The following is a 230,686-nucleotide window of genomic DNA, read 5'->3' on the forward strand; positions in this document are numbered from 1 at the left end:
CGGTTTTCCGCACCATTCGCTGGATACTTACCTGCCTAAGCTGGTACGCGCAGGGCAGCGTGTAGCCATCTGCGATCAGCTGGAAGATCCCAAAACTACCAAAACCATTGTTAAGCGTGGCGTAACCGAACTGGTTACACCCGGCGTGGCCACCAATGATAACATCCTGCAGCAAAAAAGCAATAACTACCTGGCTTCGCTGCATTTTGAAAAAAATACAATAGGCATTGCCCTGATTGATATTTCGACCGGCGAGTTCATGACCGCCCAGGGCAACAGCGATTATATTGATAAGCTGCTGCAAAGTTTTTCGCCCAGCGAGGTGATCTATCCTAAAAGCCGTACACGCGATTTTAAGGATACTTATGGCGACCGCTTTTATACCTATGCTCTTGACGAATGGCCTTACAGCGGCGATTATGCAAATGAAACGCTTCTCAAGCATTTCGGAGTTAAATCGCTCAAAGGTTTTGGTATCGATAAACTAAATTTAGGTATCATAGCTGCCGGTGTCGCTATTCATTATTTGAACGAAACAGAACACCGCAACCTGGGCCATATTTCGGCCATCAGCAGGATAGAAGAAGACAGGTACCTATGGCTCGACAGGTTCAGTATTCGCAACCTGGAGCTGGTTGGCTCGGCTAACGAAAACGCCATGACGCTGGTTGATGTGCTTGATCATACCTGTTCGCCCATGGGCGCGCGTTTGCTGCGCCGCTGGATTGTGATGCCGCTGAAGCAGATCAAGGCTATTAACGATCGTTTAGGCGTGGTTGAATACCTGATAGAAAATGAAGAGTTAAGAGAAGAACTGCTCCAATACCTGCGCCAGATAGGTGATTTGGAGAGGCTCATCTCAAAAATAGGTTTACAAAAAGCTAATCCGCGCGAGGTTTGCCAGTTAAAAAAGGCCCTCACCGCCATAGCTCAAATTAAACGTATTGCGGAATCATCACAAAGTGCTCCGCTGCGGGCTATAGGTGAGCAGCTTAACCCCTGTGCACTGATTTGCGAAAAGATAGAACGTGAATTGAACCCCGAGCCGCCGGTGATGCTGGTAAAAGGCTCTGTAATGAACGAGGGGATTAATGAAGAGCTTGACAGGCTGCGTAAGATCGCCTTTGGCGGTAAAGGTTACCTGCTCGAGATCCAGAAACGTGAAGCTGAGTTAACCGGCATCCCGTCACTTAAAGTGTCGTTCAATAACGTATTTGGTTACTACCTGGAGGTTACCCACGCCCATAGGGATAAAGTACCCTCCGAATGGATCCGTAAGCAAACGCTGGTTAATGCCGAGCGTTATATCACGCCCGAGCTTAAAGAATATGAAGAACAGATTTTAGGCGCCGAAGAAAAGATCCTGGCGCTTGAAACACAATTATATAATGACCTGCTGTATTCACTGGCCGAATATATTAAGCCAATCCAGTTGAATGCCCAACTGATAGCCCGTTTGGATGTGCTGCTCAACTTTGCAACCATCTCCATTAAAAACTACTACGTTAAGCCCGAAATTAATGAAAGTAAGGTACTTGACATTAAGGGCGGTCGCCACCCTGTTATTGAAAAGAACCTGCCAATAGGCGAGGAGTACATCACCAACAGCGTTTATCTCGATTCAGAAACCCAGCAGATCATCATTATTACCGGCCCTAATATGGCGGGTAAGTCGGCTTTATTAAGGCAAACAGGCTTGATAGTACTGATGGCCCAAATGGGCTGTTTTGTGCCGGCTAAAGCTGCGTCAATAGGCCTGGTTGATAAGATCTTTACAAGGGTAGGAGCTTCGGATAACCTTTCATCCGGAGAATCAACCTTTATGGTGGAGATGAATGAAACGGCAAGCATCCTCAATAATCTGAGCGACAGAAGCCTGATCCTGTTGGATGAGATCGGTCGCGGAACATCAACGTATGATGGTATTTCGATTGCCTGGTCCATTGCCGAATACCTGCATAACCATCCAACAGCGAGGGCTAAAACCCTGTTTGCTACACATTATCATGAGCTTAACGAGCTGAGCAACTCATTTAACCGGGTTAAAAATTTTAACGTATCGGTAAAAGAAGTAGGCCAGCAGATCATCTTTTTACGTAAGCTGGTACCGGGTGGCAGCGAACACAGCTTCGGGATCCACGTAGCTAAACTGGCCGGGATGCCCTCAAAAGTGCTAAGCCGTGCCAACGAGATCCTAAAGAAGCTGGAAAACGAACGTACCGGCGGCGAACATATTAAAGAGAGTATCCGCAAGGTGCAGAAACAAGCTGTACAAATGCAGATGTTTTCGATAGATGACCCTGTACTGGTAAAGATCCGTGATACGTTGAATAACCTTGATGTAAATACTTTGACCCCGGTTGAGGCACTTATGAAACTGGATGAGATCCAAAGGGTGGTGAAGAGTTGATTTGTAAGACGGCGAGTCCGGACATCGGACTTACCGACTCTACCCCATGTTAATATGTTAAAAACATCTGTATCTTCTCAATAAAGTTTAAAGTTAATTTTACTTTATGAGCATATATCTGCGCCGTAGTTTTTATTTGTTTTTATTTTTCCTTTCCCCTTTTATATTAAGCTCATGTCATTCGCGCAAGGCCGCTATGCGCGGCCAGCCGGGTGAAGTGGTTAACCCTTCGCCTGATATCGCCTCAAAATACTCCGAAATTATGGGGGTAGACAGGGGGGAGATCCAAAACGGCCGTCTTTATGCTTTCATTGATCAATGGATGGGAACGCCCTATAGATTTGGCGGGCTTGATAAAGATGGTATTGATTGCTCCGGCTTGGCATTTCTGCTGGAACAACAGGTTTATGGCATCACCATTCCCCGCATGACCAGCAAGCAGATCTCCGTCATCAAACGAAAATATGAAGATGAGCTAAAGGAAGGCGACCTGGTATTTTTTGATTTCGATGGCAAGCAGTTTAGCCATGTTGGTGTTTACCTGCAAAATGGATATGTTGTGCATGCCAGCTCGCGCCGTGGAGTGATCATCGTAAAACTACACGATCCCTCGCTGTACAAATACTTTTCAAGGGCCGGTTCTATTGAAAATGTACCTACGAGCATGAATTAAGTAACACAAATTTTTGAAGGATTTTTGCGAATTACACCAATATCAAGCTGAAATCGCCTTCGTGTAATTCGTTAAAATTTGAGCTAATTTGTGCATTTATTTTCAATAATTTTGCACCATCATGGCCGACAAAAAAAACGATTACTCTTTCTGGACTAAGTACAAGCGTTTTGCAGGCACCGAGATTATGCTTTATGTGATCATGGTGCTTGGCATTATCCTCGGTATCGTAATATTTAGTTACCTTTAACTAAGGTAACGTTGTCATTATCCACATCAGCAATTGACTGATAAAAGTCGACCAGTTCCTGATAGGTATCCTTGTTGTAAGTGCCATCAATAAGTTGCAGCTTGCGGCTGTATACCAGCTTATCTCCATTTACCGTTGCGCTTGATTCAAACTTTCCGAAAGGTTTTTCAATACTTACTTTTTTGGGGCGCATATCAACCTTATATCCTGCAGGTAGGGTATAGGTAATTTCATCTTCATTGGTGTAACCCCTGTTAATGTAAACATCGTTACGGCGGTTGCGCACCTCGCGCAGCACAGTGCTTATCCTATTAACCGGATTGGCCAGAAATACAATTTTTCCATCGGTTACTGATCCATAGTCACGTGCGGAGATCTTCAGGTTTTCGGTTGTATAGGGTCGGTCGTTTTTAAACTGTTTCAGGTCGGCGCTTTCAATATTCAGGTTATTAATGGGGTATATTCTTTTGAGATCTTTTATTTGCTCCGTTTTTGATTCGTAGATCACATGCTCGCGATCGTCGTAATCGGCCCCTTTGAAATTGGTTATTATTGATCCTGTAAGTTCGCCCTCCGGAGATATTGAAAGGTTAGCCTGACGTTGCTCCAAATTAGCTTGTGACGTGTATTTAGGTGTATGAATCAATTTACCTCCTTCCGGTGTACAGGCTAAAACAATACGGTCATCGGTAAAGTCGCCTAAAAAGCCGAAAGGATAGTTTTGATTGGTACATTCTAAAAAGGTAGTATCACTTTTAAAAGGCAGGCATAAAATAACATGATTGCCCTGATCCATGCTTGCAAAATCAGGAAGCATTCCTACTTTAGCACTTCCCGATTCAACTACGCAATAATATGAATCAATATCAACTGCTTTAAACAATGCCTGGGTATAGTTAACCAAAGCCTTACAATCCCCATAGTTTTGCTCGTCCACATCTGATGCGGGGAAGGGTTGAAATCCGCCAATGCCAATCGAAATATTGATGTAATGCGTTTTGCCCTGCATATATTCATAGATTTTACGGGCTTTTTGCTTAGGATCGGAAACATCACTGGTAAGCTCTTTCATACGGGCAACAGTTTGTGGCGATAACTGCTGCCTGCCTATATTAAGCTTATTATATTGCCATAATCCAAGCTCACGCCAGTTGGTAAACGAACCGTTTATACCGCCATAGCTGAAATTTTCGGGGGCAATTTTAACGTAGACTAAGTTTGCGGTGCGAAGTGGGCTGTAAGGTTCATATCTGACAGCTTTTAAATTGCTCACCTGCCATTTATATGTTTTTAATCCGTCTTTATTGGTGCCAATAACCATCTTTGATGGAACGTTTACCTCTTTATACCTGATTTTAAAATCGGGCTTACAGATAAATGTGTATGAACTTTTTTCGACGGCTACACCGGTTGACGGATTTGGCTCCCAATCTTTAAACACCAGTGTTTGTTTCGATTTTACATCATATTCGTAGCTTACAGTATAGGGATAGTCGGTTGTCATTGGACGATAGTGTTTGATTTTAACATCGCTAAAGAGGCTGAAACCATCATGTTCGCTAACATCATCAAAATCACTTTCGCTAAATTTGCTAACCGGCTTTCCGTATTGGTTGTAAATGATCCCCTTAACATCTTTTATAACACGGTTTTTGCTGTGCCAGATGCTGATCTCCCCATCATCATCTCCGTTTTTATTTAGAACTGTAACAGCCATCTTTACATGTAGCCAGGTATTGTCAAGGTCTTTTACCTCGGTGGTTATCTCTTCATTTCGCACAACGGAGCTGGCATAAGGCAAAAGGTCTTTTGAAATGAGTGATACGTCATAGTTTTCCTGTGCTTTTACACAGGTTACCGCCGAAAATATAAAAAGGATAGTAAAAAATGCTTTCATTATTTTTTCTTGAAGATCATGTCTCCTTTTTCGGTTAGGATGATCTTGTTAAAAAATTCCTTCAGGTAGGGGTATTCGGCCGAATCGTAAACTGATTTATTGAGCTGCGTTATATTTGAAAAAGTGAAGGTATTGTCTTGTGTTTCAAAGGTTGTAGCAAACATGCCGCCTTTGTTGGGCAATGAATAGGTAACTACCTGCGGAGGTGCTTCAACAATATACTGCTGGGGCAGGTGCATTACTAATATCAGCCTCTTATCTGATGCAAAAGCCCAGTCAACAGGATAATCACGTTCGGCCAGTTTAAACGGATTGGTGGTGCGCTTTTCCCAAAGGAAGGGATTGAACGCTAATTTATCATGATTAAGGTTATCAAATGCGTCAATTTCAACCTCAAATTTTTCCCTTAACGGGTTGTCGAGACTGTCGAGGTTTGTAATTTCGTAATTCAATACCTTGAGTTTGGGCTGTTTCTCATCAAAATCCTCAACATACTCATCGATAGTATTGAATTTTTTGATGGCTTTGCGTTTTTCAAAAGCATCATAACCCTTGTAATAATTCACAATGGTACCTTTAAGCTTACCATTATCAAGCAAAGTAAGGTCGAGCGTACGGGTAGTGGCAGCTTTTTGCTGTGAAGTTAGCTCAACCCAGTACGATGGCTTATTGAGATTGATTACCCTGCCGCGGTCATTAATGCACTTGAGCGGCAGAAGCCCGAACGAAAGCAATGGATCGGTAGCATCCAGAAGGTAAGTTTTTTCGCCAATAGTTAGCCGGGCAATTACATAATTAAAATCGGTTAATACCGGATAAAGCGTATTAACCATTCCATGTTCGCGGGTTGAAAGTAAAACCGCTTCGGCATTTAAGCCAGCTGCGCTCAATGCGGTAACCAGCGTTAAGTTGATATCGGCAATACTGCCGGTGTGAGTATCAAGGGCTTTCTTAATACCTTCGTTACTTTCTATGCCGATATAATCGTTCCATTTTAACTGTTTTTGTACCCAATTGTAGATGGTTTCAGCTTTATCCAGATCATCCGTTTTACCCGCAATAACAGGGGCTATGCGTTCTTTAAGCAAGCTGGTCCGTTTTAACTGGGAGCCAAATCCGTCTGATATTTTTAACTGGCGGTCAACGTCACTCCATTCCTTGCTTATAACACTTTTAACGTTGGTATAAGGGTTTGTCCATTCAACCAGTTCGAAAAATATAGCCGACAGGAAATTTTTTCGCGCTGTCATGTAATCTTCTTCAACAAAGGCCGGGATATCTTTCATGGCATAAGTAATGTGCGAGCAATCGGCTTTAGAGCCTCCGGATGAGAAGCATTCGCGTTCAACTTCCGAAGTGCTTTTAGTGAGTTTCAGTGCTCCGCGCAATGAAGCGTTAAAGTTCCAAAAGCCCGGGATATGTACTTCATATTGAGAGTATACTTTAGGAACATCATCCTGGAAATTCCATCCATGAAATAAATCCCAATACGGCGATACAACCTCGTATTTATATTCAATGACACAGCCTGGGCGTAAGGCAGGTAGTACAAATTTTACTGTACTGCCATACTTATAATCTTTTACGGTATAAACTTTTTTGGTGTCCAGTTCGGCCTGTTGAATTATGCCGTTATCATCTTTGTAATAAGTTGTTCCGCTAATGTTTTGAACTTCTTCATAACTATTATCGCCGTTATGGATGGGAATTGCAATAGTACCTTTGTTAAGGCCTTCTTTACTGAAGATCTTTATTTTGGCATGATAGGTAAATACCATTCTTATATGGTCGCTGACTTCGTCAATCCTGGTTTTGCCAAATTCGTTTAGAAAAACGGCGTTGGCCTGCGGATCTTTATCATATTTAACCATATCAATTTCCGGTCCTTCCATACCGGTTTCAAAGTCCTGGGCCGACGCAAGGTGTGATAAGCCAATGAAAATCAAAAGAATAAGAAGAAATCTGTTCATACAAATTGTGATAATTAGGGATAATCAAATTAAATAATAAATTGGTATATTAAATAAATTAAAAAATTTATTCTGCTAATTAATTTTAGGACATTTGCGACCTTTGCATCTCTGAACACTTACAAATGAAATTAAATTTAAAACGCCCCCTGGCTTTCTTTGATCTTGAAACAACAGGTACCAATATCGGTGCCGACCGTATAGTTGAAATATCTGTTATCAAGCTTAACCCTGGTGGCAGCGAGGAAGTGAAAACGTGGCGTGTTCACCCGGGCATTCCTATCCCTCTCGAGTCATCACTGGTGCATGGCATTTATGATGAGCATATACTGAACGAAAAGCAATTTAAAGAACTTGGCCAGGATATTGCCGATTTTATTGCCGATAGTGATTTGGCCGGATATAACTCAAATAAGTTCGACATCCCGATGCTCATGGAAGAGTTTTTACGCGCCGGGGTATCATTTAGTTTAGATGAGCGCCATTTTGTTGATGTGCAAAATATATTCCACCAAATGGAACAGCGTACCTTAAAGGCTGCTTACCAGTTTTACTGTAATAAAGTAATTGAAAATGCACATTCGGCCGAGGCTGATACCCGCGCCACCATGGAGGTTTTACTGGCGCAGATTGAGCGTTATGAAAACGTAGAATGGGAGGATAAAAAAGGTAATAAAATAATCCCTGTTGTTGGCGATGTTGAAGCGCTGCACGCGTTTACCAACCTAAGTAAACCGGTTGATTTTGCCGGCCGTATGGTTTACAATGAACAGGGTGAGGAGTTGATCAACTTTGGCAAACATAAAGGCAAGCGTGTTGAAGACGTGTTGAACGCCGAGCCAAGTTATTACTCATGGATGATGCAGGGTGATTTTCCGCTTTATACCAAGCGTAAGCTTGAAGAGATTTATACGCGCTGGAACGCCAAAAAAGCAGCAGAACGTCAAGCCAATAAAGCTGCCCAGTCAAAGCCGGCAGATCAACAGCTTGCTGCTCCTAAACCTGAGTATCAAAAAAAAGAATATACCAAGCCTGACCATACTAAAAACCAGCAGTATCAAAACAAACCTTTTAAAAAGAAGGATGAACCGGCCCAACCGGTTAATGATGATATGTTGGCCCAGTTAGCCCTGAAGTTTAAAAAGGGATAAATATTCTGAATCAGAATTTTCAGAATTAAAAGATTTTCAGAATTCTTATACTGAAAACCCTTGCAGTTATTTATGCGAGGGTTTTTTGTTGATAATAATTTGAAACTTAAGCTTCATGGATTCGTTCAGCTTTAACCTTTAACCTTTAACCTTTAACCTTTAACCTTTAACCTTTAACCTTTAACCTTTAAAAAGTCGATATTTCGTTTCAACCCGCTGAATTTTGTACGCTTAACGGCCGAGTTTTTGAATACTTTTTGAAAAATATCCTGGGTAATGTCCTGCCAGTCGGCAGTTTTTAGGTGCAGCAAATCTGGGTGGGGGATAAAGGCCGGTTCGGTATTCAACGCCGAGAAGCGGTTCCAGGGGCAAACATCCTGGCAAACGTCACAGCCAAACATCCAGTTATCCATTTTACCTTTAAACTCCTGCGGAATTTCATTTTTAAGCTCGATGGTTAAATAGGAGATGCAGCGGCTGCCATCAACCACATATGGGCCAACTATGGCATCGGTAGGGCAGGCGTCGATACAATTGGTGCAGGTGCCGCAATGATCGGCTGTGGGGGCTATATCGTATTCCAGTTCAAGGTCAATGATCAGTTCGGCCAGGAAAAAGAACGAGCCGGCTTTTTTGTTGAGCAGGTTGCTGTTTTTGCCAATCCAGCCCATTCCTGCTTTACGTGCCCATGCCTTATCAAGTACCGGGGCCGAATCAACAAACGCACGGCCGCCTACTTCACCAATTTTTTCATTAATGATTTGTAGTAATAGCCTCAGCTTATCTTTAATCACCGTGTGGTAGTCAATTCCATAAGCGTATTTAGAGATTTTGGGCGATAGCGGATCATCCTGTTGCTGATCGGTATAGTAATTTATACCAAGTGATATAACCGACTTTGCACCATCGACAAGGAGACGCGGGTCAAGGCGTTTATCAAAGTGGTTCTCCATGTACGCCATTTCGCCATGCATGTTTTTATTAAGCCAGGCTTCAAGGTGGGGGGCTTCGTCTTCCAAAAAATCAGCCCTGGCAATGCCGCAAAACAAAAAGCCAAGCTTTTGTGCCTCGTTTTTAATGAGTTGACTATATGTGGTTTTGTTTTGCTGCATTTGTGCAAAGATAGTGTAAAATTGAAATTGCTATGTGCCTGGTAATATTCTTCAATACTTTTTATCAAACTTGATGTACTTGCACCGGGACATTATTCGTTATTATTATTTACGCTGTTTGCTATAAATTGACTATTGGTGCAGTTTTTGTATCTGATTAAAAAAACAGGGATTTATAGCATGCTTGAGCATATAAGATACTTGCCCCCGCATGTGTTAGGAATGCATGCGGTTGGCCATGTTACTATTGGCGATTATGAAAAGGCATTACGGCCATTGCTTGAGCAGCAGGTGAAACAAACCGGGCGGATAAACTTTTTATTGATACTGGAAACTAAAATTAAAAACTTTACAGCGGGTGCCTGGTGCGGCAACATCGGACTTGGTCTTAAGTATTTTACCCGTTGGAACAAAGTTGCCGTAGTGACCGATCAGGACGGGGTACGTGAGTTTAGCCACCTGTTTAAATATATTTTGCCGGGCAAGTTTGCAGGTTACAAACTTGAGGAATTGGACGAGGCTTTAAGATGGGTAACAGGAATTAAATAAATAACCATTATGGAAACAATACATAAACCAGCAGTTGTGAATAATGATGATTCAGACCTGCACAATGATGAGTTGGGTGAAAATACCGGTGATGATACCATAATAGCCGAAATGGTTCACTTAAAGGCCGATGAAAAAGACATCGGTAGTATGCCATCATCAAACAAAGGACAAGGGCCGGCGGGGGAGGATTTGTAGACCCAGGCTCCTAAAGGGGAGCCGTTGATCAGCAAATCGTGTTTCAATATATTGATAACAAAAACGCCTGACTTTTTTGAGTCAGGCGTTTTTGTTTAAGCGTTTCCAAACCTTCAGCCTTTATGAGGCCGGGGTTAAAAGCTATTTCTGATACTGTTGCTTAAAGTTTTAGCGCTCCAGTAGCCGCTGTCAAGGATACGGCGAACAGTCATCAGTGGATCAGATTGATCGCGTTTATCGGCTAACTGGAAAGCCATTTTAAATCCGCGTTTCCTGAGCTCAGGTAGGGCGGCTTTGTTCCAGATACCAAACGGATAAGCAAAGTAATCCATCTTTTTGCCGGTGATCTCTTCCAATGTTTTGGTCGGTTTTTCAATTTGGGTAACCCAATCGTCAACCGGGCGATTGGTTATTTTACCATTTTTACCGATGATCTTAAGGGTAGAGGTATGGGAGTAGCGGTCAACACGGTGGTGGTCCCAGGTGTGGCTGGCGATAACATTACCTTCGGCAGATAGTTGTTTTACCTGCTCTTTGGTCATATAATGCGGGCGGCCCAACGACACGGTCATTACAAAATAAACCGCTTTAAAACCGTACTTTTTGAGCGTAGGGTTGGCGATGGTGAACTGGTCAAGATCGGTATCATCAAACGTAAGCATGATAGGTTTTTTAGGCAGCGGTGCACCTTTGGTGAGGTATGCATAAAGCTGATCGGGCAGTATGGTATGATAACCGCTGTCGGCCAGCATTTTAATGTGTTCTTTAAAAGCAGCAACCTGTACGATATAGTCCTTCGCATTTTTTGAATCGGTAGGCTTCCAGTCGCGGATCTGGTGATAGCAAAGGATAGGTACCTGTTTGCGGGCTAAAATGGCGGCAGCATCGCCCTGAGAAGCTACATTAGCAGCCGGGGCTTCAGCAACCGGGGCAACAGTAGTTGATTTATCCGATGGTTTTGACTGGCATGAAACAGCGCCGAAAGCACAAATAGCCAGCATGGCTAACGTTTGTTTTATCATATTATAGGTTTGTTTGTTTTAATTCATTTTTAAACGGCCACTAAATTAGTAATTATATAACACCCTATCTTTTATTGTAAATAAATTTAATTATCAATTTAAGAATGGGAGTATTAGAGCTGCTAAAATAAAAAGCCCTGCAACATATTTCCTAATGGAAAAACTATTGCAGGGTTGTAATTTATGGCGTTAATTTCAGTTTAGAGCACGATGCGTCGGCCTTCTTTTATTGAACGTTTAGCCGCATCCAGGATCTGCATCACAATCATATTGTATTTTAATGACGAACGGTCATCCGGGTGTTTGAGCGGGTTTTGCAGCGCGGCGGTAAAATAAGCTACCGGAGCGTCGGCAGGTGATACCAGGGGGGGGGCTTTATAACCTCTTACGTGGTTGTTAATTTTTACTTCGACGCTATCCTTGTCGAAGGCATGAATATAACCCTTAGCACCGAAAATCTCCATATCCTTGATGCTGAAAGGCCAGTTCCATGAGGCTTCAATTTGCCCGGTGGCATTGGCGTATTCAACTAATACGGTGGCATCATCTTCAACCTTCGGATATACGTTTGGTTTATAATGCCTTGCGATGGCGGTTACTGCTATCGGGCGCTGGCCTTTCATTAGCCAGGTCATCAAATCAGCGCCATAGCAACCAAAATCATTCAGGGCGCCTGCACCGTTTAGTACGGGATCTGTTAACCAGCTCAAAAAGTCTTCGCTGCAGCCAATTTCGCGTGGCCCCTGGTGCCCGTCATGCACCACCATTTTACGGATCAAACCTATGCTGTCCTGCTTAATGGTATTATAAGCATCCTGGAAGGATGGGTACCAGGTAGTTTCATAATTGGTTAATACTTTGACGTAGTATTTAAGGGCCAGAAACTCCATACGTTTAGCCTGTTCAAGGGTGGCGGCCAATGGTTTTTCAACCATTACAGAAATACCTAAGGGGGCGCAGGTCTCCACAATATCAACATGTTTGCCAACGGCGTTATAACCCAACACAATAGCAGGTTTACGGGTGGTGCACATTTTCCTTAGATCGTCAAAAAATAAGGAATCGGGCAGGTTATATGCTTTGCCAAATTTTTCCCAAAGCTTTTTATCAGGTTCGGCAATGCCTACAATATTTACGTTTCCTTTGCGGTACTCACTTAATATGAGGTGGATATGGTCATGGTTTAAGCCCATAATACCCACTTTTAGTGTCGGTACGGGCTTGTGCATCACCGGTATGGTGTCTTTTTTTGCCTTGTTAACTGAATCGGTAGGTGCCGTAACCGAAGGGGCAGGGGCTGGTGCTGTACCCGGTGGCGGTGGTGTTGTTTGTGCCGATGCAATAGTTATGCAGCTTAAAAAGAGCATAGTTGTAGTGAGCAGTAGTTTTAAATTGGTTTTCATGATTGGTGACGATGTATACGTTTATCTCAAAATAAGGATGGATTTCCTCCCAGCTTTATCTTTCCTAAATGTTTGTAGGCTGCTTCAGTAGCTTCACGGCCGCGGGCTGTACGCATTAAAAAGCCTTCCTGTATTAAGAACGGTTCGTAAACCTCTTCAATTGTGCCCTCGTCTTCACCAACTGCCGTTGCAACGGTTTTTAACCCTACAGGACCGCCTTTAAACTTATCAATAATGGTAAGCAGGATCTTGTTGTCCATTTCGTCCAGTCCGTGACTATCTACATTTAAAGCATTCAACGCATACTGGGCAATCTCCGTATCAATTTTGCCATTCCCTTTGATCTGTGCAAAATCACGCGTGCGGCGAAGTAATGCATTGGCAATACGCGGGGTACCACGGCTACGGCGGGCAATTTCATAAGCACCATCATCAGTAATAGGTGTTTTTAGTATCGATGCCGAACGCAATACTATGGTGGTAAGCAGTTTGGCATCGTAATATTCCAGGCGCGAGTTGATACCAAACCTGGCCCTTAAAGGTGCGGTAAGCAAGCCGGAACGGGTAGTTGCGCCTACCAGGGTGAACGGGTTAAGCGAAATTTGTACCGAACGGGCATTGGGGCCGCTCTCCAGCATAATATCTATCTTAAAATCCTCCATGGCCGAGTAAAGGTATTCTTCAACCAGCGGACTTAAGCGGTGAATTTCATCAATAAAAAGAATATCCCCGGTTTCAAGATTGGTAAGCAAACCCGCCAAATCGCCGGGTTTATCTAAAACAGGGCCGGAAGTGATCTTAATACCTACACCCATTTCATTGGCGATGATATGGGATAGGGTAGTTTTACCCAAACCTGGTGGACCGTGGAGCAGCACATGATCAAGCGCTTCACCGCGCTGACGGGCAGCTTGTACAAAGATCTTTAAATTGGCTAATATTTTATGCTGACCGGTAAAGTCTTCAAATTGCTGCGGGCGCAATACTTTTTCAATATCACGTTCGGCCGGACTGAGACGTTCGCGTTCAGGGTCAAGATGCTCATTCATTGCCAACGAAATTAGTAATTTTTGGGGATATGAGATGTTAGATTTGAGATGTGAGACAAACTTTTTACCTGATATTAAATCTCATGTCTCAAATCTCATATCTAACCCTCCGGGTATTTCCTGAAAATGCTGTTGATTTTCATCTGGATCACTCCTAAAAATGCTTCGCGGAAAATACGCGTCGACATTTTGGAGGTACCGGCAGTGCGGTCGGTAAATATAATAGGGACTTCTACCAGCTTAAAGCCATGTTTAATGGTAGTATATTTCATCTCGATCTGGAAAGCATAGCCTACAAATTTGATTTTATCCAATCTTACGGTTTCAAGCACTCTGCGTTTGTAACACATAAAACCGGCGGTTGAATCCTGGATTTTCATACCGGTTATAAAACGTACATAAACCGAAGCGAAATAACTCATCAGTACCCTGCTCATCGGCCAGTTTACCACATTTACACCAGTTACATAACGTGAGCCTATGGCTGCATCGGCACCATCAATGCAGGCTTGCCTCAATTTCAACAGATCATCCGGATTATGTGAAAAATCAGCATCCATCTCAAAAATATAGTCGTAGTGGCGGGCTATGCACCATTTAAAACCATGTATATAGGCTGTGCCCAATCCCTGTTTACCTGCACGCTCTTCTATAAAAAGGCTACCCTCATATTCAGTCTGCAAACTTTTTACTATCTGCGGCGTACCGTCGGGTGATCCGTCGTCAATGATCAGGATATGAAAATCATGAGGCAAGGAAAATACCTTGCGGATCATCCGCTCGATATTTTCTTTCTCGTTATACGTGGGTATAATTACTATGCTATCGGGCACTGAATCGTATTTTGAAAATGATGTAAATGTTTAAGGTGCGAAAATAATCAATTTACAGAGCATCAAAACAAAAAAACAGGAAAGCTTGCGCGATCCTGCAATTTCAAGTAATATTTTATAGATTATGAGTGTCGGCAATGACCTGGTTTTCCACGTAAGGGTCGGTAATGTAATTTCTTTCTTTAAGGCGTGGAGAAACAATCATGAATATGATAATGAACACACTGATGAAAGCTACAAAAAACCATTCGTAATTGGCACCCTTAAGATTTTCAGCCCACCAGCCACCGTCTTCAATAAGGCCATTTACAAGGGCGGTGATCAGGTTTCCAAATGAAACAACCAGGAACCAAATTCCCGACATGGTACTTTTCATTGATTTTGGAGAATGGGTATAAGCGTATTCCAAACCGGTAATTGATACCAACACTTCCGCAGCTGATAATATTAAAAAGGCCAGCACTTGCCACCACATTGAGGGAGAGCCACCATGATCAATACTTACATGTGTAAAACCGATAACCACAAACGATAAAGCCGTCAAAATCAAGCCCGCACCAAGCCTTCGTAATGGTGTTGTTTTTAATCCGATCTTATCTAAATTCGGATAAACAATATAGTTGAAGAATGGAATAAATAATAAAAGGAAAACGGTATTAAATGTAGACATTGAACCTGGTTCTATCTGGAATGAAGTGAAACCAAGATTGATGTTTCGGTTCATTTTTGCAGCATAAAGTGTCCATTCTGAAAGGCACTGGTCCCAAACAGCCCAAAACGCCAGGGCAAAAAAGAACACGGAAATTACCCGGTATACCGCTTTAACTCCTTCAACGCGCTCCGGATCGTAATTTTCTTTAGCAATATCAAGTAATGACTGGCCAGGTTTCTTTTTACTTAGATGGGTAAGCGCGTACCAGGTAATAAACACGAGGTTATTCCGGTTTACGCCCTGAGGAGGCACCTTTACATACTTTTTGCGCCCCATAAAAAATATCAGGGTTGCCAATGCCATCAAAATACCGGGAACACCAAAAGCCCATTTAGGACCGTAATATTTGTAAATAACAGGGATAGCTATCGTTGATAACATAGAACCTGAATTGATGCTAAAGTAAAACCAGCCGTAAACTTTTGAGAGCAAATCCTGGTTGCTGGCATCAAACTGATCGCCGACATTAGCCGAAACGCACGATTTGATACCCCCTGCACCAATCGCTACCACCAGCATGCCTATTTCAAAGCCACTAAGGCTGGTATCAAACATGGCCAGCAACAGGTGTCCAAAGCAATACACCACGGAAATATATAGGATAAGCTTGTATTTACCGGTAAACCAATCGGCCACCATGCCGCCCACAAATGGCAAAGCGTAGGCCACCATAACAAATAAGTGATTCAGTTTATTGGCATGGGCATCGGCCTGTTGAGCCAACGCGGCACTACCTGTGGGGTTAAAAAATTGTTTTACCAAAAAAAGGGTAAGTATCGAACGCATGCCATAAAAGCTAAAACGTTCGGCAGCCTCGTTCCCGATAATATAGGGGATACTTTTGGGGAATCTTGATTTTTTTGTGGTGGTTGCAGAGATTTCTTGCATTATCATCAATAGTTTTTGCTAAAGTAATATATTTCTATTAATCCGAAATTTAATACTGAAAGTGTTACACGTTATATAATAAATATTTTGGTTTTTTTGGTGGTTCCGTGGTTTTATTCTTAATGTTTAACGGGGATAAGACTGCGGTCTTTAGCGGCCTGCTTTTTGGGGTCAACGTATTCATTGTCAATGGCCGAATTAGTACCGTCGGAAATGTTGCGCATGTCAAGGTTTTCTATATAAGTCCAGCGGCCATCTTTTAATTGGTAGCCATCGTAACTCAAATCGGGGCCAAAGGTTTCAGGTTTGTCTTTGCTCCGGCCATCTGGTGCCGAAAGATGGTCAAAAACAATAATGTTTTTCTCGGGTACAAATCTTAACAGCATAGATACCTGCCGGGCATATTCAAATATCACCCGGTTGCGGGTTTTGCCATTGCCGTTAAACACGGGCATGCCAAACTGCGGCACGCCATTGTTAAAAGAAATTACATCGATCACTTTTTTAGTAGATTTTACTGTGTTCCCTTTCCAGCCTAATAATACATAATATGGTTTGGGGCCATATACAGGCAATATTTTATAATATTGAGCACCATACCATTTATGGCTGTCGGTTACCGAATCTTCTGGGTTTTTCAATAAGGGCGAATAATCTTCGAGCGGATACATTTTGAGCGGCCCGCCGGTATTTATTTGAACAGTGCCATAAAAGCGATAACTGCCATCGAGGTTTGTTACATGCCAGCTCAGGATGCGAAAACGGTTATCGGGAGAGTTGACAATGCTGATACTTTTAACCGAATCAAAAGGGAACAGGAATGAGTTATTGACCTTCAGCGCCTGTACCAGTGTTTTAATAAACTGATAATTGGCATTTTTACGCTCCATGTCGTTCTCATTATTTACTATTTTTTTTCCGAGATGGGTAAGGCTATCCTGGTATTCGTTAAGTTTTTTGAGCCTTGTACCTTCGTCATAGTATTGCGCAAAAGTTTGCATGCAAAGCAGTATGGAAAGGAGAGTTAGGGCAGCTTTTTTTGTCACGATTTTGATTAATTAAACTCATTTCTTACGTCATTGTGAGGGACGAAACAATTAGCACCTTCTGGGAAAGATGCAGAGATGGCTAATTGCTTCAATCTTATAATGACGTGATCATAAATTGTTGATTGTTAAATATATTTTTTTTGATCGATATGATAAATATGGGCGTTGCCTGCGGCCTGTGCTATCCGCTCATACTGCACAGGCATTAGCCACCAGGCCGGTATCCGCTTCTATCACTAACGCGGGGCCCGCGCATCAACGTTTAAATGTATTTTATACATCATTATGATCCTTTCCGGGATTCCCCTCGGTGGTTCCTCGCAATGATGATGTGTTTTTATTATTAACGTAAATTTTCGATAACCATTGCGCTGGCACCGCCACCACCGTTACAGATACCGGCAGCGCCATATTTGCCGTTGTTTTGCTTTAATACGTGTAAAAGGGTAACAATGATTCGTGCACCCGAAGCGCCGAGAGGGTGGCCTAATGAAACAGCACCGCCGTTAACGTTTACTTTTTCCGGGTCGAGGTTCAAAAGCTGGTTGTTGGCTATTGATACTACAGAGAAGGCTTCATTGATCTCAAAGAAGTCGATATCGGAATTTTGAAGGCCCGCCCTGTGCAGTGCCAGCGGAATGGCTTTTGACGGTGCGGTAGTAAACCATTCGGGTGCCTGCTGTGCATCGGCGTAGGAAACCACCTTAGCCAATGGGGTTATACCGAGTTCATCCGCTTTTTTGCGGCTCATAAGCACTACAGCTGCGGCACCATCATTCAGGGTCGAGGCGTTGGCGGCCGTAACGGTACCATCTTTTTTAAATACGGGTTTTAATGAGGGGATCTTGTCAAACTTAACTGTTTTGGGTTCCTCATCTTCGGCGAACATCGTGATATCGCCTTTTTTGTCTTTAAGGCCAACAGGAGTTATTTCATCTTTAAATTTTCCGTCTGCCTGTGCTTTTTGGGCACGCTGGTATGATAGGATGGCATATGCATCCTGTTCCTCCCGACTGATGTTGCAGTCGGTAGCGCAAAGTTCGGCTGCTGAGCCCATGTGATAGTCGTTATAAACATCCCAAAGACCGTCTTTTACCAAACCGTCAATGATTTGCCCGTTACCTAAACGGTAGCCGTTGCGGGCCTTATCCAGGTAATAGGGTACGTTGCTCATGCTTTCCATGCCGCCGGCAACAACAATATCGTTTTGCCCTATGGCTATGCTTTGGGCGCCTAACATAATGGCTTTCATACCCGATGCACAAACTTTATTAACGGTTGTTGCGGGCAAATAGGGGAGCCCGGCAAAAATAGCTGCCTGTGTTGCCGGCGCCTGCCCAACATTAGCCGACATTACATTGCCCATATAAATTTCCTGAACCTGTTCGGGCCGTAACCCCGCTTTTTCAACTGCCGATTTGATGACTGCCGCGCCCAACTGTGTGGTGCCGATAGCAGCCAGGCTGCCTCCAAAACTACCTATAGGTGTGCGCGTAGCCGCTACTATTACTACTTCTTTCATGTGTCCCTCATTAAAATTGGTGGGCAAATTTAGTGATTTGGATGAAAGAAAATACTATGCATGCATAATAAAATTAGTTGCAGTTTTTTAGTGGCAGTAGCAGGTTTTAAATCAGTTGACAGTTTTTAGTTTGCAGTTGGCATTTTTTGATTACGTAAAATTAAGGCTTCTGTAGCGGGACATTAATTTATACTTAGGTGCAAACCATAAACAGCAAACAGTTGCTACCTACTGCTACTATAAACTGCTACTGCGACTAATCACTATCTTCCTTTTTCTTTTTAACTCCTTTTTTACGCGCAAGCAGGGCTTGTTGCATGAGGTATTCGATCTGGCCGTTGGTGCTCCTGAATTCTTCGGCAGCCCAGCTCTCAATCTCCTTCAGCATGTTGGGGTTAATGCGTAATACAAATGCTTTTTTTTCGGCCATATCAACTTGCGGCCGCTGCCTGGGCCTGTTTTAACAAAACTAAATTTATGCCCAGTAACGCCAGTAAAGGGAGTTCTGGTACTTTTTTGATCATATCGAGGTCCATTTTTACAATAAAAGGATTTTTCCGGCTCCATATTTTGGTTTCTACATTCAGGATATCGCCCAATTGCTCGTTTACCCAGGTGCAGGTGCGTGAAAGGATCTTTTTATTATAAAAGGTAGCCATGAGCCCATTGTTTAATTCGAGCGTTATCTTACGGCTCCAGATCTCTGGTGTCACCAAGCCTGTTTCCATGCCATCAGGCTGCTCAATAACAAGTTTTCGGCCTATCCAATTCTTGCGTTTTACTATCCAGTTTCCATTCGCTGTTTCGAGTAAGCAAGCGCGTTTTAAAGCTCCGGTATAGGTAAGCTTACCATAGCTAAACTGCCCGTCGGTAAGTTCGTACCATGGTCGCCAAAAACCATGCCTCAATACTGGTAATTCCGACACGCGGAGCTGATCAAAGCTTCTGAATTGGTCCATGGTATTAATGGTATAAAGTACCGGTATTAACAACAGGGTTAACTGCTTTATCACCGCAAAGTACAACCAGAAGATTGCTTACCATGGCTGCCTTGCGTTCCTCGTCAAGCTCAACTATGTTTTTTTCGGATAGCTTGTTCAGTGCCATTTCAACCATGCCAACGGCACCTTCAACTATCAGCTTACGAGCAGCTATTATGGCCGATGCCTGCTGTACCTGCAGCATAGAATGTGCAATTTCGGGAGCGTAGGCCAAATGCGAGATGCGGGCTTCTAATACTTCAATGCCGGCGCGGTCAAGCCTTTCGTTCAATTCCTTCTCGAGCATGGAGCTTACCTGTTCGGCGCCACCGCGCAGGGTAATGGCTGCAGTTTCATCCTCCAGGTTATCATAAGGAAACGAGTTAGCCAGGTGCCTTACCGCGGCTTCGCTTTGGATGTTTACGTATTGGATATAGTTTTCAACCGCAAATACGGCAGCTGCGGTATCTTTGATCTGCCATACTATAACCGCCGCAATTTCAATGGGATTGCCAATGCTGTCGTTTACTTTCAGTTGCTGGCCGTTAAGGTTAAAGGCCCTTAATGATACTTTTCTTTTTACGGTGAAAGGGTTCACCCAAAAAAAGCCGTCTTTTTTTACAGTACCCAGGTACTTGCCGAAAAGGGTAAGTACTTTTGATTCGTTAGGATTAACGACAACAAGTCCCGGGAGCAGAAAAACGAAGCCGATGATGGCTAACATAGCGCCGATAGGTTCTTCACCCGCCCAAAAGCAAAGGGCAGCTATTACCAATAATGCAAGGAATACAATAAGCACAGCAAAGCCGGATGGCGGGTTGATGGTTTTTTCAGGATTCATGATTCAGATTGATTTTAAAGTGATATCACAAAGATATCAAATTTGTTTTTGCAAAAGCAAGAAAAACTGCATATAACAGAAACTTATATTATTTTTGGCAGGTTAATCATTTAAATGGCAAAACTATCCACTTCGCGCCAAAAGGCTTTACTGCGCAAATACGCCCGTAATGTTAAGTTTTTGATGATGCTGATTAGTATCGTGCTTATTGTTTACTTTTTACCGAAGCAGGCAAAATTTAGCTACGAGCACGAAAAGGGGAGGATCTGGAACCAGAAAGACCTGGTATCGCCCTATAATTTCGCTATATTAAAAACACCGCAGGAAATCATGGCCGACCAAAAATCGGCACTGGAAAGCATAACGCCAATTTACCAGCTGGACGCAGGGATGCAAAACCAGCAGATTGAAGGTTTTAAAGCCGACCTGGAAATTAAATGGCACAATGCCGGTATCAATGACAAACTTAAGTCAAAGTATATTGCTGTCGGTACCGATTTATTGACAGAAATTTACCAAACAGGGGTTTTTAAGCCCAATGCTAAATATCAGCAAAGCTCCGAGAATTACCCCATACGGATCCTGGACAAGAATGTTGCCACTGATAAAAACACCAGCGAACTGTTTACCAAAGAAAAAGCGCAGGCTTATTCTGATAAGGTATTGAGCAAGCATACTGATTTAGATAAAGCCTTCCTGCTCGATGTGATCAGTAACCGCCTCCAAAATAACCTCGCTTATGATAATAACCTTACTTCGAGGCTGGAGAAGGAAGTTATAGATGGCCTTTCGGTAACACGCGGAATGGTGCAAAAAGGGGAGGTGATAGTTTACAAAGGCTCGGTAGTTAATGACGATGTTTATCAAAAACTTGAATCATTTAAAAAAGCTTTTGAGGATAACGCCCGTGTTAACGGTAACAGAAACTTAGTGCTCTTAGGTCAATTTTTCCTGGTGGCTATAGCCATATCGCTGCTCATGATCTTCCTGTATCTTTTCCGTAAGGATATTTACGCCGATAACAGGTTGGTAAGTTTGATATTACTGGTAATTACTACCATGCTGGCCACTTTATCATTGGCTATAAAACTGCAGTTCCCGACTAATTTGTATTATATTCCTTATTGTATAGTACCTATTATTATTCGGATATTGTTTGATACCCGTTTGGCGCTTAATATCCATTTGCTGGTGGTGCTGATAGCCGGCTTCTTTGTGCCCAACAGCTTTGAGTTTGCCTATTATGAGATTACGGCGGGTATGGTGTCCATCTACAGTATTAAAAACCTGGTTCGCCGCGAACAGTTCCTGATCTCGGCAGTGATCATCATCTTTACCTACTTCGTGGCATTTTTGGGGATTACCTTTATTCGCGAGGGTGATTTCCTGAACATCGACTGGATGGACTTTTTGCCTTTTGTAGTTAGTGTACTGCTTACCCTGCTGGCTTACCCGCTCATTTATTTATTCGAGAAGGTTTTTGCCATCACTTCCGAAATTACGCTCATCGAACTAACCAATACCAATGCGCCATTGCTGCGCGAACTGGCTTTTAACGCCCCGGGCACTTTTCAGCATTCGCTGCAGGTAGCTAACCTGGCCGAAAACGCTATTTATGCAGTTGGCGGCAATGCCTTGCTGGTTAGGGCGGGGGCGCTTTATCATGATATTGGCAAAATGGAGAACCCTTTGTTCTTTATCGAAAACCAAAGTTCGGGCTTTAACCCGCATGATAAACTGCCTTATGAAGAAAGTGCCCAAATCATTATCCGCCACGTGAGCAGGGGTATTGAGATGGCACGCAAGGCCAACCTGCCCGAGGTTGTGATTGATTTTATCCGTACCCATCATGGCAATACCCGCGTGGATTATTTTTACCAGTCGTCACTGAAAAATTTTCCCGAAAAATTCATCAACGAAAACATTTTTCGCTATCCCGGCCCCATTCCTTTTACCAAAGAAGGTGCCGTTTTAATGCTTGCCGACTCGGTTGAGGCCGCTTCGCGCTCGTTAAAGGAGCCCGATGAAGAATCCATCAGTGTACTGGTAGATCGTATTGTGAAATACAAGCTTGATCAAAACCAGTTGAAAGACAGTAATATAACTTTAAAAGATATTGAAACTATTAAGGCTATTTTTAAGCGGATGCTGATGAGTATTTATCACGTAAGGATAGATTATTAAAAAATGTAATTTTTTTTTGCAGGGATACTTGAATTACTATATTTGCAGTCCCTGAAAAAAGGGATATAGTTTAAAAAACAAAACGGAGAGATGCCTGAGAGGCCGAAAGGAACAGTTTGCTAAACTGTCGTACTGGAAACGGTACCGAGGGTTCGAATCCCTCTCTCTCCGCAACACGAGATTTTATCAAAATCATCATAGGGCTTCTCATCAATGAGCAGCCCTAATTGTTTTAGTTCACACATCGGGCCACCAGGGGTTGAAAATAAACTGGATCAAGCAGAAAAATTGTGGGGGAGAAAAAAAAGTGTTTGCTTTGTGGATATAATAATCAACACGCGTCCACTTGTCATCAGCCCACGAAACCCTTGTCCATTTAATCTTACCAAAAGGCCTTTTAGACTATTTTGAACTTACCGATGTCCGTTCATCAGAGAATGGAGCGTTGAACATTTATCTGGAGGAGAAGAACCTTGCTCCATCAGGTTATGATAAGTCACAGTTAGAGTCAAAAGGCTTTTTACCAGAGACAGCTATTCAGGATTTTCCTATCCGCTGCCATAAAGTAGCCTTATGTATAAAAAGGCGCAGATGGGAAGTTAAAGCGAGTGGTGAGCTTATCACAAGAGACTGGGATTTAGTAAGAAAAGGGGCGCGAATGACAACTGAATTCGGCACTTTTTTAAAAGGAATATTTGGATAATCACCCGATCAGCAGCCATTTATTAGGCCGGTTATACCAGGTAGATGGCAAGCAGCTCGGTCAGCAATACAAAGATCACCTAAGTGATTTTCATAGCTGGAGCCAAAAGGATCATGCGGAAGACTGGATGTTGTTTGCAGATAACACAGGCCCTTATCTGAGTATAGATGAAACTGCGTTAAGCAATGGGGAACTCTATACCATTGTTACCAACAAACAAGCCAAAGGGAATAAAAAAGCCATAGTGGCGATGATCAAAGGCACACAGTCTGAACAAATCATCGCTGTACTGGAGAAAATACCCTTAAGGTCAAGGAATAAAGTAAAGGAGGTAACGATGGACATGGCGGCAAACATGATCAAAGCTATACGCAGATGTTTTAGCAATGCTGTGCGGGTCGTGGATCGATTCCATGTACAAAAGCTGGCTTATGACGCTGTTCAGGAAGCAAGAATAAAATATCGCTGGGAAGCTCTTGATGCGGAAAGTAAGCTGATTGAACAGGCCCGGAAAAACAAACAATCCTATCAGCCCGAAGTGCTCAGTAATGGCGATACTTTAAAACAATTACTCGCCCGAAGCAGATACTTGCTGTTCAAGCATCGATCTAAATGGACGCTATCACAAAAGGAAAGGGCTGATCTGCTTTTTTCAAGATATCCGGAACTGCTCAAAGCTTATAATCTTGCTATCAGCTTAGGTAATATATTCACTAATTGTAAAACCAAAGTGATCGCCTTTAAAAAACTGGCTATATGGTATAATGAGGTGGAAGACTCTGGTATTAATGCTTTTAAAACCGTTGCAAGGTCCGTTCAGCAACATTATGAATCTATCTTGAACTTCTTCGATAACAGAAGTACAAACGCATCTGCAGAATCTTTCAATGCTAAAGTTAAAGCTTTCAGAGCTACTCTCAGAGGTGTAAGAGATACTTCATTCTTTCTATTCAGACTTGCTAAAATCTATGCTTAAACTTTCATCCCCCCAACTTTTCCCCTTGATCCAATAAACTTTTATTATTTCTGCTATTCGATTCAGAATGAACAGGATTGCCTTTTAGATTTTCCTGTATTTAAGCACTAACAACATATATATTTCTTTGTTGGGTATTGTCTTATTCAGAAAATACCGGCTATATTGTTATATTTCTATTTTTCCTTGTTAAATAAGATGCGGGTTGACGGATGCACACTTGTAAGCCACCTTTGAGTCTTAGATAATTATGCTTCAATTACGGTCCATCACATTTTTCAAATGGTTCATCACATTTTACTTTCAGAAGAAAGCCAGGCTTTGTACCATTGCAATAGAAACACATAAATCTTATATCACAAAAGGCCATGTTAAAACAATTCAATTTAAAATTTAAGGATGATGCCGTCCGGATCGAGTTTTGGATCGCAACCGGTTTTATAGTCGCGGCTGTGTTCATATCCATACTGGATCTGGTACACCAGAATCAATTGAGCGCGGAAACGCTGATGCCTGTGTTGTTTAGTTATCTCGTAACCTTTACGATATATCTTTTGTTTTGCTTCTATATGGCGCCGGCTTTTGAAAGCGAAAGTAAACCGCCCCTGCAAGGCTTCCTGTTCCTCCTCGTTTTCCTGGCGCTTGGTTACCTGGTTGGGATCATCAATATTTATTTTACGGCTCTGCTTGCCCTCAAGCTCCTGTACATTTATTTCAACCGTAACCGGCAAAACAATGACGGCGCTTTACACAGTGAAGCGACCCTACTTACCGCATCCTGGATCCTAATTACAGTGGGACTGCTTTACCTTTCTACCCCGCTAATGATGCGGTTTTATATGCTCTTTGTAGTACCTGTCGCCATATCCCTGTACTTGTATGCTGTACACGTACTTTTACCCACGCTTAAATCAAGAAACAGAAATATTCTTTTTTATTTCCTCCACATGTTTCTATTTATTCTATTGTCTTGTATAGCAGTGTTTCTAATCAGTTTATCATTTAACGGCACTAACCGTGTGTTGATAAGGCCCATGGTTAATGCGGTAATGATCATTAATACCGGGGGCGAAAACAATATTCAAGTTTTGGTGATCCTGAATTTTTTCACCCAATTATTTATAGTAACACCACTTGCACTTGGTACCTACAGGCGACGCAATATGAAGAATCAGGAGGAGATTAAGATGCTGAAGACCGAACTTGGCCAATCAGATGCAAACCTCAATTTTTTAAAATCACAAATTAACCCTCACTTTTTGTTTAATGCTTTGAATACTTTGTATGGTACCGCGTTGCAGGAACAGGCTGCACGAACAGGAGAAGGCATCCAAAAATTAGGCGAAATGATGCGCTTTATGCTGGAGGAAAACATCAAAGACACGATTACGCTTTCGCGTGACATTGAATACCTGAAGAATTATATTCTGCTGCAAAAGCTACGTAGTGCCACATCATCCTCTATAGCTATCGAAACCGATATCGAAGAATATCAGGGACCATTAATCATCACTCCGATGTTGCTGATCCCTTTTGTCGAGAACGCATTCAAACATGGTATCAGCCTGCAGAATCCCTCGCATATCAAGGTAGCTCTGCAGGTAGAAGGCTCTACAGTTTATTTCGATGTCCATAACAGTATCCACAGCCGCCCGGACAATGATCCGGAAAAAGAGCGGGGTGGCATTGGCCTGGAAAACGTAAAGCAAAGGTTGAATTTACTTTATCCAAACCGGCACGAACTGGTGATGCGTGAAAATGCAAGGGAGTTTTTCGTCCATCTCTCTATACAACTGGCCGTTAATCACTAATTTTAAAGTATGATAGCCATCGCCATTGATGATGAACCCATAGCACTCGACGTGATTAGAGCGCATGCAGCTATGGTTCCTTTTATTGAGTTAAGAGAAACTTTTACGAATGCTTTTGAAGCACTAAGTTATTTACAGAAGAATAAGATTGATCTGATCTTCCTGGACATCAAAATGCCGGATATCAGCGGTATCGATTTTTTGAACAGTATTAATAATGCGCCAATGGTTATTTTCACCACAGCATATTCCGAACATGCGGTACAAAGCTTCGAACTGGATGCGGTCGACTATCTGCTGAAACCCTTTTCCCTCCCTCGTTTCCTGAAAGCCTGCAACAAAGTATACGAACTCTATAGCTTGCGAAACAGATCTCAAGCCGACGAGCCGCCCCCATCCATCTTCATCAAAGACGGCTATGAACAAATCAAAGTAAAACTGGACGATATCCTATTTATCGAAGCTGCCGGCAATTACGCCAAAATTTTCCTGCAAGACAATACTTCTCTAAGTACAAGGATCACTATAACAGACATGCAGCTCATGCTTCCTGCAAATAAGTTCATCCGCACCCATCGGGCATTTATAGTTGCCTGCGATAAGGTTAGCAAATTCGATAAAACACAAATCAATATCAATGAACACATCATTCCGATAGGCGCAACTTATTCTCAATGCATGCAAATCTTACAGATATGAGGTTAAAAGATTGTTTGCCAATGAATAAAGATAGCCTGGTTCAGTTCATTCAACAGGTATTGCCAATGAGTCCGGCCAAGGTTGGTGTCATTGCAGAGAAGTTCAAACCGTTGAAGATCGAAAAGAATAATTATTTACTTAAAACAGGTAAAGTTTGCAGTGAATCTCATTTTATAGAGAAGGGCATTGTCAGGTCGTATATCTATGATGTCAAAGGGAACGAGGTCACAACCGCATTTTATTCGCAAAATAGTTTTGCCAGCGATTTGCTTTCGTTTTTCAAGCGAAGCCCCACAAAAGAAAATATTCAAGCGGTCACTGATTGTGAAACCTGGTACATCACTTATGAAGATATGCAGGAAAGTTTTCATACCATGCCTGAGTTCCGTGATTATGGCCGGCTGAATTTGGTAGATCAGTACAGCAAGCTGAAGGAAAGAATGCTGTCGATGTTGCAGGAAACGGCCGAGCAACGCTATGAGGCACTGATCAGCTCAAGTCCGGAAATATTTCAAAATGTGCCGTTAAAGTATATAGCCTCCTATTTAGGAGTTACGGACACCTCGTTAAGCAGGATTAGGAAAGAGTTTATAAAAAAATGAACGAACCTCATTTCTTGCCATTTGCGAAGTGGAAACTAAAAAATCTAACCGTCCTTTGTCTGCTCATTAAATAATATCGCAAAATGACAGATCATATTTCCCGGATGCCGCTTTGGGCGGTTGTTTTATTTATCGCCACTTTTCTTTATTCGATCGTTTTCATTAGCCAACCCGTAAGAAAGGCTGCGCTCGGTGCTGATATCACGCGGCGGAGGGCAACCAATATTCAACTCGGTATTTTAGTTTTTTATATGGCCTATATCGCTTATGTCAGCCTGCTTGCTTTAAAAGGTGTTTTTGATGTCAATTCCCTACCGCCTAAAGTAATGATCCTGGCCAGTATACCGTTAATGGCCATTTTGTTCGGTTATATCGGCAACACGCGTTTATTTAAAACCTTGCTTAGGTCCATCACTTTGGAGGCGTTGATCGGTATACATATATTCAGGCTTCTCGGCGTATTTTTTATTCTGATATACGTTTATCATCTTCTTCCCGCCAAGTTTGCATTTTCGGCCGGGTTAGGGGATATTATTACTGCTATCCTGGCTTTGCCTGTCGCCAGAATGGTGATTAAAAGAAAAACCGGTTGGAAAACTGCCGTTTATGCCTGGAGCATTTTTGGTATACTGGATATTGTTGATCTCCTGGTGATCGCGGTCATAATTGGCGCAAACGGAAATCTCCGGGAAATGACCGTATTTCCGTTCGTCTGGTTCCCCGCTTTTGCTCCGGCTACCATTTTATTTTTACATACGACTGTTTTCAGAAAACTGTATCAACTGGAACGACCGCAAAACGATTAAAGTAACCTATGAAGAATATTTTGCATATCATTTCCAGTCCGCGTGGCGAGGCTTCCTTCAGCACCAAACTGGGCAGGGCAATTATTGAAAAGATCCAGTCAGCCGATTCCCCGTATACCGTGAAAGTGCACGACCTGACCGAAACACCCTTTCCGCATTTGGGACAAGCACAACTGAGCGCGTTTTTTACACGACCTGAAAACCGTACGGCTGAAAACCTTGCGGGAGTCCGTTATTCTGAAGAAGCGGTAAACGAATTGCTGGAGGCGAATGTGATCGTGATCAGTGTGCCCATCTATAATTTCCATATCCACTCCACGCTCAAAGCCTGGATTGATCAGGTTGTCAGGGCAGGGCGCACGGTCCGATTTGGCCCGAACGGTGTTGAAGGGCTGGTGAGGGACAAAAAGGTGTTCCTGGCTATCAGTTCTAAAGGGGTATACTCTGAAGGTCCGCTACAAGAGCTTGATTTTGCAACACCCTATCTCAGGCATATTCTGGGGTATCTGGGCCTGACGGATATCGAAGTTTTACGCGTGGAAGGCTCTTCAGTGCCCCGGGAGCAGGATGTATTATTGACGCAGGTCATGGACCGTTTTGAAGTTCGGGACTTGTTTTAAAACCGGATATAGCTTATTTGGCTAATGCAAAAAGTATGTTAATCATCATCATCAGTTTTTAGGTGTTCTAAATCTCGTTTATTTTTTGCGCCCGTTATACATTATCCAGGTTTGCCGGAGCAGGTAATATCGTTAAGCGCATCACAAATATGTGTAATTGTAAACTGAGATTAGTAAATGGTCAATATTGTTTATTTCTGCCTTGCTTTTCCCACCTAAATTTAGCGCTACCAATTATAGGCATTTCTCCACCATAAATGCCCGTACCAAACAAACCTGCTGCTAATGTTAGATATTGACGTTAAAGATTTACTCTTAAAAATAGCCTATGATGATGATCTGGCATCTTTTCAAAAAATTTATTTTTTGTATTATGACAGGCTGTTAAAATTAGCCTGCTCTTTTGTGAAATTAACTGAAGTAGGCGAGGAGATAGTAGATGATGTTTTTATAAAAGTATGGACAACCCGGGGCAAATTAGCCGGTGTTAATAATTTAACAGTTTACTTGTATGTAGCGGTCAAAAACCAGTCGATCAACTATAATGCAGCTAATAGAATGAGCTATATTGACTTTGAATCGGTCAATTTTGAGTTTAAAGACCATGGCAGTTCCCCCGAGGATATATTCATCACGGATGAACTTGCAAAAATTATTGATAACACGATAGAAAGGTTACCTGCCGAATGTAAAATGGTATATAAACTTGTTAAAGAAGACAGGCTAAAATACCGGAAGGTAGCAGAAATCTTGAATATTTCTGTTAAAACGGTTGAATATCATATGGGCAACGCGCTTAAAACAATAGCTGCGGCAATTTCCTCTTCATCCGGCCATCATAAAAAGGTTTTTAAAAAGTTATCTGGCATTTTCCTTTTTTAGCAAAGTTTTAACCAGATACAGCAAAATAAAAAGCTGCGCCATAATCAAATGGTGCGGCTTTTTTGGGGTTTAGCCCGTTCCAGATCAGGCCTGTTGTTGCATTTTAATTTATTTTTATTTTATCACTGGGGTGTTTTCATTTTTCCCTGTCCTTGTTACTGACGCAAAAAAATGAACCAGGATACACTTTGGATACTTGTTGGAAAAAAACTGAATAAGGAGGCTACCCCCGAAGAGCTCCATCAGTTGGATATGATGCTTAAGCAACCCTGGGCGGATGTTTATTCGATACAAATATTAGAAGCCATGTGGCAGCAAAACCCCGATCAGCCGCCCCGCTTTATCTCTCACCAACTTCAGCAAAAATGGGACAGGCTGGAAACTAAGCTTGATACCGGCAATACTGCTTCGAATGGCCCGGTAAATGACACTGAAATATTGGTGAGAAACTCCAAACGCAGATTTGTCACCGTTACGGTAGCCGCAGCATGTTTGGTTTTTGGCTTACTGTCGTTTTTTTACTGGAAATATTATTTCGGAAACTATGATGTTAAAACCTACCAGATAACGGCCCCCCTGGGTAATGTCAGCAAAATAATCCTGCCCGACGGTACAAAGGTGTGGCTTAATGCAGGCAGCAAAATAGTTTATAAAACAAATTATGGCAACAAATGCCGGATGATCCAATTAACCGGCGAGGCTTTTTTTGACGTGGTAAAGGATAGTGAACGGCCATTTATCGTAAATACTGCTGCAATGCAAATAAAGGTATTGGGCACAGCCTTTAATGTACGTTCTTATGCGGACGATAATGTTTCAGAAACATCCCTGATCAGGGGAAGGATAGAGCTTACCCCGGCGTCAAACCCTGATCATACTATCATATTAAAGCCTTCCGAAAAATTAACTATCCCAAACAGGATCAGATCTCATCGGGATGAAAATAATATGCTTATTACCTTAAGTGCCCTGCACACGGCAAAAAACGACTCATTACCCGCAGAAGCCCAGTGGCTTGAAAATAAGCTGGTGTTTGATAATGAATACTTTGATGAGGTAGCCAAAAAAATGGAAAGGTGGTACCGTGTTTCCATCTCATTTAAAAATGAACAATTAAAGCAGAAAAGATTTAGCGGAAAATTTACAAAGGAGTCATTAAGCACAGCGTTGGACGCGCTTAAAGCTACCCGCGATTTTAACTTTTTGATTGATAACGGAAAAGTAATTATTTATTAATCAATAATTTTTAACCTGAAAATATGCGTATGATAAAACTTGACCCATAAATCTCCATTAAACCAAAAGCGGAGAATGTTGACGCATTCCCCGCAATGATTGGTACCCAACTACAAGTCTTCTTAAACCAATAATTAAAGTAACCTAAATACTAAATTATGAAAAAAAATGCTTGCCGCGTAAGCAATATGCGGTTGCGATGCTATTTAAAAATATTTCTTATGGCAAAGTGTACCCTGATCCTGATACTTATATCTTCATTTCAGGTTTTTTCAAAAGGCTACGGTCAAACCAGGATCAATATCAATCTTCGTGATGTATCCGTAAAAAGTGCGCTTATAGAGATTGAAAAAGCAAGTACCTACCGTTTCGTTTATAATGATGATGCTTTAAATGCATTGCATGTTGGCAACGTTAACCTGGTTAACGCCTCTATAGCTGACGTAATGGATAAGTTATTAATCCAAACGGGGCTTACCTACAGGGTCGACAGCAATAACCTGGTTATCATCAGTGATAAAAAGCCGCAGGCGGCGCTCATTCCTATTACCGGCCTGGTAGCAGATAATAAGGGGCCCTTGCCGGGGGTAAGTGTGAAGATAAAAGGCACTAATTTGGGCGTCCTGACGGACAATAACGGAAAGTTCACGATCAATGTACCCGACAATAATGCCGTACTGGTATTTACGTTCGTGGGGTATGTTTCAACAGAAATAACGGTTGGCGACCGTAAAAACATCAACGTAACGCTTAAGGAATCGGCAACCGACCTCAACGAGGTGATTGTAACCGGGTATGGCCAATCAGTAGCCAAGCGTGACCTTACCGGGGCTATAGCAACAGTTTCGGCTAAACAAATAGAAGAGCGTCATCCAATTAACCTGGTCGATGCTTTACAGTCGCAGGCATCGGGCGTGTTGGTTGTAAATGATTCGGGCGAGCCGGGAGCTACCGGTTCTATCCAGATTCGCGGTGGATCTACTTTCTCTACCGCGGGTAATGCGCCGTTGTTTGTAATTGACGGAATTTTGAGTCCAAGTGCCGATAATGTTAACCCTAATGATATTCAATCTATTGAAGTGTTAAAAGATGCCGCGTCGGCAGCTATCTATGGTTCGCAGGCAGCTAACGGTGTTATATTAATTACCACTAAGAGGGGACAGGCGGGCAAACCGCTTATTAATGCCCAGTATGCGCGCATTTTTGGCGTAATGGCTCATAAGCTTGAACAACCAAATTCAAAAGACCTGCGCATGGAACGGAATTTATATAACGGTAACAGCCCCGATAAGCCAACTACTACCAACGATTCGCTGAACGTGGTTTTTAATTCTGATAATGACAACCAGGATGTAATTACCCAACTGGCAAAAAAAGATATCCTTGATTTTGGTGTTAGCGGCGGCGAAAAAAATATCACCTATTATTCAAGCCTCAGGTATATTAATGATCAGGGCTTGATCGTTAACAGTTATTCAAAGACACTGCAGGCCCGTTTCAACCTCGATTACCAGGTATCTCCCCGGTTTAAATATAGTAACCGCCTTTCTTTTGGTTATAATACCAACAATAATATTAATGAGGGTAATACCATCAACCAGGCATTTCAGCGGCCGTCAAATTTAGCTTTATATTATCCGGACGGAACCTTAACCGGCTACATCAGCGGGCGCCGTAACCAGTTATCGGTTGCTTTACTGGAGGTTAACGTAACCAACACATACACAGGTGATTTGTTTAATCAGATTGATTATACTATCAGCAAAAACCTGCGTTTAACCAATAACTTTGATTTTGGGTTGTCAACTCCGCACAATGTATTTTTTGATCCGAAACTGTTAAGCAGCGCTAACCCCACCGTAAGCTCGGGCCGGGAAAATTTTGCTGTTAATACTAATTGGGCTTACCAGGGATTTTTAAACTATAATAAAACATTAGGTAATCACTCCATCACCGCGGTGGCCGGGGTGAGTGCCGAAAAAACACAGAATAACAGTTTTAAAATTGCCGGGACAAATTATGCCAATGAAACCATTTATACATCGAACGTTGCCGGTACCATCGATCTGACCAACACGGGAACCAATGCTGGCTCAACCAGTCGCGAGTCCTTTTATGCCCGCGCCGGCTATAATTATAAAAGCCGGTACATATGGAGCGTGGTTTACCGCAGAGATGGATCATCAAAGTTTGGTAGTTCAAACCAATATGGCAATTTCTACGGTTCGTCTGCTGCCTGGCGTTTCTCTGACGAGCCTTTCATGGCCTGGTCTAAAAAATTCCTGGAGGATGCCAAGTTAAGAGTAAGTTATGGGCAAGTTGGTAATGACCGGATCCCGGCCAACTCAAATCTGCTCATTTATACCTTTGGTTCGTCTTTCTACAATGCAGTTAATGGTGTGGTTTTAAGCGACCAATTTGGTAATACCCAGTTAAAATGGGAAAGCAATATCCAGAAAAATATAGGCCTTGATCTGCAGTTTTTTAAGGGCCGCTTAAATGTAACTGCCGATTATTATCAAAAAACAACAAAAAACCTGCTCTACCAACGTAATATACCGGTTGAAACAGGCTTTACCAATGTATATGTAAACGTTGGCGATGTTACCAATAACGGCGTTGAGCTTTCTGTGAACGCCACACCGGTAGCCAGTAAAAACTTTAGCTGGAGCGTTAATGCCAGTTTATCTGTTGAGCGTAACAGAATCAAGAGCCTTTACAATCACCAGCCGTTCCTGGCCACATCGGGAGGTGCTACTTACCTGGTTCAGGAAGGCGGCAAGATTGGTGATTTTTACGGGTACAAAGGCCTCGGCGTGTATCAGTATGATGCATCAAATGCTTACGACGGCAATTGGAACAGGCTAACACCTGTAGGCGTTTCTGCCGATGGAAAAACTGCTTCAAGCTATACCCTGAACGGGCAAACATACTCCGGTACTGTACACCATATGTACGCAGGCGGAGCCCTGTTGCTTGGCGGCGATATGATATTTGACAATGTTAAAAAAGACAGCGTAATAGATGCCAATGACCGACAAATCCTTGGCAATGCGCAGCCGTCATTTTATGGCGCCATAATCAATACCCTCAGTTATAAACAATTCAGCTTGTCGTTTACCTTTAATACCATTTGGGGCGGTGAGGCTTATGATAGCCCAAGGCAAACGCTCAATAACCTGGCCACATCAGGTATAGTTGCTGATAATAATACAACCTATAATTCGTGGAAAAAGCAGGGGGATATTACCAATATACCTTACATGGGGCGTAAAAATTCGGTCGCTAATTTTCCGGGAACGCAGAGCCGTTTCCTCGAAAATACCTCGTTCATACGGCTCAGTTATGCCAAATTCACTTATAACCTGCCAGCAAATATAGCCTCGCGCATTAAAATGAAAAATATAGGGGCCTATGTGTATGGCGCAAACCTGCTTACCTGGACCAACTATACCTGGTATGACCCTGAGTTTTCGTCGAGTTCGGCCTTAACGCCGGGTAATGACAATGGCAGGTATCCGCGCAGGCGCGAAATTGGTTTTGGGTTAAATGTTAATTTCTAAATGAATTTGATCATGAAAAAAATAATCATTACTTTTTTAATGTTCTCCGTTTCGCTGTTCAGCTGTAAAAAATTGTTGGATCAGCCACCTCAAAGTCAGCTGGCCGCCAGTAAATTCTGGAAAACAGCTGATGATGCCAGGGCAGGTATTGCCGGCATATATGATGGCATTCAGGATATGTTTACCAGCCAGTATATTTATTGGGGCGATGGCCGCAGCGATAACTTAAGTTATCACCCTACCTATAATGACGGTTTGCCACTGGCACTAAATGTTTTAACGCCAACCACTAATGGCGCCGACTGGACACTGATCTACGCAACCATCAGCCGTGCAAATTTTGCTATAAAATATATCCCCACCATTGACGGAATTGACCCCATTTTATCAAAGGACCTGCAGGCACAGGCCCTGGGGATAAGGGCTTACTGCTATTTTTGGCTGATAAGGCTCTGGGGAAATGTACCCATGTGGACAGAGCCTTATGAAGACCTGAGTTCCGACCCATACAAAGCTGTGACGCCAGCCGCCGATATTGTAAAAAATCTTATCCTGCCCGATCTGCAGAAAGCTTTTGACCTGTCAGACCATACAGCATCTGTAGTGTGGAATTTAAACTCTGGAGGTATCGCTGCTATGTTAATGGATGTTTACATGTATAATCATGACTACAGTAATGCTTTATTATGGTGCGATAACCTGTTTAAATTAAACCGATATAGCCTGGAAAGTACCGCCAATTGGAAAAATAATTTTATAGCTCCAACAAATACCAAAGAGTGTATCTGGAGCCTAAACTGGGATTTTACCGTTGACGGAGGAAATAAAACTTCACAGGAAATTGGTGCCGGCGATACCAATAGTGACTTTTCTGTCGATCCGGCTTTATGGTCATACTATACCACAACCCCAACTGACATCAGAGGAGCTTTAAGTGTTGATTTTAAAGTGAATAACCATGATAAAATATTAAAATATTATGCGGCCAGCCTGGATAAGAACGGCAACCAGATTTATCCCAATTCGCCCCAGGCTAACCTGCTTTTTCCATTGTACCGCCTTGCAGATATTTACCTGTTAAGGGCTGAAGCGTTAAACCGGACAGGTGATCTGGCCAACGCTCTGGTTTATTTAAATATGGTACATACCCGGGCAGGCTTACCGGCCTACCAGGCAAGTGATTTTGCTGATGCCGATGCCATGCTTTACGGCAGCCCTGTTAACGCCAACGGAATTTTACGCGAAAGGCAGCTGGAGCTATTTTGCGAAGCCAAGCGTTGGTTTGATTTGCAAAGAAATAATATCATTATCAGTATCATGGATCCGGTGATCAGGATCAGGCAGGTTAATAAAGGTTTTCCTTCTACCGGTTTTGGTGATCCCCGGAAAATATTCTGGCCGATTGATCAGGATGTGTTAAACGCCAATACCAAACTAACTCAAAATCCACCTTATTAATTAAAACATTATCATAATGAAAAAGATGAAACAAGCAGGTTTTTGGTTTGCTTTGGCAGGCCTTTTAATAAGCATGGCAGGCTGTAACCTTGCCGGATTAAAGATGCAGGAAAATGCGGAATATCATCCCTATGTGCTTGATCCGCATATTAATAAAACAACCTGGCAGTTTATTAAAGACCGCAGTTATAACTTCGCCGGAAAGGATACTGTTTTTAAGCTGATGCGCCAGGCTATTGAATATTCGGGCATTGATACCAATCTATATATCAAAACCAACTGTACGTTTATACTATTGCACAATGATGCCGTTTACCGTACTACGGTAGTAAACAAAGTACCCGTCATTACTGCCGATTGTTACTGGGGCAAATACCTGGTTAATGGTAAGCCGGCAACAAAATGGAGCGATTACCCTAAAGAGCAGGTTAAAAATTACCTGTTGTATTTAATTGTACAGGGGGCATATTCGTTTAATAATTTAACACCCAGCAATGTTGTAGCTACCACGCTGCAGCCGCTAAATTATGATCCGTTAAACCCCACTTCCATAATGACACTGCGGGTTAACGATGATCAAAACTTTACCATGAGATTAAATGATTTCTCCAATTCTGTAGGCTACGTAAGTGTACGCACCAGTAATATTCTGGCAATAAACGGGGCCATACAGGTAATTGACAGGGTGCTTTATTATCAAACTAAATAATACCGAATCTCTATTAACACCGGTCGTGTGCCACTGCCGCGGCCGGTAATTTAACCACACCAAAACTAAATTACTGATGACAGGCCAAGATAATAAAGCAATATCCCGCCGTAACTGGCTGGGCGCTATGGGTAAAGTTTCATTAGGTACTGGGTTGATAGCTGCTACGTCAAACACTTTTGGCTTTGAATCCCTCACCCGGGTAAAAACATCCGGTAATGATATAGGCGCCCGTGTTTATAATATTCGTGATTTCGGCGCAAAAGGCGATGGTAAATCATTGGATACAGCGGCTGTACAAGCGGCAATTGATACCTGCAATAAAGAACAGGGCGGCACCGTAATGGTACCTGCCGGGGTATTTGTTATAGGAACGGTTGAGTTAAAAAGCAACGTTACGCTGCACATAGCCGCCCAGGGGAAATTGCTGGGAACGGCCGATGGCAGGCAATACCGTGCCTGTGATACCATCCCCCTTGACATCGGATGGACCATGAACGATGGAAACGTGGGGTTGATATTTGCCGTTAATGCCGATAATATTACCATTGAGGGTAACGGGATCATTGACGGGCAGGGTGCGCAATTCCGCAGCGATACCAAAGGGGTTTTACCGCCGGCCGGTATCACAGGCAATCACCGTCCTTACCATTTACTTTTTTACCAGTGCAAAAACCTTACGGTACGTAATATTTCGTTGATCAACAGCGCTTACCACTCGGTGCGGGTTTGTCTTTGCTCTTATGTGAAAATGGAGGGGCTATTTATCCGTGGCAAGGTAGTACACAATAATGATGGCTTTCATTTTATTGGCAGCACTTATGTACATGTAACTAACTGCGATGTACAATGCCAGGATGATGCATGCGCTTTATTTGGCAGCTGTAAATTTGTAACAGTTTCTGATTGCTCCTTCAGCACCCGATGGTCGGTGTTCCGTTTTGGGGGCGGTGAGGCCGAAAATATTACCGTTTCAAACTGCCTCATTTATGAAACCTATGGCTGTCCCATAAAAATGCGCTGCTCTCCCGGCTCACGGTTCGAGAACATCTCATTTTCAAACCTGGTGATGAAGGATGTAACCGGTCCCATTTCAATAGGTCTGGGCATTCAAAAATCTTCGGTTAATAAAACAACCGACACCCCCGGAATTATACGCAATATTTCCTTTAACAATATTCAGGCTACCGTGGTAAAGCCGGTTCCGCTTCGCGATTCGGAATTTGCCAGCAAATACAATCCCGGCGAAATATTTTCCTGTGTTACATTGAATGCCATGGATGATGTTTTTTTAGAGAATATTTCTTTTGATAATGTACATATCACTTTTCCCGGCGGCGGTACTACAGAGCAGGCTGCAGTAAGGGATGTTCCCAAAGTGGCGGGCGAATATTACGAGATCGGTATTCCTCCGGCTTATGGTATGTATGCCCGGAATGTGCAAGGCTTATCGCTCCACAACATCAGGTTTGCTACGGCAAGTCCGGATCAGCGTCCTGCCCTGATCCTGGATAATGTAGAAGACGCAACAATAAATGGCTTAAGCGCGCAGGGACAAAAAAGTGCCGAATCACTATTACGTTTCATTAACACCCGGGATGTTTTGGTAAGTGCATTGCGTGTATTAACACCCGTAACCAATCTGCTGCAGGCCGAAGGCAAAGAATGCGCCAATATTAAAATAGAAGGCGGAGATCTCTCAAAGGCCGATAAAGCATTGGTTTTAACATCCGGTGTATCTGCGCAGGCGGTAAGGGTGCGGGAATAGTATGCCCTACCTGGCTGATCTGTAACAATAATGATAGAGCCAATTGAGTGTACTAATTAGCTTTTCTATACAATTAAACCTTTGGAAAATAAAGCGATGTTAGTGGTATTGTATTCTTTAATCATCATAAAAAACTTGTAATAATGTATAAGAAACACTTTCAAAGTTATATAAAAGCAGGAATGGCGGGATTGGTTGTTGTACTTGTTGCCCTGTTATTACTGTCGTCAAAAACGCTTTTGGCGGGGACGGTTATGGTTTCGTCTATTGCCGACCTGCAAAAGGCCATCAACCAGGCCAGGCCGGGAGACGTTATACTATTGGTTAATGGCGTGTATGCAACCACCGAAGATATTATTATTAATGAAAAAGGCCTGCCGGGGAAAAATATTACTATAGCTGCCCAACATCCGGGGGCTGCAGAAATTACCGGGAAAGGAGGTTTTAGTTTAGTGGGCCCGGCAGCATATATTGTTATCAGGGGATTTAAATTTACGCATGCAGCATCAAGAGCAAAAACAGGTGCAGGCACCAGCTTTTGCCGCTTCACTCAAAATATTTTTGAAACCCCAGGCGATGGAGAGGATTTAACCATTGCCGGCAGCGACCACGAAGTTGATCATAACACCTTTCAAAATAAGAATGCTATGGGCAGGTTTATCGCTATCCGTGGCCAGGATAAGCAAATTGCCGAAAGATTACACATCCACCACAATTATTTTAATAACCAGGCAAGCCAGGGGGGTAAAAACGGTGCCGAAGCGCTTCAATTTGGCTTAAGCGGATTTAGTTTGTCATCAAGCAACAGCATTGTTGAATATAATTTGTTTGAAAAATGCGAGGGCGAAAATGAATTAATCTCGGTTAAAGCATCGGCAGTAACACTCCGGTATAATACCATTCGTGATTGCCCGGCGCAGTTTACGCTGCGGCATGGTAATAAAAGCCTGGTTTATGGCAATTATTTCTTCGATACACCCGGGCTAAGAATCTTTGGAGACGACCATCTGATCTATAGCAACTATTTTGAAAATTGCAGTTCGGCCATCGTAATCGGCAATGGCGACGGTGAAGTAGCCGATGGTGCCCAGCTAACATCTCATGACCGGCCCGACCGCGTGTTGATTGCCTTCAATACACTGGTTAACAACAAAGAAAACATCATACAAACAGCCCGTAAAAATGGGATGGGCGCCACTTCAATAACGGTGGCAAATAATATCATAGAGGGCGGAGGACCTGCAGCTACCATTGCCGGGCCTTATCCTAATGCACAATGGGCAGGCAATATTTTGTTTAATGTAAAGGATGCAGGCGATATACCAACAGTCAGTTATACAATGGTTGATCCTAAACTGGCTAAAAACTCAGCAGGTATTTATCATCTTCAGCCGGGCAGTCCAGCGATTGATCATGCTATTGGTTCATATCCTGATGTTAAGTTTGACATGGATGGCCAACCCCGTACTTCACCGCTTGATATTGGTGCCGATGAGCTGGTCGGCTCGCCTGTTAAGGCTCATGTGCTTAATCCTGCCGATGTTGGTTGTAACGCTAAATAAAACGTATGAAAAAAATTACGACACTCTTATTAAGCTTGCTGGTAACCGGCATTGTATCTGCACAAAAAGGGAAAAGTGAGTGGGTGTACCGGGACAATGATGGTAAGCTGGTTTATAAAACTACACCAACCGGCGATAGGATCATGGATTTTTCACACGCCGGATATATGGGTGGTGGCGTAGCATTGCCTGTTGTACCGGTAAAACGTGTGGTAAAACCTTCCGGCACAAGTGATGATACCCGGCTCATTCAAAACGCAATTGATGAAGTGGCCGCAATGCCCTTAAAAAGCGGTTTCAGGGGAACCGTGGAACTTGCCCCGGGTACGTTTACTTGTGCAGGCCCCGTTATTCTTTCAGAAAGTGGCATAGTACTGCGGGGCAGTGGCAGCGGGGCAGGGGGGACCACTATTAAAATGGTTGGCGGTCCGCATACAGCTGTTGTAATTGGCCGGGGTAATACCAAAGTGGCATTAGGACGAACCGAAAAAACAGATAGTAATACAGTTAGCGCTGCCACAACATTAATTACGGATACTTACGTGCCATCGGGCAGCAGATCTTTTACTGTGGCAGATGCATCTGGATTTTCGGTTGGCGATATCATTGATATCAACCGGCCTGTAACAGAAGCCTGGGTGCATTTTATGGGGATGGATAATATGTATCGCGACGGGAAAAAGCAAACCTGGATTAAAGCCGGTGCTTATGGTATCACAAAAAGAAAGATCACCGCAATTGAAGGTAATAAACTTACATTGGACCTTCCGTTGGCCGATTCTTATGATACCAAATTTTTAAACCCACCAGGCACTGTGGTTGCAAAAGTAATCCCTGCCGCACGCGTTGCGCAGGTTGGGGTAGAAAACATCCATATCCAATGCCCTCCGCTCGAAATTGATTACGGGCAAGCGCCCTACGCGGGTGTACGCGTTGGCGGTGATGATTGCTGGCTTAAAGATGTCTATTGCGAGGAAACGATGAATACCACCGTACTCGCCGGCAACAGGATCACAATGGAAAAAGTTATCGTGAAACATACCTATGCTAATCTTGGCGCATCCAAACCAACAGATTTTAGTTTGGAAGGCAGTCAAAACCTGATTGACAGGTGTGAAATTACCGGGGGCAATATGTATTTCGTATGGACATCCTCATTAATTCCGGGCCCTAATGTTTTACTCAACTGTACTTTCAAGGGTATTGGCAGCCGCATCCAACCCCATCAGCGCTGGGCTACCGGGTTGCTGGTTGATAACTGTACAGTACCGGATGGCGGCATTGATTTCATGAACCGCGGTATTGCAGGTTCGGGCCATGGCTGGACAATGGGATGGGCCGTAGCCTGGAATTGCATAGCTAAAACATATGTTATTCAAAATCCGCCGGGAGCGGTAAACTGGTCTATTGGCTGTATGGGCAAGCGGGAACAAACTGCACGTTTATTTGACAGTAACCCTGTTTTGCCGGAAGGTAACTTTGATTCGCATGGTTCACCGGTTGAGATCCAGAGCCTTTACCTGGCCCAACTAACTGAGCGGGTAGGTATGCGGGGGATAAAAAACATAGGTTATACTGCTAACAGTAAAAAAATGTTCCCCAACAAATTGGTAAAAGCGACGCCTGTAAAAACAGACCGCGATAAAATACTGGGTTTAAACCTGGCCTTTGCCCGGCCGATAAATACCAGTAAGGTAAAAGGTAGTACCCGCGAATTTGGCGGAGAGAAAGCTGTAGACGGTAACAACAATACTTACTGGAGTACTGCTGATGGCGTAACAAACGCGACCCTTGAAATTGATATGGAAGGGCCGGTAAATATGAATACTCTGCAATTAAGCGAGACTCTGGGCGGGCATGTCGAAGCGTATAAAGTTGAGGCGCAGCTGGACAGTGACTGGAGGTTATTAGCTCATGGAACCTCCATAGGAAAAAACCTGGTAGTGAAATTTCCGGAAACCATAGCCTGGAAGGTGAAACTAACGGTGCTTAAGGCCAAAATGAACGTGGCCATAAGCAATTTTGGGCTGTACCTGGTCAAAGGGGACCCAGCTAATAAGATATAATAGCAACTACAACGTTTTCGTAAATTATTACACATGGTTATAGTACCAAACCCTACGGTACTTGTATTATCATACAAGAGCAGCATACTGCTGTACATAACCAATTAGCTTGCTAACAAACATTATTATAAACCATAGCAGATATAGTTTCTGCTGAAAATACATCCTTATGAAAAAACTTTTTATAGCTTGTTGGCTATTCATTTTTGTTGTACACAATGTTTTTGCTCAAAAAGAGCTATCCCGCGATGAACGCATGAAATGGTGGCGCGAAGCCCGTTTCGGCATGTTTATACATTGGGGTGATTATGCAGGCCTGGCAGGCATGTATAAAGGATATGAGGTAGGGCGTGGCGGCGAATGGATTATGAACAGGGGCAAGATCCCGGTGGCCGAGTACCAGGAGTTCGCCAAAAAATTTAACCCGGTAAAATATGATCCCGATGCCTGGGTAAAACTGGCCAAAGAAGCTGGGATGAAATATATTGTAATAACAGCCAAACACCATGACGGTTTTGCCATGTTTAAATCAAATGCCAGCAAGTGGAATATTGCTGATGCCACACCTTACGGTAAGGATGTTTTGAAGCCGCTGGCTGCTGCATGTAAAAAATACGGTATTAAACTTGGGTTTTATTATTCGCAGGCACAAGACTGGAACAATCCCGGTGGCGCGGCAGCGCGCAAGGTGAGCAGTGAGGGCTGGCCAAACCCCGATTCGGCCAAAATAGATGCTTATACCAAAGAAAATACCGGTCATTGGGACCCTGCACAAACTTCGGCAACAATGGCCGATTATATTGATCGCGTAGCTGTTCCGCAGGTAAAAGAGCTGTTAACCAATTATGGAGAAGTGGCCGTAATTTGGTGGGATACCCCAACTAACATGACCGATGAGTTTGCACAAAAATTGCACGACCTGTTAAAATTACAGCCCAACATTATCAGTAATGACCGGCTTAAGCGCCCTAATTTCGCCGGCGATTACAAAACCCCCGAACAAAAAATACCCAACCTAAGCGAACTTGACGGAAAAGATTGGGAAACCTGTATGACCATGAATGGCACCTGGGGTTATAAAAGCTACGACCATAAATGGAAAACTCCCGAAACATTAATTCATAACCTCATTGATATTGCATCAAAAGGAGGTAATTACCTGTTAAATGTCGGCCCCAATGCCGAAGGTGAATTTCCGCAGGAAAGTATCACCACCTTGAAAAAAATGGGTGAGTGGATGAAGGTGAACAGCGAAGCGATATATGCTACCAAAGCCAGTCCGCTTCAACCCCTAAGCTGGGGCCGTTGTACGCTTAAGCCAAACGGTAAAAATACTATCCTTTACTTTTCGGTATTTAACTGGCCTGCAGATGGGAAACTGCTCATCCCCGGCTTAAAAAATGAAGTGATAATAAGCGCCAAAATGCTGGCCGGAAATACAGCATTAAAAACCGCATCATCCGGTGATGGCCTTGTTATTAATGTCCCTGATAAAGCAACTGATAATATTGCTACAGTAATTAAAGTAGAGGTAAAAGGAGCGATGGGCGGGCAGGCTGTTAATCCAACTGATAAGATGAAAACAGGAGCGCTTGATTAAAAAATGAAACGGAAATTAACCATGGTTTTTAAAAGTCGGGCATTTTTAATGATGATATTGCTGTTTGCGAACAACCTGCTTAAAGCGCAGGTTGTTTTAAAACAGATGGAAGCGAGGATGCTTATCAGCAAATATCACGTGTATTAGGTGGGGATGCCTGTGAGGTGCCTGATTGCGTACACCATGTTAAACATATTACTGAAGCTTTTGATAAGCAGTTAAATGAATACGTTTTTGTTTTTCATAGCCACGCTAAGGAAGATAATGACCGCTGCCGGAATTTCGACAGGGAGCGGGTAGAGATCAAAACCTATGGACCTTCAGCCGCTAAATTGAAGGGCGAGCATGGCGAAACTGTGATTTATAAATGGAAGTTTAAAATTGATAGCGACTTTAAAGCGCAACCAACATTTACCCATATCCACCAGATAAAAGCGGGAGATGGAGATGCAGGAGCTCCAATCATAACTTTTACACCCCGGTTTGGCGAACCGGATAAGTTTGAAATAATTCATACAGGTTCGACAAAGGGGACTTCGCAAGGGGTTTTAACCCGGGTTAACCTGGCCGATTTTAAAGGTAACTGGGTAGAGGTGACCGAAAAGCTGAATTATGACAGTCAGGGGACTTACAATGTGGAGATTAAACGAGTTGCGGATAACAAGGTGCTGCTTAGCTATACTAATACCAATATTGATCTGTGGCGAACAGGTACGTCATTTTGCAGGCCTAAATGGGGAGTGTACCGGAGCTTAAAAAGCCCGGCGTATATCAGAGATGAGGATGTAAGTTTCGCTGACATAGCTATCCTTGAGCAATGATTTTATATATAATTAATTTAACCAATAAACCAAGTTGAATGAAGCCACATTTACTGAAAGTATCAGCAGGCCCTGCCCAATCCTTTAGCGTGAGGCAAGACCTTCTTCCCTGCATTAATAACCGGTGGCATTATCACCCCGAAATAGAGCTAATCCACTTTAAAAAGGGCAGTGGGACACAGTTTATCGGCGATAATATCCGGCAGTTTAATGCCGGGGATATTGTAATGGTAGGATCTTACCTGCCACATTACTGGCGGTTTGATGATATGTATTTTTCGCAGGATAATGATAATGCATGCGTTGATATCCGCGTAGCTCATTTCAGTGAAAATTTTTGGGGCAACGGATTCTTACAGCTTCCGGAAAATAAACTGATTAAAACTACCATAGAAAAAGCGAGGCGAGGAATTCAGATTACCGGTAAAACAAAAAAGACCATTGCTAAAATTATGGAGATGATGCTTACTGCCGGAGGTTCAAAAAAGATAATTTTGTTGATGGAAGCCTTAAATGCAATTGCCGAATGTGATCAGTCTGGTTGTTTGTCATCAATAGGATTTAATCCCAATGTTGAGAAATCGCAAAATGATTGTATCAATGCTATTTATGAATACTCATTAGCAAACTTCAAAAATAAAATACATATGGATGAGCTTGCCGATTTGGTTGGGATCAGTCCAAATTCTTTTTGCCGTTATTTTAAATCACGCACGAGCAAAACCTATTCTAAATTTTTACTGGAGATCAGGGTTGGCCAGGCCTGCAAGTTGCTCATAGAAAATAAACTGCCCCTAAAGCAGCTGTGCTACGAAAGTGGCTTTAATAATTTTACAAATTTTCATAAGTACTTTAAACTTATTACTGGTAAAAGTCCTTTAAACTATCAAAAAGAGTTTATCCAGGTAAGGTCGAATTAGCTATACGAATAAGTTTATACCAGATGTTTATTTTTGCGGAGTCTTTGTGATGCAGAAGAAGTTTCGTCGGGAAGGCCCATTAAAACTGCAATAAGTAGTTATGTTCAAATTAACGACTGAACTGGGTTGTTCTAATCCTTTGTCTTTTAACGTAAGGCTTGTTTAAACACCTTGTTTAAAACTGAATGCCGCTGTTTAGCGTAGCACACTCAAATAATATAGGACATAGAGATTTGACCAGCGGTAAGCACCCCTCGTTGTGCCACTACTCCAAAATACCCTTTAAATAATAAGTTTTTTATATTTTGCAATTAAAGTAATAACTTCATACTCAAATAGCTTCGGCGGTTAAAACATGTTTTTTTACCTAACTTTAGCATGCGTAAACCTTTACTTTTATTGAGTATCGTCTCTGTTCTTTTTGTTCCAACAAAGTGGGCAATTGAGCAAGTTGGCCAAATATCTCGTCATAGCCAACGCAATATGACTGTAACTTTTTTTGCCGAAAGTAATTATAGCCGGGCAAGTAATGCTACTTCTGATAATGATGCAGAAAATGGCACATTTTTACTGTCGCCGTTTACCGGGCCGAACAATAAAAAAGTTTTTCGCACCACCCTTAAAACAGAAACTACAAGATATGTAAAAAAAGTAAAACCAACTGCCGCCGCGCCTGATATTGATGTTAACGCCGCAGTCGGTGTAATCTCAGCATGCGTTGGCTCTCCATCCGTAAGTACCCAGCAGTTTACTGTTTCGGGCAGTAACCTGACAGACAATATTACTGTTATTGCGCCTGCAGGTTTTGAGGTTTCGGTTAACCCCGCCGGCGGTTTTACCAATACGTTTTTTATCGTCGCCAAAGGCAGTTCGGTAACTTCCAGGGCTGTGTATGTTCGCGCTTCCGCTGCAGGTACGCCGGCTAATCTGTCGGGAGTTGTAACACTGACTACTGCGGGGGGCGAAACCAAAAAAGTAGCCGTAAGAGGTGTGATATATGCGATGCCGACGGTCGATCCCATATCAGATCTGATTTTTACGAATGGTGATCTTAGTACGCCGATAAATTTTACAGGTACCGGCAACACTTTTTATTGGACAAATGATAGGCCGGGAATTGGCCTTGCCGTAAGCGGGAGCGATAACATAGCTCCTTTTACAGCGGTAAACACCGGATCGAGCCCTGTGATTGCGCATATAAGTGCCACATCCCGGAAGGCTAATATTGCTTATGTTCCTGATTACGGCTCGAACACCGTGTTGGCAGTTAATACGGTAACCAATAAAATTATTAGTACGATACCTGTAGGTGCCAACCCGGGTTTTGTTGAGGTAAGCCCGGATGGGAAAAAAGTTTACGTCGCAAATGTTTCGGGCGCAAGTCTTTCCATTATCAATACGCAAACCAATCAGGCCAAGGATATATCGATTTTTGACAATCCCACGGCTTTGATATTCAGCAAGGACGGAACAAGGGCTTACATTGCCGGTGAAACCGGTGAATGTACTGTGATAGATGTTGCAAATGATGCTGTATTAACAGCGCTTACATTCCCTTCGGGCGGTGCCGGAATCGCTTTAAGCGATGATGGAAAATGGATTTATGCTACTAATACTGCTAATGATGATATTCGGGTTTATGATACGGGTAACAACGCCGAAAGCATTAATATTCCGGCCCGGGGGGCGCACTATGCTGCTACAAGCCCGGACGGAAAGAAGATATACTTTACCGGAAGCTATGCTAATACAGTTTACGTGATAGATGTTGCTACCAACACCCTTTCTGCAACGATCGATCTCGCAGCCGATGCCGAAGGAATTGCCATAAGCCCTGATGGCAGCCGGATTTATGTTACCAATCAATCTGGCGGGACCGTTACAGTGATCAACGCCATCGACAACTCGGTTATGACTACATTGCCTGTCGGGAAATCTCCCAGAGGAATAGCCATTACACCCGACGGAAAATATGTTTATGTTGCCAATGCCGATTCCGGTACATTGTCGGTCATCAATACATCGGATTATACAGTAGCTGTAACTATACCCTGCGGCATATTCCCTTATGCTATAGGTAATTTCATAACGCCCGGCGAAAATACCTGCTTAAGTAACCCAACTGATTTTAAGATCACGGTTAACCCTTCGCCTACCGCTATTACACCTGGCGCTGTTGGTGGCCTTATCACCACTTGTATAGGTGCCCCGTCAACAAGTTTTCAGCAATTTACTGTATCAGGTAATAATTTATCAGGTAACATAAAAGCTACATCTCCGGCAGGGTTAGAGATCTCGTTCAGCAAAACTACTGGTTTTGCCGATGTTTTAGATATCACACCAACCGGTGGAGCTGTAACCAATAAAGTAATTTACGTTCGCGCTAAAGCATCGGGTACTCCGGCTAACCTTTCAGGTAATGTAGTTTTAAGCACCGCCGGCGCGGCAAGTAAGACCGTGGCAGTAAAAGGTGTGGTCAACGACTTGCCCACCGCAGATGCTGCCGACAACCCCGTGTATAATAACGGTGAGATAACAGCCGATATTAAATTTACCGGCACCGCTAACACCTACACCTGGACCAATGATAACCCCTCCATCGGGCTCGCCGCGAGTGGCACCGGCGATATTCCATCCTTTACCGCAGTAAATACGGGTGTCCCACCGGTGAAGGCCAATATAACGGTTACACCTTCGTCTGATGGATATTTATATCTTACCGGAGTTAATAATATGATCCTGGTTAATGCTGATAATAATAAACAAACAGGAACTATAAATACCGGAGGGCAATCCGTTGGTGTAGCTGTAAGCGCCGATGGTACCCTGGTTGCTGTTACTGATATCGCAGCGAATGCAGTTAAATTTATTAATACAACTACCCATAAGGTAGTATCAACTGTTAATAATATTTCGGTTCCCATAGGGATCTGTTTTAGCCCGGATGGAAAAAAGGTGTATGTAGTCAACGAAAACGCTTTTACTGTTACTGTTATCGACGTAGCTACGGCCACGGCCGAGCCGCCTTTTTATGTAGGGTGGGGTCCTTATGGAATAGCAGCGAGCCCCGATGGTTTGGCTGTTTACGTGGGATGTACAGGGGAAAATGCGGTAATTGCCGTTGATGCCAAAACTCATCAAATAACACCCATCAAGGTGAATTTTGGTCCTACTGGTGTTGCGGTGAGCCCGGATAATAGCCGTGTATATGCTACCAGTGCGCAATACAACGGTTTGCTTAAAGTGATAGATGTGAAATCAAAGTTGGTAATAGCCAATATCCCAATCGGTGACGTATCCACCGGCGTTTGCGTTAGTCCGGATGGTAAAAGGGTGTATATTTCCAATATGCTTAGCAACAACGTAATGGTGATAGATGCTGAAATCAATAAAGTGATAGCTACGATACCTGTGGGCAACCGCCCTTCTGGTGTATCCATAACTCCCGACGGGAAGTATGTATATGTGGCTAATGAAGGCTCGAACAATGTAAGTGTTATCAGCACCGCTACTAATTCAGTAAGCAACATCAGCGTTACAGGGCAGTTAACTAAAAGTTTTGGAAACTTTTTTGTACCCGGCACAGGATGTACCGGTACGCCGGCTAAATTTACTATAACGGTAAACGGGGTTTCGGTTATTACAGCCAGCGGTGTAACGGGCACCATCTCAGCATGCATCGGTTCATCATCAACAAATACACAACATTTCAACGTCTCCGGCAGTAACCTATCAGACGATATCACGGTTACTGCCCCTGCTAAATTCGAAGTATCACTTAGCGAAAACACCGGCTTTGCAAGTTCTGTAATTATCGCGCAAACCGGTGGTACGGTAGCCGGTCAGGTAGTTTATGTCCGTTCGGCAGCATCAGCTACTGCGGGTAATATTTTGGGCGATGTGGTACTCAGTTCCGCTGGGCTAACGGATAAAAAAGTTACCGTGAGCGGGTTAATTCATGCCTTGCCCGTCGCTAATCAAATAGGCGATCAAAATTTTGACAACGGCGCAACTACTACTGCTGTACATTTTACAGGTACGGCAACTACCTACATATGGACAAGTGATAATCCTTCTATCGGTTTGCCCGCCGGCGGAAGCGGCGATATGCCTTCGTTTACACCCGTTAATAATAGTCAGGCTGTAGTTACCGCAACTATAACCGTGGCACCTTCGGATGCTTCATGTGAGGGTAATTCCATGACCTTCAAAATCAATGTCAATCCAACTATTCCGACTTTAACAAGCAGCCCTGTAACCGGTAATATTACCGCTTGTCAGGGTTCGCCATCAACCAGTCCAAATATCCAGCATTTTACTGTTGCAGGTACTAACCTAACCGGCGACGTTCAAATAACAGCGCCTGCAAATTTTGAAGTATCGTTTAATCTAAACACTGGATATGCCGGCACATTAACACTTACGCAAATCGCGGGAAAAGTTAACAGTACTGACATTTACATTAGATCAACTGCCACAGCGCCCGTGGGCTATATTTCGGGTGACATCATGTTATTATCTGCCGGGATCGCTAATCAAAATATCCCTGTAAGCGGCGTGGTAGAAGCCCAGCCGTTCGTCGACGCGCTGTCTACCCAAACTTTTACCGATGGAGATAACACAACGCTAATACATTTTACGGGCAACGCTGCAACATACGCATGGACAAATGACAATTCCGCTATTGGCCTGCCTTCTGCTGGCAGCGGCGATATACCGTCGTTTGTCGCTGTCAATAACGGATTAACTGTACTTACAGCTACTGTTACCGTTATACCATCAAGTACATCATGCACCGGCAATTCCATTACCTTCAAAATTAACGTCAATCCAACCATCCCGGCATTAACAAGCAGCTCTGTAACCGGCACCATCACAGCATGCCAGGGATTGCCGTCAGCCAGTCCAAATATTCAGCAGTTTACTGTTGCAGGGACTAACCTGAGCGGCGATGTTCAAATAAAAGCGACTGGAAACTTTGAAGTGTCATTCAATCCCCAAGCAGGATATGCCAGCACATTGATCCTTACACAAACCTCCGGTGGGGTTAATAATACTAATATTTATGTCAGATCAGCCTCCACAGCTCCCGTGGGGCATATTTTAGGTGATATTATATTATCCTCTGCGGAGGTTACGGATCAAAAGGTACCCGTCGGCGGCGAGGTAACCGCCCTGCCCACCGTCAACGCGCTATCCTCCCGAACTTTTGATAACGGGGTCACTACTATACCCATAAACTTCACTGGTACAGCAAACACCTATATGTGGACAAACGATAATCCAGCTATTGGGTTACCTTCCGGAGGAAGCGGCGATATACCATCGTTTACAGCTATCAATAACGGACAAACTGCACTTGCCGCAACCATAACCGTTGTGCCATCGGATGTAACATGCGTCGGTAATTCCATCACTTTTAAAATTTATATTAACCCAACCCCGCCTTCTTTAACGGTAGGGGCGACAAGTGGTAGTATAACAGCATGTCTGGGTGTATCATCTGTCAGCCCGGATATTCAGCAGTTTTCAGTGACCGGCAGCGGTCTTGCAAGCTCAGTTCAGATAACAGCACCTGCAAATTTTGAAATCTCGGTTAGCCAGAGCGTAGGGTATACCAATACGCTTACGCTTGCTCAAACAGCAGGAAAAGTAAACAGTACCAACATTTACGTCCGTTCGTCGGCTTCGGCTCCGGTAGGTAATAATTCGGGGAGTGTTACGATATCATCGGCAGGGGCGCCCGGTAAAACAGTTAATGTATCTGGCACAATTAAGGCGTTGCCAACAGTCAATCCGGTATTACCTTTAATCTTCAACAACGGCTCGGTTACAACAGCTATAAACTTTGATGGCCCGGCTACTGCTCTTTATACATGGACCAATGACACGCCGGGCATAGGCTTACAAGCCGGTGGCACAGGTGATATACCACCTTTCACGGCCATCAACAATACAACAAATCCAATTACGGCTACTATAACAGTGGTGCCATCAAACGGTTCATGTACCGGAAGCCCGGTTGTTCTTAAAATTACTGTTAATCCTACCCTGGTGCCGGTTATTACATTTACAGGCAACCTGTCGCCTCTTAATACCACTTATGGTTCAGCATCTGCTTCAGGCAGTTTCAGTATATTGGGGAATAATCTTTTATCGGGTGTAATAATTACTCCACCGGCAGGTTTTGAAGTGAGTGCCGATGGCGTCAATTTTCAAAATACGGTTACTATAGGTGGTTCCGGTACACTTACCGCTACCCCCGTTTATATCAGACTGGCGAAAACCACTTTCGCCGGCAATTATGCGGGGAATATCGCACTAAATACCAGTGGTGCGGTGAACAATTTGTCCATGCCAAACAGTATTGTTACCCCAGCCCCAATAATCGTTACTGCAGATAACAAAACCCGCGCTTTACATTCGGAAAATCCTTTGCTCACTATCACGTACAATGGTTTTGTAAATAACGAAAATGAATCGAATCTTGTGAAGAAACCAGAGGTAGGGACAATGGCGACGCCGGCATCGGTCGCTGGGGAATACGCCATTTCCTTTACAGGTGGCGCGGAATCGCCTAATTATAGTTTTACCTATATCACGGGAATACTCACCATAACACCGTCAGGAGTGATTGTCTTTAATACCTTTACACCCAATGGCGATGGCATGAATGATACATGGGCAATAAAGTATATTGAATATTATCCAAATTGTACCGTGAACGTATTCAACCGCTGGGGAGCAAAGGTGTTTTCGTCCAGGGGGTATGGCCAACAGTGGGATGGCCGGTTAAGCGGGAATCCAGTACCTACGGGTACCTACTATTATGTTATCAATCTGAAAGACGGCTCGCCACCCAAATCTGGCTGGATAGCTATTGCCAGATGAAATCCGGTTGACGGAACTCGTTTTCCATTTTGAGCCCGATGACAACATGGAAGAGATTGACGAGCGTTGTTTTTAAGCCGGGTAATTATAAATAGGTCTTAATGTTACCGGTGATCACCTAAGTATATTACTATCGACAACAGCTATAAAACCGGTTTACAAATGGTGTAAACGCTATGTGCAGTCATATACAATTTAGTACCATTATTTCACTCTTGTTGTTTCTTTAAAAACATACCTATAATTTGGTTCTGTAATCTAAATATCAGTCACTTTTAATATCGGCATCGATAAAGGGTTAGTACGTATTAATCCGCTCTGTTACTTGCCGCATACCTGGCTGATATAACCGATTTTAATTAAGTGAAATAAATTTTAAACCAATTATGATTGAACAGGGCTCTTACCTAAAATCGAAAATTTATGATTTAATGAACCTGATGATTAACGATGAAAGCGGGTTGTTTGAGGTAGTTGATTTGGATGGTTACATTGATAAGCTTATTGAAAAAGCATGTATCATAACTATTATGGCACAGGATGCTTTACAGGGTTTTTTGGCCTATTATGCCAACGACTATGAAAATAAAGTTGGGTTTATCTCCATGCTGATCATTGATCCTTCAACAAAACGGATGGGGTATGGCCGAAGGCTTGTTGAATTTGCATTAAAAGATTTAACAATGAAGGGATTTAAAAAGTGCCGCACCGAAGTAAATACAGAAAACATAAAAGCTATAAATATTTGTAAAAGGTTAGGCTTTACTTATGTGGGCAGCAATAATATATACATGGTGTTTGAAAAACAACTATAGTACCATTCAAATAAACCTGTTCTATTTGAATTGAAAATTCAGTTGTTCTTTCATTTCGAAGCGTTTTTCAAAACGTAGAAAAGTGGCTCGCTGATATTGTATTTGAACGGGCCGAAATCAAAATAGGCATTTCCGATCAGCAGATCGGGCTTTCCATCTGCGTTTATATCACCGGCATCAAGAGTTACCGCGCGTTCAAACTTTGTATGGGCAGGAAAGGCATATGGTACAAAGTTTAAGCTGCCGGTGTTCTTTAGATATACAAAACCTTCTTCGGGTTGCTTTGCGTCGGTAAAAAGACTGATGGTTGCAAGATCAATATTCCCGTCACCATCAAAATCTTTAGCGATAGCTTTATAGCAGCCGTTTATAGGGTAAAAATATCGCTGTTTGTAATTGTCTTTTCCATCGTTTAAAAAAATGTAAACTCCGTGGTAAGGCTTTAATACCAATGTCGCATTTCCATTATCGCCGCAGGTGTAAACGATATCTTTATACCCGTCATGGTTCATGTCAACCATTTCAAAATAGGAAGACCCATAAATCGGCGGGAACCTTAAAATTTCCTTTGAATCAAATTTGCCGCTCCCTTTGTTTTCGAAATAGAAAATCCCTTCTTCGCCCTGTGCAAAAAGCACGTACAGGCCGGGTAATTTTTTATCCTTATAATCAATATATGCTTTTATGGCTCCGGGTAAATTACTTATTACATGCTTGGTAAAAGCGCCGGTACCCAAATTTTCCATCCAACAAAGCTCGCCCGTTATACTCCCAAATTCACAAATAACATAGTCGGTTTTGTTGTCGTTATTTAAATCGGCCGCCAGTATTTGAACCGGGCGCCCAAGCTTATTGAATATAGGCTGAGATGCTAATTGCATTTTGCCTTCGGCGGAAATGGTTAATGGGGTTATAGCCCCCAGTTTATCACTGTTGGCACCTAATTCATTACCTATGGTGCAGATCATGGTATTGCCATGATCAAAAAGTAAATCTACCACAGGCCCCGTTGTGGACACCGAATCGATGACGTTTAATTGGGCTGATAAAAGATAAAGTTTTTTTGTTTGCCCGTTAGCGATAAAGATCCGGGCGGGTTTAACGCTATTGTCAATTTTTACATAGCAGCCCAGTACCTGCTTCCCGTCAAATGATTGAATCGGTTTTTGAATGTTAAAAAATGGGAGCTCCCGTTTAATGGCTACCGGCCTGTTTTGTGCAGGTAAGGCGATAGGGGAAGTGTTCATGTAATAATCGATAATATCCTGCCATTGCTCCTCATTTAATACAGGTTTGTCGGGCACTATCAAATCATCGCCTTTGATTGTCCCTATGTATGACTCACCTCTGTGGGCTTTAATGCCCATACGTAAACCCATTTGTGGGAATACATTTTTCCATTTAAACCTGTTAAGCAAGGCTGGGTCGGGCAGCATATGGCACGAACGGCAGTATTGTTGTGATAGTATCTTACCCCTGGCAATGCTTTGAAGGGTTGCCATCGGGTAATCAGTACGTAGATCTGTACCGGCATTATCCTGTTTGTTTTCAGAGAAATGCCATATTGAATAAACTACCAAAACGGTTATGACCAAAACAATCGAACCAACAATTACAACTTTGCGATTTTTTGCAGGACGGTGACTATCAGGTTTATTATTCATGAATATTTTAGAAGGCGGTTAATATACAAAAGCTAAAAGCAGAATGCGCAAAGCTTAAAGCTAAAAAAATTATCGGTGAGGGTTGTTTTAAATACATAACCCCGGACATTTGCCCGGGGTTATGTAAAATCAAGGTGTTATTTTTTTAATACCCTGGGTTTTGTACCAGTTTTTTGTTTTTATCGAGCTCCACCTGCGGAATTGGCATCCAGTTTTGCCGCTCGAAGAAGGTATTGGTGAAAATTTTAACCGGGGTATATGTAAACCCTGAGCCGCCGGCTTCAATCTTCATGCCATATTCCGGCGTGGTGAGCACGCCGTTTGTGCCCGTCGTTATCAGCCATCTGCGGATATCAAACCATCGCTTATCTTCAAATGCCAGTTCAATTCGGCGTTCGCGACGGATATATACACGCATTTGATCCTTGGTTAAGCCGGCTTTTACAGCAGGCAATGCAGATCTCGCCCTTACTTTATTAACTGCGTCATAAACCGATGCATCTGGTCCAACCGCTTCATTTTGCGCTTCGGCATAGCTTAACAGCACCTCCGCATAACGGAAGATGATGTAGTTGGCAAAGCTTGGCGCCAGGTTGATACTGGTTTGCCCGGTGATGCTTTCATCCAGTGTTTTACGGGCGTAATAACCGGTATTGGTAATATCGCTTGAAGAGCCAAGGTCTATCTGGTTACTGCCGCCTATGCGCGTTTTTATGATATCTCCTTGCCATGCTGCACCATCGTATAATATAGATTGATAAAAACGTTGCTCTCGATGTGTGTAAGGGGCTTGAGGATTATAGCCTGAAGCAGCATCAGTGATAGGCAAACCATTATCCATCGAGTAATCATCAATCAGGCCTTGTGTTGGAGCCAGGTTTCCCCATGATTGCTGAACGCCGTTTACATAAACCGGGCCTAAATAACCTTCCCGGTGACTGCCTTTAGCCGGCCCGGTAGCATAACCGCGGGCAAAAATGGTTTCAACATTCCAGTTATTGGCCGAGAGGAACTGATCGGCATAAGAAGTAGCCGAAGTATTGAACAGGCTATAAGTACCCATATCCATCACCGATTTGTTGGTAGCTGCTGCTTTACTCCATTTTCCCGCGTCATTGGCCGTGTTTGCCAGCGGACTGGCTGCAAAAAGCTCTACCCAGCCCTTAAGTGTTAATGCGGCGCCTTTTGTAGCACGGCCGGTTTGGGCTGCTTTTGTGGGTAAAACAGCGGCCGCAGCGTCACAATCAGCCTCAATAAAGGCAACAGTCTCATCAATAGTGCCTCGGGCAGTAAAAATATCAGTTCCGTTCCGGTTATCAAGCGGGACAGTAATAATAGGCACCCCGCCATAAGCTGTGAACAACAGTGAGTAGAAGTAAGCTCTCAAAAAGGTAACTTCCGCAACGCGTTGCTTGTACCAATCGTCGGTATACTTCGCTTTATTTAAAGCAGCCTGCTGAAGAAAAACATTGCATTTTCGTATTTTGGTATAGTTACCTTCCCAACTCCACATACTTCCGGGGCCGGTAGGCACATTACTTGGGCCAATTGAACCCGCCCTTACAGTCGCCTGTCCGTTTTCCCAGGCCGCGCCGCAAAAACTGTTGTCGGCATATTGTTCTGTTAGCTGATAGTCGTTATTGACATCTGGGATTTGATTATATATGTCATTTATAAAGAGGTCCGCGTTGTTTTGAGAACTGAATGTTGCTACGTCAGTAAGAAATCCTTTGTTAATGACATTCAAAGAATCATCTTTTTTACATCCACTAATACTTACAACAAGCAAAGCAAGTAAAAAAAGTTCTCGGTATTTTATAAAAATCTGTTTCATCGCTTTCTTATTTTTAGTTAAAATGTGGCATTTAAACCTAATGAAAACACCCGTTGCTGATAGTAGTTGGTGTTGTTTCCGCTGTTTTCTGGATCAATGATCTCTTTTACATGTGGTAAATAGTTAATCACATTTTGTCCGGCAACATAGATCCTTATTGATTGGATTTTGTTTTTCAACAACTTGTTTGAAAGTGTGTAACCAAGTTCAAAACTTTTTAACCGGATATAAGAGTCATTTCTGACGAACCACGATGACGTTTGCGTGTTATTTGATGTTGGCGTGCCGGTAACCCTTGGATATAAAGCGTTGGGGGTAGAAGGCGTCCAATGATTATCATATACCAGTTGGGAAGCCGAACCGGATGCATTGAAAGGGAATGCGAAATAGTTACTGATAACAATGTTGCTGTTTCCCGAACCCTGGAACAAAACGTCGAGATCAAAGTTTTTGAAGGTCAGTCTGGGCTCTAAGCCATAGATAATTTCAGGTGTATTAGGGTGCCCTATTACGGTTTGGTCATTAGCATCTATCTTACCATCTGGCGTGCCGTTAGGCCCGCTTAAATCGGCGTACTCGATATCACCTGGCTTAACCGGCCCGAAAGAAGGAACTGGCAACCCTGCTTTCAGCGTTCCGTCTGCATTAAAATCTGTTGTTTTAAAATAACCCAACGCCTGGTATCCGAATATGGTATTTAATGGACGGCCGGTTGTTCTCCTGTTTGGATTATTAGCTGTGGCATTTGTTTCGTAAGTTTGTAATAATTTATTTCTCGCAAAGGTGAAGGTACCGGTAACATCCAACCTCAGGTCTTTAGAAAAGCTATGAGAACTTTGCAACGTGAGGTCAATACCATGGTTGCTCATGATCCCTCCGTTTACCAGGCCAACGCCTAACCCATATTCTCCTGGCAGCGTATTTTGGATCCTTACCAGCATATTAGCCCTTTTTTCATAAAAGTAATCGGCTTCAATGCTCAATAAGCCTTTCCATAAGGTTGCTTCAAATCCGATGTCTGTTTTTGTCGCTTTTTCCCAGCCGATGTTGGGATTTCCTTGTAATGCCTCGTTGATGCCCTGTGTTGCACTGCCGTTAATAACAGCCGAGTTTGCGTAGGGATTATAAGGGCTCAAATACTGATATGTCTGTATAGCGCCACCATCACGAGGATAAGCCCCTGATTTTCCCCAGGAAGCCCTGAGTTTTAAATTGTCAATCCAGGTAATATTATCTTTGATGAATTTTTCTTCAGACAAACGCCAGCCGGCAGAAAAAGCGGGGAAGAAACCATAACGATGACCGGGAGCAAAAAGATAGCTTCCGTCGTACCTACCTGTTGCTTCAAACAAATACTTTTTATCGTATGAATAGCCTACCCTGTACACATAACCAATTTGTTTTTGACCACTTGAACGGCCAAAGTTGGTTGCATCCGCCGCTGCCGGACCGCCAAAGTCCAGTTCATCAATATCAAGGTTGTAGTTATATTTAGTGGCCCCAAATGTTTGATATTTTACACGGCGGCTTTCAAAAACGCCCAAGGCGGTGATGTCACTTTTGCCGAATGAACCCGCATAAGATAGTAGCCCTTGAATAGTTAATGTATGATTTTGACTATAGTTTTCTGAAAATGTAGCCTTGGAGTTTCCCTGGATCCCTTGTTTATAGGTGTAAGGCGTAGTAGTTACATCAACATTATAGAAAGGTATAGGGGTTGTATAAATACGCTGGAACGAAGTTTGATTTCCGGTGAATAATGGATCTGGTCCGTTATCATAGCTGATCACACCTTTCAAACTTAAACCTTTGATCGGAAGCTTCTGATCAATCGTAAATTGCGAAAGAACGGCTGTGTTTTCGTTGAACTGATAGCCGCTGTGATAAATTTCGCCGATAAGTGACTGCCCGATATAGCCGGACCATAATCCGTTGCTATAGTAAATAGGTGTGGTTGGTGCCTGGCGTTGCGCTTGCCCTATAATGGTTGCTGCACTTTGTGACGGAAAATGCTGATCTTCCACATAACTATTAACAGAGAGTGATACTGTTGTAGATTTAGTGGCATTTGCCGTTAAATTTAACGAACCGTTGTACTTGTTAAGATAAGTGGTACTCCACATACCGTCCTGGTGGGTATACCCCAGGGCTGCGAAATACTTGATGTCATCTGTTCCACCGGCAAGCGTCACATTATGATAAGTGATTGGACGGTTTTTCTGGATAATTTGCTGCAAAGGATGCCCATCCGGGTGACCGTCCGGGTCTGAATGATCTTTAAATTTCTGAATATCATCTGCTGTGTATGCCGGTGGCTGACCATCATTGGCATTGGCCTCATTACGCAGAAGCGCATATTCATATGAGCCTACAAATGTTGGCACCTTAGTTGGGTTCTGGATACCATAGTAGCCGTTGTAAGTTAAGGTTGGTTTGCCTGATTTCCCCTTTTTGGTAGTAACCAGTATTACGCCATTTGCGCCCGCCACACCATATGGAGCAACAGCAGCAGCGTCTTTTAATACCGATACGTTTTCGATGGTATTAGGATCAAGACGGCTGAAATCACGCGGTACACCATCAACGATAAGCAGGGGAGAACTGCCGCCGGTAGATCCGATACCCCTGATCAGTATGTTTGAACCGTCGTAGCCCGGTTCGCCGCTACCCTGGGTTATGATTAAGCCAGAAGCACGACCAACAAGGCTGTTGGTTAAGTTAACCACCGGTTTTTTTGCAATTTCGGTAGTTTGAATGGTTGACACGGCCGCGGTTGAAGATGTTTTCTTTTGGGTACCGTAACCTACCACGATAACCTCGTTCAGGTTCTTGGCGTTTACCTGCAGCCTGATGGTTACAGAAGTTTGCCCGTTAAGTGGAAACTCTGCCTGTTCGTAGCCTATATAACTAACTATCAGTACAGCATTAGGATCAGCATTAAGTGTGAAACTACCATTTACATCGGTAACGGCGCCTGTACTGGTTCCTTTGATTTTTACAGATGCGCCGATAATAGTTTCACCGGTAGTTTTGTCAATTACTTTACCTTTAATAGGTACAGCGGCGGTATATCGGTTAAGTTTTATTCCGCTGAAAGAGTTAAAGGCAGTAGCTGCATAGCTGCTTGTTTGCATAGCTATCAGCAGGATCAGTGATAGAACTACTGATCCGGGTTTTCTTCTCAAAGATATTTTATCAGGTAAAAAATATTGCATAATTGGGAGTGATTAGAATTTAAAACTTGGCATTAGTTAATGCGTCTGGATCATGGTCCGTTTTCCTTTTTAGTTTTTCTGTCTTGCCATTATTTTTTTATTTAGGTTATGAAATGAGTTAATAGAATAATTGTTAAACCAACAGTTTAAATTTAGGTCGAAATTCAAGCAGCAATCTCAAAGAACAGCGGGGTAGCTTCCCGTTTTAAGCCGGCGTTTCTTAAAACTTAAGAAGCTATATTATTACACAACATCAGCAGGCAATTTTTAACAAATAAAAAATCTGTACGAAAAGGCCGTTATAATTTTTGCAGGGGATAACAAACAGTCTATGTTAATTGGTAGTGACAATTAAGCGCTATTTTTTTGGAAAAAAAGGGGGTAAAGCTGTAAAAAAAAGGGGATAAAATCCATTATATGCAACGTTTTTAAAATAAAACGGTCTTATGTTCCTGTTTTTGGTGAGGAATAATGTATGTATGACAATTTTAAAAGGCAGCAAACAAAGTGTACTGATTCGGCGCTTTAATTTTTTTGATACACCCGAACGTAATCAACTTCAAACCGTTTAGGGAATTTTGTGGCAGATGGGTCGCCGCCATTATCACCACCTATTGCAAGGTTAAGCAATATATAATGAGGCTGCAAAAAAGGGTTAAATTGAGTGCCGTCCTGGTTAACAAGATCTTTTAGCTCGACACGATTGAGCAGGCTGTCATCTACATATAAACTTATAGCTGAGGCATCCCAATCCATGCGCCAGGTATGAAATTTCTTACTCCAGTTGGCTTTGAAAGTATTGAGGGCCTTGGTGTTACTGTACCATTTGGCTTTATGAGGGACCTCCGTACCGCAGGCAATATTAGCCAAAAGCTTATTCTGGTAATATTCCATAATATCAATTTCGCCGTTAGACGGCCAGGGCTTTTCTACACCTAATGTCCAAAAAGCGGGCCATAGGCCGGCGTCGATACTTATACGACCGCGCATAATAAAGCGGCCGTATTGGAAGCTGTGCTTGCCCCTTGTGTTAATGCTTGACGACGTATAATTTATAAATTGTCTTTTCTGTTTCCAGTTGGTACTGTTAGGCACGTACCCAGGATTTGTCAGGTGTACCCTCCGCGCTTCGATTATCAATTTGCCGTGGCGGCAAATTGCATTTTGTTCCTGATACCATTGATCTTCATTATTCCGTACAAAACCGGATTCAAACGCCCAATTATCTGGATCGGGAGAGCCGTACTTGTTAAACTCATCCGCCCAAACCAATTTATAGCCCCCCACCGTATCCTGCTGACATTTACCCACAATCGGAATAGCTATAAGCAGTATGGCAGTAATTATCTTAGTAATCATAATAATAAAATAATTATAAATCTTAAATGATCTTATTGATTTCGTCCGAAACAAAGTAAGGCATAGTTTAAAGTATAAAGGAGGGACAAAACTATAAATTAAAGGGGGGAGAAAATTGTGTTCAAGGGTATTTTTCTGTTTTTAAGGACAGCTGATGTTTCTTCTTCCCAACTTTGTACAATTGATATTTAATTTACCGGAGGTTTTTCAAACTCGATTAAGCGATAGGAGACCTGGAAATTTGCCCGATGTTTCCTGATAAATTCCGATGGATTGACGCCGAATTGTTTGTTAAATTGTTCCCTGAAATATTTGATATCGCTGATGCCCACCTGTATTGCCGCCTCATTGATATTACAATTGGTTTGGATCAGGAGCTCGGCGGCTTTACGCAGGCGAACAAACCTGATAAAGTTATTGATAGACTGACCGGTAGTGCTTTTGATCCTTTTAAATAATGTTGGGTAGCTAATGCCGACTGCATCGGCCAGGGCATAAACATCAAAATTATCGCTGTTGAAATTTTGCTCAATAACAGCAATACAGTTGTTAAGCAGGTCTTTATTTTCCCGCGAAATATTAATGGCTATGTTTTCCTTCGTAACCTCCTTATAAAAATATTGCTGAAGTTTGGTTTTATTCCTCAATACACTTTTAACCCTTGCTGTGAGCAAGTCTTTATCAAATGGTTTTCGCAGAAAGTCTATTGCGCCTTGTTCAAGGCTTTTAACCATAATATCGGGTGTGGTATCGCCGGTGAGCAAAATAACCGGGATATGCTTTATGGCCGCATCTTCCATAATCATTTTACATAAATCCAAACCGTTTATTCCGTCCATTACAATATCGCTGATGATTAGATCAGGTATGTATTTTTTAATCAGCTCAAGACCGGTTGCTCCATCTTTTGCTTCAAGAACTAAATAGTCGGCAAAAAATATTTTTTTGATATATGTCCTTATCTGTTCATTATCGTCAATAACGACGAGGGTATGCTTTTCCTGGCTAAACAGTTCAAGCTTTTGCAATTCACTATTTTCTTCAACCAGGTCTTTACTGTCATGATCTATAAGGTCATTTACAAAATTATAGTCAGGAGCTGTTACAATATTTATCTCCTCGGCCGAGAAGTGTTTTATTCCTTTCGATAGCTTTAAGGTAAAGGTTGTTCCTCCATTTTTATTATTTAAATAATTTATCGTGCCCTTATGACAATCAATAAACACTTTAACCAGGTACAAACCGATACCAAAGCCCTTTTTGAAGTAATTATTATCCTTTACCTGATAAAATTTATCAAACAGTTTTTCGCCGGTGTCGGTATTGATACCAATGCCATTATCTGTTATTTTAAAGTAAACATGTGTGTCATCTTCTTCTACAAAAATCTTGATGGTGCCATGATCTGGTGTAAACTTAACCGCGTTCGAAATAAGGTTAAACAATGAGATCTCTATTTTTTCGACATCGGCAAATACCGTGATATTCCTGCTGGTTGTTTCAATGTTAAAATTCAGGTTTTTGATTTTAGCCTGATGTGCAAAGCATGAAAATACCTCTTCGCATACCCGCACAAAATTTATCTCACTTATATTTAACTGCGCGTTTTCACTTTCAGTTTTGCGAAACAGCAGTAAGTGATCTACTAATCCTAATAAGCGGCGGGCATTTCTATATACCGTATTTAGCTCGTCCGAATGGCTTTTATTTTTGTCCAGCAGATCTTTGATAGGATTAATGATCAGCGTAAGCGGCGTTCTGAACTCGTGCGAAACATTAGTAAAAAAAGCGAGCTTCTTTTCATTCAGCTCTTTTTCCTTTTCAATCTTTAAGTTGGCCAGGTTAATTTCAAATTTAAGTTTTGCCTGCTTTACCCGGTATAGGAAATAAAGGTATATTATCCCAAAGATAATAATCAGGTATACTCCGTAGGCCCACAACGTTCTGTACCATGGCGGAAACACAATAACTTTAACACTGATCTGTTTCGGCATCCAGTTTCCCCGCGTATCTGTAGCTTTGATCCTGAGCCTGTAGCAGCCTTCATTTAAATGGCTGTAATAGGCAGATTTGGTTTTACCCACATAGTTCCACCCGTGGTCCCAACCCTCAAGATAATAAGCATATTCAATTTTATCCGGAAACGAATATTCAAGCGCCGTGTAATGAACGGTAAGCGCAGCCTGTTCATAATTAAGGCGGATTGTTTTGAGATCGGCTACAGATTGGTTTTTTAGCAATTCACTGGAACCATCGGTTTCTAAATTGTCAATTTTCAGGCCGGTTATGCGAAGATCAGGCCTATGGTCTGTTACCAATATGCTGTCCGGATTAAAAATGTTATATCCATTAATCCCTCCAAAAGCCATACTGCCCGATTGAAACCGGATAGCTGCGTTGTAATTAAATTGGAGGCTTTGCAAACCGTCAGAAACAATATAATTTGTAAACTTGTTTTTTACCGGGGAAAACCTGCTTAAACCATTGTAAGTACTACACCATAGGTTTTCTTTATTGTCGATAAGGATGTTAAGGATTGAATTACCCGGTAAACCATTGGCCTTGGTATACCTTACGTAGCTCATATCAGGGAGGTTGAATTTTAGCAATCCGCCCCCTTCTGTTCCAACCCATAAATGGTTTGAATTATCTGCTGTGATGGTTCTTATGCCATAGCCCACATTAAAAAAACGATGAGCCTTCTTAATTGTATCTATTTTAATGAGCTGGGTGTAATTACCGGCCCATAAGTTTCCATTACTGTCTTCAAATATAGCGTGTATGTTAACCAGGTTTTCATCAAATAGTTCAAAGCGGTCATTCTTTCGGTTATAAAGATATAATGGGCCGCCCCTCGTAGTACCTGCCCATAAATGGTGCCTGGAATCTTCAAAAAGTTTCCATAGGTTTCTATCGGTTGTTTGAGTTAATGTATTATAACAGTTGTAATGCTTGAATTTGCCGGTAGCTTTGCTAAACTCGTCAATACCGCCGTTGAAAGAAGCCACCCATATTTTATTATCGAAGGTTTTAAGTATGCTTACAATAAAATCGGTACTTAAGCCCCCGCCGGTTGATGCATGGGTATAGCCGGTGTATGAATTATTTTTAATGTCCCAGTAAGAAAGCCCGCCGCCATCAGTGCCTATCCATAGGTTATGCTTTTCATCTTCGCAAAAGGAAAGAATAAAATTATTGATCACACTGTTTTTGTTGAAGGGATCATTGTTAAAAAGTGCAAATGGCTTTTTAAAATTGTCCACCACGCTAACCCCGCCGCGCAGGGTTGCTATCCACTTTCTTGATTCCCTGTCATGAAAAACCGCGGTAACAGCTCCGCTACGCAATGAGCCCGCTTTATTGCCGTTGGTAATAAAAGTTAATTTGCCATTATCTGGATTTAAAATATTGATACCGCCACCATCGGTAGCTATCCAGATATTACCCTTTTCGTCGAAACTTAAATTGGATATGTTATCGCTTGTAAGTTTATCAATAACGGGATAAAACCTGTTGATAGCTTGTGTTTTACTGTTAAATATAAATAAGCCGTTTTCAGTGCCAATCCAAAGGTTGCCCACTTTATCTGTAAGCAGGCAGCTGGCACTGTTAAGTTGAGTATTCATGATATTTATACGCCCGGATTTTGGATCATATAAACCCAGCCCCCGGTTTTTTACAAATACCCAAACGCCTGCCCGGGTTGGGCATAATGCTTTTACGCTATAATTATATTGGTTGGTGAGTCTCGTTTGCAGGTAAAGTTTCCTGGTTTTGTCATATCTCAATAATCCCAGCTCATCCGTTCCTATATATATACTACTGTCCTTATCGGTTACAATAACATTTATATTTGAAGTTATTTTTAATCGGCGCCCGCTGTTGTGCTCCCGGAAATATTCCGGATAAAAATAAGAGTCGGGGTAATTATAAAAAACAAGCCCGCGTTGTGTGCCTATCAGTATTTTGTTACCAACACCGTTTAAGGCACTTATATGATTGTAGGGGAGGGATTTGTTGTTGTTCCACTCGTTTCTGTAGACCTTAAATTCATCACTGTCATACCGGTTTAAGCCATCATAAGTGCCCATCCACATAAAACCATATTGATCCTGGTAGAGAGATGTAACTGCATTATTGGACAGTCCGTTTTCGATACCAAGATACCGCACGGGCTGTCCGGCTGTGAAACCAAAAACATTTAGGTAAACGAAAAGGAACAGGCAACTAAAGTATATTTTCGGATTTAAGATGTTATTTATCCTACTATGCATTATAAATTATTAGTTAATAATTGGTAAGTAAAAATATCAAAATGATTTACAAAAGTGTCTCGTTTTTTAATCCAAGTGATAATGTTACAAAGCAAGGGCAGGGGTAGTGTTGAGGGTGCTATTTTGAGTATATGTCTACAAGTTAATTGCTTCTATACTACCAGATAGTTTTCTGTATCTTGATTTTTACCGGCAATTTATTTTACCCCCTTAAATTTAGGGCTTTACCCCCTTTTTTTCTAATTCAATTACTGCATTTTTGATCAGCAGCCGGTTAAACCTATATAGCGATCTGCTTTTTATTTTTCGGGCAATAAGCTAATAGTTAGATAATCAAAAAATTGGTCATGATAAAGCGCGGATTCACTTTTTCGACACTGAATGTTTTATTTTTAATAAGCCTCGCCATATTACTGGCGTTTAAACGCCCGGACTCAAAATTTAAAGTTAAGTGGGAACAGCTTTTTAACGGAAAGGATTTAACGGATTGGACTGTTAAAATCAGGAAACATCAGTTAAATGAAAATTTTGGTAACACCTTCAGGGTTGTTGATCATAAGATCCAGGTAAATTATGATCAATATGAAAAATTTGATGACCAGTTTGGGCATTTGTTTTACAAAAAGCCTTTTTCTTATTACCTGATAGGTGTGGAGTATCGTTTCACAGGTAACCAGGTAAAAGGTGGCCCCGCATGGGCGTTCCGCAACAGCGGAATTATGATACACGGGCAGGATCCTAAAACTATGAAGGTAGACCAGGATTTTCCAATATCCATTGAGGTTCAGTTATTGGGCGGCAACGGTAAAGATAAACGGCCGACCGCGAACGTGTGCACCCCCGGTACACAGTACGTTTTAAATAACTCGGTTGTTAAAAGTCATTGCCTGGATTCAAAATCGGAAACCTTTCATGGCGATCAATGGGTTAGGGTGGAGGCTCTTGTTTTGGGCGATTCGCTGGTGGTACATTATGTAAATGGAGAAGAAGTGTTACGTTACCAGCGTCCGCAATTAGATCCCGTTGGCAGCGCAGAGGAAGGTGCGTTGTTAAAAAGCGGTACAATTTCCCTGCAAAGCGAAAGCCATCCAGTTGAGTTTAGGAAAGTTGAAATTGTTAATCTTGAAAAATACGCGTATGATCCTCAGAAATTAGCCGACGTAATTAAGCAGTTAACCGCTGAGAAACGGATTCCTAAACAATAAATAAAATAAAAAGACTAATTTGACTGCCTTTTACCTGTATAATTAAAAATAACAATGTTAAAGTTTTCCTTAACCCTATTCCTCTGTTTATCTTTCTTTTTGACGTTCAAATATTTTGCAAATACCCGCAGTAACGAAGCGGGACCCACTAAACCAAATACTTTGGCTTCAATACGAGGACAAAGTCATTCTAAGAGCGATTCGCTCCATTGGCCAGCCGGCTTTACAATCACCAGGTTTGCCGGACCTGAGCTTACACCAAGTCCGGCTTGTTTAGCTGTGGCTGCCACAGGCGAGGTGTTTGTTGGCGTTGATATGATTGGTTCGCTGGGTAAAGATCCCGGGAAAGGGCGGATAATTAAACTTATCGATAGCGATAATGATGGCAAGTTAGATAAGCATACAGATTTTGCTGATGTTGATGATCCGCGCGGTATACTCATCATGGGCGACCAGGTTTTTGTGCTCCATACAGTTTTTTCAAAAGAAACACTTAAGGCAACCGGTATGATCCTTGAAGTTTTTGAAGATAAAGATCATGATGGCATAGCCGACGGGCCGCCAAAACCACTCGTCGAACACCTGAGTAATGCTCACATGCTGGTTGAACGCGGAACAGACCATGCAACTAATGGCATCCGTATGGGGATTGATGGATGGATCTACATAGCTGTTGGCGATTTCGGCTTTCATGATGCTACCGACCGCGATGGTAAAAAACTGACCATGCTTGGCGGCGGCATTATAAGGGTAAGGCCTAATGGCAAAGAAATGGAGGTTTATACTCACGGTACCCGCAATATTTATGATGTTGCCATAGATCCGTACATGAATGTATTTACCCGAGACAATACCAATGATGGCGGTGGCTGGAACATCCGTTTTTCGCATCATATTCAATCGGGCGAATATGGTTACCCCTTATTATTTCAGCATTTTACAGATGAGATTCTGCCCGCCCTGGTTGATTTGGGCGGCGGTTCAGGCACAGGTTCGCTGTTTATGGATGAACCTACCTGGCCCGAAAAATATAACCATGTACCTATGACGGCCGACTGGGGACGGAGCGAACTTTATATTAATAGGGTAAAACCAGATGGTGCCAGTTTTAAACAAACTGAGGAACCGTTTATTGAACTACCCCAGATCACTGATCTGGATGTTGATGGTTCGGGGCGGCTTTATCTTTCAGCCTGGGATGGCGCGGGATATTCGGGCAGTGCATCAAAGGGCTATGTTATCAGGGCCATACCTAATGGATGGAACTATAAAGCATTTCCTGATGTTAAAGCGCTGGCCGTAGCTGATTTGGCCAATATGTTAAAATCAGAAAGCGCAGTGGCGAGATTAAATGCTTCACAGGAACTTATTACAAGACCGGCTGACGAAAGCAGCAAGGCAGCTTTTGCCATAGCATCAGATGCAAGTGTTGCTTTATATGCACGGGTGGCTGCTCTTTTTACTTACGGACAAATTGCCCGGGAGAGCGGAATAGCTAACCTTGTACAACTTACGGAGGATAATGCTCTGAGGGAATTTGCATTACGAGCCTTAACAGACAGGAAAGAAGGAATAGCACAAGTGCCAATAGCTCCCTTTTTGAACGGGCTGAAAGATCCGTCTCCACGCGTGAAGGCTGCGGCAATTATAGGTTTGGGTCGTCTTGGCCGTTTAGAAGCAACTTCTGAATTACTTAAAACACAAGTTCCTGCAAGTTTTGCAGCGCCTGCTAAAAATACCGAAGGACCACATGCCACGCCAAATTCGGCCATAATACTGCCCCACCTGGCTGTGAGGGCACTTGTAAGCATGAATGCGGTTGATGCATGCGTTAGTGCAATTGGAACTACCAATTCGACATTAGCATTATGGGCATTGCGGTATATGTACGATACTAAAGCGGTAAATGGTTTGATTGCTGCTTACCCCAAAATCAAAGATGTAAAAACAAAGAAACAAATATTGGTAACCCTGGCACGCCTTTATAAGCAGGAAGCTCCTTATGATGCATCCTGGTGGTGGGGAACCCGGCCCGATTCACATGGCCCTATTTACAAAGGTATAACCTGGGAAGGCTCAGCTCGTATCGAAAAATTCCTGACGCTTGAACGGAGCAAAGCAGGCCCTGCAGGCAAAAAATTTTATGCTGATTTGAATGAGCGTCATCAAATGGGGATCATGGCGTTTGGCGGTGAAGAAAAAAGTGTTCCAGCAAAAGAGGTTAAAGTAGACTTGTCAAAGATCCTGAACAAAAAAGGGCAGATCGGCAATTCGTCTATTGAAGATGTGATGTTAATGTTAGCCAAAGTTAAGGGAGATCCAAAAAAAGGGAAGGCACTATTTACACAGCAAGGTTGTGTAGCCTGCCATAGCCTTACACGCGGCGAAAAATTAAAAGGGCCGTTTATGGGCCAGATCGGATCTATCATGAACCGCCAGCAAATTGCCGAATCCATCTTAAAACCCAGCGCTTCCATTTCGCAGGGATTTGCCACTGTTATGATTACAGCTAAAGGCAATAAAAACTATATGGGATTTATTACAGATGAGTCGGCCCAAAAAATAGTGATGAGAAACATTACCGGGGATATATTTACTATTAAATCAAGCGATGTGCTTACCCGGAAAGAGTTGAAAACATCTATGATGCCTGTAGGGCTTGCCAATGCATTATCATATGATGAATTTGCCTCATTGGTTACTTTTCTATCTCAACAAAAAAATTGACATTAAAAGCGAATTAATTAGTTATTTGAAAATCAATGGCCATGAAGTATCTTGGTATCTAGTTAACCTGCAATCTGCGTTATGTTTACGTAGATTGCAGGTTGAAATCTAAAGCCACAAATATGCAACACAAAGCTATATCGCTCAGGCCGTTCATCGGTGCAAAAGATTTTGAAACCTCTCGCAGTTTTTATCGTGACCTGGGTTTTGAGGAGGTTGTGTTGGATCCTAATATGTCGGTGTTCAAGTTAGGTCAACTGGCATTTTATCTGCAAAAAGCATATGTTAAAGATTGGATAGATAATACCATGCTGTTTTTGGAAGTTGATGATGTGGCCCGTTACTGGAACGAGCTGTTAGCTTTGGATTTACCTTCCAAATATGCCGGCGTAAGATTAACCCCAGTCCGCGTGGAGCAATGGGGGAGGGAATGTTTTTTACACGATCCCTCCGGGATCCTTTGGCATTTTGGCGAATTTTTTTAATAAACCTTAATTCTTTTTGATTGCCGACAGATCAAAAGCAATTGTATTAGCCTGCGGCTTTAATCTGAATACTGTTCCATTCCCCGGTTCGGAAAACGTGCCTTTTGTGGCCTTGAAGACGTATTGAATTCCCTCAAAGCTGCAACTGATTTGTTTATTTTGGATGGCCTCGAAAGGAAGCTTCGCTCCGGAAGCTATGGTCATATCAAAATACCAGTTATCAACCTGCGTACTTACCAGTTTCATTGATAATTGTTTTTCGTTAAGGTCGATTTCAAATGTACCTTTTACGGATGTTAGCGGCCATGATATGTGCAGGCTGCCCGATCCGGGGTGGGTATAAACGGGATCTTTACCTGCTAACAAAACTTCTTTACCGTTCATCATTGCTTTAAGCCTTAATCCGGCTATCTGATCGGGCTTGCTCCAAATGTAGCCGTCTATCACCGGTAAGGTAAAAAAGGTACATTCGTTTGATGTGGCAACATTCTTAGTGTAAACAGATGGAAAGCTTTCATCAAAAAGATGAAGGTCGCGAACGCGTAGGTTACCTTTTTCCCATAACAGGTTAATGCGGTAAAAGCGGCTGTTAAACCACACCGTTTTTAAATCGCTTTCGCCAAGGTCATGACTTACTGTGAATGATGTGGCAGGCGTTACTTTGTATTGTTTTTTGAACCAGCGGCCTGATGTTTCCATGGTTTCCACTCTAATCTTGCGCTCATCCCGCAAACGGGCTATTAAGGGCATCTGAATCTCAAAGCCTTTAGCCATGGCATCCCATGTGAAGGAGTTTTCCTGGCCGGCCTGCGTATAATTAAAGCCGAGTGCTTTATCCTCCGTAAATGATTTAAAGAACCAGTTCACCCAGTCGGCATCGCCGCCGCCAAATTTGTAAACAGGCTCTAATGTCACAACACCCTGACGCGTTGTGCCAAGTCCATTATCATATTGCCTTATTGGGTCGCTGCCCAGCATTCTGAAAATAGGTACCGGGATCTGGTTAACCGCATTTTGGGCGGGCATGTATGAGTTGATCTTGCTGGGGTAGTAAGCCTGGTTCCAGTAACCTCCCCACAGGGTGTAGCCATCAGTACCATATTGGTCTTTACAGTTGGCCGATGCTACAATATGGTACTTTTGGTATATGTACTCCAGGCTGTAGCTGTCAATAAACCATGATGCAACAGATTTTGGATAATAACCAAAGATCTTTTTAAAATCGGCCATATAAACATCAATTAGTTTTTTGCGCTCTTTTGGCGTGTAACCGGTAGAGAAGCCGATGTTTGCGCGCCAGTCCCAGGGATAACGGCCGCGCCATTTTAATCCTGCTTTTTCAACCTGTGGTTGAGGGATTTCCCACCATGCTCCGATCTCGAATAAATTATGTGGTAAGGCTTTTAATAATTTTTGATACCGCGGATCAATCAGCGCATCGTACTGTAACAGGAAAGTACCTCCAAGCTTGTATCTTTTCATGATCTCCACCTGCTTTACAACAGTTTGATACAATACATCCCTGGTAATCGCCGAATCGCGCGGCTCAAGCAGGCGAATGAAGTTAACGATGTTAACTATCCTTGACGTTGAGGGCTCTTTGACAGGGTGAGTCTGGCCGTAGGAGGCGTGACAAAGTGAGCTTAATATACAGAGGCAAAGAATAGTGAATCTGAAGCAGCGTATGTTTTTCATTGAAGTGAATGATGCAAATTGAGTAAACAAGAGCAATGAAACTACCCCTGCTTGATTTTATGTAAAGCTTATACTGGCATACTAAGCTATTTATAACAAAAAACTCAACTGTCCCCATCTGTCTGTTTCGTATGATCAGGGGCTTCTACGGGTAACCCTGGATGGGATATCGGATGTCATTTGGACGGCGCCATTAATGCCTTATTATTCTTCAACCGCTTTCATCGTGAATATGTCACTGTAATATTTGCGATTGGCATAGCCCAGCAGCAGGTTAGGTACTACAACTGTAACACCATAAGCTATCCGGATGGTACTAAAAATGTATACAACGGCAATACATTTAAACTGATCGGGAATAATACCACGGCCGAAAATGGCGCATAACGGTTAAACATCAATGACAGTCCGTCCGCTATCTGTATCACCTTTTGCATGGGATAAAAATATCCCGTAGCTTTTAAATTTGCTATAAACGCCCTGGCCACACTTTGAAAATATATGAGTGGTTAATCAATCTTGCAGCTTGATGTCATTACTCTGCCGGCACCTAATAAGGTTTAAGTGAGAGCGTTTTAATGTCTATTTAGTTGATTTTGTATGAATTACGCCGAATTTAGTTTAAATTAGGTTAAAAGTACCCGTATGGAAAACTTCTGGCAGGAAAAAAAGGAGTGGCTCAATAAATTGACCCCGGAAGATGCAAAGTTCATATTTGAACAGGCCGAAAAATCATATAACTACACCATAGAAACGGCAAAGGGTATTTACGAGCGATCAAATGGGTTATTAACCCTGGTTTCAGGTGTTTTAATTGGCCTCGTGGCTTATGCTATCGGGAAATGGAAGGATACACCCCACCTGGATAGCTTGTTATTTACAGCAATTGTAGGGATCTTTTATTTTTTGATAGTAGGTTTAATGTTTGTATTGCAAGGCTTAACACCAAGTGAATATCTTTTGCCAGGTACAAATCCAAAAGTATACTTTGACAAGGCATTTTTCCATAAGGACATTGCTGATAATGAAAGGATCCTGAGGTTTTACAAAGTTGAGATCATCAATTATCAGGAACGGATTGAGCAAAACACGAAGAAAAACGATTACAGATGGAATATTTACGTGCTTTGTTTACGGGCAATATTTTTTTCGCCCATAGTTATGGGGATGGCTTTTGCTATCTCAACTATAGCTTCCTGACTATTCCGATCCCAGGTAATCCGCCTGATCAGACGATGACAGGTCGTTATCATCCCATAAACCGGGTGTGCCTATATCTCCTTCCAAATAAGGCTCGCTGTCTTCGGCAGCCGGCATAGCCTCATCAAGGTTAATATCTGACCTGCCTACACGCCCCTTGCCTGATGTTTTGATATCCCAGATATCAGGGATATTTCCACTGTCTTCTTCAGGGGCAGGGGTTTCGTCAGGATCTGGAAATTGGCTCATAATCAAATAATTATTGCTAAATAAAGTTAACTTATAATTTGCATAATAGCAAATTGAAATGTATTTCCAGGCTCTTGAAACCGCTTCCTCAGCGCCAGTCGAAAGAGTCTCCTCAATATTTACCTCATGCGTTCTTTAACGCTGATAGATCGCATTGCAGATCTTTATCCCAATTCCCCGTTTTAGCCGCGGCGTCATAGGTGGATTGCAAAAATTGAAGCAAAGTCCGTTCGGGGTCGGCCGATCCGGAAACAACTTCGTAGGTCAATAAAAATTCACCCATTTCCCCGCTGTAAAATGCTTCGGGAGGCGATACCTGCTGTTTGGCAAAATCTTCGGGAGTTGGGTAGCAATACGCATAAAAAACAGGATGAGGGAAAGCATCCGAGCCCGGCCAAAAGCCGCATGAGCTAACTTCCTGCGAATAAGCTTCCTGCATTACTATTGCGGGCATATTCGGAACACTGCCCTGGTGTTTTGGTGCAGGCCTGCCCGAAAAGCGGGTGACTGCCAGGTCAAATCCTCCCCAAAAGAAATGCACCGGGCTGTTTTTACCCTGAAACCCTGCCCTGAATTCGGTGAAAACATTATGGATCCTTACCAGTGCCTGCCAGTAATCATGCATAATGGATGCGTTATAATTACACGGCGTGTGATTTTCGGCAAAAGGAATAGCCGGCTCCACTTCATTCGGCACTGCATATATTTCTACACCTGCATTAACTGAAGCAATGCTGTCCATCAGGGAACTGTAAAAGGTGGACACACTTCCGGTACCGAGCCCGAACAATCGTTTTTCTCCGGTACTGGTGGATATATTCAGGGTATGACTGATAAAATCAAGATCGATCTGGAAAACGCCGCCCTCAAATGGCATACTTCCGGTAGTTAGGCCGGTTGAACTTACATAAAGGGTTACCTGCCATGAATGATTGATCCAGGGCATTTGTTTTAATCTTACCTTACCAATGATTTGAGTCCACATGTGAACACTTGCAAGAGTATCTTTAAGATCATGGTAATCGAGCCTGGGCCAGCGTGTTGTTGTCGGGTTGCTCATAGGTATAATTTGTTGAGTTAAATCGCTTAATCCTAAATTACAAATGTTTTCTGGGATGTTAGCTTTATTTTCAGTCAAATAAAAATTAAAACGCACCCCTCAATTTTTGCGTCACTGTCACATTTTTATATCATTTGCAGTTGTTAACGGCCAGCTAACATAAGTGGGCTAAGTTGGCTGCCGAAAATATTACACAATAAAAAGATCGACAAAAATTACTTATGGTACTAAACACTAACAGGAAAGTTGGGCTGTTAATTAAAACCGGTTTAATGATTATGATTGCAGGTTGCGTCAGCGGTTCGGCATTGGGGCAATCGGCCCATGTAAATCCCTGGGCTCCCAAACCGTTGGGTACACTGCCGCCGCCGGCCAGTCTCAGTAAGGGTGTCTGGCTTAAAGGCGAACTACACATACACTCCAGGCATAGCAAGGAGTCATCAAATAATTCAATAAGCAAGATCATTGCTTTTTGCAAGTTGGCAGGGGTCGATTTCCTGGCTATTACCGATCACGATAATCATGTAGAAGGCGACGTAGCCCACAATACCTGGGCTGATCCGGAGTTTAAATCAGATTCGGTATTGCTGCTGTACGCGGCCGAATGGACAACTACCCGCGGCCATGGCAACGCCTTTTCGGCCAGGCCTTATGATCATCAACAGTTATTTGACGTGCGCGATCAGCGCGATACTGTGGTGGGGCGCATAAAAAATAAGCTGGGTATTCACCTGTCTGCAAACCATCCCAGCGGTAAAGATCATTTTGGGTATTCGTATGATATGGTTAATTCTATCGAGGTATGGAATTCGGCCATCTGGTCAAAAAATGCGAATGCAATCATGATCTGGGACGATATGCTGTCATCGGGTCGAAAGCTAACCGGCAGGGGAGGGAGTGATGCCCATCATGGCGTGCCCATAGGAGATGAGAGGCCGGGGCCAAATACTTACCAGGCAAAGGCCAACTATGCCGGAACGCCTACTACCTGGGTGTTTGCTACGGCGCGAACTAAACAAGCTGTTATTGACGCGTTAACCAACGGACGGGTATCTATAAGCTCAAATCCATATGCTCCCCGTGTTGAGTTTTATGCCGATTTAGATGCCGACGATAAAATGGATATGATGATGGGGGATAATGTGAAGGCAACTGGCAAGCCGGTTAAATTTAAGGTTAGGTTAACCGGAAACAGTATAAAGGATACTACCTACACAATCAATGTTGTAAAAAACGGCAATCCGTTTGGTACTTTTAAAATGGAAGGCAAAGCACCGGTGATTGAATTTACCGATACACCGGCAATAGCCAGCCGCACTTATTACCGGGTTACGGTTGAAGGGCCGTCTACACCTTACCCTCAGGTGCCGCAATCGGCAGCACTGAGCGGTAACATGGTAGGACTGTCAAACCCGATCTGCTTTAATTTTGATCCGGATTTCTGACAACCGAATATAATAGGGAAAACCGTACACGAGCTTACTGTGTACGGTTTCTTGTTGTAACTATTAACTAAAAGAACGAAGCTGCAGTTAAAAGTGTTGGTGTTTTGTAAATAATTATTAAAACGCCAATTCAATACGGATTTGTTTAGTTATAGGTAAGGTTAGTATTTATCGTCAATTATCGTGATGTTACAGGATATAAAAAGAGCCGCATTATGCAATGCAAAACGGCTCTTTTTTAAAGTTTTTTAACGCGAACCGATATATTTCCAAGTTTCAGTCCAGGTAGTTCTGATATATGGAGCAGCCGTGACTACACTGGGTTGTAACATATTATAAATAATATCAATTGTTTTAGTCCCAGGATCGTATGCATTTACACCAGATGGGTCTAATGCTGCAGATCTGGTATTAGATGCAGGCTGACCGTAGTAATTTGTAACAGCCGCTACTTTGTTGGTCGCAGGGTCAAATTCGATTATCAAGGCAAAACTACCATATTGACTATAGCTGGTTCCTGAACGGATAGGCATATAGTTACCTCCGAAGAAGTAATTATCATACACTTCGCATTTTGTAGCTGAGATGGTTCTTAGCTCAAATTGCATAGGAGCTGCAACGCCAGTTGTATTGGTTGAACTCGACAAAAATTCATTAATGTGCCCTAATGTCGAGTTGGTTTTGTCTACCATTGTACCGGTTATTTCATAAACACCATCCCATTTGTTTTTTACGCTGAAGAAAGCATACAATGTATCTTTGCTTGCAGCATGAACTCCCAAACCGTCGGTACCTGTTAGCTTATAGGCTAAGCCATACGTTTTTGAAAGATCGAGCTTACTGCCATCAAGTTTTATAATAAAGTCCTCTGCAAATGCTCCTGCAGCAAATTTAAAAGTCAGATCACCATTCGTGGCCTGCGTGGTGTTTGCATTACCGAGTGTATAATATGACTTTGGTAATAGTTCATAAGATGACCCATTTTTTTCATTGTATTTGGTAAGAGCATCTGGTAGGGATGTAAGTACAAAGGTTTGGGCTTTGTTTGACTCGGCTTGGTCTTTCGCGTCCTTTTTCAGTGTAAAGACATCAACTGTTTTGATGTTTGTGAATGGCTCAAAGAAAGTTGAGTTAACCATACCCCCGGGAAAACCAATTAGTGTTTTGCCATTATTGGCTGCCTGCCCTGTAACTTTATCGGCGGCAGTTTCTTTCCGGCAGCCTGAAAAAATAGCAACAGATGCGATACCGGCAACAAGCAGATATTTAAATATGTTCTTTTTCATGTTGTGTGTTAATTTTAATTAATTACTTAACGTCCCACCATACACGTGAATCCTGGCTGTCTCCGCCACTTAACCTGGCTACTGCAGCGGCCACGTTTTTGCCGTTGGTATTATACTCTGAAGTGGCATACACAAACCTCCTTACAATTTGTTTGGAAGTGTTAGTAGCGTCAGGGGCAGGAGTTAGTACAGGGTAACCGCTTTTTCTCCAAATGTCCCAGGCCATGTGCCCATCCGGATAACTTGCTACCCAGCGTTGAGTTGCAATTAGTTTGATATTGGGTGTAGTTATGTTATTGGCTGTTAGTAGGTTGTTGTAAAAAGCTGTAGCATTGGAAGTTACATTCCACTGGCTGAATGATTCGGTTAAGCCGTTTACAAAATCACTTGCTACTGTCTCGCCTGTGAGCCAACCTATGTTTACACCTTCGGCTCTTGCCAGCCATACCTCGGAAGCTGTGATCAAGGTTACTGATCCATTTTCAAGCCTGAAGTCGCCACGTAAAACACGAGCCCATTTTGGGTTAGCATCTGTAAAAGCAGTTACTGCTAACCGGGCCAAACCGTAAGGGACACCGATATTTGATGTTGTAACGTTACCCGCTTGCTCACTTTCGCCGCCAAAAGCTGCCTGGCGCGGATCGTTGGTGCTTGCCGTATAATCGGTAAGGGTTTTTGATTCGGCGAAATCCTTACGTCCGTTATATAAGTTCCACCATGCACTTTTGTAATTGCCACCCGGATATTTCAGAACAAAATTTTGATCTGTGCTAACTATAACTCCTGAAGCGACAGCTTCTTTTGCAGCCGCAGAAGCTATACTTGTTTCACTTGTTTTTGACATTTGAACAGCAATAAGCAGTTTAAGTGAGTTTGCCATTCTTTTCCATGACGCAACATCACCTCCATAAATAATGTCACCACTTATGGCTGATGCATCAAATGAGTTTATAGCAGATGTCAATGTGGTCAGCATTCCTTTATATATATCTTGCTGGGAATCGTATTTAGGCAATATATTGGCTGCGCCTTTTAATGCATCGCTGTAAGGAACATCACCCCACGAATCCGTTACAATCCAGAAAATATACTGTTGCAGTATTTTAGCAACATTAACCATATTTTTACTTGGGTTTTGGTTAATGATCAACTGCAGGTTGTTGAGATTACCGGCGTAATTGCCGGTAAAGCCGTTTTGGGGCAGGTTGTACAATGAAGTACCTGAATACTGCGTTTCAGTAAAATATTGAGCATACTGGCCACCGCTTATTGCCTCGGTACCAGTTGATGCATAACCACCCAAATTTGCCTCAACGTTTGATAACAAGGCTGAAGGGATAGGCGTTACTGTTGCTGCAGGATTGTTGTTTACGTCGCCAAAATCCTTTAGCTTATTGCAACCCGCGCCTAAAAAGGTGAACGCGCCTGCTAATGTATATAGATATATCTTTTTCATTTTTTCTTAGTCTAATAATCCTTGTTCGCTTAGAATGTTACTTTTAGGTTGAAACCAAAACCCCTCGTACCTGGGTATTGGGCAGTTTCACCTTCTGTCGCGGTGATCTCTGACGGATCGAAATCCTTAGATTTAGCGTATATCAACAATAAGTTACGGCCGGTTAAATCAATCCTTGCTGATTGGAATACATTTCCTAAACCCCATTTTTTGATCGGCAGATTGTAACCTACAGCAACTTCACGAAGTTTGATAAAAGTCAAGTCGTAGATATAGGGATCGTAAGTTTTATTGTTGGTTAAACCCTGGTAGTATGATTTTGCGTCGACATAATAGGTAACGGGTTTATTGTCGGCATCAACACCGGTAACTTTAACACCGCCACCATCAGCAACTGGGTCACGTACCGACATGCCTTTATCGTTAAGTGCTGCTGTATTAGCCGTTAAGCCGCTATATTGGCCCCAACGGTTTGATAATGAAGCGAATTTGCCGCCAAATTGATAGTCGATGTTCGCGCTCAACACAAACTCTTTAAATAAGGTAAATGTGTTTTGTATACCGCCTGTATATTTAGGCAACGCACTTCCGAAATATACGTTGGGATCATTGATGTAAGCACCTGATGAAGTCAGGATAGGAATACCGGCCGAGTTACGTTTAATACCGTTACCGTAAATCTGACCCCACCATTTGCCTTTTTGGTTAATCAGGTAAGGCATATCTGTACCCCATACACCGGCAACCTGTACGCGGTCAACACCATATTTGTTGCTGATCTCAACAACTGTATTGTCCAATAGTTGTGCAAAGTTGGTGTTGATTGTCCAGCTAAAGTTTGGCAACTTGATAGGAGTACCGCTTGCAGTGATCTCCAAACCTCTTCTTTTAATCAAACCTACGTTGGTTAAGATAGATGAAACACCGCTGGCAGCATTAACTGCTAAACCCAGAGGAATGTCTTTATCATCGGCTGCCCAGTAAGTAGCACCTAATGTTAAACGATCGTTAAAGAACCCTAAATCCAAACCAATCTCTTTTGAAGTAGTGGTTGTTCCGTGCAACGCCGGATCAACAAACTGAGTTGGACCGCCTTGTAATAAGGCGCCATTCCATTTGTTTGCTGCAATGCCATAAAGTGTATTGTTCCGGTACGCGCCAAACGTTTCGGTTGATGTACCTAAGGCTAATGGCACCTGGCCCCATGATCCCCTAACTTTACCATAGCTCAGCCAGTCTTTGTATTCTGGCAATAACTCGCTAAATACAAATGAACCACCGAATGATTTTGACAACACTGAGTTAGCATTATTTATGGTAGAGATAGTTGAGAACCAGTCGTTACGTAAAGTTGCATCAGCATAGATAATCCTTTTGTAGTTAACAGAAGCTTTTGCAAATACAGCACGGTATTGCTCCTGGATCCTGCTGTTGCTGGCGCTGATGGGGTCAACAGAGTTTGCCAATGTATATAAATCCGGAACACTTAACCCATTATTGGTGTTTGCGCCGTTGTCTTTGTAGCTCCAGTTATAAAAATCGCTACCGGCGTTAACATTTAAGTGAAAATCTTTGATTTGCTTATCATAGTTAAGCAAGGTTTCATAGTTTTCGCGGTTAGAATAGGTATTTGATGTAGCATAAGTGGCTTTCTGACCTGTTTGGGTACCGCTTGCCTGAATTTCTGACGAAATTTTGTTTTCGTTCCAGGTGTTGGTTTGATTGCGGCGGTAGGTAACCTTAAAGCTCAGATCATTATTGATCTTGTACTGTAAGTAGATATTTCCGTACAAACGATCGCGGGTGTTAAGGTTTTGCCATTGTTTTTGCCATAAATAAGGGTTGTACCAATAGTTACCCGCATAAAACGAGCCCGGGTTTGATGGATCGTATGAGTTAGGGTTTTGGTGGTTCCAGCTTACATAGGTGCCGTCAGGTGATTTTAGATCCTGTAATTCTTTCATGATACCCATGTCCAGATCACGGTGAAACCATGAGTTGAACGAACCGCTTGAAGCACTTGCGTAAGCATCACTGATCTGGCCATGTAGTTGTGTGCCCGAAAAGTTAATACTTGCACCCGCGGTTAGATGTTTGTTAAGGTCATAGTTAGCATTCAGCGTGAAGTTGTTTTTGTTCAACCAGGTTTCGGGCACTATACCTGTAGTGTGCTGGTTGTTGTACGACATCCTGATGTTGTAGTCGTCGGCAGCTTTAGTGAACGCAACGCTATTGTTTAATGATACACCGGTACGGAAGAAGTCTTTAGCATTATCTGGCTGAGGGGTCCATTTGGCAGTTTTGAACGAATACTTAGTACCCGCAGCCCATGCATACCATGGAATATACTCCTGGCCAACCATTTTAGGGCCCCAACTACTGTCGTCGGTATAATCCGGGTAATATTTGCCATCTAAGGCTTTCCATCCTTCAGGATCGCCGTCTTTCCAATGGTATTGGATGAAATCTGCAGAAGCACCGCCACCATAAGTGTTTTGGTAGTTAGGCAGGATGTAAGCTTTGTCGAAATTGGCACCAAGGTTTAATTCAATACCAACACCCTTCGCTTTTTTACCTTTTTTAGTTGAGATAACGATAGCGCCATAAGCTCCCTGTGAACCGAACTGTGCAGATGCAGCAGGACCATTCAAAATACTAATGTTGTCAATGTCGTCATTGCTCAAATCGTCGGCATTTGGCATTATTGTACCGTCAACTACGTACAGGGGGTTGTTGCCGCTGCCAAAACCGGTAGCACCACGCAGCCTGATATTGGTATTGCGGCCCAGCGCTGCAGCCGATTGGCTACGTACCTGAACACCTGCAACCTTACCTGCCAATGCATTGTTAACGTTAGGCTGGCGGATAGTGTTCAATGCATCTGACTTTACCACCTGTGCCGCATATGAAGCCGAACGTGATGACTGTTTGGTACCATAAGCACCGGTAATTACCACTTCTGATAATTTGTTAGCGCTGCTTGTTAGTTTAACATCTAATGGTGCCGAAGTGATTTCAACTGTTTGAGATGTAAAGCCAATAAAGCTAAAGCCTAAAGATTTTGCAGAGGCAGGAACAGATAAAGAAAATTTACCATCTGCATTTGTTTGTGTACCGAGCGTGGTACCTACAACTCTTACGGACACGCCTGGCAGCGGTAGTCCATCGTCTTTTGAAGTTACCCGGCCGGTAACCGTTTTGTTTTGTGCATGTACCACACTAATAAATAGCATGAACAAACACCAGCTTGCGAGTAGGAGTTTTTTCATTGTTAAAAAATCAGTTTTAGTTAATACCCAAAACTACAATTTTTGTAATAAAATGAAAAAAAAGTTGAAAAAAGTTTAATGTTTTTTCTATATATTAAAATATTTATAAAAAAATTGATAAAACGTTAATGCAAAAGAAGTGAAATGGGAGTTTTTTTGAATTCTTCATATAAAATTCATATAAATTTTATATGAATTTTAATTTTCTAAGCGGTTGCTTCGGTATTTATGGAAAATGGTGTGAAATATTACTTCATAAATCCTGTATTAATGAGATATGTGAGTAATAATTGAAAAAACGTGTTCTTTTTTTAAATTTAAAAACTAAATACACATTCAAGAAAAACGTTGTGATTTGCTTTTTTAAAAATAATAATATTTTTTGTAAAAAGAAAGTGACAAATTACAGAATATGAAAAATCTATAAGTAAAAGCTTCTATTTATAATACCCGAATTATTTCTGTTTGAATGTAATTAGTTGATTATTAGATTTTTATTTGTTTTCTATTTGATATACGGTTATTGTTTTTATTGGATTTTGTTTTTTATGAATTGTTTTAGGGTAAATTAACCGTCAAGCTGTAATAAAAAATGGGTGTTTTTTGGTCGGCGCTAACGCACCAAGCTACTTCACTAACTGGCAGATAATGAATAACTACTGCCAAGAAGTGGTCATTTGCTGATTTTGCAACACCTTAAAGGACTGTTTGTAACAGTTGCAGGCAGGAGCAAAGACGCTTAAATTGCATTGTGAACAAAAAGTGTTTGCGACACCTGTATCTTTTTCGGCATTTGAAAGAATAGTTGGGTTGGACTTCCCTTGTATTACTATTGTCCTGTTGGAATTTGAAGGATTGATGAGCCTGACTGTTGATGATGTCGCTAATGCATCTGTTTGAGGATCATATTCACTAACAAGTAATTGAGGGGATATCCCCGAAACAAAGTGAGGGGCTTTGTTATATTTAAGTAACCTGTAATCTCTTCGGTCCGAAAGCTTGTTTTGAGGCCTTGGTAACACTATGCCGTTGTCATAAGATTTATCCCGGAGCAATGCGATTATACAAATCAGCATTATTATAAATGTGCTAATAAAGTATTCCATTACTTTTTTTGTTAATAGGTTTCGGTATATATTGGGTACAGTAACAGGGTAAGCATAGTTGATATAAATAAGATGTGCGATGGCTTTTCATTTATTTAAGTTTGTTTTGGTAAAACAATTTTATTAACAGAGGCCGGGATGCACAATACAAATCAGTTGGTATTTTGTGAAATAAAGTTAAAATATAGATTTACAGTGAATTTGTTATATGGAAAGCACCTTGGAAAAACTATCAGTAATAATAGCAGATGACCATACTTTATTTATAAACGGTTTATACATGTTGTTGCAGGGAGAGCCGGATGTTGAAGTAATAAGTGTTGCAGCAAACGGTAAGGAGTTATTACATTTGTTACACACCCAAACACCCAACCTCATATTGCTTGATATCAATATGCCGGGTATGAACGGGTTTGACGTACTTAAGCGCATAAGGGATTACTATCCTAAAATTAAGGTAATCATGCTTTCTACGTACAATGAGGAGCACTTGATTGAGAAGGCAAAAACTGAAGGTGCCAGCGGCTACTTGTTCAAAAATGCCGAAAAGGCTGAACTATTAAAGGTAATGCGCTCCGTAGCGCAAGGACAGCTATGTTTTCCCTGCAAACAGCCTGCTGTTAATTCCATGCCTAATGAACCGGATCCTTTTTTGAAGCAGTTCCAGCTTACTAAGCGGGAAACTGAACTTTTACAATTTATAAAACAGAATTTTACCAACCAGCAAATGGCTGATCATCTTCACCTAAGTATTTATACCGTTGAAACACACCGTAAAAATATTATGCAAAAGCTTAACCTGAAAAATCCGGTTGAGCTTAACCGGTTTATAATGCAATATAATTTATAAAAGTTTATTGGTGAGTGGGATATAAATAGAGACAAGGGTGCCCCTGTGAGGATGCGAATCAAATTCAACCTTGCCTTTTAAAAAATTTATCCGCGACAGCAGATTGTTTAAGCCCATCCCTTTAAAAATATCAGGATTGGTTGTGTCAAAGCCTATGCCATTATCTTCAATAGTGAGGCTGATGTTTTCATCGCTTCTTATAAGTGAAATGTCAACCCTGTCGGCATGAGCGTGCTTCATTACATTGTTTACACTTTCCTGTAGAACCCGGTATAAAATGATCTCGATAGTATCATCAAACGGCGAATCAAAACCCTGGCAAAAAAAGTTTATTGCAATATTATTGTTCTTAATATTCTCAATAAATTGTTTAATTACTTGTGCTAACCCTGTTTTATGAAGTGCCCAGGGCATCATATTATGTGATATCGTTCTTACCTCTTTAAATCCATAGTCAACAAGGTTAATTGCTTTTTCAAAACGGGTTTTTTGTTCTTCATTTATAAAAGGTAATTCGCTACCTATAACTGATAGGTTTATTTTGGCTGCCGATATTATTTGGCTCACACTATCATGTAAATCCCGGGCAATTCTTTGTCTTTCACTTTCTTCAGCCGCAATTATAGCCTGCATAGCCATGTTGCGCTGTTTTAGCTTGTTTTGTTTATAATAAAAAAGGCTTGTAAAGAACGTTAAAAGTATAAAAACACAAATACCCGCCATCCAGTAATTACGCTTTGTTATTTCAAATTGCTGTTGCAATACCTGATCTTCACGTTGTTTTATTTCGTATTTTGCCTGTAATTCATCAATGGTGCTGTTACCTGAGGTTTTAATTGCTGCATGCTTTTTTAAATAAATCAGCGATTGCTTATAATCGCCTATCTGCTCATACAAATCAGCTATTTCATTTGTGGCGCTTCTTTGCATATCTGCATAATTTATTTGTGTGGCAAACTGAAGGCAGTTTTTTAAGGCATCGAGAGATTGTATATATAACCGTTTGTTTTTATACAATACGCCAAGGTTAAAATAGTTAATTGAAAGAGCAAGGGTATCATTTAATGATTTCTTGACATCGATGGTTTTTAAAATTCCCTGTTCCGATTCGTTTGGTTTAATACTTCCAATAACATCCCCCATAAACTTATGGCTGTATGCTTCAGAAGTATTTTCATTTGTTTGTCGGGCAAGGTTTAAAGAGTCTTTTATGTCGAAAGCCTGCCTGGAGTAATTTAAAGCCTCCCGGTAATTGTTTTTTGCCTCATATAACGTCCCGGCCAGGTTTAAGGCTTCTATCAATTCTGTGCGGTCGCCGGTTTTTGGGGCATATGAAATTGCCAGCATGCAAAATTCAAGTGCTTTTTTATGATTTTTTAATCTCACATACGCTTTTGCTAACCTGTAATAACTATCGGTTAAAATGTACTGTTGATTTATTTTGTTGAGTGCAACCGCGGCAATGTTGTAATAATATGATGCAGAGTCATATTGATTAGTTTGGAAATAGGCTTCTCCTAAAGCTCGCGATAGTAAAGTAACTGCTTTTTTATTATTCAGCTTATGTGCAAGGTTCAAACCTTCTTTGGCGACAATAATAGTTTTAGCCGGATTTTGTTCAGCCGGATAGTTGGCAATCTGAGTAGCGGCGGTTAAGCGTTTTTGTGTTGGCGATTTACTGAAAACAACCTTTTTTAGACTATCGATATTTTGACCGTAACACGGAATTACAGCCAAGATAAGCAGAAAAAACAAAGGGTATTTCATATCCGGGTTTCTGGTCCCGGTTAAAGATAGTAATTTGATATTTATCAGCAAAAGCCGTCGTTGTTGGGGTACCGGTGAATGTGCTTTTAAAATCTGGTGATGAATATTATTAAAGCAGATAATACTGCTAATATGAAAAACACAATTTGCCGTTGCCTGGCGCTGATAATGTTGGGTATTTTGCCTGTTTCCTGCAATTTGTCGAGCTTAAATTTATACATAGCTGATAATCCCATGAAAGTTAGGGAAACAAAGCCTGCTAGGTAATTTAAAGTACTTTCCATGGTCTTTTAATTTAGGTGAAACGCGATGAATTAATATGTTCAAAACCATTTAATGGCTTTGTTTATATTATTCATCATTGTGCTTGATGGTACAATTTTATGGAGCTGCCGAAATACACACAATACAAAGCAGTTGGTATTTTGGAGTAACACCATAAAGCTTATTTTTACAAATGAAATATTGGAGTAGTTATAGTATTTGGAAACACTATTATAGTATTATACAGATAGGATATATTGGAAAGACGTGTGCCGCAAATTGATAAAAAGGATTATCTTTAATAACGATTTTGCAATATAATTGTAACCTATACCTAAAGCGATTATTGCTAATAGGCAATCAATAAAAATGAAATTAATAAGCTATTATTCACCAAATAAAACTGACTGATTGTATTGAAAGCAATCGCTTTCTGCAGAAAGATAATTAAATGGAAATGTCATACATCGTCCAAAAAAAAGAGAGAAACCGGCGACTCAACAGATTAATACCATGCTTTATTTGGTTATTAGTTGCTTGGGGGGGCTTAAGTAATATTATGGCCCAGAGCCGCAATAATCAGTCGGACTGGAACGTGCCGCCGCCATTAACGCCTGGTACAATTACCAAAGGAAACACTCGGGGCAATGGTTCCGCGGGTAAGCCGATTATACTTACGCTTACGGATATCCCTGTAGTTGCTCAGCCGTTTGTTTCAACAACTCAAATGCCTGTACTGGCTGCAATTGGCTCAACGCCACCTGTGGTTGATGCGCCTGGCCAACCCGATATTAATGGTGCAACTGCGGGATTACCTGAAATTCCATCACCTGAAGCACCCGAAGCTCCACATTTACCAAAGCAAACGATGCAGGACCTTCAGTTTTCAGCTGTTATGGACCTCCCTTTGCCCGAATCGCCAGAATTGCCGCCGTCGCCTGTTGAGCCAACCGTTTCAGGCCAGGTAAATATTATAAAAGGCCCGATTCCGATAATGCCCGATATAACAAGTACTGTGCCGCTTTTACAACCTTCCGAAAATCTTAACCCCTGGTCTATCCCGGAAATTCCTGAAAGCGGGAGCTTTAAAATGACATCGCCCGCAGGAATAAAAGATGATAAGTTAAAAGGCAAACCCCAATCAAACAGGAAAAAACACTAACTGTGACATAATGTCAAATTATTAGAGGCATTATAACAAGACCACCAAAATGAAAAGTACCCCAATTGAGTTAAAATATATATTAGTTATAATATTAGCTTTTGCGAGCGGTGTTACCTATGCCCAGGGCAGGTTTAAACAGGGAGATGCCTTTCAAAGGCAGGTAATTACAAAATCGAATTGTGTTTTACAGCGCGGCAGCCAAACTTTACGTGTTGGTTCAGTTTCAATAGTTGTTAAAACCTACAAGGTAACCGACGCTTCTGAAAAGGGAGCTTCTTTTACTATTACTACTGATAAACTTATCGATACCATAAATGCAATGAACCAAAACCTTGTATATAACTCAGGTAAACCTGCCGACCCAAATTCTGTTATCCAGGTTGGTTTGCAAAAGATGTTGAATAATCAATCAATAGTTTCAGTAAACAACAAAGGCGAGATCCTGAATTTAAAACGCCCGGTTGTTGCCAATGATACACTTTTATCCTTTGCCGGCATCCAGCCGGAACGGCTGTTGCCAGGGACTGCACTGCAGTTGATGGTTGATTTTCCGCTTAGCATCACATTAAAAAAGGGCTATTCATGGAAGGTTACTACTTCATCGGCCGAAACCAACTACACAGTTTATGCAATAAACAGCACAACTACTGCTATTACCTATAAAACTTCGGTTTTGGGTGGCAGCTTAAATAGCCGGATAAACGGATCAATACTTATAGATAACAATACCGGGGTTGTTTTAAAACGCTATTCGCAAAGCGTTTCTACTGGTTATGAAATGGTAAATGGAATAGTTTACACCGCCACCCGTCGTACTGCCATTACTGAAATCTGCAATAAAAAATAGACTTTTAGGCCCCTTTGATTTATTAAAAAGCGCCGCTATAGATTTGTAGCGCATTGAAAAAAGCCATCCTGGGATAAAAAGGGGTAGAAATTGTAACGAGGGTGGGGTTTTTAAAGATATATTATCGTCCCTAAAGCATTAATGTTTAGTTGTTTTTTAACCCGATCTGGTGGTTGCCATAATCGGTTAGGTATTCATTACTGATGAAAAAATCGAGACTGAAAATGGTACGGTAATCATCCGTATTATTGGGATTTTGCACTTCTGTCAGGTTTCCGGTGCTTGATGTTGTATAAGTATAAACAAAGCCCTTGTTGGTAGTTATAGTTACGGTCGAATTTGCAGGAAGGCTGCCTACTGAATTGGTTGCCAGCCTGTCTTCAATTACAGTAGTTGATGGGGTTCCGGTATCAAATAAAATCTGTCCGGAGATGGTGTTGCCATTGTAAGTAATAGTTGCGGGGATATTAGGTGAGTATCCGCCGCTGTTTGAATAAGAAAGCGGGTGCATAATGAATCCGGATGATGAAAGATCACTGTTGCTTAAACCGATAGTTAACAGATTGCTTACATAAGTCCCGCTGGTGGAAAACAGGCTTTTGTTGAGTGTGGCCAGCTTAAATCCGCTTGTAAGGCCGGTGCCGGTGCTAAAGGATCTTAATGGGCTTTGGATTAAGCTGGTTACATAGCTCGTGCCGGGGCCAACACCAAAAACATCGCTGGCATGGGCCGGTAATTGCGCGCCGGTTTCATCAACTATTTTGTAGTATAAAAAAAATGGTACCCTTTTTAACGCAAGGTTGCCCTGTGCGTCGCCGATGGTAATATTGGCGTAGGCTAAATTGCCGTATTCTTTTGTGGAGCTTAACTGGTCGCCAAAGCTTATTGTGCCCTTGGTATTAGTAACCGTAATGCCGTTTACAACTACCGAATCTCCGGTAAACTGGATGCCTGATGATGTGATCATTGATGCAGGCAGGATACCTGCAGCATCAAGTGTCATTCCAGATGAACCAGTATCAAACACGGTATAATAAGTCACTGCTTTTGTGCCTACCAGCGTAATGGGTAAAAAGATCCGTTTGTTTATCCCACTGGCGTATTCATATAAACCAAGCGTAACAGGAGTAACTTGTGTTTGAGGCGCTACGGTTTTATCTTTTTTACAGGAAAAAAAGGCAACCGTTATTAATAAACAACCGATAATTTTGGAAGTAAAAAGTAAATGTTTTGCAGTCATATATGTTCGTTATAAACCCGGTTGGTAATAATTACGATAAAAGAGCTATTTTAGTTTGACCTTAAAAATAGGATAACAATTTGATATACCGGGTTAATGAATCGATAAAACAGGGTGTTGAACCGATTAATTATCCGGACATATAAACGGACGGAGAACGCTGCTATTGTGTAAGTTAAAGCAAATGATTTGTTTCTTTGATAATATCCATTACAAAAGTGCTTTTTGAATGGCCAATGCCCTTTACTTCGCTTAGTTTATTTACAAAAAACGAATGGTAACTATCCATGCTTTCAGAAACAATTTTAAGCATAAAATCAAAGTCGCCAGATATGTTATAGCATTCTATTACTTCATCAAACTCCATTACAGCTGTAATAAAATCGGCGCCTGCTTTGCGGCTATGTTCGCGCAGGGTTACCATGCAAATAACCATGATGCGTTTATTCAGCATCCGCTTATCTAAAATGGCGGTATAGCGTTTAATAACCCCGGCTTTTTCGAGGCGCTTAATACGTTCGTGTGCAGGCGTAGGGCTTAGATTAATCTTAACAGCAATTTCCCGCACGGTAAGCTTGGCATTCCGTTCAACCAACCGTAATATTTCGTAATCTTTTTCATCAAGCTGAATGCCTGCTTTTTCTTGTTCTGTTTGTGGGGCCATAACGGTATATTGATTTGATGTTTGTTCTTTTAAAATGCCTGAATTTTTAATTGTGTTCCAAAAATATAATAAATAATATTATTAATTCCTATTGATGTAGTTTTGAAAGGACAAAAATAAACATTATGACACTCAAAAAGAACAATGTCCTGATCATAGCCTCCATGGCCATATTTGTCGAAGCGCTTGACATCGCCATCATTAACCTCACCATTCCGGCAATACAAAAGCAGTTTCTGGTAAGCAATGATCAGGTTCAATGGTTGCAAACGCTCTATGTGCTATTGTACGGCGGTTTCCTGATCATAGGAGGGAAACTGTCTGATGTTGCCGGACCAAAGAAGGTCTTTATTACCGGTGCAATATTATTCCTGGTAACTTCATTAGGCGCCGGCTTATCGGGTACTTTTGTGTTTCTTAGTTTATCGAGGGCCGTACAAGGCCTGGCTGCAGCGCTGATCATGCCGTCGGCACTTTCCATCGTAACGCATACTTTTACCGAAGAACGGGAGCGGAGCAAGGCTATCGGGATCTTTAGCTCATTCGCAGCAGTTGGCTCTGGAAGCGGCCTTTCTATTGGCGGAATTATCAGCACTTACTTTGGCTGGCATTGGGTATTTTTGATTAATGTGCCAATACTGGTTTTTATTATTGTTATAGGCTGGCTGTGCCTGGCTAATGACGCTCCCGAACAAAAGCAGTCGTCTCCCGATCTGTTTTCGGGTATTTTATTGGTGATAGGTTTGCTGATGCTTAGCTACGGTGTGCATGAGCTTGCAGATATCAAACAACAATATACTTTTATTATAATTTGTGCCATAGGCGTGGTTGTTTGCATGAGGCTGTTATATGTTCGTTTAACCCGAAGTGCGAATCCGCTGATAGATCTTTCAGTTTTTAAAGCATCATCAGTTATTACCGCAAATGGTGTATTCATTTTGTTAGGTGCATTTTTCACCGGGTACCTGTTCATTATATCGCAATTATTGCAAAAAGACATGCATTTCACCGCAGCACGGTCGGGCTTGTTGCTGGTGCCTTTTAGCCTTTTATCAGCTGCTGTAGCTAAGTTTATGCTACCCGGCATCATGAAACGGTTAACAACCGAACAAACCGGGTTGTTGGGTATGAGTTGTATGTTAACCGGGGGGCTGGTTTTAATTTCTGCGGTATTTACAGGTTACTCTCTCCCTTTATTGCTGTTATCCGCTGCTTTTATATCCGGTTTAGGTATGACCATCTGTTTTACAACCTTATCAGTACTCGCTGTAAAAAACATTCCTAAACAACACTACGGGTTGGCATCAAGCCTCGGTACTACCGCTTACTTTTTAGGTGCCGGAGTAGGTTTGTCTATACTCACACTATTTATGCAAAAAAGCGATGAAGGCGCTTCAGTGAGCACTTTATCGCTTGTTATACTTAGTATGTATGCTTTAACCGGTTTGCTATGGCTCATTATTTACGTCGTAAATTCGGTAGCCGGGAACATGCAGGTATCATTAAATGAATCACAAAGACTGCCAGACGTTTTTTAACTGGTGAATGTGCTTTTGAGTATGATAGCAAATAAGATAGAGCCATTCTAACCGGGTAAGCTCACCAAAGAAAGGAACTACCAGGTCAGTACTAATGGCATAAAGATCTCTGGAGGTAATTACTTCTCTAACCTGGATGATAGCTGTTTGTAATAATTCGATAAGCTCAGATTTATTGTGCGGTCCATCTGATGGCAATATGTTTGGGGCTGATTTGAATTTGGCCTCAAAATCAAGGAACAGGTCTTTTATCATTTTTACCTTTTCGGCCGGATTTCTTTCTGCTGCTTTGTCGGCACCGTTAAGTACCGGAACAAGTTGTAAAGCCGATTTAAAAACATGCTCCGCTATCTGCCCGGCTGTCCATCCGCCGTGGGGTGGTACAATATTAATTTGCTGGTCATTAAATAAAGCAATAGTTGATAACAACTTACCGGCAGTATCTTCAAATACTTTCAGTAAGTTGATACGTGCATCGGTTTGAAGGGTGGTGGTTATTTGATTTTCCATGATGTTTTGAAGATTGATTTATACAAATCTCCATGCAAAATCAAAATTTAAACCTTGTCGTTTGTGCCATAATTGGGGTGGTTTTGCGCCATTGCATGTGCAGGCGTTTAACTTTTCTTTTCGCCCAATGAAAACCAATTACCCGAGTCATCTTTAAATAAAGCCTCAAAACCGTAAAACTCTTTAGTAGGGGCTTTAGTAAACTCAACGCCTTTCGTTTTTAACTCCTCGTAAGTAGCTATAAGATCGTTACATTCAAAAACGCCGAACCCAAAGGTGCCGCGCTGTACTAATTCGCGCATTTGATATGCCGACTGTGCGTCGAACATCATGCCCTCCGTTATGGCCATGAGTGATATTTCCAATTCGGGTTGCCCGGGAGGACACACAGTAAGCCAGCGCATTCCCGGCCCCATGGCGGCATCTGTATTTACGGTAAAGCCTAATTTGTTTACATAAAAATCATAAGCGCTGTCCTGGTCAAGTACAAATACGCTCACATGGTTTAATTTAGTTATCATTTTAGTGTTGTTTTGATAAACCCAAAGTCGGTATCAAAAAAGAACCGGGTTTATTGAAAATTGCGATTTCGCAACCATTCTTTTTCACGGGCAAAACAACCTGGTATAAATTTGAGAGGCGATTGCTGCATCTCCGCCTGCCGTTTAAGTTCTGTCTGCTGGTAGTTTGCCGGAGAACAGGAGGTGATCTTTTTAAATAAAGCTGAAAATGAAGTAACACTGTCAAAACCTACAGCATAACAAACATCAGCAACGGAGAGACCTCTTTTTAATAGCAGCCGGGCATTTTCAACTCGAACCTGGATGAGGTATTGATGCGGTGTTTTACCATAGATGTTCTTAAATAACCTGATGAAATGATATTTGGAAAAATAAGCCTCGTCGGCAATATCGTTCAGGTCGATGGGGTTATGATAATTTTTATCAATGAATAACTTAGCCTGTACAAGCCTGCGGTAAAGGTATATTTTGGGTAATTGATCAGTCATTTCAGGCATAAATATCGGCTTTTATTATTTGAAAGCGCGCTACCTGTTAAAACTGAACAATTGAACATGCTCGTTCTTTTTCTCCAGGATAAGATCATGGATGATTTCAGCAGCAATTACGCTAAAAGTGATACCATTACCTCCAAAGCCAAGCGCAAAATAAGTGTCCGGTCTTTCGGGGATGCTGCCAATATAAGGCAAGCCATCTTTAGTGTTTGCAAAAGCACCGGCCCAGCTAAAATCAGCTTTTAATGGGATGTGCGGCATTTTTTTGAGAAAAGCCTGCTGCAGCATGCCCGCCTTTCGTTTAATAACAGAAGGCTGGATATGCGGATGATGAAAAGGGTCATCGCGGCCCCCAACCAGGATTCGGTTTTCGCTTACAGCCCTGAAATACATGTAGGGTACGGCAGTTTCCCAAATCAGGCTGTTCTTATACCAGAAATGTACATCGGGCAAAGGCTCGGAAACCAGTGCGTAAGTTGAGTTGATCTCGGCTATTTTTTTAGGGATATATTTTAAGCTTTCATAACCGCATGCAATAACCAGCTTTTTAGCTTTGATAACGGAACCGTTGCCGGTTTGCAGCGTTATACCTTGTTTATGATGCTCAATGGTTTTAATATCAGTGTTGCTGTATACTTTATGACCGGCTTTGCCAAAATTTGTAAGTAAAGCATGGGTAAGCAGATATGCGTCGACTTCCCCGCCATCTGCAGAGAAAATAGCCCCGGAAGCTTTAAACCTAAATTTCTGTTCAATTTCATCAGCCTCGAGCCAATGTACATCAAAATCATGTTTTTTACGGAGCTTATATTCCTGCATTAACGATGCCGTATGTGTTTTGAAGCTGGCATACTGCAAACTTGGCTTAAGGCTAAAATCAAAAGCGGGTTTAAGTGATATGCACAAATCAGCAATATCGTAAATAGCTTTGCGGCAAAGTTGATAGCTTTTTAAGGCATTAGCTTCGCCGACCAGATCTTTTAAAGATGTAAGAGGCGTATCAATTTCATATTGCAGGAAAGCAGTGCTGGCCGCGGTACTACCCATACCAACGTGGCGCTTATCAAAAACGGCTACACTGAAACCCGAGTTGCGGAGCTGCCAGGCCGTTAAAGCAGCGCTGATGCCGGCTCCAATAATGGCCACATCCAGCTTCAAATCTTTTTGAAGAGAAGGGTAGGAGGCAACTATGCCATTTTTTATTAGCCAGTAAGGCTGTTGTTCATATAAATTCATGGGTTTGAACAGCTATAGCAGAACAACATAAAATCCTTTTTTAAGTTTTTTGGAGGGAAATCAGGTGTAATAACAGGGTTGTTCAGTATTTTAAGGAACCATAAAGAATTTAATTTAAGGCAATATTTTGTTAATGAGCAGATTATATGGAGGCTTAAAAAATCTTTCAAAAAAAATTTTGCAACTTAATTTAAAATCCTACTTTTGCACACCCAATCAGGGAGACGGGATGTAGCGTAGCCCGGTATCGCGCCACATTTGGGATGTGGAGGCCGCAGGTTCGAATCCTGCCATCCCGACTGATACCAAGTCAAAATGGAGTAAAAACCCGCAAATCACACTGATTTGCGGGTTTTTTGTTTTTATTCCCACCAAAAAGCACCAATCAATATCAAGGAAGATGTGAGCAATTGCGTGAGTAAATTAAGTGTTTTACATTTACTCACAAAAATAGACTTAAATAATTGTAAATCAATTTATTAAGTCATTTATTTTGATTGCTTTTGATGGGTTTTGTCCCCTCTTTTTGTGACTAAAATTCATCACCTGCGTCAATGATTATCAAGTAAAATTAAAATGAATTGATATGAGGAGCAGTAACACATTTGGTATTCAGTTTGTAATCAGGCTGTCCAAGCTACAAAAAACCGAACCCGCAACAGTATTTGCGCGTATCTCTGTTAACGGCAGGCGTTGTGAAATTTCTTTGAAAAAGAAGATCAACCCGCAAAATTGGGATGATGTAAAGGGTAAAGCGCGGGGTACGAAAGATGAAATCCGCAAACTTAATGAGCATATTGAGCGGGTACGCACATTGATAGCCGATGGCTATCATGCCCTGGTGCAACAGAAAAAAGTTGTAACAGTTGATGCAGTTAAAGCCTTATTTCTCGGAGACGATGAAAATGAAATGACTTTGATAAAACTTGGCGAGTATCATAATTCAGAAATGAAAGATAAGCTTGCCGATGGTACAATGAAGAATTATTATACCACCCAAAAGTATATTGCAAAGTTTCTAAAGGAAAAACTTCACAGGAATGATATTAGTCTCGCCGAGTTGAACTACAAGTTTATAATTGACTTTGAGACCTATTTAAGCAAGCATCAACCTAAAGACCACCAAAAGCCATTACATAACAACGGCATCATGAAACACCTTGAACGCCTTTGTAAAATGGTAAATATGGCGGTTACGATGGATTGGTTAAACAAAGACCCTTTTGCTAAGTTCAAACAGCATTTTGATAAGGTGGAAAGGTTTTACCTTACCAAAGAGGAATTAGCAGCCATCGAGAAGAAAAAATTTAGCATCGAGCGTTTGCAAACCGTTAAAGACCTTTTTCTTTTCAGTTGTTACACAGGTTTGGCCTATATAGATACAATGAACCTGACCACTGAAAACATTATTAAAGGCATCGACGGAAACGATTGGCTGATTACGAGCAGGCAGAAAACCGCTACTGATGTGCGTGTTCCTTTATTACCACAAGCCGAAGCATTGATAAAGAAGTATAAAAATCACCCCAAAGCTTCTAATCATGGCACTTTGTTCCCGGTGATTTCCAATCAAAAGACAAACTCATATCTTAAAGAGATTGCCGATTTGTGCAACATCAACAAAGCTATAACTTTTCACATAGCCAGGCACACTTTCGCAACAACGGTAACTTTGAGTAACGGGGTGCCAATTGAATCAGTTAGTAAAATGCTTGGACACACCACTATTCGTTCAACACAGGTATATGCAAAAGTCGTTGAACAGAAACTTAGTGAGGATATGTTGAATTTGCGAAAAAGGATGGCTAACCAGTAACTCATTTTGCGAAATAAGAAGATGCACATAAAGATTACTTTCAAAATCTTTATGTGCATCTTCTTATGAATAGTCGTTTATATCAACAAATTCTTAATCAGATTACCCCGGTTCTACCAGCCTCTAAATAATGGATATAATAGTCAAGATTACTGAATACTTTATCGAGTATTTGAAGCAAATATGGGCTAACAGACCCCATACTCAATGTATTAGTTAATGGAAAACCATGATAGTTATGTAAATGTTGCAGAATATCATTCAACTCTAAAGGGGATAGTTGATTAAAGGGATTTTCATTCCGATAATCCGCCATTGGAGACAAATGTATAAACGCGCAACCCAATTTATAGACGGAATTGGTCCAGCCATGTAAGTTGTCAGCTAAATTTACCATGTGTCTATCCGTAATAGTGGTACGGGTATTGGGAAGTGTCCATTTTTCATTGTGTAAAGTCTGAATGATAAAATGCTGGCGCGAAGTCAGATTTTGATTTAAAAGAAATATCACTCTGACCATGGAATCAAGTTCTTGTCGTAATATCGATACAACTTGACCATATAACCCATTTGCAAATAGTAATCTTCCGGCAGACAGATGCTCTGCCGACCTTTCTCTTAAAATTCTACAAAATTGCTCGGTAGTGGTCATTTGAAATCAATAATGGTTTCTGTAGTGCAACAATTCACTATCTACGGATTCAAGCTTATTCGCAGATAAAACAGTATTTAAGCTTTTCAAACAATCAACTCTCAAAATGTTAAATTGATCTGCAAGTTCATTATTTAATACTTCTAAGCACGTTTGATGCTCACGAATTTCCTTTTTCTGCAATCCTTTTTGGTAAAGTTTGCGAATTTCATCTAACTTTTTGTAGATATCGCCTATTGCTATCCTCCATTCCTGTTGAGTTAGTGATGTGTAAGGAAACGATGTTGCTAACAAATCACCCCGCCGGTTATATAGTTTGCCTGTTTGGATTGCTTCCATCGTATCTTTTATAGCCTTTATGAAATCACCTCCACTTTCTTCACCCCTTATTTCACGTGCATAAGCAGGTCTGCTAAAGGCCATTTTCAGCATAGAAAGAAAATGTACATTCTTATCGTAACGATGAACATTTACCAAAATGTCCGTGTAATACCAATAGAGCAAGTTATCATGTCGTTCTATATGGGCCTGGAAATCTTCCCAAAACCAAATATCAACCTTAAACTTACCATGATTGATTCTTTGGTGGTTTATATCCCGGATTATATCTTGAATTTTAGTATCGCGTGAAGCTGTAGTCGCGAAAATTAATTGATCTAAACTTGGGTTTTTAATTTCCTCGGCCGCTATTATCTCACTATCTATTAATGCCTTAGTTAGTAAACTATGATTTAGTAATTCGCCATTGGAACTTGTGAGTGATTTTTTTTTACACTGGAAGCCGGTAAAGTTGTTGTTGTGATCGTAACCAAAAATATCTATACCTGATTGCGACTGTCCTTGACTACCATAGTGATGCCAACCATGTTGAGGCCATATTACATCTACAACACCTTTAGTTAGTTTTTCAAATTCTTGCCATGTTTGAGGCGGCAACAGAGACGCGGTGATATTTCCCATACTCGTGATTAGGTTATTGATTGTAAATATAATATTAATTGCATGGTGACTGAAACGCGCACAATGAATTTAAATAACCCATCATAACTATCTATGCAGCATATATTATATTTCTAAAACCAAATTTTAAAAAAGGGCGTTAAAACACATATTGAATTAATTGACCTCAAACCATGCCTAACAAATACTTCAAACCACATAAGCCTTACGACCGCAACCCACATAAATATGATATAGGTGTATTTGTCGGATTAAAGAAAGGTTACGAGGATAATCTATTCATAAAGAAACTGTTTACACTACCCGAACTCGAATACGCCGCTTATTACCTGTATCACCTGACTTACTTCTTAAATAAGGAGCCTAACGGTGAGCAGGAGTTTTTTTCTTTCGTGTGGCAGATCGTTTTAAGGCGTATCAAATTTATAGAAACCAAAGACCCTTTTAATTCGAGCCATGCGCTGGACATGGAAATACTCGACAAACTACTCAGCTTTCAAAAGTACCTGCGCTCTATCGACCAGTGGAATACCCAAAAAACGTTGCCCGAAATCATTGCAGACCAACAGGACGAGATCAGGAAACAGCAGGTCGAAATAGGTACATTAAAAGAAGACCTAAAAGCAGCAAGGAAGTTAGAGACGCAAGAGTATATTAACATTGCAGATGGTTACCTCTTAAGCTTTTTGGATATATGTCTGCAAGCGCAGGAAGCTATGTTACCGGATAGCAGCAAAGAGTTGGTATTTTCCCAAACGCAAATCGTTTGGTGCAAGATGATTGCTAAGTATTTCAGAGAGGATAATAACGAGATCAGTTTGGAAACCATACGCCGCTATTTCCCTGCCGATAAGAATAACCCCGGCTCGAAATACGCCAAAATCCCATCGGAACTAAAGTTGTTTCAACTTAAACCCGCGCGAAAGCGGAGTTGAAAACCGTTCAAAACTAACCGTATTTGTTTTCTCTTTTCACAAGCAACAATAGCTTGAATTTCAGCATTGTACAGGCTTATCACAGCTTGTTATAAACGCCGTCAATTTAACCACGCAGTTCCGCGTGGTCACGCCCGCGACACCTTTTTATTTTCATTTGCTTCATGGAAATCATCAACCAGGAAGCCCTAAGCCGGTGTGTCAGGGATGCAGTCAGGGCAGAATTACAGGAACATTTTAAGATGGGCGAAACATCGCCACAGGACGAACGGCTATTGTCCAAACAAGAACTGTCCGAAGAATTGGGCGTGTCATTGGTCACGCTTACGGACTGGATGAAAAAGGGGCTACCCTATTTACGCCTGCATAAGCGGGTTTATTTCAAAAAGAGCGAAGTGCTCAAAATCATGCAACAAAAAACTAAAGATTAACAGGAGGGCAAAATGAACATCGAGTTTATCACGAAAGAGGATTTGAAAAAGTTGGAGAACTTATTACACGAGATCAAGGGACTTTTAAAGCCAGGTCAGGGTCAAAGTAAGCAGTGGTTAAAAAGCTACGAGGTCAGGAAGCTGCTTAATATTTCGCCCGGCACTTTGCAGAATTTAAGGGTCAACGGCACTCTCCGATATACCAAGATCGGCGGCCTGCTTTATTACAAGCGGGAGGACATTGAAACACTTTTGGAGGGCAACGGCAAGTAGGGCTTCGTGTACGAAGCCAAAGCGAAGCTTTGGTGAAAAGTCGGCGCAGCATACCGCTTGCGGTATAGCTGTATAACTGGAGATACCGGCCGGAGGCCGTTAACCAAACCCATTTGCCGATAAGAAGCAAGTTTGTGTTTTCGGTACCCGAAAACTCCGCCCATGCCTTCGGCAGGACGGCAAACTTGCTTTTTGCTCCCGATGGTCGCAAAAAGGGAAAGAGGATTTAAGGACGATATAAGTGTATGGAAACCACAGTAAAGACCGTAACAAAAACGGCAAAGTCGAAGCACAAGGGCGGCAGGCCGAAAGTCAGCATCAAGCGTGAATCCCACGCCAAGATCCGGCTGACTGCTACCGAGCGAATACTATACAATGGCCGCGCTAAAGATGCAGGAATGAGCTTAAGCGATTTTGTAAGAGCGGCGGTAAAGTCCGCAAGGGTTATCGCCCGGCTATCGGTGGAGGATATGAAAATAATGCGCATGATGATGGGACTTGCCAACAACTTAAACCAGTTGACCCGGCTTGCCCATCGGGACGGGCTACTTTCCGTTGCCCGAAAATGCAGTGAAGTTTTAAACGAGATTGACCAGGCATTAAAATATTTCAACAACGATGATCGCTAAAATACCCAAGCCCGGCAGAAGTTTTGGCGGTGTCGTGGAATACAATGTACTGAAAAAGGATGCGGAGTTGCTTTTTGCCGATGGCATAAGGACAGATCATGTAAAGCACATGATAGCAGATTTTAATATGCAGCGGAAACTTAATCCCGGATTGGGTCAGGCGGTCGGTCACATTGCGTTAAGCTTTAGTGCAAATGATAAAGGCAAATTGACAAACGACCTGATGACCGCTATTGCTAAAGACTATCTGCAAAGAATGAAAATTGATAACACGCAGGTTTTGATTGTCCGGCATCAGGATAAAGCACACCCGCATCTGCACATCGTTTATAACCGGGTTAACAATGATGGCAAAACCATTGCAGATAGTTTTCAGCAGTATAAAAGCATTAAGGTTACTAAGGCGCTCACTTTACAGGATGGATTATTCATTGCTTCCGACAAGAAACAAGTCAACCGGGAGCAGCTTAAAGGTGCCGATAAAGTCAAGTACGAATTGTACGATAAGATCAAGGCCGCGAGCAAGCAGGCAACTACTATGGGGGAATTAAAGCAGGTATTGGCTAAACATGGAATCATCACGCATTATAAGTTAAAAAGCGGCACACTGGAGATACAGGGAGTTAGTTTCAGCAAAGGCAAGTACACCTTTAAAGGCTCGGAAATTGACCGCAGTTTGAGTTATGGTAACCTGACCAAGCAGCTACAGGAGCAAGTTAAAGAAAAACAGGTAGCAGATCAGCAGCCATCGTTAGCGCAGCAATTACGGGACGTATTAGCTATCCAGCAAGGGAAAGAACAAGAAAGTACGGCGAAGCAAGTATTTGGAGCAGCTCTTGACCTGTTCGGTCAGATGCCAGTAATCGCTACCGACCCCGAACCACCCCGTAAACGCAAAAAGAAAGGCCAGGGCGAGGACGAAGAACAAAGCAGAGGTATGAGAATTTAAATATTTAGAATTATGGAAAACCACGAAGATAATTTACAGCAGGAGATCATGGACAGTTTATCGCGAAAGTATACTGAACTTGAAAAGCGCCAAAGCAAATTGGAGACTTCAAACCTTGAAGCTATGCCCAATCAAATCAAAGAGTTAGAAAAAACTGTTGCCGAGATCAAAATAATGAATACAACAGAAATCAACGATCAACTAAAGCAATACGGAAATCAATTAGACATATATGGCCAGCAATTAAAATCATTTCCAAAGGAAGTACCTATTCGCAATAAAATAGAGTTTGATACCAAATCAAGATTTGTAGTTAGGATAATATTATCTCTAATTGGGTTTGCCGCCGTGTCGATTGGAGTGATTGTCGTTTTGATTTTCGAGTTAAGTAGTCGGTCGGATTATAAAGACAAGTACAAAATTGTGCAGGGATTTTATCCGAGAGTGGCCGATCAAGTCGATAGTGCATATTTGGTTAATAAGGACACGCTACTTAGTCAGGCAGAAATAAATATTGAACATCGTAAAGAACTATTAGATGCGGAATTGGATGCAAAGCAGGCGAAAGAAAAAAATGAGGATGCAAAGCAACGATTAGAAAAGCTTAAAAAACACAAATTAAAATGAGTTGCCAAATTAACAATTAAGCATGGTGTTGAAAAAAACTAAAGCCGGGCATTGCGCCTGGCTTTCAACCTAAACCTTATCACAATCGTCAACTAATCACCTAACGACAGTATTTTTCAAATAATCATTATTGATTGAAATATTTATTTACCTGTTAAAAGATCGTTTTTTTCTCTTTCTGCTTGAACCAAGCGTTCGTATAGCTTTTTATTTTCCTCGACTAATTCCAACAGTTTATCTAACGGGTTAAACGTGCAGTGGTAAAATGGGCCATGATTACTACCGTGGAATGTATTGTTAAAATAGTTAACTACTGCTTCTTCGGTGAAATTTTTTATAGCCTCTGTTGTTACACCCAATATTTTGGCAATCTTTTCTAATACCTCATCCTCGATAGTTTCGCTCTGTTCAATCCGAGATATTGCTTGTTGGCTTATGCCTAATTCGGTAGCAAGCGTATCTTGCTTGATACCACGCATCTCGCGAATGCGGCCAATTTTTCTACCTATATGATTGTTTGAGGGTTTAGCAGATGTTTCCATAAATCAAATATACAAAGAAATTATAACGGTAAAGAAACCGCATTAGCGAGTAAATAACACAGGTTTTGAGTTCTATACGCAGCCCGCAGCCTTGAATTTTGATTTGAACGGTAATCAAAATTCAACAATATGAACAACATTAATTTTTTCAATGGCTCCGTGATGAATAATGTAATCATTAACGGGTCGCGTATCACCATAGCGGGTATCACTATGGAAATCGATACGATAATAGAAACGGCCTACAAAAAATTATTGGCTCAGGCGCGTGAACGCATAATGGTTTTAGAAGCGGCACTTAATCGGGAATTTCCCATTGAAGACTTGGTAGATGACCATTATGCAACAGAGGAACAGGGCAAAGAAATGGATGAGCTAATACAGAAAGTAGCTGAAAAATACAACTTATCACATATCTTTTGTTTTGCCCGGAAAAGTAATATATCAAACGATTTCAATGCCTTCGGTGATTTAAGTCCCGGCGTTGCCATCGAACTGCACCATTTTCTATTATTCATCACAAAAGGTTCAGAACGCGTAGAACATGAAATACAGGACTATATTAATAACCACTTTAAAAGCTTTAAAGTAACCGCTTTATCTCACAGTTTTGAAAATGCCCGGAATGCCATAGCACAAGGCAATCGTTTCTTTGTCACCGCATTTAAGGGCATTAGTCTGTACCACGACAAGGAAACTTTCCTTGATATTGAAATGCCGAAACTCAACCCAGTTAATACACTTGAAAAGGCTGAAAGGCGGTTTCACGACCATATAAGAATGGCATCGGGCTTTTTACACAGTGCATCTATCTGCATCCGTAATGAAAAATTCTTTGAGAACGGTGTTTTCTCGCTTCATCAGGCGGTTGAGCAGGCTTGCATAGCAATTATAAAAGTGCATACTGGCTATAGGATTGATTTACATAACATTGCACGCCTTTTGAACTTATGTAAGTTTATTTCAGAACGACCCGCTAATTTATTTCTCCCCGGCGATCCGGAATCTGAAAGGCTATTTCAAATTCTCCGGGACAGCTATGGCAATGCCCGATATAAGGAAGATTTTAAAATAGACGAAGCGGACGCAATCAATATTTTAGAAAAGGTTGCTGCATTTGTAGAGTTGGCAGAAAATATTTGCCTTGACTGGATAAATAATCTTCGCACCGAGATAAGTCACAAGGAAAGCAACAACACCGAAGTCGAACTCACAACAGAATGACTATGCCTGCCAAAAAAAGAAAAGAGGCGGTAATCATTCCGTCTGAAATGTTTTTTTACGCGATACCTTTTAAGTCATCGCGCCAGCGCCTGACACGCGAAGACCTTGCAGAGTATTACGAGCCGCCGAAAGGAAGAAAAGCTTATATGGGTAATCATTACCTATTAATCAGCTTTGAAAACAGCATCCTGAACGTTAAGGTGAACCCTAATGATGGTTCAGAAAACCATTTGTACCTGCACGTTGAGCGTGATGAGTTGCATGTCGCATGTACATGCGGTATGCCCAATGACAAACTTTGCTATCACGCGTATATAGGATTGCATAGTATGTGCTGGCTTACAGAGGGCTTTGACTTTCAGGAAATTTATTGGCCGGGTTACTATGACAATGGTAAATCAAAAAAATTCCTTGAAATAGAATTAGGTAAACAGCGGATAAATGTTTCAGGTAAACCGGAATTTGGCACTATTTACCGAAGCGGATTAAAATTCCCCGATGACCAGCCGCCAATATTAGAGCAGACCACAGATCAATTCCTTACCGTAAAACCGGGTGAGGTTACCGTTTACGCTTACGCGGTTTGCTTTGCAACTGGTCGTTTCCGAAATCGTCATTTTCCAGTTTTACTGCCATTCTATGGAATAACGAGCAAGGACGGCTCAAAGATTGTAAGCTTTAGTAAATTTATTTTACCTGATAAGTTACCTGCTAAAAATAACGCTCATCAATTGCAACAGCAATTAGACGATTACAGCAAAACCTTATACGGCATCGTTAAGCCTTTGAGCGTAGAAGAGAACCGAAATAGGAAGACTTGGACAGCGGCTAAACAAACAGTTTTTGAGTTATGGCAACAGGTATTACCATTATTGTCAAACTATCCCTATAATCAAAGCTATTACTTATGGTGGCTAAAGTATTTGAGAGAGCGACCTATGAAAATGTTTATGCGGGGATGCCGGTATAGCATAGAGCGGCCAACTTTAGCATTCGATCTCAATTATCACAAAGAATATTTTACGCTTACAGTAAATGTGATTGTCGGAAGTAAAGCAATTAAGGTAGATCATAAACCTCATCTATTCGTTTTTGATGAAGAAACGCATACTGGATTTTTAATGAACAGCATCCAGGATGACGAATTATTGATATGGATGATGGATAATAAAAATAAGATAACTGTATTAGCCGAACATTTTGGTGAGTTTGACAGGGACTTTTTAAGTCAGCTAAATGAAAAATATGTTGTTTTCTTTTCAGACAGATCGGGTAAAAGGATAGGCTATGATTACAATTTTGTGAAAACGATCGTCGGACTATAAAACTTGCATGGCGGTTAGCGGTTGCGGCAAACGACTCCATTCTTACGCCGTCAGCCTCACCGCAAGAACAAAGCGCAGTTGCCCTTTGCATAGCCCCTCAATCACCATCCGCCGCAAAGGTAGCCTACGCCGGAATAAAACGTCAAGGCTATACGGAGCGGGCCGAATTGTCCGCTTTCAGCGGCTGGCCCGGCCTTGACATTTTATCCAGCTAAGCGCTTTTGGTTGCTTACATAGTGATTAAGGAGAGGTCAGTAATTCATAGCGCTATTTACCACCATCTGCAAAAACTAGAAAGCATTACGTATTTTTTTTATTTCATAGTTGATGAGGCCACGGCTTTTCAAAGCCTCATCTGTCATACGATTGCACTGATTAATAAGGGTTTCTGGACTTAGGTTTTCATTAAGAAACCTTCTTAATTTATTAATTGCAGACACTGGAATATCATATTCCATTAATGCAGCAAGACTTGCCGGTAAAAAAGTGTGTTCTAAGGAACTTGCAAAAAAGCTATAGTTACCGAATGGCATATTATTCTTTTTTAATACATATTCCTGTAAATCAGAAATAACTGAAATCCACTTAGGCAATTTGTAATCGAACCAATGCCTGGTAATATTTAATATAAAAAATGCCATTGTATTTATTCTCTTCTGCTCCTCTGGATAAAGACTCACATAGTAAGAATCATTAATGATGTCATTAATTAATGCAGATACAGACTTCAGATTACTATATTTTATAGTCAGTACAGCTAGATGGGCAGGACTTCTGATATCAGCTTTATTTTCACCAGGTTTTAAAAGATTATTCCACGCCAATTCTATAACTGCCAAAATTTGATCATAAGTTGGATAAGCTGACCAGTTTAATAAAAACCGATAACTTTTGATATCGTCTTCTATCAGTTTAATAATCTTTAATTGACCATCAATATTAATACTCGCATTTTTTTTAAGAACATTTTTTAAATCATCATCTAGATTGTTGAACGCATCAAGTCTATGTTTAACGTTTTTATCGACGTCTGCTTCATCTAGTGCCACTAGGATCTCCAACGGCGCATTTTCTTGGTCGAAGAGAGGGATGTCTACGAAAAGCTCCATTTGATCGGGTTGCTTTTCAAAGCGGATAACATTTCCAATAAAATGCTTTTTCATTCGCCCTGACCTACCAGCTATGTTTTTATAGTCAAAAAAATCTATTTGCTTAGTTCCCTTTTCTTTATCAAAAAGAACTACATTTTTTGCGGATGTATTTACGCCTTCGATTAATGTTGAAGTGCAGAAAAGCCATCTAATAGATCCGGAATTGAAAGCATCTACTATTGAGCTGCCCAAATGTCGCGGCAATGCCCCATGATGAAATGCAACACCAGAATTTATTGCATCGATGAGAGACCATTTAGGATTAACATTCTGCGTAATCCATTCAAGTATATCCTGATTGTCCATTAAATTCTCAATTCCCAAGTTTACTTGGTGTGACATTAAATGAGAAATAAACTCTATCCCGAGAGTCGTCGCTTTATTGGGTGATGAACAGTAAATTAGCGTTTGATCAGTTATATCCGATAAGTAATTGAACAAGCTCTCCTTCTTTTGTTTCTTCTTTTCAGTGGCTTTGACTTTTCCAGTAATTTCGAGACTACGCTCATCAACAGAAACCGTTGAAAATTCTGTAGGATACCAAACTAAATCAAACTTTTCTTTAAATGATAAGGGGATATTCCGAATCATTGGCCCGAGCAAATAAAATTTGTTTGTAAGTTTAAGTAATCTGTTGAAGGCCTGATTTAGCGCTATTGCTCTATCGTCATCCCGACTCAGGCTTAACTTATAAAACTCATCAATAACAAAAAAATCTACAGTACTAAAATGTTCATATTCCACTACCCGCTCGCCGGTAAATAGGAATATGTTCCGTTTCTGCTCGTCAGGGACTTGGTTGGTTGATACAATAATTTTATAGTTGTCCCGATATTTCAAAAGTTTTTTTCGTGTTTCATCCAATAGCGCTAAAGTTGGTTGAATAATTACAATCTGTTCATAAATACAACTAGCAACGACCTCCTCGATCAGTAGACTTTTTCCAAAACTTGTTGGAGCACTTACAACAACGGCTCTTTTACTTTGTAGTTCTACAGATAAATGTTGTTGTTCCTCATGTAAAAAAAAGTCACTTATAAACGGGGATTTATGATATTCATAGCGCAATAATGCACTGGATGATAAATTTTGAGTGTCTAAATACGGATAGAGACCTGCCGCTTCGGTCAAATCATTCCAGATAGGTTTGGTATTATCCTGTAATTTTGACCAGGCATCACGTATTCTAATAACAATATCACGCCCATACTTTTCTTCATCTTTATTACGAAGTAATTGAGAGCAATATTTTGACAGCTCAAAACTGTCGTCGTAACTAATAAATTGTGAATCCGATATAAATCTGATAGCATCTGTGGCGGATTGAAATATCATATCTTTTGCATTAATTTCAGTCGTGTATCAAGTTCTGTATTTAAAATATCTTTATCGGGGACGGGCAAAAGCATCAGAATTATTTCAATCTTTATATCCCCTTTAAGCTTGACAAATTGATCATTTAGCGAGTTCCACTCTGATATAAAGTCAGCAAAACATTCGGAGGTGTTTTCATTGTGGGTATTAAATAAGTTGCTATTATATGTGCAAACCATTGGAATGACTATACTGGAAAAGATCACATCAAGTCTCTGATGTTTATCCATTAAGCTTCGCCAATACTCAATTTCTGGAATATTGCTTGGTAATTTTTTTGAAATCAGGCTAAATTCACTACGTAGATAATCTGCATTGACATGTTTTGTGATGTCCTTCGCAAGGTCTTTTATCCCGCTGCTTCCGGACTTATAAAGTTTGGATTCACCTAACCATAGTTTTTTGTCGGTATCAGTGATGCTAATCTGAACACCGTCGAATCCATGTGCAGGTACATTGTGTGAATCTTTAAAATAGATTTTTGATACCAAAGGGATTGTATTATGAAAATCGCGCAGAAGGAGATGTAAAATGAGTTCACCAAACTCCCCTCTAGTCTTGTACTTGTCTGTCATATAGACAGTTTCAGCAGCCTCTTTCAGTCTTTCAATGATTTCTGTAAGATGTACATGTTCTCCGCAATGATATCCTAAAGCAAATTCAGGAATTACATTCCTAATTACATCAACCAAAGGCTGTAATCGAAATTTGTTTTGATCAAATCCCACGTAATATGCTTTTAAAGTAGGGTTTGAAATCTTTTCTTCTAAGATTAAATCGGATTTAAATGGTCGAGGCATTAAGTAAGAATGTGTGACTTTAAGGTTTATTTATATCGCAACTGGGATATTCTATAAATATATAAATAAACTTTAAAGTGTATATTTTAGGTTTATTAAAGAATTTTTACATGAAGATTTTCAGTGTAGGATACTGTTGCTATCTCTGAATAGAGTTGTATCGAGTATTTAAAAAATAAGTAGTGGTACACCCAAGCGTGATTATTATCCCCCTTTTAATTTACTATAATTGCTTTATTTTACTAACCGCTTCTTTAATTTAGCCCTATGACCATATCCTTTATCTCTCTTATTGAAAGTATTAATAAAGCATATCGCCTCATTAAACCTCGCCGTGAGGACTTAGATATTTTTAAAGCCAACTTTACAAAGTTACTTGGGCATATCGATGAAAAAGAAACTGAAGAAAATGTAAAAGGACATTTAGCCGATTTTCTAAAATCAACATATTATGATCCCAACCATTTAATTGCCACTAAGGGACGCGCCGATCTCGTTATTCACTTAGAAAAAGAAGCCAAATCACACGTAGGCGTTTTGTTTGAGGTTAAAAAGCCATCAAACAAACTCGATATGGTTACTAAGGACAACCTGAATACCAAAGCGATGCATGAACTTATCCTATATTTTTTAAGGGAAAGGGTAAATCATAAAAATATTTCGCTTACTCACTTAGTAATAACCAACATTTATGAGTGGTTCGTCTTTGATGCCTCTTTATTTGAGCGTGTATTTGCTAAAAACACACAACTACAAAAAGCATATAAAGAATGGGAGGCTGGGCAAAAGGTGAGCGTAAAAACCGAATTATTTTATAATGAAATCGCAAAACCGTTCCTTCATGAACTACAGGAAGAACTAATATTTACACACGTAGATATCAGGGAATATCTAAAATATTTAAAAGCAAATAAAGAGAAGAACGACAATAAACTAATACCACTATACAAATTTTTTTCGCCGGTAAATCTACTTAAGCTGCCATTTATAAATGATAGCAACTCCCTTGACACCGGATTCTTCAAAGAATTGTTGCATATCATCGGTTTAGAAGAAGTAAAGGATGGTAGTAGAAAAATCATTCAACGATTACCACTCGAAAAGAGACAACCAGCCTCATTAATTGAAAACACCATCAATATGCTGGAAGTTGATGATGTTTTACGAAAAGTTCCAAGTAAGTTTCTAAACGGTAAAACGAGTGATGAGCAACTGTTCAATTTAGGTTTGGAATTGAGCATAACATGGGTTAACCGTATCCTTTTCTTGAAACTATTAGAGGCGCAATTAATTAAATATCATAATGGTAATACAAGGTTTAGATTTTTAAACGTACAAACAGTAAATGATTATGATGAGTTACATAAGCTTTTTTTTCAAGTACTTGCCAGGCAACCCGATAATCGTACACCAGCAATTCAGCAAAAATATAGTCACATACCGTATCTCAACAGTTCTCTATTTGAGATTTCACCATTAGAGGATGTTAGTCTTAGGATCAATGGTCTGGATGATAATTTAGATATCGACTTATATAATAATTCTATTTTAACAAAAAAACGCGTACGAAATCAAAACTTAAAAGCAATGAATACATTGCATTACTTTTTTGAATTTTTAGAGGCATACGACTTCTCCTCTATCGGCAAAGAGGAGGTACAAGAAGAAAATAAAACCATAATTAATGCAGCTGTATTGGGGCTGGTTTTCGAAAAAATGAACGGCTATCGTGACGGTTCAATATACACTCCAGGCGCAGTTACCATGTTTTTATGTGAGGAAACGATACGCAAAGCTGTAGTTCAGAAATTTAATAAGGCCTATGGGTGGCAATGCGAAGATATTGGCGATTTAAAGAACTATCTGGCTGATAGAAAAAACCGTAAAGATATCTTAGAATATAACCTGCTCGTTGAATCTATCCGAATTGTAGATCCGGCGGTGGGATCTGGCCATTTTCTTGTATCGAGCCTTAATGAATTAATTGTTATAAAAGCTCAATTGGGAATATTGGCTGATAAAGAAGGGGGCCGATTAAGCGATATCGACGTAAGTATAGCGAATGATGAATTGGTTGTCACATATCGCAACTCTTCTTTTTTTGAATATTCTGTCTCAACAACGATATCTGGTGGTCATGTAATTGCACCTGAGACCCAACGTATTCAAGAAACATTATTTAATGAAAAGAGAAAATTAATTGAAGGTAGTTTATTTGGAGTCGATATTAATTCTAACTCTGTAAAGATTTGCCAGTTACGATTGTGGATCGAGCTTTTAAAACATGCTTATTATAAAGCGGATGAGAATTATACCCAATTAGAAACATTGCCCAACATAGATATTAATATTAAGCATGGTAACTCCCTACTAAATAAATATTCACTTACTGAAGATCTATCAGAGGTATTTAAAAAGCAAAAATTTGGCGTAAAAGATTACCGTTTAGCCGTTGAGGCCTATAAAGATGCACCCAACAAAGATGCCAAAGCGAGCTTACAAAACTTTATTAAAACGATAAAAGAACAGTTTCATGAAACTGTGAGTAATCGCGACCCACGCAGAAAACGTCTTTCTGAACTTCGGGGGCAATTAGCATTAGCACAAAACAATTTCGACTTGTTCGGTAAAACGCGCTCCGAGAAGGAAATGGAGGTTGAGGTGCAAAAGATAATGGTAAGCATGGAAAAAATTGATAAAGAAATCAGTGACATACAGAACAATGCAATATATCGTAATGCTTTTGAATGGCGATTTGAGTTCCCAGAAGTATTAAATGAAAAGGGTGACTTTGAAGGTTTTGAAGTCATTATAGGCAACCCTCCGTATATTCAATTACAAAAGATGGGAGAAGATGCAGATGCGTTGCAAAAAGGGGATTATAGCACGTTCACCCGGACGGGTGATATATATTGTTTGTTTTATGAACAAGCCATTCGTTTGCTCAAGCCGGAATATTACTTTGGTTTTATTACATCTAATAAATGGATGAGGGCCAATTATGGAGTAGCAACTCGCAAATTCTTTTTGGAAAAAACAAATCCATTATTATTAGTTGACTTTGGGGGCTACCAAGTGTTTGAATCTGCAACTGTAGATACCAACATGCTCATTTCTCAAAAAGCGCCATATGGTGGAGAAACCCAGACCTGTTTACTTGATAAAAGCTTGGGTAGTTTAGAAAAAATGAGCGTTTATCTTAAACAGCACACCAGCACGGTTAAAGGCTTTTCTAAAGAGAGTGGGTGGGTGATTTTAAGTGAAATAGAAGCACGAATAAAGTCAAAAATTGAATCAATCGGTACCCCACTAAAAAATTGGGATATACAAATCAACTATGGAATTAAAACCGGCTTCAATGAAGCATTTATTATAGATAAAGCAAAGCGTGATGAACTACTAAAAAATTGTCCGGAAGCTGACGAAATTATACGTCCGATTTTAATGGGCAAGAATATTAAGAGATATCAATTCAATTGGGATGATAAATGGATTATCTTCACCAGAAAAGGAATCGATATTGATCAATACCCGGCTATCAAGAATTATTTATACAATTTTTATGATAGTTTAAGGCCAAGAAATAATAATGAGCCGACTGGAAGGAAACCAGGCCCATATAAATGGTTTGAAATTCAAGATAATGTAGCATACTATAAAGATTTTGAAAAACAAAAAATTGCTTGGGGAAATTTGGCTCTTAATGGTCAATTTTCCATCGTAGATGCTGGTTTTTATATAAATGCGCCATCATCATTTATCGCTACGGATCAAACTTATTTGGTAGCAATATTAAATTCGAAGCTTGCTGATTTTTATATAAAACAACTTGGAGTAACAAGAAATGGAGGATATTTTGAGTATAAGCCAATGTTTGTTGAAAAATTACCCATACCAGAAATTTCGCCAGAAGATCAAAGGCGTCTTTTAGAATTAATGGATACGGTCATGTTATCTGACAATCAGAAGATTAACATTGAAATTGACGAATTTATATACAAAATATATGGGCTAACCGTCGAAGAAATCATTTTTATGAATGCTTTCAAATTTCAATAAATCCAATAACTTCTCTTTCCTCTATCGTCAAGTTATATAAATCAAAAAGCATCTGGTCAATTTCTTTTTCCTGTTTTATAGTGCTAATTTTCTGATCTTTCATTTCCTGAATTGTGTTCACTTTATTTTTAAACGACTCATTGATGTCATCATTAACAGGCATAACTGGAATTAGATCAAAAAATATTTTCCTCAATTCTCTTGTGCCGCCCATCAATTCTGGGAAGTTATTTATAAAACAATATTTGAAAATAGAGGAATTAAAGAATGCGGTTAAATATTCCAGGTGTTGGCCTGAAATCACAAAGCATTTATTATTTACAAAGTAATTCTCTTTGCTGTCTAAATAAAAGTTGATAAACTTAGTTATCTCGGGGTAGATAATTTTAGGTTCGTAAAAATTCTGCCAATAATTAGACCCAAACCGTTGTAATGCATACCATTCATATCTGATGCCTGTTTCTGCCTGATTTCGTTTTTTCAGCTGATCTCTAAATTGCAAAAGATGTTCATACACAGCGGTATAATCTTTCTTAAAGGCTTCCTCAGCGACTGTGGAAACACCCGTGATCGTGTTATCGTTATGCAAAGGAAAATGCCAAGGCACAAAAAGCAAATACTGATCGTTCTTTTCAATCCAATATTTATGGATCTCCCTGCCACGAAGAATCGGACGTATAATTTCGTCATTTTTAGGCGAAGCCTCTATTAAGGCATCTCTCGTTTTTTGGTCAATAATAAACGCATCGTTAAGTCCGGTTAATATACCTCGGTTTATATTAATTTCCCAATCTTTTAACGGAGTTCCTACCGCTTCAATTTTGTTTTTTATAGTGGCTTCTAATGGTGAAAGTATTACCCATCCGCTATCAGGTTTAAAGCCCCCTTGCGTAGTAACTGACTGTCTAATAAAATCGCTCGTTGTTTTTATTATATACCTATCATAGTCAAATACACAGGAAGGTTAATTTATACTTGTCTTATATAAATTAAAACTGGTAATAAATTAATCAACATGAACTACGGATACATTCGCATCAGCACGGACAAACAGACAACAGAAAACCAACGGTTTGAAATTCAAAACTTTACGGACAAACGACAAATATTTATAAACGAGTGGGTAGACGAAACAATAAGCTCTACAAAAAAATTGGAAATCCGCAAATTCGGAGCATTATTACAGAGAATGCAAAAAGGAGATATTCTTATTGTGTCCGAATTATCGCGTTTGGGACGTAACCTAATGCAGATCATGAAGATTTTGCATGATTGTATGGAAAAGGACGTTATGGTATATACGGTTAAGGAGAATTATGAACTCGGGAATAATATCAATTCAAAAGTATTGGCGTTTGCTTTTGGCTTATCAGCCGAAATAGAGCGTAACTTAATATCCCAACGAACAAAAGAGGCGCTCGCGCGCAGGAAAGCAGAAGGACAGATACTTGGCCGCCCCAAAGGTAGCAAATCACAAATGCGTAAACTTACAGGTAAAGAAGACGATATTAAATCATTGATGAATAAAAAAATATCCTACAGTGCTATAGGAAGGATTTTAGGCGTTCATCGCTTGACTGTTTCTTCGTTCGTCAAAGAAAAAATTTGATTTGATTTTAATAAAGGTGCTGCTATAATTATTTATTATAGCAGCACCTTTTTCCGGCATTTCATAAAAATCGTTTTTTACCTGATTAAAATATTATCAATTTTAATTACCCCTCAAGAATACGTATCAAATCGTCATTTACGTAGAATAATTCTTTACCATCTTTTATAGGACTTAATATTTTGGCATCAACCAATTCATTGAAGTATTTTGTTAGGGTTGTCCTAGATGTAATGTTTAATTGATCACCGATGAATTTAGGTTTGATATATGGTTGACTAAAAATTAATTCGTTTACCTCTTTATTATACCATTTTATTGAATTTTTGGCGTGCATTAACGTTGAATCCATTTGTGCAAGTATGCTATTAATTAATTGACTTGTTAATAGCGCTGTCTTTTCCACGGCATCCAGCATGTATAGTATCCATGATTTCCACGAACTTCGTTGAGTAACAATACCCAGATTATAATAGTAATCGTCTTTATTAACGATAATATATTTAGACAGATAGAGCACGGGTTGATTTAATAAGCCCGCATGTACGAGATAAAGTAAGTTTAATATGCGACCAGTTCTTCCATTACCATCAGGAAAAGGATGTATCGCTTCAAATTGATAATGAGCGAAACACATTTTTAGTAAAGGATCTGTAGGATATTTTTGATCGTCATTTAAATAGTTCAATAAATTATCCATTAGTTTTTCCAATATTCCGGTTCCTCGTGGGGGAGTATAAATTACTTCTCCTGAGCGAAATTCACTTTGCCCGCGCTGAATTATAGTTAATGATGCCGGTGACCTAAGCCCTGATGATGTATTTTTAATTTGCCTAAAAATTCCTAATACGCTTTCTAAGTCAATATGATTATTTTCTTTAATGAGTTGATAACCAGTCCATAGAGCTTCACGATAACGTAACACCTCTTTTGTTGCAATATTAGCCTTATCTTCTTGGACGGTATCTGAAACCGCTTTATATAAAGCGTCCTCGGTTGTAAAAATATTTTCAATGGCAGTAGAGGCTTTGGCCTCTTGTAGAGCTATTGTATTTACCAGCATTAAAGGATTTGGCAATCTCATAATGCTGCTGTTTACAGCCGCTAATGCTCTTGATGCTGTTACCAATTTCTTCAGAATCTCAACATCATTTTCGATTTCTGATTTTGGGGGCAGCAATGGTAAATCATTAAATGGTTTTGTTCTGTCGTAAGCCATATCATGTGTTCATTTTATTTTCATTCGTGAACACAATGCAAATAAACGCAAGTGTTTTGATAAATTAAAACCATATGTCCAATTTTGTTAAAAAAATGAACGCGATTGATCTTGGGGATTAAATTATGGACAAAAATCAACTATATGTTCATTTTTTAATGAAATATGAACATGATTTAGATGAAAATGTAACAACAAAATTAAGCGGTAAATTGAGGCAATTGTTGAGAAATTGCGTCGAAGTTAAATAAAATCAATCCCATAAATAATCATGTTATTTACTAGGTAGGCCAACACGAATAATACAACTCGAATCTTGCGGGCAGCAAATCACTGCAAATGTAATAAAGGGTTTGAAAATAGAAAAATGGGTATTTTAATAAATTTAGCGGCCTTAATTATTGAAGAAACGAATGCCTTATATATTATACTTCATCACTTGTTAGTTATACAAATTACATAAACTTTATTTCATAAATTGATTTAAATTAATAAATTTGTATCAATCGCTGTCGAAAAATATGTGAGTAAAACAGTGAGTAGTTCTAAAAAGTCTCAATCAACTTATTGATATATAATTATTTGCGGAAAGGATAAATCGTCCTGCCATCCCGACTAAAAGCGATACCAAGTATCAAAACCCTCTAAATTGAATTTTAGAGGGTTTTCTTTTCTGATTGGTGGAATAGCATACCAGCGCAGGTTTAAATAAAAAAACGGGATGTAGCGTAGCCCGGTATCGCGCCACATTTGGGATGTGGAGGCCGCAGGTTCGAATCCTGCCATCCCGACGAAAGCGATACCAAGTGTCAAAACCCTCTGAATGGAAAATTTAGAGGGTTTTCTTTTTACAGATTCATGTTTATTTCCTTCCATTACTTGATCCTTCGTTAACGGGGAGCAAGCAGGGGCATTTCTTTGCTCGTAAGCATATTTGTCGCAATCCTCCCCCTAAGTAGTCGTTTTTGCACTGTATCAAACTTTGAAATGAGTTCCATCTTTGTATTGTCAATAAAATTCAAACCACAACTTAAACGTTATGAAAAATTTACTCAAAGCACTTAGCCCTCTTAAATCAATATTGGTAATTGTAATTATGTGTGCAGGATCCCGATCAAATGGACAGCAAATCAAGCCTTCCAACAGTGGTTACGCGCCTGTTAACGACATCAAAGTTTATTATGAGGTATATGGCGAGGGTAAACCCCTCATCTTACTACATGGTGCTTTTATGACAATTGAAGGAAACTGGGCCGAATTGATCCCTGAATTGTCAAAAATCAGGAAAGTAATTGCAATTGAATTACAGGGACATGGGCACACACAGTTTTCAGATAGAAAATTATCATATGCTACCTTAGCAAATGATGTGGAAGGAGTGATGGATTACCTGAAAATTGACAGTGCCGACGTAGCAGGATATAGTATGGGTGGCTCTGTGGCTTACAAGGTTGCTATACAAACCCCTAAACGGTTAAAAAAATTAGTGATCATTTCTTCTACTTATAAAAGTAGCGGCTGGCTGCCTGAAATAACCAATGCGTTTAAATCCTGGAAGCCTGAACTTTTTATGAATACTCCTATGAAAGCCGCATATGATGCAATAGCACCAGATAAAACAAAATGGACAAAGTTTATAGGGCAGATGATCGCTTTCGCGCAGGAGCCGTTCGACTTCGGTGATGACAATATTTCGAAAATTTCTGCGCCGGTATTGATCATAGCCGGTGATAACGATGGGTTGGACAAAATTGAATTGGCAAAAACATATAAATTATTAGGCGGCGGCGTTTCTGCTGATTTAGCGCCAATGCCAAAATCGCAATTGGCCATTGTCCCTTCGCAAGGACATGTAAGCCTGATGATGCAGACAACAACGGTTTTGACCTATCTGAACAATTTTTTAAAGTAAGCTGATGGGTTTGCCTGCCAATAGAAGAGCGTTACCAGTATTTAGCTTTTAAATCAAAGCCCTATAAATCAACTAATTTATAGGGCTTGTCCTTTTGTAGTCTCCCACCCCTTTTAGCAGGCAAATGCGATCTGGAAGCTTCCCAACTCATCACCGAACGTTGTCGCTAATAAAGGAGAACCGCTGGCTTTTATTATTTCAAATCCAACTCTTGTAAACCTCCTGTCCTCATGAACATCGCTTCAATACCAGGATGTAACCTGGCATCGGTAAGCGGGTATAATTCCTTTAAAAAGTCAGCCGTAACAGGTTTGGGATTAGGATATTTGTTCTTCATTAAGAAATTTTTCAACGCAAGGTTTACCTTCTCTTCGCCAATTAATTCACTTAATTGATACATAATTACAGCGCCCTTTGAATAGGAAATATGTGTACTCTCGCTTTTTACCTTAGATAAGGGTTGTTCATCAGCATAGCCTCTTTCGCTCAAATAAATTCCTAAATGTATTTTTATTTTTTCACGCAATTTTTCTTTACCATACATTTTTTTGAGCAGCATCATTTCGGTGTACATGGCAAAGGTTTCTGTAAGCATGGCTGCACCATCTCTTTCATCCGGAGAGATCTGGTTATTACCCCACCATAAATGTGATAGTTCGTGTCCGGCTAACTCGTTAATCACATCCTGTTGTTCACCAGCTTTTATATTAGCATGGAAGAGCATATCCTCGGCCATATAAACCGTTGCAGGGTATGCCGTTGCAGCAAATCCCTTTGTAAAGCTGGAAATTTCGGCAAAACGAATAGTATTGAAAGGGCAGGAGCCAAAATTCGCCTCGCAATAATCCATAGTAAGTTTGGCATTTTTAAGTAAATGCGCTACATTTTCATAGTGAGATGGATGATAATAGATCTCAAAGCTTTTGCCTTTATAGGTTTCCTTTTTTACAGCATATTGTGCAGACGATAATGCAAAACGAAAGGGTATAGGCGAACTTGTTTTGTACTGAAAATAATTTCTATGCTTATCTTTCCACTGCTTCGTTAATTCGCCAACGCCAATAGCAGTTTGGGTTGATGGTGTAGAAATGGTCATATCAAGATTAATGAAATCATCATTGGGCGTCATAGGTGCATCAAATGCCTTAACCGGTGTAATATTTCCTAAGTGTAATTGTTTCCGCTTAAGCTCATCCTGTATCTCATTCGCTGATAAATAGCCAAACTGAGGATAATACCTGCTTATACGCATAAACGAACCGTTTTGCACAATCGCATTAAAAGACCGGTGTCCGTTCACGGCTTTCCATTCGTAACTGATGTCAAATTCTAATCGCGCCTCCTGACCAGGTAAGAGTGCTTTCTTCAATTGAACTAACTGGTATTGTTTTTTTAAAGCGATAGTTTCTGCACCATTGATAAATGCTGCCCGATTGATGGTTAGTTCATCGCCAAAATTAACCAATATGATATTGATATGCTGCTTGGTTTTATTCGCTACAATGTACAACCCGCTAATATGGTAAGCATTTTTCTCAGGGAAAAGATCAATCGTTGTAGTAACAGCTATGATGGTTGGTTGTGGCAAGTTCTGATATTTTCGATATGATCGTTCGTAAGTGGCCTGGGCCTGCAGGCCGGAATTTTCGGTTTTAGGTTGATAGCCGTTCATCAAATTAAGGCCTGCATAATAAGTTATCGCCGCTGATATGATGGTAACGGTAATTACCGGCCAGTTTAACAGTTTTCTTTTAGACAGGTTAAAAACGATTGAAAGCATGGCCACTATCCCTAAACCGAATAATAATCTTTCTGCGTAAGCGGAGGGGTAAGTGCCAAAGCCGTTCATGTCACTATAATTGCCGTTAAACGGTTGTAGGAATCTGGCCAATGGAGATACAACGACTTTTTTTCCCAGCGAGGTTGCCATTATGGCCGCGAATAATGCCGTTAAACCCAAGCCTGCATACTTTAGCCTGATGAGCTTTTGGATCAATAAAACCAATATAGACAATAACACCAATGGAAAAGTGTTGAACAAAAACACATAAGCATAAACCCGCCACATGATGACAGGATATTGATATAAAAGCTGAAATAAGATGCCTTCAATTATTACCAGGCAGCTAAACAGAAAAATAACGATAGTAAGTGAAAGGCATTTAGCTATAAAATGGGTCTTAATATTGGCCGCTGTATCTTCAATAAGATTAAAATTGACGTTCCTGCTTCTCCAGAATATCTCATGCGCATAATACAGAACAGCGATCATGCACAATGCGTGAAAATTTTGAATTATAGTGCTTACCATTAAGCCCGAGCTCGCATATTTTTGTGGTATCCTGATGCCTTTTTCTATCTCGGCATACATTTCCATACCTACAAAAAACAGCAAGGCGATAGCTGTTAAAACAAACGGGATGCTTTTCAATATATAGATCAGGTCCATTTTTGTAAATGAAAGCAGCGCCCGGATATGTGCAAAAAAATGGTGTGCTGTTTTGGCCGTTTTATACGCCGCACCGGTTGTATTTTGTCGGGCTGCTATGATGGATGCAGTCTTTTTATGCCGGGTAATTTTGATCAGGGAAAATCGCTTCAAGCAAAAGAATATCAGGCCTGCAGATATCAACACGATGGCCAGCCGGTTTATTAAAAAAATGCCGCTTAATGATACCACATCGGTATTTCGCTGTAATACCGACCAATTGGCCGTCTGGTAAAAAAAGGCCGAGAAACCAAAGGGGTCAAGTATAGCGGCGATTAATTGGGCCCGGTCAGACTGCGGCATGCTTTGGGCCATTAGAGGAGAGCCTGAATAGATCAAAGCAACCATATAAAATATGTACAGCAGCAGTCCGCTTACATACACTAATAATTTGTTGCGGCTAAACCATGCCACAAAGCTTAAAACAGCCGTGGTAAATACCGTATTAATGAACACGAAAAGTATGATGGGGTACAGGTACCAGCTCAACACAAAACCAGTACTTTTTGCAGATGACGCATTCATTGCATGCCCTATAAAAAAATTGATTATCAATAACAGAACACATAAAAAGCTCATCACAAATAATGACGCGTACCTGCCCGCCACAAATTGACTTCTTTTTACCGGCATACTAAAAAGCAACAGTTCAAAGCGGGCATCCGCTTCCCTGAACAATAATTGGGAGGCAAATAACGTACTAAAAAAAAGCGTAGTTAAACTAATAAGGGTTGTAATAAAGCTGATTTGATAAGGTGAGTTATCAAATATATTGTCACTAATGGAAAACCGGGCGTTAGCGCCACCCAGTATGCCCGATGCTATGATCAATAATAAGATGGCATAAAAGCCCCATCTTTTAAAATAGCTTTTAATATCGAAAATAAATATAGCTTTCATGATTAGGCTATTACTTGGTTAAGGGTGGCGAAGTATACATCTTCCAGTGTTGGAGAAACAGGCTGGAAATTTTGCAGTGGACTATCTGCCAGCACGTGGATATTCATTTTGCCAGCAATAAATTGCGATGAGATCACATTCAAATCATCTTTATAATAATCCAGTTCACTTTTAGCAATTTGCTTTTGCCAGATCCTGCCTTCCAAAGCCTGAATGAGATGCGCAGGGTCGCCATGGGCCAGTACGGTACCATTGTTCATGATGGCCATTTTAGTGCATAAATTGCGCACATCCTCAACCAGGTGTGTAGACAGGATAATGATGATATTCTGGCCCATTTCGCTTAATAAACTGTTAAAGCGGTTGCGCTCCTCTGGATCCAGACCTGCCGTCGGCTCATCAACAATCACAATTTTAGGGTCGCCCAATAACACCTGCGCCACCCCAAATCGCTGCCGCATACCGCCCGAAAAAGTATGTACTTCTTTGTTACGATGCTGAAATAGATTTACCTTCTCCAGTAAAGCCAATACCTGTTGCTTTCTTTCGACGGCATTGATCATACCTTTTAAAATGGCCATATGCGTAAGCAGGTCATAAGCCGATATTTTGGGATATACGCCAAAATCCTGGGGTAAAAAACCTAAATGCTTTTTAATGATGGAGCTGTTTGCTAATACGTCAGTATTGTTAAATATGATCTGTCCGCTATCGGCCGGCTGCAGGCCCACAATGGTTTTCATCAAGGAGGATTTACCCGCGCCATTGGGGCCCAATAGCCCAAACATGCCGTTCCCAATTTCGAGCGAGACATTATTGATGGCCTTCACACCATTAGCATATGTTTTGGTTAAATTTTTAATTGATAGCTTATCCATAATATTAAATTTTAAGGCAATACAATTCCATGCCCTTTTTTTAAGAGCTTTTTTACTTCTATAAATTTTACTGTTTTACTCTTCTACATATTCCAGGACATCGCCGGGCTGACAGTTTAATATGCTACAAATTGCTTCCAGCGTATCAAAGCGAATGCCTTTTGCCTTACCGGTTTTAAGTATGGATAAATTGGCTGGTGTTATACCTAATTTTTCCGCCAGTTCCTTACTTTGCATTTTGCGTTTGGCAAGCATCACATCTATGTTCACGATTATTGGCATTGTTAAATAATTAGGTCCTGGTCGTTTTGTAAATTCACTCCCTGTTCAAATATGGCAGCAATAAAAAGTGCGAATATGCCCATGATACCATGCCCAATAATCATCACCATATACGGGTAGTCTTCGATAGAGTATATGCTTAAGATAAGGAACAACACCGGACATATGACCAGGTTGGTGATATAAAACTGTTTGAGGTTGTGAACACCCTGCACTGTAAATAATTTTTTTTGCCTGAAGGTTTTAAACACATTGCCCAATAACCAGAAAAACATCCCGTAAAATGCAATCAACAAGGCCATTTCAATAATGTACTTTGCCGTATATGCCGAACCCAATAAAAAATATTTAGAAGTGAATGGATAACAAATAGCAAAGCGGCCGTTAGGCAGAAACTTCAGGGTGGAAAGTTTAAAAACTACCGAAACTACTAAATGTAACGTTGTTAAAATATACCCTACAGACATGACCCTGGTAAGGTAAAATGCAATAGTTGAAATAAGGCGTACTAACTTCATATAAATACCGTAATTAAATTATTGGTAAATGTAATAATTAATTATTGTAAAACAATAATTAATTATTGTTTTATTGATTTGGCAAGGCATTGAAGGAAATTTAAAATTAGATGTAAAGGATTTTAAGTGGATGAAATCAATTTATTGATTTTATTTATCGGGGTGAGGTTTGTTCTCCCTTACTCATTAATACTTTTTTCAATCAAATCTTCGTCGTAATTGTTGTTGCCTAAAAAGGAGGAAGCATGCCCTGGTATAACGGAGACTACCCGCCATCTTACAAAAATCAACCTCCCAAACTGCGGGAAAAGGCGGTAGAAATTGCTAATGAAATTTTAAAGGAAAGCGGCGATGAAGGTATTGCCATAGCCACGGGGTTAAAAAAGGCGCGGGAATATTTTAAAGATCACCCCCAAGAAGCTGATGCTGATGACGATTAAATTTGTTCAGGGGGCTATTCAAACATCGCTGCGCTTTTAGGGGTTACTTTACCGACTCTTTTATCCCTGCACGAAACAAGTTCGCAGAGCTGTATTGCCGAACTTTCAAAATCATCGTGGCTGTCACTGAGCAGGAGCCAGGTCGTATCAAAGCCCTCATCTAATACAAAATGAGTGATGGCCGGTATTTCCTCTTTGAGGCTGGCATGATTTTTCCGCCCGGTAGAGATCCAAATACCGTTATGCTGCGGATTTTTATTAACCTTTCGGAAGATCAGCACAATCTTTTTATCGAAATAGATATAGAACATGCCTACCGCCGGCTTGATGATTATGCCGGTCGGCAGGTAATCGAGCAGGAAGTCAAATGGCACGGGTTTTTTCATGGTTTTCAATGAATGTGCAATATAGTATACCCTGATGAAAATAGAGGATCTTTCATTTGGTATGGCGGTCCAATGGAGAGTGAACTCCTGTCATAATATGCCACATAAATGGCACTAACGCACCTTGTTTGGCCTTAAAAAACCAATTAGTTTTGAGGTAGTTAAATATCCAAAAATGAAAACAGATTAAAATCCTGAGTTCTTATTCCAGATGCCGGACTCCAAGGTGAAGCCTTAGCCGGCGGTGCGGCCGGTCAAAACAATTAACGCTTACAATTTTTAATTATATATCACCACTAAAATCATTTACCTATGTTACCCATCAAACCACACATCTGGTTCGACCAGGATAAAGCCCGGGAAGCTGCCGAGTTCTATGCAACCTTAATGCCTGATTCGGCTTTAAACTATGTTAATCATTTCCCAATGCCCGGCGGAGAGTGCGAAATAGTTGAATTTACCTTTGCCGGTCAGCCATTTCTGGGTATCAGCGCCGGAGATGGATTAAAGATCAGTCCATCTATTTCTTTTATGATCAATTTTGATCCGTCGCGTGATCTGGACGCCGCCAGGCGTATTGACGAAGTTTGGAGCAAGCTGTCAGAAAACGGAAAGATAATGATGCCGCTCGACCGCTATCCTTTCAGTGAGCGTTATGGTTGGGTAAGCGATAAATATGGTGTGTCATGGCAACTGATACTGACCAACCCGGCAGGTGAAGAAAGACCGGTGATCGTTCCGTCGCTAATGTATACCGGCCAGGTGGCCGGTAAAGCCAATGAGGCGATCGACTTTTATTGCTCTGTGTTTAAAGACAGCAAACGGGGTATTACAGCTCCACGTCCGGAGGATATGGGCCCCGATAAAGCCGGCACGCTTATGTTTGCCGATTTTTATATCGACCAAACCTGGCTGGCAGCCATGGACAGCGCGCATCCGCATGGTTTCAATTTTAACGATGCGGTGTCGCTATTGATCCCCTGCGAAACACAGGAAGAGATCGATTACTACTGGTCGGCGCTTTCGGTTGATGGCGAGCCCGGACAATGCGGCTGGCTGAAGGACAAATATGGAGTGTCATGGCAGGTTGCATCAACAATTATGTTAAAAACAATGAAAAATGGCAACCCCGAACAAATTGCACGCATTACACAGGCTTTTATGACGATGAAGAAAGTTGACGTCGCAGCCCTGCAGCGGGCCTCTGATGGCCTGTGACCGTATCGGCGTGATGCTGCTATTTAGTTGTTAATTTGCCGAGTTTGGCATATTCTATATCATTAGGTTCCCATAACTCAATTTTATTACCTTCGGGATCCATCAAATGTACAAAGTTGCCATAACTGGCTTTCTCTACTGAATCGGTCGGCAGGATACCGGCCGATTTGAGATTGGCTAATAAACGGTTAAGGGCTTCCACGCGGTAGTTGATCATAAACTGTTTTTCAGAGGGTGGAAATATTTAGTGGTTTCTTTAAAGGGAGCCCATAAGGTAAAGCCTTTTTAGTGCTGTCCGTGCCCTGGTGCCATTCAAAGTTAGACCCGTATTCACCCATTGCAAGCCCAGGTTTTTGCTGTACCAGGCCTTGAGCGCCGCCGGGTCTTTGGCTTTAAACAAAATGCCGCCTATACCTGTTACCCGCGGGCCGATGTTCACCTGTTGGGTAAACAGGCTGAAGCCGTAACCCAGCATAAAAGAAACAGGCAGCAGTGCAGCAAGGGTAAATTTTTTCCTGGCACCTAAATTTAAACCTAAAGATAATCAATTGATTTTGCTTATCTTGGTCTATGAGCATTACGGAATTCATCAGTGGAGCACCCGGAGAAAGACAGGCTGTTTTAACAGCGCTCCATGAGGCGATTATAGCGAACGATCCGACTGTTATGCCGGTTGTGAAGCCGATGATGGGTAAGGAAATGATCTTATACGAGGAGCGTTCTTATATGAAGTACGGACTGGCCACTACGAAGAACCATATGTCGTTGCATTGCCTGCCAATGTATATGAACCCGGCGCTGCACCAACAATTTGAAAAGCTGTTGCCGGACGCTAAATTTCAGAAAGGCTGTATCAACTTTAAAGATGAAGCCGCTATGCCTGTAGCGGTCGTGGTCAGGCTGATCATCGATTGCTCGGCCGTTAGTATCGCAGAGATGCTCGAAAAACGTAAAAGATAGATCACCTATGAGTTGGATCTGCCCGAAATGTGAACGGGAGCTGCCAAAAGCGGAGCAGCGCCATTATTGTGCACGCGTTAGTCTCGACAGCTTGTTCAAAGGCCGCCCCGCAGAACTGGTACTGGTGTTTGATAAGATTTTGGCGGAAGTGGCCGATTGGGAAGGTGTACTCGTCGGTACCACCCCAAATTGTATCGTTTTTACCCGGCGGCTCACCTTCCTGGTGATCAGGCCCATGAAAAAGGAACTGGACATTAAATTCTATTCAAAAACGCCACACCCGGGGAAGCCGGTGCTTAAAAGTATTGCCTCAGGTAATAAGTTCGAAAACCACATCCGTATTGCGCTGCTGGATGATCTGCGTCCGGTGTTGTTTACTTACCTGCGGGAATCTTACCAAATGTTATAACCAGTACCTCGGCCGGGCCAGCATATCGGAACGCTTTATTATATAGTGCGAATTGGTTTATAATATTGATTTGCAAATATTTAGATATGTTTTCTATCTTTATAGAACAAAACCTGCAACCATGTCTCACTATAAAATCGTCACCAGCCTTTTCGCTAATACTTTTAAATCCGTTGATCATAATGGTAATGGAAAAAGTAAGAACAATACAATTTTGATGGGGTCGTACGTTTTACTTACCGGCAACGCCAGGGGCGATTGGCAGGAAGTAACTGCATTTAGCACAACCGGTTGGATCAGGAACAGCGATATTGGAGATGAGCCGGGGATGAAAGTGTTTTTTGTGGATGTTGGTCAGGGAGACGGTGCACTTATTGAAGTTGGAAATAAATTTAAAATGCTGATTGACGGAGGGCCGGACACTAACCTTGGCAATTACCTCCGGAAATGGCAGTATAAATATTATTTCGACAGGAACGAGAAAGTTCATTTTGATTATGTGGTGATCAGCCACTTTGATAAAGATCATTACCAGGGACTCATAGACATCATAAATGACGATCATTATACTTTTGGCACTATATTCCATAATGGTATAGCCAAATTTAATAGCGATAAAGCCGATTTTCCTGCCTCGTACAACACCGAGCTTGGAATCAAAAAGAAAAAAAATGGAGTGAATTATTTAACCACTTATTTTGACTCTATAGCGGATTTAATTGCTTTGAAGGCTAATGGCGGGATGCTCGACTTAATGCAGAAATTTACTTTTGCAGTTAGTAATGCCGGACAGCAGGGGCGGTTACAGAATTTTATGAGAGCCGATTACCAAACAGGTTTGATCCAGGTACCTATTGCCGGTAAAACGCTCAAACTGGAGTTCCTTGCCCCGGTTGTTAAACATGATCCCGTGGAATATTTATATTTAGATGATGAAGCCCACACAATTAATGGGCATAGCGTCGTCTTGAAATTGACCTATGGAAGTCGTTCCGTATTGTTTGGCGGAGATCTTAATTCGCAGGCTGAAGATCATTTGTTGAAACACTATGGCGAAAATAACCCATTTGAAGTGGATATCGCCAAGTCATGTCATCATGGTGCGTCGGAGTTTACAATTGAATATATGGCAAAGGTCAACCCATATGCTACCGTTATTTCTTCGGGAGATAATGAGTCATATTCGCACCCCAGGGCTGATGCGATAGGTTGTGCCGGAAGATATTCAAAATCAAAACGGCCACTGGTGTTCTCTACTGAACTTGCCAGGTCTACAAATATAACAACCGATAAGATCAAGTATGGTATGATCAACCTTAGATGTAACGGCGATGATATAATCATGGCGCAAATGAAGGAGGTTGTTTCCGGTGCTTTAGTTTGGGATCTTTATGACAAATTCGTCGAACTTTAAATAAAGCTTATCGGTTTTATTTCTTTATAAGCTTGCCCGCCCGGTATAACCCTGGCCTGTTTCCTGCCGTATAATTATAACGGGTGCCCGGCACTATATATTTACCGGGCATACCGGCCAACGACCGACCATTATTCTCTTATTTTGAAGTTTCAATGAAAATCAGCCGATATTTCCGTGACCGGTATAATCAGATCCTTGCCCGGGAACCTGAAATGCTCACCAAAGCCCGGATACGCATCCTCGCGCAGGCTATAATAGCCTTCATCTTTTTATTCGGTTTCCTGTTTATTTACAGTATAGTAGCAGACTGGGGGATTTTAATCAACGCAAGGTTGGGCGTATTCCTGTCGATTTTTATCATCACATTTGCGCTTTTTTTATTTAAGCAGCCCTGGACACGGGCCGGGCATGTATTCCTGGCCTGTTTTACCGTTCTGATCTGGTCGGGTGCTTTACTATCCCGCCAGGGAGTAACCCTGGTGACCATTCAGTATACTTTGCTGATCATTACCGGCGGTTATTATATTCTTGGCGCCCGCTGGGGCCTGATTTATTCTCTGGCTAATCTGATACCTGTTATTGCCCTGGTGATCACGGAATACGTATTTAACTATCATTTTCCCAGCCAGCAGTTAACCACAAAACCTTATGCTTTCGTTTTTGTCATGGTTTTCAATTTTATCCTGCTGGTTTTTATCCATTACAATTTCTTTAAAGCCTTCAGAAGAACCAACCGGACAGAGCAAAGACTCAAGGCCGACTTGCAGTTGGCGTTGACGGCCGCTCAGGAACTGGCCGCAGCGAAAACCAATTTCCTGTCCACCATGTCTCACGAACTTCGTACCCCGCTGAACGCGGTGATTGGGATGTCTAATATCCTGGCGATGGAAAATAGACAGCCCGAACAAAAGGAAAATCTGGACATCCTGCGTTTTTCGGCGGAGAACCTGATGGCCATTATCAATGATATACTGGATTTTAATAAAATAGATGCAGGCCAAGTAGAACTGGAGCAAAACGATTTCCGGTTGGACGATCTCCTGAAAAATGTATATGGTGCCTTTCGATCAAAAGCTGTAGCAAAAAGCCTGGACTTTTCCTATTTTCCCGATCCGCAATTGTATGAGGTAACAGTAACCGGCGATCAGAGTCGCCTGACCCAGGTACTGTTCAACCTGGTCGAAAACGCGCTTCGTTACACAACCTCCGGTTATATACGCCTGCAAACCAGGGTGAGCTCAAAAACAGATGAGGGAATCCGGGTACTATTCCGGGTCGAAGACAGTGGCATTGGCATTCCGCAGGATAAACAAGAGCATATCTTTGACCCTTTTGTCCAGGTATCCGCTAAAACGAGCCGGCAATACCATGGTGCAGGATTGGGGCTGACCATTGTAAGCCGGTTGGTTGCGCTGCATGGTGGAGTGCTCATTTTTGCCAGTGAAGAGGGAAAGGGGAGTACCTTCAGTTTCGGGCTCAGTTTTCCGATTGTTCATCCCGAACCTGTTCCGGTTACCGGGACTTCCCGGGATGACAGGGGGATAGATACCCTGCGTGTGCTCATTGCCGAAGATAACGAGGTCAATGTGCTGGTAATGAAAAAGATATTGAAAAACTGGAACATCCAGCCGGATGTAGCAGTTAATGGCCAGGAAGCGGTTGATGCATGCCGGCAAAAGATATATGACGTGGTGCTGATGGATATCAATATGCCGGTCATGGACGGGTTTGAGGCAGCCAAACTGATCAAAGAATCAACGCCTCCGGGCAAAGTACCGGTGCGGATCATTGCGGTAACGGCTTCTGTGGATGCGGCGGCCGAGCAATTGGGCGGATACCGTTACCTGGATGATTACATGCTCAAACCGTTCCGCCCGGAAAGTTTAAAAGAAAAACTACTGCTCGCTTCTACTATATGACTTTCCTCATTAAAGCTTACCTATTTTGTAAAGATTGCCGTTGTCCGTAACACCATATAGTGCGCCGTCTTTGCCTGTAACAAGAGAGCGCCAGCGTTCGCCCTTGTCTTTCAGCAGGCGTTCTTCCGCTACAATCTTGTTGTCTTTGATTATGAGCCTGATGATATGTGATCCGCCTAAAGCGCCCACAAATAAATTTCCTTTCCATTCGGGAATCAGATTGCCTGTATAAAAGGTTATGCCGCATGGTGAAATACTTGGGTTCCAGTAATAAATAGGTTGGGCCATGCCTTCTTTTTGCTGTATCCCATCGCCAACTTTTACACCCCTGTATTCGATGCCATAAGTAATAACCGGCCAGCCATAGTTCTTTCCCGGCCGGATAATGTTAATCTCATCACCTCCGCGCGGACCGAATTCCGACTCCCATAATTCACCTGTATTGGGGTTCATCGTCATACCTTCTGGGTTTCTTAAGCCATAAGCATAAATTTCGGGCAAAGCGCCGGCTTTTTGCGCAAACGGCCCGCCGGGCACCGGTTTCCCGTCACGGGTTATATGCAATACTTTTCCGATTGCAGTATTCAGGTCCTGGGCCTTGACACGCATTTCATCATCCCCATGTTCGCCCGTGCTTACAAACAGGTTGCCCTGTTTATCGAAAACGATTCGTGAGCCGAATTGCAGGTGACCGTTATATGCGGGTTTAGCATGATAGATCACCTTTACATTTTCGAGCCTGCTGTAATCGGACGAAAGCACGCCAGTGGAAATGGCCAACTGGAATCCCTCGGGAACTTTTTCGGAGTACGACCAAAATAACGTCCGGTCTTTTACAAAAGAAGCGTCAAAATTAACATCTAACAAGCCACCCTGGCCACCCACCGCTACTGCCGGCAAACCTTGAATATTCTTATCCAGACCGCCATCGGCCTTTAATATCCGCATGGTGCCGCCTTTTTCTGTAATTAAAAAGCGCCCGTCGGGCAGGCAGCGTAAAGCAAAGGGCTGTTTCAACTCATGATTGATCACGCTTACACTGAGTTTGGTTTTAGTTTGCGCGCCGGGAGCTCTTGTCTGACCCGGAAAAGCAGGCTTATAGTCGGCCGTTGGTGATTGTGTTTCAACGGGCGGCAATGATTGGGCATCAGCCTGCGAAATGTCAAGAAAAGAGCAAAGTGAAGCAATTGCACACGTAACTAACAAGGGTTTGATTGGTTTTGACATGGTAAGATGTATTTGTTGTGAAGATAAATAATATGCCGGCAAATGTTAAAATGTGGTGAACAAATAAATCAGCCTGCTCCGGTAACAATAACCGGCCATCAGGTTGTCACAAAGCCCAGGAACACTGATTAATTATCAGTGTATATAACGAGCGTTACGTATATGGATTTAAAGAGAAATGACTGTTTGATTTGTATTGGTATTCCTGGTAGAAATACTTAAATTTAACTATTGGTTCCCGGTCTCAAACCTAACTTAAACTCTTCAATATGACAGCGATAACAATTAATGGGAAACAGCGGGAGGTTGCCGCTGACCCGGACATGCCTTTACTGTGGGTTATTCGTGATCTTTTAGGCCTTACCGGCACCAAATTCGGTTGTGGCGTGGCGCAGTGCGGAGCATGTACTGTACACCTGAACGGCGAAGCTGTGCGGTCATGTGTAACAAAGGTGAGCCGTGCGGCAGGGCAACAGGTCACTACAATTGAAGGACTGTCTAAATTAAATGACCACCCTTTGCAAATTGCCTGGGCTGAGTTCGATGTTCCGCAATGTGGTTACTGCCAATCTGGTCAACTCATGTCTGCAGCTGTTTTGCTGCGGGAAAATCCCAACCCAACAGATCAGGATATTGACGATGCAATGTCGGGTAATATTTGCCGTTGCGGTACTTATCCCCGCATCCGGGCGGCTATACACAAAGCGGCAGAACTGCAGCGGGAAGGAGCAAAATCATGAACAGGCGTAACTTTATACAATCAGGTGCATTATTGAGCGGCGGCTTGCTCATCTCATTTACTATTCCAAAGGCCAATAAGCTGGCTGCCCTTGCAGATATGGCAGACCTGAACGTGTTTGCCCCGAATGCATTTTTAAATATAGGTACAGACAATAGTATTTCGGTATACCTGAGCCATGTAGAAATGGGGCAGGGCATCTGGACTACGCTGCCCATGTTGATTGCGGACGAGCTTGATGTGGATCTGAAAAAAATCAATATTAAACATGGCGGTGCCGATAAGGCGTTTAACCATGTTATTTACGGCGCGCAAATTACCGGGGGGTCAAGTACCACCTGGTCTGAGTTTGACAGGTATCGGAATGCCGGAGCAACCGCGCGGACGCTCCTGCTTCAAACAGCCGCTACCCGTTCGGGGACTGCTGTCGAAAGCTGCAAAACGGAAGATGGGTTTGTTATTGCCGGGAGCAAAAGATACACTTATGGAGAGTTAGCTAACGACGCGGCAAAGTTACCTGTACCTGCAAAGGTTCCGCTGCGTTCATCTACCGACTGGAGGTATATAGGCAAAGGAAGCAAAAGGATGGATGCGCGAGTAAAGACTGATGGTACTGCAAAATTTGGCATGGATATCCAGTTCCCCGGATTACTCACCGCAGTTGTTGCTCATGCACCTGTTTTTGGGGGTAAAGTCAAATCGTTTGATGCCGGTAAGGCGAAAGCAGTTCCCGGCGTAAGGGAGGTTGTTCAAATCCCGACCGGGGTGGCTGTCATTGCCGACCACTTCTGGGCGGCCCAACAGGGACGGAAGGCCTTACAGATAAGCTGGGACTATGGCACCGGCGTGCAGTTAAATACCGGTATGCAAACTGCGGCTTACCGAAAACTGGCTGCATCGGATGGTCTGCTGGTTCAAAAAAAAGGTGATGTAAAAACAGCGCTTACACAAGCGGTAAAAACCATTTCGGCAGAATATGTTTTTCCTTACCTGGCCCATGCACCGATGGAACCACTGAATTGCACAGTAAAGATTGAAAATGATAGCTGCGAGATATGGACAGGTACACAGTTGCCAGGCGGGGAACAGGCTGCCGCAGCAAAAATTCTTGGGTTTAAGCCGGAGCAGGTAAAAGTGAATATACCATTCCTTGGGGGAGGCTTTGGCAGACGTGCTACACCTGCCTGCGATTTTGTTTCGGAGGCGGTTCATATTGCGAAAGCAAGCGGTAAACCGATAAAAATGGTATGGACACGGGAAGATGATATGAAGAGCGGGTTTTACCGGCCTTTTTATGTCCATAATGTAAAGATCGGTGTAGATAAGGATGGTCTTCCGGTTGCCTGGAACCATAATATTGCAGGTCAGTCAATTATGGCGGATGCGGCAGTGCTTTTTGGTCCGCCTCCGGCAATAGATGATACCACGGTGGAAGGCGTTAAAGGATCACCATACCTGGATGAGATACCAAATCATTTTGTTGGCCTTCACACCACCAAAGAAGTAGTGCCTGTTTTGTGGTACCGGTCTGTGGGGGGGACGCACACTGCATATGTAATGGAAACGCTTATTGACCAGCTTGCTTACAATGCAGGTATCGACCCGGTGGAGTACCGCCGCGAGTTATTTAAAAATCATTCAAGGCACCTGGCTGCGCTTAATCTTGTGGCCGAAAAAGGCAATTGGAACCGGACACTGGCTCCTGGGCGGTATAAAGGTATCGCGGTACATGAGGCTTTTGGCAGCGTTGTAGCGATTATAGCCGAAGTAAGTGTTGAAAAAGGAGTTACGAAGGTACATCAGGTAGATTGTGCAATTGAGTGCGGCCTGGCCGTGAATCCCGACGGTGTAAAAGCCCAAATGGAAAGCGGGATCATTTTCAGTATCTCGATGGCAATGTACGGCGAGCTGACGTTCGTTAATGGGGAACTGCAACAAAATAATTTTTATGATTACCGGATCACCCGGATGTACGAAGCACCCCGGATCAATGTTTACATTGTGGATAGCAAGGAAAAAATGGGAGGTGCCGGAGAATGTGCAGTTCCGCCAACAGCACCGGCTGTAGCTAATGCAATTTTTGCAGCAACCGGAAAACGGATTTACAATTTACCTATTGTTAACAACCGACTCGAAAAACAGGCATGAAAAAACTAATAATCACCATGATCGTTTTGTTTATGTCAAGCGCGGTCATATTATCGTTCAAAGAAGAAAAATCAACATTTAATTATGCGGCGCTGCCTAAAGATAGTGTGGCTTCTGTTGCAGCTTTTAAACAAGTTTACACCGTATTAATGAGTGCCCGCTGTATGAATTGTCATCCCCCGGGAGATATACCACTGCAGGGTGATGATAGTCACTTGCACACCATGTTTCCCAAAAGGGGGGTAGATGGTAAGGGTGTTTATGCGATGAAATGCGCCAATTGCCATCAGCCAACAAATACTCCGGGCTTGCATACGCCTCCGGGCAATCCCAATTGGCATCTGCCACCGGCCGACATGAAAATGGTTTTCCAGGGGAGAACACCCCGCCAGTTGGCAAAACAAATCATAGATCCCAAGCAAAACGGGCATAAGGACATGCAGAAGCTCATTGCACATGCAGATGATGGACTGGTGCTGTCGGCCTGGAAACCGGGGGAAGGCCGTAAACTTCCACCAATGAGCCACGCCGCATTTAAGAAAGCCTGGCTTACCTGGTTAAAAACCGGCGCGTATGCTCCGGCTAAATAAAGTGTGGCAAAGCCGGGATTACTAAGGATGAAGGAAGCGAAATTTTCTAATTCCCCGGCTATCTAAGTTATTGATTTATTATGCTGTTTATTTAAATGCGGTTTTAATTAATAATAAAGCGCCGTCCCTGGCCGGCGCTTTATTTTAACCTGCTATCAAAATTGCCGGCAACTTCCTGCAACAGCCCATCGGATATAAAAAGTTTAAGCTCTTTATAAGACAAAAAAAAGCCCGATACGTTTGTACCGGGCGCTGTTAGTTAGTTGTTTGATATATTATTTATTAATTGCCACTTACAGTTTTATTATCAAACTGATTTAGGGATGCGGTATTACCGGTACTAAGCATTCCATTTATAATGCGCTGATTGATGTATGCTGAAAATTTTAAAGCTCCTTTGAAATTCAAATGCCCAAAATCGGCAAAGTCATCATTTTTTAGCGGAAAGTTATTGAAGTCCAGGAATTTCATATCGCCAAAGTAACGTTCACGGATCAATGAAAACTCCGCCTCATTATTTCTGTACTCATACAAAGGATGTTGCGGGCTCCTGATCAGGAAGACACTTTTATGCATGCCGTTGCAATAATCTATTATTTTCCTTAGATATTGAATATTGGTTGTTGAGATTGCACTTTTATTTGATGCTGCTTTAATATTTTTGCCCGCCGGATTATTTGAAGGTAAAAGCCTGGAACCTTCTATTTTGAAATACCCTCCTGTTTTTCCTGTATAATCGTAGTTAAATGAAAGCGCTTTAATAAAATTGGTACGCGCAGCTATGCCTATACAATTCATAAAGTATTTTGAATTGTGCTTAGCCAGCAATTCAAAATCGGCCAGGCTCATAAAAGAGGCATATTGCGGAAACATATTTGACATGTAGGTATATCCCCATGTCCAGTCATCCATTTTTGTGTCAATTTGGTTATTCGAAAATTCTATAAGTACAGTAGTTATCTGGGGATTTTGCGACAGGTATTTTTTAACTTTTTGAAAGGTGTAAAAATAAGATTCGGCAGAGTGCGACAGATTGGTTAACTTGGGTATCAGGGTATCATTGTAGGCACATTCCGAATGCGAATGACCAAAAAGTGCAATAGTATTGTCTTTCTTTAGCCTAAACTTTGAAAATTTATTTACCATATAGCCCGGGATCAGGGCAATAGCCAATATGAGCAGGCAGCTCACTAAAACAAATGATATGGTTTTAATTAAAAAGCGGTGCATTGCTTAAAATTGAAAGTAAATAAACTGTTGCTCTTTTCCTGTAAATAAAAAAATCACCACAATCAATGTATAGTAAAAGGTCAATCTGTACCCTCTTTTTTTTAACCAGCTTAACTTCTCAATGGCATATTGGTTTTCCCGCCCCTGCCACTCAACTATTATAAAACATAGAATAAGAATGATCACTTCAAGCAATTGTGCTTTATTAACATCTAATTGAGGTATGAAAAAAAGCGATCTTGAAAAAATCCGGCCAATGTATTTAAATGCTTGTGTAACACTATCAGCCCTAAAAAAGATCCATGCAAAAATTACCTGCAGAAATGTGGTCACCATTTGCATGAATTCGGTGAACGTTGGCATAGCTTTGCCTTTGGCTGCAATTTCGAGGTGGTTTCTGTTTGTTTTTAAAAGAATAGAAGGGAGAATAAATAAAGCATTTAAAAGGCCCCAGATGATGAAGGTCCAGTTGGCGCCGTGCCAAAAGCCGCTAACCAAGAAAATGATTAATGTGTTTCTTACTTTGAGCCAGGTGCCTGTTTTGCTGCCCCCAAGAGGTATGTATAAGTAATCTCTAAACCATGATGATAGTGAGATATGCCATCTGCGCCAAAACTCGGCCATATCTCTTGAAAAGTACGGGAATGCAAAATTTCTCAGCAGTTCAAATCCAAAAAGTTTTGCTATGCCTAATGCCATATCAGAATATCCCGAGAAATCGCAATAGATTTGGACTGCAAAAAATATAGCGCCTAAAACCAGGGTACTGCCTGGATAATGCGAACTATTTGCAAATATCATGTTGGCATAGTCGGCACATTGATCGGCAATTACAGCTTTTTTAAACAAGCCCCATAGAATTTGCCGCAGCCCATTAATTGCCCCCTGGTAGTTAAATTCTCTCTTCGTTTTCACCTGGGGCAAAAGGTGTGTTGCCCGTTCGATAGGGCCCGCCACCAAAAGCGGGAAAAAACTTACGAACAATGAATAGTCAATGAAGTTCCGTTCGGCTTTAATACGGTTTTTATAAACATCAATTACATATGATAAACCATGAAATGTATAAAAAGAGATACCGACAGGCAGGATTACATTTAGAGTAAACGGGCTTAAATGAATCCCTATACTGGCGCATAGGCCGGCAAGCGATGCTGCAAAGAAGTTGTAGTATTTAAAAACACCCAAAAAGCCCAGGTTTACAGATATGCTTAACCAAAGCCAAAAGGTTTTTAGGCCTTGTGTTTTTGCCTGGTACATTTTTAGCCCGGTAAAATAATCTAAAAGGGTGGAAAAAATTAACAGTAAAAGAAACCGCCAGTCCCAGCAAGCGTAAAAAAAATAACTTGCAGCGAGCAGCAACAAATTTTGCTGTTGCAGTTTTCGGTTAAGTACAAACCAATAAAGCACAAAAACCACAATCAGAAATATTCCGAACCCAAAGGAATTAAAAAGCATGTTATGATGAATTTTAAAAAATAGCCAAAGTGGCCGACTTAGGATACTCAGTATGTACAGAGGCTGGGAAATAGGTAGACGCAGATGTATAACAAAAGGCAACAAAAATTGATCGCTGTTTTGCAGCAACCAACTTATAACAATATAAAAAAAGTAAGTAAAGGTCTTTTGTCAATATAATAATTTTGTGATACCTGGAAGCTGTCAATCTGGCTTTAGTGTGTTTTCGTTACGCAACGCTTCATTGAATTTTTCAAGCAATTTTATATACTTGTCCATCCAATAATATATGGCATCAAGCGGAGCGTCTTTTGCTTCATGTGTTTCGATATCCTTTTCGGCATTCGGCGAGTTAAATCTCAAGGCAAATTCATTGGGAAATTCCTTTGAAAAATCATGCTCAATAACAATACCGATCTGACAAATTATATCAAAGCTAAGCCTTTTGGTGTTGAACCAATTGTATAAGGTTCTGCGGCTTACGTTGAGCTTCCGGGCGATTTCACTTATCCCCATATGGTCACGTCTAACAATTCGCTCTACAATTTTGCCAAAATGTAAATCTTGAGTGTCATTAATACCAATAGATCTTTGATCGTTATTGATATATGAGCTAACAGGGTAATAAACTTTGCTGTGCATAAGATTAGATTCGATTAGGTGTCAATTTTTAGTTGGTTAGCATAATTAAATTTAGGTTATAATAAACTGCAAATTACTTATAGATACTTATGATCATAAATATCGGGTCTCGGCTTTTTCTGAATCATGATTTAAGTTTAGGTTATTCATTAGTTTAATGTTTAGTGCTCACATTCGTTTATCAATAAACAAGCGATGGCCTTTTTGATAATTCGTATCATCGTTTGTGAATTAAATTTATGTATACTTCCTATCTTAATCAACCTATAAAAGGCCAAATTATACCTGTAGAAGGCGTTAATGCACACTAATTAGGAATAGTAAAAATGGCTCTGCACGTTTTTGGGGCCAATATTTGCCAGTTTTTGTGAGTGGTAGTTAAGTTATTAAACTGTTATCCATCCAATAAAGTGTTATTTTAGTTGATTTTACTAAAGGTGTATTTTTTTTCAAAATAAGATAAATTTAGTGCGTAGCGCTAATGTAAACGCATAAATTCATAAAATATTGGCGAATTCTCATTTTTTTATCTTCCGGTTGAAGATCATCGCGATAAAATTTTTTTCTAAACAGCTCAATCCGTTAAAAAGTTGGCCATTTTAAACGGTGAAAGAGGAGTAATATCCAGAAGTATTCCTGATAGCTTTTTACACTTGTTATTTTGAAATTCAGGATAACCAATAATTCTTATCTTTCTTGAATTACCTTTGGCAGTTATCATATCAACTTCAATATCAAAAGAGCTTCCGTATTTTAACGCGTCTTTTAAAGCTTTTTTACTGAGCCTCTCGCTTTTGCCTTGTTTAAAAAGCTTCCATATCGTTTTTATATCCGGTACGAAGTACTCAGGTACTTCAAGGATGCTTTTTATAACGTTATCCCATTGCATGGTATGGGTAAGCAGATCTCGTGTCCAGGTACCTATTTTTGACAAGGCAGCGGCTCTTTTTAGAAGCTTCTCGGCCTGTTTGTTTTCTTTTTCTATGGCTTTAATTTTGGAAATATCTTCGGTATGGATAAATAGTCCGCCTGTTTCTCCCGAAGTTGTAAACCAGGGGTGAATATTCCATTTTAGCCAAACGCGGGTACCATCATTCTTTTTTAAGAGCAGGCCATCACATTGATATATATTACCTTTTAAGCAATGATTATGGAGTTTTTCGCATTTCTTTTTTGTAGCCGGTAAAACTTCATATATACTTTTTCCAATAAAACCTGTGTTTTCAAGTTTGTATTCGGCAACCCATCTTTTTGAAGCAGCAATAAATTGCATCTGGTTATTGAACATGGCAATAGCAATAGGGGCCTGTTCTATAAGCATTTTATTATGCTTATTATTTTCTTTTTGAGTTTCGATGAGCTCACCATCGGATGATTTTTCTTCTAAATATCTATGATAACATGCCGAAAAATTTGACGGATTGGAAAAATTGAGCATTACTGCCATTTGGTTTTTATTGCAGCGCTTTTCCCTGATATATCTGTCTGCAATTTCCATTTGCAGATATCGGTAATAGGAAAAAATAGTTCTGCCGAAACTTTGCTTAAAATCTCTTTTTAATTTTGACTCAGATACAAAATGTTTTTTTGAAAGTGCGGAGATACTCGGAAATCCGATAAACAGGTTCTCATTTAGTGTTTTTGCAACATTTTCAAGGAGCTGGTCGTTTTGAGTTACAAACTCAGGTAGTTTTTCTACTCCTGTTTTATTATCGTGAGATTTATTATTTAACGGGCTAATGTCTGCCATATGCGCATAAAACCCCTTTATTTCACCTTCAACATAGTTGGGATGATAAGTTACCCGCACGTTTTTAGCTTTGCCCGAGTACAAATGAATTACCTGGTCAAAAACCTGTATTTTACCACCTAATACACCGTTAATATAAGGAAGCTGCATTTCAAATAATGTTCCTAAAATTTCTGAAAGATGCGATTTATTGATCATATGCTCCGGGGTTATCCCAAACCAATCGGCCGTAGCTTTATTGGCATAGCGGCAAATCAGGTTTTTATCCCAATAAGCCAGCATGGCCTCAGTATGCTCCGTCACGTTGAACGCTATCTCAGAAAAATCAGAATTCGGATCAAAGGACATTAGATTTCCTCTTTAAAAATAACAATCATCAGCTTTACCCATCGTGATGAAAATGGGATCTTAGGTTATAATTTGCTTAAATCTGCAAATTATTATTGGAAACATATAAGATTAATCATATAAATTAAAAAAAAGCTCAGTTTACCATTTGTTTGTCAATCAATTTTATGTCGAGCTTTTCATATTGGGAATTATTGCTGATGTAATCGGGCAATATGGTTTTCATTTTCGATACCATCAAATCAACTTCATTATGTAGGTTGAGCTCCAAAAGATCCTTTATTAAATTGTTGATCTTAGCGTAACTAACCGGGATGTTTTTGGAGATCTTGATGTCTTTGTTATAAGTTGGTATTACCTCTTCTTCGGCATTTAACAACTCTTCATATAGTTTTTCGCCGGGCCGCAAGCCGGTATAAACAATCTGGATATCTTTTCCCGGAACAAGACCGGCCATTTTTATCATATTCGCCGCCAGATCGGCAATTTTTACCGGTTCGCCCATGTCAAACAAAAATATTTCGCCTCCATTGCCCATTACGGCTGCCTCAAGTACCAGCTGTACAGCTTCGGGTATAGTCATAAAGTATCTTGTGATATCCGGATGGGTAACGGTAACGGGCCCGCCTTTTTCAATTTGTGCTTTAAAGCGGGGGATCACGGAGCCATTTGACCCAAGGACATTGCCGAAGCGGGTTGTTATAAACCTGGTTTGGTTACCTTTTGACGGATCAGAGTTAAAAAAATGCTCTTCAAATAACAGGTTATTTAACGATTGAATATACATTTCGGCTATCCGTTTTGAGGCCCCCATGATGTTTGTTGGACGCACCGCTTTATCTGTTGATATCATTACAAATTTTTCGACATTAAATTCTATTGAAATATCTGCCAGGATTTTTGTGCCCCATACGTTGGTTAAAATAGCTTCGGTCGGGTTATTCTCCATCATAGGTACATGCTTGTAAGCTGCCGCATGAAATACTATTTGAGGCCTGTATAAATTAAACAGTGTTTTTATACGACCGGAATTTTGGATATCAGCAATAAAGATCCTGGTGCGGTTACCGTACAAGCCGTCTTCAATTTCCATTTGAATATCATGCAACGGGGTTTCGGCCCTGTCACATAACACAACAAATTCGGGACTATACATTAACACTTGCCTTACCAGCTCAGAACCTATTGAACCGGCAGCACCCGTGATCAAAATCCTTTTACCTTTAATATCATCTAAAATATGTTCATTGCAGATTTTTATGGGTTTTCGCTCCAACAGATCTTCTATTTTTAGGTCTTTAAATTGATTTAGGTTGGGTTTGCCATTGATCCACTGGTCGGATGACGGCACAACAATTACTTTTATGCCAAGTTCAATACATTTTTCAACCGCCTTTCTTTTTCCGTCGATTTTTATATCCTCGGATGTTATCAGCATTGACTTTATATCGTAGCGTTTTTTTAGCATATCAATTGATTTGATAGGATAAACCTGCTTTTGCTCAATGCATTTTGATATTCTGTCAACACCGGTGTCGATAAAGCCCTGAACATTGAGTATAAATCCTTTTTGTGCTTCAAGGGCATTTTTAATTAGTATGGAAGGCTCGTTGGAGCCGTAGATCAGTACATTTTCTTTTTCAACTTTATAGCTTGTTGCCTCAATGTATTTAAAAACATCCTTGATAATAATACGCATACACATCAGCATAGACGAAGTGATAAAGAAATTGATCAGCAGCACATCCATCAATCCGCTGACATCAATTTTAAGGTAGAAAGCGAAGAACACATGATAAAACAGCAAAAACGTAACATTACTTGCCAGTACGGTTATTAAAATCCGCATCATATCGCGTGTGTTGGAATACCTGATAATACATGTATGTATTTTCATTATCATAAAAACCAGCACCGCATTGCTGCAATAAAAAAGCATATAATAAAGACTGATGGGATCAAACTGAAGCCGGTTTTTAAAATATAGTGATGTCCATAATGATAACAAAACTACCATCAGGTCAATTACCAGGATTAGCCATCTTGAATGGAACTTATCCTGGAACAACAAATTTTTGAGGTATATCATAACTGGTTTATTTAGGTATTATCTTAAGCGTATCTATATAGCGGAAAAAAGTCTACTTCGGCATTTTCTTCAATGCCCTTATCCTGCAAAAGCTTTTGGTATATTTCCGGGTTGGCAACATACCTCCATGTTTTAAAATCAAGGTGGAAGTCGGAGAAGGCGCATTTCCAATCAAAGAGTTTGTCGTTCTTAAATCCAAGGCCGCCTCCCAGGTTATAATATTTCATTCCTTTTTCCCTGCCTATCTGGGTTATAGAGTCGGCCAGGAATTTGGTGGGGCTGTGGTGTAAATATTCTGCACGGGTACCTACTAAATGAGCCTGGATAATGCCATTGGTAAATACTATTATGGTACTTGCAATTGCAGTGTCATTGTAGTAAACAGTTAATAAACGTGCGTCATATTCGGAGGTGTTTAATATTTCTGAAAAGTACTTTTCATTAAATAGATAGTAGTTGCTGGCACCTACCCGTTTCATGTTTTCGGTATAAATTTCAACAAAGGTTTTTATGCCGGCAGTATTAGTTTCGTCTTCTATTCTGAAACCCTTTTTCCATGCATGTTTAATAGCATCCATAGTTGATTGCCTGTATTTTTTGCGTTGTTCATCAATGGGGAGTGAAAGGTCAAGTACTACTGTTTTTCCGTTTTCGTGAACGCCTCCAAATTTCTCCAGTAATTTTTGCTGCTTATAAAAAGGATGAAGTCTTACAAAAACAGATACATACTTTTCCTTTACAAGGAAATTGTTGAAAGCACTTTTAAAATTTTCCATCAGTTCCTCATCTATCTCATCAATCTTTTTGTTTGAAAACGGGCCCGAAAAACCATATACACAGGTTAGGTCGCTATAATCAGATCCCGGAATTTTTCGCTGAAGCAGGGGGAAGCCGATAAAGGTGTCTAACTCTTCATAAATAAATAGAACAGGATCTCCGGCTGTTTCAAGGGAGTGATAATGCCATGTATGATAAAAATCATATTCGGCCGAATTACCGACGTAAGAAATCCATTCCTCTTTATTGAGCAGGGTAAAGATCTTAATCATTGAATTAAAGTTTAGGAGATAGTAAATTATGACTGTTGATTTTGAAGGCAAACAAATTTACTTTTGGTAATACTCATTGTAATCAGATCATTTACCTTACCTGTAATTTCAAATCCGGCCTTTTCATAAACGGTTATTGCCGCGATATTTGCAGGATGTACCTTTAAATAAATCTCATCCAATTCCTTTATTAAAAAGCCATATCGTATCATCTGTACTGTTGCCTGGTAACCAATTCCTTTACCCCAGTAAAGTTTGTTACCAATAAACAGGTGCAGTTCTGCATCATGATCAGTAATATCGAGCAGTTGGATATTACCTATATATGTATTAAGCTCTTTAACACAAATTGCAAATCTAAGCTGATCGGGCTTGGCCAGCTTTTCACGTAACCAGGCTGTTTCTATTTCCGAGCTAATATAATGAGTGGGTTTGTAGCCCGTATATACCCATATCAATGGGTCATTACGCCATGCGTAAGATACGGACGCATCTTCTATTACAAGGGGGCGTATGTAAACTGAAATGGTCATAAAAAAAGTCTTAGCGTATTTAACATATAAAACATATCCTGAAGGTCATACCGCTGGTCGATTGGTAATGGCACTAAGCACCGGGCCAGGTAATTTTCGTTGGTGTTTTTCTTAGTCCACTTAAATACATTGGGCCAGTAGGTGGCAACGTATATTTTTTTCTGTATCAAATGGACCTTTAGGTGCCGGTCGTTTGTTAAAAAAGGATAAACCAATGGTACTGTGTGCTCATCAGCGGCGTTAAACTTAAGCAGGTTAAATTGAGCAAGGTGCTTATGCAAAAAATTAAAGTTTCGTTGCCTCGCAAAAACACATTCATTGTAATTGATGCTTGAAAGCATCTTTTGGGTTAATAACGACATAGACCTGATCTCGTTGTTTTCCAGATCCTTGCTGTTGTTTACATAGTCAGAATACCCGGCTTCTATACCTGCGTCTATGCTTTTTATCAGGTGCGAAAACCGTTGTACTGAGCTATCTACCGGCAATTTTTTAGCGAGCTTTCTCTTAATGCTTAAATATGCACCGTCCGGAACGCCAAAAAACTTACGGCACGAGTAAAATGTATCAATGCCGGCAAGGGGCTCTGAAAAAAAGGCTTGCGAATTATCAATTATAAGATTTTTGATTTTGCCGCTAAGCTCTAATGCTTTTGTTTGTTTTATGCCAAAGTAATTGGTATATAAAAAACAGGCGTCAGGCTCAATCTCAAAATCGATGATGGGATCTAACTGCCGGTCAACATGATAAAACTGGTATTGAATACCTGTTCGTGCAATTGGCTCAAGTAGCACATCGCAGGTAAAATAAGGGATATAAATTTTATGGTATTTTTTTTGTATCAGTATGTATTCTAATGCATTACGTCCTGTGTTTAACCTAACCAAATCGGGGTAGTATTCATTCCCTTTGGGCAGTTCCAGCTCCAAATACCCGCCTATGGGTTTTAACGCGGCTTTATTTTTTTGCATGACTGTAAATTGAGTGTGAAAAATAAAGTTGTTATCCCTGGTCGCTTTTATACATTCTTAAATGAATGGGCTGATAATATTCATCCAGGTTTTCAGGGATACGTGAATTGTAACCCAATACCTGCCGCTGATCAGCGCTAAGCTTATCAATAAAGTCGTAGCCTAATACCCTTGGATAGTCCATTTGTGGTTTAATAAAAGGGCGGGTAAATCCCAGCGTTAATGCCCGGCGTTGCTTAATTGTTTTATTTTCGCCTGCGGCATGCCATATGTTAGAGTCGAAAAGGATGATGCTTCCTTTTGGTGTTACAGCCCTGTCGGCGGTTTCATAGAAATAAGTTCCATTAGGTTTGATATCTGTTTTATGTGAGCCTGACAGGAAATAGGTAGCACCGTTTTCTTCGGTAAAATCATCAAGGGTAACTATCATTTGCACTAATAATTTGGTATCGCCCATAAAGGTGCGTACATCACGATGCATGTTACTTACATAAGGATGTTGCTGCTGGGTGTGTATTACTGCATTGAACCCATTCAGTATATAATTACCACTCAAAAAATAAGCAATCTCATCGGCACAATACATTTTTTCAATAAACGGCAGGCTGAAATTGTCCTTTTCAACAAGGTGATGAAGTGTGCCGACCATGTTAGAGCTTATCCCATTTTTTTCCTGAATGGCTCGTCGTTTTACGTACGCTTCCTTTAAATCCTCATTAATAACTGCAACAAAATCGCTGTCTAAAGCATTCTCAAAAATAACCCATCCGTAATCACGCATTGCAACGCGGAAATCTTCAAAATGCCTGTCTCCGTAGTTAAGTCTATTTCTCATGAATTTGTATTGTTGATTTTCGGCTAATTAATTTAGGTCCATTATCTGCATCATCATGGCATTTACTTTATGCACATCAAATTTTTCCTTTGCCAAGGCCAGCCCGTTAAGACCGAAACTGCTGATAGCTTGCTTGTTGGTTATGAAATACTCCATTTTATGCACAAGTTCGGCTGTGTTTTTTACAGGTATTAAAAATCCATTGCTGTTGGGTGACGTTTCAACGGTTTCCCTGCAACCAACAGAATCGCAGGTGATAATGGCACGCGCCATAGCCATGGCTTCAAGCAAACACCGTGGAATTCCCTCCCGGTAGTATGATGGCAGTACAACAACAGATGAACTGCTTATATATGGTCTTACATCATCAACGGCGCCCAGGTAGTTAATTACACTCCGGTGCTTTATCTCCGAAAATAAGTCGGGGTGAATAGCGTCGACATTATCATCATAGGATCCGATTAGTTTGAAAGTTACCTGCGGGTGCTTTAGAAATACAATTTGCGCCGCTTCAAAATATTCGCGGATCCCTTTGGCATTGATTAGCCTGGATACCATGATAAAGCTTATGTTATTAATGTCTGGCCGGGTAGGGGTATAGTAGCTCAAATCAACCCCCGACCCGTTAACTACCGCGGTTTGATGTTTTGCCGATATTATTTTAGAATCAAGCAGGGTTTGTACATCATCTTTATTTTGAAATATGACAGACAACCCCTGTCTGTTTTTAAGGCTGAACCTAAGCAGGAAGCGGGTAATTTTGCTTGTTAAAGATGTGTTACCGCTAACAAAGTTATAACCAAGGCCCGAAAGCATCGGGGTTATTTTTCGCACGCCGCCCAGTTTGGCTGCAAGTGTTCCATATATAACCGGTTTAAGGGTGTATGGAAAAAAAACATCCGGCTTTAGCTGTTTGATGAGCCGGTAAAGTTTCAACGCATATTTCAGATCAGATAAGATCGATACATTACTTCCGTTTAGATTGTTTTCAAATAAAACGATGTTTAACATTGCCAGTTTTGCGCGTTGCTCGGGCGGTATCGCAGGGATAAAAGCATAAACGGTATGCTCTTTCCGCATCAGCTCAACTAATTTACCTCTAAAATCAATCAACGATTTGGCCGAATCGCAGGCGATCAGCACTTTTTTGCTTGTCATGATCGTACAGTAAGCAATAAGTTATAAGCGAGGATTTAATTGGAGACGTAATGTCATTCAAAAGATAAACACGATTATCGGGAGCGATATTTTAGTGAACAAGCACCGGTTCGGGCTTGGTGCTTTTAATATGGTAGTATTTTTTGTACCATGCAATAAATCGTTCAACCCCGGTATGAACAGAAACCTGGGGTTTATAGTTCAGCATGTCATCTAAATTTGAAACATCGGCACAGGTTTCGGCAACGTCGCCATCCTGCATTGGCATTAGTGTTTTGATTGCTTTTTTGTTTACTTGTGCCTCAATTTCGCTTACAAAATCAAGCAGGTTAACCGGTGCGCCCCTGCCAATGTTGAACACCCTGAAAGGTGCAGACGATGTAGCCGGATCTGGATCTTTGGCATTCCACAGATAATTAGGTTCGGCCGGCTGATCAATAACATGCGTAATGCCTTCAACAATGTCATCTACGTAGGTAAAATCGCGAAGCATATTGCCGTTGTTAAAAACTTCAATAGGCCTGCCCTCCAGAATTGCTTTGGTAAAAATAAATAAAGCCATGTCTGGCCGGCCCCACGGCCCGTAAACTGTAAAAAAACGTAACCCCGTAGTTCGCAGATTAAATAAATGGCTGTAGGTATGGGCCATCATTTCATTGGCTTTTTTTGATGCTGCGTATAATGAAACCGGATGGTCGGCAATATTATGCTCGCTGAAGGGCATTTTTTTGTTTAAACCGTAAACGCTTGATGAACTGGCGTAAACAAGGTGATTAATCTTGAAATGCCTGCAGCATTCCAGGATGTTTAAAAATCCTTTTACGTTTGTGTCAATATAAACATCGGGATTAGTAAGACTGTAGCGTACACCGGCCTGTGCGGCCAGGTTACAAACGGCATCAAACTGATAGTTTTGGAATTGCTGCTGCAGATTTTCTTTATCCGTTATATCCAGTTTTATAAAAGTATAATTTGGATATTTTGTACTGCAAACAGGTTTGTTATAAACCATTCCTGATACTTTTATGCCGGCATCCAGCAATCGGGCGTGTTTTAGCTTTACATCATAGTAATCATTAATATTATCAATGCCCACAACGCTGTCGCCGCGTTTAAGTAATTTTTGGGTTAAATGATAGCCGATAAATCCCGCAGTGCCGGTAATTAAAATTTTCATAAATAAGTGAAATTAGGTTTAAATGAAAGCCTTAGAGGAAGGCGTTGATTATTGGTTGATTATAAGCGTGAACGCTTAAATAATAGCAAATGCCTGTATGAAAAAGAATCAGGAACGGTAACGAAAAAGGGAGGTAGATGTACCTGTTGCAGAATACTTTTGAGTAAGGAGTTTATCAAATTGCGCGCGTTTGAGTGTGATTTGATAAGTCTTACTTCATGGTATAAGTGTATTTTCTCCCGTTTGTAAGTGGATTACTATTGTCTGACGTTGAGAAATACAATGTGTTGCCCCAATGGCTAAATTGTCCCAGTCCAAAACTGCGGATATCACGGTGGGTAGAGTGGGCCGGCCCCAGTTCAACGCCATTTTCAAACAGCCTGAGCTTTGAAACAGTTGGAGAGGTGTTTGAATCCCCAATTTCAGGTAAATCATAGCCAATTTTGTAACAAAAGCCGCTATCGACTCTCAACCCTATCAAGCTTATCGATTTGATAGATTCATCCTGTGGTGTTGTAACAGGAGGAGTAGTTGTAGGCGGTGTTGGTGTTGGTGTTGGCTGGTCGGCTTTTTTACAACCGTTAATAGCAGATAGCATGGCTACAATTGTTATTATAGGCAACACAACATTTCGGGTGGATTTAATAATTGTTTTCATAAAATTTTTATTTTAGTTAGTTAAAGTTGTTGCGCTACTATGTATAAGTCAGGGGCCTTTTATACCAGTGCATTCAGTATCGACTTGATGAATATTTCGGGGGTACGGTCTTCTACGTATTGCATTATAAGGTCTTTATGATTGCTGTTAGTGCTGAGGGCGGTGTTTACCGCTGTTGTTAATGAGTTTACATTATCGGCTTCTGCCAGGTAAATGCCCGGGATCTCATCGATACCTCCCGCGCAATTGGTGCTGATTACAACCGGGTTCAGGATCATCATTTGCAATAATACGTTCGGAAAACCCTCTTTTATTGATGATATAACACAGGCTTTTGCATGCTTAAAATAAGGCATAGGGTTTGCGATCCACCCTTTTAATACTACCCGGCCTTCCAATTTTAATTCACTGATCAGTTTCTGAAGCGAGGCTTGCTCCGGGCCTTCGCCAAATATCAGTAGCTGCAAATTGGGCCGGGAAGCTTTAATTTCATCAAAAGCCATAATTAGTATATCAAAGCCCTTTTCAGGTATGAGCCGCCCGGCTGCACAAATAAATTCAACAGTGGCTTCGGCAGCGGGCAGTACTTCTTCGGCCTTTATTAGGTTTTGTTCAATATCGATCGGGTTTTTCTGAATGATAACCCTTCGCTTGTCGATGTATGGGAGATGCTGTATAAAACTATCCCGCATGCTGCTGGTTTGGCATACAACCAAATTTGCCCCTGGGTAGCCAAGCCGATATGCTATTTGGTAACTCAATTTTTTTAAACCGCTGTACCGGGTTAAAACAGACGAGCATTCCCTCACTATGAGTTTTGATTTTAAATATCCAAAGCGTTTTAAAAAACCCAGGAAAGCATTTAAGTAAGGATGTGTACTAAAAATAATATGATCTGTGCGGTAAGGGCTTAAGCTTTTTACTAACTTGGAAAAGCCACTTAATATGCTTCCGTTGCTCACATATTCAACTTGTAGATCACCTGGTATGTTTAAGCCTCCGCTGTTTACCTTTTTTAGAAATAACAGGCTGGCATTACTGGCACGGGCTGCTTGTAATAGTATATTTTCGGCTCCGTTTGCCTTATCGGTGATTGAAACAAAAAGTAATTTAGGTTTCATTTCTGACATTAGTTAGGCTTGTTAAGGTTCTTTAGTTTCCTAAATACTTTTTTAAATGGCCCTATTGCGCTCAATACTTTGCGTTTTCCGTCAACAATTAATAATCCATCTTCAAAATTTATAGTATGCAATCCTTCGTCATAAGGTGCCTGGGGAAGTAGTTCAAAAGCAGTATGGTATTGAAAATCTGTTTCGGTTATAATGGTTATTTCATTGATCATTACCGAGCCACCATAACACCTTTTTGGATTTTGGCTGGGCATATAAAGCTTTTGCCCAACTACAAATAACCTGCCTGCCGACCGGCTCACGTTTGAAGCTACCTTTATAGGGTTTTGTTTATGTGCCTTAAATGGAGCGTCGAGTGTGTCGGCATAAAATAAGTACAGTACGCCGTGTTCACCCGAAACACTTGTAAAGAGCCAATATTTGTTGTTATAATGGATAATGGAACTGTCAACAAATGCCTGGCCTTCCAGCAATACCCTGATCTTTTCAAACTTATATGGGTTATTCATATCAATTTGATAAAGAGCCACCTGTTTAGCTCTGCCTGTTTCCGGAATACAGTATAGCCGGTTACTGTCAGTGAACATGTGCGGATAGGAGAGGTGTATTTCGTCTTCCATGATGCCATTTACTTTTTTCTTGTTTTTGAAATGCATGTTATCCGTCATCATGATCTCGCCTTTTCCCTTCCAGAAATTAAGCTCTTCATAATAGAGATGTAAACGGCCATTGATATTTGCAGTAAAAGGATCGGCTGTATAATCCACTTTATCTTCTGATAACCAATTGATTTTTCCGTTTAGCTGCTGAGTGTGGATAAGGTTTTCGGGAGATTGTGATATATAACCTATATTCCATTTGTCATAACTAAACACTTTGTGAATAAATGAAATGAATGAGGAGATAAGGTCTTTCATAATCGAAATATTTTTTTTAAAAATGACAGGAATGTTAGTGATATAGGTAGATAGTCGGTTTCCTGCAGCAGGCTTCCACCAAAACTATCTTTGAATTTGTTGATCTTTAAAAGTTCGGTATCTGATGTATTGTAAGCATAGCCGCCCAAATCATATATTTTGAAGCCAAGTTGTTTAAAAAAGCGGATATCTTCAAAATGCAACAAGCGGTTTGCCCGGCCTGTAACAGCCCTTAACTGGCTGTCATTTTCATTTCTGAACAGGGAAGCCGAATGCAATAATCTTACTCTTTGCGATGAATGGTCGCGGATGTAAGCGTGCATAACAATATCCTGATCCTGGTAAACCGCCTTGGTGATAAACAGGTGCGGCTTGTATTTATAAAACTCTTTATTAATTTTTTTCAGGCCTTTGGTAACTGCAAATGCATTGTAAAAGTCAATAAAGGGTTTAATGCCTGTACCCATTACGGTTGATACACCATCTTTAATGGCCCTGCGTATTTCGTATGATGTGTTTTTATCAAAATTGGCTTCAATAGCAGGTACAGGGGCGGTTATATCAATTATTTTGGTGAAAAAATCCTCTTTGCGGTACCCCGGAACAGTTTCGCTGCTTTTACTTTGTTTATAGTATTTTAACAGGCAGCCCCATAAATTGGGCTTAGCGGCAAACCACACAACTGTGTATGGTACTATACGCATAGCCCTGTTGTTAATCTGGATCATAAAGTTTAGAGTATTTTAAGCTACCTGGTATGTTGAAATTGTTTTTGAACGCTGATCTTTAAGCCATTGTGTATACACAAGCAGTTTCCAGATCTGCGTTGCCCTGTTCCATTTGCCGCTCATGTGGTCGTTTATCATGGCAAATGATTTTTGTACGTTAATACCGGGGATGTTCTTTAACTCGCTGATTGAAAGATGGTCCATTACGTGATCTCTCAGTTCGTTTTTAAACCAATGGCTTAGCGGCATTGTAAAGCCGGATTTTGGCCTGTCAAACAGTTGTGCCGGCGCATATTGGTATAGTATATCTTTCAAAATCCTTTTTTGAATGCCATATTTAAACTTATAGCTGTCGGGCAGGGTTTGAGCAAATGCAATTACCCGGTAATCCATAAGCGGTGCCCTTGCTTCTAACGAAAAGGCCATTGTGCCCCTGTCAACTTTAGTATTTATGTCACCGTTTAAATAGGTCTTGGTATCAAATGCCGACAGCTTTTGAAGCATGCTTGTTGATTTTGACGACCAGATATCCATGAACGGAACCTGCAGGCCAATGTTAGGATTTTCGAGCCAGGAGTATTCCAGGCCGCCCAGCATAAGCCCGTAAAGTGATTTAACCTCCGGATTGCAGATCCCCATTGCAATTAGCTTATGACGGTAGTTAGGGGAGATGCTAATTACATCGGCTATTTTTTTACGTAGCGCCAGCGGGCATTTAAACAGCTGGTTAACCATGTTGAACCATTTGTAACGGCTGTATCCTAAAAAGCTTTCATCGCCGCCATCACCGCTTAAAACCACGGTAACGTGTTTTTTGGTGTGTTTACTTAACAGCAGGGATGGGATGGCGCTTGAATCGGCAAAAGGCTCATCATAATAGCGGCCGAAACTCTCAATTAGTTCAAGGCCTTCTTCTTTATTACATTCAATTGTATGATGATCTGTTTTTAAATGATCGGCAATTTTTTGTGCAAAAACGCTTTCATCAAAACCTTTTTCTCTGAATTTTATGCAAAAGGTTTTTACATTGTTATAGTTTTTTGAAGCTATGGCCGCAACAAGTGATGAGTCGATACCGCCTGAAAGATATACCCCAAGGGGCACGTCGGCATGCATGCGTATATCAACCGCGTTAGTAATCAGCCGGGTCAAATCGGCCTGTGCTTGCTGGTATGTTCCTTCATAGCGTTCGGCATGGTTTAAATCCAGTTCCCAGTATTTTCTTATTCTGAAACTGCCGGTATTGCAATCAAAACAAAATGAATGCCCGGCCTCAAGCTTTTGGATTTCGTTCCAGGCCGATTTGGGTTCGGGAACGTATCCCCATACAAAATATTCGTTAATAGCCTGTTCATTGATAGTTACATTCCGACCTATACATATTTGCGATGGCTGGCTTGCAAATTCAAAATCTAAACCATTTTGGATATAGTAAAACGGCTTTTTGCCAAGCCTGTCGCGGGCGCCAAAAAGCTGGAGCGTGCGGGTGTCAAAAATTACAAAGGCAAACATACCGTTGAAATGGTTGACACAGTTTTCGCCATATTCAAGAAAGGCGGCTGTAATAACCTCTGTATCCGAATCAGTCAGGAATCTGTAACCCAGGGCTGTGAGCTTTACCTTTAAGGTTTTATAGTTGTAGATTTCGCCATTAAATACAACTTTAAGGTGATTGTAAGTTAAGGGCTGATCTGACCGGTGATCCAGATCAACAATAGCCAACCGGTTATGGCCTAAGGTAACCGGACCATTGTGTTCAAAGCCAGAATAATCGGGGCCCCTGAAATCGGCCCTTGCCAGTTTTTGAAATATAATGTTATCGTCATATCTCACTGTTGATCCGTAAATGCCGCACATAAAAAAACGTTAGGGGTTAATAGTTTTGTTTAATTAGCAAGCAGGGTTTCATATTCCATGCCTATTTTCTCGAGACTAAAGCGGTCAACGATATCGGCTTTGATATTAGGATGCTGCCAGGTTTGATTGCATGCCCTGATAATTTGATGGCGTAGTGTGCACAGATCATTTTGCTCGGCTATAAAACCATTAAAGCCTTCTCTTATCAGTTCGTTAACCCCGCCAACTCTGAATGTAACCACCGGAACGCCTACCGACAATGCTTCGAGCACTACATTAGGGAAGCCTTCGGTAAATGAGCTTAAAACCAGTAAGTCATGCTTAGAAATAACATCGGCAACATTTTTAATTTCACCGATGAATTTCACGCGTTCGTTAAGGCCTATATTTTGTACCTCTGCTTTTAAGGTATCCATCAGCGGGCCTTTGCCGGCTATAGTTAGAACATAGTTTTGAGGCAGTGCTTTCATAACCTCAAGCAGGCGAAATAATCCCTTTTCTTTGATGAGCCGGTTAACTGCAATAAGCCTTTTTACACCGGAAATTTTATTTTGAGGTTTTAAAACGTCTGTAATAATAACGGGGTTATGTATAACTATTAATTTATCGAGACTGATATGGTATAGTTTAAATATTGATTGCCTCATTTCTTCCGACTGGCAAACAATTGAGTTAAAGCGTACAAACAAAAACCTTGAAAAGTAATTGTAAAAGCGGGACTTAAATCCATAAAACTGCGCCATTTGCTGCGGATTGTTAGATGCCCGGGCTATTAAATTAGGCACTCTAACAAACATAGAAACAAAGGCTACCAGGATATTAATATGATCGGTAGTTGAAAAAACCGCGTATGGTTTTTCATCTTTCAGCAGTTTACGAAGTTTAAAAAATGAGCGTGAAGCTTTCATTGTTTTCAGGTTTAAAAATCTGATACCTGCTATTTCTGTTGAGAAACTGCACTCCTGCCCATTAAGCAACACTACAACTACCTCATAATCGGGTTTGTTGAAATATTGCGATAGCAGCCAGTAAACACGCTCAGAACCACCTGTACCAAGCGAACCAAGAACAAGGAAAATCTTCTTTCTCATTATAAATAAAATTGGGATCAAGTTTTAAGCGACAACTAATTCTTCCTGCACTGGTTCGGTTTGTTTTACCGGGTCTTTTAACCTTTTGTAGTGTAATACAGCGAAATAAATAAATATAGTAGGGCCATCCACGCTCATCAGCCACCCGTTATGTGACAGCGCGTTTAATGAAACTGCTATAAAAGTGAAAAATATAGCTACATAAATAGCGCTTCCTTTATGTTTTACGTTTTTTATAGTTTGCCAAAACAGGCGAACGGTTTTGTAATATATGGCCCATAATAACCCTAACCCCAAAAACGGACCAAGCACGGTTATAAACATCAGGTAGGCATTGTGGGATGATAAGCCAAATGTGAACATCGGGTTGCGGTAAGTTACCTCATCCCAGGTTTTGCCATAAAAAATAAGCCCGAAAGGATAATCAGCATATATTTTAAGGTTTTCGGCAGCCATATCGGCCCGGTTAAAATCGTTGGCTTCTTTAGCCTGGTTTTTTGAAAGGATATTGTTTTTGTCGTCAGTGTTATCTTTTAATACATAAGTGTACAGCCCAAAACATATGACCACTGTAGCAGCAACCAGGAAAACAGCCTTGTAACGATAGTAAATAAACAGGAAGAGCGTTACACCGACCCCAAAACTTATAAATGCCGACCTGTTCATGCCAAGGTAAATGCAGGCAACACAGGCTGCTAAAACTAAAGCCCTTATTATAAGATATTGCCCGGTGGTGCATGAGGCAATAAAGGCAAAGGTTGTAATGGCCACAACCTGGTATCCGAAGTTAAATTGTGTTACTGCCAGCCCTGCAGGACTTTGTTTAACCGGTTCGCCCAATAACATGCTCCTGATCGGATCAATGGTGCCTGCCATGCTGTGATCAAGTACCATAATGATCATAGAGCACATGAGCAGAAAGAAGAACATTAATATTGAAGCGTAATAGCGCGATTTATTTGCACCTACAAAATAGTTAAAGTATAACGAACAGGGTATTATAGTAAGGAGAATGGCAAAAAAGGTAATATAATTGCTCATCCCTACTACCTGATATAAAAAAACGCCGATTAAAAAAATTATTAACTCGTTGTAATAGCCAAAATCAAGCAAAGGTTTTTGCACGAAGAATAGCAGCATGCAAAAAATTACAGGTGCAGGAATCCTCAAAGTATCTGTCATGAAAATGTTAAAAGCAAGTGTGTACAGATAGAAGAGCATTAAACCATAAAAGAGGCACTTTTTAAGCAGCATAATAAAGTGGTGCTATTGAAAAATTCGTTTTATTGTAGAAAATATAATCTTCAGATCCATGAAAAGATCCTGGTTGTCGATGTATTCGAGATTTTTGCTGATCTTTGACGGCACGATCACCCGGATGTACATATCTTCAGGATCATCGCTGCTGGCCAGGATATCATTTTCATCAAAGTATTTGATGGATGCCCAGTCTGTTACCCCGGGTTTTACGGTTAGTACCCTTAATTGTGCCGGTGTGTACATGTTTACATATTTTCTCACCTCGGGGCGCGGGCCAACAAAGCTCATGTCGCCTTTTAAAACATTTAGCAATTGCGGCAGTTCATCAAGTTTATATTTCCGGAGCCAATAACCAACACCGGTGATTCGGTAATCTTTACTGCCAATGGTTAGTAACCCGGCTCTGTCTGAATTTACGTACATGGTTCGGAATTTGAAGAGTTCAAACTCATTTCCATCTTTCCCAACCCGCGCCTGTTTATAAAATGCGCTTCCTCTTGAGTTTATTTTAATGGCTACAGCAATCAAAAGGAAAAGCGGCAGCAATACGATGAGGGTGATAAATGACAAGCCCATATCAAAAAGCCGTTTAATCATAACTGTATTATAATTCAACTTTTGCAGGTTCTTTACACTCTTCTAATGCGGCATTTACCGAGTTTATGACGGTTGTAATTATGAAATCTATCTGCTCATCCGAAAGCTGCGGATATATAGGGAGCGAGATTTCATTGGCATAAAGCGCATAAGCCGATGGATATTGAGAGATTTCATACCCCATGTCTTTAAAAAGGGTTAACATGGGCAGCGGCATAAAGTGTACATTGGCCATGATCCCTTCACTCATAATACTGTCGATGATCTGATCGCGCTGTACTTCTGATATACCTTTAATTCGCAGGGCAAACAAATGATAAGATGATTCCCTTTGCTCATTTTTTAATGGCGGTTCAATAAACCAATCCGTTGCTTTAAAGCTGTCACAATACATTGATGCAACACGTTTGCGCATGGGGAGTAGTCGGACATCATAATTCTTGAGCTGGCCGAGGCCTATTGCAGCGCAAATGTCGGGCATATTGATTTTCAGGCCCATAAACAGGATATCGTATTTCCAGCCGCCCCCGTTTGATTTAGTAAAAGCATCCTTGGTTTGGCCGTTAAGGGTATATAGTTTTAAATACCGGTACTCATCAGCTGCATTGAAATTGGCGGGCAGATTGATACATATGCAACCGCCTTCGGCAGTGGTAATGTTTTTAACTGCATGAAAAGAAAAGATAGAAACATCACTATACTTTGCTGCAGGTAATTCATTTATGGTTGCACCGATTGAATGCGCCGCGTCGGCAATTAAAAGGACCCGGCCTAAAACTTTTTGCTTTGGGCTCTCAGCAACGAATAACTTTTTAATATCCTGCCTGTTTATAATAGATTTTAATCCCTCATAATCGCAGGGCCAGCCGGCTATATCTACGGCAATAATTGCCTTGGTTTTTGGTGTTATAGCTTTGATCACAGCCGCTGTCGATATGCAGCAATCGTCATCAACATCAACTATCACCGGTGTAGCCCCGCAATGCAGTACACTTAAGGCGGTAGCACAATAGGTGTATGCTGGTATGATAACCTCATCGCCTTCCTTTATGCCGAACCATTTCAGCATCAGGATAGCTCCTGATGTCCAGGAGTTTACGCAAACAGCCGCATCCGAAGCTGTAAGCTGCTTCATTTGTTGCTCAAGTGCGGCTACTTTGGGTCCGGTGGTTATCCAGCCGGAGTTAAGCGTGTCCATAACCTCGTTTATAACAGCCTGGTCAATGTAAGGTGGCGCAAAAGAAATTTTCATATCAGGTTTAAATAGTGTTAGTTTCCGGCGGGGATTCGTTCCATAAAAGCGATTGCTTTTTGGGCGTAATCACGTGCTAATCTTTTATAAATGCAATATTTCTCGGCAAGGGCATCTGCCCAGGTATAATTTGAAAAATCGAGGTCATCCAGTGAAACAAAAAGGTGATGGTTTTTTTCTATGAAAATTTCAAGCTCAGCAAACGTTTTGTCAGAACAGGTTTCGGGATGATAATTGAATGTCCATGTGTATTTTGTTTTTTGTTCAACTTCTGATAGTTGAACAGGTACCCAATTAAAACCAAATCTTACGTAAGGTGACTTAAGCAGGCCGTCACTTATTATTTTAATGTTAGTGTATTCGTGTAAAGCCAGCAGTGTATTACGGTCAAAAGTATGTGCAGGGGCAATGAAAACAGTGGGGTTGATATTTTCACCTCTGAAAATTTCGGCCGCTTTTCTTATTTTTTCTTTCTGTGTTTGCAATGGTAAGCCTGCAAATTCCGACCTGTTGTTCATCTTCAGTAAGCCGGAGTTGTGATTTATGTAATAATGATCAAAACCGTGCATGCCTATCACATAATTTTTATTTTGAAGTTCGCGCACCAACTGCCAGTAGTAAGGATTGAAATTACCGCAGGCTTTTAGCTTGGGGTCTTTATTGGCTGGTATAACAGCGATGATTGGTTTTATACCATGCTTGTCGAACAGGGTAAAGAAACGTTCCCATTTTTGCAGGTTATTTGTAGGGCACAAATCATCCAAACGAATTAGATACTGTAACATATTAACAGTTTGATAGGTTTATAAAGCCGGTTGGCTGTTTGTTAGTTGTGCCGCTGTTGCAGTTGCAGCAACGTGCTTTTTGATTAACGTTTCCCATTCTCCCAGGATCTTATCGGGATGGTTGGTTTGAGATATGACGCGGGCCTGATTTCCAAGAGTTGTTTTTACAACCTCATTGCCGGCCAAACGGTGCATTGCATCGGCTAAATCACTTATTGATCCTCTTTTTACCAATATCCCATTTTGGCCGTTGTTGATGATCTCCGAAGGTCCAAAATTGCAATCAACCGCTATGGAGGGGCAGCCAAAGCTCATTGCTTCAACTAAAGCATTGGGGTATCCCTCGTTGCGCGATGGTAAGACAAACATTTCGGCCTGGTTGTAATAATCCTGAAGGTTGTTTTTGCTGCCAGGCAGCAATACCCGTTCTCTTAACCCCAGATTAAAGATCTGGCAAACGAGGGTAGCGCGTTCTTCGCCATCGCCGACGATAATCAGATCGACGTCGGTAAGGCCTGATTTTGCATAGGCTTCAATAAGGATATCAAAGCCTTTTACATAGGCCAAACGGCCAACTCCCAAAATAAACCTCCGATGGTGGACCTTCTCCTCTGACGGTAATGGGAAAATAGTAACAGCATTTGTTATGCGCTCAATGTTTGTGAGTACTTTAAAGTCTTTGTCCTTAAGCAAGCAGTCCTCAACTCCTTTAGCACTTACTACAACTGCTTCGGCTCTTTTATATAAGTTTAAAGCCAGTTGTTTACGCAAATAGTTAAACCTGATAACGCTTCTATCGGGCGAAGTGCGCTCTGAAACAATGTAAGGCACCCGGGTAAACCAACAGGTAATGCCAGTCCAAACATTGGCGGATGTGATGAATGATAAAGCGCACACCGGCTTTTGAGCCCGCAATAACTTGATAAGTTTAAAAAAAGTTTCGGCAATATGATACAATCTGTAAACAAACAAATTTTTTTGACGGTCAGTAAGGTAAAATACCTTAACATCATTATCAATTTCATATGCTGGAACATCATTGTTTAAAGAAATAAGTACCGACTGAAAGTTGTTTTTATTAAAATAATTAGCAAGCGATATGATAACTCTTTCTGCTCCTCCTCCTTTAAGGGAGGGAATAATGAAAAACAGAACGGGTTTTGAAAAAGGGACGGCTGGTATGTTCATTGTTGGTGTTAAATTCCCTGCGGGTTAAAGCAGGTATTTTAGTGTATCGTAAGCTTTGCGAAACCGTTTGTTTTGTAATTCAAATAACAGATAGCGTTTAATATAAAGCAGCAATAGCTTTTTTTTTGCCCTTGCAGAGTAGGTGAAGTTTTTGATGATCAAATTGAAATCACTTATAACCATTTCCATACGTGCTTTGGCGTTGATCATGCTCCATACGCCGCCTTCATGATTGCGGTAACAGCTCATCACCTCGGGTATTACATAAATTTTACCGCCGGTATGCTGGGTGGCCCATAGCTTAAACATTTTATCGCCGGCAAAACATTCAAAAAACCAGGGAGCAGCAAACAGCTGATGGGTTTCGGGAATGTTGCGATAAACAACTGTTGCCGTTTTTGTTTCTTCCTGTTTCCCCGCCAGCAAATCGGCATATGTATGTATCAGCGGTGTCGGGTTAGGGTGTACGTAAAGAGTTTTGTTATTAACGTTTATCACTTTGTGGTAATGGCAGCAAATAACGAAGTCGGCATTGTTTTCTAAAAAATCAACCTGCTTTTGCAGTTTATATTCATTTGTCCAGTAGTCGTCGCCCTCACAAAGAGCTATGTACCTGCCTCTGCACTGTGTAACACAATTAATTAAGTTTTTATGTGTGCCTAAGTTGGTAGGGGAGGCTATAAGCTTGATCCTGCCGGGATAGGTTTCTGAGTAAAATTTAATTATTGACTGGGTTTTATCTGTCGAGCAATCGTCGCCAATGATGATTTCGAACTTAAAGTTGGTTTTCTGCATCAAAAAGCTTCGAATAGCCTCAGAAATGAATTTTTCATGGTTGTAAGTAATACAGAGAACACTTACCATTATTTCTTCATCGTTCATACCGTTCCATTTACATTCGCTGCCCTTACATTTATTTCAGATTCAATTTTATCGGTCACCAGTGTGCCAAAATGTTTCGGCTTAAAGTTGTTGTCGAAGTTTTGTGCACGAAGCAATAACCTGCAAATAAGGTCAAGATCTGACAGCGACAGCGTATGATATAACGGAAGACAAACCACCCTTGAGGCTATGGAATCGCAAACAGGCATTGGTTGGCTTTTTACGTATGGCAATGATGATAACGAGGGATAAAAATACCTCCTGCAATAAATCTGTGCTAACTCTAATTTTGCTTTACTTTGATGCATCAGGGCCTCTGTTTGAAAAACGACGGGGAAATATGCATAATTATAATCCTGTTCGTTTTCAAGTTTTTGGAACTGAACATCCAGGTTTTCCAGGCGCTGCAGATATTGCTCATACAAATACTTTCTTTTTTTAAGTATTTCGTCAACATGGCGCAGGTTGCATAAACCCATTGCTGCGTGAAACTCGCTGTTTTTAGCATTGATGCCTTCCTCCGAGAAAGTATCGACACCTGAATATCCGAAGTTGCGCATCAGTGCCATGGTTTTTAATAACTCCGGATCCTGGGTAAATACAGCGCCACCTTCGATAGTGTGATACAATTTGGTTGAGTGAAAGCTGGTTACACTGATGTCGCCATATTCAAATACGGAGCGGTTTTTATAAAAAGTACCGAAGCAATGTGCGGCATCATAGATCACCTTAAGGTTATGTTTATCAGCAATAGCTTGTATGGCTGTTATATCGCATGGGTTACCGAATACGTGTGTTGCCAGTATAGCCGATGTGTTGGGTGTGATGGCAGCTTCGATTTTAGCCGGATCAATATTCAGCGTTTCAGGATCGATATCAACAAATACAGGTTCGCAACCCTGCCATACAATAGTACTTGTCGTAGCAACAAATGAAAATGGCGTTGTGATAATTTCTCCGCTTAAGTTAAGTGCTTTGATAGCCAGTTGTAAAGCTATTGTACCGTTTGTAACAAACAGCATATGACTAACGCCCAGGTATTGCTTTAACTTTAATTCGAGCGTGTTCACAAGGGGCCCATTGTTGGTGAGCCATTGCCTTTCCCAGATACTTTTAACATAGGCTCTGAATTCCTTTTCGGCAGGGAGAAATGGTTTGGTTACTGGAATCATCTTTTTAGGATTAATTGGTTAAAATCTTTAATAGCGGAGAGCTTAATCAACAAACTGGTACCATAATAAACCGCAATGAACACTATGAGTAATATGCCAATTTGCATAGTCGGGATGAAAAAATCATTGATCAGTAATTTGTCGAGAAAATAACAGCAGAGGCCAATGCTTCCGGCTAATGTTACTGTTGGCAAAATATCTTTTACCTGCTCGGTAACCGGGTAGTTAATTAGGCGACCGCTGTAAATGGAATTGATGTAGTAGGCTATTATGTTAAAAAGTAACTGAAAGTATAATAACCCATAAATCCCGAAGGGAATAAAAAGCAGGATGCCAACTACACTTAAAACCTTTTTAATAACCTCTAACTTTAAAAACAATGCGCTTTGTCCCATTACTTTTAAAACATTTAAGTTGTATGAATGCAGCGGGTACATAATGCCGCCTATGCATAACAATTGGAAGAACGGAACGGCGGGCAGCCATTTATCGGTTAATAAGATGTGAAACAAAGGTCTGGCAATAACGCTAAGTAATATAAGTACCGGTGCATTCCAGAATACTACCTGTTGCATAAGCCGTTTATACACATTTTTTAGCTGTACCGGGTCGTTTGAGATCTCTGCGAACATAGGATAAGTAACTTTATTTATAGCTGCCGAAATGTTACTGATAGGCAGTTGGCTGATTGAATCGGCACGGCTGTAATAGCCAAGCTGAGTTGCCGAAAAGTACTTACCTATAATGATTAGGTAGATATTTTGGTAAACAGTATCAATTAAACCCGATAATGTCATTTTATAACCGAAATGAATATGTTTTTTAAAGCACGCTTTATCAAAGATCAGTGCCGGCCTCCAGTTTGAGGTAATCCAATGTATGGCAGTTGATAAAAAGGATGTGCATAAACCCATCCAAACAAGGCTCCAAACACCATATCCTAATTTAGCGAGTATAATACCTAATATACCGCCGCCAATAGCGGATGGAATTTGAATATTGGTTTGTTTCTTAAATTTTAGCTCTTTTATCAGTAAGGTGCTTTGTACCCCGAAAAAAGCATTGATGATCAAAATCAAGGTATAAACACGTACCACCGGTGTTAGTAACGGCTGATTATAAAAGGCAGAGATCAATGGTGCCGATAAAAAAAGCAACAAATACAGGATAGTACTGCCAATAATATTAAAAAAGAACACGGTTGAATAATCGCGCTGATCGGCATTGGTTGTACGGATCAGCGAAGCTGTCAGACCGCTGTCCAGGAGGCTGTTGCCAACCGAAATAAAAAGCGACAGCATAGCTATCAAACCAAATTGCGATGGCTCCAGGATCCGCGCCAGGAAAATGGATATGCCAAAGCTCACCACCTTTGAACTTAATTGCTGCCACAGCGCCCATACTATGCCGGATACGGCTCTTTGTTTGTAGGTCATAAATTTTTAAAGCCGGGCATTAACAACGTTTTCTGGTAAAAATGCCTTCAAATCATACAATACCGCATTGGGTTTGCACAGCGCTTTTACATTCATTTCTTTAAACTCCTCGTGGGCAACAGCAAGTAAAACCCCATCATAGGTACGGGTTTTTGACTCGCCGTTTTCGCAGATGATGCCATACTCTTTTTTAGCATGTTCTGCATTGGCCCAGGGATCATGGACATGCACTTTTACTTTATATTCTTTCAATCGTTTTACAATATCTATTACACGGGTATTCCTTACATCGGGGCAGTTTTCTTTAAACGTGAACCCAAGTATTAGTACTTCACTATCTGTTATGGAAGTGCCGCGGCAAATCATCTGTTTAATAAACTGATCGGCAACATAGCTACCCATTGAGTCGTTAATGCGGCGACCGGCAAGTATAATTTCGGGGTGATAACCTGCTTCCTGAGCTTTTTGCGCAAGATAATAAGGGTCAACACCGATGCAGTGTCCGCCAACAAGGCCTGGCCTGAAATTTAAAAAGTTCCATTTGGTACCTGCAGCTTCCAATACCTTGTGGGTATCGATGCCTAACTTGTTAAAGATCATCGCCAGTTCATTCACAAAGGCAATGTTGATATCGCGTTGGGCGTTTTCAATTACTTTAGCTGCTTCGGCAACTTTTATTGAATGGGCTTTAAATGTGCCGGCGGTTATAACTGATTGATAAAGCTTATCAATGGTTTCTGCAGCTTCAGGAGTTGAGCCTGATGTAATTTTGCGGATCTTTGAAACTGTATGTAATTTATCTCCGGGATTGATCCTTTCGGGCGAGTAGCCTGCAAAAAAATCAACGTTATAAGTAAGCCCCGATACTTTTTCTAAAATGGGCATACATTCATCTTCAGTTACCCCCGGATACACGGTTGATTCGTAAACCACGATATCATTCTTTTTTAACACTTTGCCTACAACCCGACTGGCATTTATTAACGGAGAAAGATCCGGCCGGTTATTTTTATCAACAGGGGTTGGCACAGTTACAATGAATATAGAGCATTGCCGTAATTTTTCAATTTCATCAGTAACGTATAAACCGGTTGCGGTTGTGCAAACAGGAGTAATTACTGCATTTAATTGGTCGGACTCTATCTCTAAAGTGTGATCAATGCCCGATTTGAGCTCATTAATGCGATCTACATTAATATCATAGCCAATAACCTTGTATTTTTTTGCAAATTCAACTGCCAGGGGCAAGCCTACATAACCAAGACCGATAATGCCTAATTTAGGTTGGTAATTCTCAATTTTCATGATTTCTGCTGATGTTATGAACTGATAAGTTTTGGATTGAAACACGTGTTACCAAAGCGCAATTGATGGTTTCAAAAACCATTAATACATTTTTGCCCTGTATCTGCAGTACCTTACCCATCTGATTTACAAGAGCGCCATCTTTTATTTTAACTGTATCACCAACAGTGAGACTCTTAAGGCTCACAATTTCCATGTCTTTGTAGCGTACAAGATTTGTCCTGATCTCGTCTATTATGTTGTCTCTCACTACAGCTGGTTTACCCATATAGTAAACAAAGCCTAACGCCCCCATTACGTAAAGCGCCCTTGACTGCTCATAGGCATCGACATGAACAAATACGTAGGAGCTAAACAGAGGAACACTGATCTCCTTTTTCCTGTCAGACCATTGGCTTACTACATCTCTGACCGGGCAATAGCATTCAATGCCATTTTGCTTCAAAAGCTTGTCCACCTTTTTTTCCCATCGGGGCTTGGTGTAAATAACAAGCCATTTTTTTTCATGATAATTTGTCATGCGAAATTGCGGTGTTCTTAATTGGGTTTCCATAAAATGAATAAAGTTGGATCGGGGGAATTAATAAGGCTTATTATAGCTTCGCCAACTCACTCACATGGCGCAAGTGATGATGGCTTTAAAAGAATAGTAATTGAAAATTACTAACCTGGTTATCTGTTTTATTACGGCCGCAGCCAGTGTTAGCTGTGGCTCCGCCAATCCAGTCACATGGTTAGGCAGTTAATAAAAAATAAATCGAACTAATGGTTTATAATATTCGCCGGTTTTACCCGTTTATCATAAAATATAACAGGTGTTCTAGTCTCCTGCGGCTCCGCCAATCCAGTCACACTGGTCAGGCAGTAAAAAAAGCAAGCTAACGGCTTATATGGTTCTCCGGTTTTACCCGGTTATTGGTTCATAACAACTGCAACTTATGTTGCTTACGGCTTCGCCAATCCAGTCACATGGAACAGCGGCAGTCAATAAATACTTTAACTAAAAGTTTATAACACGTATTAGCATTAACCTTATGCTATTGTAAAATGGTAGCTATCAACTGCCATATGCAGATGCATATCCATAGCCACCATAGGCATAGGCCTCCCGGTTTTCTTTTTTCGCATCGTTAAACACTACCATAAGGTTATTTAATCTATCATTATCATAAATATCTCTGAGGATACTTAATTGCTCGGTATTAGTATAATTATACCGTACAATATAAATACTCAACTCGGCGTATTTAGCCAGGCTAAAAGCGTCGGCAACGGCACCTACAGGCGATGTGTCGAGCACGATATAATCAAACTCGGTTTTGCACCAGTTAAAAAGCAGGTCGAGCCGTTTATCTGATAATAGCTCGGCAGGGTTAATTGCTTTACTGCCGCTTCCCATTACAAAAAGGTTATCTGATTCATTATACGCCTGGATGCATTCGGCCGGTGAATTGGTATCGCCCATTAAAAAATCTGTAATGCCTTTGGTTTGCTCCATGTTGATGTTTTTAAGCAAATCGGGCTTGCGTAGGTCAAACTCCATAATTAATACCCGTTTATTGAGCATGGCAAGCGTTAAACCCAGATTGATGCTAAAAAAGGTTTTGCCTTCGCCTTTCATAGACGATGTAACAAGCATGGTTTTGTGCTGCGTTCCCTGGTTCAGGAAGCCAATATTGCTTCTGATATACCTGAAGAGTTCTGAAATGTTGGTATTACTGCCGTTAGAGATAACTACAGGGCTTTGACCTTCATTATTATGGCATAGTTCGCCCAGGATCTTCACTCCCTTTATATTCAGCAGGCTTGATTGATTCCTGATTTTCAGGCTAAATTTATCTTTCAGGAAGATGAAAATTCCCGGCATAAACAACCCGGCTATAATAGCGAATAAATAGGTGAGCTGTTGCTTGGGAAATTCAGCTATCGGATTAGCAGCAGGTTTATCAATCAATTGTGATGAAGGAATGGTAGCTGATAAAGACAACGCTGTTTCTTCCCTTTTTTGCAACAGGTACTGGTATAAATTAGTTTTTACCCCCTGTTCACGGCTCCGCTGCAAAAGTCCCCGTTCAAGCGACGGAACAGAGCGGATGCGGGAGTCATACTGGGCAGAATTTTGACTGAGCAATTTGTGGCTAATAGAGAAGCCTTTTTTAATATTACTGAGATTTTCCATAATATTTACACGAAGGCTGGCTATTTGGTTGCTCAGGTTTTCAATAAGGGGGTTGGCGAGGTTTGCGCTGCCCAGCATGCGGTTCCTTTCCAACTGCAGGTCGTTGAAACGGCTAACCAGGGTATTTAATGCCGGATCCTTCAATCCCATGGTACTGGGTACAGCATCATATTGGTTAGCCGAGTTTTTTAAATACGCTTCAATGGAATTCACAATACCCAATTGAGTATTTGATTCTTCAAGCAGTTGATTATATTCTGCAGATTTTGTCAGATTTACCTGTGTGCTTGCATTGATCTCTGCAGCTCCGTTCCTTTGCTTAAAAGTTTCAATATCACCTTCGGTGTATGACAGGTCTTGTTCTAAATCATGTAATCGTTTATCAATGAATAATATAGTGTTTACGGCTGTAACGTTTTTCTTAACAACGTTTTCGGCGTTATAGGTAGATATGATGTTGTTAAGAATATCAACCCCTCTTTCGGGCACCGCATCAACCAGGCTTAAGGTTAAGGTGTTTGATTCTTTAACTACAGGGTTTACCTGTAATAACCCGGCGCTGTAAGCTGCTGCCAGCCTGGTAAGGTTTTTAAACTGGATCAGTATTGGGGTTTCGTTATCTGCACGGGCCGGGCCTTTTTCTACTTTAAAGGAATAATCCTTGTGATTAATCAGTTGGTTATAGCTGTAGATCCATGTTTTAGTTTCCTCTTTTAACAAAAACTTATTTTGTGAATATGGCTGGATATATAGTTTTTTTAGATAGCCGGTTTTCCCTATTCTTTTTACAGTAATGGTAAAAGGCCGCTCGTTACCATACAGTTCTTTTACTTTAAAGCCGCTTTCATCAAAATAGGAAGTTTCCAGGTTAAGTTTTTTGAATACGCTATAAATCAAATCTTTTGATCGCAATACCTCCATTTCATTATCCACGGTTTTAGTTTCCTGAAACATGTTCAGGTCGCTGAAAGCAGTAGCTTTTAAAATACCATCGCCTTTTTTATCGTCGGGGATTTGCAGTGTACTTGTTATTTTATACAACGGGGTAACATAGTTAAGGTATGCCCAGGCTGCTCCAAAACAGATAATCATGCTTATCAGGAATAAATACCAGCCGTTTAAATAAGGCTTAATGTTGTTCCTGAACTTGTTGCCTGGCAAAGGTTCTTTTAAAATAAAATTGTTATCCATGTCAGCTATTCTTAGGTATCTTTAAAACTGTATTTTATCTTCTCAAAAGTACTGCCGCCAACACAGCCAATGCCGAAATTGAGGCTACTACTATTGGTGCTAAGCGCGTGCTTTGACTATACTCAACCGCCTTTGATTTGTCGGGCTCCACATAAACAATATCATTTTGTTTAAGGTTGAAGTAAGGCGAATCCATCGATTCAACTTTATTAAGGTTAAGACGGTTCATTGTTCTTCGTCCGTTTTCTGTGCGGATCACCAATACATTTTCCCTGCGTCCATAAACTGTCATATCCCCGGCCATACCTAATGCTTCAAGTAAGTTTACATTTTCATCGGTTATTATAAATGTTGATGGTTTGTTAACCTCGCCTATCACGCTTATTTTAAAATTCAGAAGCTGGATGTCAACTACCGGGCTTTTAACAAAAGCCGAAAGCCTTTTAGCTATTTCAGTTTGCGCTTCCTCAATGGTTTGCCCTTCAATTTTATAATCGCCTATAAGTGGTAAATTCACAAATCCATTTTCGTTTACTTTATATCCGCCGCGGGTTGACAGATTGTTTAAGCCCACATTTTTGTTGCCATTGAACAGCAGGTTTGATTCAGGGTTTAAGCTGTTAACAGTTACATTTAAAATGTCTTTCTGATGAATGACTACTGTTCCGTTTGTATTGTTATTTGCAGCGCCTGTATTTGCCATGTTGCTGAAGTAAACAAGATCCCGACTTCCGGCACATCCGGTTATCAATAGCAATGCTGTAATGAAACAGTATATATTAATTTTTTTCATCATCAATAGTTTAAGAGAGTTTAGGAAACTATTTTGAACTGGTTTATTTGGTTAGTCAAATTTATCTATTTGGGCATCGATAGTATACGGTTTTAGTCGATTGCCGCTTTTTTGTAAACCTGTATCTTAGTCTTTACAGAACATGTAAAGCAGCAATGCAGGCATGTGTAAAGGGATGAGAAAAATGTGTCTGAGTTGGGCATTTTGGGCTACACTTTCATATAATAGTGTTACACCCAGTAGCAACAGCACATAAAAAAAGCAGGCTCAGGCCTGCTTTTAGGGAGTTTGTTGGTTAATTATTACAAATTATTCTACTGTAACCGATTTAGCCAGGTTACGGGGCTGATCAACATTACAGCCCCGTTTTACGGCAATATGATAGGAGAGAAGTTGTAGCGGGATAGTGGCCAGCAGTGGTAAAAAGGCTTCGTCGGCGTCGGGTATTTCAATGCAGTAATCGGCCATTTTTTTTACTTTAACATCGCCCTGGGTAACAATGGCAATCACTATTCCCTTTCGCGCCTTAACCTCCTGTATATTACTGATCACCTTTTCATACGATGAGTTTTTTGTGGCGATGAAGATCACCGGCATCTGCTCGTCAATTAACGCAATTGGCCCATGCTTCATTTCGGCGGCAGGATAACCTTCGGCATGGATATAGGAGATCTCTTTCAGTTTTAAAGCTCCTTCCAAAGCTACCGGGAAACCAAAACCACGTCCTAAGAACAGGCAGTTAGGCGCATTCTTTATTTTGGAAGCAATGTCTTCAATCAATTTATTATCCTGTAGCAGCGTTTGTATTTTATCGGGTATGGTATCAAGCTCGGTTAATAAATTGGTAAGCTTGCCTGGTGTTAAAGTACCTTTGTGCTGTGCAATATATAAAGCAATTAAAGTTAAAACTGTAACCTGCGCTGTAAAGGCCTTTGTTGAGGCCACACCTATTTCCGGGCCGGCATGGGTGTAAACCCCTGCATCAGTTACGCGCGGAATTGATGCGCCAACAACATTGCAGATCCCAAGGATGGTTGCACCCCGTTCTTTAGCTATCTCGATGGCGGCTAATGTATCGGCAGTTTCTCCCGATTGGGATACCGCCATTACAATATCTTTACCAGTAATTATGGGATTACGGTACCTGAATTCGGAAGCATATTCAACTTCTACCTTAATGCGTCCGTATTCTTCAATAAGGTATTCGCCTGTTAGGCCGGCATGCCACGAGGTGCCGCAGGCAATAATAATTATCCGCTCGGCATTTTTAAGCTTATCCGTATATTGTTTAATGCCACCTAACTCAACCTTGCCTTCAAGCGGAAAGATACGACCGCGCATACAATCCCTTACTGATCGCGGCTGCTCAAAGATTTCCTTCATCATAAAATGCTCAAAGCCGCCTTTTTCTAACGATTCAAGTTTTAATTCCAGCTCCTGGATCAATGGGGTTTGCACAACATTGTCAAGTTTCTTTATTAAAAGCCCACTGGGCTTAACCTGTACTATTTCGTTATCTTTTAAATACACTACGTTTTTTGTGTACTCGATAATAGGAGTGGCGTCTGACGCAATAAAATATTCGCCATGGCCAACACCAATAACCAATGGACTGCCTTTTCGGGCGGCAATCAGCTGATCGGGGTTTTCCCGGTTCAGTATAACTATGGCGTAAGCACCTATCACTGTATTTAAAGCCAGGCGGACAGCTTCCAGTAAATCAGTTTGTTCGATATTTTGAATTTCCTCAATTAAGTGGATCAGGATTTCGGTATCTGTTTCACTTTTAAAGGTGTGCCCACGGGCAAGTAGTTCTTCTTTAAGGATCAGGTAATTTTCGATGATCCCATTATGGATAATGTGCAGGCGGTTATCATTTGAGCTATGCGGATGCGAATTTGCATCAGATGGGGCGCCATGTGTGGCCCACCTGGTATGTCCTATGGCCACATGGCCGCTCTTGTCTTTGTCGGCCGTGTGCTCCTCAAGACAAGCCACCTTCCCGGTTTTTTTATACACACTGAAGCCTACATTGTTTATAATAGCAATACCGGCGCTATCATAACCACGATATTCTAATCGTTTGAGGCCGTTCAACACAACGGGCCACGCATCTCTTGATCCGATGTAACCAACAATTCCGCACATAGTTTTAGGTCTTTAAATGATAAATTAAGTTTATTTGTTACTTGGTGAGTAAAATTATTTAATTGACTATCAATAAAGTATGAGCCCCGTTCAATTGCCCGTAAATTGTAAATCTGACGCCATTTTACACGTTTAAACTGTAAAAGGATATAAATTGCTTTACATTTTAGTTTGTTGTGTTATATCACAAGCTGGTTGAGAGTTTTTATCAAATGATCGGAGGATCAGTTCTCGTCGGGGTTACTGTACCTGCCCTCCTGAACTTGCAATGTCCTGATCAAATTTTGGCTGTGAAGTTTGTTGCGTGATTTTACAGAATGATTTACGATTGCAGTGCCGCTATTTTATATCATTTTATTTTCAGTTAGGTTTAATTAACCAAAAAAACCTGGCAATGATATTTAACTCATTTACTTTTCTGCTGTTTTTTCCTGTGGTAACGGCTTTGTATTTTCTGGTGCCCCATAAATTTAGGTGGCTGCTGCTGCTTATAGCAAGCTGCTATTTTTATATGTTTTTTAAAGCTATTTATATCCTCATCCTGTTTTTTACAATAATTATCGACTACACCGCGGGCATTTACCTGGAAAAAGTTAATGACCTTAAGAAGAAGAAGCTTTTGTTAATATTGAGTCTTACGGCAAATATTGGCGTACTGGCTGTATTTAAGTATTTCAATTTTTTTAATGCCAATTTATCGGGATTGCTATACTGGATGGGGTACACTAACCCAATTCCGTTTTTACAGATCCTGCTTCCGATAGGATTGTCATTTCACACTTTTCAGGCCATGAGCTATACTATTGAAGTTTACCGGGGCCATCAAAAGGCCGAACGGCATTTCGGTATTTATGCTTTATACGTGATGTTTTATCCGCAATTAGTTGCCGGCCCTATTGAACGTCCTCAAAACCTGTTACCGCAATTTAAAACCGAACATCATTTTAATGCCCTGGATGTTTCTGAAGGGCTAAAACGAATGCTGATCGGTTTTTTTAAAAAGGTTGTTGTTGCCGACAGGTTATCTATATATGTAAAAACTGTTTTCAACAATTATCCTGAACATGGCTCGGCCACAATTGTGCTTGCTTCATTGTTTTTTGCCGTCCAGATCTATTGCGACTTTTCGGGCTACTCGGATATTGCGATAGGCAGTGCCAGGGTGATGGGCTTTAAACTGATGGAAAATTTTAAACGGCCTTATTTTGCAAAAAGCATAAGCGAGTTTTGGAGCAGGTGGCATATCTCACTTTCTACCTGGTTTAAAGATTATGTGTATATCCCCTTGGGGGGCAACCGGGTTAGCAAAGGGCGGTTGTATTTAAATTTATTTGCCGTGTTTATGATCAGCGGTTTGTGGCATGGCGCCAATTGGACATTTATTGTTTGGGGCGCTTTACACGGGTTTTACCTCATCTGCGGAATGGTAACGCAGAAATGGAGGACGGCAACAGCAAGTAAATTAGGGTTAGGCAGCGGAGTATTTTCCAATTTTTTAAATATATCTTTTACAATATTCCTGGTTACTATAAGCTGGATCTTTTTCAGGGCTGTATCATTGGAGCAGGCCTGGGGTTTGTTGAAAGGGGTTTTTGTTTACAAACACGGTTTTTTTATAGGCGAACCTTCATATTTTCTGTATGACCTGATGGCTATAGCCGCCCTGTTTTTTTACGAATTAAAACAGGAATACGGCCTTCATTCATTACGGTTACTTCACAATGAAAATTGGGGGATCCGCATGGCTTCCTATTTAGGGTTGGTTTTTATAATTCTGTTGTTTGGCGTTTTTGACGGCGGACAATTCATTTATTTTCAGTTTTAGATTATGAAGCAGTTGAAAGAAAACAGCAATAAGTTTTTTATCAGGTTGTTATTGATGATTGTGGCTTTTGTGGCTGTTGATCAGGCAGCCGGTGTGTTCCTTTATTATTTTTTTACACACCAGGTTTCCGGCGAATACGCTGTAGCTAATCACGTTGTGTATAATCTAAATGAAGATGTGTTGGTTTTGGGTAGTTCAAGGGCATCACATCATTATAACTCATCGCTTATAAAAGATGGTTTGAACCTAAGTTGTTTCAATGGCGGCAGAGATGGCGAAGGGCTTTTATATAGTACAGCAATATTTGAACTGGCATTGCAGCGCCACGTTCCTAAGATTGTTGTTTTAGATGTAACCAGCGATGTGTTAAGTGAAAAAGAAGATGAAAAGAACAGGCTTTCCATTTTACTGCCTTATTTAAAACAATCGGATGTTATCGGAAATATGATCGAAAAGAAAGACCAGTTGGAGCTAATAAAAAGCCATCTTCAAACATACCGCTACAATGGCCAGGTGGTTTCTATATTTCAACATTACTTTTTATCATCAGGAAACACCGTCATGGGGTTTAATCCTTTGGATAGTAAAATGGACGTCAGCAGGGTTTCAAACCACACATCATTTAAGCCATATTCAGACAGCATATCGGCCGACAATGTAAATGCACTGGATTTGTTTATAAATGAATGTAAGCGGCAAAAAATCCAATTGTTTGTTTTTGTATCGCCAAGGTATAACGATGATACCCAACAGAATTCCTATTTGAAATTGAAAAATATTTGCAGCAGTAATAAGGTTATTTTTCATGATTTTACCAACGATGTATATTTTAAAAATCCGGAGTACTATTCGGACAGGGCGCATTTAAACGGTAGGGGAGCCGACTTGTATACCGATACCATTGTGGCTTTTATGAAGAAAAGGCTAAGCCCTGCGGCTAACGTTCAATACCTCAGTAAAAATGAAGAGCCTGTGCCTGAAAATTAATATTGTAATTGGAACCGGGATCAATAAAAAGTAAAAGGCCGCTTTCATGATAATTCATAAAGCGGCCTTTTACTTAGAGTGGGGGTGAATAATTTAATTAATTAACTGTTTTAACACCGGCGCCTGCTGTTACTACTGCAGGAACGTTGGCAGCAGCATCAAGCAATGAACTGTAAGCGTATGACGGTACCCAGCTTGATAAAGATGAGGTAATGTTATTGGCACCACAATTAGAATAAATGTTGGTTGATACTCCGCTGAAATAACCTACAGGATCGCCATCTAAGTTAGTGGTAAGTGGTTTTTTACAGCCTGAGAAATACTCATTATCTGTTCTTACTGTGCCACCGTACCTTGCACCGATAGAATAACCATCATTGTTTAAGTGGTAGTTGTTGTACATGTGGATGCTGCCGAATACCAAAGTTGGTTCCCTTTCAGCCACATTGTACCAGTAGTTATGGTGCACTGTAACGTGTAGTTTGCCGGTGTTGGCTGTAACAGCATCGCTCGTTACCGAACCAATAAGCAATGACAGGTAGGTGTCATGGAATTTGTTCCATGAAATGGTTACGTAGTCAGAACCTTCGGCAACACCGATGTCTTTACCCCAATAATCCCAGCCATGGCTGCGGTCTGTTGCAAAATCGCAATGGTCAATCCAAACGTGGTTCGACTGGAATTTGACGTAAATACCGCATTCGGTTACGTAGTTTCTAAACGTAACGTTTTGGATAATGATGTTGCTTACAGTGAAAAGGTAAAGGTTCAGGCTCGATAAAACGGCTCCGGTTTTACCGATGATGGTGGTATTTGAACCAACATACACAGGAGTTAAGCCAGATCCGCTAATTGTTCCGGAAACATACACAATCTTAGGTGAATTACCTGCTACCGCAGATTTGAACGCAGCAAGTGTGCTAACTGTTACTGTAGTACCACCTTTACCACCGGTTGTAATTCCGTTAACAGCAGCGTAACCGGTTAATACTGTACTTAATACAGAGCCGGTTACTGGTGATGTTACGGGGGTACTCGTAGCAGGAGCTGTTGCACCGCTGGTTGCAGTACCTGTAAGGGTGTAAGTGTACTTTCTTCCGTTTGTCAGGGGGCTGCTGTTGTCGGAAGTTGAGAAGTACAATCCGGTATCCCAGTGACTGTAACGCCCTTTACCAAGGTTCCTGATATCACTGTGAACAGAATGAGCCGGACCTAATGCAACACCGTTTTCATAAAGTTGGAGTGTTGATGCAGTTGGCTGCGTGTTTGAATCGCCGCTTACCTGAACGGGGCTGAATTTGTAAGCGTAACCTTGATCTAACCGGATTGAAGATGTGGCCATCGTGTAGATGGTGGGGGCTGTTGTTGCCAGGCTTTTGCTGACGTTTAAATCATTAATTGGAACGGTTACTGGTTGGTCTGCATTTTTGGAGCAACTGCCGATGAGGATAATTGCGCTCAGTGCCAAACTGCCAAAAGTCATTTTTTTTAAAGATTTTGTTTTTTGCATGTTATAATTTTTAATTAAGCCCTCGAAACGTGGTCTTATATTAAAAATTACCGTTAATTTTCACCTAAAGATATAGACTAAAAGCTTAAGTAGTTCAAAAATGCTGATTCTGTTGTTTAAACGTATAAAATTATGTGTATTTGTGACACGTATAGTTGTAAAGGATTTCACACTTCATGACATTTGGATGACAATTTTAGTTCAAAAGAAAAAACAATTTTCGTCGATTATTGTCTTATATCACCTCAAAACTAAGTTTTGTCCAGTATTTTTAACTTGCAATTAAAGCATAAATTGTGAAAGCAGCTTTACAAAAGGCTGGTGCTTAACCTGGTCATTATCGCGTTTTTCAATATTCTTATTGAATTTTAACTTCTCCTTCAAACGACTTCACAAATAATTTTGGAGAAAATGATGACATAAATTCTTCAGCTTTGAGCACCATATCCATTGAGCCAATAAATATGGAGGACCGCTGGTGTAGTTCCTTTACTTCAATTTCCATAATTCTTTTGTATCCATCTGATGCTTTGCCGCCGGCTTGCTCAATAATATAAGCCATAGGGTTACACTCGTAAATCAGTCGCAGTTTCCCCTTTTTTGCGCCTGTAGTAGGGGGATAGATAAAAATTCCGCCTTTTATTAAGGTCCGGTGTATGTCCGCAACCATCGATCCTGTGTACCTGGAAGTATACGGTCTTTTGGTGTCCGGATCTTCTACCTGGCAATATTTAATATATTTTTTTACTCCATCCGGAAAATGAATGTAATTACCCTCATTTATAGAGTAAATTGTTCCCGTTGCCGGAACCGTCATGTTAGGGTGTGAAAGGCAAAATTCGCCGATTGAAGGATCAAGAGTAAAGCCATTAACCCCCTTTCCTGTGGTGTATACGAGCATTGTTGAAGATCCATAAATGACATATCCTGCAGCCACCTGCTCGGTACCCAGCTGTAATACATCTTCGTTTGTGGAAAGCTTCCCTTTGTCCGATTTTCGTCTGTAAATGGAAAATATGGTTCCTACACCTACATTAACATCGATATTAGATGATCCGTCTAAAGGATCAAGTGCAACGACGTAGTTTGCTTCTTTTGAAATATCCGAGTCTATAACCAGGTATTCATCATTTTCTTCCGAAACAACTATACAACATTCTCCGCCGCTTCTTAATGCTGCAATAAACTGCTCATTGGCATAAATATCCAGCTTTTTTTGTGACTCTCCCTGGATATTGGAGGAACCCGCATCTCCTAAAATATCTACAAGGCCGGCTTTATTAATTTCCCTGTTTACTATTTTAGAAGCGATCCCAATATCACGAAGTAGCCGGGAAAGCTCACCTTTTGCATAAGGAAAATCTTTTTGCCGCTCAATAATAAATTGTCCAAGAGTTTTAAATGCCGTCATATTTTTCAAGGTTTAATGTGTTTAACCCGGTAGCTTAAAAGAAACGGGTTAACAGAATGCTTACCGATTACCAATTATAACATGGTATTTACATATTGCACCCACAATTCTGTTAATTATTTACGCAAACGTTTGCGTTTTTGCTTAGTTGACCAATTTAATGAGAATGCTATTTTAAATTGATAAACAGTCTGTTAGCATGATCCTTCAATTTTTTTTCAAGGTGGAAAAGAGTTTTTGTTTCAAAATAGTAAAATGGAGCATTATTCGTAAATAGGGAGATTGGTCAGCTTTACCTCGTTGTCGATGATCGTAATGCCGATTGTTTACGAGTTGATCCCGCCCAAAATAGAAGGCGAATAACGAAAATGAATGAGCTTACCAGGGTGCTTTTCTCTTATATTCCTAAAAATGAGGACTGAAACCAAACTTGATACCATAAGGAGATGCACCGGGATGATCAAGGTAATTAAATCGCCTTATGCCATCTATCCGCAAAAATTTAAAGATGTTTCCTATACCAACTCCTGCTTCCACATAAGGTGTATTCCCTAAGGCGTAGGTGCCGTTTGAGTCACTTGTTCCCGTCGGAAAACGGTATAAATTTGCCGAGTAAAGCGGGTTGTTTTCATTTCGTAAGCCGCCAAATAATACTTTGGCAGATAAAAATTCTCTCCATTTCAGGTGTTTTATCAAAGGTACCTTATTTAGCAAAAAGCCGTTAAAGCTATGTGTCAGGTTGATACCTGCATAATGATCACTTACAAACTCCAGGTAGGTCATTTGATTATAGCCATCTTCATCATAAGCTAAGGACTGATTTGCCGGGCTGATATTGAGGAGCGGAAAGGGCACCTTTCCTGCCAAATAATTCCCCAATACCGTAATATCGGTATGGCCAAGCTGAGAAAGATAGAAGCGTTTGAAAACGCTTGCATTAAAGCTTGTGAAATTATATGCACCATTAAATAAGCCTTTAAAGCCCTGATTGATCTGCAGATTTAAAATAGGATATTTGCTATAGATAGTGCGGCGATAAACGGTACCCTGGAGGATCTGTTCGTGCGGCGCATACCTGAAGGCAAGATTTAATTCGGTAGTTGTTAAATCATGAACCGATGTATTAGCTGCATTATTGAATTGAAATGTTAGTGCCGCGGCCGGGCGCTGGTTCCAGTTTCTGAATGCAAGGTCGAACGAAAAATGATTCTCAAAATCTTTTACATATTCAATTTTGGCAACCCTGCTATAAAGCCAATATCTTGTTTTTCCTGTTTGAAAAGATGAAAGTGCAGCCTGCTGGTTAATAGTTGAAAGATTTTGTCCCGGTACATCAACATCGTACAAATAGCTTGCCTTAATATAATCGTTAGGGTAGCGATAAAATGGTGTTTTATTGAATGAGAGGAATGTAGCAAGATTGTATTTGTAAGTTCTGTCCCGGGTGCCGTAAGCGCCAAAGCCTTCAAAGTATATTGATTTATTCAATTCGGGTGTAGTACGCCCGCCAACCTGGAAACGTGACCCTTCCTGGCTATCTCGGGAGTACAGCGCGCCAACAGGACCTAACAACACCGGCCCCCATTTGGCATAACCTCCGGTTAATGTGGCTGCAATCCAGGTTGCTCTTTTAAATTGCGGCATTTTTTCCAACTGGGTAATCCGGGGATAAACTTTGGCCTGGTGGGCAGATAGGGTGTCAGGCCGCTGATGCAGCCAGTACGAAGTATCGGGCTTGTTAGCGTCATCTGCTATTTGGAGTTCCCTCCCTTCATAAAACGTTGCCGGAAGCGGGGTATTGGTTAAATAGTGCGACAAAAACACTGTTCTTTCACCCATCAGCCCGAAACCTTTATTCTTTAAAATACCTAAGTCGGCTTTAACATCACTTTTACTTAAAAAGTAACGACCATTAGGGTGTTGCTCAAAATCAAGCGTCACTTTAAGGTTCCGCATAAAATTGATATTGATCTGCTTGTTTACATTAAGCTCGCATGACCGTACTGCATAGTTGCCCGTCATACTTACGAGTAACTTACCTTCAAAAAGCAGATCGCCTTTTGTACGTGGTGTAAAGCTTAATTCAATCAGTTTTTCCTTACCCGATTGGATAGTATCGGTAATGAAAAATTTGTAGTAGTTGGGGGAGTGGTCGGCAATAGGGCTCAGGAGCTGGTTATTTATAATGAAAACATTGTTATCGTAAATATCAATGTTATTGCCGTACAGCCTGTTCAGGTAGATATCCAAGCCCGCGGTATCAATAAATTTGAGGATGTTGGCCTCTTTTTGCGCCTTCAGGATCCTGATGGATTTTGCGGGGTTTTTACGGTAATAATTTTGGTATTGCTTTTCGCTGAAATACGCGGGGAGCAGTACCTGGGTTTGCCCGTTGTTTTTTACTGTATCAAGCATAAACTTGTACATTTTAAAATAACGGCTGTTCATTAGGTTGGCGGGCATATCGATAAATGACAAATTGATCCGCTCATACTGGTCGTATTGCAGATAATCGGCACTTTCCATCCGGTTTTGTTTTTTATGGTCGATAACCTGCTGAATGAGCTCAACCGCCGGATTGCCCTTATTGCGATAACGTTGTTTTTTGCCTGAAACAACAGTAACTTCTTTTAACTGGGTTTGACTGCTATGCAGCCGAATTTGAAGCACATTTGGCTGCCCGGGCTTAATTGTCCTTGTAACCGGCTGAAAACCTATATATGAAAAGGTAACGTGTGTAAAAGAACCCGGAGCACTTAATTCAAACTTTCCCTCCAGGTCCGAATTGGTGCCATATTTGCTCCCGGTAAACCTGATATTGATGCCTGGAAGCGGCTGGCCGTTAGCATCATCTACTACTTGCCCGCGTATGCTGGTTATGGTATGAAAGGTTGATTTTTTAAGGCTGTCCGTTTGCTGTGCCCTGCTGTATAAAGGGATTAGTAAAAAAATATAAAAAGCAATCCTTTTTGTAAATAACAGCTTTAAAACCTGAAACAATATCCGCTTTGCGGAACCGGGTATTCTGAAAAAGATCTCAAAAAAAGATAGCAAGTTATAGTAGATTAAAAAAAGATTCAGCCTGTTAATTTCCCGGGTATTATTCCGTGGCATGTTTTCCAACTTTCCTAACGTACAATTTAAAGTTGAATTGTTTCTGAAGATAGTATTATTTTAAGATTAACAGATATATAATAGTTTTGGTTAATTAACTTCCGGAAACGTTTCGTTTTATCAAATAACAAGCCCATCCCATTTATCTCCACTCAATAATTTTTCGTATTCCATGATTGTTTAATAACCTTTTGCTGTGTTTTGTTTTAATAACCATCCTGACTTTAATTGAATTAAACTTGAACGGGTTTGAACCATCATTTGTATTTGCCGGGGCTAATTTTGTTTTACTGATAACAATACCATTAAAATAAACTTAACCGCTGCATTATGAAAATCTTTATACTGTCCCTGTTTTTAACATCTTGTTTTTATAGTAGCCTACTGGCTCAAGGCAATTTTTTCAATAGTAAAAACGCTTACCTGGGGCGACGCCCGCCTAACGATACCCCGCGAATTTTTGCGCAACAAATGTTAGTGCCTGATAGCGGTATGGCTATGGACAGGTCGGCATTTTCGACAGACGGAAAGGAGTTTTATTATTGCAATGCCATTCATTGGTTTAATTCAAAGGGGAATAAGATCCGTTATTTTAAATATGAGGGTAATAAATGGCGTGGCCCCTTTGTGCTTAGCTATGGATATTACGCTCCTACTTTTTCTATTGATGGTAAAAGCATGTATTTTGCCGGTAAGGGAGATGGCAAACACTCCATTGTTTGGATCTCTCACCGGAGTAAAACAGGCTGGACAAGTCCGGTGACCTTTCTGAAGAAGGATTATGGCTTATATGATTTCATGCCTACTAACAGCGGCACTTATTATGTAGGCAGTAATGTGGGTAAGGGTAGCATGAAAGATTATACCAGGTATGATTTCTGCACGCTTACCATCTCCAAAACAGATACTATAGTTAAAAGCTTAGGCCCGGTTATCAATACTCCCGGCTTTGATGGCGATTTTTATGTTGCGCCCGATGAATCATACATGATCATCAGTTATAAGGAGAAGCCGGATTACGAGTGTGAGCTTGGCATCACTTTCCGTAAGCCAGATCATAGCTGGACAACACCACCAAACCTTGGCCCATTGATTAATGATGGTGATGCCCACCGCTGGGGTGAATATGTTACCCCTGATGGTAAATACCTGGTATATACCAAAGGCACCGGTGAAAAGGATTGCTGTCTTTACTGGGTACGGTTTGATACATTGAAGGCTAAGCTAAAAAAGGAAGCGTTTGGCAAATAACAATGAATTTATTTTATCTCAGGGCCATAAAACTTTAAGCCCAAAACGCCCGTCATGATGAGCAGCATGAAAAATATTTCGATGTAGGAAAGGCGCTGGTTTAAAAATGAAACCTCAACTAATTTGATCAGGATAAGGGTTACGGCCGTCCAAACAGCATATGCTACGGCTGTTGGCACCAATTTTATAGCCAATGAGAAGAAATAAATATTACCAATACCAAATACAATATAACCTACAAAAGGTAACCAAACGGGGAGGCCATGCTGCAGGCTTAGTACTGAATTGAGACGGAGCGCTTTCAAGTCGCTGAATTTCATGAACTTTAGCGAGAACGTCCAGGCCGCTTCAAATGCGGCTGCGATTAAAATATATAGCCAGGCCAATATGTTATTAGTTTTGTTGTAGTACTTTTTCTGGTTCGGTTACTAAAGTAACGGCTTGCTGCTCAGTATCCAATTGATGTGCTTCGTTTGTTTTAGCAGGAAGTAAAGTTTTCATCCAATTCATAAACCGTGGTCGCAGGTGGTAATACCAGTTGAACCAGCGGTATTTAAGCAGTGTTTTTTCGTCAAAGCGTTTTACGCTGAATGCATGCTGTAAAAAGTAATCTTTGGGGTAGTCATAATAAAGCCCCCAGTTTTCGGGTTTATTGCCGGGCGTGTGACCAGGATCGTATACGGTACCGAGCAGGTAATCCCAAAATGAAAACTTAGTTGCAAAGTTGGCGTGAAAAACCTCCTGGTAATTAGCGTGATGCCATAAATGCAGCTGGGGCGAGTTAATAATGTATTTAAGCTTGCCCATATTTACTTTGATGTTGCCGTGTATAAACATGCCAAACATGGCATCCAGCATAGCTTTGATGGGAACAACCATCGGGTCTGCACCTAACAGTATGATAGGTGCAAACTCAATGGTTTGATTGATGACGATCTCCATGATGTGCGAGCGTGAGCCAGCCAGAAAGTCAACCTCCTTACCCGAATGATGCGCCTCATGGATCCGCCAGAAAAATTTATTGGAATGCTGAAAGCGGTGGAACAGGTAAATGTATAAATCATGTGTAAACAGGAAGAATAATACCTGTAATGCTACCGGCCAGTTGCTTATCAAATGTAGATGCGACAGATCAAAATGCGCTTTTAACGGCGTAATAACATAATCGAAAATGAGGATCTTTAAAAAGTAACTTTGTATCAGCGTATACCATACCAAATCAATCCAAAAACCTTCCCTAAAAAATTTCAGGCCTTTTCTATAAGGCGAGATCCTTTCCCAGGCGATGATGAATGCTATCCAGCAAAAAAGGATAGTGGATGTTATGGTAAGTACTTTTTCCTGTGACATTATTATTTAACGCTTGGTTTTTCCTTGTATTCGTCGCTGATGTTTACCCTTAAACGTTTCATCGGGGCCAGTTCAGACTCATAAACGCGTTTTTCACCGTCACCCGCTGCCGTTTCAACGTCCCTGATATCGCGCACTAAACGCTGCAAACCTTGCGGTTCAACAGATGCTGCATGATCAGATCCCCACATAGCGCGGTCAAGCGTAAAGTGGCGTTCAACAAAGGTTGCGCCCATAGCTACCGCACCTACGGTAGTTGCCAAACCTGTTTCGTGGCCCGAATACCCGATAGGAATGCCCGGATATTTATTCTCCAGCGTTTGGATCATTTTAAGGTTAAGCTCCTGCGGAGGGCATGGATAAGCCGAAGTAGAGTGAGCAATAAACAATGGATAGTTTTCATCAAAAGCATTGATATAATCCATCGTTGTTTCGATCTCTTTCATGGTAGACATGCCGGTTGAAAGCATTAACGGTTTACCGGTTTCCAATATGCGCTGGATCAAAGCAAAATCGGTTAAAGATGCTGATGCGAGTTTATACAGGATAGTATCAAACTGCTCCATGAAATCAACTGATGGCGCATCCCAGGCGGATACAAACCAGTCGATGCCTACTTTTTTACAGTATTGGTCGATGGTTGCATATTCGGCTATGCCAAATTCAGTTTTGCGTTTGTAGTCGATGTAGGTAATACGGCCCCAGGGGGTATCGCGCATAATTTCCCACTGATCGCGTGGTACGCAAATTTCGGGGGTCCGTTTTTGAAATTTAACGGCATCGGCCTTTGCAGCTACAGCCTCATCAATTAATTTCTTGCAAATTTCAAGTGAACCGTTGTGGTTAATGCCAATTTCGGCAATGATATAGCTGGGCTGACCTTTGCCAATTGCCCTGCCGTTTTGCAGTGTAACAGTACCATTCCTGGTGCCCGATAAATATATGTCGCTTTTGGCTTCAATGATCAGCTCAGCAAACTCACGGAAGCAACCATCGCCGCCGTTCAATGAACTTACAAAATCTACCCGGGTTTTAACATGCGGCAAAGCATCTGCAGGTGAGGCAGTAAGCCCGGCCAGTTTCATTACTTCCAGGTCATTATAATCATCGCCGATAAAAGCAATTTCATTGGCAGAGATATTTAAGCGGCTGCAGATTTCTTTAAAAACAGCAACTTTATCTTTTACACCCAAATGCAGTTCGGTAATCTGCAATTTCTCAGCTCTTTTAATTAACGAAGGCGAATTTTCGCCGGTGACGATACCTGTATTTACACCAGCAAATTTGCGAAGGCGCTCAACCCCCATACCATCGCGCACGCTGAATTTTTTTAAAAGCTCGCCGTCATGATTGTAGTATACTCCGGCATCTGTTAAAACCCCATCGTTGTCGGTAAGCAATAATTTAATGCCGGCCGCTTTTTGTTTTAAAATCTCGTTCATAATAGTTAGTTTAAATTAAATAGCTGTCCACCCCCCGTCCACAACCAGGTTAGCGCCGGTCATATAAGCCGATGCCTCGCTGGCCAGGAATATAAGCGCGCCCTGATAGTCTGACGCCTGGGCCATGCGCCCTAATAAAGTTTTTGCTGAATAGTTGCCAATAAAATCTTCGGTTTGTCCGGCTTCAACGCCGCCCGGAGAAAGGGTATTTACCCTCACGCCGGTATGGCCCCAATAGGCTGCTAAAAAGCGGGTGAAATTGATGATGGCCCCCTTAGTAACCGGGTATGCTGCCGACTTGTAAAAAGTTTGCTGCCCGAGTGAATCGCGGTAAATGCTTTGATCTGGCCCAACCATGCCATAGGTTGATGCTATATTGATGATACTGCCGCTGCGTTGCAGAGCCATGTGCGTACCAAATACCTGTGAGCATAAGAATACGCCGGTAATATTTACGTTAAGCGATTGCTGGAAAGCCTCTAACGGATAGTTTTCAAACGCCGATAGCTCCTTGGCCATGGCCGGGTTCTCGAATTTATCGTTAATGGCGGCGTTGTTTACCAGTATATCAACAGCATCATATTGATCAAGCGTTGCGTTGAGCGCGTCAATCAATGAATCCTTGCTGGTTACATCTACGCCCAAACCTAAGTGGTTGTCGCCAAGCTGTGCCGCAAATGCTTTGGTTTCTTCGGCATTAATGTCGGCAACTATTACGTTTGCGCCTGCTGATGCAAGGGCTTCGCAATGTTTACGGCCTATAAGGCCTAAAGCACCCGTTACTACGGCGGTTTTCCCTTTTAATGAAAACAGATCCATGATTTAGGCTATGCTTTTAGGTTTGATGTTGTAATTGCTCACCTTACGGAAAACTGCCTCTAACACTTCACCTTTCAGTTGATCTTTTATATCACCGCTTTCGATAGTCGCCTTTAACAATGGTAACACATCGCGGTAAGCCGCAAGGATATAATCGATATCTTCGGTGGTATGGCTGTAGCACATATTGTGGAAGCCGGCCCAAAGTACACCGCGTTTTATCATTTCCTGCTGCATGAAAGTTTTTACTTCCAATCCGTTGCCGGCATCAGGAGTAAAGGTTACCATGCTGCGACAGTTAAAACCAACACAACGTGTGTATTTATCAACGCCTAACTCAATGGCAAGGCTGTTATAGCCATCTTTTAGAAGTGCGCCATGCTCGTCAAGGTATTGTGGTACCTTTTTATCACGGAGTTCATTGATAGTAGCGATACAGGCTGCTAACGATAAAGCTTCGCCGCCAAATGTGGTATAGCTGAATACTTCAGAGTTGAAAAGCTCCATCACATCGGCACGACCGGTTAACAAAGCAATTGGCATACCGTTGGCGCATGCTTTTGAAAATACAGCTAAATCAGCTTTAACATTAAAGTATTCCTGCGCGCCACCAAGGGCTATGCGGAAGCCGGTCCACATTTCGTCAAAAATGAGCAGGGTGCCATTAGCTTTACAAACTTCTGCAAGTTCCTGAAGGTAACCCGGCTTCGGTGCCTCAAAAATGAAAGGCTCCAGTATAAGGGCTGCTACAGTTTCATCTAAAGCAGCTTTAACCGATTCAATATCGTTATATTCAAAAGTGTAAGTTAAATCCTGGATAGCTTCAGGAACGCCTGAGTTACGGCTGGTGATACCAATGTACCAATCGTGCCAGCCGTGGTAACCACAGCAAAACACTTTATCTCTGCCGGTAAATGCACGCGCCACACGGATAGCGGCAGAACAAACATCCGCGCCTGTTTTAGAGATCTTTACCGCTTCAGCATTTGGTACAACCTGCTGTATAAGCTCAGAAAGCTCAACTTCCAGGGGGTGCATCAACGAAAAGGTAATACCATCATTTAATTGCTGACGGATAGCTTCATCAACGGCAGGGTAGGCATAACCCAAAGAGATTGGGCCGATGGCTGAGTTTAAATCGATGTATTCGTTGCCGTCAACATCCCATACGTGCGATCCTTTTCCTTTTAGAAGGTATTTTGGTGCAGCTCCTTTGGTAAATTGCCCCGGACCTTTAGCCAGGGTTTGGGTTACAGGTTTCTGAACTTTTAAAGCACGTTCATATAATTTATCCGATTCGGTGATGTTCGGAAAATCGTTGTTGAGGTCTATTTTGTTAGCCATGATCAGTGTTTTATTCTGAAAATTCAGGTGTTAAAATTTGTGGTTGATGATGGGCAGTTTGATAGCCCAGTATTTTTTCGGCAATCTGCTTGCCTGTAAAGCCTTCATGCTCCAATACTGAAGGAAGCAATGTTGGCCTAAACCATTTTTCGTTCAATGCCATAGGCAATACGTTAGCCGTAGTACGGTATTTTAATAAAACCTCTGCCACAATGGTATACAGGCCGCCGGTTAAAAAGTGATCTTCAAGCGTAACTACGAGTTTACTTTGTGCGGATGCTTTCAATATAGCTTGCTCATCAACCGGTTTAAGGCTGCGCATATTGATCAAACCAACAGAAAGACCTTCGCTTTTTAGCATTTCAACTGTAATCAGCGCCTGCTCAAACAGTAATCCGTAGGTTAATATGGTTACATCACCACCCTCAGCTATTACTTCGGCTTTGCCCATGGTAAAAGGTTCATGCACATAGGTAGTTTTGCGGGTATTAATGCGGGTATAGGCAGGACTTTTGCTTTCCCAGATCTGCGGCAGCATTTTTACCAGGTCATCCTCATCGGCTGGGGCAAATACAGTTACGTTTGGGATGCCGCGCATGATAGAAATATCTTCGATGGCCTGGTGGGTGGGGCCGTTACCATCTGATAAAAAGCCAGGGATAAATGAGCTGAGTTTAACAGGCAAGTTAGCAATGCCAACATCGGTACGCACAAACTCAAAAGCGCGCATGGTTAAGAAAGCGGCAAGTGCATGTACCACAGGGGTGCGGCCACGCAGGGCAAGGCCCGCTGCTGCGCCAATCGTGGTTTGTTCGGTAATGCCTGTATCAATAAAACGTTTGCCTAAAATGCCGGGCAGGTTACGTACCAGGGCACGGTTTTCGGCGGTCATGACAATCACTTGCTCATTGGCAAGGGCTGTTTGGGTTAAAAGTTCTTCGTAACTCATCTTATCGCACCACTAAAGTTTCTGATGTTAATGTTGTTTGATGTTCGCCATGCAGCTCTAATAAAAGCTGCTGGATCTCGTCTGCATTGAAATTGCAGAACCACCTGTCGGCACGTTCCTGTATGCTTGGCAGACCTTTGCCGCGCACAGTATCAGCAATAATTACATTGAGTTTGCCGGTTTGAAAAGGGAAAGCACCGAAAGCTTCGTCAAGCTCAGTAAAGCTGTGCCCGTTTATTCTTTTAACGGCAGCGCCAAAGGCTTCAAACTTATCGGCAAGCGGCTCCAGCGGAATCAGGTCTTCCGTACGCATATTGGCCTGAAAATGGTTGCGGTCAACCACGAATAGCAGGTTATCCAGTTTATAAGCGTTGGCTACCAGCATGGCTTCCCAGCAGGTGCCTTCGTTCAACTCGCCATCGCCCAAAATGCAAACAACTTTGTTTGTGCAGCCGCTGATCTTCAGATCCATAGCAACTCCAATGGCTACCGAAGGTAAATGACCTAAAGAGCCCGAGTGAAATTCAATGCCCGGAATTTTGGTGTTTGGGTGCCAGTAAATATGATCGTTAAGTAAAAGGTGATTCTTCAGGCGTTCTTTTTCTAATAATCCCAGTTCTGCAAAAGTGCCGTACAAGGCAGGTACATCATGGCCTTTCGATAGAAAAAGGTAATCGCGGTTTGGATCATCAAGGTTATCCTTGTTGATATTTAAAAAACTGCTATATAAATAAACGATCAGGTCCACCGCGGATAGCGATGCGCCTGTAAAACACCCGCCCTCGGTAGACATGCGGATGATATGCTCCCGTACCCTCAGAGCGGTGTTTGTTAATTCCTGGTAATTGTTGTTCTCCTCTGTTATCATTCGCTTGTTATAATTCCTGTAAGTTTGTTGTGGGCGCCTGTTTGGTTTGGGCAGATGTAATGGTTTTTAACTCATCTACATGGTGCCTATACCAGTTTACCCCGGCATATTGTGCACTGATATTATAGATCTCGGGTTTTTGAATTAGCAGGTTAAGGATATCATCGCACGAGAAATTATTGTTATCTGCATATAATTCGCGGAATACCCGTTCTATGAAATAATAGTCTTCTGCATAGTCAATCGTAAACCGGTGCGACATGGAATAATCCAAACCGGCAGGCCAGGTTATGTTACCAAGCCTGAATAATTGAGGATTTTCCCATATATAAGGAGTGGTATGCTCCAGTTCCAGCTCCCGGCTTGCTTGTTCCCAAGCTTTGGTGAGGCAATCCATGGTCATGATCTCCACATCGTTGCCATCGGGATATGTAGCCGGGTGCAGGTTGCTTACAAAATCAAAGCTGTTTTGGTTGGCAAAAAAGTAATCCAATACATGGTCCACAATACGCGGATCAATGAGCGGGCAATCAGAGGGGATCTTTAATACAACATCTGCATTATGCAATTTCGCTGCCTGGTAATGTCTGTCGAGCAGGTTATTCAGACTGCCGCGATAATAAGGGAGACCTATGTTGATAGCTTCATTGACGATAATATCATCATCCGGCGTTTCGGATGTGGCGATGATCACTTCAGCCTCGTGGCTAATCATTTTAAGCCGCTCAATCATCCTTGCCAGCAGGCTTTTACCCAGTATAGGCAGCATTACCTTGCCCGGTAAACGGCTTGATGCCATGCGGGCCTGTACTACTATTAAGATCTTTTCTTTCACGGTAAAATGATTACCAGTTAGCTATTAGTTCTTCGGTTAATTGGGCCTCTGATTTACCTGCCTGGTATTTATTCATAGCTGCCTGCGGATCGAAGCTTTCTTTATTACCATGATGGTTTAAATAACCGCGGCAAATGGCTGCAATATTTTTTGCCGATATGCCATTATTCTGTATTGGTGCAAGCCGTTTTAATTCATCGACATTAAAAAGTGAATGAACCTTTTTGCCTAAAGCGATGCCCGTGTAAACCACAGTTGAATATTGGGTGATGAGCTCGCAGCAATTGGCTATCATGTGGTTGGTATTGCCCTGCCTGTATACCAATGTGCCGGCTGGAGTGTTGGAACGGATCTCCTTTTCGGCACGGTCAAAATTTTCATTTGGGTGAAGTTTGAAGAGCAATGGTCTGCCGTTGGCAATTTTCACAGCTTTTTTAATGAAAGCTATCCTGTTTTCAATGCGGAAGGTTTCACGCATATCGGTTGTGGCTACCATAACATAGTTATGATGCGGAAAATCATTATTCACATGCTGCCCCAGGTTGTCGTAATTAGGCATACCGGTAACTACAATTTTGCGTTTTTCGGTGCCTTTACCCATGAAATATTGTTTGTATCCTTCTGATGCCGCGCAATAAACGTCGCATATATTCGATGATCCGTTTAGCGAGGTATTGCCGCACAGCGTAGGGGGAAGCTTAAGCCCTTTTACAACACTGCTCCACGGAGTGTAACGGTCAATCATGCCTTCCTGCACCCAAATGGTTTTGGTGTTAAGCATGCGCCGCGGCACAATCAGGTCGGTGCAAAATACAACAAGGTCGTATCTGTTTTTCTTTGCCCCAAAATCTATCTGTAAGGTGTTTTTTTGAAGATAATCTTCCGAAATGAGCCTGAATTTGGTAGAAAGCACTGTGCCGCTAAGCAGGGTACTTTTATTAATGATGGTGTTTAGTGTTGGGTTATCAGTAAACAACTGGCTAAACCAGCAATCAAATTCAGGCAGCTCATTAGCTATCTGGTGCATTTGCGTGGTTTGGTTAATTGAACCGGTAATGAATAGTATTTTCTTCATCCTTTTATTTCAATCAGCAATTGCGTTTAGATTCAATGATTAATAATTTTATCATTTTAATTTTAAATTACGAGGCTTAGCAAAGGGCAAAGCCTGATAATTTGATAAATGTAGGGGGGCTATTTTTAGATAATGCGAAGTCTGCGTTATCAAATCATTAAGCCGGATGGTGGAGTGTATTATTTATTAACAAATAATGTATGTTGTTAATAAAGTGCAGGTGTTGACTGTGATAACTTGTTTAATATAAGATCATTGACGGGTTTTGGTTCTGTTGTATTTATAAACAGCGTTTTAAACCATAACCTTAAATATAATAAGGATGGCAGTGACAAACAAAACGATCATCCCGCCAAGAAAAAGATAATCGGCTACCGCTTCTGCGCGGCTGCCGGGTTTGATATTCCCCCTAATGGAAAGAAACGAAAGCATGCAGCTTAACATAAAGAAAACCAGTGCTATGGTTACTGTTTCATCAATATAAGTCCGTTCGGAAAGCTTCAGGAATTTTAATGAGGTAAGTACCACAAAACACAGGCCCAGCAAATTTGACGCTGCATTGAGGATATGCGGTGATTTATTGTTGCTGGACATATACGGCTATAAAACTAATAAAATCTATGATATCGGAACCGCCTGCCTTCAAAATGTTTATCGGTCAATATCAGCAAGGTAATAATATAACCGCCGGCCGGATGTGTAAAATAACTGCGGATTGATTATTTTTATAAAAATATTAGATACCTGTTGCCGGAGATAGAAAGCCGTAATATAACAGCTATGTTATTGTGTTATTTAGAATCGTCTTTTAATAAATAACGATATATCGCTACTTGTTTCTGTGTTTTCTTGTGTAAATTATTGAAATATAGTTATTTATATATTTGGTACATCTATTGTGTATGATTCAAAGTATTTAAGTCCCTACATCTTAAACACATTACCTCATGACAAAAAAAATACTCACTTTTTTATTCCTTACAGGCTCGGCGGTGTACGCAAATGCACAGGCCATTGCACCATCAGCCTGGCAAAAGTTTCCGGATAGCACCGTTGTAAGTGTTCATGCCTCATACGATGATGTAACCGGAATTCACCGTTGGTTGTTCGGCGAAAACTATCGTAAGGACTGGGCAATGAAAGTTAAATTGCCGGTGATCCGGTTATCACAAATAAACGGTGGACTTACCCCTATAAAGCAAGGCGGCGGCATGGAGTCAAAGTCGTTACGGCTGGAAGATAAAACCGGCCGCGAATGGGTACTGCGCAGCGTTGAAAAAGTACCGGATAAATTGCTCCCGCCAAATTTGCAGGGCACTTTTGCTGTTGATTGGGTTGGCGATGAATTTAGCGGTCAGCATCCGTACTCTGCCCTGATAGTGCCTCCGCTTGCTGAAGCTGCAAACGTACCGCATGCTAACCCAATTATAGGCGTTGTGGCCGAAGACCCGGCACTTGGACAATACAGTAAGTTATTTATAGGTACGGTATGTTTGATAGAAGAACGGGAACCAATAGGTTCATCAGATAATACCCTTAAAATGCAGAGGCAACTGCTTAAAAGCTATGACAATAGGTTGGATGGGGAAGGGTTTTTGCGCGCCCGTATGCTTGATCTTTTAATGGGCGATTGGGATAGGCACGAAGACCAATGGCGCTGGGCCGATACTAAAAATGGGAAAGGAAAAACCTATATAGCCGTACCGCGCGACCGTGATCAGGTATTTCACGTTACGCAGGGCGTGTTTCCAAGTATTGCAGCCCTACCCTGGATAGACCCCTTACTGGAAGATTTTACAGGGGATATTCCGCATGTGAAATATTCTCTTTTTAAAACGCGCTTTATGAAGGAATACCCTGACGCGCAAATAAGCTATGAACGATGGATGCAAATTGCCAATGACTTTGTTAAAGCCGAAACTGATGAGGTGCTTGAAGAGAGTTTAAAGCGTTTGCCTGCTGAAAGCTATAAATTGAGGCATGATGACCTGTTAGCAAAGCTTAAAAAGCGTCGTGACAACATTCCGGAAGCAATGAGCGAGTATTATAAGTTCATCAATAGGATAGTGGATGTCCGCACCACTGATAAAAACGAGTTGATAACTATTTCAGATGCACCGGATAAGGCTACAAGGATAACCATAGATAAGCTAAATAAAGAGGGGGAAACCAAAAACCGTTTTATGGATATGGTTTACAAGCCTGAAGTTACAAAGGAGATCAGGCTATATGTTTCGGCCGGCGATGATCAGGTGGTGATCAATAATGGTAGCTCGCCAATAAAGTTGAGAATTGTAGATAGCGTTGGCAATAAAACTGTCGATGTTAAACAGGCCAACCGTAAGGTGCAGTTTTACGGCCGTAAAGACAGTATAACTTTTACAGGCAATACCGACAGGCTGAGCAAGCACTTGTCTAACGATACATTAAATACACAATTCCTGCCTACCAATTTATATAATGTATGGATGCCACTGGCAACTGCCGGTTTAAATAAAGATGATGGATTTTTATTGGGGTTGGGTTTTAAATATATCGGGCATGATGGCTTCCGTAAACTACCATACTCAACCCTGCAACAGGTAATGATAACCCATTCATTTGCCACCGATGCATTCAGGATCAAGTATAATGGCGAATGGATAGATGCCGTTGGTAAAGCTGATTTTACTATGCAAGCCAACATTCAATCGCCCGATAATACGGTGAACTTTTTTGGTTTGGGTAACGAAAGTGTACTGAACAAATTTACGGGCTACCGGAGATTTTACCGTACCCGGTATGATATTTACCAGTTTGACCCGGCTTTGCGCTGGCATACAGGCAAGAACAGCGATATCAGTGTTGGCCCTTCGTTCCAGTATTATCACCTTGATCTTGCAGACAATGCCGGGCGTTTTATTAATCAATCATCACTCATTAACTCCTATGATAGTTTATCGGTAGGAAAAGATAAAACTCATCTTGGTGCTTTGATAAATTATACAACAAACAGGCGCGACAATAATATACTGCCCAAAAGCGGGTTTTATTTTACTGTTACAGCACAGGGGTATACCGGCCTTAACAGATACTCAAAATCATTTATACAAATAAAGCCTGAATTTACTTACTACCAAAAGCTAACTCCGGGGGGCGCTATAGTATTATCTGACCGTGTTGGCGGCGGCGTAAGCTTTGGTAAGCCTGCTTTTTACCAGTCAATGTTTTTGGGCGGACAGGGCAACCTGTTGGGGTATCTGCAAAACCGCTTTGCAGGCAAGCATATGGTGTTTAATAATTTGCAGGCAAGGGTTAAACTTGCCGATATAGCCAGTTATATTTTGCCGGGCCAGTTAGGTTTAGTGGGCTTTTATGACGCGGGCCGCGTTTGGATAGACGATGAGCATTCAGATAAGTGGCATACCGGCACAGGCGGCGGGTTATATTTTGCGCCGGCAAGTTTAACAGTATTGCAAATATTGGCAGGGCATTCAAGCGAAGGCTGGTACCCTTATGTATCGCTTAATTTCAGGTTGTAATGAATCTTTGCGGAAGTTGGTAGAGGTAAAAAAATTAAAAAAATTGCAACGTTTTTTTAGAAAAAGCGTCATATTCTTAAACACGCGATCATGAAAAAACTAATCTTCTCACTTATGGCTTCGTTACTAACGGTTTCGATAGCCTTTAATACTTCTGCGCAAACTGTAACCCGCAGCGTATCCGGTTATAACGGTATTGCCTGTGGTGGCCCGTTTAACGTATTTATTAAAATTGATGGGACCGAAAGCCTGAAACTTGATGTTGATGCCAATGTAGTTGATGATATTAAAACTGAAGTAGAAAACGGCATATTAAAAGTTGAATTCAAGGATCACTGGAAAAATCATCGCAATATGCAGCGGGCCAATATTTACATCACCGCCAAAAGCCTTGGATACCTTGCTAACAGCGGTTCAGGAAATGCAACTGTTGATGGTATAATGACCGCCGAAAATGCCAAAATTGCGTTAAGCGGTTCAGGGAATATTAAAACTGCTGTTAAATCAGGTACTTTGGATCTGAAAATCAGCGGATCAGGTTCAATTGATGTTAAGGGCAGTACCGGTATGGCCGACTGCCGTATTTCAGGTTCGGGAGAGATCAACGGCAAATCATTGAGGACTGAAACTGTTGAGGCGTCAATTGCCGGTTCAGGAAATATTAATTTGATTGCCAGTAAAACAGTTTCTGCGCGTATTTCTGGTTCAGGAAGTGTTGTATATTCCGGTACCGCAACAATTGGTACAACCCGTTACGCGGGATCAGGCAGGGTTAGCAAAGCTGATTAAAACCTGGTTAACTTACTATATCGAAAGACTGCTTCTTCAGAGCGGTCTTTTTTTGTTATTAGTGTAGCGAATTAAAAGTTTCTATCGTACGGATAGGTAAAACCTTCACTTTATGATTAAGCCTGTATTGATATTTAAGAATTTAACTGTTTGCCTGTTGCTATCGGTTTTGTTTTCTCTTGGCGCCTGTAAAAAAGACAAGGCGCAGCAACCCGTCAAAAAAAATACATCCCTTTTTGGCCAGTGGTATATTCCGGTTAAAGAGGGGGAACAAGCGCGTTATTTAGTATTCTCGTCGGATAGTACTTTTATTTTGGCCGATGTAACTTATAAAAATGGTAATTCAACAACGGTTCAGTACACCGGGAAATTTCATACTAAAGGGGATGGATTAAACATTGTTATCGCAAAAAAAATGGTAAGTGAAGGTAGTAATGTTATCAGTACCGACCCTTCTAACGCTCAGTTTTATACCAATTCGGCATTTGTTGTCGACAATTATAAATTGACCATAAACTATAAAGACAATACCGGGGCTGCTATGAAAAGTATTTTTTCGATGGTGCTTCAGGATAAAGTTATTTGATTTAGTTTTGTTTTTTAGGCACGCCGGTCGGGTGCTTTTTTGTTTATACTTTATCAATTTCGCCGGCCACCCGTTGCGCCGAGCGGATACATGACTCCATACCCCTGCTTAAATTATCGGCATAAGTGCCGGCGAAATATCAATTCACATAGCCGGGGTAAACCCTTTGCGCTGGCCCTTTAGTTTAATTGCCTGGTATATCATAATTACAATAAATAATACCAGCATGATCAAAAGCCCCAGTTTTACTACAGGAGAGTCAGGTCCTTCGGCCAGCGGTTGTTCAACCGGGAGCCTGGTGAGCGTTTCAACTACGGCAGGTACCAATGAAAAAAATAAAGTGGCTGTCATGCCTATGGTTTGCACATAATCTGCCTTGCTGCCAAAAATGCGCAGGGAGGGGGCATAGTAAACTACAGGCAGTAATATTAAAATAAGAAACGAAAGGTTATGGGCGCTACTCAGGTGACCAGTTTTCATAACTAAAAATGACGATAAACAGGCCAGCACGGTAAAGATGCCGTAAAGCCTGCCGTTTTTTGTTTTAGGGGCGATTTTCCCGTCCTGAAACAATGCAATAAACCCAACGGCAACTCCTACAAGGCTTATGGCCGTATGAATAACCCCTAATGTTGATAAATGATTTGGCATAACAGTGATTTTTAAGGTTAACGATATTTTTTAAAGTGATTTGCTTACGAATAAACAGGGGTTATCAATACTTATACCTGTTTTTTATATTGTTGACAATCAATTATTTGTGTATTTCCTGGCTTTGAAATGACGAAATGTCGTAACGAATTGCCATAACTAACGGAATATAGCAATTGTCACGCATAAAATAGTAAAGCAAACTTATCTGCAGCGTTAAGGTTAGTTAAAATAGTTCATACTAAAGCTAAAACAAATGTTAAGCATTTATTATAAGATCTGGGTTGATGCCATTACGCAGGAAAGGGCAAAGAAAGGAGAGGATGGCAAGTATTGGAAGGCATTTACAATTATCCCTATGTCCCTGGTTCAGGGTGTTAACCTGCTAACATTATTGTTTATCCTTCGTTTTTTTACTGATATTCCTATCCTTTTTACATTGGACTTAACCAGGGATAAAGCCATAAACGGGTTCATAGCCGGTTTGCTTGTGTTTTTTATTCCCTTTGTGCTATTGAATTACCTGCTCATATTTTACAACAATCGTTATAATAAGTTGATGAACCTGTATCCCAGCCGTAACAGTAAGCTGTATCGTAATTACGTTTTAATAAGTTTGGGCATCATAGTGATCCCTTTTGTGTTTAAGCTCTTTTTTTAACGATGGATTGTATCAGTAAAATCTCTTAAACAGTTATGATCTGATTTTTGATGGCAAAAAGTACCATGCCCGTTCTTGATTTAAGCCCAAACTTTTGAAATAATGATTCGCGATAATTATCAATAGTATGCGGACTCAGATTCATTTCGTCGGCAATTTGCCTGTAGGTAAGTTCGGAGCAGCTTAGTTTCAGAAATGTAAGTTCATTGGAGGTAAGCTCTTTTGATTTATCGACGGGGGTATTTTTATTTTGCATGGTATAAAGCAATTTGCCGCTTACCAGTTCATTTAGATAATAGCCGTGCTTTTGGATAGTTTGCATCGCATAAACTACGTCTCTTATCTTCGATTCCTTAAGCATATAGCCAACAGCTCCGTTCTTAAGCATGTTTATAATCGGTTTATCTTCGTCAGACATACTCAACGCAAGCACTTTTACTGTAGGGTGATTTTCCCGTAACCAGGCCGTAGCCGCATAACCATCCATTACCGGCATGGTTATATCCATCAATACAATGTCAGGTAAGGAGGATTTTTTTAACTTGCTGATCATATCCTCTCCATTTTCGGCGTCGAAAAGGATATTGATCTCTTTAAAATCGCCCAGCAGACTGATCATTCCCTGTCTGAATAAGGTATGATTATCAATTATGGCAATTTGTACAGGCCCTGTAAATGTTGAAGTGTGCATTAATATTAGGTGTATATGTTAACTGATGTTAATCATATTGCCAAAGTAAAAAAAATAATAAACTTATATTTCATTTTACCATGCAGTTTAAAGCAAAAAAGGGTGGTTTCACCCTTTTTAATTCTTAATTGTTAAGCGAGATTTGGGTTGTTGAAAGAAATATACCCAACTTTTAATTTACACACCTGATAAAATAAATATTAAAGTGCTGCGAAGAGGCGTCGGGATATTGAAATTACAGCTCGAAACGATATTAACTGAATTTAAGGAAGCCCTAAACCTTTTTGCTCAATTATTTAATATTGATGTTTAGCCCATTATAAGAGTCATCGGCTTTCGTAATGGGCTATTTCTTTTTACAGCCGCTTGTCTTCTTCTTTGATGGGCAGGTCATTGATGCTGGCATAGCGCTTTTGCATCAAGCCGTTTTCGTCAAACTCCCAGTTCTCGTTGCCATAAGCACGAAACCATTGGCCTTCAGCATTATGATATTCGTACTCAAAACGTACTGCAATACGGTTATCTGTAAAGGCCCACAGTTCTTTTTTTAATTTATAATCGAATTCTTTTTCCCATTTGCGGGTTAAAAATTCCACTACCTGTTGGCGCCCGTTTACAAATTCCGAGCGGTTGCGCCATTCGGTGTCAATGGTATATGCTAAAGAAACCCTTGCCGGGTCCTGGCTGTTCCAGGCGTCTTCGGCTAATTGCACTTTTTGGGTGGCTGTTTCAAAGTTAAATGGCGGTAATGGCAGCTTTTGTTCCATGATGGTAATAATCTGATTTGATATATCAAAGTTAAGACGATGCAGGGTTATTTAATGGTACTATTCAACGTTCCTTTGGTATTATGTTTTCTTTTTTTAAATTTAAATAGCCCCTCTTAACCAATTTATTACCTGTTAATCATGAAAGCCAAAAGTACCAAACCAGTTGTCCTTGCCGACTCGGCAGGGGTAGACAGTTACATGCAAAAGCTTGATCATCCATTGAAGGAAGTGTTAGGAGCGCTGAGAAAAATTACCCTGGCTATTGACGATGAAATTGGCGAGCATATCAAATGGAATGCACCGAGCTTTTTATATATCGGTGAAATGAAACCCTTTGATCCTAAAGAGTATAAAAGATATATTATCGTTTCGAACGTATACCAAAAAGATTGTATCAGACTGGTATTCCCCTCAGGGGCAAAGATCAATGATACATCCGGTTTGCTTTCCGGCGATTATGCCGACGGCCGCCGGTTGGCTTTTTTTCACAATATGGAAGAAGTTAAGGCAAAAGAAGAAGCTTTGCGAAACGTTGTGAAAACCTGGTTGACTTTGCTGGATAAATAAAAGGAGAAAGCTATGATCAAATTTATTCAGCACATAAAAGATCTTAACGTTGGAGCTGTTAAAACGATGATCGAAAAAGATCACAGATGGCTTACCTGGGCCGAGGACAGCGGTAAAAACGCACTTCATTACCTGTGCGGCATTGAAATCGCCAAACGCCCTGCAAAAGCCGAAGAAAGTTTGAGCATGCTTAAGCTATTGCTGGCAAAAGGCATGGATATCAATTCAATTCACCGGATAAAAGAGGAATGCGGCTTTTTTCCGGCCACCCCGCTTTGGTATGCTTATACCCGGGGAAGAAATAAGCTGTTATATGAATATTTGCTGGCTAATGGCGCCAATCCGGAGCATTGCATGTATGCTATAACCTGGTATAATGATGTGGAAGCCGCCGGTCTGTTTAAAAGTTATGGTGCACAAACAGACCCAGGTGTGGGAAATGACAGCCCGTTCATTGCTGCATTTAACTGGAAACGCTTTGAAGTGGCCGAATGGTTTTTAAGCAATGGTGCTAATGTAAACTTTGCCGATAAAGATGGGAATACTGCACTTTTTTATGCGGTGAAACGAAAGTATAAACTGGATCAGATCAGGTTGTTGCTGAAATATGGCGCCGACTTTAATATAGAGAATAAACAGGGGATATCAGCCAGGAAATTGGCAGAGCAAAATAATCAGACCGGGGTTTTGAAGTTGTTTACCTCTTGAATTAAATAATTATTCTTATAATGGATGTCTAAAAAGTAGCGTTGACCCGGGGCTTTTTTTAATTGCAATAATCGGGTAAGAAATGATTATAGGCATGTTTTTAAGCATGTGGCTCATGCCAATATTTGAATCTCAGTACTCCCCAGCTGTGTCCTGTTTGTAGCGCCCATTATAAATTGCTGTTGATTCTGTAGGTGGCTCCTAATCTACATGTAAACATCGCCATTTTAGTATTCGCAATCTGCCCATTTTATTTAATTTTGCCGAATGGATTTTATCATAGAAGCGGCCGTAAAAGCAGTTAAACAATTATATCAAACTGACATTGAACCGGCTGCCGTTAGCATACAGGAAACACGTAAGGAGTTTGAAGGACAAGTAACCATAGTAACCTTCCCGTTCACCAAGTTTTCGCGCAAGGGGCCTGAACAAACAGGTGCCGAAATAGGGGAGTATCTTAAAAGTGAATTGAAGGAGGTTGCTTCTTTTAATGTGATCAAAGGTTTTTTGAACCTTTCTATAACTGACGAATACTGGATTAGCCAGTTATATAATAATATTACTGCCGATGATTTTGCGGTAGCAAAGCCTAACGGACAAAAGGTAATGGTAGAGTATTCATCTCCCAATACCAACAAACCGCTGCACCTTGGCCATATCCGTAACAACCTGTTGGGTTATTCGGTTGCTGAAATCCTGGCTGCCGATGGTTACGAGGTGATCAAAACCAACCTGGTTAATGACCGCGGGATCCATATTTGCAAATCCATGCTGGCCTGGCAAAAATTCGGTAATGGCGAAACGCCTGAATCTTCGGGCATGAAGGGTGATCACCTGGTAGGTAAGTATTATGTGCTGTTTGATAAGGAACTGAGAGAGCAGCTCAAACCGGTTTTGAGCGAAGTTTATGAAAAACATAATCTTTCGGCCTTTAAAGAAAACCAAAAAGCAAAGATTGAAGAATCGTTAGCTACCATAGCTAAGGTAAAAGAAAAACGTGCTCAAACCGACGAGGCAAATCAAAAGCTGATTGGCGAACTGGACGATAAAATTGCCGGCGAAGAAGACAAGATCAAAGAGATAGCCAAAAATGCTACTCCTATCATGATAGAAACCCAGCAGATGCTGCAAAAATGGGAGGCAGGCGATGAAGAGGTGATGAACCTGTGGAGAACCATGAACGGTTGGGTATACGCAGGCTTCGCCGAAACTTATAAGCAACTGGGCGTTGATTTTGATAAATACTATTACGAATCGAATACTTACCTGTTAGGCAAAGATATTATTGAAGAAGGCCTTGCAAAAGGAGTATTCTTCAAAAAAGCCGATAACTCTGTATGGATAGACCTTACCTCGGATGGGCTTGACGAGAAACTCGTACTTCGTGGTGACGGTACTTCAGTTTATATTACCCAGGATATGGGTACCGCCCAATTGAAGTATAACGATTATCACATGGATAAATCCATCTACGTGGTGGGCAACGAACAGGATTATCACTTTAAGGTGCTGTTCCTGATCTTACAAAAATTAGGTAAAACCGGTGCGGATGGATTGTTCCACCTATCATACGGTATGGTTGACCTGCCTTCGGGTAAAATGAAATCGCGCGAGGGGACGGTAGTTGATGCCGATGACCTGATGGCTGAGATGGAAACAACCGCTAAAGAGCAAACCGAAGCCATGGGCAAGGTTGAAGCGTTTAATGACGAAGATAAGGTTGCATTATATCATACCATTGGCATGGGAGCACTTAAATATTTCCTGTTAAAAGTTGATCCAAAAAAACGTTTACTGTTTGATCCTAATGAATCGGTAGATTTTCAGGGACATACCGGGCCGTTTATTCAATATACACACGCCCGTATTAAATCGGTATTAAGCAGGGCTGATTATGAACCAGCAATAAAACCTGCAGTAACTGAACTGGCAGGCGTTGAACGCGATTTAATTGTACTGCTTGATAAATACCCCGAAACTGTTAAGGAAGCGGCAAAGGGTTACAGTCCGGCTGTAATCGCTAACTACGTATATGAGCTTGCCAAAACGTATAACAAGTTCTACCACGAAAAGTCGATCTTACAGGCTGAAGATGAGGACTCAAAACAATTTCGTTTGACTTTATCTGCATCATCAGCAAAAGTGATCAGCAAAGGGATGAAGCTTTTAGGTATTGAAGTGCCGGAGAGAATGTGATTTTAAGTTGGCAGTTTATAGTTAGCACTTTTGCAGCGTCCCAATAATTCAATTTGTAGTTAGTACATGTTTACTGCTAACTGCAAATTGAAAACTGGCTACTGAAATTTATCTCCAATACCCCTTCATCCATACATAACCGCGATTGGTTGGCTGCCAATGGCCTTGTACATATACGCGATTGTAACGTGGCCTTGCGTAAAAGCCCTGGCGGTAAACGTAATGGTTACCGCGCCAAACCCATTCGCCGGGTACCCAGACAGCATTAGGGTAGGGTGCTACCGGGCGGACATAAACCGGTTCAACGGGTTGTTCGGTTACATAAGCCTGACCGGCGCATGATGCAAATAATGAGCCCGTTAAGGCAAGTATTATTCCTAATTTAGCAATGGTTTTCATGTCAGATGTTTTTAGTTGTTCAGTATAATAACTATTGACAATTTCCAACATCGAAAGTTTAACCGCGTTCAGATGCTGAATTTATCGGCTACAACCAAATCTTTACTACCTGCTGTATATTTATAAAATCCGCTGCCTGTTTTAGTTCCTAAATGGCCTGCCACAGCCATGTTTACCAATAAAGGGCAAGGGGCATATTTAGGATTACCGAAACCATCATGCAATACTTTCAAAATAGCGAGGCAAACATCAAGCCCAATAAAATCAGCTAATTGCAGCGGGCCCATAGGGTGGGCCATGCCCAGTTTCATCACCGTATCAATTTCCTGTACGCCGGCAACGCCTTCATATAAAGTATAAATGGCCTCGTTTATCATCGGCATTAAAATTCGGTTGGCTACAAAACCGGGATAATCGTTTACCACTACAGGGTCTTTGCCTAATGTACGGGAAAGCTCCATAATGGTTTCGGTAACAGCATTGGTTGTGGCGTACCCTCTGATCACCTCAACCAGTTTCATTACCGGTACGGGGTTCATAAAATGCATGCCTATTACATTGCCCGGGTTTTTAGTAACTGAAGCAATTTGGGTTATAGAAATAGATGAGGTGTTGGATGCCAGTATTACGTTTTTGCCACAAATTTCACTTAGTTGCTTAAACAGCTTGAGCTTTATTTCCTGGTTTTCGGTGGCGGCTTCAATTACGAGGTCGGTATTTTGAGCGCCTTCGGCCAGGTTGGTAAAAACCCGGATACGGCTGAGAGTTTCGTTTTTTGCCTCTTCATCTAAAGAGCCCTTTTTTACCTGCCTGTCCAGGTTATTGCTGATGGTTTGTAAGGCTTTACTCAGGGCATTGTCGCTGATATCAACTAATGATACCTGGAAACCATATTGGGCAAAGGTGTGGGCGATACCATTGCCCATAGTGCCGGAGCCAATTACAGTAATGTTTTTCATAGTATGTGTTTACGAAGCCGGCAATATCGGTTGTAAAGCTGCCGGTATTACAAGGTAATAAACTTACCGGCTTCTTTAACAGTTTTTTTGTTGATAGTTTTAAACTCAGGGATCTGCCCCAGATCGGCAACTTCTGAATAATCGAGGATATAGCTTTTTGAATAGATATCCTTATCACCGTTAAAAATTATCCCCATAACAGGAATGCCATATTTTTTTAATGCATGTAAGGAAAGCAGGGTATGATTAATACTGCCTAAATAGTGTTTGCTTACCAGTATTACCTTTGCATTAAGCTGCTTAATAAGGTCGATAATAAGAAAGTTATCATTCAATGGTACCATAAGGCCGCCGGCGCCCTCTATAATTAGCTGGTTATCTGTTTTTGGCAGAATGATATTTTCAAGTTCTATGGTCACTTTATCGAGAGCCGCAGATTTATGAGGCGAAAAGGGTTGTGTGAGCGCGTAGGCCTCGGGAAAAAAATGGCTGACCTTATTTGAGATAAGGTTTTTAACTTTCAGGGTATCGCTGTTATCAAGGTCACCCGATTGTATGGGCTTCCAGTAGTCTGCGTTTAGTTTTTCAGTTAAAATAGCCGAAACCAGGGTTTTACCTATTCCGGTATCAATACCGGTAATAAATATCGGTTGCGTATCAGGCATGTAGTAATATAAATTTGTTAAGAGTTACAGCCAGCAAAGTTAACTCATTTTCCGTATTAAAGCTATGCAGGCAAATCCTGATCCGCTCGGTACCCTGTGCAACCGTAGGGCTTAAGATGGGCCTCACATCAAAGTTATTCAATTGCAATTGTTTAGCCGCTTCCCTTGCCATTTCATTGCTTTTGAACACGATACATTGAATAGCGCTATCACTATTTAGTAAAGTGAAATTTTTGCCTGTGTTTACTTGCTGTTTAAACAGTTCAATGTTCTTTTTTAGGCAGAAGATGGCCTCGCGGGAATTTTCCAATAACTGATAGGCCATTTTGATCGCTGCCAGCTGATGAAAAGGTGCTGTTGTTGTATAAATAAAGGAGCGTGCAAAATTGATTAAATATTTCCGTAAGTTATTACTACCAAGTACTACAGCCCCGTGGCCGCCCAGTGCCTTGCCAAATGTTATCACACGGGCAAAGATCCTGTGCTGTAAACCAAGTTCGCAAACCAACCCTTTGGGATAAAGGCCTACAGCATGGGCCTCATCAACAATGAGGGCGGCATTATATTTTTCAGTGAGGCTGAGGATTTCAACAAGGGGAGAAGCATCACCATCCATAGAATACACACTTTCAACAACCACATAACAATTGCCTTTGGATAATTTTAACTTGGCTTCTAAACTTTCCAAATCGTTGTGCCTGAAACTGTAGCGATTGGCATAGCTTAGTCTCGCTCCGTCGATGATTGAGGCATGTACCAACTCATCTAAAATAATGGTATCGCCGCGCTGGGCAAGGGATGAAAGCAGGCCAAGGTTGGCATCATAGCCCGAGTTAAAAAGCAGACCGGCTTCACTTTGATGATAGATGGCTATTTGCTGCTCCAGATCTTCGGCATATTGTATGTTTCCTGATAGCAATCTTGATCCGGCGCCTCCATTTAAGCTAAGCGGATGGTTGTTTACCTCGTGAGCGATGCTTTGTTTCAGAATTGGCGAACGGGCAAAACCCAGATAATCATTCGAGCAAAAATCAACCATGCCGTTTTCGGGTTTCAGTTCACGGTAAGTGCCAGCTTCCTGCCTTTCCTGTAATTTGCTGTTTAAAAAATCTTCGGCTGCGTTCAATGTGCTTTGTTTGGTGCAAAAATAAAAAAAGCGACCATTGGCCGCTTTCTTATATGTTATAAATGTTTACTGGCCACCGCCGCCCTGACGCATACGGTCCATTCTTTCTTTCATTGCTTTGTCATAAGCTGCAGCTTGTTCGGCTGTTAAAAGAGCTTTGATCTTGGTGTTGGTTGCTTCCATCATAGGGCGCATTGCAGAGCGCATCGCATCCCTGTCGCCATTGGCTGCAGTACGTACGCTATCCATTTTAGTTGCCTGCTCTTTGTAAACCGCAGTGATCTTGGTTGTTTGATCATCTGTTAATTTAAGCTGGGTTTGCAATTCTTTTGCTCTTTCTTCCGGGCTTCTCCTCATGCCGCCCTGCGCATAGCTGGCTGCCGAAATTCCTAAAAGGAAGCAGCACATTAACAATAATTTTTTCATAGCTTTTTAATTTAATTTACGTTTTATCAGTATGATAAAGATATATCGTAATGGTTTAAAAAAGCCGATGTAACTTAATTGTTGCCTTGCTGTAAATTAGATATAGAGCGCTGCATCTGGGCCATCATTGCTGTAAGGCTTTCCATGGTTGGCTCAGGTGAGGGCGACGGTAATTGTGTCGAGATATATCCTTTAGCTTTCCATAATTCCAGTACGTCTTCACCCGATATTTCATAAGGTTCGTAAACTGGGTTATCGGAAATAAGCTTTAGCTTTTTGTTCTCTTTAAATTTATTACCAATGCGTTTATAAACTACGCCATCATTTTTAGATATTACTACATAGGTTTCGCCGCTTTTTACGTCACCCCAGTTTTCTACATATTCACCTATTATAATAGTACCGGATACAAGGGGTAGCATGGAGTCGCCTTTGATTTCAAATGCGCGAAATGTACCCTGCTTAAACATGGGTAAATAAAATTTGGGTAGTTGAGCCACATATTCAGGATCGGCGTAACCGTTAAGATAGCCGGCACTGGCCTTTACGGGTACCATTTCTATATTTTCATTTTCTTCCTTATCAACAGAAATACTCAGGATCCGCAGATTGGCAGGGTTACCTTTGGGTTTTGGCTGCCATTTTTCGTTGATGGTTTCGTTGATGAAGTCATCAATAGTAACATCAAAATAGGTTGCTAATGTTTTTAGCAGGTCGTATTTAGGGTCGGCCCGGTCTTCTTCGTATGCGCCTACTAATGAACGTTTTATACCTAATTCGTCCGCAAATTGCTGCTGTGTTAAACCCTTCTTTTTGCGGAGAAACTTAATATTTTGTGAAATTATTGACATAAAATTTGGATTTGCTAAATTTATTAGTAATTTTATGCTCATAAAGTTAGTAATAATTATCTGTTCACCAAATTTTTTATCATAAAATGAAACGTTTTGTTTATATCATTACCGACAGGAACCGTAAAAATCTGCATGTAGGCTTATGTTCAGACCTGATGAAAACCATCCAGTTTTACAGCGAAATGCCGACTTTATTTTTCGACAATGCACAACAGCTTAACCGTTTGGTTTACTTTGAGGAGATCAATACCGAAGAACAGGCTATGGAACGTTTTAAAGTGGTGAGCACTTATACCCGTCCGCAAAAAGAAAAAATGATCAGATCTGTTAATGCCGACTGGATAGATTTGACCATTGGATTAAAATATGAGCAGGGCTTACGTGTAAGGCCGCAGCTACGCCCGTCCTTAAATGTGAACCGCAGGGTTATGGCTTTTTAATAAATTTTAAAGCCCCTGAGTTCATGCAGTACCTTTTGCCGCCGCGGTCGGCAGGTCCGTCATCAAATACGTGGCCAAGGTGTAAGCCTGTACTTTTTTCAATAACTTCATCACGGCTCATGCCGTAGCTGTTATCAGTAATTATTGCTACTTTTTTCGAGTCGACAGGTTTAACAAAACTTGGCCAGCCCGTACCGCTATCAAATTTGTCATCAGAGGTGAATAGCGTATCGCCGGTTGCGGCGCTTACGTAAACACCTTTTTCATGATTGTTCCAATACTCGTTCTGATAGGGAGGTTCGGTGCCGCTTTCAACCATAATATGGTATTGATTGGATGTAAGCGTCTTTTTCCATTCATCGGCAGGTTTGCTCAGTTTACGTTTAGCGTCCTGTCCGTTGGTATTTTGGCATCCAAATGCTATCAGGATGGTTAAAGCTATCACTGTTAAGATGAGTGTTTTCATAACCCATTATGTTTTGATGTTATCTTAATTATAGATGCTTCCTTTTCGTTGCCGGAAACTACTATATGCTATAACTCAAATACGTAATTTTATTATATGAGGATTGTCATTTGGCAGTCTGTTTATATGAGCTTCTTTTTAGGTACCAGTACTTTGTTTACCAGATGTACTATGCCGTTGTTTTGTTTAATATCAAACTTACTGATCGTACTTTTACCTCCATTGCCATCAATCAAAACGATATTGCTGTTGCTATCTATTTTAGCGAATAATTTACCGCCCGAAAGTGTGGTAAATGTGGCTATGCCTTTTCCTTTATTGATCTTTTTCTGAATGTCTCTTGCCTTTAGCTGTCCTGCAATGGCATGATAGGCTACTAAATCTGTAAGTTCCCAAATATGCGCTGGTTTGGCAAGGGAGTCGAATTTACCGGTAGGCATGTCGCTAAACCCGCCATCAATCGGTACAAATACGGTGATAGGCCCGCGGCTTGTGTAAGTGAGTGCGAGGTTTGTTTTTTGAATGAAAATATAAAATGTATGCGTATTGGGCGCTACAGATATGTTTTTTACAATATCATTGGCAGGAAGCATTGTTGTTGTATTACTGCTTTTGCTGTCGGTTTGGGCCAGCAATAATGCCGGGCAAAATACAATGGATATTAACAGCAGTAACTTTTTCATAGTGTGTAGGTTATAGGTTAAACATACAAAATATAAATAGGTTTTAAAATGGATAGCCGGGTTGTAGATTATAAGCTACCTTTGTTAACCTATGGAAATCTTCCCTACGCAATACTCAACCTTATCATCAAAAGCACTGAATATAAAACTTCAGGAAAGTTATGGTTTAAGTCATACAACGTGCCGGTTATTGATCCGCAATGTGAGCGACACTTATATTATAGAAAATGCAGCCGAAAAGTACATTTTTAAAATTTACAGGGATGCGCACCGAAAGCTGGAAGAGATCAAGGGTGAGGTAGAGCTGTTAACTATCCTGTTTGAAAAAGGAGCCAAAGTGTCAAGGCCAATTCCAGATATCAATGGCGAAATGTTGCAGGTTTTCAATGCTGCCGAAGGAATCCGTTACGGCGTGTTATTTTCATGGGCACAAGGCGGCGTTGTTTATGCTATGAATGATCAGCAGCTCGAAACCGTGGGCAGGGAGATGGCTGCTATACATAACATTACATCTTCAACTGAGCTTAGCTATCACCGTAAAGCATACTCAGTGAATACGGTTATAATTGATCCCATCAAAGTTATTGAACCTGCATTTGCCGGACTTGAAAACGAGTATGAATACCTGAGAAATACTGCTCTTGATGTAATCGCCCAATACAACCAATTTTGCGGCGGGTTTAGCCATGGCTATTGCCATTTTGATTTTCTTCCGAAAAACTTTCATTTCGATGATGCAGGTGAGATCACTTTTTTTGATTTTGATTTTGCAGGGAAAGGATTATTAGCTTACGATATCACCTCTTTTTTTATTCACTATTTTATGGAGGTTACCTACGGAAAAATTACAGAACAACAGGGACGCGATGCATTCAAAGCCTTCATTGCAAATTACCGTAAAGTTCGGCCATTATCAGATAAAGAAATTAATGCCGTTCCATATTTAGGATTCGGCTTTTGGGTATTTTATCTTGGTTTCCAGTATGAAAACTTTGATGACTGGTCAAATCTCTTTTTCGGGCCAAAATTTTTAAAGGATAGGGTCGCGCTGATTAAAAAATGGATGGAGACAGCTCATCTTTTATTGTCATAGCTTATTGTTAGGCAATATAAAACAGAAAGGCGGCTATGCAACTGCTTTTCTGTTTTATCATCGTAATAAGTAGTATTACATATTACCAACCTGGTGTAAAACCTAAACCAAACAACGGTTTTTTAACATCGCTGCGGTTAAATGGAACAGCCAGGTAAGGCTCTAATATAAAAGCACCAAAAACGTTTATTCGCAGGGAAATACCTGCACTCAATGCAGGTACCCGGCCGTAAATGTTTTGTGTTGTAGTAGTACCATCAGAGTTTATAAAATCCTGCTGACCAATCACCGGCGGATCTTTCTGAAAATAGATATGATCGCCGGCATTCCAGGCCAATCCCGCATCAAAAAACAAGTTAAGATCGGTAAACAGGAATTTCGATTTTATAGCAGCCAATTTTTCGGGGCCGGTAAATGGTAAACGTACCTCAAAGTTAAACACAGCTAAACGACTGCCTGATAATTGATCGATAGTGAAGCCATTAGTCGAAGCCTTACCGTTATTATAAAATGTTTGCCCTTCGTAACCCCTGATATAAAAAGGATAACCCACAAATAATGGATAAAGCCCTTTATCATCGCCGAAACGGCCTGTAGCAAAGAACCTGGCCGCAAAGGTTACCGGTGCGGTACGTACGTATTTCCTTACATCAATTGTTGGTGCAAAGAACTTATAGGTGCCAAAATTATAACCGGCTTCCAGCCTGTACCTGAAACCATTTAACGGTGCTGTAACACCAAAAAATGAGTTGTCACCAATTAGCGCGGTTGAAAGCGTTAAAATGGAATATGATTTTAAGTTATAGAAATAAGTAGAACCGTAGTTTTGATTAAGGGTTGCAGACTCTTCGTCGTTAGGGATTTTTTTCCTGTCGGATGTGATGTAGTTACCAATACCTACCTGGGGTTTGCCATTTACCATAGCGGTATCAAGCAGGTAATAATCGCTGTAACGGTCAACACGGTAATAGTTGTGTGAGGCTGCTCCGCTCACTTCAAAGCGTGTTGTCCTGGAAATAGGGTATGAGGTAAACACCCTGCCCGCATCCTCAAAATTCCGGATAATGTCAATGTTATCAGAATAAACGGTTTGATTTTTACCGCCCACATTCCTCACCGGGTAGGTGGTTGTATTGAAGCCAAACTGGTAAGGGATGTGGGAAACGCCCACACCAAGGTTCCAACGGCCGGTTTGGTTTACGTAGGTCACGGCAGCGCCTGAATCATAGATCTGCCCGTTTACCGATGCCGCGGCAAAGATCTGGTTACGGCCTAAAATATCACTGAATACGCCCTGGATTCCGCTTGAAAGGCTTGTGCCGTAAAAATTACTTACGCCAACACCAATGCCGCTGCCTGCCAGGTAATCCAGCTTAAATTTTGAGCGAAAAGGAATAGCCTTAACCGAATCAGTCGGGATTTTGCGGTACGCCAAAAAGTTATTCAGGTTAGAGTTGATCAGGTCGACGCCAACAGAGCGGTTTGGTGGTAGTGTGCCTGCTGCAAAGTTAACTTCGCCCGGCTGCACTACAATTGGTGTAAAGTCGGACGCTTTGGCGTTATAAATGGAATATTTTTGTGCGCGGTAGTATGAATAAACAATGTCGTCGTGATTGGAAATACTTAATGCCGGTGAATATTCAGTAATGCCCGAAATGCCGGTAAACAGGTTGCTCATTTGTTCTATCTGACCCGAAGCGATAGTATAACGATAAAGGTTGCGGAACCCATCACGGTTTGACAGGAAATAGATCTGCTTACCATCAGCCGAATATTGCGGGTTAAGGTTGTTGGCGCCGTTAAAGATCTTAATGTCAGTTATTTTACCTGTTGTTAGATCAAGCTCGGCCAGGTTAAAGGGGATATCTTGCTCCAGCGACTGGTCATAAGTTGTCCTATCGCTTGAAAAAATGATCTTTTTACCATCCGGCGAATAGCTTGGCTGGTAATCAGAAAATTTATCGTTGGTGAGCTGCGTAATCTTTTTGGTATCGAAGTTATAAGAATACAAATCGCCCTGCCCTTCAACCAATCCCTGGAAAACAATGTCTTTGCCATTTGGCGACCATGACAGGTTGCTAAACTGGCCTACCTGCTCCATCGAGATATCGTCAATTACATTGCCGCTTTTCAGGTCAACTACATCGAGCCTGTTACGCCCTTTGCTAAATACACTAAATGCAAATTTAGTCCCATCCGGCGACCAGGCACCTGCCGATTCGATGAAGTTAAACTCATCAATATGGGTATTGGATACCTTACTCGTGAGTTTTCGTAATATTCGCCCTGTTTTAGCATCAGCCAAATAAAGATCAATGCTGAATAAACTTTTGGCGGATAGAAAGGCGACATATTTACCATCGGGACTAACGGATGGGGCAACCACAAGATCACCGCCGTTTTTACTGTCAACCAGTTTGATGCCTTTAGGTGTTTGAGTGGTATCCTTTAAAAAGGGTTTATAGGTAGCCTCGATAGAGTTTTTCCAAAGGCGGGAAAGGGTACGGTCGTCATAACCAAACGTACGCCTGATACCATATTCTAAACCAAATTTAGCCGCGTTTTTGAAGAAGGGTACAATTACCGTGTCGCCATAAGTTGAACCGATGAACGACCAGAATGCTTCGCCATAACGATAAGGGAAGTATTTACTGCTTTCGGTAAGGTCACGAACGGTGGGGATATCATGATTGAGATAAGCGTCACGCATCCACATGGCGGTATAGCTGTCCTTCTTACCTAAGGACAGGTATTCGGCCATACCCTCTATCATCCAAAGCGGAATGTTGTTTATATTTTCATATTCGGACGAATCATGACCCATCAACAACCGGTATTGGAAAGCGTGCACTAACTCATGGCCGATAACGTGCCTCGTAGTTTGATTGGTTTCCATCACCGGCATTACCACACGGTTTTTAAGGCCTTCGGTAACACCGCCGGTACCTACGCCGATCTCGCCATCTATGGCCGTGGTTTGTTGAAAATCGGGGTGATTGGCATATAAGATTATTGGGTTGGCATACTTAAATGTATCTCTGAAAACCTGTTGGTGCAGAGTGTACCAAAGCTCGCTTTCCTGGGCAAAGCGTTTTACCATACTATCATTTTTCAGGTAATAGTAAATCTCGAAGTGAGGAGTTTTATAAACGTTAAACTTAAGGTTTTTGTACCTTACCTTGTTTTGGCCAAAATATTGCGCCCTGGCATTGATGCTTATCAACAGCGAGCCAACAAAACAAATGAATATAATGGTGTGCTTTTTAACTCTATTGAAAAGTGAGTAAACTTTATTCATATATTATTTAACTAAATAGATATGGCTAATTTAATAAAATAAGGTTGTTCTTAGTTCAAAAAACAACCTTATTCATTTTCTCTTCACAGTATGGAAAAAAACGCCTCTACCTGTTTACCGTTGGTTATTAGGCGGTGTGCTTTCCGGGTTTTCCGGATTGTTTTCCTGTACAGGTGTTACGCCCGTTGTATCAATAGGGTTGCTTATGCTATCAGTTGAAGTTGTATCTTCTTCAATATGCGGCGATGGGCAATTATAAGTTTTGGTGATCTTGGTCCATGGTTTGGGGAATGGTCCGTAAGTATAACCTAACGACTGATCGGCATATACTTTTTCCATAAACCTGCCGAAGATAGGCAACGCCGTATGTGAGCCTTCGCCGGTTTCGGATGTGGTAAAGTGTACTGAGCGATCATCAGCACCAACCCAAACGCCTGTTACCAGATCTTTGGTGATACCCATGTACCAGCCATCCACATAATCAGATGATGTACCGGTTTTGCCGCCTATCTGGTTGTCTTTTTTCCAAAGGCCGTTGTATTCCCACAGCGCCTGTGAGGTACCGCCGGGTTCCTCCATCCCCCCGCGGAACATGTAAAGCATCAGCCAGGCAGTTTCCTCGCTTAGCACTTTCTCGGTTTTAAGCTTAAACTCCTGTATCACATTGCCTTGCTGATCGGTGATTTTGGTGACCAGCAACGGATCGAGTTTTTCGCCCTTGTTAAGGAACGTGCTATAAGCCCTAACCATTTCATAAACTGAAACATCATTTGAACCCAATGATACCGATGGAACGGACTTTAAAGGGCTTTCGATGCCGCAGCGATGAGCGTATTCCACAATTTTATCCCAGCCCACTTTTTCGGTTAGCTGCGCTGTAATGGAGTTTACCGATTTACCCATAGCCCAGCGCAGTGACATTTCGCGATAGGAGAAATGGAAGTCGGCATTGTTGGGCTCCCAGACTTTATCCTCGCCGTTGTCCTTGTACTTGATGGATACCGGCTTGTCGGTAAACTTATCGCAGGGGGTAAAGCCATTATCAAGCGCCGTTAAATAGGCAAATGGCTTAAAGGTGGAGCCCGCCTGTCTTCGGCTTTGGTTTACATGGTCGTAATTAAAGAAACGATGATCGATACCGCCAATCCAAACTTTTATTTTACCGGTTGATGGCTCCAGTGTCATCATGCCGGTGTTCAGGATTTTAGCGTAATATTTTATAGAATCTATAGTAGAAAAAGTAGTATCCTGTTCGCCATGCCAGGTAAACACAGTCATCCGCTTTTTCGTTTTAAAGTAATCCTGGATCTTAATCGTATCACCGCCGTATTTTTTTTCAAGTAGCTTGTAAATAGGGAGCCTTTGTTCGTTTTTGAGAATGAAATCTTTGATCTCAACGCCTTTTGAATCGCGCCACGGATTTTTGTTCCCCCAAAGATTATAGAAGCGTTTTTGCAGCATCTTCATTTTTTCGGTAACTGCTTCTTCGGCATATTGCTGCATTTTTGAGTCGATGGTGGTGTAGATCTTCAGGCCATCCTCGTAAAGGTTGTAATCGTTTTCCTTACACCATTTATCCAGCCATTTCTCAACGGCGCGGCGCAGGTACGAATCGCCGTGGGAGTCGTCTTCAACATAACTCAGGTCGAGCCCGAGTGGCGACGCGAAGTTACTTTTATACTGGTCGGCAGTGAGGTACTTATATTTCGCCATCTGTCCCAACACAATATTGCGCCTTTCGGTAGCACGCTGCGGATTTTTAATGGGATTGTAGCTCGATGTGGCTTTCAGCATGCCGATAAGTAAGGCTGATTCGGCAGGATTTAATGTGCCGGGCTGTTTATTAAAATATTTTAACGACGCAGTTTTAATACCGTACGAATTATTGCCGAAGGGCACGGTATTGAAGTACAACGTCAATATTTGCTGCTTGCTGTAAACGTGCTCAATTTTAAACGCGGTAAGCCATTCCTTGCATTTATAAACAATAGTGCGCAGTACCGGGATATGCTTAATGACGCCCTGCGATTTCTTTTTACGCGTTTCAAAAAGGTTTTTGGCTAACTGCTGGGTTATTGTACTGCCGCCGCGGCGGTCGCCTTTGGCTGTTGAGAGTACGCTGGTAAAAAAGGAGTAAAAATCTACTCCGCCATGACTGTAAAACCGCACATCTTCAGTTGCCACAAGGGCGTTTATAAGGTTGGGGGAGATCTCTTTAAATTCAATTGGTGAGCGGTTTTCCTTGTAATACTGGCCTATAAGTTTGCCATCGGCAGTGTAAACTTCCGATCCTACCGAAAGTACCGGGCTTTTAATGTCCTGCATATCAGGAGAGTATCCGAAAAGCCACAAAAAGTTAAGTTCTATCGAACAAAAAAAGATGATAACGAAGTATATAAATATGACGAAGTATCTTAAAAAGCGATTGCGTATACGTCTGAACATTGGGTAAAGATGAAAATTTATAGCACTACATCATAATGCTGTTTGACAAATATAAACAACGTAAAATAGACAGGTAAATTTTAGGTTAACACTGGCATAATACATATTTATATTGTGCAAAGTACACAATTAATAAATCAAAAGCTGTTTGGATATGAAAATCGCCTGTTGAAGGTTGCAGCGTGTATTTGAAATCAAGTTGCTAAAACTTTAATGTGGTTTTTGTACTTTGTATGGATATCTATTTATATGAAAAGTTTGACAGAACAATTTAAAGTACCAAGTAATAGCAAATTTTCGCTGAATGATCATGATCCTGCATTTAGCGATGGTTACGAAAAAGAAGATGCCGGGGCTGTTTTGGATGAACTGATAGCTGAAACTTCTAAATTGGAGGCACAGCTTTATGCCTCAAATAGTTATTCACTGCTTATTATTTTTCAGGCGATGGATGCTGCCGGGAAAGACAGCGCTATAGCGCACACCATGTCGGGCATAAACCCGCAGGGGTGCCAGGTTTATAGCTTTAAACAACCCAGTTCAGAAGACTATGATCACGACTTTTTGTGGCGGCATTACAAAGCCCTGCCCGAAAGAGGGCGTATTGGTATCCATAACAGGTCGCACTATGAAAATGTGCTTGTCGTTAAAGTCCATCCCGAACTTGTTTTAAAGGAAAATAATCCAACGATAAAACAAGTAAAAGATATTAACAAGCAGTTTTGGGAGCAACGGTATGAGAGCATCCGAAATTTTGAAAAGCATATCTGTAACAGCGGAACTGTTGTGATTAAATTTTTCCTTAATGTTTCAAAGCAGGAGCAAAAAAAGCGGTTTTTAAAGCGAATAGACAACCCCAAAAAAAATTGGAAGTTCCAGGCCAGCGATATTGCGGAACGGGAGCATTGGGATGAGTATATGAAAGCTTATGAAAAAGCCATTAACGAAACCGCTACAGATGATTGCCCCTGGTATGTTATCCCGGCTGATAAGAAATGGTTTACGCGCATCGCGATATCAACTATAATCAGAGATACCTTGAAAAAGTTGAAGCTGGAATTCCCTGTTTTGCCTAAAAACGAAATGGAAAAACTACAGGAGGCTAAACATTTGTTAGAAAAGCAATAACGGAAATATTAAGACTTACGAAATTTTCAAAACCTCGTAAGTCTTAGACTGCGCTGTGAAAATCTTAAATGCCCGAAAACATATTTTGTGCGGGCTCTCCAATGAGCGGCATCGGTTTTCTTTCGCCATTAACAGCACCAATTAAGCCGATAACCCATATGATCAGTAAGCCTAAACGTATAATCCAAAGGATTGACGCACCTATGAATATTCCTGATGTTACAAAGGCCATGCCTATAATAAAACCGGCAAGCCATGAAATTACGATTGAAACGAGATGAAACAATAATGTTTGTCTCATCTGGTAGGCAGCCAGCGGTGTTTTATTATTAGTGTACAATGCAAAGTAGGCAATAAGCCATCCAATAAGCGTAAAATAACTGATGATGCCGGCGGTCTTACCGTCGTCAGAGGTAGGTTTGTAATTTTCCATGTGTGGTAAAGTTTTTTGTATAAAGCTAACCGTTTAAAAATGAAATAGTTTTATTCATTTTTAAATGATATCTCATAGCAGACTTTATTTATCCGCACATCAAATCATTACTCTATTGTTATTTCATCGGCAAAAATGTAGGATTGATTGCCTTTGTTCTCATGCCAGTCGGGTAGCGGGCCGTATTGCTTGGCTATCAGTTTAATATAGCGGGCACTGGTGTTTAACGGCGCGGTAAATTCCTGCGTTTGCACGTTGGTATCTTTAATATCAACTTTGGTGTTAATGGTGGTCGCCAGTTTGTAAGTTTTGCCATCATTTGATGTCCAGAACTGTACATATTTAGGGAACACAATCCAGGCGCGGCTATCCTGCAAGGTACTGACGCTGATTTGTTTGATGGGTTTAACGGCGCTCATATCAACAATGGCTATAAAATCCTTTCCCTGGTAACCCTGCCAATTGCCTAAACGCCAGTTGGTAGTGCCATGCTGCCCATCAATTAATGATTCATCGCCCTTAGCCGGGTAATTAGGCAGGTATTTATTCAGTATAGTTAGCTTAATATCGTTGCGGAGTTTGATGAAACTTGCCTCATCAACAAAGCTGCTTTTGCCCTCCTTTATCGCGATAGCTTTTACCGTGATATTATCGCTAATAGTAATTGGCTGTGTATAAGGCGTTGACGATGCAGTAGGAGCAGAGCCATCGAGTGTGTAATAGATTTTTGCATCGGTATCCTGATCTTTGATCTGGATGCTGAACGGCTGCTTGAATGACCTGGCGGGCGATATAATGTAAGGATTAGGTACGATAAGGTTATCAGTAATCTTTGAAACTGGTTTTTCCAGATCCTGGGTAAATATCTTATTAGCCAGCCTGCCGGTAAACACTTCAAAATCCCCGCCTTTGGTAATATCATCGTAGTTGATAAAAAGCTTACTGTATACCTTTTTATCAAGGTTCATGCCTTGCAGATAGATATTGCTGCGGGTAATGCCGGCGCCGGGGTTAATAATGCTGAATTTTTTGCCGTTCTCTAAATTGATCACTGCCTTATCAAACTGCGGGATCCCGATCTGAAAATCCTGCTGACCGGGTGCAATGTTGTAAATTCCTAAAGAACTCATCACATACCAGGCCGACATTTGGCCGCAATCCTCATTACCGGCTAAACCATCAGGTTTGTTGCTGTATTCTTCCCGCAAAATACGGCTCACATAAAACTGGGTTTTATCCGGCGAGTCGGTAAAATTATATAAGTACGCCATGTGATGACTTGGTTCGTTGCCATGGGCGTATTGGCCTATCAATCCGCTTACGTCAGGAATATCACTGCCGCTAAGTTTTGATTGGGTGCTAAACAATTCATCGAGCTTATTTTCAAATGCCTGTTTGCCGCCCATTTTATCAATCAGGGTTTCTACATCGTGCGGTACCAGGAACGAGTATTGCCATGAATTACCTTCTGTGTAATTGCTGTTGATCTCTGCAGGATCGAAAGGCTCCAGCCAGCCGCCGTTGGTACGGGCTTGCATAAAAGTATTCTGGTTGTTGAAGACGTTTTTCCAGTATTGTGCCCGCTGAATGTATTGGGTATAATCGTCGGTTTTATTGAGCATTTTTGCCATTTGGGCTATACACCAATCGTCATAAGCATACTCCAATGTTTTAGACACAGACGCATCTTCTTCGTCTGATTGAACAGCTCCGTTTTGGCGGTAATTATCCAGCCCAAACTGGTTGCGGTTTACAGCGCCCTTCATTGCGGTAAAAGCTTTCTCTGCGTCAAAATCACGAATGCCTTTAGCGTAAGCATCAACAATAACCGGGATGGAATGGTTACCGATCATACAATAGGTTTCGGTAGTTGCCAGCGGCCATATGGGTAACAAACCGCCCTGATCATACATCGCCAGAAAGCTTTTGATAAAATCAAGGGTTCGTTTACGGTCAATCAGCGTAAGCAGCGGATTTTCTGCCCGGTAGGTATCCCATAACGAAAATACGGTGTAATAATCAAATCCCTGGGCTGTATGCACCTGCTGATCCATGCCCCGATATTGTCCGTCGATATCGCTATAAATGTTTGGCGCTACCATGCTATGGTATAGCGCTGTGTAAAATATAGTCTGCTTTATCTTGGCATAATCAGGCTGAACTATTTTTTTTGCAGGAGGGGCGTAACTATAAGAACCGGTACCACCTACAGGTTGAGCTTGTGTAGACGCTGCCGGAGCGCCACCCTCAACTTGAATTTTATTGAGCTCATGGTTCCAGGCTATTTTGGCATCTTTCTGAATTTTTTTAAAGTCGAAATCAGGTACTTCTGCATCCAGGTTTTTTAAAGCACCTTCGGTGCTTACCGAGGAGATACCCACCTTACTGATCACTTCGCCGGGATTATCAAACTGCAAAAACAACTTGATATTCTTGCCCTGTGCTTTGCTTTGGCCATTTTGTACCTCGTTATTTACAGCAATACCGTAAGTTTTAAAAGGCTTTGAAAACTTAGCGTAAAAATATACTTGCTGTTTGTCGGCCCATGATTTCGACATACGGAAACCACGTACTTCATGATCATTTACTACTTCTATCCATGAATCCAAAACCTCATCGCGGTGCTGCAAATCGATAATAATATTTGCCTTATCGGTTGATGGGTAAGTGTAGCGATGCATACCTACACGGGTGGTTGCAGTTAGCTCAACGCCAATATTATATTTATCGAGCAGTGTTTTATAATAACCTGGTGTGGCACTCTCATTCTTTTTGCTGAAGCGCGACCGATAATCGGTGTTTTTAAATTTAGGGTCGCCGGTGGTTGGCATAAACAATACATCACAGTAATCAGGGACACCGGTACCGCTCAGGTGCGTGTGCGAGAAACCATATACCAGGCTATCGGTATAATGATAACCGGAACAGCCATCCCAACCCTCCAACCGGGTATCCGGACTAAGCTGTACCATGCCGAAAGGCCTCACAGCACCGGGATAAGTATGCCCATGTCCGCCTGTACCTATAAATGGATCAACCAGTTGGGCGTAGTCTTTTTCCTTCTCTTTTTTCTTTTGTGCCGATGAAAAAAACGGCAGTACAAACAACAGAGCGACCGGTAGGGCAGAGCGGAATACAGGTTTGATCAATGACATATTATTTAAAACCAATTATATGATTTGAGTGTGCACAAATTACACTAATTACCACGAATATTTACTAATAGGAAAGTCCCCTATTTTATTATTAGTGTAATAAATGGTCACTAAAAACAAATAGCGACGGGCATATCCTTATCGCTATTTGTTAGAATAACTAATTCGTGAAATTCAATTTAATTCGAAATAATTAGTGTTCAGTCTTATCCTTTTATCATACCTACTTTTTTCAGTAGCTTGCGGTTTTCACGATGGTGTATTAAACGATAAACGATTGCGTAAATAATAGGTAATATAAGTAAGGTTAGTATGGTAGATGTCACAAGCCCACCGATAACTACTATAGCCAGCGGCTTCTGAGTTTCCGAACCAATACCGGTTGAGATAGCTGCCGGCATCAAACCAATGGCAGCCATCAGCGCGGTCATCACTACCGGGCGTACACGTGATATTACGCCTTGCATAATGGCCTCGTCAAGATGCATCTTTTCTTCTATGTTTTTCTTAAACACTGAGATCAGGATCACACCATTTTGAATACATACACCAAACAAGGCAATAAAACCAATACCTGCCGAAATACTAAAGTTTGTATTGGTAATATGCAGTGCCAAAATTCCGCCTATCAATGCGAAAGGCACGTTAAGGATAACCAAAAATGCATCTTTAGCATTACCGAAGGTGATGAACAGGATCAGAAATATTACAAGGAGGCAAATAGGCACTACGTGTGCAAGAGTTGCCGAGGCGCGTTGCTGATTTTCAAACTCGCCAGCCCAGGCAAATGAATAGCCCTGGTCAAGCTTTACATGGGCGTTAACTTTTTGTTGTGCCTCGGCAATGGTGCTTCCCAAATCGCGGCCACGAATGGAGAACTTCACGGCTATATAGCGCATGTTGTTATCTCGATAAATAAAGGCCGGACCGGTAGTGGTTTTGATGGATGCTATTTCCTTAATGGCGATTTTGGCACCGTTAAGAGTAGGTATCATCAGGTTTTCGATCTTATCCTGCGTATCCCTGAATTGCTTTTGATAACGGACCCGCACATCGAAATGGCGCTCGCCCTCGTAAAGCTCGGTTGCTGCTTTACCACCTATAGCCATTTCAATAACAGAATTGGCATCGGCAGTTGAAACACCATATAAAGCCATTTTACGCTGATCAAGCTCTATCCTGAATTCCGGCTGACCAAGGTTGCGCAATACACCAAGGTCTTCAACACCTTGAACGGTTTTTAAAATGCTTAACACACTATCAGCCTTGTGGTCAAGGGTTTCGAAATCTGGGCCGAAGATTTTAACAGCTAAGGATGCATTAACACCGGCAACGGCTTCATCTACGTTATCACGTATCGGTTGAGAGTAATTGAACACAGCTCCGGGTATTTTTGTTAGCTGTTGATCCATCTGGGCTATCAGTGCGTCTTCAGATAATCCCTTAGGCCATTCCTTTTTGTTTCTCAAGTCAACCTGTATCTGCACATTGAAAAAGCCTTTCGGGTCTGTACCGTCGTTGGTTCGGCCTACCTGGGCAAGTGTTTGTTTTACCTCCGGGAATTTTTCAAGGATTTGCATCATTTTTTGGTTGATGCTTTCGGCCTCAGATAGTGAAACACTCATCGGAAGTTCGGCTTCAACCCAAAGTGCGCCCTCATTAAGGTCAGGCAAAAACTCCGACCCTAAAAATCTGAATGAAAAAAATGTTACCGCCATAAACGCTACTGCAACGATAAGGCTCAGTTTTTGATTTTTGTAAGTAAAACCAAACATCCTGCGGATGCCGTTTTCAAAAAACAAAACAACCGGGTTGTGCTTTTCCTTTACATTTTTACTCAATAATATACTTGAGAGGGCGGGTACGAGGGTCAACGTAAAAATCAAAGCACCAAGTAACGCGAAGCCAAGAGTGTAAGCCAATGGCGAAAACATTTTTCCCTCCACTTTTTGGAAAGCGAAAATTGGCACTAAACAGGTAATGATAATGAGTTTGGAGAAGAAGATGGCTTTACCCATTTCGGCACCAACGTTTTTAAACAGGCCAAGTTTTGCAAGGCCGTTAAATTTTTGCATGCCCACTTCTTTAGCCCGGTGATCAAGCGCTACAAAGATACCCTCAACCATCACTACGGCACCATCTATAATAATACCAAAATCTACTGCCCCCATCGAAAGGAGATTGGCGCTCATGCCCTTTATGCGCATACATATAAAGGCAAATAATAACGACAGCGGAATGATAATAACTACGGTTAATGTGGTGCGCCAGTCGGCCATGAATAACAAAACGATGACTGTTACCAGCACGATACCTTCCAGTAAGTTATGAATTACCGTTTCGGTGCAAAAATCCATCAGGTTGGTACGGTCATAAAAAGTATCTATTTTAACGCCCTTAGGCAGGATGTTATCATTCAGATCTTTAACTTTATCACGGATCCGGTTCAATACTTCGGCTGGGTTTTCGCCCTTACGCATTACAATGATCCCTTCTATAACATCTTTTTGCCTGTCGCGGCTTACCTGGCCAAGGCGCGGAAGCCCGCTTTCCTTAACATCGGCAATGTCACGGGCCAGTATAGGCACGTTATTTACATTTTTAATGATGATATTCTGGATCTCTTCGATGTTATTGATCAAACCTATACCACGCACAACGTAGGCCTGGTCGTTTTTTTCAATTACATCGCCCCCTACGTTAATGTTGCTGCGGTTAATGGCATTGTATACATCGAGCGAGGTAAGCTCATATTTACGTAACAAAGAAGGGTTAACACTAACTTCATATGTTTTTTCTTCGCCCCCAAAGCTGTTTACGTCAGCAACACCGGGTACAGATTTGAACTGGCGGTCCAGGACCCAGTCCTGAATAGCGGTGAGTTCATGAATTGATTTGGTATGGCTTTTTAAAGTATAGCGATATATTTCGCCGGTAGGGCCGTATGGGGGTTCAACTTCGGGTTTTACACCGTCTGGTAGGTCGGCATTACCCAGTCGGCTTAACACCTGCTGGCGGGCAAAAGAATCATCTACATCATCATCAAAAATAATGCGTACATATGATAAGCCAAAAGCCGAAGTGGTACGAAGATTAGCCTTTTTTTGTACTGAGTTTAAAACTGTCTCCATGGGTATGGTGATCATTTTTTCAACCTCTTCGGCACTGCGGCCCGGCCATTGGGCTATAATGATGATTTGCGTATTGGTTACATCCGGAAATGTTTCAATAGGAGTGTTGGTATAGCTCCATACACCAATCACGGCTAAAACTGCTGTCATGAAAAACACGAAGTAGCGATGCCTTAGCGAGAAGTATATAATATTTTTAATGAATTTGTTCATTTTTGATCAGTATTGGGTTTTAGGTTAAATAGCCTGGCAGAAAAAAAACTGCCTGTTACACTTAACGCTAATTAATTAATCGCCGGCGAGGGCATCGTATAACAACAACTGGTTTTTTGATATCACCCTGTCGCCCGGTTTTAACCCTGATGCGATATAGCTGGTATCTTCAACCGTTTTAATTACGCTAACCTCGCGCAGTTTAATGTCGCATTTGTCATTATAAACTACCACAAAGTTTTTGCTGTTATCAAAAACCACAGCTTTGGCCGGTATCGATACTGATTGTGCTTTATCGGTATTGGTGATCACTACGTTGGTAAACATTTCGGGTTTAAGCAGCATGCCTTCGTTTGGTAATACGATCTTGATCTTCATTACTTTGTTATCAGGATCTAAAACAGAGCTGGTGGCGTCTACCTTGCCGGTAAAAACTTTATCTGGATAAGCAATCGTAGTGATCTTTGCTGTATAACCGGTTTTTACTTTAGCAATGTCTGATTCAAACACGTTGGCCCAGATCCAAACATCCTTCATGTTTGATATGGTGAACATGCTGTTATTATTGTCTGGCCGAATAAAACTGCCGGCGGTTATGTTTTTTTCAACCACATAACCGCTTTCTGGAGCTTTGATCACCAATGTACCACCTGCGCTCGTGTTGCCGCCGCCGTTAATACTGATCTGCTCTTTTACCTTACTGTAGGCCGCTTCAGCCTTGTTAAAGTTCTCTTTGGCTTCAGTATAGTCACGTTCACTTGAGATTCCGTTTTTATATAAATAATCGGCTTGTTCCAACTGCCGTTTGGCTATCGACAAATCGGCTTTTGATGAGGTCAGGTCGGTATAATTGCCGGCTATATCCGCGCTACGTACAACAGCAAGGGTTTGACCTTTGCTTACCTTATCACCCAGTGAAACTTTTACGTCCAATACCTGCCCGCCTGAAAAAGGAAATACTTTAACAACAGCGTTGTCATCATATGAAACCTCGCCCGAAAGGCTTAATTCATTTTTTATAGTTGTGGTTTTGGCGGTGTCGATTGTGATCATACGGGCCATCGAATCGCTAACACAAACCTGTTTGTTTTCAACCGCAGGAGGTGTCTTACCTTTGCAGGCGGCAAGTAATAGCAAAGCTGAGATGCCGGAAAACAGCGTTTCTCTTTTCATCATAGTAAGTCTTAAAATGTTAGTCAGGATTTTATTACGGTAGTGCCAACAGCAAAATTGAGGTCGGCAATGGCTTTTTGCAGGTTATATTGCTGCTGCAATATTTTTAGTTTGGTATCCTTATAGGTGTCAAAAAAGTCAACAAACTCTACGAGGCTTATCTGGCGTTGCTGGAAGCTTTTAAGCATAGCACCAAACAGTTTATCATACTGTTCATTAAACGCGATCTGTTGGGTTGAAAACAACTGAATATTCAGTTTATATTGGTTGACAGCGGCGACAACATCGTTTTTAAGCTGAAACTCACTTTGTTTTAATGTGCTTTCCTGGCTTTTGATATTGTACTGTGCCGATTTAATATTGCCCTGGTTACGGTTAAACAACGGTATCGGAAAACCGATTTGTAAACCATAGTAGTGCGCGGCGTAGCTGCTGTGTTGATCGTAGGATACTCCTAAAGTAAGGTCAGGTACGGCAAGAGCTTTTTGATAAGCAAGGTTATGAGTGGCCGAATTTAATTGGTACTGGTTCGATAAATAATCGGGCCTGTTGGTCATGGCCTGACTAATAAGCGACTGCACATCAAGATTTACGGTTTCTATCGGCTTATTATTGATGACAGGCTGTACAAACGTGGTTTCCTTGGTTTGGAGTAATGTTTTAAGCTCTGTTTGCAGGTCATTGATCTGGCGGTTATTTTCGACCATGTCATTTTGCAAACCGAACAATAGAGCTTTCAGGCGGATGAGGTCCTTCATTGAGGTATTACCTACATCAAATGATTTTTGAATTGCATTAACCAGTTCAGTGGCTGATTTAATTTCGTTTTGATAAACTAATTGCTGTGCATTCAAGGAGCCCAACTGGCTAAAATCAAGCTGCAGATTATAATGAAGATTGCGCATCAGATCATTAAAGGCGGCTTCCTGAACTTTAGCATCGTCTTCGGCTACTTTTACCTGTTTGCCGCGTTTGCCGGCAGTGGCAAATACCTGGTTTAGCTGGACAAATACTTGCCCGCCTCCGTTTGAGTGGTTGAAAAATTTATTGGTGCTACCGTCATGAATGTTCTGATCGGTGCTTAAAACTGGGTTATCCCATAGTTTGGCTTGTTGAATGAGCGCCTTTGAGGCGTCAACATTATACTTTTGGGCAAGCAGGCTAAGGTTATTTTCAATGAATTGCTTTTCAGCATCCTGGAAATTGATCTTTAGTGTATCTGTCTGAGCTTCGGCCTTTTGGGTTAATAAACTAAAAAACAGTGGGGATATAAATAGCAGGGATTTTATAGTACGCATGTTCCTTCTTCAATTCTACAGTACAAAATTTCGAAACGGTTATGAATTTTGTATGAAGTGAAGGAAAAACTAATGGTAAAGAGGGAATTTGTCTGAATCTGGATTTATAGGATTTTCAGGATCGACGGATTTTAATTTCGATGTGATATGAAAATCCAATTAATCCCTAAAATCTACCCAAATCCCAGTTCAGATATTTATTTCAAAGTCATCTGCATCTTTTAAAAAGGGAAGCGCACGGCGCACTTTTTCAACCTCATCACCTATGATACTGAAAGTGTACAGGTCTTCTTCATCACGCTTATAATAAACAACCTTGCCGTTAGGGTCTATACAGGTAGAGTCGCCGCTGTGATAAACCTCGTTTCCATCGTGGCCTACTCGGTTTACCGCTATTACGTACGATTGATTTTCAACCGCACGGGCAGGGATCAGGGTACGCCAGTGTGCAGCCCTGCGCTCGGGCCAGTTAGCAACCACAATGAGCAGATCGTAAGGGTTTTCTTCAATGTTGCGCAGCCACACCGGGAAACGCAGGTCGTAACATATCACCGGGCAAATTTTCCAGCCGTTTAGTTCTACAAAAAGTTTTTTTGTGCCTGCAGTGTAGGTACTGTGCTCGTTGCCAAGCGCAAAGAGGTGGCGTTTGTCGTAATGTTCATGGCTGCCGTCAGGACGCATCCAGATTAACCGGTTGTAGTAATTGCCGCCTTCTTTAATAATAATGGTCCCGGTTATCACACAATCATATTGTTTGGCTATTTTTTCCATCCATTGCATGGTTTTGCCATCCATAGGCTCAGCTAATTCGGCGGCGTTCATAGTAAAGCCGGTACTGAACATCTCGGGCAGTATGATAAGATCTGTTTTTTCGCGGATCCCTCCCGATAGTCTGAGAGTAATATTCTGAAGATTTTTATCGGTATTTTCCCAAAAAAGGTAGCCTTGAAAAACAGTAATTTTAAGATTCTCCATAATATTTGGTTCATAGTTGATGGATCATGGTTCATCGCAAAAAATGCATGACGATTGGTTGATCCATACTGATAAAACTTATACAATTTGGCTATGATCCTTGAACTATGGACCATGATCCAAAATCAAACTTAAATGATCTGGCTATGATCCATGAACTATAGACCATTAACCCAAAATTAAACTCGAATTAACCTATCAACGGCTTTATCTAAAGTTTCTTGTCTTTTGGCGAAACAAAACCTTAACACATGGTGATCAATCCCCTTGCTGTAAAAGGCCGAAACAGGTATGGATGCCACCCCAAATTCCTTTGCCACACGGATAGAAAAGTCGGCATCTTTTTCGTCGGTAATAGCGCGGTAACTTACTGACTGAAAGTACGATCCTGAACACGGCAAAAGCTTAAAACGGGTTTGTTCAAGGCCCTTTCTGAAGTGGTCGCGTTTTTCCCTGAAAAATTCGGCCAGGCCAAGATAAGTTTCTTCGTTTTTTAAATGCTCGGCAATGGCATACTGAATAGGAGTGTTTACCGCGAACACCAAAAACTGATGGATTTTCCTGAACTCGTTCATCAAATAGGCAGGGGCCATGCAATAACCCACCTTCCAGCCGGTAGCATGAAAAGGCTTGCCGAACGATGCTACGATGAAGCTGCGCTGCTGCAGATCAGGGTAGCGGGCCATGCTGTGGTGGGTTTCGCCATCATATATCAGGTGTTCATATACCTCATCGCTAAGGATCAGGATATCCTGGTTTTTTACCAGCGCACTCAGCTCATCGATATCTTCCTTATGTAAAATGGTTGCCGTTGGATTATGCGGCGAGTTAAGGATGATCATTTTTGTTTTTTGATTAATGAGCCGCTTAACCATGTCCCATGCAATGCGGTAATTGGGCGGCTCAAGGGCAAGCGATTTTACAACACCGCCCATCAGTTTTATGGCAGGGGCATAGCAATCAAAAGCCGGTTCAAATATGATCACCTCATCGTTGGGGTGAATTACAGCGCTTATAGCCGTAAATATGGCCTGTGTACCGCCGGCCGTGATGGTGATCTCCGTTTCGGGGTTATAAACCGCGCCGTAAAGTCTTTCAGTTTTTTCGGCAATACGCTCTCTTAAAGCCATTACACCGGCCATGGGCGCGTATTGATTATGCCCTTCTTTCATGGCTTTATTTACGAGCTCAATCAGGTCGGGCGAACAGTCGTAATCAGGAAAACCCTGCGACAGATTTATTGCACCCAGTTCGTTGGCCAGGGCCGACATAATGGTGAATATGGTAGTTCCGGTTTGGGGTAATTTTGAAACAACAGGTATCATCAATGGCTAAAGTAGGGAAAAATCATTATGAACCCATCCCCATAACCGGGTATTTTTTGTATTTAGAAATATTTTAATTTATAGGTTTAAACATATTACTGTGCCATGATTTTTAGGATTAGAAGATTATTCTGATATTATATACAGGAGATTATGGGTCTTTACCCTACATTACGTGGCATCAGGGCAATCCTAAAATCCTCTAAATCATGGTTCAAGCAATATACTATCCGTAATCTTTGCAATATCGTAGCTGATCTTATTGATAAAGCCCAATTGCTCTTTCAACAAAGCATCTTCGGCCTGGGCTACAGGTTTTTGGGCTTCCGGGTTAACAGGGGGGATTTTACCTATATTAAATTCAATATTTTCAGCATGCAGTTTTTGACCGGTATCGTTCAAAACGGTTATGCTTTTTTTGATGAGCTTCATGGCTTCAGGGTGTGCAACCGGGATTTCCTTTTTGCTTTGTGCCGATGCAATGGTAGCGATGTACGAGGAAAGGATATGGTTAAGCACCACAAATTTGTGTACATCCTTAATTTTGCGCTGTTTGCTTTTGGGTTCTGATGTCATGCGCTCAAAAGCGGCCGAAAGGTTGGCCGATTTTACATATACCTCTTTTCGTGCCAGCTTATAAGTGGTAATGCTGATTATTTTGCCCGAGATGCTTTCGGCAATAGTAACCAGGTAATTGATGTTGGCTACAATGACGTCCCGAAGCGTTTCCTGGATCTGTTCAAACTCCCAGGTTGGGAAAATGAGGTAGCTGGCTACCAGGGCAATGGTTGAGCCAATAATAGTATCGATGATCCTTTCCTGCGCTACATTTAACAATCCCACACCTAAAAACTTGAACAAAATAAGTACATACGGGGTCATGAAAATTACGCTCACTACATAATTAAGGCGTTGAAAGCTGTAGGCACCCATCATAAAAATCACCAGGAAAATAAACTGCACGGTGACGTTAGGGATAAAGGTAAGTATGGCTATACCAATAACACCACCGCCAATGGTGCCTATTAAACGCTGGTAGTTACGCTGTTTTGAAAGACTGAACCCCGGCTTCAATATTACAATAATGGTAAGCAGCACCCAATAGCTATGATGGCCTAATGATACTAATTTAGCTGTGATAAAGCCTACCAAACATACCAACGCTACACGCAGGGCATGTTTGAATGCGCCGGATGCAAGCGTAAAGTTGTCGAAGAAAATATGCGGTGCAAAATCCTGGTGGGTAACAAAAGCCGAATACTCTACATCGCCCTTGGGTTCGTTTAATGATTCGGCGGCTTTTGAACTGTAGTACTTATAAATATTGTTAATTCCCTCGCTAAGTGAACGCAGGTTTACCAGCACCTTTTTAAGCACCAGATTGCTGGTTTCCTGGTTGTTTTTTCCGATGGAGTCGATCTTTATTTTTAGTTTTTCCAGCTCGATATTAAAATCAGTGAGATGGCGGCGACGAGTGTTGGATAATATAATATAGGCGATATCATCAAGCTCATCGGCCATGTTATGGATAATGCGGGCTATTTCGGTTAGTACGCCGGTGTCTTTAAATTTTTCGCGAATGTGGTTGTAATCATAGTGCGTGGCCATGATCTGTTCGTAAATATCAACAAGGTCCACAAAGGTGAGTACCAGGATCCTGCTTGGTGCTGTTGATTCCCGGGCCATGATGCGGCTTTTAAAAAGCAGTTCGCGCACAGCATCCTGGTGCTGGCTCACCTGGATCTGTTTGGAAACCAGCTTGCGGTAGTTTTCGTCGATATCGGTATCTGACAAATAAAAATCGGCTTTGATGCGTAAAAAACGCGCTATATCGGTAACATTTTCGCCAAGGGCCTGCTGTGCCGCGCGGTAAGGGCGGATACCGAAAAACAACAAACTGAAGATCATATACCAAACACCACCCGCTAAGATAGTTGCACTGTAACCCAATACCTCAGGAGCTGCCAATGCTTTATCCATCATAAAGATCATGATCAGTAATGATGAAGTGCCTACGGAAGCTGCCCTGTTGCCATAAACCGTAAACATGGAAAACAAAAAAGCGAAGAAGGTGATCTCGAAGCCAAGGGTAAATACATTGAGCCGTGCAAACCCGGTGATAGCGGCAACCAAAAACAAACACAGGTTACCGGCCGCCATAGCGTTACGCTTGTGCGATACCGGGCCGGGAGTGTCTATAACGCAGATACACAATGCACCCAGTGAAAGTGTAAGGCCCAGATCAAACTTATCAAACTGCATCAGCAACAGGGAGGGTAGTAAAATGCCTATACAAATGCGGATCCCATCAGAAAAATATTGACTGTAAAAGAAACTTTTTATTTCCCTGATGTTTATAGACATGGTAGCAGTAGCTTTGTAAATAACAGAACTATTATAAGCAATTTTGTTTGTTCGGCCTGTTTTTATTAAATATAATTTATTGGCCCAAAATGACGTTTCAAATTTACATAATTTTAATTTATGTATCTTTTTTTGATAAAAATGGCATTAATTAAAGATTTGTGTTAATAAATATTTACTTTTTGATGAAATTAAATTAAAGATCAGTAAATTCACCCCCCGGAAAAGGCCAAAAGCTAAACCAATCAATTTTACCTCAATTTAATTTTTTACTATGTCGCCAACGTTAAAACTCAACCAAAGAGAAGCAGCTTTCAATAATGAAGTTGTTACCCGATTTGAGTTATATAACAGTTTGTTTCAAACACTTCCGTTTTACCAGGTAAAGGATACAGGGATCTTATTACCGTTCTTCAGTTCGCATTGCGAAAAGGGCGCTATCACCCATGATTCGCCGACAGATATTATCGAGTCGTTTTTTGAAAAGTATGTACCGGATATCGATCATCGCGAGCAGATTAACCGCATGTTCAGATTTATTCAGTACATTGAACGGCAGGTGGTTTTATTTGATGCCATTGAAGATTCTTCCTTTAATAAAATAGGTAAGTTTGATGACAGCGGTACCCTGCAAAGCTTATTGCAGCATGCAGCCATCAGTGATGAAAGCCGGCAGGATATCAGTGAAAAATTAAAAGATTTTTCATTACGTCTGGTGCTTACTGCTCACCCTACACAGTTTTATCCCGGTACGGTGCTTGGCATCATGACGGATTTAATTGAAGCTGTAAAAACCAACGATATCAATAACATTGATGTATTGCTGCAGCAATTAGGTAAAACGCCATTCTTTAATAAAACATCGCCGACACCCGTTGATGAGGCTATCAGCCTTTCCTGGTTCCTGGAAAATATATTTTATCATGCCGTATCTGGCATCCAATCAAAACTGGAAGAAGAGTTTGACATTGACGCTGCAAGCCGTCAGATATTGGAGCTTGGTTTTTGGCCGGGTGGCGACCGTGACGGTAACCCTAACGTAACAACCCAAACCACTAAAGAAGTTGCCAGCTTTTTAAGGCAGCGCCTGTTCAGGTGTTACTACCGCGATTTCAGGGTACTTAAACGCCGAATCACTTTTCGTGGTGTTGAAGAGGCCATGACTAAACTGGAAACGCTGTTTTATAAAAACGCTAACGAACAGTTAACCCCGGTTGATCTTCAAGGCGAACTACTGGAGCTGCTGCTTTCCATAAAAGAAGTCATCCTTAGAGATCACGATGGCTTGTTCGTAAATATTGTTGAAGATATGATCCAGAAGGTACGCCTTTTTGGATGCTATTTTGCAACACTTGATATCAGGCAGGACAGCCGTATTTTACGTAAGGTGTTTGAATATGGAACCAAAAATATTGACACAGGTGTAGCAGAAGGTTATTCGGAACTAAGCGAGGAAGACAAAATAAAGAGCATCACCTTTAAAGAGGCCGATTTTGTTTGCCCTAAAGAGGAAAAAGATGCTATGATCCACGATACACTGGATACCATCAGGTTGGTTAAGCAAATTCAACAGGGTAATGGTGAAAGGGCCTGCCAGCGCTTCATCATCAGTAACTGTCAGCGCGCTTCGGATATTTTGCAGTTGATTAACCTGTTTTTATGGAGCGGGTGGAAAAAAGACAGCTTAAGTATTGATTTTATGCCGCTGTTTGAAACCGTGAACGACCTGGAACATGCTGCAGGCATCATGGAGCAATTATATACCCATCCGTTTTATGCCGAGCACCTGAAAAACAGGGGTAGCCAGCAAACTATTATGCTTGGTTTTTCGGATAGTACTAAGGATGGCGGTTACCTGATGGCTAACTGGTCGATATATAAAGCTAAAGTTGAACTTACCGCGATGGCCCGCAAATACGGCATCCAACTGGCGTTTTTTGATGGCAGGGGAGGACCGCCTGCCCGCGGTGGTGGTAAAACACATCGTTTCTATGCGTCGATGGGTAAAGAGATTGCTAACGAGCATATCCAGTTAACTATACAGGGGCAAACCGTTAGTTCACAATATGGTTCGGTTGAAACTGCCCAATTTAATATGGAGCAGTTAATCAATGCAGGTATTATCTCTGCATTGCACCCTAACCGTAACGATCTGCTGGATAATCGTCATAAAGAGCTTATTCAGCAAATGGCCGACATAAGCTACAAGCTGTTTATCGATCTGCGCGCACATCCGTTGTTTGTTGAATACCTCGAAAAATTTAGTCCGCTGAAATTATTGTCGAGGATTAATATCAGCAGCCGCCCAACCAAACGTAACGCAGGGGCTCAATTGAAACTGGAAGACCTTAGGGCTATCAGCTTTGTAACTTCATGGAGCCAGCTTAAACAAAGCATCCCCGGTTTTTATGGTGTGGGTACAGCACTTAAACAGGTTAAAGAAACCGGCGGCTGGGACGAGATCAAAGAGCTTTACCAAACATCAGGTTTCTTTAAAACCATGCTGGATAACTGTATGATGTCGATGTCGAAGTCAGACTTTAGGGTTACAGCGTACCTGGAACAGGATGAAAAATTTGGCGCCTTCTGGAAAATGCTTCGCGATGAGTTTATTCTTACCCGCGAAATGCTTCTCGAACTAACCGGCAGCACCGTACTAATGGAAGAATATCCGGTTGAACGTCGTTCTATCGCTATTCGCGAAAAAATTGTGTTACCGCTGGTGATCATTCAGCACTATGCCCTGCAATGTATCAATTATGAAAAGGATACCGAGCTTAATGATGTTTATAATAAATTGGTGATCCGTACGGTTTATGGTATTGTAAATGCCGGGCGCAATTTGGCTTAAGAGTTTATTGTTTTAATTTATATCTCCATCCACCTGTTAGCAATAGCAGGTGGATTTTTTTTGATTTAATTATATGATCATGATGAGCTGTGTCAAAACTTTTCAAAGGTTTTGACATTTGATCTGAAAAGCCTCTGCCCTCAAACTTTAAGAAAAAACCGGGAGGCATTATAAAGTTAAAAGCAGAATACGTAAAGCTTAAAACTAATAGGTTGATTATTCGTGTTTGTTCAATTGTTTTATATGTAATAAAAAAAAGACCGCATCATTTGTATCTGATGCAGCCTCTTTTGTATTTAGGGGAAAGGATTTTATTTCAATTCGAGTGTTACGATTGATTTTGCAGGCAGACTTACTACCAGTTTGTCACCGTCTTTTTTAGCTCCGGTAAAAGTGTTCAGGTGGATTTTATCGGCATCTTTAAATGTATTAACATCAGTTAACTTAGCCGAGGTTAATACCTGGCCGCTAACGGTTTGCCATTTTATATCGCTAAGGCCGGTTGTAATGGTAATAGTATTGTGCGGATCAAGGTTAACTAATGAGATGTGTACCTTGCCGGCCGCATCCTGCGAAGCAGATGCATTTACAGCTTCAATTTTTTTGCCATCGACTTCATAATCAGGCACGCTCAACTTAATGGGCAGGTATTTGGCATCCTGGTGCACCTTATACATATCAAACACGTGGTAAGTAGGGGTAAGCACCATTTTTTCTTTATCAGTTAATATCAATGCCTGTAGTACATTGATGGTTTGGGCAAGTGCAGCCATTTTTACACGGTCGCTGTGGTTGTTGAATATGTTTAGCGTTGTGCCCGCTATTAAAGCATCGCGCAAGCTGTTTTGTTGATAAAGAAAACCGGGGTTTGTTCCTGGCTCAGGATCAGTCCAAACGCCCCACTCATCAACAACGAGGGCCACCTTTTTTTCCGGGTCATATTTGTCCATAATGGCCGAATGTTTGGTAACCAACTCCTCCATTTTAAGGCAGTTTACCATAGTGCTGAAGTATTCTTTTTCGTCAAAGTTAGTTGCCGAACCTTTTTTGCCCCAATTACCTGTTGGTATGGTATAATAATGCAACGATAAACCTGCCATCATACCGCTCGAGATGTTTTTCATACAAACTTCTGTCCAGCGGTAATCATCAGAGTTTGGTCCGCTGGCTATTTTTTTCAGTTTAGCACCTGGGTAATCCTTGGCAAATGATGCATAGCGTTTAAACA

At 41.3% G+C, this 230,686-nt stretch carries 185 protein-coding genes and 3 tRNA genes (2 of these 188 cut by a window edge); 76 read left to right on the top strand and 112 right to left on the bottom strand.

Annotated elements, in window-relative coordinates:
- The 3 genes from mutS to MusilaSJ_RS26990 all read left to right on the top strand — a co-directional run.
- Positions 1 to 2,410, top strand: partial view of a DNA mismatch repair protein MutS gene (gene mutS / locus MusilaSJ_RS26980; RefSeq protein WP_274987843.1) — the 3' portion only. Its footprint begins 200 nt before the window's first position; the window shows 2,410 of its 2,610 coding nt (coding positions 201–2,610); its start codon lies beyond the left edge, outside the window; its stop codon occupies positions 2,408 to 2,410.
- Between the two features lie 106 nt (positions 2,411 to 2,516).
- Entirely contained in the window at positions 2,517 to 3,083 is a 567-nt protein-coding gene (locus MusilaSJ_RS26985; RefSeq protein WP_274987844.1) for a C40 family peptidase, read from the top strand.
- A 121-nt stretch (positions 3,084 to 3,204) separates the two neighbouring features.
- Positions 3,205 to 3,333 (top strand): hypothetical protein, encoded by a 129-nt coding sequence (locus MusilaSJ_RS26990; RefSeq protein ID WP_274987845.1) that lies wholly within the window; start codon positions 3,205 to 3,207, stop codon positions 3,331 to 3,333.
- Here the strand turns inward: MusilaSJ_RS26990 and MusilaSJ_RS26995 are convergent.
- Together MusilaSJ_RS26995 and MusilaSJ_RS27000 are read right to left on the bottom strand one after the other, a co-directional pair.
- On the bottom strand, positions 3,320 to 5,230 hold the full coding sequence (locus MusilaSJ_RS26995) for a DUF3858 domain-containing protein (protein ID WP_274987846.1): 1,911 nt from the start codon (positions 5,228 to 5,230) through the stop codon (positions 3,320 to 3,322). The two genes, MusilaSJ_RS26990 and MusilaSJ_RS26995, sit on opposite strands and share 14 nt — an antisense overlap.
- Positions 5,230 to 7,200, bottom strand: coding sequence for a DUF3858 domain-containing protein (locus MusilaSJ_RS27000; protein WP_274987847.1), 1,971 nt, complete (start codon positions 7,198 to 7,200; stop codon positions 5,230 to 5,232). Before MusilaSJ_RS27000 ends, MusilaSJ_RS26995 begins: the two co-directional genes overlap by 1 nt.
- 125 nt (positions 7,201 to 7,325) lie before the next feature.
- On the opposite strand from MusilaSJ_RS27000, the gene MusilaSJ_RS27005 reads away from it, so the two are divergent.
- Entirely contained in the window at positions 7,326 to 8,351 is a 1,026-nt protein-coding gene (locus MusilaSJ_RS27005) for a 3'-5' exonuclease (RefSeq protein WP_274987848.1), read from the top strand.
- Between the two features lie 173 nt (positions 8,352 to 8,524).
- On the opposite strand, the gene queG is transcribed toward MusilaSJ_RS27005, so the two are convergent.
- On the bottom strand, positions 8,525 to 9,463 hold the full coding sequence (queG, locus tag MusilaSJ_RS27010; protein ID WP_274987849.1) for a tRNA epoxyqueuosine(34) reductase QueG: 939 nt from the start codon (positions 9,461 to 9,463) through the stop codon (positions 8,525 to 8,527).
- Positions 9,464 to 9,643: 180 nt separating this feature from the next.
- On the opposite strand from queG, the gene MusilaSJ_RS27015 reads away from it, so the two are divergent.
- Positions 9,644 to 10,012: a SpoIIAA family protein gene (locus MusilaSJ_RS27015; RefSeq protein WP_274987850.1), complete on the top strand. Its 369-nt coding sequence runs from the start codon at positions 9,644 to 9,646 to the stop codon at positions 10,010 to 10,012.
- Positions 10,013 to 10,021: 9 nt separating this feature from the next.
- Positions 10,022 to 10,210: a hypothetical protein gene (locus tag MusilaSJ_RS27020; protein ID WP_274987851.1), complete on the top strand. Its 189-nt coding sequence runs from the start codon at positions 10,022 to 10,024 to the stop codon at positions 10,208 to 10,210.
- Between the two features lie 134 nt (positions 10,211 to 10,344).
- On the opposite strand, the gene MusilaSJ_RS27025 is transcribed toward MusilaSJ_RS27020, so the two are convergent.
- The 10 genes from MusilaSJ_RS27025 to MusilaSJ_RS27070 all read right to left on the bottom strand — a co-directional run bounded on the left by MusilaSJ_RS27025 (position 10,345) and on the right by MusilaSJ_RS27070 (position 20,509).
- On the bottom strand, positions 10,345 to 11,232 hold the full coding sequence (locus MusilaSJ_RS27025; RefSeq protein ID WP_274987852.1) for a polysaccharide deacetylase family protein: 888 nt from the start codon (positions 11,230 to 11,232) through the stop codon (positions 10,345 to 10,347).
- 200 nt (positions 11,233 to 11,432) lie between these two features.
- On the bottom strand, positions 11,433 to 12,635 hold the full coding sequence (locus MusilaSJ_RS27030; RefSeq protein WP_274987853.1) for a Gfo/Idh/MocA family protein: 1,203 nt from the start codon (positions 12,633 to 12,635) through the stop codon (positions 11,433 to 11,435).
- 26 nt (positions 12,636 to 12,661) lie between these two features.
- Complete coding sequence (gene ruvB / locus MusilaSJ_RS27035) at positions 12,662 to 13,684, bottom strand: Holliday junction branch migration DNA helicase RuvB (protein ID WP_274987854.1); 1,023 nt, start codon at positions 13,682 to 13,684, stop codon at positions 12,662 to 12,664.
- A gap of 101 nt (positions 13,685 to 13,785) precedes the next feature.
- Entirely contained in the window at positions 13,786 to 14,517 is a 732-nt protein-coding gene (locus tag MusilaSJ_RS27040; RefSeq protein ID WP_274987855.1) for a polyprenol monophosphomannose synthase, read from the bottom strand.
- Positions 14,518 to 14,632: 115 nt separating this feature from the next.
- Positions 14,633 to 16,117, bottom strand: coding sequence for a POT-type proton-dependent oligopeptide transporter (locus MusilaSJ_RS27045; RefSeq protein WP_274987856.1), 1,485 nt, complete (start codon positions 16,115 to 16,117; stop codon positions 14,633 to 14,635).
- Positions 16,118 to 16,236: 119 nt separating this feature from the next.
- Entirely contained in the window at positions 16,237 to 17,163 is a 927-nt protein-coding gene (locus MusilaSJ_RS27050) for a hypothetical protein (RefSeq protein ID WP_274987857.1), read from the bottom strand.
- Positions 17,164 to 17,509: 346 nt separating this feature from the next.
- Positions 17,510 to 18,688, bottom strand: coding sequence for an acetyl-CoA C-acyltransferase (locus tag MusilaSJ_RS27055; protein ID WP_274987858.1), 1,179 nt, complete (start codon positions 18,686 to 18,688; stop codon positions 17,510 to 17,512).
- A gap of 256 nt (positions 18,689 to 18,944) precedes the next feature.
- Positions 18,945 to 19,118 (bottom strand): type II toxin-antitoxin system antitoxin, encoded by a 174-nt coding sequence (locus tag MusilaSJ_RS27060; RefSeq protein WP_274987859.1) that lies wholly within the window; start codon positions 19,116 to 19,118, stop codon positions 18,945 to 18,947.
- 1 nt (position 19,119) lies between these two features.
- Positions 19,120 to 19,647: a hypothetical protein gene (locus MusilaSJ_RS27065; RefSeq protein WP_274987860.1), complete on the bottom strand. Its 528-nt coding sequence runs from the start codon at positions 19,645 to 19,647 to the stop codon at positions 19,120 to 19,122.
- A 4-nt stretch (positions 19,648 to 19,651) separates the two neighbouring features.
- Positions 19,652 to 20,509 (bottom strand): SPFH domain-containing protein, encoded by an 858-nt coding sequence (locus MusilaSJ_RS27070; protein ID WP_090526686.1) that lies wholly within the window; start codon positions 20,507 to 20,509, stop codon positions 19,652 to 19,654.
- 114 nt (positions 20,510 to 20,623) lie between these two features.
- Between MusilaSJ_RS27070 and MusilaSJ_RS27075 the strand changes: the two genes are divergently transcribed.
- The 23 genes from MusilaSJ_RS27075 to MusilaSJ_RS27185 all read left to right on the top strand — a co-directional run bounded on the left by MusilaSJ_RS27075 (position 20,624) and on the right by MusilaSJ_RS27185 (position 53,201).
- Positions 20,624 to 22,693: an HD family phosphohydrolase gene (locus tag MusilaSJ_RS27075; RefSeq protein WP_274987861.1), complete on the top strand. Its 2,070-nt coding sequence runs from the start codon at positions 20,624 to 20,626 to the stop codon at positions 22,691 to 22,693.
- 84 nt (positions 22,694 to 22,777) lie between these two features.
- Positions 22,778 to 22,864: transfer RNA gene (locus tag MusilaSJ_RS27080), tRNA-Ser, on the top strand.
- Between the two features lie 175 nt (positions 22,865 to 23,039).
- Positions 23,040 to 23,396: an ISAon1 family transposase N-terminal region protein gene (locus MusilaSJ_RS27085; protein ID WP_274987862.1), complete on the top strand. Its 357-nt coding sequence runs from the start codon at positions 23,040 to 23,042 to the stop codon at positions 23,394 to 23,396.
- Complete coding sequence (locus tag MusilaSJ_RS27090) at positions 23,389 to 24,372, top strand: ISAon1 family transposase (protein WP_446725117.1); 984 nt, start codon at positions 23,389 to 23,391, stop codon at positions 24,370 to 24,372. The genes MusilaSJ_RS27085 and MusilaSJ_RS27090 overlap by 8 nt, the downstream gene beginning before the upstream one ends.
- Positions 24,373 to 24,740: 368 nt before the next feature.
- A complete protein-coding gene (locus MusilaSJ_RS27095; RefSeq protein WP_274987863.1) occupies positions 24,741 to 26,183 on the top strand; it encodes a sensor histidine kinase in 1,443 nt (480 codons plus the stop codon).
- 9 nt (positions 26,184 to 26,192) lie between these two features.
- Complete coding sequence (locus MusilaSJ_RS27100; protein WP_274987864.1) at positions 26,193 to 26,882, top strand: LytR/AlgR family response regulator transcription factor; 690 nt, start codon at positions 26,193 to 26,195, stop codon at positions 26,880 to 26,882.
- Positions 26,883 to 26,902: 20 nt separating this feature from the next.
- On the top strand, positions 26,903 to 27,484 hold the full coding sequence (locus MusilaSJ_RS27105; protein ID WP_274987865.1) for a Crp/Fnr family transcriptional regulator: 582 nt from the start codon (positions 26,903 to 26,905) through the stop codon (positions 27,482 to 27,484).
- Positions 27,485 to 27,567: 83 nt separating this feature from the next.
- A complete protein-coding gene (locus tag MusilaSJ_RS27110) occupies positions 27,568 to 28,290 on the top strand; it encodes a DUF8737 domain-containing protein (protein WP_274987866.1) in 723 nt (240 codons plus the stop codon).
- An 8-nt stretch (positions 28,291 to 28,298) separates the two neighbouring features.
- Complete coding sequence (locus tag MusilaSJ_RS27115; RefSeq protein WP_274987867.1) at positions 28,299 to 28,910, top strand: FMN-dependent NADH-azoreductase; 612 nt, start codon at positions 28,299 to 28,301, stop codon at positions 28,908 to 28,910.
- Positions 28,911 to 29,195: 285 nt separating this feature from the next.
- Entirely contained in the window at positions 29,196 to 29,792 is a 597-nt protein-coding gene (locus MusilaSJ_RS27120; RefSeq protein ID WP_274987868.1) for an RNA polymerase sigma-70 factor, read from the top strand.
- A 171-nt stretch (positions 29,793 to 29,963) separates the two neighbouring features.
- A complete protein-coding gene (locus MusilaSJ_RS27125) occupies positions 29,964 to 31,028 on the top strand; it encodes a FecR family protein (protein ID WP_274987869.1) in 1,065 nt (354 codons plus the stop codon).
- A gap of 221 nt (positions 31,029 to 31,249) precedes the next feature.
- Positions 31,250 to 34,591, top strand: coding sequence for a SusC/RagA family TonB-linked outer membrane protein (locus MusilaSJ_RS27130; RefSeq protein ID WP_274987870.1), 3,342 nt, complete (start codon positions 31,250 to 31,252; stop codon positions 34,589 to 34,591).
- Positions 34,592 to 34,603: 12 nt separating this feature from the next.
- Entirely contained in the window at positions 34,604 to 36,049 is a 1,446-nt protein-coding gene (locus tag MusilaSJ_RS27135) for a RagB/SusD family nutrient uptake outer membrane protein (protein ID WP_274987871.1), read from the top strand.
- Between the two features lie 16 nt (positions 36,050 to 36,065).
- Positions 36,066 to 36,758, top strand: a complete 693-nt coding sequence (locus tag MusilaSJ_RS27140; protein WP_274987872.1) for a fasciclin domain-containing protein — start codon at positions 36,066 to 36,068, stop codon at positions 36,756 to 36,758.
- Positions 36,759 to 36,834: 76 nt separating this feature from the next.
- Positions 36,835 to 38,526: a glycoside hydrolase family 28 protein gene (locus tag MusilaSJ_RS27145; RefSeq protein WP_274987873.1), complete on the top strand. Its 1,692-nt coding sequence runs from the start codon at positions 36,835 to 36,837 to the stop codon at positions 38,524 to 38,526.
- A 143-nt stretch (positions 38,527 to 38,669) separates the two neighbouring features.
- Positions 38,670 to 40,088, top strand: coding sequence for a polysaccharide lyase 6 family protein (locus MusilaSJ_RS27150; RefSeq protein WP_274987874.1), 1,419 nt, complete (start codon positions 38,670 to 38,672; stop codon positions 40,086 to 40,088).
- 5 nt (positions 40,089 to 40,093) lie between these two features.
- Positions 40,094 to 42,154 (top strand): discoidin domain-containing protein, encoded by a 2,061-nt coding sequence (locus MusilaSJ_RS27155; protein WP_274987875.1) that lies wholly within the window; start codon positions 40,094 to 40,096, stop codon positions 42,152 to 42,154.
- A gap of 169 nt (positions 42,155 to 42,323) precedes the next feature.
- Positions 42,324 to 43,754 (top strand): alpha-L-fucosidase, encoded by a 1,431-nt coding sequence (locus MusilaSJ_RS27160; RefSeq protein ID WP_274987876.1) that lies wholly within the window; start codon positions 42,324 to 42,326, stop codon positions 43,752 to 43,754.
- Positions 43,755 to 43,757: 3 nt separating this feature from the next.
- Entirely contained in the window at positions 43,758 to 43,901 is a 144-nt protein-coding gene (locus tag MusilaSJ_RS27165) for a hypothetical protein (protein WP_274987877.1), read from the top strand.
- A 17-nt stretch (positions 43,902 to 43,918) separates the two neighbouring features.
- A complete protein-coding gene (locus MusilaSJ_RS27170) occupies positions 43,919 to 44,575 on the top strand; it encodes a polysaccharide lyase family protein (RefSeq protein ID WP_274987878.1) in 657 nt (218 codons plus the stop codon).
- A 38-nt stretch (positions 44,576 to 44,613) separates the two neighbouring features.
- The gene (locus MusilaSJ_RS27175; RefSeq protein ID WP_274987879.1) at positions 44,614 to 45,495 is read left to right on the top strand and encodes an AraC family transcriptional regulator; all 882 of its coding nucleotides are present in this window, start codon (positions 44,614 to 44,616) and stop codon (positions 45,493 to 45,495) included.
- Between the two features lie 483 nt (positions 45,496 to 45,978).
- Positions 45,979 to 52,386, top strand: a complete 6,408-nt coding sequence (locus tag MusilaSJ_RS27180) for a T9SS type B sorting domain-containing protein (protein WP_274987880.1) — start codon at positions 45,979 to 45,981, stop codon at positions 52,384 to 52,386.
- Positions 52,387 to 52,772: 386 nt separating this feature from the next.
- Positions 52,773 to 53,201 carry a GNAT family N-acetyltransferase gene (locus tag MusilaSJ_RS27185; RefSeq protein ID WP_274987881.1) on the top strand — a complete coding sequence of 143 codons (429 nt, stop codon included), beginning with the start codon at positions 52,773 to 52,775 and terminating at the stop codon, positions 53,199 to 53,201.
- 50 nt (positions 53,202 to 53,251) lie between these two features.
- Here the strand turns inward: MusilaSJ_RS27185 and MusilaSJ_RS27190 are convergent, their stop codons facing one another.
- The 5 genes from MusilaSJ_RS27190 to MusilaSJ_RS27210 all read right to left on the bottom strand — a co-directional run bounded on the left by MusilaSJ_RS27190 (position 53,252) and on the right by MusilaSJ_RS27210 (position 65,547).
- On the bottom strand, positions 53,252 to 54,865 hold the full coding sequence (locus tag MusilaSJ_RS27190) for an FG-GAP repeat domain-containing protein (RefSeq protein WP_274987882.1): 1,614 nt from the start codon (positions 54,863 to 54,865) through the stop codon (positions 53,252 to 53,254).
- A gap of 145 nt (positions 54,866 to 55,010) precedes the next feature.
- Positions 55,011 to 56,699 carry a RagB/SusD family nutrient uptake outer membrane protein gene (locus MusilaSJ_RS27195; RefSeq protein ID WP_274987883.1) on the bottom strand — a complete coding sequence of 563 codons (1,689 nt, stop codon included), beginning with the start codon at positions 56,697 to 56,699 and terminating at the stop codon, positions 55,011 to 55,013.
- A 17-nt stretch (positions 56,700 to 56,716) separates the two neighbouring features.
- A complete protein-coding gene (locus MusilaSJ_RS27200) occupies positions 56,717 to 59,884 on the bottom strand; it encodes a SusC/RagA family TonB-linked outer membrane protein (protein ID WP_274987884.1) in 3,168 nt (1,055 codons plus the stop codon).
- A 555-nt stretch (positions 59,885 to 60,439) separates the two neighbouring features.
- Positions 60,440 to 61,273 (bottom strand): glycoside hydrolase family 16 protein, encoded by an 834-nt coding sequence (locus MusilaSJ_RS27205; RefSeq protein WP_274987885.1) that lies wholly within the window; start codon positions 61,271 to 61,273, stop codon positions 60,440 to 60,442.
- 188 nt (positions 61,274 to 61,461) lie between these two features.
- The gene (locus MusilaSJ_RS27210; RefSeq protein ID WP_274987886.1) at positions 61,462 to 65,547 is read right to left on the bottom strand and encodes a hybrid sensor histidine kinase/response regulator transcription factor; all 4,086 of its coding nucleotides are present in this window, start codon (positions 65,545 to 65,547) and stop codon (positions 61,462 to 61,464) included.
- A gap of 347 nt (positions 65,548 to 65,894) precedes the next feature.
- On the opposite strand from MusilaSJ_RS27210, the gene MusilaSJ_RS27215 reads away from it, so the two are divergent.
- From MusilaSJ_RS27215 to MusilaSJ_RS27225, 3 genes are all read left to right on the top strand, one after another.
- Entirely contained in the window at positions 65,895 to 66,752 is an 858-nt protein-coding gene (locus tag MusilaSJ_RS27215) for a 3-keto-disaccharide hydrolase (RefSeq protein WP_274987887.1), read from the top strand.
- A gap of 162 nt (positions 66,753 to 66,914) precedes the next feature.
- Positions 66,915 to 69,479 carry a DUF7133 domain-containing protein gene (locus MusilaSJ_RS27220; RefSeq protein ID WP_274987888.1) on the top strand — a complete coding sequence of 855 codons (2,565 nt, stop codon included), beginning with the start codon at positions 66,915 to 66,917 and terminating at the stop codon, positions 69,477 to 69,479.
- A gap of 122 nt (positions 69,480 to 69,601) precedes the next feature.
- Positions 69,602 to 69,964, top strand: a complete 363-nt coding sequence (locus MusilaSJ_RS27225) for a VOC family protein (protein WP_274987889.1) — start codon at positions 69,602 to 69,604, stop codon at positions 69,962 to 69,964.
- Between the two features lie 6 nt (positions 69,965 to 69,970).
- Here MusilaSJ_RS27225 and MusilaSJ_RS27230 read toward each other — a convergent pair whose 3' ends face one another.
- Positions 69,971 to 71,659 (bottom strand): DUF3863 domain-containing protein, encoded by a 1,689-nt coding sequence (locus MusilaSJ_RS27230; RefSeq protein ID WP_274987890.1) that lies wholly within the window; start codon positions 71,657 to 71,659, stop codon positions 69,971 to 69,973.
- 180 nt (positions 71,660 to 71,839) lie between these two features.
- Between MusilaSJ_RS27230 and MusilaSJ_RS27235 the strand changes: the two genes are divergently transcribed.
- Together MusilaSJ_RS27235 and MusilaSJ_RS27240 are read left to right on the top strand one after the other, a co-directional pair.
- The gene (locus tag MusilaSJ_RS27235; protein WP_274987891.1) at positions 71,840 to 72,046 is read left to right on the top strand and encodes a hypothetical protein; all 207 of its coding nucleotides are present in this window, start codon (positions 71,840 to 71,842) and stop codon (positions 72,044 to 72,046) included.
- 258 nt (positions 72,047 to 72,304) lie between these two features.
- Complete coding sequence (locus MusilaSJ_RS27240; RefSeq protein WP_274987892.1) at positions 72,305 to 72,859, top strand: hypothetical protein; 555 nt, start codon at positions 72,305 to 72,307, stop codon at positions 72,857 to 72,859.
- Here the strand turns inward: MusilaSJ_RS27240 and MusilaSJ_RS27245 are convergent, their stop codons facing one another.
- Positions 72,860 to 73,108: a hypothetical protein gene (locus MusilaSJ_RS27245; RefSeq protein WP_274987893.1), complete on the bottom strand. Its 249-nt coding sequence runs from the start codon at positions 73,106 to 73,108 to the stop codon at positions 72,860 to 72,862.
- 124 nt (positions 73,109 to 73,232) lie between these two features.
- A complete protein-coding gene (locus MusilaSJ_RS27250; RefSeq protein WP_274987894.1) occupies positions 73,233 to 74,168 on the bottom strand; it encodes a DUF5996 family protein in 936 nt (311 codons plus the stop codon).
- 272 nt (positions 74,169 to 74,440) lie between these two features.
- Between MusilaSJ_RS27250 and MusilaSJ_RS27255 the strand changes: the two genes are divergently transcribed.
- Positions 74,441 to 75,613 (top strand): CehA/McbA family metallohydrolase, encoded by a 1,173-nt coding sequence (locus tag MusilaSJ_RS27255; RefSeq protein ID WP_274987895.1) that lies wholly within the window; start codon positions 74,441 to 74,443, stop codon positions 75,611 to 75,613.
- Between the two features lie 248 nt (positions 75,614 to 75,861).
- On the opposite strand, the gene MusilaSJ_RS27260 is transcribed toward MusilaSJ_RS27255, so the two are convergent.
- From MusilaSJ_RS27260 to MusilaSJ_RS27275, 4 genes are all read right to left on the bottom strand, one after another.
- Positions 75,862 to 76,899, bottom strand: a complete 1,038-nt coding sequence (locus tag MusilaSJ_RS27260; RefSeq protein WP_274987896.1) for a DUF1735 domain-containing protein — start codon at positions 76,897 to 76,899, stop codon at positions 75,862 to 75,864.
- A 22-nt stretch (positions 76,900 to 76,921) separates the two neighbouring features.
- A complete protein-coding gene (locus MusilaSJ_RS27265; RefSeq protein ID WP_274987897.1) occupies positions 76,922 to 78,355 on the bottom strand; it encodes a SusD/RagB family nutrient-binding outer membrane lipoprotein in 1,434 nt (477 codons plus the stop codon).
- A gap of 29 nt (positions 78,356 to 78,384) precedes the next feature.
- The gene (locus tag MusilaSJ_RS27270) at positions 78,385 to 81,624 is read right to left on the bottom strand and encodes a SusC/RagA family TonB-linked outer membrane protein (protein WP_274987898.1); all 3,240 of its coding nucleotides are present in this window, start codon (positions 81,622 to 81,624) and stop codon (positions 78,385 to 78,387) included.
- Between the two features lie 656 nt (positions 81,625 to 82,280).
- Complete coding sequence (locus MusilaSJ_RS27275; RefSeq protein WP_274987899.1) at positions 82,281 to 82,730, bottom strand: hypothetical protein; 450 nt, start codon at positions 82,728 to 82,730, stop codon at positions 82,281 to 82,283.
- A 208-nt stretch (positions 82,731 to 82,938) separates the two neighbouring features.
- Here MusilaSJ_RS27275 and MusilaSJ_RS27280 point away from each other — a divergent pair, with 208 nt between their 5' ends.
- Positions 82,939 to 83,580 carry a response regulator transcription factor gene (locus MusilaSJ_RS27280; RefSeq protein ID WP_274987900.1) on the top strand — a complete coding sequence of 214 codons (642 nt, stop codon included), beginning with the start codon at positions 82,939 to 82,941 and terminating at the stop codon, positions 83,578 to 83,580.
- Here the strand turns inward: MusilaSJ_RS27280 and MusilaSJ_RS27285 are convergent.
- Positions 83,575 to 85,347 carry a tetratricopeptide repeat-containing sensor histidine kinase gene (locus tag MusilaSJ_RS27285; protein ID WP_274987901.1) on the bottom strand — a complete coding sequence of 591 codons (1,773 nt, stop codon included), beginning with the start codon at positions 85,345 to 85,347 and terminating at the stop codon, positions 83,575 to 83,577. The genes MusilaSJ_RS27280 and MusilaSJ_RS27285 overlap by 6 nt on opposite strands.
- An 823-nt stretch (positions 85,348 to 86,170) precedes the next feature.
- On the opposite strand from MusilaSJ_RS27285, the gene MusilaSJ_RS27290 reads away from it, so the two are divergent.
- Complete coding sequence (locus tag MusilaSJ_RS27290; RefSeq protein ID WP_274987902.1) at positions 86,171 to 86,773, top strand: hypothetical protein; 603 nt, start codon at positions 86,171 to 86,173, stop codon at positions 86,771 to 86,773.
- A gap of 49 nt (positions 86,774 to 86,822) precedes the next feature.
- Complete coding sequence (locus tag MusilaSJ_RS27295) at positions 86,823 to 87,623, top strand: hypothetical protein (protein ID WP_274987903.1); 801 nt, start codon at positions 86,823 to 86,825, stop codon at positions 87,621 to 87,623.
- A 145-nt stretch (positions 87,624 to 87,768) separates the two neighbouring features.
- Here the strand turns inward: MusilaSJ_RS27295 and MusilaSJ_RS27300 are convergent, their stop codons facing one another.
- Positions 87,769 to 88,863, bottom strand: coding sequence for a pepsin/retropepsin-like aspartic protease family protein (locus MusilaSJ_RS27300; RefSeq protein ID WP_274987904.1), 1,095 nt, complete (start codon positions 88,861 to 88,863; stop codon positions 87,769 to 87,771).
- 175 nt (positions 88,864 to 89,038) lie between these two features.
- Positions 89,039 to 89,527: an Lrp/AsnC family transcriptional regulator gene (locus tag MusilaSJ_RS27305; protein WP_274987905.1), complete on the bottom strand. Its 489-nt coding sequence runs from the start codon at positions 89,525 to 89,527 to the stop codon at positions 89,039 to 89,041.
- Positions 89,528 to 89,652: 125 nt separating this feature from the next.
- Between MusilaSJ_RS27305 and MusilaSJ_RS27310 the strand changes: the two genes are divergently transcribed.
- A complete protein-coding gene (locus tag MusilaSJ_RS27310; protein ID WP_274987906.1) occupies positions 89,653 to 91,065 on the top strand; it encodes an MFS transporter in 1,413 nt (470 codons plus the stop codon).
- Here MusilaSJ_RS27310 and MusilaSJ_RS27315 read toward each other — a convergent pair.
- The 4 genes from MusilaSJ_RS27315 to MusilaSJ_RS27330 all read right to left on the bottom strand — a co-directional run bounded on the left by MusilaSJ_RS27315 (position 91,039) and on the right by MusilaSJ_RS27330 (position 93,826).
- Entirely contained in the window at positions 91,039 to 91,575 is a 537-nt protein-coding gene (locus MusilaSJ_RS27315) for a DinB family protein (RefSeq protein ID WP_274987907.1), read from the bottom strand. The two genes, MusilaSJ_RS27310 and MusilaSJ_RS27315, sit on opposite strands and share 27 nt — an antisense overlap.
- 107 nt (positions 91,576 to 91,682) lie before the next feature.
- Complete coding sequence (locus tag MusilaSJ_RS27320; RefSeq protein ID WP_274987908.1) at positions 91,683 to 92,096, bottom strand: VOC family protein; 414 nt, start codon at positions 92,094 to 92,096, stop codon at positions 91,683 to 91,685.
- A 50-nt stretch (positions 92,097 to 92,146) separates the two neighbouring features.
- Complete coding sequence (locus tag MusilaSJ_RS27325; RefSeq protein WP_274987909.1) at positions 92,147 to 92,584, bottom strand: helix-turn-helix domain-containing protein; 438 nt, start codon at positions 92,582 to 92,584, stop codon at positions 92,147 to 92,149.
- Positions 92,585 to 92,623: 39 nt separating this feature from the next.
- The gene (locus MusilaSJ_RS27330; protein ID WP_274987910.1) at positions 92,624 to 93,826 is read right to left on the bottom strand and encodes an NAD(P)/FAD-dependent oxidoreductase; all 1,203 of its coding nucleotides are present in this window, start codon (positions 93,824 to 93,826) and stop codon (positions 92,624 to 92,626) included.
- A 225-nt stretch (positions 93,827 to 94,051) separates the two neighbouring features.
- On the opposite strand from MusilaSJ_RS27330, the gene MusilaSJ_RS27335 reads away from it, so the two are divergent.
- Together MusilaSJ_RS27335 and MusilaSJ_RS27340 are read left to right on the top strand one after the other, a co-directional pair.
- A tRNA-Pro gene (locus MusilaSJ_RS27335) sits at positions 94,052 to 94,125 on the top strand.
- A 287-nt stretch (positions 94,126 to 94,412) separates the two neighbouring features.
- A complete protein-coding gene (locus MusilaSJ_RS27340; protein ID WP_274987911.1) occupies positions 94,413 to 95,642 on the top strand; it encodes a site-specific integrase in 1,230 nt (409 codons plus the stop codon).
- A gap of 97 nt (positions 95,643 to 95,739) precedes the next feature.
- Here MusilaSJ_RS27340 and MusilaSJ_RS27345 read toward each other — a convergent pair whose 3' ends face one another.
- Both MusilaSJ_RS27345 and MusilaSJ_RS27350 read right to left on the bottom strand, forming a co-directional pair.
- Complete coding sequence (locus MusilaSJ_RS27345; RefSeq protein WP_274987912.1) at positions 95,740 to 96,294, bottom strand: hypothetical protein; 555 nt, start codon at positions 96,292 to 96,294, stop codon at positions 95,740 to 95,742.
- Between the two features lie 6 nt (positions 96,295 to 96,300).
- Positions 96,301 to 97,254, bottom strand: coding sequence for a hypothetical protein (locus MusilaSJ_RS27350; RefSeq protein ID WP_274987913.1), 954 nt, complete (start codon positions 97,252 to 97,254; stop codon positions 96,301 to 96,303).
- A gap of 173 nt (positions 97,255 to 97,427) precedes the next feature.
- Between MusilaSJ_RS27350 and MusilaSJ_RS27355 the strand changes: the two genes are divergently transcribed.
- From MusilaSJ_RS27355 to MusilaSJ_RS27380, 6 genes are all read left to right on the top strand, one after another.
- Positions 97,428 to 98,189 carry a hypothetical protein gene (locus MusilaSJ_RS27355; protein WP_274987914.1) on the top strand — a complete coding sequence of 254 codons (762 nt, stop codon included), beginning with the start codon at positions 97,428 to 97,430 and terminating at the stop codon, positions 98,187 to 98,189.
- Positions 98,190 to 98,353: 164 nt separating this feature from the next.
- A complete protein-coding gene (locus MusilaSJ_RS27360) occupies positions 98,354 to 98,620 on the top strand; it encodes a helix-turn-helix transcriptional regulator (RefSeq protein WP_274987915.1) in 267 nt (88 codons plus the stop codon).
- 12 nt (positions 98,621 to 98,632) lie between these two features.
- Positions 98,633 to 98,893, top strand: coding sequence for a helix-turn-helix domain-containing protein (locus MusilaSJ_RS27365; protein WP_274987916.1), 261 nt, complete (start codon positions 98,633 to 98,635; stop codon positions 98,891 to 98,893).
- A gap of 245 nt (positions 98,894 to 99,138) precedes the next feature.
- Positions 99,139 to 99,522 carry a plasmid mobilization protein gene (locus tag MusilaSJ_RS27370; RefSeq protein WP_274987917.1) on the top strand — a complete coding sequence of 128 codons (384 nt, stop codon included), beginning with the start codon at positions 99,139 to 99,141 and terminating at the stop codon, positions 99,520 to 99,522.
- The gene (locus MusilaSJ_RS27375) at positions 99,512 to 100,471 is read left to right on the top strand and encodes a relaxase/mobilization nuclease domain-containing protein (RefSeq protein WP_274987918.1); all 960 of its coding nucleotides are present in this window, start codon (positions 99,512 to 99,514) and stop codon (positions 100,469 to 100,471) included. Before MusilaSJ_RS27370 ends, MusilaSJ_RS27375 begins: the two co-directional genes overlap by 11 nt.
- Positions 100,472 to 100,483: 12 nt before the next feature.
- Complete coding sequence (locus MusilaSJ_RS27380) at positions 100,484 to 101,098, top strand: hypothetical protein (protein WP_274987919.1); 615 nt, start codon at positions 100,484 to 100,486, stop codon at positions 101,096 to 101,098.
- Positions 101,099 to 101,241: 143 nt separating this feature from the next.
- Here MusilaSJ_RS27380 and MusilaSJ_RS27385 read toward each other — a convergent pair whose 3' ends face one another.
- Positions 101,242 to 101,640 (bottom strand): type II toxin-antitoxin system RelB family anti-toxin, encoded by a 399-nt coding sequence (locus MusilaSJ_RS27385; protein WP_274987920.1) that lies wholly within the window; start codon positions 101,638 to 101,640, stop codon positions 101,242 to 101,244.
- A 129-nt stretch (positions 101,641 to 101,769) separates the two neighbouring features.
- Here MusilaSJ_RS27385 and MusilaSJ_RS27390 point away from each other — a divergent pair, with 129 nt between their 5' ends.
- Both MusilaSJ_RS27390 and MusilaSJ_RS27395 read left to right on the top strand, forming a co-directional pair.
- Complete coding sequence (locus MusilaSJ_RS27390) at positions 101,770 to 102,864, top strand: HEPN domain-containing protein (RefSeq protein ID WP_274987921.1); 1,095 nt, start codon at positions 101,770 to 101,772, stop codon at positions 102,862 to 102,864.
- Positions 102,865 to 102,866: 2 nt separating this feature from the next.
- Positions 102,867 to 104,189: a hypothetical protein gene (locus MusilaSJ_RS27395; RefSeq protein WP_274987922.1), complete on the top strand. Its 1,323-nt coding sequence runs from the start codon at positions 102,867 to 102,869 to the stop codon at positions 104,187 to 104,189.
- Between the two features lie 290 nt (positions 104,190 to 104,479).
- On the opposite strand, the gene MusilaSJ_RS27400 is transcribed toward MusilaSJ_RS27395, so the two are convergent.
- Together MusilaSJ_RS27400 and MusilaSJ_RS27405 are read right to left on the bottom strand one after the other, a co-directional pair.
- Positions 104,480 to 106,675 carry a DEAD/DEAH box helicase gene (locus MusilaSJ_RS27400; protein ID WP_274987923.1) on the bottom strand — a complete coding sequence of 732 codons (2,196 nt, stop codon included), beginning with the start codon at positions 106,673 to 106,675 and terminating at the stop codon, positions 104,480 to 104,482.
- Complete coding sequence (locus MusilaSJ_RS27405; protein WP_274987924.1) at positions 106,672 to 107,442, bottom strand: HamA C-terminal domain-containing protein; 771 nt, start codon at positions 107,440 to 107,442, stop codon at positions 106,672 to 106,674. Before MusilaSJ_RS27405 ends, MusilaSJ_RS27400 begins: the two co-directional genes overlap by 4 nt.
- A gap of 339 nt (positions 107,443 to 107,781) precedes the next feature.
- On the opposite strand from MusilaSJ_RS27405, the gene MusilaSJ_RS27410 reads away from it, so the two are divergent.
- On the top strand, positions 107,782 to 111,573 hold the full coding sequence (locus tag MusilaSJ_RS27410) for a DUF7149 domain-containing protein (protein WP_274987925.1): 3,792 nt from the start codon (positions 107,782 to 107,784) through the stop codon (positions 111,571 to 111,573).
- Here the strand turns inward: MusilaSJ_RS27410 and MusilaSJ_RS27415 are convergent.
- Complete coding sequence (locus MusilaSJ_RS27415) at positions 111,560 to 112,507, bottom strand: TaqI-like C-terminal specificity domain-containing protein (protein ID WP_342457035.1); 948 nt, start codon at positions 112,505 to 112,507, stop codon at positions 111,560 to 111,562. The two genes, MusilaSJ_RS27410 and MusilaSJ_RS27415, sit on opposite strands and share 14 nt — an antisense overlap.
- A gap of 81 nt (positions 112,508 to 112,588) precedes the next feature.
- Between MusilaSJ_RS27415 and MusilaSJ_RS27420 the strand changes: the two genes are divergently transcribed.
- The gene (locus MusilaSJ_RS27420; protein WP_274987926.1) at positions 112,589 to 113,182 is read left to right on the top strand and encodes a master DNA invertase Mpi family serine-type recombinase; all 594 of its coding nucleotides are present in this window, start codon (positions 112,589 to 112,591) and stop codon (positions 113,180 to 113,182) included.
- A 106-nt stretch (positions 113,183 to 113,288) separates the two neighbouring features.
- Here the strand turns inward: MusilaSJ_RS27420 and MusilaSJ_RS27425 are convergent, their stop codons facing one another.
- Complete coding sequence (locus MusilaSJ_RS27425; protein ID WP_274987927.1) at positions 113,289 to 114,401, bottom strand: Fic family protein; 1,113 nt, start codon at positions 114,399 to 114,401, stop codon at positions 113,289 to 113,291.
- A 717-nt stretch (positions 114,402 to 115,118) separates the two neighbouring features.
- Between MusilaSJ_RS27425 and MusilaSJ_RS27430 the strand changes: the two genes are divergently transcribed.
- Both MusilaSJ_RS27430 and MusilaSJ_RS27435 read left to right on the top strand, forming a co-directional pair.
- A tRNA-Pro gene (locus tag MusilaSJ_RS27430) sits at positions 115,119 to 115,192 on the top strand.
- Positions 115,193 to 115,440: 248 nt separating this feature from the next.
- Positions 115,441 to 116,313, top strand: coding sequence for an alpha/beta fold hydrolase (locus MusilaSJ_RS27435; RefSeq protein WP_274987928.1), 873 nt, complete (start codon positions 115,441 to 115,443; stop codon positions 116,311 to 116,313).
- Between the two features lie 193 nt (positions 116,314 to 116,506).
- Here the strand turns inward: MusilaSJ_RS27435 and MusilaSJ_RS27440 are convergent, their stop codons facing one another.
- The 4 genes from MusilaSJ_RS27440 to MusilaSJ_RS27455 all read right to left on the bottom strand — a co-directional run bounded on the left by MusilaSJ_RS27440 (position 116,507) and on the right by MusilaSJ_RS27455 (position 121,379).
- Positions 116,507 to 119,701 carry an ABC transporter permease/M1 family aminopeptidase gene (locus tag MusilaSJ_RS27440; protein ID WP_274987929.1) on the bottom strand — a complete coding sequence of 1,065 codons (3,195 nt, stop codon included), beginning with the start codon at positions 119,699 to 119,701 and terminating at the stop codon, positions 116,507 to 116,509.
- Positions 119,702 to 119,703: 2 nt separating this feature from the next.
- Positions 119,704 to 120,579 (bottom strand): ABC transporter ATP-binding protein, encoded by an 876-nt coding sequence (locus tag MusilaSJ_RS27445; RefSeq protein WP_274987930.1) that lies wholly within the window; start codon positions 120,577 to 120,579, stop codon positions 119,704 to 119,706.
- Between the two features lie 75 nt (positions 120,580 to 120,654).
- Positions 120,655 to 120,861: a helix-turn-helix domain-containing protein gene (locus MusilaSJ_RS27450; protein WP_274987931.1), complete on the bottom strand. Its 207-nt coding sequence runs from the start codon at positions 120,859 to 120,861 to the stop codon at positions 120,655 to 120,657.
- A 2-nt stretch (positions 120,862 to 120,863) separates the two neighbouring features.
- Positions 120,864 to 121,379, bottom strand: a complete 516-nt coding sequence (locus MusilaSJ_RS27455; RefSeq protein ID WP_274987932.1) for a DUF2975 domain-containing protein — start codon at positions 121,377 to 121,379, stop codon at positions 120,864 to 120,866.
- 245 nt (positions 121,380 to 121,624) lie between these two features.
- Between MusilaSJ_RS27455 and MusilaSJ_RS27460 the strand changes: the two genes are divergently transcribed.
- Positions 121,625 to 121,819 carry a DUF2188 domain-containing protein gene (locus tag MusilaSJ_RS27460; protein ID WP_274987933.1) on the top strand — a complete coding sequence of 65 codons (195 nt, stop codon included), beginning with the start codon at positions 121,625 to 121,627 and terminating at the stop codon, positions 121,817 to 121,819.
- A gap of 14 nt (positions 121,820 to 121,833) precedes the next feature.
- Here the strand turns inward: MusilaSJ_RS27460 and MusilaSJ_RS27465 are convergent, their stop codons facing one another.
- A complete protein-coding gene (locus tag MusilaSJ_RS27465; RefSeq protein WP_274987934.1) occupies positions 121,834 to 122,205 on the bottom strand; it encodes a hypothetical protein in 372 nt (123 codons plus the stop codon).
- A gap of 312 nt (positions 122,206 to 122,517) precedes the next feature.
- Here MusilaSJ_RS27465 and MusilaSJ_RS27470 point away from each other — a divergent pair, with 312 nt between their 5' ends.
- Positions 122,518 to 123,423, top strand: coding sequence for a VOC family protein (locus MusilaSJ_RS27470; protein WP_274987935.1), 906 nt, complete (start codon positions 122,518 to 122,520; stop codon positions 123,421 to 123,423).
- Positions 123,424 to 123,442: 19 nt separating this feature from the next.
- On the opposite strand, the gene MusilaSJ_RS27475 is transcribed toward MusilaSJ_RS27470, so the two are convergent.
- Positions 123,443 to 123,640, bottom strand: a complete 198-nt coding sequence (locus MusilaSJ_RS27475; RefSeq protein WP_274987936.1) for a VOC family protein — start codon at positions 123,638 to 123,640, stop codon at positions 123,443 to 123,445.
- A gap of 39 nt (positions 123,641 to 123,679) precedes the next feature.
- Entirely contained in the window at positions 123,680 to 123,898 is a 219-nt protein-coding gene (locus MusilaSJ_RS27480) for a hypothetical protein (protein WP_274987937.1), read from the bottom strand.
- A 95-nt stretch (positions 123,899 to 123,993) separates the two neighbouring features.
- Here MusilaSJ_RS27480 and MusilaSJ_RS27485 point away from each other — a divergent pair, with 95 nt between their 5' ends.
- The 4 genes from MusilaSJ_RS27485 (at position 123,994) to MusilaSJ_RS27500 (ending at position 128,128) form a co-directional block, all read left to right on the top strand.
- Positions 123,994 to 124,383, top strand: coding sequence for a DUF1801 domain-containing protein (locus tag MusilaSJ_RS27485; RefSeq protein ID WP_274987938.1), 390 nt, complete (start codon positions 123,994 to 123,996; stop codon positions 124,381 to 124,383).
- A 7-nt stretch (positions 124,384 to 124,390) separates the two neighbouring features.
- Positions 124,391 to 124,792 carry a DUF5655 domain-containing protein gene (locus MusilaSJ_RS27490; RefSeq protein ID WP_274987939.1) on the top strand — a complete coding sequence of 134 codons (402 nt, stop codon included), beginning with the start codon at positions 124,391 to 124,393 and terminating at the stop codon, positions 124,790 to 124,792.
- Positions 124,793 to 124,913: 121 nt separating this feature from the next.
- Positions 124,914 to 126,206 (top strand): ComEC/Rec2 family competence protein, encoded by a 1,293-nt coding sequence (locus MusilaSJ_RS27495; protein ID WP_274987940.1) that lies wholly within the window; start codon positions 124,914 to 124,916, stop codon positions 126,204 to 126,206.
- 155 nt (positions 126,207 to 126,361) lie between these two features.
- Positions 126,362 to 128,128: an ATP-binding protein gene (locus tag MusilaSJ_RS27500; protein WP_274987941.1), complete on the top strand. Its 1,767-nt coding sequence runs from the start codon at positions 126,362 to 126,364 to the stop codon at positions 128,126 to 128,128.
- Between the two features lie 9 nt (positions 128,129 to 128,137).
- On the opposite strand, the gene MusilaSJ_RS27505 is transcribed toward MusilaSJ_RS27500, so the two are convergent.
- Positions 128,138 to 129,355 (bottom strand): PQQ-dependent sugar dehydrogenase, encoded by a 1,218-nt coding sequence (locus MusilaSJ_RS27505; RefSeq protein WP_274987942.1) that lies wholly within the window; start codon positions 129,353 to 129,355, stop codon positions 128,138 to 128,140.
- 269 nt (positions 129,356 to 129,624) lie between these two features.
- Between MusilaSJ_RS27505 and MusilaSJ_RS27510 the strand changes: the two genes are divergently transcribed.
- The 3 genes from MusilaSJ_RS27510 to MusilaSJ_RS27520 are packed head-to-tail and all read left to right on the top strand — an operon-like array spanning position 129,625 to position 132,832.
- Positions 129,625 to 130,095: a (2Fe-2S)-binding protein gene (locus tag MusilaSJ_RS27510; RefSeq protein ID WP_274987943.1), complete on the top strand. Its 471-nt coding sequence runs from the start codon at positions 129,625 to 129,627 to the stop codon at positions 130,093 to 130,095.
- A complete protein-coding gene (locus MusilaSJ_RS27515) occupies positions 130,092 to 132,242 on the top strand; it encodes a xanthine dehydrogenase family protein molybdopterin-binding subunit (protein ID WP_274987944.1) in 2,151 nt (716 codons plus the stop codon). The genes MusilaSJ_RS27510 and MusilaSJ_RS27515 overlap by 4 nt, the downstream gene beginning before the upstream one ends.
- Positions 132,239 to 132,832: a hypothetical protein gene (locus MusilaSJ_RS27520; protein ID WP_274987945.1), complete on the top strand. Its 594-nt coding sequence runs from the start codon at positions 132,239 to 132,241 to the stop codon at positions 132,830 to 132,832. Before MusilaSJ_RS27515 ends, MusilaSJ_RS27520 begins: the two co-directional genes overlap by 4 nt.
- Positions 132,833 to 133,114: 282 nt before the next feature.
- Here MusilaSJ_RS27520 and MusilaSJ_RS27525 read toward each other — a convergent pair whose 3' ends face one another.
- From MusilaSJ_RS27525 to glmS, 30 genes are all read right to left on the bottom strand, one after another.
- Positions 133,115 to 134,062, bottom strand: coding sequence for an LB_356 family protein (locus tag MusilaSJ_RS27525; protein WP_274987946.1), 948 nt, complete (start codon positions 134,060 to 134,062; stop codon positions 133,115 to 133,117).
- Between the two features lie 3 nt (positions 134,063 to 134,065).
- Positions 134,066 to 135,319 carry an MBOAT family O-acyltransferase gene (locus MusilaSJ_RS27530; protein ID WP_274987947.1) on the bottom strand — a complete coding sequence of 418 codons (1,254 nt, stop codon included), beginning with the start codon at positions 135,317 to 135,319 and terminating at the stop codon, positions 134,066 to 134,068.
- Positions 135,320 to 135,721: 402 nt separating this feature from the next.
- On the bottom strand, positions 135,722 to 136,159 hold the full coding sequence (locus MusilaSJ_RS27535) for a helix-turn-helix domain-containing protein (RefSeq protein ID WP_090526765.1): 438 nt from the start codon (positions 136,157 to 136,159) through the stop codon (positions 135,722 to 135,724).
- Between the two features lie 574 nt (positions 136,160 to 136,733).
- A complete protein-coding gene (locus MusilaSJ_RS27540) occupies positions 136,734 to 138,257 on the bottom strand; it encodes a PAS domain-containing protein (protein ID WP_274987948.1) in 1,524 nt (507 codons plus the stop codon).
- A gap of 136 nt (positions 138,258 to 138,393) precedes the next feature.
- Positions 138,394 to 140,346: a polysaccharide biosynthesis protein gene (locus tag MusilaSJ_RS27545; RefSeq protein WP_274987949.1), complete on the bottom strand. Its 1,953-nt coding sequence runs from the start codon at positions 140,344 to 140,346 to the stop codon at positions 138,394 to 138,396.
- Positions 140,347 to 140,369: 23 nt separating this feature from the next.
- Positions 140,370 to 141,395, bottom strand: coding sequence for a GNAT family N-acetyltransferase (locus MusilaSJ_RS27550; RefSeq protein WP_274987950.1), 1,026 nt, complete (start codon positions 141,393 to 141,395; stop codon positions 140,370 to 140,372).
- Positions 141,396 to 141,421: 26 nt separating this feature from the next.
- Positions 141,422 to 141,928 carry a GNAT family N-acetyltransferase gene (locus tag MusilaSJ_RS27555; RefSeq protein WP_090526775.1) on the bottom strand — a complete coding sequence of 169 codons (507 nt, stop codon included), beginning with the start codon at positions 141,926 to 141,928 and terminating at the stop codon, positions 141,422 to 141,424.
- Positions 141,925 to 142,899, bottom strand: a complete 975-nt coding sequence (locus MusilaSJ_RS27560; RefSeq protein ID WP_274987951.1) for a hypothetical protein — start codon at positions 142,897 to 142,899, stop codon at positions 141,925 to 141,927. Before MusilaSJ_RS27560 ends, MusilaSJ_RS27555 begins: the two co-directional genes overlap by 4 nt.
- A gap of 31 nt (positions 142,900 to 142,930) precedes the next feature.
- The gene (locus tag MusilaSJ_RS27565; RefSeq protein ID WP_274987952.1) at positions 142,931 to 143,734 is read right to left on the bottom strand and encodes a phytanoyl-CoA dioxygenase family protein; all 804 of its coding nucleotides are present in this window, start codon (positions 143,732 to 143,734) and stop codon (positions 142,931 to 142,933) included.
- Positions 143,735 to 143,761: 27 nt separating this feature from the next.
- Positions 143,762 to 144,892 (bottom strand): glycosyltransferase family 4 protein, encoded by a 1,131-nt coding sequence (locus MusilaSJ_RS27570; RefSeq protein ID WP_274987953.1) that lies wholly within the window; start codon positions 144,890 to 144,892, stop codon positions 143,762 to 143,764.
- Positions 144,893 to 144,983: 91 nt separating this feature from the next.
- A complete protein-coding gene (locus MusilaSJ_RS27575) occupies positions 144,984 to 146,069 on the bottom strand; it encodes an NAD-dependent epimerase (RefSeq protein WP_274987954.1) in 1,086 nt (361 codons plus the stop codon).
- Between the two features lie 211 nt (positions 146,070 to 146,280).
- A complete protein-coding gene (locus MusilaSJ_RS27580; RefSeq protein ID WP_274987955.1) occupies positions 146,281 to 146,727 on the bottom strand; it encodes a hypothetical protein in 447 nt (148 codons plus the stop codon).
- A gap of 59 nt (positions 146,728 to 146,786) precedes the next feature.
- Entirely contained in the window at positions 146,787 to 147,848 is a 1,062-nt protein-coding gene (locus MusilaSJ_RS27585; RefSeq protein WP_274987956.1) for a glycosyltransferase, read from the bottom strand.
- An 8-nt stretch (positions 147,849 to 147,856) separates the two neighbouring features.
- A complete protein-coding gene (locus tag MusilaSJ_RS27590; protein WP_274987957.1) occupies positions 147,857 to 148,774 on the bottom strand; it encodes a glucosamine inositolphosphorylceramide transferase family protein in 918 nt (305 codons plus the stop codon).
- The gene (locus MusilaSJ_RS27595; protein WP_274987958.1) at positions 148,771 to 149,502 is read right to left on the bottom strand and encodes a GNAT family N-acetyltransferase; all 732 of its coding nucleotides are present in this window, start codon (positions 149,500 to 149,502) and stop codon (positions 148,771 to 148,773) included. Before MusilaSJ_RS27595 ends, MusilaSJ_RS27590 begins: the two co-directional genes overlap by 4 nt.
- A gap of 15 nt (positions 149,503 to 149,517) precedes the next feature.
- A complete protein-coding gene (gene asnB / locus MusilaSJ_RS27600; RefSeq protein ID WP_274987959.1) occupies positions 149,518 to 151,359 on the bottom strand; it encodes an asparagine synthase (glutamine-hydrolyzing) in 1,842 nt (613 codons plus the stop codon).
- A 29-nt stretch (positions 151,360 to 151,388) separates the two neighbouring features.
- Complete coding sequence (locus tag MusilaSJ_RS27605; protein ID WP_274987960.1) at positions 151,389 to 152,450, bottom strand: glycosyltransferase; 1,062 nt, start codon at positions 152,448 to 152,450, stop codon at positions 151,389 to 151,391.
- A 24-nt stretch (positions 152,451 to 152,474) separates the two neighbouring features.
- Complete coding sequence (locus tag MusilaSJ_RS27610) at positions 152,475 to 153,632, bottom strand: O-antigen ligase family protein (protein ID WP_274987961.1); 1,158 nt, start codon at positions 153,630 to 153,632, stop codon at positions 152,475 to 152,477.
- A gap of 84 nt (positions 153,633 to 153,716) precedes the next feature.
- On the bottom strand, positions 153,717 to 154,307 hold the full coding sequence (locus tag MusilaSJ_RS27615) for a sugar transferase (RefSeq protein WP_274987962.1): 591 nt from the start codon (positions 154,305 to 154,307) through the stop codon (positions 153,717 to 153,719).
- Between the two features lie 7 nt (positions 154,308 to 154,314).
- Positions 154,315 to 155,559, bottom strand: a complete 1,245-nt coding sequence (locus MusilaSJ_RS27620) for a DegT/DnrJ/EryC1/StrS family aminotransferase (RefSeq protein ID WP_274987963.1) — start codon at positions 155,557 to 155,559, stop codon at positions 154,315 to 154,317.
- A gap of 17 nt (positions 155,560 to 155,576) precedes the next feature.
- A complete protein-coding gene (locus MusilaSJ_RS27625) occupies positions 155,577 to 156,344 on the bottom strand; it encodes a DUF2334 domain-containing protein (RefSeq protein WP_274987964.1) in 768 nt (255 codons plus the stop codon).
- Between the two features lie 18 nt (positions 156,345 to 156,362).
- The gene (locus MusilaSJ_RS27630) at positions 156,363 to 157,532 is read right to left on the bottom strand and encodes a glycosyltransferase (RefSeq protein ID WP_274987965.1); all 1,170 of its coding nucleotides are present in this window, start codon (positions 157,530 to 157,532) and stop codon (positions 156,363 to 156,365) included.
- Between the two features lie 24 nt (positions 157,533 to 157,556).
- Positions 157,557 to 158,414 carry a glycosyltransferase family 2 protein gene (locus tag MusilaSJ_RS27635; protein ID WP_274987966.1) on the bottom strand — a complete coding sequence of 286 codons (858 nt, stop codon included), beginning with the start codon at positions 158,412 to 158,414 and terminating at the stop codon, positions 157,557 to 157,559.
- On the bottom strand, positions 158,411 to 159,586 hold the full coding sequence (locus tag MusilaSJ_RS27640) for a DegT/DnrJ/EryC1/StrS family aminotransferase (protein ID WP_090526811.1): 1,176 nt from the start codon (positions 159,584 to 159,586) through the stop codon (positions 158,411 to 158,413). Before MusilaSJ_RS27640 ends, MusilaSJ_RS27635 begins: the two co-directional genes overlap by 4 nt.
- Complete coding sequence (locus MusilaSJ_RS27645) at positions 159,583 to 161,022, bottom strand: lipopolysaccharide biosynthesis protein (protein WP_274987967.1); 1,440 nt, start codon at positions 161,020 to 161,022, stop codon at positions 159,583 to 159,585. Before MusilaSJ_RS27645 ends, MusilaSJ_RS27640 begins: the two co-directional genes overlap by 4 nt.
- Positions 161,023 to 161,028: 6 nt before the next feature.
- Positions 161,029 to 162,327 carry a nucleotide sugar dehydrogenase gene (locus MusilaSJ_RS27650; protein ID WP_274987968.1) on the bottom strand — a complete coding sequence of 433 codons (1,299 nt, stop codon included), beginning with the start codon at positions 162,325 to 162,327 and terminating at the stop codon, positions 161,029 to 161,031.
- Positions 162,317 to 162,847 carry a UpxY family transcription antiterminator gene (locus MusilaSJ_RS27655; protein WP_274987969.1) on the bottom strand — a complete coding sequence of 177 codons (531 nt, stop codon included), beginning with the start codon at positions 162,845 to 162,847 and terminating at the stop codon, positions 162,317 to 162,319. Before MusilaSJ_RS27655 ends, MusilaSJ_RS27650 begins: the two co-directional genes overlap by 11 nt.
- A 537-nt stretch (positions 162,848 to 163,384) precedes the next feature.
- Positions 163,385 to 165,697 carry a GumC family protein gene (locus tag MusilaSJ_RS27660; RefSeq protein WP_274987970.1) on the bottom strand — a complete coding sequence of 771 codons (2,313 nt, stop codon included), beginning with the start codon at positions 165,695 to 165,697 and terminating at the stop codon, positions 163,385 to 163,387.
- Between the two features lie 34 nt (positions 165,698 to 165,731).
- Complete coding sequence (locus tag MusilaSJ_RS27665) at positions 165,732 to 166,400, bottom strand: polysaccharide biosynthesis/export family protein (RefSeq protein ID WP_274987971.1); 669 nt, start codon at positions 166,398 to 166,400, stop codon at positions 165,732 to 165,734.
- A gap of 399 nt (positions 166,401 to 166,799) precedes the next feature.
- On the bottom strand, positions 166,800 to 168,638 hold the full coding sequence (gene glmS / locus MusilaSJ_RS27670; protein WP_274987972.1) for a glutamine--fructose-6-phosphate transaminase (isomerizing): 1,839 nt from the start codon (positions 168,636 to 168,638) through the stop codon (positions 166,800 to 166,802).
- Positions 168,639 to 169,032: 394 nt separating this feature from the next.
- On the opposite strand from glmS, the gene MusilaSJ_RS27675 reads away from it, so the two are divergent.
- Both MusilaSJ_RS27675 and MusilaSJ_RS27680 read left to right on the top strand, forming a co-directional pair.
- Complete coding sequence (locus MusilaSJ_RS27675; protein ID WP_274987973.1) at positions 169,033 to 170,463, top strand: MBOAT family O-acyltransferase; 1,431 nt, start codon at positions 169,033 to 169,035, stop codon at positions 170,461 to 170,463.
- Positions 170,464 to 170,466: 3 nt separating this feature from the next.
- Positions 170,467 to 171,450, top strand: a complete 984-nt coding sequence (locus tag MusilaSJ_RS27680) for a hypothetical protein (RefSeq protein WP_274987974.1) — start codon at positions 170,467 to 170,469, stop codon at positions 171,448 to 171,450.
- Between the two features lie 97 nt (positions 171,451 to 171,547).
- Here the strand turns inward: MusilaSJ_RS27680 and MusilaSJ_RS27685 are convergent, their stop codons facing one another.
- The 3 genes from MusilaSJ_RS27685 to MusilaSJ_RS27695 form a co-directional block, all read right to left on the bottom strand.
- On the bottom strand, positions 171,548 to 172,960 hold the full coding sequence (locus MusilaSJ_RS27685) for a pectate lyase family protein (protein ID WP_274987975.1): 1,413 nt from the start codon (positions 172,958 to 172,960) through the stop codon (positions 171,548 to 171,550).
- A 358-nt stretch (positions 172,961 to 173,318) separates the two neighbouring features.
- Complete coding sequence (fbp, locus tag MusilaSJ_RS27690; RefSeq protein ID WP_274987976.1) at positions 173,319 to 174,371, bottom strand: class 1 fructose-bisphosphatase; 1,053 nt, start codon at positions 174,369 to 174,371, stop codon at positions 173,319 to 173,321.
- A 405-nt stretch (positions 174,372 to 174,776) separates the two neighbouring features.
- The gene (locus tag MusilaSJ_RS27695) at positions 174,777 to 177,425 is read right to left on the bottom strand and encodes a DUF5686 and carboxypeptidase-like regulatory domain-containing protein (protein ID WP_274987977.1); all 2,649 of its coding nucleotides are present in this window, start codon (positions 177,423 to 177,425) and stop codon (positions 174,777 to 174,779) included.
- 390 nt (positions 177,426 to 177,815) lie between these two features.
- Between MusilaSJ_RS27695 and MusilaSJ_RS27700 the strand changes: the two genes are divergently transcribed.
- A complete protein-coding gene (locus tag MusilaSJ_RS27700) occupies positions 177,816 to 178,736 on the top strand; it encodes a hypothetical protein (RefSeq protein ID WP_274987978.1) in 921 nt (306 codons plus the stop codon).
- 8 nt (positions 178,737 to 178,744) lie between these two features.
- Here the strand turns inward: MusilaSJ_RS27700 and MusilaSJ_RS27705 are convergent, their stop codons facing one another.
- The 10 genes from MusilaSJ_RS27705 to MusilaSJ_RS27750 all read right to left on the bottom strand — a co-directional run bounded on the left by MusilaSJ_RS27705 (position 178,745) and on the right by MusilaSJ_RS27750 (position 188,012).
- On the bottom strand, positions 178,745 to 179,056 hold the full coding sequence (locus MusilaSJ_RS27705; protein WP_274987979.1) for a DMT family transporter: 312 nt from the start codon (positions 179,054 to 179,056) through the stop codon (positions 178,745 to 178,747).
- Positions 179,057 to 179,129: 73 nt separating this feature from the next.
- On the bottom strand, positions 179,130 to 180,086 hold the full coding sequence (locus MusilaSJ_RS27710) for a sterol desaturase family protein (protein ID WP_274987980.1): 957 nt from the start codon (positions 180,084 to 180,086) through the stop codon (positions 179,130 to 179,132).
- Positions 180,087 to 180,088: 2 nt separating this feature from the next.
- Positions 180,089 to 181,528 carry an N-acetylneuraminate synthase family protein gene (locus MusilaSJ_RS27715; protein ID WP_274987981.1) on the bottom strand — a complete coding sequence of 480 codons (1,440 nt, stop codon included), beginning with the start codon at positions 181,526 to 181,528 and terminating at the stop codon, positions 180,089 to 180,091.
- A gap of 15 nt (positions 181,529 to 181,543) precedes the next feature.
- On the bottom strand, positions 181,544 to 182,347 hold the full coding sequence (locus MusilaSJ_RS27720; RefSeq protein WP_274987982.1) for an SDR family oxidoreductase: 804 nt from the start codon (positions 182,345 to 182,347) through the stop codon (positions 181,544 to 181,546).
- A 3-nt stretch (positions 182,348 to 182,350) separates the two neighbouring features.
- Positions 182,351 to 183,691 carry an aminotransferase class III-fold pyridoxal phosphate-dependent enzyme gene (locus tag MusilaSJ_RS27725; protein ID WP_274987983.1) on the bottom strand — a complete coding sequence of 447 codons (1,341 nt, stop codon included), beginning with the start codon at positions 183,689 to 183,691 and terminating at the stop codon, positions 182,351 to 182,353.
- A gap of 10 nt (positions 183,692 to 183,701) precedes the next feature.
- Positions 183,702 to 184,640 (bottom strand): transketolase family protein, encoded by a 939-nt coding sequence (locus tag MusilaSJ_RS27730; protein WP_274987984.1) that lies wholly within the window; start codon positions 184,638 to 184,640, stop codon positions 183,702 to 183,704.
- A 1-nt stretch (position 184,641) separates the two neighbouring features.
- Positions 184,642 to 185,508 carry a transketolase gene (locus tag MusilaSJ_RS27735; protein ID WP_274987985.1) on the bottom strand — a complete coding sequence of 289 codons (867 nt, stop codon included), beginning with the start codon at positions 185,506 to 185,508 and terminating at the stop codon, positions 184,642 to 184,644.
- Between the two features lie 7 nt (positions 185,509 to 185,515).
- Positions 185,516 to 186,343: a cytidylyltransferase domain-containing protein gene (locus MusilaSJ_RS27740; protein ID WP_274987986.1), complete on the bottom strand. Its 828-nt coding sequence runs from the start codon at positions 186,341 to 186,343 to the stop codon at positions 185,516 to 185,518.
- Between the two features lie 10 nt (positions 186,344 to 186,353).
- Positions 186,354 to 187,418 carry a UDP-N-acetyl glucosamine 2-epimerase gene (locus tag MusilaSJ_RS27745; protein ID WP_274987987.1) on the bottom strand — a complete coding sequence of 355 codons (1,065 nt, stop codon included), beginning with the start codon at positions 187,416 to 187,418 and terminating at the stop codon, positions 186,354 to 186,356.
- A 294-nt stretch (positions 187,419 to 187,712) separates the two neighbouring features.
- Positions 187,713 to 188,012 (bottom strand): hypothetical protein, encoded by a 300-nt coding sequence (locus MusilaSJ_RS27750; protein WP_274987988.1) that lies wholly within the window; start codon positions 188,010 to 188,012, stop codon positions 187,713 to 187,715.
- A gap of 353 nt (positions 188,013 to 188,365) precedes the next feature.
- On the opposite strand from MusilaSJ_RS27750, the gene MusilaSJ_RS27755 reads away from it, so the two are divergent.
- From MusilaSJ_RS27755 to MusilaSJ_RS27765, 3 genes are all read left to right on the top strand, one after another.
- Positions 188,366 to 190,939 carry a BamA/TamA family outer membrane protein gene (locus tag MusilaSJ_RS27755; protein WP_274987989.1) on the top strand — a complete coding sequence of 858 codons (2,574 nt, stop codon included), beginning with the start codon at positions 188,366 to 188,368 and terminating at the stop codon, positions 190,937 to 190,939.
- A 90-nt stretch (positions 190,940 to 191,029) separates the two neighbouring features.
- Entirely contained in the window at positions 191,030 to 191,728 is a 699-nt protein-coding gene (locus tag MusilaSJ_RS27760) for a head GIN domain-containing protein (RefSeq protein ID WP_274987990.1), read from the top strand.
- Positions 191,729 to 191,840: 112 nt separating this feature from the next.
- Positions 191,841 to 192,314 (top strand): hypothetical protein, encoded by a 474-nt coding sequence (locus MusilaSJ_RS27765; RefSeq protein WP_274987991.1) that lies wholly within the window; start codon positions 191,841 to 191,843, stop codon positions 192,312 to 192,314.
- A gap of 144 nt (positions 192,315 to 192,458) precedes the next feature.
- Here MusilaSJ_RS27765 and MusilaSJ_RS27770 read toward each other — a convergent pair whose 3' ends face one another.
- Positions 192,459 to 192,965, bottom strand: coding sequence for a hypothetical protein (locus MusilaSJ_RS27770; RefSeq protein WP_274987992.1), 507 nt, complete (start codon positions 192,963 to 192,965; stop codon positions 192,459 to 192,461).
- A 256-nt stretch (positions 192,966 to 193,221) separates the two neighbouring features.
- On the opposite strand from MusilaSJ_RS27770, the gene MusilaSJ_RS27775 reads away from it, so the two are divergent.
- The gene (locus MusilaSJ_RS27775) at positions 193,222 to 193,626 is read left to right on the top strand and encodes a hypothetical protein (RefSeq protein WP_274987993.1); all 405 of its coding nucleotides are present in this window, start codon (positions 193,222 to 193,224) and stop codon (positions 193,624 to 193,626) included.
- Positions 193,627 to 193,651: 25 nt separating this feature from the next.
- On the opposite strand, the gene MusilaSJ_RS27780 is transcribed toward MusilaSJ_RS27775, so the two are convergent.
- Positions 193,652 to 194,317, bottom strand: coding sequence for a response regulator transcription factor (locus MusilaSJ_RS27780; protein WP_274987994.1), 666 nt, complete (start codon positions 194,315 to 194,317; stop codon positions 193,652 to 193,654).
- 356 nt (positions 194,318 to 194,673) lie between these two features.
- Complete coding sequence (locus tag MusilaSJ_RS27785; protein WP_274987995.1) at positions 194,674 to 195,084, bottom strand: nuclear transport factor 2 family protein; 411 nt, start codon at positions 195,082 to 195,084, stop codon at positions 194,674 to 194,676.
- Between the two features lie 141 nt (positions 195,085 to 195,225).
- On the opposite strand from MusilaSJ_RS27785, the gene MusilaSJ_RS27790 reads away from it, so the two are divergent.
- From MusilaSJ_RS27790 to argS, 3 genes are all read left to right on the top strand, one after another.
- On the top strand, positions 195,226 to 195,654 hold the full coding sequence (locus MusilaSJ_RS27790; protein ID WP_274987996.1) for a DUF1801 domain-containing protein: 429 nt from the start codon (positions 195,226 to 195,228) through the stop codon (positions 195,652 to 195,654).
- Positions 195,655 to 195,666: 12 nt separating this feature from the next.
- The gene (locus tag MusilaSJ_RS27795) at positions 195,667 to 196,362 is read left to right on the top strand and encodes an ankyrin repeat domain-containing protein (RefSeq protein WP_274987997.1); all 696 of its coding nucleotides are present in this window, start codon (positions 195,667 to 195,669) and stop codon (positions 196,360 to 196,362) included.
- 267 nt (positions 196,363 to 196,629) lie between these two features.
- Positions 196,630 to 198,558 carry an arginine--tRNA ligase gene (argS, locus tag MusilaSJ_RS27800; protein ID WP_274987998.1) on the top strand — a complete coding sequence of 643 codons (1,929 nt, stop codon included), beginning with the start codon at positions 196,630 to 196,632 and terminating at the stop codon, positions 198,556 to 198,558.
- 108 nt (positions 198,559 to 198,666) lie between these two features.
- On the opposite strand, the gene MusilaSJ_RS27805 is transcribed toward argS, so the two are convergent.
- From MusilaSJ_RS27805 to MusilaSJ_RS27830, 6 genes are all read right to left on the bottom strand, one after another.
- A complete protein-coding gene (locus tag MusilaSJ_RS27805) occupies positions 198,667 to 198,957 on the bottom strand; it encodes a hypothetical protein (protein WP_274987999.1) in 291 nt (96 codons plus the stop codon).
- Positions 198,958 to 199,025: 68 nt separating this feature from the next.
- On the bottom strand, positions 199,026 to 199,916 hold the full coding sequence (locus tag MusilaSJ_RS27810; RefSeq protein ID WP_274988000.1) for a 3-hydroxyacyl-CoA dehydrogenase family protein: 891 nt from the start codon (positions 199,914 to 199,916) through the stop codon (positions 199,026 to 199,028).
- A 47-nt stretch (positions 199,917 to 199,963) separates the two neighbouring features.
- The gene (gene bioD, locus MusilaSJ_RS27815; protein ID WP_274988001.1) at positions 199,964 to 200,581 is read right to left on the bottom strand and encodes a dethiobiotin synthase; all 618 of its coding nucleotides are present in this window, start codon (positions 200,579 to 200,581) and stop codon (positions 199,964 to 199,966) included.
- A complete protein-coding gene (locus MusilaSJ_RS27820) occupies positions 200,574 to 201,707 on the bottom strand; it encodes an aminotransferase class I/II-fold pyridoxal phosphate-dependent enzyme (protein ID WP_274988002.1) in 1,134 nt (377 codons plus the stop codon). Before MusilaSJ_RS27820 ends, bioD begins: the two co-directional genes overlap by 8 nt.
- Before the next feature lie 66 nt (positions 201,708 to 201,773).
- A complete protein-coding gene (locus MusilaSJ_RS27825) occupies positions 201,774 to 202,133 on the bottom strand; it encodes a DUF4890 domain-containing protein (protein ID WP_274988003.1) in 360 nt (119 codons plus the stop codon).
- 74 nt (positions 202,134 to 202,207) lie between these two features.
- Positions 202,208 to 202,984, bottom strand: a complete 777-nt coding sequence (locus tag MusilaSJ_RS27830; protein ID WP_274988004.1) for an XRE family transcriptional regulator — start codon at positions 202,982 to 202,984, stop codon at positions 202,208 to 202,210.
- Between the two features lie 86 nt (positions 202,985 to 203,070).
- Between MusilaSJ_RS27830 and MusilaSJ_RS27835 the strand changes: the two genes are divergently transcribed.
- On the top strand, positions 203,071 to 203,427 hold the full coding sequence (locus MusilaSJ_RS27835; protein ID WP_176627517.1) for a GIY-YIG nuclease family protein: 357 nt from the start codon (positions 203,071 to 203,073) through the stop codon (positions 203,425 to 203,427).
- Here MusilaSJ_RS27835 and msrB read toward each other — a convergent pair.
- Together msrB and MusilaSJ_RS27845 are read right to left on the bottom strand one after the other, a co-directional pair.
- A complete protein-coding gene (gene msrB, locus MusilaSJ_RS27840; protein ID WP_274988005.1) occupies positions 203,414 to 203,893 on the bottom strand; it encodes a peptide-methionine (R)-S-oxide reductase MsrB in 480 nt (159 codons plus the stop codon). The genes MusilaSJ_RS27835 and msrB overlap by 14 nt on opposite strands.
- A gap of 122 nt (positions 203,894 to 204,015) precedes the next feature.
- Positions 204,016 to 204,576, bottom strand: a complete 561-nt coding sequence (locus tag MusilaSJ_RS27845) for a fasciclin domain-containing protein (RefSeq protein WP_274988006.1) — start codon at positions 204,574 to 204,576, stop codon at positions 204,016 to 204,018.
- A gap of 91 nt (positions 204,577 to 204,667) precedes the next feature.
- Between MusilaSJ_RS27845 and MusilaSJ_RS27850 the strand changes: the two genes are divergently transcribed.
- Positions 204,668 to 205,669, top strand: coding sequence for a phosphotransferase enzyme family protein (locus MusilaSJ_RS27850; protein WP_274988007.1), 1,002 nt, complete (start codon positions 204,668 to 204,670; stop codon positions 205,667 to 205,669).
- An 82-nt stretch (positions 205,670 to 205,751) separates the two neighbouring features.
- Here the strand turns inward: MusilaSJ_RS27850 and MusilaSJ_RS27855 are convergent, their stop codons facing one another.
- On the bottom strand, positions 205,752 to 208,967 hold the full coding sequence (locus tag MusilaSJ_RS27855) for a DPP IV N-terminal domain-containing protein (RefSeq protein ID WP_274988008.1): 3,216 nt from the start codon (positions 208,965 to 208,967) through the stop codon (positions 205,752 to 205,754).
- Positions 208,968 to 209,081: 114 nt separating this feature from the next.
- On the bottom strand, positions 209,082 to 211,412 hold the full coding sequence (locus MusilaSJ_RS27860) for a penicillin-binding protein 1A (RefSeq protein ID WP_274988009.1): 2,331 nt from the start codon (positions 211,410 to 211,412) through the stop codon (positions 209,082 to 209,084).
- Between the two features lie 249 nt (positions 211,413 to 211,661).
- Between MusilaSJ_RS27860 and MusilaSJ_RS27865 the strand changes: the two genes are divergently transcribed.
- Positions 211,662 to 212,540, top strand: a complete 879-nt coding sequence (locus tag MusilaSJ_RS27865; protein WP_274988010.1) for a polyphosphate kinase 2 family protein — start codon at positions 211,662 to 211,664, stop codon at positions 212,538 to 212,540.
- 64 nt (positions 212,541 to 212,604) lie between these two features.
- Here the strand turns inward: MusilaSJ_RS27865 and MusilaSJ_RS27870 are convergent, their stop codons facing one another.
- The 8 genes from MusilaSJ_RS27870 to MusilaSJ_RS27905 all read right to left on the bottom strand — a co-directional run bounded on the left by MusilaSJ_RS27870 (position 212,605) and on the right by MusilaSJ_RS27905 (position 226,607).
- Positions 212,605 to 212,973 (bottom strand): magnetosome magnetite crystal formation protein family, encoded by a 369-nt coding sequence (locus MusilaSJ_RS27870; protein ID WP_090526902.1) that lies wholly within the window; start codon positions 212,971 to 212,973, stop codon positions 212,605 to 212,607.
- A 107-nt stretch (positions 212,974 to 213,080) separates the two neighbouring features.
- Positions 213,081 to 216,128, bottom strand: a complete 3,048-nt coding sequence (locus MusilaSJ_RS27875; protein ID WP_274988011.1) for a GH92 family glycosyl hydrolase — start codon at positions 216,126 to 216,128, stop codon at positions 213,081 to 213,083.
- A 206-nt stretch (positions 216,129 to 216,334) separates the two neighbouring features.
- Positions 216,335 to 219,472 (bottom strand): efflux RND transporter permease subunit, encoded by a 3,138-nt coding sequence (locus MusilaSJ_RS27880; protein ID WP_274988012.1) that lies wholly within the window; start codon positions 219,470 to 219,472, stop codon positions 216,335 to 216,337.
- Positions 219,473 to 219,547: 75 nt separating this feature from the next.
- Entirely contained in the window at positions 219,548 to 220,648 is a 1,101-nt protein-coding gene (locus tag MusilaSJ_RS27885) for an efflux RND transporter periplasmic adaptor subunit (RefSeq protein WP_274988013.1), read from the bottom strand.
- Positions 220,649 to 220,668: 20 nt separating this feature from the next.
- Entirely contained in the window at positions 220,669 to 221,943 is a 1,275-nt protein-coding gene (locus MusilaSJ_RS27890) for a TolC family protein (protein ID WP_274988014.1), read from the bottom strand.
- A gap of 189 nt (positions 221,944 to 222,132) precedes the next feature.
- Positions 222,133 to 222,918, bottom strand: coding sequence for an amidohydrolase (locus tag MusilaSJ_RS27895; RefSeq protein ID WP_274988015.1), 786 nt, complete (start codon positions 222,916 to 222,918; stop codon positions 222,133 to 222,135).
- 179 nt (positions 222,919 to 223,097) lie between these two features.
- Positions 223,098 to 224,243, bottom strand: a complete 1,146-nt coding sequence (locus MusilaSJ_RS27900; protein WP_274988016.1) for a methionine aminotransferase — start codon at positions 224,241 to 224,243, stop codon at positions 223,098 to 223,100.
- Positions 224,244 to 224,450: 207 nt separating this feature from the next.
- Positions 224,451 to 226,607, bottom strand: coding sequence for an FUSC family membrane protein (locus MusilaSJ_RS27905; protein ID WP_274988017.1), 2,157 nt, complete (start codon positions 226,605 to 226,607; stop codon positions 224,451 to 224,453).
- Between the two features lie 274 nt (positions 226,608 to 226,881).
- Here MusilaSJ_RS27905 and MusilaSJ_RS27910 point away from each other — a divergent pair, with 274 nt between their 5' ends.
- Positions 226,882 to 229,458 (top strand): phosphoenolpyruvate carboxylase, encoded by a 2,577-nt coding sequence (locus tag MusilaSJ_RS27910; protein ID WP_274988018.1) that lies wholly within the window; start codon positions 226,882 to 226,884, stop codon positions 229,456 to 229,458.
- A gap of 311 nt (positions 229,459 to 229,769) precedes the next feature.
- On the opposite strand, the gene MusilaSJ_RS27915 is transcribed toward MusilaSJ_RS27910, so the two are convergent.
- Positions 229,770 to 230,686, bottom strand: partial view of an alpha-N-arabinofuranosidase gene (locus MusilaSJ_RS27915; protein ID WP_274988019.1) — the 3' portion only. It continues 634 nt past the right edge of the window; the window shows 917 of its 1,551 coding nt (coding positions 635–1,551); its start codon lies off the right edge, out of view; it ends in the stop codon at positions 229,770 to 229,772.

The organism is Mucilaginibacter sp. SJ, assembly GCF_028993635.1.
Lineage (GTDB): Bacteria > Bacteroidota > Bacteroidia > Sphingobacteriales > Sphingobacteriaceae > Mucilaginibacter.

Excerpts from the sequence above, each read along its gene's own strand:
- MusilaSJ_RS27385 (WP_274987920.1), bottom strand. The coding sequence starts at position 101,640 with ATGGAAACATCTGCTAAACCCTCAAACAATCATATAGGTAGAAAAATT.
- MusilaSJ_RS27645 (WP_274987967.1), bottom strand. The coding sequence starts at position 161,022 with ATGACCTACAAACAAAGAGCCGTATCCGGCATAGTATGGGCGCTGTGG.
- MusilaSJ_RS27435 (WP_274987928.1), top strand. The coding sequence starts at position 115,441 with ATGAAAAATTTACTCAAAGCACTTAGCCCTCTTAAATCAATATTGGTA.
- MusilaSJ_RS27450 (WP_274987931.1), bottom strand. The coding sequence starts at position 120,861 with ATGCCAATAATCGTGAACATAGATGTGATGCTTGCCAAACGCAAAATG.
- MusilaSJ_RS27195 (WP_274987883.1), bottom strand. The coding sequence starts at position 56,699 with ATGAAACAGATTTTTATAAAATACCGAGAACTTTTTTTACTTGCTTTG.
- MusilaSJ_RS27055 (WP_274987858.1), bottom strand. The coding sequence starts at position 18,688 with ATGAAAGAAGTAGTAATAGTAGCGGCTACGCGCACACCTATAGGTAGT.
- MusilaSJ_RS27865 (WP_274988010.1), top strand. The coding sequence starts at position 211,662 with ATGAAAAGTTTGACAGAACAATTTAAAGTACCAAGTAATAGCAAATTT.
- queG (WP_274987849.1), bottom strand. The coding sequence starts at position 9,463 with ATGCAGCAAAACAAAACCACATATAGTCAACTCATTAAAAACGAGGCA.
- MusilaSJ_RS27295 (WP_274987903.1), top strand. The coding sequence starts at position 86,823 with ATGAAAAGTACCCCAATTGAGTTAAAATATATATTAGTTATAATATTA.
- MusilaSJ_RS27290 (WP_274987902.1), top strand. The coding sequence starts at position 86,171 with ATGGCCCAGAGCCGCAATAATCAGTCGGACTGGAACGTGCCGCCGCCA.
- MusilaSJ_RS27205 (WP_274987885.1), bottom strand. The coding sequence starts at position 61,273 with ATGATTACTAAGATAATTACTGCCATACTGCTTATAGCTATTCCGATT.
- MusilaSJ_RS27510 (WP_274987943.1), top strand. The coding sequence starts at position 129,625 with ATGACAGCGATAACAATTAATGGGAAACAGCGGGAGGTTGCCGCTGAC.
- MusilaSJ_RS27660 (WP_274987970.1), bottom strand. The coding sequence starts at position 165,697 with ATGGATAACAATTTTATTTTAAAAGAACCTTTGCCAGGCAACAAGTTC.
- MusilaSJ_RS27355 (WP_274987914.1), top strand. The coding sequence starts at position 97,428 with ATGCCTAACAAATACTTCAAACCACATAAGCCTTACGACCGCAACCCA.
- MusilaSJ_RS27140 (WP_274987872.1), top strand. The coding sequence starts at position 36,066 with ATGAAAAAGATGAAACAAGCAGGTTTTTGGTTTGCTTTGGCAGGCCTT.
- asnB (WP_274987959.1), bottom strand. The coding sequence starts at position 151,359 with ATGTGCGGCATTTACGGATCAACAGTGAGATATGACGATAACATTATA.
- MusilaSJ_RS27180 (WP_274987880.1), top strand. The coding sequence starts at position 45,979 with ATGACTGTAACTTTTTTTGCCGAAAGTAATTATAGCCGGGCAAGTAAT.
- MusilaSJ_RS27300 (WP_274987904.1), bottom strand. The coding sequence starts at position 88,863 with ATGACTGCAAAACATTTACTTTTTACTTCCAAAATTATCGGTTGTTTA.
- MusilaSJ_RS27420 (WP_274987926.1), top strand. The coding sequence starts at position 112,589 with ATGAACTACGGATACATTCGCATCAGCACGGACAAACAGACAACAGAA.
- MusilaSJ_RS27550 (WP_274987950.1), bottom strand. The coding sequence starts at position 141,395 with ATGATTAAGATCTTTACCCTGCTCAATAAAGAGGAATGGATTTCTTAC.
- MusilaSJ_RS27440 (WP_274987929.1), bottom strand. The coding sequence starts at position 119,701 with ATGAAAGCTATATTTATTTTCGATATTAAAAGCTATTTTAAAAGATGG.
- MusilaSJ_RS27110 (WP_274987866.1), top strand. The coding sequence starts at position 27,568 with ATGACAGATCATATTTCCCGGATGCCGCTTTGGGCGGTTGTTTTATTT.
- MusilaSJ_RS27115 (WP_274987867.1), top strand. The coding sequence starts at position 28,299 with ATGAAGAATATTTTGCATATCATTTCCAGTCCGCGTGGCGAGGCTTCC.
- MusilaSJ_RS27480 (WP_274987937.1), bottom strand. The coding sequence starts at position 123,898 with ATGCTGGGTTACGGCTTCAGCCTGTTTACCCAACAGGTGAACATCGGC.
- MusilaSJ_RS27485 (WP_274987938.1), top strand. The coding sequence starts at position 123,994 with ATGAGCATTACGGAATTCATCAGTGGAGCACCCGGAGAAAGACAGGCT.
- MusilaSJ_RS27700 (WP_274987978.1), top strand. The coding sequence starts at position 177,816 with ATGAAAATCTTTATACTGTCCCTGTTTTTAACATCTTGTTTTTATAGT.
- MusilaSJ_RS27045 (WP_274987856.1), bottom strand. The coding sequence starts at position 16,117 with ATGCAAGAAATCTCTGCAACCACCACAAAAAAATCAAGATTCCCCAAA.
- MusilaSJ_RS27580 (WP_274987955.1), bottom strand. The coding sequence starts at position 146,727 with ATGAAAACAATTATTAAATCCACCCGAAATGTTGTGTTGCCTATAATA.
- MusilaSJ_RS27730 (WP_274987984.1), bottom strand. The coding sequence starts at position 184,640 with ATGAGTTACGAAGAACTTTTAACCCAAACAGCCCTTGCCAATGAGCAA.
- MusilaSJ_RS27565 (WP_274987952.1), bottom strand. The coding sequence starts at position 143,734 with ATGAGAAATAGACTTAACTACGGAGACAGGCATTTTGAAGATTTCCGC.
- MusilaSJ_RS27765 (WP_274987991.1), top strand. The coding sequence starts at position 191,841 with ATGATTAAGCCTGTATTGATATTTAAGAATTTAACTGTTTGCCTGTTG.
- MusilaSJ_RS27135 (WP_274987871.1), top strand. The coding sequence starts at position 34,604 with ATGAAAAAAATAATCATTACTTTTTTAATGTTCTCCGTTTCGCTGTTC.
- MusilaSJ_RS27720 (WP_274987982.1), bottom strand. The coding sequence starts at position 182,347 with ATGGATCTGTTTTCATTAAAAGGGAAAACCGCCGTAGTAACGGGTGCT.
- MusilaSJ_RS27545 (WP_274987949.1), bottom strand. The coding sequence starts at position 140,346 with ATGATATACCTCAAAAATTTGTTGTTCCAGGATAAGTTCCATTCAAGA.
- MusilaSJ_RS27345 (WP_274987912.1), bottom strand. The coding sequence starts at position 96,294 with ATGACCACTACCGAGCAATTTTGTAGAATTTTAAGAGAAAGGTCGGCA.
- MusilaSJ_RS27465 (WP_274987934.1), bottom strand. The coding sequence starts at position 122,205 with ATGAAAAAACCCGTGCCATTTGACTTCCTGCTCGATTACCTGCCGACC.
- MusilaSJ_RS27390 (WP_274987921.1), top strand. The coding sequence starts at position 101,770 with ATGAACAACATTAATTTTTTCAATGGCTCCGTGATGAATAATGTAATC.
- bioD (WP_274988001.1), bottom strand. The coding sequence starts at position 200,581 with ATGCCTGATACGCAACCGATATTTATTACCGGTATTGATACCGGAATA.
- MusilaSJ_RS26990 (WP_274987845.1), top strand. The coding sequence starts at position 3,205 with ATGGCCGACAAAAAAAACGATTACTCTTTCTGGACTAAGTACAAGCGT.
- MusilaSJ_RS27400 (WP_274987923.1), bottom strand. The coding sequence starts at position 106,675 with ATGATATTTCAATCCGCCACAGATGCTATCAGATTTATATCGGATTCA.
- MusilaSJ_RS27190 (WP_274987882.1), bottom strand. The coding sequence starts at position 54,865 with ATGAATAATAAACCTGATAGTCACCGTCCTGCAAAAAATCGCAAAGTT.
- MusilaSJ_RS27500 (WP_274987941.1), top strand. The coding sequence starts at position 126,362 with ATGAAAATCAGCCGATATTTCCGTGACCGGTATAATCAGATCCTTGCC.
- MusilaSJ_RS27810 (WP_274988000.1), bottom strand. The coding sequence starts at position 199,916 with ATGAAAAACATTACTGTAATTGGCTCCGGCACTATGGGCAATGGTATC.
- glmS (WP_274987972.1), bottom strand. The coding sequence starts at position 168,638 with ATGTGCGGAATTGTTGGTTACATCGGATCAAGAGATGCGTGGCCCGTT.
- MusilaSJ_RS27125 (WP_274987869.1), top strand. The coding sequence starts at position 29,964 with ATGAACCAGGATACACTTTGGATACTTGTTGGAAAAAAACTGAATAAG.
- MusilaSJ_RS27905 (WP_274988017.1), bottom strand. The coding sequence starts at position 226,607 with ATGTCTATAAACATCAGGGAAATAAAAAGTTTCTTTTACAGTCAATAT.
- MusilaSJ_RS27835 (WP_176627517.1), top strand. The coding sequence starts at position 203,071 with ATGAAACGTTTTGTTTATATCATTACCGACAGGAACCGTAAAAATCTG.
- MusilaSJ_RS27795 (WP_274987997.1), top strand. The coding sequence starts at position 195,667 with ATGATCAAATTTATTCAGCACATAAAAGATCTTAACGTTGGAGCTGTT.
- MusilaSJ_RS27830 (WP_274988004.1), bottom strand. The coding sequence starts at position 202,984 with ATGTCAATAATTTCACAAAATATTAAGTTTCTCCGCAAAAAGAAGGGT.
- MusilaSJ_RS27785 (WP_274987995.1), bottom strand. The coding sequence starts at position 195,084 with ATGGAACAAAAGCTGCCATTACCGCCATTTAACTTTGAAACAGCCACC.
- MusilaSJ_RS27680 (WP_274987974.1), top strand. The coding sequence starts at position 170,467 with ATGAAGCAGTTGAAAGAAAACAGCAATAAGTTTTTTATCAGGTTGTTA.
- MusilaSJ_RS27560 (WP_274987951.1), bottom strand. The coding sequence starts at position 142,899 with ATGCAAAAAAATAAAGCCGCGTTAAAACCCATAGGCGGGTATTTGGAG.
- MusilaSJ_RS27910 (WP_274988018.1), top strand. The coding sequence starts at position 226,882 with ATGTCGCCAACGTTAAAACTCAACCAAAGAGAAGCAGCTTTCAATAAT.
- ruvB (WP_274987854.1), bottom strand. The coding sequence starts at position 13,684 with ATGAATGAGCATCTTGACCCTGAACGCGAACGTCTCAGTCCGGCCGAA.
- MusilaSJ_RS27505 (WP_274987942.1), bottom strand. The coding sequence starts at position 129,355 with ATGTCAAAACCAATCAAACCCTTGTTAGTTACGTGTGCAATTGCTTCA.
- MusilaSJ_RS27410 (WP_274987925.1), top strand. The coding sequence starts at position 107,782 with ATGACCATATCCTTTATCTCTCTTATTGAAAGTATTAATAAAGCATAT.
- fbp (WP_274987976.1), bottom strand. The coding sequence starts at position 174,371 with ATGACGGCATTTAAAACTCTTGGACAATTTATTATTGAGCGGCAAAAA.
- MusilaSJ_RS27370 (WP_274987917.1), top strand. The coding sequence starts at position 99,139 with ATGGAAACCACAGTAAAGACCGTAACAAAAACGGCAAAGTCGAAGCAC.
- argS (WP_274987998.1), top strand. The coding sequence starts at position 196,630 with ATGGATTTTATCATAGAAGCGGCCGTAAAAGCAGTTAAACAATTATAT.
- MusilaSJ_RS27710 (WP_274987980.1), bottom strand. The coding sequence starts at position 180,086 with ATGTCACAGGAAAAAGTACTTACCATAACATCCACTATCCTTTTTTGC.
- MusilaSJ_RS27130 (WP_274987870.1), top strand. The coding sequence starts at position 31,250 with ATGGCAAAGTGTACCCTGATCCTGATACTTATATCTTCATTTCAGGTT.
- MusilaSJ_RS27525 (WP_274987946.1), bottom strand. The coding sequence starts at position 134,062 with ATGCACCGCTTTTTAATTAAAACCATATCATTTGTTTTAGTGAGCTGC.
- MusilaSJ_RS27095 (WP_274987863.1), top strand. The coding sequence starts at position 24,741 with ATGTTAAAACAATTCAATTTAAAATTTAAGGATGATGCCGTCCGGATC.
- MusilaSJ_RS27725 (WP_274987983.1), bottom strand. The coding sequence starts at position 183,691 with ATGGCTAACAAAATAGACCTCAACAACGATTTTCCGAACATCACCGAA.
- MusilaSJ_RS27445 (WP_274987930.1), bottom strand. The coding sequence starts at position 120,579 with ATGGATAAGCTATCAATTAAAAATTTAACCAAAACATATGCTAATGGT.
- MusilaSJ_RS27490 (WP_274987939.1), top strand. The coding sequence starts at position 124,391 with ATGAGTTGGATCTGCCCGAAATGTGAACGGGAGCTGCCAAAAGCGGAG.
- MusilaSJ_RS27150 (WP_274987874.1), top strand. The coding sequence starts at position 38,670 with ATGTATAAGAAACACTTTCAAAGTTATATAAAAGCAGGAATGGCGGGA.
- MusilaSJ_RS27005 (WP_274987848.1), top strand. The coding sequence starts at position 7,326 with ATGAAATTAAATTTAAAACGCCCCCTGGCTTTCTTTGATCTTGAAACA.
- MusilaSJ_RS27855 (WP_274988008.1), bottom strand. The coding sequence starts at position 208,967 with ATGAATAAAGTTTACTCACTTTTCAATAGAGTTAAAAAGCACACCATT.
- MusilaSJ_RS27105 (WP_274987865.1), top strand. The coding sequence starts at position 26,903 with ATGAATAAAGATAGCCTGGTTCAGTTCATTCAACAGGTATTGCCAATG.
- MusilaSJ_RS27065 (WP_274987860.1), bottom strand. The coding sequence starts at position 19,647 with ATGGACCAATTCAGAAGCTTTGATCAGCTCCGCGTGTCGGAATTACCA.
- MusilaSJ_RS27165 (WP_274987877.1), top strand. The coding sequence starts at position 43,758 with ATGAAACGGAAATTAACCATGGTTTTTAAAAGTCGGGCATTTTTAATG.
- MusilaSJ_RS27375 (WP_274987918.1), top strand. The coding sequence starts at position 99,512 with ATGATCGCTAAAATACCCAAGCCCGGCAGAAGTTTTGGCGGTGTCGTG.
- MusilaSJ_RS27640 (WP_090526811.1), bottom strand. The coding sequence starts at position 159,586 with ATGATTCCAGTAACCAAACCATTTCTCCCTGCCGAAAAGGAATTCAGA.
- msrB (WP_274988005.1), bottom strand. The coding sequence starts at position 203,893 with ATGAAAACACTCATCTTAACAGTGATAGCTTTAACCATCCTGATAGCA.
- MusilaSJ_RS27000 (WP_274987847.1), bottom strand. The coding sequence starts at position 7,200 with ATGAACAGATTTCTTCTTATTCTTTTGATTTTCATTGGCTTATCACAC.
- MusilaSJ_RS27635 (WP_274987966.1), bottom strand. The coding sequence starts at position 158,414 with ATGAACGATGAAGAAATAATGGTAAGTGTTCTCTGTATTACTTACAAC.
- MusilaSJ_RS27475 (WP_274987936.1), bottom strand. The coding sequence starts at position 123,640 with ATGATCAACTACCGCGTGGAAGCCCTTAACCGTTTATTAGCCAATCTC.
- MusilaSJ_RS27515 (WP_274987944.1), top strand. The coding sequence starts at position 130,092 with ATGAACAGGCGTAACTTTATACAATCAGGTGCATTATTGAGCGGCGGC.
- MusilaSJ_RS27530 (WP_274987947.1), bottom strand. The coding sequence starts at position 135,319 with ATGTACCAGGCAAAAACACAAGGCCTAAAAACCTTTTGGCTTTGGTTA.
- MusilaSJ_RS27605 (WP_274987960.1), bottom strand. The coding sequence starts at position 152,450 with ATGAGAAAGAAGATTTTCCTTGTTCTTGGTTCGCTTGGTACAGGTGGT.
- MusilaSJ_RS27270 (WP_274987898.1), bottom strand. The coding sequence starts at position 81,624 with ATGAAAAAACTCCTACTCGCAAGCTGGTGTTTGTTCATGCTATTTATT.
- MusilaSJ_RS27160 (WP_274987876.1), top strand. The coding sequence starts at position 42,324 with ATGAAAAAACTTTTTATAGCTTGTTGGCTATTCATTTTTGTTGTACAC.
- MusilaSJ_RS27225 (WP_274987889.1), top strand. The coding sequence starts at position 69,602 with ATGCAACACAAAGCTATATCGCTCAGGCCGTTCATCGGTGCAAAAGAT.
- MusilaSJ_RS27590 (WP_274987957.1), bottom strand. The coding sequence starts at position 148,774 with ATGAAAGACCTTATCTCCTCATTCATTTCATTTATTCACAAAGTGTTT.
- MusilaSJ_RS27685 (WP_274987975.1), bottom strand. The coding sequence starts at position 172,960 with ATGCAAAAAACAAAATCTTTAAAAAAAATGACTTTTGGCAGTTTGGCA.
- MusilaSJ_RS27705 (WP_274987979.1), bottom strand. The coding sequence starts at position 179,056 with ATGAAATTCAGCGACTTGAAAGCGCTCCGTCTCAATTCAGTACTAAGC.
- MusilaSJ_RS27330 (WP_274987910.1), bottom strand. The coding sequence starts at position 93,826 with ATGAATTTATATGAACAACAGCCTTACTGGCTAATAAAAAATGGCATA.
- MusilaSJ_RS27315 (WP_274987907.1), bottom strand. The coding sequence starts at position 91,575 with ATGGAAAATCAAATAACCACCACCCTTCAAACCGATGCACGTATCAAC.
- MusilaSJ_RS27880 (WP_274988012.1), bottom strand. The coding sequence starts at position 219,472 with ATGAACAAATTCATTAAAAATATTATATACTTCTCGCTAAGGCATCGC.
- MusilaSJ_RS27120 (WP_274987868.1), top strand. The coding sequence starts at position 29,196 with ATGTTAGATATTGACGTTAAAGATTTACTCTTAAAAATAGCCTATGAT.
- MusilaSJ_RS27275 (WP_274987899.1), bottom strand. The coding sequence starts at position 82,730 with ATGGAATACTTTATTAGCACATTTATAATAATGCTGATTTGTATAATC.
- MusilaSJ_RS27625 (WP_274987964.1), bottom strand. The coding sequence starts at position 156,344 with ATGTTACAGTATCTAATTCGTTTGGATGATTTGTGCCCTACAAATAAC.
- MusilaSJ_RS27540 (WP_274987948.1), bottom strand. The coding sequence starts at position 138,257 with ATGTCCTTTGATCCGAATTCTGATTTTTCTGAGATAGCGTTCAACGTG.
- MusilaSJ_RS27280 (WP_274987900.1), top strand. The coding sequence starts at position 82,939 with ATGGAAAGCACCTTGGAAAAACTATCAGTAATAATAGCAGATGACCAT.
- MusilaSJ_RS27460 (WP_274987933.1), top strand. The coding sequence starts at position 121,625 with ATGCCCTGGTATAACGGAGACTACCCGCCATCTTACAAAAATCAACCT.
- MusilaSJ_RS27100 (WP_274987864.1), top strand. The coding sequence starts at position 26,193 with ATGATAGCCATCGCCATTGATGATGAACCCATAGCACTCGACGTGATT.
- MusilaSJ_RS27885 (WP_274988013.1), bottom strand. The coding sequence starts at position 220,648 with ATGATGAAAAGAGAAACGCTGTTTTCCGGCATCTCAGCTTTGCTATTA.
- MusilaSJ_RS27210 (WP_274987886.1), bottom strand. The coding sequence starts at position 65,547 with ATGCATAGTAGGATAAATAACATCTTAAATCCGAAAATATACTTTAGT.
- MusilaSJ_RS27320 (WP_274987908.1), bottom strand. The coding sequence starts at position 92,096 with ATGATAACTAAATTAAACCATGTGAGCGTATTTGTACTTGACCAGGAC.
- MusilaSJ_RS27890 (WP_274988014.1), bottom strand. The coding sequence starts at position 221,943 with ATGCGTACTATAAAATCCCTGCTATTTATATCCCCACTGTTTTTTAGT.
- MusilaSJ_RS27585 (WP_274987956.1), bottom strand. The coding sequence starts at position 147,848 with ATGAAACCTAAATTACTTTTTGTTTCAATCACCGATAAGGCAAACGGA.
- MusilaSJ_RS27615 (WP_274987962.1), bottom strand. The coding sequence starts at position 154,307 with ATGATTAAACGGCTTTTTGATATGGGCTTGTCATTTATCACCCTCATC.
- MusilaSJ_RS27850 (WP_274988007.1), top strand. The coding sequence starts at position 204,668 with ATGGAAATCTTCCCTACGCAATACTCAACCTTATCATCAAAAGCACTG.
- MusilaSJ_RS27360 (WP_274987915.1), top strand. The coding sequence starts at position 98,354 with ATGGAAATCATCAACCAGGAAGCCCTAAGCCGGTGTGTCAGGGATGCA.
- MusilaSJ_RS27155 (WP_274987875.1), top strand. The coding sequence starts at position 40,094 with ATGAAAAAAATTACGACACTCTTATTAAGCTTGCTGGTAACCGGCATT.
- MusilaSJ_RS27265 (WP_274987897.1), bottom strand. The coding sequence starts at position 78,355 with ATGAAAAAGATATATCTATATACATTAGCAGGCGCGTTCACCTTTTTA.
- MusilaSJ_RS27215 (WP_274987887.1), top strand. The coding sequence starts at position 65,895 with ATGATAAAGCGCGGATTCACTTTTTCGACACTGAATGTTTTATTTTTA.
- MusilaSJ_RS27470 (WP_274987935.1), top strand. The coding sequence starts at position 122,518 with ATGTTACCCATCAAACCACACATCTGGTTCGACCAGGATAAAGCCCGG.
- MusilaSJ_RS27610 (WP_274987961.1), bottom strand. The coding sequence starts at position 153,632 with ATGACAGATACTTTGAGGATTCCTGCACCTGTAATTTTTTGCATGCTG.
- MusilaSJ_RS27825 (WP_274988003.1), bottom strand. The coding sequence starts at position 202,133 with ATGAAAAAATTATTGTTAATGTGCTGCTTCCTTTTAGGAATTTCGGCA.
- MusilaSJ_RS27675 (WP_274987973.1), top strand. The coding sequence starts at position 169,033 with ATGATATTTAACTCATTTACTTTTCTGCTGTTTTTTCCTGTGGTAACG.
- MusilaSJ_RS27520 (WP_274987945.1), top strand. The coding sequence starts at position 132,239 with ATGAAAAAACTAATAATCACCATGATCGTTTTGTTTATGTCAAGCGCG.
- MusilaSJ_RS27750 (WP_274987988.1), bottom strand. The coding sequence starts at position 188,012 with ATGTCCAGCAACAATAAATCACCGCATATCCTCAATGCAGCGTCAAAT.
- MusilaSJ_RS27075 (WP_274987861.1), top strand. The coding sequence starts at position 20,624 with ATGGCAAAACTATCCACTTCGCGCCAAAAGGCTTTACTGCGCAAATAC.
- MusilaSJ_RS27760 (WP_274987990.1), top strand. The coding sequence starts at position 191,030 with ATGAAAAAACTAATCTTCTCACTTATGGCTTCGTTACTAACGGTTTCG.
- MusilaSJ_RS27285 (WP_274987901.1), bottom strand. The coding sequence starts at position 85,347 with ATGAAATACCCTTTGTTTTTTCTGCTTATCTTGGCTGTAATTCCGTGT.
- MusilaSJ_RS27070 (WP_090526686.1), bottom strand. The coding sequence starts at position 20,509 with ATGAATCCTGAAAAAACCATCAACCCGCCATCCGGCTTTGCTGTGCTT.
- MusilaSJ_RS27015 (WP_274987850.1), top strand. The coding sequence starts at position 9,644 with ATGCTTGAGCATATAAGATACTTGCCCCCGCATGTGTTAGGAATGCAT.
- MusilaSJ_RS27395 (WP_274987922.1), top strand. The coding sequence starts at position 102,867 with ATGCCTGCCAAAAAAAGAAAAGAGGCGGTAATCATTCCGTCTGAAATG.
- MusilaSJ_RS27350 (WP_274987913.1), bottom strand. The coding sequence starts at position 97,254 with ATGGGAAATATCACCGCGTCTCTGTTGCCGCCTCAAACATGGCAAGAA.
- MusilaSJ_RS27555 (WP_090526775.1), bottom strand. The coding sequence starts at position 141,928 with ATGACCATTTCAGTTTACATACGCCCCCTTGTAATAGAAGATGCGTCC.
- MusilaSJ_RS27305 (WP_274987905.1), bottom strand. The coding sequence starts at position 89,527 with ATGGCCCCACAAACAGAACAAGAAAAAGCAGGCATTCAGCTTGATGAA.
- MusilaSJ_RS27665 (WP_274987971.1), bottom strand. The coding sequence starts at position 166,400 with ATGGCAAATACAGGCGCTGCAAATAACAATACAAACGGAACAGTAGTC.
- MusilaSJ_RS27895 (WP_274988015.1), bottom strand. The coding sequence starts at position 222,918 with ATGGAGAATCTTAAAATTACTGTTTTTCAAGGCTACCTTTTTTGGGAA.
- MusilaSJ_RS27595 (WP_274987958.1), bottom strand. The coding sequence starts at position 149,502 with ATGATCCAGATTAACAACAGGGCTATGCGTATAGTACCATACACAGTT.
- MusilaSJ_RS27325 (WP_274987909.1), bottom strand. The coding sequence starts at position 92,584 with ATGACTGATCAATTACCCAAAATATACCTTTACCGCAGGCTTGTACAG.
- MusilaSJ_RS27495 (WP_274987940.1), top strand. The coding sequence starts at position 124,914 with ATGTCTCACTATAAAATCGTCACCAGCCTTTTCGCTAATACTTTTAAA.
- MusilaSJ_RS27455 (WP_274987932.1), bottom strand. The coding sequence starts at position 121,379 with ATGAAGTTAGTACGCCTTATTTCAACTATTGCATTTTACCTTACCAGG.
- MusilaSJ_RS26995 (WP_274987846.1), bottom strand. The coding sequence starts at position 5,230 with ATGAAAGCATTTTTTACTATCCTTTTTATATTTTCGGCGGTAACCTGT.
- MusilaSJ_RS26985 (WP_274987844.1), top strand. The coding sequence starts at position 2,517 with ATGAGCATATATCTGCGCCGTAGTTTTTATTTGTTTTTATTTTTCCTT.
- MusilaSJ_RS27845 (WP_274988006.1), bottom strand. The coding sequence starts at position 204,576 with ATGAAAAAGTTACTGCTGTTAATATCCATTGTATTTTGCCCGGCATTA.
- MusilaSJ_RS27020 (WP_274987851.1), top strand. The coding sequence starts at position 10,022 with ATGGAAACAATACATAAACCAGCAGTTGTGAATAATGATGATTCAGAC.
- MusilaSJ_RS27340 (WP_274987911.1), top strand. The coding sequence starts at position 94,413 with ATGAGGAGCAGTAACACATTTGGTATTCAGTTTGTAATCAGGCTGTCC.
- MusilaSJ_RS27780 (WP_274987994.1), bottom strand. The coding sequence starts at position 194,317 with ATGCACACTTCAACATTTACAGGGCCTGTACAAATTGCCATAATTGAT.
- MusilaSJ_RS27570 (WP_274987953.1), bottom strand. The coding sequence starts at position 144,892 with ATGACAAGCAAAAAAGTGCTGATCGCCTGCGATTCGGCCAAATCGTTG.
- MusilaSJ_RS27365 (WP_274987916.1), top strand. The coding sequence starts at position 98,633 with ATGAACATCGAGTTTATCACGAAAGAGGATTTGAAAAAGTTGGAGAAC.
- MusilaSJ_RS27650 (WP_274987968.1), bottom strand. The coding sequence starts at position 162,327 with ATGAAAATTGAGAATTACCAACCTAAATTAGGCATTATCGGTCTTGGT.
- MusilaSJ_RS27805 (WP_274987999.1), bottom strand. The coding sequence starts at position 198,957 with ATGAAAACCATTGCTAAATTAGGAATAATACTTGCCTTAACGGGCTCA.
- MusilaSJ_RS27230 (WP_274987890.1), bottom strand. The coding sequence starts at position 71,659 with ATGAAAAACATACGCTGCTTCAGATTCACTATTCTTTGCCTCTGTATA.
- MusilaSJ_RS27655 (WP_274987969.1), bottom strand. The coding sequence starts at position 162,847 with ATGACAAATTATCATGAAAAAAAATGGCTTGTTATTTACACCAAGCCC.
- MusilaSJ_RS27875 (WP_274988011.1), bottom strand. The coding sequence starts at position 216,128 with ATGTCATTGATCAAACCTGTATTCCGCTCTGCCCTACCGGTCGCTCTG.
- MusilaSJ_RS27145 (WP_274987873.1), top strand. The coding sequence starts at position 36,835 with ATGACAGGCCAAGATAATAAAGCAATATCCCGCCGTAACTGGCTGGGC.
- MusilaSJ_RS27245 (WP_274987893.1), bottom strand. The coding sequence starts at position 73,108 with ATGAGCCAATTTCCAGATCCTGACGAAACCCCTGCCCCTGAAGAAGAC.
- MusilaSJ_RS27240 (WP_274987892.1), top strand. The coding sequence starts at position 72,305 with ATGGAAAACTTCTGGCAGGAAAAAAAGGAGTGGCTCAATAAATTGACC.
- MusilaSJ_RS27770 (WP_274987992.1), bottom strand. The coding sequence starts at position 192,965 with ATGCCAAATCATTTATCAACATTAGGGGTTATTCATACGGCCATAAGC.
- MusilaSJ_RS27870 (WP_090526902.1), bottom strand. The coding sequence starts at position 212,973 with ATGGAAAATTACAAACCTACCTCTGACGACGGTAAGACCGCCGGCATC.
- MusilaSJ_RS27860 (WP_274988009.1), bottom strand. The coding sequence starts at position 211,412 with ATGTTCAGACGTATACGCAATCGCTTTTTAAGATACTTCGTCATATTT.
- MusilaSJ_RS27755 (WP_274987989.1), top strand. The coding sequence starts at position 188,366 with ATGACAAAAAAAATACTCACTTTTTTATTCCTTACAGGCTCGGCGGTG.
- MusilaSJ_RS27620 (WP_274987963.1), bottom strand. The coding sequence starts at position 155,559 with ATGAAAATTTCTTTTGCGCCACCTTACATTGACCAGGCTGTTATAAAC.
- MusilaSJ_RS27250 (WP_274987894.1), bottom strand. The coding sequence starts at position 74,168 with ATGAGCAACCCGACAACAACACGCTGGCCCAGGCTCGATTACCATGAT.
- MusilaSJ_RS27900 (WP_274988016.1), bottom strand. The coding sequence starts at position 224,243 with ATGATACCTGTTGTTTCAAAATTACCCCAAACCGGAACTACCATATTC.
- MusilaSJ_RS27255 (WP_274987895.1), top strand. The coding sequence starts at position 74,441 with ATGATTATGATTGCAGGTTGCGTCAGCGGTTCGGCATTGGGGCAATCG.
- MusilaSJ_RS27715 (WP_274987981.1), bottom strand. The coding sequence starts at position 181,528 with ATGAACGAGATTTTAAAACAAAAAGCGGCCGGCATTAAATTATTGCTT.
- MusilaSJ_RS27735 (WP_274987985.1), bottom strand. The coding sequence starts at position 185,508 with ATGATAACAGAGGAGAACAACAATTACCAGGAATTAACAAACACCGCT.
- MusilaSJ_RS27025 (WP_274987852.1), bottom strand. The coding sequence starts at position 11,232 with ATGATAAAACAAACGTTAGCCATGCTGGCTATTTGTGCTTTCGGCGCT.
- MusilaSJ_RS27175 (WP_274987879.1), top strand. The coding sequence starts at position 44,614 with ATGAAGCCACATTTACTGAAAGTATCAGCAGGCCCTGCCCAATCCTTT.
- MusilaSJ_RS27775 (WP_274987993.1), top strand. The coding sequence starts at position 193,222 with ATGTTAAGCATTTATTATAAGATCTGGGTTGATGCCATTACGCAGGAA.
- MusilaSJ_RS27260 (WP_274987896.1), bottom strand. The coding sequence starts at position 76,899 with ATGAAAAAGAACATATTTAAATATCTGCTTGTTGCCGGTATCGCATCT.
- MusilaSJ_RS27060 (WP_274987859.1), bottom strand. The coding sequence starts at position 19,118 with ATGGCCGAAAAAAAAGCATTTGTATTACGCATTAACCCCAACATGCTG.
- MusilaSJ_RS27575 (WP_274987954.1), bottom strand. The coding sequence starts at position 146,069 with ATGAAAATTTTAATTACCGGCACTGCGGGATTTATCGGCTATCATTTA.
- MusilaSJ_RS27185 (WP_274987881.1), top strand. The coding sequence starts at position 52,773 with ATGATTGAACAGGGCTCTTACCTAAAATCGAAAATTTATGATTTAATG.
- MusilaSJ_RS27630 (WP_274987965.1), bottom strand. The coding sequence starts at position 157,532 with ATGAACATACCAGCCGTCCCTTTTTCAAAACCCGTTCTGTTTTTCATT.
- MusilaSJ_RS27745 (WP_274987987.1), bottom strand. The coding sequence starts at position 187,418 with ATGAAGAAAATACTATTCATTACCGGTTCAATTAACCAAACCACGCAA.
- MusilaSJ_RS27790 (WP_274987996.1), top strand. The coding sequence starts at position 195,226 with ATGAAAGCCAAAAGTACCAAACCAGTTGTCCTTGCCGACTCGGCAGGG.
- MusilaSJ_RS27310 (WP_274987906.1), top strand. The coding sequence starts at position 89,653 with ATGACACTCAAAAAGAACAATGTCCTGATCATAGCCTCCATGGCCATA.
- MusilaSJ_RS27030 (WP_274987853.1), bottom strand. The coding sequence starts at position 12,635 with ATGAAAACCAATTTAAAACTACTGCTCACTACAACTATGCTCTTTTTA.
- MusilaSJ_RS27380 (WP_274987919.1), top strand. The coding sequence starts at position 100,484 with ATGGAAAACCACGAAGATAATTTACAGCAGGAGATCATGGACAGTTTA.
- MusilaSJ_RS27425 (WP_274987927.1), bottom strand. The coding sequence starts at position 114,401 with ATGGCTTACGACAGAACAAAACCATTTAATGATTTACCATTGCTGCCC.
- MusilaSJ_RS27535 (WP_090526765.1), bottom strand. The coding sequence starts at position 136,159 with ATGCACAGCAAAGTTTATTACCCTGTTAGCTCATATATCAATAACGAT.